191 protein-coding genes, 3 tRNA genes, 1 other RNA gene and 1 pseudogene (1 of these 196 cut by a window edge) are annotated in these 184,473 nt (G+C 44.9%); 111 read left to right on the top strand and 85 right to left on the bottom strand.

The features are described from left to right. The 33 genes and pseudogenes from B2337_RS12600 to B2337_RS12440 form a co-directional block, all read left to right on the top strand. Positions 1-56 (top strand) — tRNA-Pro (locus B2337_RS12600); it begins 170 nt to the left of the window's first position. A 36-nt stretch (positions 57-92) separates the two neighbouring features. Next, positions 93-169, top strand: a tRNA-Arg gene (locus tag B2337_RS12595). A 126-nt stretch (positions 170-295) separates the two neighbouring features. Beyond that, positions 296-1,366: a dTDP-glucose 4,6-dehydratase gene (rfbB, locus tag B2337_RS12590; protein WP_292413638.1), complete on the top strand. Its 1,071-nt coding sequence runs from the start codon at positions 296-298 to the stop codon at positions 1,364-1,366. Next, positions 1,363-2,244, top strand: a complete 882-nt coding sequence (rfbA, locus tag B2337_RS12585) for a glucose-1-phosphate thymidylyltransferase RfbA (protein WP_292413640.1) — start codon at positions 1,363-1,365, stop codon at positions 2,242-2,244. Before rfbB ends, rfbA begins: the two co-directional genes overlap by 4 nt. Beyond that, positions 2,244-2,792 carry a dTDP-4-dehydrorhamnose 3,5-epimerase gene (gene rfbC, locus B2337_RS12580; RefSeq protein WP_292413642.1) on the top strand — a complete coding sequence of 183 codons (549 nt, stop codon included), beginning with the start codon at positions 2,244-2,246 and terminating at the stop codon, positions 2,790-2,792. The genes rfbA and rfbC overlap by 1 nt, the downstream gene beginning before the upstream one ends. Then, positions 2,793-3,680 carry a dTDP-4-dehydrorhamnose reductase gene (gene rfbD, locus B2337_RS12575; RefSeq protein WP_292413644.1) on the top strand — a complete coding sequence of 296 codons (888 nt, stop codon included), beginning with the start codon at positions 2,793-2,795 and terminating at the stop codon, positions 3,678-3,680. It abuts the gene before it with no gap. A 34-nt stretch (positions 3,681-3,714) separates the two neighbouring features. Next, positions 3,715-5,655: a polysaccharide biosynthesis protein gene (locus B2337_RS12570; protein WP_292413646.1), complete on the top strand. Its 1,941-nt coding sequence runs from the start codon at positions 3,715-3,717 to the stop codon at positions 5,653-5,655. 24 nt (positions 5,656-5,679) lie between these two features. Continuing rightward, a complete protein-coding gene (locus B2337_RS12565) occupies positions 5,680-6,858 on the top strand; it encodes a nucleotide sugar dehydrogenase (RefSeq protein ID WP_292361473.1) in 1,179 nt (392 codons plus the stop codon). 115 nt (positions 6,859-6,973) lie between these two features. Next, entirely contained in the window at positions 6,974-8,878 is a 1,905-nt protein-coding gene (gene glmS, locus B2337_RS12560; protein WP_292413648.1) for a glutamine--fructose-6-phosphate transaminase (isomerizing), read from the top strand. A gap of 40 nt (positions 8,879-8,918) precedes the next feature. After that, positions 8,919-10,004 (top strand): GDP-mannose 4,6-dehydratase, encoded by a 1,086-nt coding sequence (gmd, locus tag B2337_RS12555; RefSeq protein WP_292413649.1) that lies wholly within the window; start codon positions 8,919-8,921, stop codon positions 10,002-10,004. Beyond that, positions 9,997-11,085 carry a GDP-L-fucose synthase family protein gene (locus B2337_RS12550; RefSeq protein WP_292413650.1) on the top strand — a complete coding sequence of 363 codons (1,089 nt, stop codon included), beginning with the start codon at positions 9,997-9,999 and terminating at the stop codon, positions 11,083-11,085. Before gmd ends, B2337_RS12550 begins: the two co-directional genes overlap by 8 nt. After that, entirely contained in the window at positions 11,082-12,866 is a 1,785-nt protein-coding gene (locus B2337_RS12545; RefSeq protein WP_292361481.1) for an ABC transporter ATP-binding protein, read from the top strand. The genes B2337_RS12550 and B2337_RS12545 overlap by 4 nt, the downstream gene beginning before the upstream one ends. 1 nt (position 12,867) lies before the next feature. Beyond that, positions 12,868-13,626, top strand: a complete 759-nt coding sequence (locus tag B2337_RS12540) for a hypothetical protein (RefSeq protein WP_292361482.1) — start codon at positions 12,868-12,870, stop codon at positions 13,624-13,626. Then, positions 13,613-14,458 carry a phytanoyl-CoA dioxygenase family protein gene (locus B2337_RS12535; RefSeq protein WP_292361483.1) on the top strand — a complete coding sequence of 282 codons (846 nt, stop codon included), beginning with the start codon at positions 13,613-13,615 and terminating at the stop codon, positions 14,456-14,458. The genes B2337_RS12540 and B2337_RS12535 overlap by 14 nt, the downstream gene beginning before the upstream one ends. Positions 14,459-14,488: 30 nt before the next feature. Next, complete coding sequence (locus B2337_RS12530; protein ID WP_292413653.1) at positions 14,489-16,309, top strand: N-acetylneuraminate synthase family protein; 1,821 nt, start codon at positions 14,489-14,491, stop codon at positions 16,307-16,309. Then, a complete protein-coding gene (locus B2337_RS12525; RefSeq protein ID WP_292413655.1) occupies positions 16,302-17,345 on the top strand; it encodes a GDP-mannose 4,6-dehydratase in 1,044 nt (347 codons plus the stop codon). Before B2337_RS12530 ends, B2337_RS12525 begins: the two co-directional genes overlap by 8 nt. Beyond that, positions 17,338-18,282, top strand: a complete 945-nt coding sequence (locus tag B2337_RS12520) for a dihydrodipicolinate synthase family protein (protein ID WP_292361486.1) — start codon at positions 17,338-17,340, stop codon at positions 18,280-18,282. The genes B2337_RS12525 and B2337_RS12520 overlap by 8 nt, the downstream gene beginning before the upstream one ends. A gap of 2 nt (positions 18,283-18,284) precedes the next feature. Further along, a pseudogene (locus B2337_RS12515) lies at positions 18,285-18,980 on the top strand (acylneuraminate cytidylyltransferase family protein); the annotation flags it as partial. An 8-nt stretch (positions 18,981-18,988) separates the two neighbouring features. Next, on the top strand, positions 18,989-20,476 hold the full coding sequence (locus tag B2337_RS12510) for a hypothetical protein (protein ID WP_292413658.1): 1,488 nt from the start codon (positions 18,989-18,991) through the stop codon (positions 20,474-20,476). Beyond that, positions 20,469-21,380 (top strand): glycosyltransferase, encoded by a 912-nt coding sequence (locus B2337_RS12505; protein WP_292413660.1) that lies wholly within the window; start codon positions 20,469-20,471, stop codon positions 21,378-21,380. Before B2337_RS12510 ends, B2337_RS12505 begins: the two co-directional genes overlap by 8 nt. A 2-nt stretch (positions 21,381-21,382) precedes the next feature. Further along, positions 21,383-22,210, top strand: a complete 828-nt coding sequence (locus B2337_RS12500) for a methyltransferase domain-containing protein (protein ID WP_292413662.1) — start codon at positions 21,383-21,385, stop codon at positions 22,208-22,210. Next, positions 22,189-22,776 (top strand): acyltransferase, encoded by a 588-nt coding sequence (locus B2337_RS12495; RefSeq protein WP_292413663.1) that lies wholly within the window; start codon positions 22,189-22,191, stop codon positions 22,774-22,776. Before B2337_RS12500 ends, B2337_RS12495 begins: the two co-directional genes overlap by 22 nt. Further along, positions 22,766-23,620 (top strand): class I SAM-dependent methyltransferase, encoded by an 855-nt coding sequence (locus B2337_RS12490; RefSeq protein ID WP_292413665.1) that lies wholly within the window; start codon positions 22,766-22,768, stop codon positions 23,618-23,620. Before B2337_RS12495 ends, B2337_RS12490 begins: the two co-directional genes overlap by 11 nt. Beyond that, positions 23,620-24,555, top strand: a complete 936-nt coding sequence (locus B2337_RS12485) for an NAD-dependent epimerase/dehydratase family protein (protein ID WP_292361493.1) — start codon at positions 23,620-23,622, stop codon at positions 24,553-24,555. Before B2337_RS12490 ends, B2337_RS12485 begins: the two co-directional genes overlap by 1 nt. Continuing rightward, positions 24,552-25,718: a glycosyltransferase family 4 protein gene (locus tag B2337_RS12480; RefSeq protein WP_292742679.1), complete on the top strand. Its 1,167-nt coding sequence runs from the start codon at positions 24,552-24,554 to the stop codon at positions 25,716-25,718. The genes B2337_RS12485 and B2337_RS12480 overlap by 4 nt, the downstream gene beginning before the upstream one ends. Next, positions 25,715-26,473 (top strand): glycosyltransferase family 2 protein, encoded by a 759-nt coding sequence (locus B2337_RS12475; protein WP_292361495.1) that lies wholly within the window; start codon positions 25,715-25,717, stop codon positions 26,471-26,473. The genes B2337_RS12480 and B2337_RS12475 overlap by 4 nt, the downstream gene beginning before the upstream one ends. Continuing rightward, entirely contained in the window at positions 26,474-27,760 is a 1,287-nt protein-coding gene (locus tag B2337_RS12470; protein WP_292413669.1) for an O-antigen ligase family protein, read from the top strand. A gap of 27 nt (positions 27,761-27,787) precedes the next feature. Next, entirely contained in the window at positions 27,788-29,239 is a 1,452-nt protein-coding gene (locus B2337_RS12465) for a phosphomannomutase CpsG (RefSeq protein WP_292413670.1), read from the top strand. After that, positions 29,239-30,195, top strand: coding sequence for a UDP-glucose 4-epimerase family protein (locus B2337_RS12460; RefSeq protein WP_292742675.1), 957 nt, complete (start codon positions 29,239-29,241; stop codon positions 30,193-30,195). Before B2337_RS12465 ends, B2337_RS12460 begins: the two co-directional genes overlap by 1 nt. 36 nt (positions 30,196-30,231) lie before the next feature. After that, positions 30,232-30,801 carry a sugar transferase gene (locus B2337_RS12455; protein ID WP_292413673.1) on the top strand — a complete coding sequence of 190 codons (570 nt, stop codon included), beginning with the start codon at positions 30,232-30,234 and terminating at the stop codon, positions 30,799-30,801. A gap of 81 nt (positions 30,802-30,882) precedes the next feature. Further along, positions 30,883-31,497, top strand: coding sequence for an adenylyl-sulfate kinase (gene cysC / locus B2337_RS12450; RefSeq protein WP_414673673.1), 615 nt, complete (start codon positions 30,883-30,885; stop codon positions 31,495-31,497). A 1-nt stretch (position 31,498) separates the two neighbouring features. Further along, on the top strand, positions 31,499-32,458 hold the full coding sequence (locus B2337_RS12445; protein ID WP_292413677.1) for a DHH family phosphoesterase: 960 nt from the start codon (positions 31,499-31,501) through the stop codon (positions 32,456-32,458). Positions 32,459-32,614: 156 nt separating this feature from the next. Then, positions 32,615-32,881 (top strand): ComEA family DNA-binding protein, encoded by a 267-nt coding sequence (locus B2337_RS12440; RefSeq protein ID WP_292361502.1) that lies wholly within the window; start codon positions 32,615-32,617, stop codon positions 32,879-32,881. Positions 32,882-32,937: 56 nt separating this feature from the next. Here B2337_RS12440 and glnD read toward each other — a convergent pair whose 3' ends face one another. Both glnD and map read right to left on the bottom strand, forming a co-directional pair. Then, a complete protein-coding gene (gene glnD, locus B2337_RS12435; RefSeq protein WP_292742669.1) occupies positions 32,938-35,574 on the bottom strand; it encodes a [protein-PII] uridylyltransferase in 2,637 nt (878 codons plus the stop codon). Between the two features lie 12 nt (positions 35,575-35,586). Next, the gene (gene map / locus B2337_RS12430; protein ID WP_292742666.1) at positions 35,587-36,354 is read right to left on the bottom strand and encodes a type I methionyl aminopeptidase; all 768 of its coding nucleotides are present in this window, start codon (positions 36,352-36,354) and stop codon (positions 35,587-35,589) included. Between the two features lie 261 nt (positions 36,355-36,615). Here map and rpsB point away from each other — a divergent pair, with 261 nt between their 5' ends. The 13 genes from rpsB (at position 36,616) to lpxA (ending at position 48,936) form a co-directional block, all read left to right on the top strand. After that, positions 36,616-37,368: a 30S ribosomal protein S2 gene (rpsB, locus tag B2337_RS12425; protein ID WP_292361505.1), complete on the top strand. Its 753-nt coding sequence runs from the start codon at positions 36,616-36,618 to the stop codon at positions 37,366-37,368. A gap of 102 nt (positions 37,369-37,470) precedes the next feature. Further along, positions 37,471-38,352, top strand: coding sequence for a translation elongation factor Ts (tsf, locus tag B2337_RS12420; protein ID WP_292413682.1), 882 nt, complete (start codon positions 37,471-37,473; stop codon positions 38,350-38,352). Positions 38,353-38,355: 3 nt separating this feature from the next. Next, positions 38,356-39,081 carry a UMP kinase gene (gene pyrH, locus B2337_RS12415; protein WP_292361507.1) on the top strand — a complete coding sequence of 242 codons (726 nt, stop codon included), beginning with the start codon at positions 38,356-38,358 and terminating at the stop codon, positions 39,079-39,081. Between the two features lie 8 nt (positions 39,082-39,089). Continuing rightward, positions 39,090-39,647, top strand: coding sequence for a ribosome recycling factor (frr, locus tag B2337_RS12410; protein WP_292361508.1), 558 nt, complete (start codon positions 39,090-39,092; stop codon positions 39,645-39,647). 24 nt (positions 39,648-39,671) lie between these two features. After that, positions 39,672-40,415: an isoprenyl transferase gene (locus B2337_RS12405; RefSeq protein WP_292361509.1), complete on the top strand. Its 744-nt coding sequence runs from the start codon at positions 39,672-39,674 to the stop codon at positions 40,413-40,415. Continuing rightward, positions 40,408-41,232, top strand: a complete 825-nt coding sequence (locus tag B2337_RS12400) for a phosphatidate cytidylyltransferase (RefSeq protein ID WP_292413683.1) — start codon at positions 40,408-40,410, stop codon at positions 41,230-41,232. The genes B2337_RS12405 and B2337_RS12400 overlap by 8 nt, the downstream gene beginning before the upstream one ends. Further along, on the top strand, positions 41,232-42,422 hold the full coding sequence (ispC, locus tag B2337_RS12395; RefSeq protein ID WP_292361511.1) for a 1-deoxy-D-xylulose-5-phosphate reductoisomerase: 1,191 nt from the start codon (positions 41,232-41,234) through the stop codon (positions 42,420-42,422). The genes B2337_RS12400 and ispC overlap by 1 nt, the downstream gene beginning before the upstream one ends. Continuing rightward, a complete protein-coding gene (gene rseP / locus B2337_RS12390; RefSeq protein WP_292413685.1) occupies positions 42,410-43,747 on the top strand; it encodes an RIP metalloprotease RseP in 1,338 nt (445 codons plus the stop codon). Before ispC ends, rseP begins: the two co-directional genes overlap by 13 nt. 56 nt (positions 43,748-43,803) lie before the next feature. Continuing rightward, positions 43,804-46,080, top strand: a complete 2,277-nt coding sequence (gene bamA, locus B2337_RS12385; RefSeq protein ID WP_292361513.1) for an outer membrane protein assembly factor BamA — start codon at positions 43,804-43,806, stop codon at positions 46,078-46,080. A 21-nt stretch (positions 46,081-46,101) separates the two neighbouring features. Further along, on the top strand, positions 46,102-46,602 hold the full coding sequence (locus tag B2337_RS12380) for an OmpH family outer membrane protein (protein WP_292361514.1): 501 nt from the start codon (positions 46,102-46,104) through the stop codon (positions 46,600-46,602). A 10-nt stretch (positions 46,603-46,612) separates the two neighbouring features. Further along, a complete protein-coding gene (gene lpxD / locus B2337_RS12375; RefSeq protein WP_292413686.1) occupies positions 46,613-47,626 on the top strand; it encodes a UDP-3-O-(3-hydroxymyristoyl)glucosamine N-acyltransferase in 1,014 nt (337 codons plus the stop codon). 93 nt (positions 47,627-47,719) lie between these two features. Beyond that, positions 47,720-48,169 (top strand): 3-hydroxyacyl-ACP dehydratase FabZ, encoded by a 450-nt coding sequence (gene fabZ / locus B2337_RS12370; protein ID WP_292413689.1) that lies wholly within the window; start codon positions 47,720-47,722, stop codon positions 48,167-48,169. Beyond that, the gene (gene lpxA, locus B2337_RS12365; protein WP_292413691.1) at positions 48,166-48,936 is read left to right on the top strand and encodes an acyl-ACP--UDP-N-acetylglucosamine O-acyltransferase; all 771 of its coding nucleotides are present in this window, start codon (positions 48,166-48,168) and stop codon (positions 48,934-48,936) included. The genes fabZ and lpxA overlap by 4 nt, the downstream gene beginning before the upstream one ends. A gap of 35 nt (positions 48,937-48,971) precedes the next feature. On the opposite strand, the gene B2337_RS12360 is transcribed toward lpxA, so the two are convergent. Next, entirely contained in the window at positions 48,972-50,156 is a 1,185-nt protein-coding gene (locus B2337_RS12360; RefSeq protein ID WP_292361518.1) for an ammonium transporter, read from the bottom strand. Positions 50,157-50,449: 293 nt separating this feature from the next. Between B2337_RS12360 and B2337_RS12355 the strand changes: the two genes are divergently transcribed. Genes B2337_RS12355 through der form a run of 3 tightly spaced genes read left to right on the top strand, consistent with a single transcriptional unit; the run spans position 50,450 to position 53,671 of the window. Then, complete coding sequence (locus B2337_RS12355; RefSeq protein WP_292361519.1) at positions 50,450-51,091, top strand: YfgM family protein; 642 nt, start codon at positions 50,450-50,452, stop codon at positions 51,089-51,091. After that, positions 51,081-52,250: an outer membrane protein assembly factor BamB gene (gene bamB / locus B2337_RS12350; RefSeq protein ID WP_292361520.1), complete on the top strand. Its 1,170-nt coding sequence runs from the start codon at positions 51,081-51,083 to the stop codon at positions 52,248-52,250. The genes B2337_RS12355 and bamB overlap by 11 nt, the downstream gene beginning before the upstream one ends. 2 nt (positions 52,251-52,252) lie before the next feature. After that, positions 52,253-53,671 (top strand): ribosome biogenesis GTPase Der, encoded by a 1,419-nt coding sequence (gene der / locus B2337_RS12345; protein WP_292361521.1) that lies wholly within the window; start codon positions 52,253-52,255, stop codon positions 53,669-53,671. 65 nt (positions 53,672-53,736) lie between these two features. Here der and B2337_RS12340 read toward each other — a convergent pair whose 3' ends face one another. After that, a complete protein-coding gene (locus B2337_RS12340; RefSeq protein WP_292361522.1) occupies positions 53,737-54,075 on the bottom strand; it encodes a hypothetical protein in 339 nt (112 codons plus the stop codon). A 124-nt stretch (positions 54,076-54,199) separates the two neighbouring features. Here B2337_RS12340 and B2337_RS12335 point away from each other — a divergent pair, with 124 nt between their 5' ends. The 6 genes from B2337_RS12335 to fabB all read left to right on the top strand — a co-directional run bounded on the left by B2337_RS12335 (position 54,200) and on the right by fabB (position 61,724). Next, on the top strand, positions 54,200-56,380 hold the full coding sequence (locus tag B2337_RS12335) for a type I secretion system permease/ATPase (RefSeq protein ID WP_292413692.1): 2,181 nt from the start codon (positions 54,200-54,202) through the stop codon (positions 56,378-56,380). A 4-nt stretch (positions 56,381-56,384) separates the two neighbouring features. Further along, positions 56,385-57,713: an HlyD family type I secretion periplasmic adaptor subunit gene (locus B2337_RS12330; protein ID WP_292413694.1), complete on the top strand. Its 1,329-nt coding sequence runs from the start codon at positions 56,385-56,387 to the stop codon at positions 57,711-57,713. Positions 57,714-57,728: 15 nt separating this feature from the next. Beyond that, positions 57,729-58,379 (top strand): response regulator transcription factor, encoded by a 651-nt coding sequence (locus B2337_RS12325; protein ID WP_292361525.1) that lies wholly within the window; start codon positions 57,729-57,731, stop codon positions 58,377-58,379. A gap of 136 nt (positions 58,380-58,515) precedes the next feature. Further along, complete coding sequence (locus tag B2337_RS12320; protein ID WP_292361526.1) at positions 58,516-59,835, top strand: TolC family outer membrane protein; 1,320 nt, start codon at positions 58,516-58,518, stop codon at positions 59,833-59,835. A 146-nt stretch (positions 59,836-59,981) separates the two neighbouring features. After that, positions 59,982-60,497, top strand: coding sequence for a 3-hydroxyacyl-[acyl-carrier-protein] dehydratase FabA (gene fabA, locus B2337_RS12315; protein ID WP_292361527.1), 516 nt, complete (start codon positions 59,982-59,984; stop codon positions 60,495-60,497). Between the two features lie 9 nt (positions 60,498-60,506). Beyond that, positions 60,507-61,724 (top strand): beta-ketoacyl-ACP synthase I, encoded by a 1,218-nt coding sequence (fabB, locus tag B2337_RS12310; protein WP_292361528.1) that lies wholly within the window; start codon positions 60,507-60,509, stop codon positions 61,722-61,724. Between the two features lie 43 nt (positions 61,725-61,767). Here fabB and B2337_RS12305 read toward each other — a convergent pair whose 3' ends face one another. After that, positions 61,768-61,938 carry a hypothetical protein gene (locus B2337_RS12305; protein WP_292361529.1) on the bottom strand — a complete coding sequence of 57 codons (171 nt, stop codon included), beginning with the start codon at positions 61,936-61,938 and terminating at the stop codon, positions 61,768-61,770. Between the two features lie 56 nt (positions 61,939-61,994). On the opposite strand from B2337_RS12305, the gene B2337_RS12300 reads away from it, so the two are divergent. From B2337_RS12300 to B2337_RS12280, 5 genes are all read left to right on the top strand, one after another. Then, positions 61,995-62,759 (top strand): alpha/beta fold hydrolase, encoded by a 765-nt coding sequence (locus B2337_RS12300; protein WP_292413697.1) that lies wholly within the window; start codon positions 61,995-61,997, stop codon positions 62,757-62,759. After that, positions 62,752-63,102, top strand: coding sequence for a nucleotide pyrophosphohydrolase (locus B2337_RS12295; protein ID WP_292361531.1), 351 nt, complete (start codon positions 62,752-62,754; stop codon positions 63,100-63,102). The genes B2337_RS12300 and B2337_RS12295 overlap by 8 nt, the downstream gene beginning before the upstream one ends. 60 nt (positions 63,103-63,162) lie before the next feature. Continuing rightward, positions 63,163-64,020, top strand: coding sequence for a formyltetrahydrofolate deformylase (gene purU, locus B2337_RS12290; RefSeq protein ID WP_292413699.1), 858 nt, complete (start codon positions 63,163-63,165; stop codon positions 64,018-64,020). A gap of 42 nt (positions 64,021-64,062) precedes the next feature. Beyond that, positions 64,063-65,259, top strand: coding sequence for a pyridoxal-phosphate-dependent aminotransferase family protein (locus B2337_RS12285; protein WP_292413702.1), 1,197 nt, complete (start codon positions 64,063-64,065; stop codon positions 65,257-65,259). 325 nt (positions 65,260-65,584) lie between these two features. Then, on the top strand, positions 65,585-66,346 hold the full coding sequence (locus B2337_RS12280) for an SDR family oxidoreductase (protein WP_292361534.1): 762 nt from the start codon (positions 65,585-65,587) through the stop codon (positions 66,344-66,346). 8 nt (positions 66,347-66,354) lie between these two features. Here the strand turns inward: B2337_RS12280 and B2337_RS12275 are convergent, their stop codons facing one another. From B2337_RS12275 to dapC, 7 genes are all read right to left on the bottom strand, one after another. Beyond that, on the bottom strand, positions 66,355-66,708 hold the full coding sequence (locus B2337_RS12275) for a hypothetical protein (RefSeq protein WP_292361535.1): 354 nt from the start codon (positions 66,706-66,708) through the stop codon (positions 66,355-66,357). A gap of 104 nt (positions 66,709-66,812) precedes the next feature. Continuing rightward, positions 66,813-68,942 (bottom strand): TonB-dependent receptor, encoded by a 2,130-nt coding sequence (locus tag B2337_RS12270; protein ID WP_292413703.1) that lies wholly within the window; start codon positions 68,940-68,942, stop codon positions 66,813-66,815. A 71-nt stretch (positions 68,943-69,013) separates the two neighbouring features. Continuing rightward, positions 69,014-69,301, bottom strand: a complete 288-nt coding sequence (locus B2337_RS12265) for a hypothetical protein (protein WP_292361537.1) — start codon at positions 69,299-69,301, stop codon at positions 69,014-69,016. A 5-nt stretch (positions 69,302-69,306) separates the two neighbouring features. Further along, positions 69,307-70,449 (bottom strand): succinyl-diaminopimelate desuccinylase, encoded by a 1,143-nt coding sequence (dapE, locus tag B2337_RS12260; RefSeq protein WP_292413705.1) that lies wholly within the window; start codon positions 70,447-70,449, stop codon positions 69,307-69,309. Then, positions 70,439-70,783: an ArsC family reductase gene (locus tag B2337_RS12255; protein ID WP_292413707.1), complete on the bottom strand. Its 345-nt coding sequence runs from the start codon at positions 70,781-70,783 to the stop codon at positions 70,439-70,441. The genes dapE and B2337_RS12255 overlap by 11 nt, the downstream gene beginning before the upstream one ends. 154 nt (positions 70,784-70,937) lie before the next feature. Continuing rightward, entirely contained in the window at positions 70,938-71,759 is an 822-nt protein-coding gene (gene dapD, locus B2337_RS12250; protein ID WP_292361540.1) for a 2,3,4,5-tetrahydropyridine-2,6-dicarboxylate N-succinyltransferase, read from the bottom strand. An 18-nt stretch (positions 71,760-71,777) separates the two neighbouring features. Continuing rightward, positions 71,778-72,974, bottom strand: coding sequence for a succinyldiaminopimelate transaminase (gene dapC, locus B2337_RS12245; RefSeq protein ID WP_292413708.1), 1,197 nt, complete (start codon positions 72,972-72,974; stop codon positions 71,778-71,780). A gap of 73 nt (positions 72,975-73,047) precedes the next feature. On the opposite strand from dapC, the gene B2337_RS12240 reads away from it, so the two are divergent. Together B2337_RS12240 and B2337_RS12235 are read left to right on the top strand one after the other, a co-directional pair. Continuing rightward, positions 73,048-73,932 (top strand): DMT family transporter, encoded by an 885-nt coding sequence (locus B2337_RS12240; RefSeq protein WP_292413710.1) that lies wholly within the window; start codon positions 73,048-73,050, stop codon positions 73,930-73,932. A 36-nt stretch (positions 73,933-73,968) separates the two neighbouring features. After that, positions 73,969-74,355, top strand: a complete 387-nt coding sequence (locus B2337_RS12235) for a VOC family protein (RefSeq protein WP_292361543.1) — start codon at positions 73,969-73,971, stop codon at positions 74,353-74,355. A 661-nt stretch (positions 74,356-75,016) separates the two neighbouring features. Here B2337_RS12235 and ttcA read toward each other — a convergent pair. From ttcA to mobA, 3 genes are read right to left on the bottom strand one after another with little or no spacing between them, the layout of a single operon-like run. Further along, positions 75,017-75,883 carry a tRNA 2-thiocytidine(32) synthetase TtcA gene (gene ttcA / locus B2337_RS12230; RefSeq protein ID WP_292413712.1) on the bottom strand — a complete coding sequence of 289 codons (867 nt, stop codon included), beginning with the start codon at positions 75,881-75,883 and terminating at the stop codon, positions 75,017-75,019. After that, positions 75,883-77,142 carry a bifunctional molybdopterin-guanine dinucleotide biosynthesis adaptor protein MobB/molybdopterin molybdotransferase MoeA gene (locus tag B2337_RS12225; RefSeq protein WP_292413714.1) on the bottom strand — a complete coding sequence of 420 codons (1,260 nt, stop codon included), beginning with the start codon at positions 77,140-77,142 and terminating at the stop codon, positions 75,883-75,885. Before B2337_RS12225 ends, ttcA begins: the two co-directional genes overlap by 1 nt. Then, a complete protein-coding gene (mobA, locus tag B2337_RS12220) occupies positions 77,135-78,250 on the bottom strand; it encodes a molybdenum cofactor guanylyltransferase MobA (protein WP_292361546.1) in 1,116 nt (371 codons plus the stop codon). Before mobA ends, B2337_RS12225 begins: the two co-directional genes overlap by 8 nt. Before the next feature lie 39 nt (positions 78,251-78,289). Here mobA and B2337_RS12215 point away from each other — a divergent pair, with 39 nt between their 5' ends. Beyond that, complete coding sequence (locus tag B2337_RS12215; RefSeq protein ID WP_292413716.1) at positions 78,290-78,934, top strand: retropepsin-like aspartic protease family protein; 645 nt, start codon at positions 78,290-78,292, stop codon at positions 78,932-78,934. Positions 78,935-78,985: 51 nt separating this feature from the next. Here B2337_RS12215 and folE2 read toward each other — a convergent pair whose 3' ends face one another. From folE2 to B2337_RS12190, 5 genes are read right to left on the bottom strand one after another with little or no spacing between them, the layout of a single operon-like run. Beyond that, positions 78,986-79,795, bottom strand: a complete 810-nt coding sequence (gene folE2 / locus B2337_RS12210; RefSeq protein WP_292361548.1) for a GTP cyclohydrolase FolE2 — start codon at positions 79,793-79,795, stop codon at positions 78,986-78,988. An 8-nt stretch (positions 79,796-79,803) separates the two neighbouring features. After that, the gene (gene queD, locus B2337_RS12205) at positions 79,804-80,184 is read right to left on the bottom strand and encodes a 6-carboxytetrahydropterin synthase QueD (RefSeq protein WP_292361549.1); all 381 of its coding nucleotides are present in this window, start codon (positions 80,182-80,184) and stop codon (positions 79,804-79,806) included. Positions 80,185-80,231: 47 nt separating this feature from the next. Next, positions 80,232-82,052, bottom strand: a complete 1,821-nt coding sequence (gene dxs, locus B2337_RS12200) for a 1-deoxy-D-xylulose-5-phosphate synthase (RefSeq protein WP_292361550.1) — start codon at positions 82,050-82,052, stop codon at positions 80,232-80,234. Positions 82,053-82,067: 15 nt separating this feature from the next. Continuing rightward, positions 82,068-82,934, bottom strand: coding sequence for a (2E,6E)-farnesyl diphosphate synthase (gene ispA / locus B2337_RS12195; RefSeq protein WP_292361822.1), 867 nt, complete (start codon positions 82,932-82,934; stop codon positions 82,068-82,070). Between the two features lie 26 nt (positions 82,935-82,960). Further along, on the bottom strand, positions 82,961-83,206 hold the full coding sequence (locus B2337_RS12190; RefSeq protein WP_292361551.1) for an exodeoxyribonuclease VII small subunit: 246 nt from the start codon (positions 83,204-83,206) through the stop codon (positions 82,961-82,963). A 124-nt stretch (positions 83,207-83,330) separates the two neighbouring features. Between B2337_RS12190 and ribF the strand changes: the two genes are divergently transcribed. After that, positions 83,331-84,275 carry a bifunctional riboflavin kinase/FAD synthetase gene (gene ribF, locus B2337_RS12185; protein WP_292413718.1) on the top strand — a complete coding sequence of 315 codons (945 nt, stop codon included), beginning with the start codon at positions 83,331-83,333 and terminating at the stop codon, positions 84,273-84,275. On the opposite strand, the gene B2337_RS12180 is transcribed toward ribF, so the two are convergent. The 8 genes from B2337_RS12180 to B2337_RS12145 all read right to left on the bottom strand — a co-directional run bounded on the left by B2337_RS12180 (position 84,260) and on the right by B2337_RS12145 (position 90,095). After that, a complete protein-coding gene (locus tag B2337_RS12180) occupies positions 84,260-84,505 on the bottom strand; it encodes a DUF2007 domain-containing protein (RefSeq protein WP_292361553.1) in 246 nt (81 codons plus the stop codon). The genes ribF and B2337_RS12180 overlap by 16 nt on opposite strands. Positions 84,506-84,507: 2 nt before the next feature. After that, on the bottom strand, positions 84,508-85,554 hold the full coding sequence (locus B2337_RS12175; RefSeq protein ID WP_292413719.1) for an META domain-containing protein: 1,047 nt from the start codon (positions 85,552-85,554) through the stop codon (positions 84,508-84,510). Positions 85,555-85,582: 28 nt separating this feature from the next. Beyond that, the gene (gene rnk, locus B2337_RS12170) at positions 85,583-85,996 is read right to left on the bottom strand and encodes a nucleoside diphosphate kinase regulator (RefSeq protein WP_292361555.1); all 414 of its coding nucleotides are present in this window, start codon (positions 85,994-85,996) and stop codon (positions 85,583-85,585) included. Between the two features lie 99 nt (positions 85,997-86,095). Further along, positions 86,096-86,341 (bottom strand): DUF6868 family protein, encoded by a 246-nt coding sequence (locus B2337_RS12165; protein ID WP_292413721.1) that lies wholly within the window; start codon positions 86,339-86,341, stop codon positions 86,096-86,098. 66 nt (positions 86,342-86,407) lie between these two features. Next, a complete protein-coding gene (locus B2337_RS12160; protein ID WP_292413723.1) occupies positions 86,408-88,666 on the bottom strand; it encodes a lipopolysaccharide kinase InaA family protein in 2,259 nt (752 codons plus the stop codon). Between the two features lie 73 nt (positions 88,667-88,739). Then, complete coding sequence (locus tag B2337_RS12155) at positions 88,740-89,072, bottom strand: DMT family transporter (protein WP_292361558.1); 333 nt, start codon at positions 89,070-89,072, stop codon at positions 88,740-88,742. 9 nt (positions 89,073-89,081) lie between these two features. Continuing rightward, positions 89,082-89,450 (bottom strand): YidH family protein, encoded by a 369-nt coding sequence (locus B2337_RS12150; protein ID WP_292361559.1) that lies wholly within the window; start codon positions 89,448-89,450, stop codon positions 89,082-89,084. Positions 89,451-89,453: 3 nt separating this feature from the next. Further along, positions 89,454-90,095: a 2OG-Fe(II) oxygenase gene (locus B2337_RS12145; protein ID WP_292413724.1), complete on the bottom strand. Its 642-nt coding sequence runs from the start codon at positions 90,093-90,095 to the stop codon at positions 89,454-89,456. A 203-nt stretch (positions 90,096-90,298) separates the two neighbouring features. Here B2337_RS12145 and B2337_RS12140 point away from each other — a divergent pair, with 203 nt between their 5' ends. The 5 genes from B2337_RS12140 to B2337_RS12120 all read left to right on the top strand — a co-directional run bounded on the left by B2337_RS12140 (position 90,299) and on the right by B2337_RS12120 (position 96,416). Further along, the gene (locus tag B2337_RS12140; RefSeq protein WP_292361561.1) at positions 90,299-91,039 is read left to right on the top strand and encodes a ferredoxin--NADP reductase; all 741 of its coding nucleotides are present in this window, start codon (positions 90,299-90,301) and stop codon (positions 91,037-91,039) included. 242 nt (positions 91,040-91,281) lie between these two features. Then, on the top strand, positions 91,282-92,460 hold the full coding sequence (gene doeB2, locus B2337_RS12135; protein WP_292413725.1) for a N(2)-acetyl-L-2,4-diaminobutanoate deacetylase DoeB2: 1,179 nt from the start codon (positions 91,282-91,284) through the stop codon (positions 92,458-92,460). Between the two features lie 33 nt (positions 92,461-92,493). Further along, entirely contained in the window at positions 92,494-93,774 is a 1,281-nt protein-coding gene (locus B2337_RS12130; RefSeq protein ID WP_292413727.1) for an aspartate aminotransferase family protein, read from the top strand. Next, positions 93,771-95,030 (top strand): ectoine hydrolase, encoded by a 1,260-nt coding sequence (gene doeA / locus B2337_RS12125; RefSeq protein ID WP_292361564.1) that lies wholly within the window; start codon positions 93,771-93,773, stop codon positions 95,028-95,030. The genes B2337_RS12130 and doeA overlap by 4 nt, the downstream gene beginning before the upstream one ends. Positions 95,031-95,054: 24 nt before the next feature. Continuing rightward, complete coding sequence (locus tag B2337_RS12120) at positions 95,055-96,416, top strand: NAD-dependent succinate-semialdehyde dehydrogenase (RefSeq protein WP_292361565.1); 1,362 nt, start codon at positions 95,055-95,057, stop codon at positions 96,414-96,416. Positions 96,417-96,459: 43 nt separating this feature from the next. Here the strand turns inward: B2337_RS12120 and B2337_RS12115 are convergent, their stop codons facing one another. The 3 genes from B2337_RS12115 to B2337_RS12105 are packed head-to-tail and all read right to left on the bottom strand — an operon-like array spanning position 96,460 to position 100,066. Continuing rightward, entirely contained in the window at positions 96,460-97,047 is a 588-nt protein-coding gene (locus B2337_RS12115) for a PqiC family protein (protein WP_292361566.1), read from the bottom strand. 12 nt (positions 97,048-97,059) lie between these two features. Next, complete coding sequence (gene pqiB / locus B2337_RS12110; protein ID WP_292361567.1) at positions 97,060-98,733, bottom strand: intermembrane transport protein PqiB; 1,674 nt, start codon at positions 98,731-98,733, stop codon at positions 97,060-97,062. After that, positions 98,726-100,066 carry a paraquat-inducible protein A gene (locus tag B2337_RS12105; protein ID WP_292361568.1) on the bottom strand — a complete coding sequence of 447 codons (1,341 nt, stop codon included), beginning with the start codon at positions 100,064-100,066 and terminating at the stop codon, positions 98,726-98,728. Before B2337_RS12105 ends, pqiB begins: the two co-directional genes overlap by 8 nt. Before the next feature lie 235 nt (positions 100,067-100,301). Between B2337_RS12105 and B2337_RS12100 the strand changes: the two genes are divergently transcribed. Continuing rightward, positions 100,302-100,544, top strand: coding sequence for a DUF4282 domain-containing protein (locus B2337_RS12100; RefSeq protein WP_292361569.1), 243 nt, complete (start codon positions 100,302-100,304; stop codon positions 100,542-100,544). Between the two features lie 64 nt (positions 100,545-100,608). On the opposite strand, the gene B2337_RS12095 is transcribed toward B2337_RS12100, so the two are convergent. Beyond that, on the bottom strand, positions 100,609-100,950 hold the full coding sequence (locus tag B2337_RS12095; protein WP_292361570.1) for a zinc ribbon domain-containing protein YjdM: 342 nt from the start codon (positions 100,948-100,950) through the stop codon (positions 100,609-100,611). A gap of 128 nt (positions 100,951-101,078) precedes the next feature. Beyond that, entirely contained in the window at positions 101,079-101,402 is a 324-nt protein-coding gene (locus B2337_RS12090) for an ArsR/SmtB family transcription factor (RefSeq protein WP_292361571.1), read from the bottom strand. 101 nt (positions 101,403-101,503) lie between these two features. Here B2337_RS12090 and B2337_RS12085 point away from each other — a divergent pair, with 101 nt between their 5' ends. Then, positions 101,504-102,505: a permease gene (locus B2337_RS12085; protein ID WP_292361572.1), complete on the top strand. Its 1,002-nt coding sequence runs from the start codon at positions 101,504-101,506 to the stop codon at positions 102,503-102,505. Here B2337_RS12085 and B2337_RS12080 read toward each other — a convergent pair. From B2337_RS12080 to B2337_RS12040, 9 genes are all read right to left on the bottom strand, one after another. Further along, complete coding sequence (locus B2337_RS12080; RefSeq protein WP_292361573.1) at positions 102,490-102,960, bottom strand: VOC family protein; 471 nt, start codon at positions 102,958-102,960, stop codon at positions 102,490-102,492. The two genes, B2337_RS12085 and B2337_RS12080, sit on opposite strands and share 16 nt — an antisense overlap. Position 102,961: 1 nt before the next feature. Next, positions 102,962-103,336 carry a YciI family protein gene (locus B2337_RS12075; protein WP_292361574.1) on the bottom strand — a complete coding sequence of 125 codons (375 nt, stop codon included), beginning with the start codon at positions 103,334-103,336 and terminating at the stop codon, positions 102,962-102,964. A gap of 1 nt (position 103,337) precedes the next feature. Further along, positions 103,338-104,174 carry a YciI family protein gene (locus tag B2337_RS12070; protein ID WP_292361575.1) on the bottom strand — a complete coding sequence of 279 codons (837 nt, stop codon included), beginning with the start codon at positions 104,172-104,174 and terminating at the stop codon, positions 103,338-103,340. A gap of 10 nt (positions 104,175-104,184) precedes the next feature. Continuing rightward, complete coding sequence (locus B2337_RS12065) at positions 104,185-104,622, bottom strand: YybH family protein (protein WP_292361576.1); 438 nt, start codon at positions 104,620-104,622, stop codon at positions 104,185-104,187. Between the two features lie 111 nt (positions 104,623-104,733). Further along, entirely contained in the window at positions 104,734-105,951 is a 1,218-nt protein-coding gene (locus tag B2337_RS12060) for an RNA polymerase sigma factor (RefSeq protein WP_292361577.1), read from the bottom strand. A gap of 25 nt (positions 105,952-105,976) precedes the next feature. Next, positions 105,977-106,639, bottom strand: a complete 663-nt coding sequence (locus B2337_RS12055; protein WP_292361578.1) for an SDR family oxidoreductase — start codon at positions 106,637-106,639, stop codon at positions 105,977-105,979. A gap of 167 nt (positions 106,640-106,806) precedes the next feature. Continuing rightward, on the bottom strand, positions 106,807-107,397 hold the full coding sequence (locus B2337_RS12050; protein ID WP_292361579.1) for a DUF5610 domain-containing protein: 591 nt from the start codon (positions 107,395-107,397) through the stop codon (positions 106,807-106,809). A 90-nt stretch (positions 107,398-107,487) separates the two neighbouring features. Next, positions 107,488-108,339, bottom strand: a complete 852-nt coding sequence (locus B2337_RS12045) for a hypothetical protein (protein ID WP_292361580.1) — start codon at positions 108,337-108,339, stop codon at positions 107,488-107,490. A gap of 5 nt (positions 108,340-108,344) precedes the next feature. After that, positions 108,345-109,556, bottom strand: a complete 1,212-nt coding sequence (locus tag B2337_RS12040) for an MFS transporter (protein WP_292361581.1) — start codon at positions 109,554-109,556, stop codon at positions 108,345-108,347. Positions 109,557-109,821: 265 nt separating this feature from the next. Here B2337_RS12040 and B2337_RS12035 point away from each other — a divergent pair, with 265 nt between their 5' ends. Next, positions 109,822-111,927 (top strand): TonB-dependent siderophore receptor, encoded by a 2,106-nt coding sequence (locus B2337_RS12035; RefSeq protein ID WP_292413729.1) that lies wholly within the window; start codon positions 109,822-109,824, stop codon positions 111,925-111,927. A 104-nt stretch (positions 111,928-112,031) separates the two neighbouring features. On the opposite strand, the gene B2337_RS12030 is transcribed toward B2337_RS12035, so the two are convergent. Together B2337_RS12030 and B2337_RS12025 are read right to left on the bottom strand one after the other, a co-directional pair. Then, complete coding sequence (locus B2337_RS12030; protein WP_292413732.1) at positions 112,032-112,523, bottom strand: hypothetical protein; 492 nt, start codon at positions 112,521-112,523, stop codon at positions 112,032-112,034. Between the two features lie 120 nt (positions 112,524-112,643). After that, complete coding sequence (locus tag B2337_RS12025) at positions 112,644-113,339, bottom strand: hypothetical protein (RefSeq protein WP_292361584.1); 696 nt, start codon at positions 113,337-113,339, stop codon at positions 112,644-112,646. 172 nt (positions 113,340-113,511) lie between these two features. Here B2337_RS12025 and B2337_RS12020 point away from each other — a divergent pair, with 172 nt between their 5' ends. Both B2337_RS12020 and B2337_RS12015 read left to right on the top strand, forming a co-directional pair. Beyond that, entirely contained in the window at positions 113,512-113,991 is a 480-nt protein-coding gene (locus tag B2337_RS12020) for a histidine phosphatase family protein (protein WP_292413733.1), read from the top strand. A 180-nt stretch (positions 113,992-114,171) separates the two neighbouring features. After that, positions 114,172-116,475 carry a mechanosensitive ion channel domain-containing protein gene (locus tag B2337_RS12015; protein WP_292413735.1) on the top strand — a complete coding sequence of 768 codons (2,304 nt, stop codon included), beginning with the start codon at positions 114,172-114,174 and terminating at the stop codon, positions 116,473-116,475. 40 nt (positions 116,476-116,515) lie between these two features. On the opposite strand, the gene B2337_RS12010 is transcribed toward B2337_RS12015, so the two are convergent. Next, the gene (locus B2337_RS12010) at positions 116,516-117,370 is read right to left on the bottom strand and encodes a hypothetical protein (protein ID WP_292413737.1); all 855 of its coding nucleotides are present in this window, start codon (positions 117,368-117,370) and stop codon (positions 116,516-116,518) included. 150 nt (positions 117,371-117,520) lie between these two features. On the opposite strand from B2337_RS12010, the gene dbpA reads away from it, so the two are divergent. Together dbpA and B2337_RS12000 are read left to right on the top strand one after the other, a co-directional pair. Further along, entirely contained in the window at positions 117,521-118,903 is a 1,383-nt protein-coding gene (dbpA, locus tag B2337_RS12005) for an ATP-dependent RNA helicase DbpA (protein ID WP_292413739.1), read from the top strand. A gap of 81 nt (positions 118,904-118,984) precedes the next feature. Further along, positions 118,985-119,923 (top strand): sensor domain-containing diguanylate cyclase, encoded by a 939-nt coding sequence (locus B2337_RS12000; RefSeq protein WP_292413741.1) that lies wholly within the window; start codon positions 118,985-118,987, stop codon positions 119,921-119,923. A gap of 4 nt (positions 119,924-119,927) precedes the next feature. On the opposite strand, the gene B2337_RS11995 is transcribed toward B2337_RS12000, so the two are convergent. The 11 genes from B2337_RS11995 to B2337_RS11945 all read right to left on the bottom strand — a co-directional run bounded on the left by B2337_RS11995 (position 119,928) and on the right by B2337_RS11945 (position 129,118). Further along, positions 119,928-120,623 carry an MBL fold metallo-hydrolase gene (locus B2337_RS11995; RefSeq protein ID WP_292361590.1) on the bottom strand — a complete coding sequence of 232 codons (696 nt, stop codon included), beginning with the start codon at positions 120,621-120,623 and terminating at the stop codon, positions 119,928-119,930. Between the two features lie 13 nt (positions 120,624-120,636). Beyond that, on the bottom strand, positions 120,637-121,461 hold the full coding sequence (locus tag B2337_RS11990) for a sulfite exporter TauE/SafE family protein (protein ID WP_292413743.1): 825 nt from the start codon (positions 121,459-121,461) through the stop codon (positions 120,637-120,639). A gap of 6 nt (positions 121,462-121,467) precedes the next feature. Beyond that, positions 121,468-122,001, bottom strand: coding sequence for a rhodanese-like domain-containing protein (locus B2337_RS11985; RefSeq protein ID WP_292413746.1), 534 nt, complete (start codon positions 121,999-122,001; stop codon positions 121,468-121,470). Further along, positions 121,998-122,348: an ArsR/SmtB family transcription factor gene (locus B2337_RS11980; RefSeq protein WP_292413748.1), complete on the bottom strand. Its 351-nt coding sequence runs from the start codon at positions 122,346-122,348 to the stop codon at positions 121,998-122,000. Before B2337_RS11980 ends, B2337_RS11985 begins: the two co-directional genes overlap by 4 nt. 155 nt (positions 122,349-122,503) lie before the next feature. Then, positions 122,504-123,001 (bottom strand): aminoacyl-tRNA deacylase, encoded by a 498-nt coding sequence (locus B2337_RS11975; RefSeq protein WP_292413749.1) that lies wholly within the window; start codon positions 122,999-123,001, stop codon positions 122,504-122,506. Between the two features lie 58 nt (positions 123,002-123,059). Then, complete coding sequence (locus B2337_RS11970; RefSeq protein WP_292413751.1) at positions 123,060-123,614, bottom strand: TMEM165/GDT1 family protein; 555 nt, start codon at positions 123,612-123,614, stop codon at positions 123,060-123,062. Positions 123,615-123,892: 278 nt separating this feature from the next. Further along, a complete protein-coding gene (locus B2337_RS11965; protein WP_292361596.1) occupies positions 123,893-124,393 on the bottom strand; it encodes a hypothetical protein in 501 nt (166 codons plus the stop codon). Then, positions 124,386-125,123 carry a tRNA threonylcarbamoyladenosine dehydratase gene (locus tag B2337_RS11960; protein ID WP_292361597.1) on the bottom strand — a complete coding sequence of 246 codons (738 nt, stop codon included), beginning with the start codon at positions 125,121-125,123 and terminating at the stop codon, positions 124,386-124,388. Before B2337_RS11960 ends, B2337_RS11965 begins: the two co-directional genes overlap by 8 nt. Before the next feature lie 74 nt (positions 125,124-125,197). Beyond that, on the bottom strand, positions 125,198-127,252 hold the full coding sequence (locus B2337_RS11955; RefSeq protein WP_292413753.1) for a transglutaminase TgpA family protein: 2,055 nt from the start codon (positions 127,250-127,252) through the stop codon (positions 125,198-125,200). Then, positions 127,242-128,207: a DUF58 domain-containing protein gene (locus B2337_RS11950; protein WP_292742641.1), complete on the bottom strand. Its 966-nt coding sequence runs from the start codon at positions 128,205-128,207 to the stop codon at positions 127,242-127,244. Before B2337_RS11950 ends, B2337_RS11955 begins: the two co-directional genes overlap by 11 nt. Further along, positions 128,207-129,118 (bottom strand): AAA family ATPase, encoded by a 912-nt coding sequence (locus tag B2337_RS11945; protein ID WP_292361600.1) that lies wholly within the window; start codon positions 129,116-129,118, stop codon positions 128,207-128,209. Before B2337_RS11945 ends, B2337_RS11950 begins: the two co-directional genes overlap by 1 nt. Before the next feature lie 92 nt (positions 129,119-129,210). Here B2337_RS11945 and B2337_RS11940 point away from each other — a divergent pair, with 92 nt between their 5' ends. Beyond that, positions 129,211-129,504 (top strand): ferritin-like domain-containing protein, encoded by a 294-nt coding sequence (locus B2337_RS11940; RefSeq protein ID WP_292361601.1) that lies wholly within the window; start codon positions 129,211-129,213, stop codon positions 129,502-129,504. On the opposite strand, the gene B2337_RS11935 is transcribed toward B2337_RS11940, so the two are convergent. Continuing rightward, on the bottom strand, positions 129,505-130,269 hold the full coding sequence (locus B2337_RS11935) for a TatD family hydrolase (RefSeq protein ID WP_292413756.1): 765 nt from the start codon (positions 130,267-130,269) through the stop codon (positions 129,505-129,507). A gap of 34 nt (positions 130,270-130,303) precedes the next feature. Between B2337_RS11935 and B2337_RS11930 the strand changes: the two genes are divergently transcribed. Continuing rightward, complete coding sequence (locus B2337_RS11930) at positions 130,304-130,765, top strand: hypothetical protein (RefSeq protein ID WP_292361603.1); 462 nt, start codon at positions 130,304-130,306, stop codon at positions 130,763-130,765. A gap of 10 nt (positions 130,766-130,775) precedes the next feature. Here B2337_RS11930 and ggt read toward each other — a convergent pair whose 3' ends face one another. Both ggt and B2337_RS11920 read right to left on the bottom strand, forming a co-directional pair. Further along, the gene (gene ggt, locus B2337_RS11925; protein WP_292413758.1) at positions 130,776-132,443 is read right to left on the bottom strand and encodes a gamma-glutamyltransferase; all 1,668 of its coding nucleotides are present in this window, start codon (positions 132,441-132,443) and stop codon (positions 130,776-130,778) included. Continuing rightward, positions 132,440-133,438 (bottom strand): rhodanese-related sulfurtransferase, encoded by a 999-nt coding sequence (locus B2337_RS11920; protein ID WP_292413760.1) that lies wholly within the window; start codon positions 133,436-133,438, stop codon positions 132,440-132,442. The genes ggt and B2337_RS11920 overlap by 4 nt, the downstream gene beginning before the upstream one ends. 130 nt (positions 133,439-133,568) lie before the next feature. Here B2337_RS11920 and B2337_RS11915 point away from each other — a divergent pair, with 130 nt between their 5' ends. Further along, positions 133,569-133,982 (top strand): hypothetical protein, encoded by a 414-nt coding sequence (locus B2337_RS11915; RefSeq protein WP_292413761.1) that lies wholly within the window; start codon positions 133,569-133,571, stop codon positions 133,980-133,982. A gap of 191 nt (positions 133,983-134,173) precedes the next feature. On the opposite strand, the gene B2337_RS11910 is transcribed toward B2337_RS11915, so the two are convergent. Genes B2337_RS11910 through B2337_RS11900 form a run of 3 tightly spaced genes read right to left on the bottom strand, consistent with a single transcriptional unit; the run spans position 134,174 to position 136,810 of the window. Beyond that, on the bottom strand, positions 134,174-135,136 hold the full coding sequence (locus tag B2337_RS11910) for a FecCD family ABC transporter permease (RefSeq protein ID WP_292361607.1): 963 nt from the start codon (positions 135,134-135,136) through the stop codon (positions 134,174-134,176). Next, positions 135,133-135,906 carry an ABC transporter ATP-binding protein gene (locus B2337_RS11905; RefSeq protein ID WP_292413763.1) on the bottom strand — a complete coding sequence of 258 codons (774 nt, stop codon included), beginning with the start codon at positions 135,904-135,906 and terminating at the stop codon, positions 135,133-135,135. The genes B2337_RS11910 and B2337_RS11905 overlap by 4 nt, the downstream gene beginning before the upstream one ends. After that, positions 135,899-136,810: an ABC transporter substrate-binding protein gene (locus B2337_RS11900; protein ID WP_292413764.1), complete on the bottom strand. Its 912-nt coding sequence runs from the start codon at positions 136,808-136,810 to the stop codon at positions 135,899-135,901. The genes B2337_RS11905 and B2337_RS11900 overlap by 8 nt, the downstream gene beginning before the upstream one ends. 67 nt (positions 136,811-136,877) lie before the next feature. Between B2337_RS11900 and B2337_RS11895 the strand changes: the two genes are divergently transcribed. Both B2337_RS11895 and B2337_RS11890 read left to right on the top strand, forming a co-directional pair. Beyond that, complete coding sequence (locus tag B2337_RS11895) at positions 136,878-137,414, top strand: hypoxanthine-guanine phosphoribosyltransferase (protein WP_292361610.1); 537 nt, start codon at positions 136,878-136,880, stop codon at positions 137,412-137,414. Further along, complete coding sequence (locus B2337_RS11890) at positions 137,411-138,145, top strand: S-methyl-5'-thioinosine phosphorylase (protein ID WP_292361611.1); 735 nt, start codon at positions 137,411-137,413, stop codon at positions 138,143-138,145. Before B2337_RS11895 ends, B2337_RS11890 begins: the two co-directional genes overlap by 4 nt. On the opposite strand, the gene B2337_RS11885 is transcribed toward B2337_RS11890, so the two are convergent. Further along, positions 138,129-138,764, bottom strand: a complete 636-nt coding sequence (locus tag B2337_RS11885) for a CsiV family protein (RefSeq protein WP_292413766.1) — start codon at positions 138,762-138,764, stop codon at positions 138,129-138,131. The genes B2337_RS11890 and B2337_RS11885 overlap by 17 nt on opposite strands. Before the next feature lie 154 nt (positions 138,765-138,918). Here B2337_RS11885 and B2337_RS11880 point away from each other — a divergent pair, with 154 nt between their 5' ends. Genes B2337_RS11880 through B2337_RS11865 form a run of 4 tightly spaced genes read left to right on the top strand, consistent with a single transcriptional unit; the run spans position 138,919 to position 142,064 of the window. Beyond that, positions 138,919-139,842, top strand: a complete 924-nt coding sequence (locus tag B2337_RS11880) for an SPFH domain-containing protein (RefSeq protein ID WP_292361613.1) — start codon at positions 138,919-138,921, stop codon at positions 139,840-139,842. Position 139,843: 1 nt separating this feature from the next. Next, on the top strand, positions 139,844-140,284 hold the full coding sequence (locus B2337_RS11875) for an NfeD family protein (protein WP_292361614.1): 441 nt from the start codon (positions 139,844-139,846) through the stop codon (positions 140,282-140,284). A gap of 5 nt (positions 140,285-140,289) precedes the next feature. Continuing rightward, positions 140,290-140,889, top strand: coding sequence for a histidine phosphatase family protein (locus tag B2337_RS11870; protein WP_292361615.1), 600 nt, complete (start codon positions 140,290-140,292; stop codon positions 140,887-140,889). Beyond that, complete coding sequence (locus tag B2337_RS11865; RefSeq protein WP_292413767.1) at positions 140,886-142,064, top strand: cupin domain-containing protein; 1,179 nt, start codon at positions 140,886-140,888, stop codon at positions 142,062-142,064. Before B2337_RS11870 ends, B2337_RS11865 begins: the two co-directional genes overlap by 4 nt. Positions 142,065-142,067: 3 nt before the next feature. Here the strand turns inward: B2337_RS11865 and B2337_RS11860 are convergent, their stop codons facing one another. Next, positions 142,068-142,580, bottom strand: a complete 513-nt coding sequence (locus B2337_RS11860; protein ID WP_292361617.1) for a zinc ribbon-containing protein — start codon at positions 142,578-142,580, stop codon at positions 142,068-142,070. Between the two features lie 70 nt (positions 142,581-142,650). Here B2337_RS11860 and B2337_RS11855 point away from each other — a divergent pair, with 70 nt between their 5' ends. Beyond that, positions 142,651-143,136 (top strand): disulfide bond formation protein B, encoded by a 486-nt coding sequence (locus tag B2337_RS11855; protein ID WP_292413769.1) that lies wholly within the window; start codon positions 142,651-142,653, stop codon positions 143,134-143,136. Between the two features lie 49 nt (positions 143,137-143,185). On the opposite strand, the gene infA is transcribed toward B2337_RS11855, so the two are convergent. From infA to B2337_RS11770, 17 genes are all read right to left on the bottom strand, one after another. After that, on the bottom strand, positions 143,186-143,404 hold the full coding sequence (gene infA / locus B2337_RS11850; RefSeq protein WP_009726411.1) for a translation initiation factor IF-1: 219 nt from the start codon (positions 143,402-143,404) through the stop codon (positions 143,186-143,188). A gap of 48 nt (positions 143,405-143,452) precedes the next feature. Further along, entirely contained in the window at positions 143,453-144,166 is a 714-nt protein-coding gene (locus tag B2337_RS11845) for an arginyltransferase (protein WP_292413771.1), read from the bottom strand. Next, positions 144,156-144,851: a leucyl/phenylalanyl-tRNA--protein transferase gene (gene aat / locus B2337_RS11840; RefSeq protein ID WP_349677083.1), complete on the bottom strand. Its 696-nt coding sequence runs from the start codon at positions 144,849-144,851 to the stop codon at positions 144,156-144,158. Before aat ends, B2337_RS11845 begins: the two co-directional genes overlap by 11 nt. Before the next feature lie 26 nt (positions 144,852-144,877). Further along, positions 144,878-146,056, bottom strand: coding sequence for an EAL and HDOD domain-containing protein (locus tag B2337_RS11835; RefSeq protein ID WP_292361621.1), 1,179 nt, complete (start codon positions 146,054-146,056; stop codon positions 144,878-144,880). A 29-nt stretch (positions 146,057-146,085) separates the two neighbouring features. After that, positions 146,086-146,685 carry a recombination mediator RecR gene (recR, locus tag B2337_RS11830; protein WP_292361622.1) on the bottom strand — a complete coding sequence of 200 codons (600 nt, stop codon included), beginning with the start codon at positions 146,683-146,685 and terminating at the stop codon, positions 146,086-146,088. 12 nt (positions 146,686-146,697) lie between these two features. Continuing rightward, on the bottom strand, positions 146,698-147,006 hold the full coding sequence (locus B2337_RS11825; protein ID WP_292361623.1) for a YbaB/EbfC family nucleoid-associated protein: 309 nt from the start codon (positions 147,004-147,006) through the stop codon (positions 146,698-146,700). Positions 147,007-147,022: 16 nt separating this feature from the next. Then, positions 147,023-148,807 carry a DNA polymerase III subunit gamma/tau gene (gene dnaX / locus B2337_RS11820; protein ID WP_292413775.1) on the bottom strand — a complete coding sequence of 595 codons (1,785 nt, stop codon included), beginning with the start codon at positions 148,805-148,807 and terminating at the stop codon, positions 147,023-147,025. A gap of 41 nt (positions 148,808-148,848) precedes the next feature. Continuing rightward, an RNA gene (gene ffs, locus B2337_RS11815) (signal recognition particle sRNA small type) lies at positions 148,849-148,945 on the bottom strand. A 285-nt stretch (positions 148,946-149,230) separates the two neighbouring features. Further along, positions 149,231-149,321: transfer RNA gene (locus B2337_RS11810), tRNA-Ser, on the bottom strand. Positions 149,322-149,343: 22 nt separating this feature from the next. Further along, positions 149,344-150,189: a type III pantothenate kinase gene (locus tag B2337_RS11805; RefSeq protein WP_292413777.1), complete on the bottom strand. Its 846-nt coding sequence runs from the start codon at positions 150,187-150,189 to the stop codon at positions 149,344-149,346. After that, positions 150,186-150,989: a biotin--[acetyl-CoA-carboxylase] ligase gene (locus B2337_RS11800; RefSeq protein ID WP_292413778.1), complete on the bottom strand. Its 804-nt coding sequence runs from the start codon at positions 150,987-150,989 to the stop codon at positions 150,186-150,188. Before B2337_RS11800 ends, B2337_RS11805 begins: the two co-directional genes overlap by 4 nt. A gap of 90 nt (positions 150,990-151,079) precedes the next feature. Further along, the gene (locus B2337_RS11795; RefSeq protein WP_292361627.1) at positions 151,080-151,304 is read right to left on the bottom strand and encodes a hypothetical protein; all 225 of its coding nucleotides are present in this window, start codon (positions 151,302-151,304) and stop codon (positions 151,080-151,082) included. Positions 151,305-151,351: 47 nt separating this feature from the next. After that, positions 151,352-151,717, bottom strand: a complete 366-nt coding sequence (locus tag B2337_RS11790) for a DUF2069 domain-containing protein (protein WP_292361628.1) — start codon at positions 151,715-151,717, stop codon at positions 151,352-151,354. Then, positions 151,714-152,307: an NAD(P)H:quinone oxidoreductase gene (gene wrbA / locus B2337_RS11785; protein ID WP_292361629.1), complete on the bottom strand. Its 594-nt coding sequence runs from the start codon at positions 152,305-152,307 to the stop codon at positions 151,714-151,716. Before wrbA ends, B2337_RS11790 begins: the two co-directional genes overlap by 4 nt. 9 nt (positions 152,308-152,316) lie before the next feature. Further along, positions 152,317-152,667 carry an arsenate reductase (glutaredoxin) gene (gene arsC, locus B2337_RS11780; protein WP_292361630.1) on the bottom strand — a complete coding sequence of 117 codons (351 nt, stop codon included), beginning with the start codon at positions 152,665-152,667 and terminating at the stop codon, positions 152,317-152,319. Further along, a complete protein-coding gene (gene lapB, locus B2337_RS11775; protein WP_292413780.1) occupies positions 152,664-153,848 on the bottom strand; it encodes a lipopolysaccharide assembly protein LapB in 1,185 nt (394 codons plus the stop codon). Before lapB ends, arsC begins: the two co-directional genes overlap by 4 nt. Before the next feature lie 6 nt (positions 153,849-153,854). Then, on the bottom strand, positions 153,855-154,151 hold the full coding sequence (locus tag B2337_RS11770) for a LapA family protein (RefSeq protein WP_292413781.1): 297 nt from the start codon (positions 154,149-154,151) through the stop codon (positions 153,855-153,857). Positions 154,152-154,304: 153 nt separating this feature from the next. Here B2337_RS11770 and fdxA point away from each other — a divergent pair, with 153 nt between their 5' ends. Then, entirely contained in the window at positions 154,305-154,628 is a 324-nt protein-coding gene (fdxA, locus tag B2337_RS11765) for a ferredoxin FdxA (protein WP_069296830.1), read from the top strand. Between the two features lie 59 nt (positions 154,629-154,687). On the opposite strand, the gene rpoH is transcribed toward fdxA, so the two are convergent. From rpoH to ftsY, 4 genes are all read right to left on the bottom strand, one after another. Beyond that, the gene (rpoH, locus tag B2337_RS11760) at positions 154,688-155,548 is read right to left on the bottom strand and encodes an RNA polymerase sigma factor RpoH (protein ID WP_292415051.1); all 861 of its coding nucleotides are present in this window, start codon (positions 155,546-155,548) and stop codon (positions 154,688-154,690) included. 99 nt (positions 155,549-155,647) lie between these two features. Beyond that, complete coding sequence (gene ftsX, locus B2337_RS11755; RefSeq protein WP_292361634.1) at positions 155,648-156,574, bottom strand: permease-like cell division protein FtsX; 927 nt, start codon at positions 156,572-156,574, stop codon at positions 155,648-155,650. After that, positions 156,571-157,233 carry a cell division ATP-binding protein FtsE gene (ftsE, locus tag B2337_RS11750; RefSeq protein ID WP_292361635.1) on the bottom strand — a complete coding sequence of 221 codons (663 nt, stop codon included), beginning with the start codon at positions 157,231-157,233 and terminating at the stop codon, positions 156,571-156,573. The genes ftsX and ftsE overlap by 4 nt, the downstream gene beginning before the upstream one ends. After that, positions 157,230-158,294: a signal recognition particle-docking protein FtsY gene (ftsY, locus tag B2337_RS11745; protein ID WP_292415049.1), complete on the bottom strand. Its 1,065-nt coding sequence runs from the start codon at positions 158,292-158,294 to the stop codon at positions 157,230-157,232. The genes ftsE and ftsY overlap by 4 nt, the downstream gene beginning before the upstream one ends. Positions 158,295-158,357: 63 nt before the next feature. On the opposite strand from ftsY, the gene B2337_RS11740 reads away from it, so the two are divergent. The 24 genes from B2337_RS11740 to ntrC all read left to right on the top strand — a co-directional run bounded on the left by B2337_RS11740 (position 158,358) and on the right by ntrC (position 184,389). Further along, a complete protein-coding gene (locus B2337_RS11740; protein WP_292415047.1) occupies positions 158,358-159,719 on the top strand; it encodes a M16 family metallopeptidase in 1,362 nt (453 codons plus the stop codon). Beyond that, positions 159,709-161,010 (top strand): M16 family metallopeptidase, encoded by a 1,302-nt coding sequence (locus B2337_RS11735; RefSeq protein WP_292361638.1) that lies wholly within the window; start codon positions 159,709-159,711, stop codon positions 161,008-161,010. The genes B2337_RS11740 and B2337_RS11735 overlap by 11 nt, the downstream gene beginning before the upstream one ends. After that, on the top strand, positions 160,994-161,566 hold the full coding sequence (gene rsmD, locus B2337_RS11730) for a 16S rRNA (guanine(966)-N(2))-methyltransferase RsmD (protein WP_292361639.1): 573 nt from the start codon (positions 160,994-160,996) through the stop codon (positions 161,564-161,566). The genes B2337_RS11735 and rsmD overlap by 17 nt, the downstream gene beginning before the upstream one ends. Before the next feature lie 9 nt (positions 161,567-161,575). Then, the gene (gene coaD, locus B2337_RS11725) at positions 161,576-162,064 is read left to right on the top strand and encodes a pantetheine-phosphate adenylyltransferase (RefSeq protein ID WP_292361640.1); all 489 of its coding nucleotides are present in this window, start codon (positions 161,576-161,578) and stop codon (positions 162,062-162,064) included. A gap of 58 nt (positions 162,065-162,122) precedes the next feature. Beyond that, complete coding sequence (locus B2337_RS11720; RefSeq protein WP_292361641.1) at positions 162,123-162,377, top strand: YfhL family 4Fe-4S dicluster ferredoxin; 255 nt, start codon at positions 162,123-162,125, stop codon at positions 162,375-162,377. Between the two features lie 75 nt (positions 162,378-162,452). Further along, positions 162,453-162,839 carry an H-NS family nucleoid-associated regulatory protein gene (locus B2337_RS11715; protein WP_292363534.1) on the top strand — a complete coding sequence of 129 codons (387 nt, stop codon included), beginning with the start codon at positions 162,453-162,455 and terminating at the stop codon, positions 162,837-162,839. A 161-nt stretch (positions 162,840-163,000) separates the two neighbouring features. Then, the gene (gene leuS / locus B2337_RS11710; protein ID WP_292415045.1) at positions 163,001-165,454 is read left to right on the top strand and encodes a leucine--tRNA ligase; all 2,454 of its coding nucleotides are present in this window, start codon (positions 163,001-163,003) and stop codon (positions 165,452-165,454) included. Positions 165,455-165,470: 16 nt separating this feature from the next. Next, positions 165,471-165,959, top strand: a complete 489-nt coding sequence (gene lptE, locus B2337_RS11705) for an LPS assembly lipoprotein LptE (protein WP_292415043.1) — start codon at positions 165,471-165,473, stop codon at positions 165,957-165,959. Between the two features lie 6 nt (positions 165,960-165,965). Beyond that, entirely contained in the window at positions 165,966-166,997 is a 1,032-nt protein-coding gene (gene holA / locus B2337_RS11700; protein WP_292415041.1) for a DNA polymerase III subunit delta, read from the top strand. A 29-nt stretch (positions 166,998-167,026) separates the two neighbouring features. Continuing rightward, complete coding sequence (locus tag B2337_RS11695) at positions 167,027-168,283, top strand: glutamate-5-semialdehyde dehydrogenase (RefSeq protein WP_292415053.1); 1,257 nt, start codon at positions 167,027-167,029, stop codon at positions 168,281-168,283. Beyond that, positions 168,264-168,929 carry a nicotinate-nucleotide adenylyltransferase gene (gene nadD, locus B2337_RS11690; protein WP_292415039.1) on the top strand — a complete coding sequence of 222 codons (666 nt, stop codon included), beginning with the start codon at positions 168,264-168,266 and terminating at the stop codon, positions 168,927-168,929. Before B2337_RS11695 ends, nadD begins: the two co-directional genes overlap by 20 nt. Further along, entirely contained in the window at positions 168,929-169,780 is an 852-nt protein-coding gene (locus B2337_RS11685; protein ID WP_292415037.1) for a YdcF family protein, read from the top strand. Before nadD ends, B2337_RS11685 begins: the two co-directional genes overlap by 1 nt. Positions 169,781-169,813: 33 nt before the next feature. After that, on the top strand, positions 169,814-170,170 hold the full coding sequence (rsfS, locus tag B2337_RS11680) for a ribosome silencing factor (RefSeq protein WP_292361648.1): 357 nt from the start codon (positions 169,814-169,816) through the stop codon (positions 170,168-170,170). Beyond that, a complete protein-coding gene (gene rlmH, locus B2337_RS11675) occupies positions 170,167-170,637 on the top strand; it encodes a 23S rRNA (pseudouridine(1915)-N(3))-methyltransferase RlmH (protein WP_292361649.1) in 471 nt (156 codons plus the stop codon). Before rsfS ends, rlmH begins: the two co-directional genes overlap by 4 nt. Beyond that, on the top strand, positions 170,634-171,221 hold the full coding sequence (locus tag B2337_RS11670) for a Maf family protein (RefSeq protein ID WP_292361650.1): 588 nt from the start codon (positions 170,634-170,636) through the stop codon (positions 171,219-171,221). Before rlmH ends, B2337_RS11670 begins: the two co-directional genes overlap by 4 nt. Beyond that, entirely contained in the window at positions 171,211-172,683 is a 1,473-nt protein-coding gene (rng, locus tag B2337_RS11665) for a ribonuclease G (RefSeq protein WP_292361651.1), read from the top strand. Before B2337_RS11670 ends, rng begins: the two co-directional genes overlap by 11 nt. 2 nt (positions 172,684-172,685) lie before the next feature. Then, positions 172,686-176,489, top strand: a complete 3,804-nt coding sequence (locus B2337_RS11660; protein ID WP_292415035.1) for a YhdP family protein — start codon at positions 172,686-172,688, stop codon at positions 176,487-176,489. A 218-nt stretch (positions 176,490-176,707) separates the two neighbouring features. Continuing rightward, the gene (gene tldD / locus B2337_RS11655; protein ID WP_292415033.1) at positions 176,708-178,150 is read left to right on the top strand and encodes a metalloprotease TldD; all 1,443 of its coding nucleotides are present in this window, start codon (positions 176,708-176,710) and stop codon (positions 178,148-178,150) included. Further along, the gene (locus tag B2337_RS11650; RefSeq protein ID WP_292415031.1) at positions 178,151-179,203 is read left to right on the top strand and encodes a tRNA (5-methylaminomethyl-2-thiouridylate)-methyltransferase; all 1,053 of its coding nucleotides are present in this window, start codon (positions 178,151-178,153) and stop codon (positions 179,201-179,203) included. Further along, the gene (locus B2337_RS11645; protein ID WP_292415029.1) at positions 179,200-179,427 is read left to right on the top strand and encodes a sulfurtransferase TusA family protein; all 228 of its coding nucleotides are present in this window, start codon (positions 179,200-179,202) and stop codon (positions 179,425-179,427) included. Before B2337_RS11650 ends, B2337_RS11645 begins: the two co-directional genes overlap by 4 nt. A 175-nt stretch (positions 179,428-179,602) precedes the next feature. Then, positions 179,603-181,012 carry a glutamate--ammonia ligase gene (gene glnA / locus B2337_RS11640; RefSeq protein ID WP_292361656.1) on the top strand — a complete coding sequence of 470 codons (1,410 nt, stop codon included), beginning with the start codon at positions 179,603-179,605 and terminating at the stop codon, positions 181,010-181,012. 96 nt (positions 181,013-181,108) lie between these two features. Then, positions 181,109-181,729: a DUF4124 domain-containing protein gene (locus B2337_RS11635; protein WP_292742625.1), complete on the top strand. Its 621-nt coding sequence runs from the start codon at positions 181,109-181,111 to the stop codon at positions 181,727-181,729. Positions 181,730-181,921: 192 nt separating this feature from the next. Continuing rightward, on the top strand, positions 181,922-182,989 hold the full coding sequence (glnL, locus tag B2337_RS11630) for a nitrogen regulation protein NR(II) (RefSeq protein ID WP_292415025.1): 1,068 nt from the start codon (positions 181,922-181,924) through the stop codon (positions 182,987-182,989). Continuing rightward, positions 182,986-184,389: a nitrogen regulation protein NR(I) gene (ntrC, locus tag B2337_RS11625; RefSeq protein ID WP_292361659.1), complete on the top strand. Its 1,404-nt coding sequence runs from the start codon at positions 182,986-182,988 to the stop codon at positions 184,387-184,389. Before glnL ends, ntrC begins: the two co-directional genes overlap by 4 nt. The last annotated feature ends 84 nt before the right edge of the window (positions 184,390-184,473 follow it).

Below are 184,473 nucleotides of genomic sequence, written 5' to 3'. Positions count from 1 at the left end.
AGCGCATCTGGTTTGGGACCAGAGGGTCGGGAGTTCGAATCTCTCTGCCCCGACCACTTTATTGACTGCTTCAGCCTCACTTAGTTACTAATGCGCCCGTAGCTCATCTGGATAGAGCATCGGCCTTCTAAGCCGAGGGTAGCAGGTTCGAGTCCTGCCGGGCGTACCATCTTTTGTTTCCCTTTATGTTGTGGCCAAACTTTCATGTTGATTTTTAAGCCCTGTTGGTGCTAACTTTCACGTGACCAAGGATGGCATATCTGAATTTCTCAAACTTAACAGTGAACTCAGCAACGTGAATAAAAATACCCTGCTCGTAACTGGCGGCGCCGGTTTCATAGGATCTGCATTAATTCGTCAATTAATTACCGAAACCGACTTCACCGTTATCAACATCGACAAACTGACCTACGCAGGCAATCTTGAATCGTTGACTGAGATTGATGCTTCACCGAATTATCATTTCGAACAAGCTGATATTTGTGACGCTGAAGCTATGGATCGGATATTCACGCAATATCAACCCAGTGCCATTATGCATCTTGCAGCGGAGTCGCATGTGGATCGGTCGATTGATGGCCCCGCAGATTTTGTGCAAACCAATGTGGTTGGTACTTATGTCTTGCTTGAAGCGGCCAGAAAATACTGGAAATCTTTATCCGCAGCAGATGCCGATAAATTCCGTTTTCACCATATTTCTACCGATGAAGTGTATGGCACTTTAGGCGAAACCGGATTATTTACTGAAACCACCCCTTATCAACCCAACTCACCATACTCAGCAACCAAAGCGGGAAGTGATCATTTGGTTCGCGCCTGGCACCATACCTATGGTTTACCGGTGTTAATGACCAATTGTTCCAATAATTATGGACCTTACCAATTCCCGGAAAAACTGATCCCGGTAGTGATTAATAATGCGTTGGCCGGTAAACCATTGCCCATTTACGGTAAAGGCGAAAATATTCGAGATTGGCTATATGTCGATGATCATGCCAGAGCCTTAAGGCTGGTGCTGGCTGAAGGTAATTTGTGTGAAAGCTATAATATCGGTGGATTTAACGAACATACCAATCTGGAAGTGGTGCAGCTAATCTGTAACATTCTTGATGAATTATTACCTGAGTCACCGCATAGACCGCACAAAAACTTAATCGAATTTGTGACAGATCGCCCCGGACATGATGCCCGATACGCTATTGATGCCAGCAAAATTGAACGTGAGCTGGGCTGGAAACCTCTGGAAACCTTTGCCACAGGGTTACGCAAAACAGTTCAGTGGTATCTGGATAATCGTCAATGGTGTGAAAATGTGATGGATGGCAGTTATCAGCAACAAAGACTTGGATTGGGAGACAATAAATGAGTCGTAAGGGAATCGTACTCGCAGGTGGAAGTGGCACACGCCTCTATCCGGTAACCCAATCTATCTGCAAGCAGCTATTGCCCGTTTATGATAAACCGATGATTTATTATCCGCTGGCCACCATGATGCTGGCGGGCATGCGGGATATCTGTATTATTTCAACTCCTCAGGACACGCCACGCCTTGAGCAATTGCTTGGTGATGGCAGCAAATGGGGGATGAATCTGCAATATATTGTGCAGGACAAACCGGAAGGGATCGCACAGGCCTTTACCTTAGCGGCTGATTTTATTGGGAATGATGATTGCGCTTTGGTGCTGGGCGATAATGTTTATTATGGTCATGATTTGGCCGATATGATGCAGGAAGCGGATAATAACAAAGAGGGTGCGACGGTTTTTGCCTATCCTGTCAGCGACCCCGAACGTTATGGTGTGGTGGCGTTTGATGAAAACGGAAAAGCACTGAGTATCGAGGAAAAACCGTTAAAGCCCAAATCACGTTATGCGATTACCGGCCTGTATTTCTATGACAATCAGGTGGTGGAAATTGCTCGTAATCTTAAACCTTCCGCGCGTGGCGAACTTGAGATTACCGATGTCAATCAGGTGTATTTAAATAGCAGTAAGCTGAACGTTCAGGTGATGGGGCGAGGTATGGCCTGGCTGGATACGGGTACACATGACTCCTTGCTGGATGCATCGATGTTTATTCAAACACTGGAACAACGCCAAGGGTTAAAAGTTATGTGTCCAGAAGAAATTGCTTATCGTATGGGCTATATCACTAAGGACCAACTGGAACTATTGGCACAACCCTTGCTCAAAAGCGGTTATGGACAATATCTTTTGAATCTTCTTAATGAGACCATTTATTAATGCAGATTTTTGACACTAATATTCCAGATGTGAAATTGCTGAAACCCAAGAAATTTGGTGATGCAAGAGGTTTTTTTCTGGAAAGTTATAATAAAAAAGTGTTTGATGAATTATTAGGAATGAAGATTGATTTTGTGCAAGATAATCATTCAAGATCTGCTAAGGGCGTGTTGAGAGGTTTACATTATCAAATCAGGCAGCCTCAAGGAAAACTGGTAAGAGTAACCGCTGGTGAAGTGTTTGATGTTGCGGTTGATATGCGTCGGGATTCACCAACTTTTGGTCAATGGGCAGGCACGATACTGACAGCTGATGGTCAGGAGCAATTCTGGGTTCCTGAAGGTTTTGCGCATGGTTTTCTTGTGCTGAGTGAGACAGCTGATTTTTTGTATAAAACAACCAATTACTATGCTCCTGAGTATGATCGTTCAGTGTTGTGGAATGATAAGAATATTGGCATTGAATGGCCGATATCAGATATTCTGCAGCCAACTCTCTCGGATAAAGATCAAAAAGCGGTTGAATTCATGCAGGCAGACTATTTTTAGATGAAAATATTACTCATCGCATCCCATGGCCAGGTTGGCTTTCAGTTGCAGCGAAGCCTTGCTTGTCTTGGTAAAGTGATTGCAACGAACAGGACAAGTTTAGATTTAACGGACGTTGATAAAGTCATGGATTTTATCCGGCAACTAAAGCCGGATTTAATTGTGAATGCAGGCGCTTATACGGCGGTTGATAAAGCTGAGACAGAGCAAGCGCTGGCACATCAGGTGAATGCCATTGCACCGGGTGTTCTGGCCAAGCTGGCCAAAGAACTTGATATTCCACTCATCCATTACTCAACTGACTATGTTTTCGATGGTCATAAAGTTGGTGCCTGGAATGAACAAGACAAACCGGCCCCTTTGAATTATTACGGCCAATCAAAACTGGAAGGTGAGCAAGCGGTAAGTGATACTGGTTGCAAATACTTAATCTTCAGAGTGAGCTGGGTTTATGACCGGCGCGGGAAAAACTTTGTCAATACTATGCTCCGGCTGGCTAAAGAAAAAGATGAATTAAATATTGTTGATGATCAGGTTGGCGCACCGACCTGGAGTCGACATATTGCTGATGCGACAGCGCAGATTATTCTGCAATCCAAACTGATACCGGATTTTTGGGAAAGGCATTCAGGCATTTTTCACATGAGTGCTGCAGGCAAAACGAGTTGGAAGGAATTTGCTGATAAAATTTTCGAATTAGCGGCTCATGAGGGTATGAGGGTTCCTGTGGTTCATGCAATTCCTACATCTGCCTATCCAACCAAAGCAGAAAGACTGCTGAACTCCTGTATGGACAACTCTAAATTAGTTAATACCTTTGGAGTGCAGCTGCCCGATTGGCAGCTAAGCCTGCAATGGGTGATGAGAACCGACGAGCGTTCTAATTAATTGTTTTCATCACGCTGAATTTTAGGATTGGAAGATGTTTAAAAACCAGTTCAACCGACTGATGCAATGGTTTTTGAATCGTCCACGAACAACCAAACGTATTCTCAGTATCATCATTGACTATGTGGTGGTGATATTTGCTCTTTGGTCATCTTATTCACTGCGGTTAAGTACTTTTTATATTCCCCCATCAAGCCAGTGGTGGCTATTTATTGTTGCGCCACTGATAGCGATCCCCATTTTTATCAAACTCGGTTTATATCGTGCAATTGTTCGTTATATCGGCCTGGATGTAATGTGGACAATTTGTAAAGCTATTGCTTTATTCACGTTAATTTTTGCAACTATTGTCGTTTTGGCAGGAAGTGCTGCCGGTCTGGTTCCCAGAACGGTCTATATCATTAATGCGCTAATGTTATTTGTCATAATCGGCGGTTTAAGAGTATATGCCCGCTGGTTATTTGCTAATCGTAACGCTTCCTTAAGTAGTGCCATGGAGCGATATGTTCCCCCGGTATTGATTTATGGCGCAGGACAGGCCGGGGCCCAACTTTCAGCGTTGTTAAGGATGGGCCGCCAGTTGCGTCCAGTAGCGTTTATTGATGATGATGCAACTTTATATAAACAACAGATAAATGGTCTTAATGTCTATCGACCACGAGATTTGATTAAATTAATCGAGCGCTTCAAAGTTCGCGAGATTTTGCTGGCCATGCCATCCGCCTCCCGAAGCCGCCGTAGTGAAATTCTGAATTCACTCGAAGATTTACCTGTTCATATTCGTACATTGCCTGATTTAACCGATATTGCCGAAGGCAAACTGGAAGTTTCAGATATTCAGGAGGTTGATATTGCGGATTTGCTTGGCAGAGAGGCTGTCGAAGCCGATCCGCAGTTATTAACAGCCAATCTCAGTCGTAAATGTGTAATGGTTACCGGAGCAGGTGGTTCCATTGGATCTGAATTGTCACGGCAAATCATCAAGCTTAAACCCAGCAGATTGTTATTGTTTGAAATCAGTGAATTCGCTTTGTATCAAATCGAACAGGAGCTTATCAATCTGGAAAGTGGTGTGGAAGTCATTGCTTTAATTGGATCTGTGGTGGACCGTGCACGATTGACATCAATCTGTCAGTATTTTTCGGTACAAACTATTTACCATGCAGCAGCGTATAAACATGTGCCAATGGTCGAAAAAAACGTGGGCGAAGGCATACGTAACAATGTTTTCGGTACATTGCATTGCGCTCAGGCTGCCATTGCAGCAAAAGTTGAAACGTTTGTGTTAATTTCAACAGATAAAGCTGTTCGACCTACCAATACCATGGGAGCCAGTAAACGCATGGCAGAACTGGTTTTACAGGCTTTAGCACAGACCTCGGATACCCGTTTTACCATGGTAAGATTTGGTAACGTGCTGGGTTCTTCCGGTTCAGTTGTGCCATTATTTCGGGAGCAGATAGCCAAGGGGGGGCCAGTCACGGTAACCGATCCACAAATTATCCGTTATTTTATGACAATACCTGAAGCTGCTGAGCTGGTGATACAGGCCGGTGCGATGGGGCAGGGTGGTGATGTCTTTGTACTCGATATGGGGTCGGCCGTAAAAATTGTGGATCTGGCAACACGGATGATTCATCTCAGCGGTTTCAGTGTTAAAAATGCTGAAAATCCAGATGGTGATATTGAAATTACCTATACCGGTCTGCGGCCCGGCGAAAAATTATTCGAAGAATTATTAATCGGTGAAAACGTCAGCCAGACAGCACACCAAAAAATCATGAGGGCCGAAGAAAGCGTCATTCCCTGGGACGATTTACAATTGATACTCACGGATTTACAACATGCAGTAAGTGGTTCAGATTATGAACAAATCAGGACTATTCTCAGTGAATATGTCGATGGGTTTATGCCGCAATGCGGCATTGAAGATTGGCTGAGTCAAAAAGTGGTTAGTCCGATTAATGGAAACTGAAGTGTAACTTTTAAGAGACAGATTATGGAAAAAACACTCAATATTGCAGTTGCTGGAACCGGGTATGTTGGCTTATCCCTTGCAGTTTTGCTCGCACAACATCACCAGGTTACCGCATTGGATATTGTCGCTGAAAAAGTCGATCTGATTAATGCCAGAAAATCACCGATAGTGGATAAAGAAATTGAAGACTTTCTAACCAATAAACCATTAAATTTAACGGCAACAACTGACAAAAAACAAGCCTATGAAAAAGCCGATTTCATCATTATTGCTACCCCAACCGATTACGATACAGTCACCAATACCTTTAATACCAACTCGGTCGAAGCTGTAATAAAAGATGTTTTGGATATTAATCCTGCTGCAGTGATGATTATCAAATCCACGATCCCGGTTGGCTATACCCAAACCGTTCGAGCAAAATTTGGCAGTGACAAAATATTCTTTTCGCCTGAGTTTTTACGTGAAGGCAAAGCGTTGTATGACAATCTCTATCCTTCACGCATTGTTGTGGGTGAGCGTAGTGATCGTGCTCGTTTATTTGCCGATTTGTTATTAGAAGGCGCAGTGAAAAAAGATGTGCCGGTATTATTTACCGACCCGACTGAAGCCGAAGCGATTAAATTATTTTCCAATACTTATCTGGCGATGCGAGTAGCGTATTTTAACGAACTCGACAGCTATGCTGAAACACATAATCTGAATAGCCGGCAAATCATTGAAGGTGTTGGTTTGGATCCACGCATTGGCGACCACTACAATAATCCATCCTTTGGCTATGGCGGTTATTGCCTGCCAAAAGATACCAAGCAATTACTGGCTAACTATGACACGGTACCGAATAGTCTGATTCGGGCTATTGTGGATGCCAATACCACCCGAAAAGATTTTATTGCAGATCAGATTATTAAGAAAAATCCTGCTGTCGTTGGGATTTACCGGTTGGTAATGAAGCAAGGATCGGATAACTTCAGAGCATCCGCCATACAAGGCATTATGAAGCGCATTAAAGCCAAAGGTATTGAAGTTATTGTTTATGAGCCGGTGCTTGAAGAAGCCGAGTTTTTCCGTTCCAAAGTGGTAAATGATCTGGCAGCCTTCAAACAGCTGTCTTCATTAATCATCGCGAATCGCATTACAGACGATATTCAGGATGTAAAAGACAAAATTTATACCCGTGATTTGTTTGGCCAGGATTAATTTGTTTTAGCATGAAGTAATCTACAGTAAATACGTTTTCTTGAGAATGGAAGGGCATTATTTATAAGATTGCTGATGTATAATCTCTGTTTGCGTATTTGGAGGAAAGCCATCAGTGTGTGGAATAGTCGGTGGTATTGCTGAGCGGAATGTAGCCCCAATTTTAATGGAAGGACTTCGCCGGCTAGAGTATCGAGGTTATGACTCATCCGGTATTGCACTAATGGATGCTGATGCCAATATCCATCGTGTCAGATCGCTTGGTAAAATCAAGCAACTTGAAGCCAAGATTGATACAGAAAACAGCAGTTTTTCAGGTCAAATGGGCATAGCACACACTCGCTGGGCAACACACGGCATCCCTTCTGAAAATAATGCACATCCGCATATATGCAATCATCGTGTTGCAGTTGTTCATAACGGTATTATTGAAAATTATCAGGTTTTAAAGCAGCAACAGGTTAATCAAGGCTATCGTTTTACCTCTGAAACAGATACCGAAGTTGTTGCGCATTCAATTTACCAATATTTATATGGTGAGGCCTCACCATCGGCCAAACGCACTAATCTGTCTCTGTTTGATGCAGTAGTCGAAGCCATTCAAGACTTTGAAGGTGCTTATGCGTTAGGTGTGATTGCCACCGATGAACCAAATACCCTGATAGCCGCCCGTAAAGGCAGCCCATTAGTGATTGGTATCGGTATTGGCGAACACTTTATTGCTTCAGATGTATCGGCTTTACTACCAGTGACCCAGAACTTTATTTTTCTGGAAGATGGTGACGTTGCCAAACTGACACGGGAAAGCATTGAAATATATAGCTCTGTGACCGGTGAGAAAGTTGAACGCCCTATCAAACAATCTTCATTAAATATTACCGCGGTTGAGCTGGGTGAACACCGTCACTACATGCACAAAGAGATATTTGAACAGCCTCAAGCAGTTATCGATACTTTGGAAGGGCGAGTCACTCAGGATCAAGTGCTTGTGTCCACTTTTGGCCCTGGTGCTGAATCCATTTTCAAAAGTATTGAACGAATTCATATTATTGCCTGTGGTACCAGTTATCACGCTGGCATGGTAGCAAAATACTGGGTGGAAGATATTGTGCGACTGCCTTGCCAGGTTGAAGTAGCCAGTGAATTTCGCTACCGGAATCCAGTGATAGAGGACAATACCTTATTTGTCACAATCAGTCAGTCGGGGGAAACTGCCGATACATTGGCAGCCCTTCAGCAGATTAAAGCCCATGGGGCAGAAAGCCCAGAAGCTTTTGCCTTAAAAAATATTCCAACATTATCCATCTGCAATGTCGCCGAAAGCAGCCTGACCCGTGAGGCTGACCTCTGTTACCTTACCCACGCAGGTCCTGAAATCGGTGTCGCATCAACCAAATCGTTTACCACGCAGTTAGTAGCATTAGCTTTATTGTTAACGTGTATTGGTAAAGTCAAAAAACGCATTACCCGTGAGCGGGAAAAACATATCACCCAAGGTCTGCAAAAGCTACCTAATCTTATTCAGAATGCCTTAATGCATGAACAGGAAATTCAGGATATTGCCCAGGACTTTGCAGATAAACAGCACGCGCTATTTTTGGGAAGGGGAACGATGTACCCGATTGCACTTGAAGGCGCTTTAAAACTCAAGGAAATCAGTTATATTCATGCTGAAGCCTATCCAGCAGGCGAGCTGAAACATGGCCCATTAGCCTTAATTGATGAAAATATGCCGGTGATTGCCATCGCGCCGTTGGATGATTTGCTGGAAAAGCTCAAATCCAATCTCCAGGAAGTCAAAGCGCGTGGTGGACAGATGATTGTATTCGAAGATGAACGCTCGGATATCAGCTCTGAATCAGGCTTTAAGGTCGTGAAAGCCACTACTAATGTTGGTCGTATCACCGCTCCAATAACTTACAACATTTTACTTCAGCTTCTTAGCTACCATGTTGCACTGATAAAAGGGACAGATGTTGATCAACCTCGGAATCTGGCGAAATCGGTTACGGTTGAATGAAGTATCCTGTAATTACAATTAAAATTAAGTAGAGATTTAAATGAACAAAGTTGCGTTAATAACTGGTATCACCGGCCAGGATGGGGCCTATCTGGCAGAGTTATTATTAGAAAAAGGTTATGAAGTGCATGGTATCAAACGCCGTGCTTCACTGTTTAATACAGATCGCGTTGATCATCTTTATCAGGATCCGCATGTCGATAATAAAAATTTCATTTTGCACTACGGTGATTTGACTGACTCTACCAATCTGATTCGAATTATCCAGCAGGTTCGGCCTGATGAAATCTATAACCTTGCCGCAATGAGTCATGTGGCTGTCAGTTTTGAAACTCCAGAATATACTGCAAATGCTGATGGAATTGGCACATTAAGGATTCTGGAAGCAATTCGTATTCTTGGTCTGGAAAAAAAAACCAAGTTCTATCAGGCTTCAACTTCAGAGCTTTATGGTTTGGTACAGGAAACTCCACAGAAAGAAACAACACCATTTTATCCACGTAGTCCTTATGCTGTTGCCAAATTATATGGCTACTGGATTACGGTGAATTATCGCGAAGCGTATGGCATCTATGCCTGTAATGGCATTTTGTTTAATCATGAAAGCCCAATCCGTGGCGAAACTTTTGTAACTCGCAAAATTACCAGAGCATTAGCTCGCATTAAATTAGGCTTACAAGATTGTCTTTATCTGGGCAACCTTGATGCACTCCGTGACTGGGGACATGCCAAGGATTATGTTGAGATGCAGTGGTTAATGCTGCAGCAGGATCAGCCAGAAGACTTTGTCATCGCAACAGGTGTGCAATACAGTGTTCGTGATTTTGTTAACACTGCTGCAAAAGAACTGGAAATAACCATTCGCTGGGAAGGTAAAGGCGTTGATGAAAAAGGGTATGACGCTGAAGGCAAATGTATTGTCCAGGTGGACCCACGTTATTTCCGTCCCACAGAAGTCGAAACTTTATTAGGTGACCCGACTAAAGCAAAAGAAAAACTTGGCTGGATACCCAAAATCAGTTTTGAAGAACTCGTAACAGAAATGGTACTTGAAGATTACAAATCTGCAGAACGTGATGAGTTAGTTAAAAAACATGGTTTTACCGCTTACGACTACCATGAATAAAACAGACAAAATATATATTGCAGGTCACCGTGGCTTAGTCGGATCAGCGCTGGTTGAAAACTTGGAAGGTAAGGGGTTTACTACCTTGCTTAAAAGAACACATGACGAATTGGATTTGACCGATGAAAATGCTGTAGCCGAGTTCTTCAAGGTTGAAAAACCAGATTATGTTTTTCTTGCGGCAGCAAAAGTTGGTGGTATTCATGCCAACAATATATATCCAGCTGAATTTATTCGTGAGAACTTGGCCATTCAGAATAATGTGATACATCATGCGTATCTGAATAATGTAAAACGTTTATTGTTTTTGGGGTCGAGTTGCATCTATCCTAAAAATGCACCACAACCACTTAAAGAAGAGTATCTCCTTACAGGCCCCTTAGAAGAAACTAACCGCCCGTATGCACTTGCTAAAATTGCCGGAATTGAAATGTGTTGGAGCTACAACCGACAATATGGCACACAGTTCCTGGCAGCAATGCCGACCAATCTTTATGGCCCCAGTGATAATTATGATCTTAGTAACTCTCACGTACTACCAGCTTTAATCCGTAAATTTCATCTCGCAAAGTTAGCAGGAAAAGGGGATGAAAAGGGCATCTTGGCTGATGAAAAAATGCATGGCCAAATTTCTGAACCTCTCAGGACAAACCTTCTTCAATCTTGTAAAACGAATCATACCCCCGAGGTTACGGTTTGGGGGACAGGCAATCCCAGACGAGAGTTCATGTACAGCGGGGATATGGTTGATGCCTGTGTGTATTTAATGAATCTGCCAGAGGATCAATTCGTTTCACTAACAGCAGCCGGCCGAAACAATGGATTAGCACCCGTTGTAAATATTGGTGTGGGAGAAGATGTTACGATTTCTCAGCTAGCTTTGTTGATTAAGAAAGTGGCTGGTTTTAATGGGAAACTTGCTTTTGATACAACCAAACCAGATGGTACATCACAAAAGCTTATGTCTGTAGAGCGATTAAATCAGCTTGGTTGGAAAAAAAATGCCAATTTAGAACAGCATTTATCACAGTTATACCAAGATTATCAGACCAGACATACTGAATTTGAAGGTGAACTTTGAGCGCCAGCCCATCCAAACCCAAACTCCAGGCTAAACTCAAATTTCGCGATATCAACAAAGTATGGGATTTGTTGCCGGAAAAAAAGAAACCCAGAGCTATTGGATTACTTTTGTTGATGGTGATTGGAATGCTCCTTGAAATGATTGGTGTCGGCCTGATCCTGCCAATCATGGCAGTTATTGCTGATCCGGATGCAGCCTCACAATACCCGATTGTAAAATCAACCCTTCAGAGTTTTGGCAATCCATCACATAAAACATTGATGATTGCTGCAATGTTGTTTCTGCTTGTGATTTATATATTAAAAAATACCTATCTGACTTTTCTGGCATGGAGGCAATCCCGGTTTGTCTTTGAAACGCAAGCAGATATGGCAAAGGATTTATTTAGCCGCTATCTGTATCAGCCCTACACATTTCATTTGCAACGCAACTCTGCAGATTTAATAAATAACCTTCAGGTGGAATTAAACTTGTTCATGAACTATATGCTCAACCCGGGCATGCTGTTGATTGCAGAATCTTTGGTTATTTTGGGGCTTTTAGGTTTATTGTTATATTTTGAGCCTATTGGGGCAATCACAGTGTTTTTGGTGTTTTTTATTGCTGGTGGTGTTTACCAGTGGCTAACCAAGCGAAGAATTATTTCCTGGGGTAAGCAAAGACAGCACCATGAAGCCTTACGTATGAAACACGCACAGCAGGGCATTGGCGCTATAAAGGATGTCAAGGTGTACGGGAAAGAAGCGTTCTTTTCAACGGAGTATGCCGGACATACCGAGCAAAGCCTTAAAATGCATCAGCGAAACTCGTTTGTACAAAATCTCACCCGACTATGGTTAGAGACTTTGCTAATAGCAGGGTTGAGTTTATTGTTTATTGGTATGGTGTATCAAGGAAAAACGGTTAGTGAGGTTGTACCGATTCTGGCTCTTTTTGGTGCCGTATCATTTAGATTAATGCCTTCTGTTAATCGTATTGTGTCATCAGTCAATTTATTGCGTTTCGGGACAGCAATTACCGATATTATTTACAGAGAATTTGAAACATCGGTCGCTGATAAATATCAACCTGAGACCAAACCATTAGTTTTTAAACAGAGTGTTTTTCTCGAAGAAATTGCCTATAGCTATCCATTCGCAGATCGTAAGGCTCTGAGTAATATCACTATAAACATTGAAAAAGGACAAATGGTCGGCTTTATCGGTGAAAGTGGCTCGGGTAAAAGTACACTCATTGATATCATTATGGGTGTACTTATGCCTGATGAAGGGCAAATAAAAGTTGATGCTCAGCCAATTACAATTGATAACCTACGATCATGGCAAGGTATGATTGGTTATGTACCCCAATCTATTTACTTAACTGACGATACTTTAAGACGCAATATTGCTTTTGGAATTAAAGATGATGAAATCAATGATGCTTCAGTTATAAGAGCGCTTAAAGCAGCACAGTTAGAGTCATTAATAGATGAACTTCCTGAGGGTATAGAAACTTTATTAGGTGAACGAGGGGTAAGGCTGTCTGGCGGACAACGACAGCGTATTGGTATTGCAAGAGCGCTTTATCATGATCCCGAGATACTCATACTTGACGAGGCAACGAGTGCACTTGATATGGAAACTGAGATAGATGTTATGAATGCTGTCAGTCGTCTTCATGGTGAAAAAACTATCCTAATCATTGCTCATCGCCACTCCACTCTCCAGAATGCTGACCAAGTCTTTTCGATGAATCAAGGAAGGCTTATTTCAACGAGTTTGGGTTCAGGAAATTAATATGATTTATGTTATTGGCGATAGTCACACGCGCAGTTTTGCGAATAACCATAATTTTTTCCCATTGTTTATTGGTCCAGGCAAAGAGATGTGTTTTATAAGCGATGCTCATCTTAATGAATTAAAAAAGAGAGTTAGTGCCGCCCTTAAGAATCTGGAAGATAATGCCCCAGTTTTATTTGTACTTGGAGAGCCGGATACTCGTTACTATTTAGGCAAAGGGTGGACGCCTTGGGAGCCTGTAACCTCTGAAGAGATTGCTGAGCCTTTTGAACTCTTGAGTCGAAGTGCACAAAGGTATGGAGATTTTCTCACATGGGCCAAAAAAAATTTTAATATACAAATCCTTGTATTTAACATTACTCCTTCCGAACGAATTCAACAAAATAAATATGTAGACTGCTTTAATAAAAAATTAAGAATTATCTGTAGCAACAATAAAATACCTTTTATCGATATCATGGAAGATATTATGAATCATGATTCTATCAAATCTCAATTTATGGCAGATGTTGTTCATCTTGATTTAAGTGTTCAGCCTCTGATAGAAGAAAAAATTAAACAGGCTGGTTTTGAACTTGATGTTTCAGAGCATGTTTATCATAGAAACTCTAAAACGCTTCAGTCAGATTTTTTATATGATGAAAGGTTTTCGTGTTTTACATATCAACCAGATAGTAAGTCATCATTTAAGAAATTATTTTCGAAATTCAGAGGTTTACTGAAGTCGGTAAAAGGCAATGCAAATGCAAAGTTATGATTTTACGTGCTCACAAGATATTGATTCGGCAGTTAAAAACATGCGTAATTTTGGAATTACACATGTTCCTAACTTTATATCCGAAGGTGAACTTGGATTAATAAATACAGAATTCGAAAAAATTCTCATTAATCCATCGAAAGCTATTATTTCTCAAAGTGGCCATCCGATGAATCCTGATGGTCGAACCGCAAGATTTTCTCCATGGCACAATGATGCATTGACCGATTTCCCTGAGATTACAAAGCTGTTTCGTAATGACTTTTTGAAAAAAATCGCAGAAGCCTACTTTGCACCACATGAAATAGATTTTAATGATGAGGTTTTTGCAACGCACGAAAAACCAGCTGAAACTCCAATTCTTCCATGGCATTTTGACAGGATGCAGTCGATCAAATTTTGGTTTTACTTAACGGATACAACTAAAGAAAATGGTGCTTTTGAGTATTGCCCCAGCACACATTGGGAAGGGCATTATCGAGCGGGATTTCATCTCTCTCAAGGTTGTGGAGTAGAGGATATTCCGAATGATATTGATGAGTCGTTAATAAGAAACCCTGTATCACTTGAATTGAAAGCCGGGGATCTATTGATATTTGATTCCGATGGTTTCCATCGAGGTGGCATTGTTCAACCTGATCAAGAAAGACGCGTGCTCAGAGGACATACACACCCTAAAAATCTACGACGCTATAGTGACAAACCCTTATCAGCTGGCTGGTGGTTAAAATCATTCCTGAACATAAACAAATGGACAGGAAATGCCTCAAAAAGAATCCTTGGTGATCAAGTGCAGGATCACACCTTAAATCGTAAAAAACATAAAAATTAACTTCTAAATCAGGATATGTAGTTTTTGATAATGGATATAAAAATAATCGCAGAAATCGGCATTAATCACGATGGTGATGCCGATAAGGCAATGGATCTTATAAAAGCAGCCTCCAATGCTGGTGTATGGGGAGTCAAGTTTCAATATCGGAACCTTGAAAATGCCTATGCTGATGATGCGAAACAAATTGGCGATGAGATGTTGCTGACGGAAATTCGTCGGAATTACCTTTCACCAGATACTATATTGTCACTAACAGGACAGGGCAAACAGCTCGGGCTTGCAGTTGGGATTAGTTTCTTTGATACGCAGGATATGCTCGACTTTAATGATGATTTAGCGTCCTTTGACTTTTTCAAAGTGCCTTCAGTTGAATTATCAAATATTGAACTTGTTAATAGCATGTTGAGATTGGACAAGCCGGTTTATCTGTCGCTGGGTTGTCACAATGAAGCAGAGATCGATGATGCCATCAGTCAATTCAAGGGTGATAATTGGCTTGCCCTTCATTGCGTATCCAACTATCCGGTATCGCTGACAAATTCCCGTTTAGGCTATCTACAGCACATGGCGAATAAATGGCAACGTCCATTTGGCTACTCAAGCCATGACAATGACTGGGAAGTGACATTAATTGCAATGTCTATGGGAGCTACAGTTATCGAGCGGCATATAACCTTTGATAAAGATGCGAATGGGCTGGATCACACCACAAGTTCAACCCCGGACGAATTTTCTCGCATGGCGATGTTCGCAGACCATATCGGATTACTGATGGCGGGGAATGGTCCACGAGTTGCCAACCAAGGGGAACTCCTTAATTTGCAAAATCTTGGTCGTAGCTTTTATGCAAAACAGGCTATTAGCGCCGGGGAAATAATTAAACCAGAGCAGTTAGTTTTCCGCTCCCCCAGAGTTGGTCTGGGGCAAAATGAGATACAACCTTTTCTGAAACACCCTACAGTTCGGGAGGTAACGCCCGGGCAAGTATTAAGTCGTTCTGTTTTTGAAAAAACACCTCCAGTATCTGACACCGCTATAGATTTTGCACGTAGCCGGAAAATTGCCATTCCAGTTAGATTGCATGATTTGGCTGGCATTGAGCAAAAATTTCCGGTGGGTGCTTATGAGTTTCATTTATCCTATGGCGAAGTTCTATCTGAGGTAGATGCAAAACAATACAATGCTGATAATCGATACAGCATTCATTTGCCCGATTACATCAATTCTACTCAGCTGATGGACCCATTCTCGGCAGATGCATTACAAGCAGAGCAAAGCCAGAATATCCTCCAGCGAACAGTCGATTTAGCTGATGCACTACAGCAACATACAGGGCAGCATGTACCAATCGTAGGAAGCTTCTCTGTTGTGCATGAATCTATTGAACAGTTTTATCAGCAGCACTCGCAGTTAATAGAGGGGTTTCGAAAACAAGGCGTTTCCATTCTTCCCCAGTGGTTACCTCCCATCGCATGGTATTTTGGTGGTTCTGTCAAACTGGAAGCCGTAAATCAACCCAGAGACGTTGAGTTAATTGAACGGTACCAATTACCGATATGCATGGATGTTTGTCATTTATGTATGGGTGACAGTGTGTTTGATTTTGAAGCCACAGAGGTTATTAAAAGACTTTCAGGTTTTGTCCAGCATGTGCATATTGCAGATGCTGCCGGAATTGATGGTGAAGGACTTCATTTTGGTGAAGGGGACACAAAAAACATGCCGGCAATTAGCTCTGTAATGGATTTGGACTGTATGAAGGTCATTGAAGTCTGGCAAGGACATCTTGATGAAGGAGCCGGGTTTGCAAAGGCATTAAACAGATTAGCCGAGTTGTTTGATGATTAACTATAAGACAGCACTGATCATTGGGGCAACAGGACAGGATGGAGCGCATCTGGCTCAGCATCTATCGACTGCCGGATGGACAGTCTATTGTGGGTTTCGCAGAGGTTCAGCATCAAAAACCTGGCGATTACATCACCTGAATATTCTCGACAAGGTTAAGTTAGTCAATATCAATATTGATGAACCGTTTAACTTGAATGATGTTCTGAAATCTATTCAACCAGCACATATTTATCACTTTGCCGGCGAGAGTTTTGTTGCGGATTCTTTTATTCATCCCGTGACAACACTTCAGGCCAACACGTTAGGTACGCTGAATGTGCTGGAAGCTATCCGGCACACTGTGCCGGAAGCCAGATTGTTTTTTGCTTCAAGCTCTGAGGTGTTTGGTCCGGCTGCACCCAATACGTTACTTAGTGAGGAAAGCCAGCTTAAACCGGCGAATCCTTATGGTATATCCAAACTTACTGCTCAAGAGTTAGTTCGGATGTACCGCGAGACATACAATCTTCATGCTTCAGTTGGCATTTTATTCAATCATGAAGGGCCATTACGCGGACGAAATTTTGTAACGCGGAAAATTTCATTTAACCTGGCTAGATTAAAAATAGATAATGGTGACCCGATTGAATTAGGTGCATTATCCTCAGCGAGAGACTGGGGTGCAGCAGAAGATTACACTGCCGCCATGATGAGCTTGTTAGAACAAAAAGCAGCCGATGATTATGTATTTGCTACCGGTAAATTAACAACCGTTAGAGATTTCCTGCGTTTTTCTGCCATTGCAGCTGGATTTGACCCATTGTTTGAAGGTACGGGCGTCGATGAAGTTTGCGTGGATAAATCTTCAGGAATGCCTTTAGCTGTGGTATCAGAACGTTATTTCAGACCTTTCGATACTAGTGCAAGAGCCGGCAATGCTAAAAAATTACTAAACAAAATAAATTGGCAGGGTTCCAGATCGGTTGAAAAAATAGCAACTGAAATGGTATTCACTGATATTGACAGAAGAACAAAAGGAATCACCAATGTATGAACATTTGAAACAGGGGTTGGAAGGTTGTGTTTACACTGTATTCACTCCTTTTGATGAACAGGAAAATATTGATTATGAGTCTCTGGAACGATATCTGAATCATCTCTACATTGGTGGTGCCAGAAAGTTTTATGTAATGGCTTATAACTCACGTTATTCTCAGTTGAAACACTCAGAAATTATGGAATTGAATGAGTTTTGTATAAAACTGCTGAAGCGGCTTGATCCTGAAAACATTGTGGTGGTTGGTGATCCTATCCATTGCTCGACCAAAGAAAGTACTGAATTCGCTGTCCATGCAAAAGAAACCGGTGCCGATTTGATCTCATTGATTGTGCGAGAAAAGTATTTCAATGATGAACAGATCTTGGATCATTTTGCTGAAGTCGGCCGAAATTCAAATATGCCTATCCTGGTACATGAAATGCCATTTTTATCAGGTTATGACGGTACTCAAATGCATTGGCCGCATTCATTATTCAGAAAACTGCCCAGTATCCCTGAAATCGTGGCGTTGAAAGAAGATGCAAAAGATTTTGAAACTACTTGTCTGGCTCTGGAACTTGAGCCGCGCATACGGGTAGTGATTGCAGGACGTAAATCAACATTGATGCAATATAAGCCTTTTGGAGCTAAGTCCTATCTGAATGGGATTTCCATGCTCGATGCCCGTATTGGTGAAGCGTTTTGGCAAGCATGGAAAAATGATGATCAAAAAACAATCGATTTTATTCTGAATCAGCTGGAAGCACCGTTTTTTGACCAATGTGCCTCAAAATATGGTTGGCACAGAACAAACAAAGCGTTATTGCAGGCCGCTGGCTTTATGCATCGTCGTGATCGGATGCCTCTGAAACATTTGAACGATACCGAATATCAGGAAGTTGTCACCGTCCATAATCAAGTAGACAAAGCTATCCAGGACTTTTTCAGCTAATGGCTTATGTGGCATTTGTACCCGCTCGATCCGGCTCAAAACGATTACCCGGTAAAAATATAAAAATGCTGGCTGGCAAGCCTCTCGTGGTTCACACATTAGAGGCTTTTGTTAACGCGCAAAAGGTTGATAGGGTTATATTCTCGACTGATTCTCAAGAATATTGGGATATCGCTAATCGCTATATTAAAAGTGATAAATTGAAGCTTGATTATCGCGAACCGGAACAGGCGAGCGACAAAGTAAAGATTTTTGACTACCTGAAAGACGGTTATCAAAAGATATTCTCAGACCCGAATGATGTATTTTTGATGGGCTTACCTACCGTACCCTTACGTAACTCACAACACATTGACGAAGCAATCGAACTTTTTGAAGAAAAGGGTAAACCGGTTTTTTCTGCAACTGAATATGGATTCCCTATCTCATTTGCATTCTATGATGAGGGGGATCAGTGGACACCTGTTTTTGAACATAGTCCAATGTTGACAGGTAATACACGGAGTCAGGATCAAAAAATTGCTTACCATCCTAATGGTGCAATTTATGTCAGAAAAATCAAGGATTTTCAAAATTCAAAACTATTAACACTTTATCAAAACGCTGTGCCTTATCTGATGAGTCGCACGCATTCAGTGGATATTGATAATCCCATTGACTTTTTAGTCGCAGATGCGATTCTGGCAAGCGGGAACTAAAGTCTCGAATGACAGGAGAGGAAAAATTAACCGCTTTAATGACGGAGTTGTTTGATTGGATTGAACAGCAACAACCAGACTATCTGACTTATAAAAATAATTGTCTGCGTGGAGCATTTGAGCGTTATTTTTATTTTGAAGCTATGGCTAGGCCATATAGCTTACTACCCTTACTCAAGTTCACAAAACCATGGCGTAATTCAGCCAAAGAGTCGGATTTAACCAAAACATTCGATCGGTATTGGGAAAATTCGTCCGAAATTTCGCTTACCAAAAGGCTGTTTACAACCTCTTTACCTTGGTTACGTTTAGGCAGAGATTATTATCGCTCTATCATTTCAAACGTCTTATCTGCCAAATCAGTTAGCAGTACTGAAAAACGACCTATTGGTTTTTTTGCCATAAATTGCCGATTTGTTGATTTCTTCCAACCTTTGGTATCTGAATTTAAATCAACTACATGTCTTTTTTTCTCATCACATCCCATGTTGATTTCTGGAAAAGTAAAAGAACAAGGAGCATGTCCAGCGTTATTGCCAATGCCGAAAGGTTTTTCTTCTGGATTGGGCATATCAGTTTGGAACCCATTGTTTCCTGTTTATCTTCGTTTATGCATGTTTTATCAGCAGGCTTATATAGCGCTGCAACAGGAACGTCCAGAAGTACTTTTATTTGCTGAGGGAACCTCACATTATGATGAGTTAATGGCGAGAGCAGCAAAGCAACTTGAGATTCCAACTATCCGAATTCAGAGTGGGCGCGCAGGGGTGTTACATAGTGGTTATCGAAATATGTGCTTTGATGTGATGCTATGCTGGAGCAATGATTTTGTTGAACGTTACCAGAGTGTGTCGCCAAAACCAGCTTATCATGAGATTGGTAGTCCTTTGCTGGATGAATTTCATCGGCTAAATGAACGAAGAGTAACCACCACAAAACCGAATAGGGTTGTTATATATACTCAGCCCGTGAGTAAACATATTAGTGAGCAGGATTATCTGTTGCTTGTTAAATTTGCAGAAGACTTGCTAAAACGTGATGAAAGAATAGATATCATTGTAAGAAAACATCCTGTTGATAAACATCCTGGCTTTGATGACTTACAGCAAAAGTATCCGCATAGAATTAGTCCGATGAATGCACCGGAGTTTTCGTTAGCTGCAACATTGATAAATACCCAGAGTGCAGTGGGCTTTTTTTCTACAACATTGTCCGAGGCTGCTGCATGTGGTGTTATTCCAGTTATTTTACAACTGGATAAGTCACACAGCGTATATCCCTTTCCAGAAAAACACGGTGCAGCAATTGTTGTTGACTCGGCAGAAGCAGCCATTGATAAGGTATTGCAAATTCAGCAACAGCCTGAACAATTTGATTCAGTTAGACAGAAAATGCAGATATTTTCACAACGATTCCTTGGACCAAACGATGGTCAGTCCATGCAAAGATTAGTAGGTGTAATCAATCAATACATTGATGGTAAAGCCTATGAATAAAGAAACGACATTCGCCCCAATAATATTGTTTGTTTACAACCGACCAGAACATACTCGTAGAACTGTAACTTCGTTATTAAAAAATCCTCAAGCCGAAATGTCTGATTTATTTGTTTTTTCGGATGCAGCAAAGGACAAAAGTGTTGAAGAAACCGTTAGGCAGGTAAGAGAATATATTCGTCAAATTTCCGGTTTTAAAACCGTCACTATTTATGAGCGGGATAGCAACTGGGGTCTGGCAAATTCTGTCATTGATGGTGTAACTCGCATATGTAATGAGTTCGGTAAGGTTGTTGTATTGGAAGATGATTTGCAGGTTTCACCGCATTTTCTGGCGTATATGAATGCAGGGCTTGATAAGTATGAGCACGATGAACAAGTCATGCAGATAGCCGGTTATATGTTTCCTGTCGATATTCAATCTAACGAAGATGCTTTGTTTCTACCTCTGACATCCTCTTGGGGGTGGGCGACGTGGCAAAACTCATGGGAAAAATTTGATAAAACAGCTAGTAGTTTCAACACTATAAAAAATAATCCTGACCTGAAAAAGCAGTTTAATTTGGATGGACGCTACCCATACTTTAAAATGCTTGAAGCCCAAAAAAAGGCTAAGGTTGATTCATGGGCAATACGTTGGTACGTGAGTGTGTTTATAAAAAATGGGCTGGTACTGTACCCTAGAAAAAGTTTGGTTGAGAACTCAGGGTTTGATGGTAGCGGTGTAAATTGTGTGGTTAGCGGATTTGATGATACGCCTATTGACGCGACGTTTGAGGTAAAAACGTTTCCTGCTAATAGTGTGACTTCTCCCTTTTTTGATGAACTAATTAAAAAGCTTCCCAAACCAAAGTTCAGCATTAAAGCGTTTCTAAGTCGATTAATTAAGCCTTTCAAGGTATAAACATGCGTAAGCTTATAAAAAAAATATATCACTCTACCTGTAGTTGGATGTATCCACTATTTGGAAAAAAACCATGGAAGCTAGGTTATGTTCCTTACAAATTTTCATCTATCAATACTGCTATCAATGATCCACTTCTCGATATAACAAGATTGCCAGATGGGTATGGCTTTAGGCTTGATGAGAGGGTTGTTGAATATTTGTGGTTTTTCCAGTCTTTGCCAAATTCAGCAGGAAGAATCCTTGATGCCGGTTCGATCCTCAACTATTCGTTTCTTCTCGATCATAAAAAACTTCAGAATAAGAATTTATTTATATCAACCTTGGCACCAGAGCAGGATGCCTTCTGGAACAAAGGGGTTTCATATATCTATGAAGATTTGAGAAACACCTGTTTCAGAAATGATTATTTTGACTGGATCACCAGTCTTTCTACAATTGAACATATAGGCCTGGATAACACAATGCTGTATACCAGTGATGAAGCAAAGCGTGAAAGTGATGCAGAGGGTTATCTCGCTGCAATAAAAGAGTTTCATCGAATTCTTAAGCCAGGTGGAAAGTTATTTCTTAGTGTTCCATTCGGTGAGCATAAAGTGCGTGGTTGGTTTCAGATATTTAACGGTGAAATGGTGGATAGTATCAAGGCAACTTTCTCACCGACGGAAATAAAAGAAAACTACTTTCAGTATCATGAGAGCGGATGGGTTAATTCTTCACGTGAACTTGCCAGTGATGCCACTTATTTTGATATTCACACCGAAAAAGATTACGGCACTGACTATGCTGCCGCATCACGTGCAGTTGTATGTTTAGAACTTACAAAATAGCTTTCAAAGCTTTTATCAGAAAGCTTTTACAGTTTAGGGAATTCACTGGAGCAGCCAGTGTTGTGCTTTATCCCTCGGCAAAAATTATCAACATATCAGGAAAACCAGAATTAATTTCAATTGGTTCAAATAGCCATGTTCTGGGGGAGCTTTTGGTGTTTGCCCATGGAGGAAAAATTGTTGTTGGAGACGATTGTTATGTGGGAGAAGGTTGTAGGATTTGGTCCGCTGGCCGTATCTCCATCGGCAACAGGGTGTTAATTTCACATAATGTCAATATTTTTGATAACCATACCCATCCAATACGCGCCTCAGAAAGACATGAGCAATTCATGAATATTGCAAGCGTTGGTCATCCATCTTCAATAGACCTTGATGAGTCTCCGGTTATGATAGCTGATGATGTTTGGGTTGGTGCAATGGCAACAATCTTAAAGGGTGTAACCGTTGGTGAAGGTGCTATCGTCGGAGCTGGAGCCGTGGTGACTAAAGATGTGCCACCGTGGACTATTGTTGCTGGCAACCCAGCCAAAATAATCAGAGAGTTAGGACCCGATGAGCGATAAAACCTTTGTCTCCTGGGAGGCGGCAGTCTCATGGTTAATGAATCAACCGGATAAACAACAATTAGTTCGGGATTGTTATTATGATCCATCCGTCCAGCAAGCTGCGGAGAGATATTATAATAGCCCGGAGTGGCAAGCTATAAGCCGATATGTTCCAGATTCAAAAGGTTTTGCAATGGACCTTGGGGCAGGACGTGGGATAGCCAGTTATGCTTTAGCTCGTGATGGCTGGCAAGTAGCCGCGTTAGAACCAGATAGCAGCGAGCTTGTTGGAGCTGGCGCAATCAAAACGCTTGCTTTGGAGAACAACCTGCCTATATCTGTCTCTCAGGAATTTGGCGAGAGAATTAATTTTGATGCAAATACATTTGAGCTGGTTTTTGCCCGACAAGTATTGCACCATGCAAATGATCTTGAACAGTTATGTGCAGAATTATTCCGTGTCTTAAAGCCAGGAGGCAGTTTAATAGCCGTTAGAGACCATGTGATTTCATCAAAAAAAGATTTAGCTGCATTTTTTGATGTGCATCCATTACATTCATTATATGGTGGTGAGAATGCCTACACATCTCATGAGTATCTTGTCGCACTGAAAAAAGCTGGATTTAAGGTTAAACGCGTTCTCCGTTCTTTCGATAGTGTTATTAATTTCGCCCCTTACACAGAAGCATCGCTGAAAGCTCAAATTCAACAGAGGATCAGTAAAATACCATTGTTTGGCAAGCTATCACGCATCCTTAATATTGATATTCTTTATCGTAGTCTGCTTCGTTGTCTTTCGTTTGTAGATAGACGACCTGGCAGGTTATATTCATTTGTCTGCTTCAAGCCCGAGGAGCAGTAATGACTACAGTTTGGATTACAGGTGGGAAGGGATTTATAGGTCGCAATCTAGCCAAATTTATCGCGAAGAAAAATGCAACAGTTTACGGAATTGGACATGGGTTTTGGACGGATGATGACTTTAGAACCTGGGGATTTAGTCATTGGCTAAATGCTGAAATAGACTTTGCAGGAATGAATCAGCTGGTTTCTGATTTTGGTAAACCTGATATTATTTTTCATCTTGCTGGCGGTTCAGCTGTTGGTTCATCAATACAAAATCCTTACGAAGATTTTCAACGCACAGTAGATACCACCGCACGCCTTTTGGAGTGGGTGAGGCAGAGCTCTCCAGCGAGCCGAGTGGTAGGTGCATCCAGTGCTGCGGTATATGGTTCGGCATTCAACGGTCCCATCTTAGAGCAAGACATCGGTAAGCCTTTTTCACCCTATGGTTACCACAAATGGATGCTGGAGTCCTTATTCAGTTCTTATCGTGATAGTTTTGGTTTAGACCTTGCTGTTATCAGATTATTTTCTGTTTATGGAACGGGGTTGGAAAAACAGCTGTTGTGGGACTTATGCCAAAAAATTGAAAAGTCAGACTCAAATGCAATTACGTTAAATGGAACTGGGAGTGAAGTTCGAGACTGGATACATATTTCCGATGCCTCACAGTTACTTTGGTTATTGGCGAATAAATCATTAAATGAAATTACTGTGGTCAATGGTGGCACGGGGATAAGCACTTCTATAGCTGAAATTGCATCGCTGGTGTGTAGCCAGTGGGGACAAAATCATAGTGTTAAATTTAGCGGCATTTCTCGTAAGGGCGACCCTAAAAGTTTAGTTGCTGATATTTCGTTGGCTAATGAGTTGGGTTTCTCACCCAGGGTATTATTACAGCAAGGCATATCTGAAGTAGTGAGCTGGTACAAAGCGAGAAACTTGGCTTGAAACATCGTGTAGCCTTTACGCTAATCGGCGGACATGCGTGGATGGGGGGCTTAAACTATCAAGTGAATCTGATCAGTGCATTATTAGAATTTGAAAACCAGAGAGTCGAACCGATTTTATTTCTGGGTGATGATGTTGCAATAGATGTGCTGGAGAGGTTTAATGCACTTGATGGGCTGAAAATTGTTCATTCTAAGGTGTTTAATCGTTCCCACAAAAATCGGCGTCTTCTCAAAGCTATTGTGACTGGTTGTGATACTGATGCACTGGCAGTATTTAAGGTACATGAGATCGATGTGGTATTTGAGGCTGCTGATTTTTATGGCTGGCACTTTAATATACCAACAATTGCATGGATTCCAGATTTACAGCATCGTAAACTTAGGCAGTATTTTGGTTTTTTTGCATTCTGGAAAAGAGAGATCGGTTTTCGCATGCAAGTTTATGCGAAACGTCACATCATGCTTAGCAGTCTCGATGCAGCAAAGGACTTCCAACAGTTTTATAAATTACCGAATGAGCGCCTGCATGTGGTTAATTTCAGTGTGCCAGTTCGCCCGATAAAGTTTGATTTTGAAGTTTTATTAGCAAAATATAATCTACCCAGGCATTTTTTCTATTTACCCAACCAGTTCTGGCAGCATAAAAATCATGAGTGCGTCATAAAAGCCTTGGGTATTGCTAAACGTGAGGGCAAAGAGATTATCGTTGCGGTATCTGGTAATCATGAAGATTCACGTGATCCGGATTATTTTCCAAAGTTGTTATCACTTATTGCCGCGGAATCAGTCGAGGACAATTTTCGTGTCTTGGGAATGATCCCTTATGACGATGTTCAGGCTCTAATGTTAAGTGCTGCCGCACTTATTAATCCATCACGATTTGAAGGCTGGAGTACTACTGTTGAAGAGGCCAAATCACTTGGAGTCGAAATGCTTTTATCGGACATAAATGTTCATCGCGAACAAGCAGAACAAAATGCCCTTTTTTTTGAACAGGATAAGCCAGCACAGTTAGCAGAACAAATGATTACATTATCAAGTATTTCGATTGATAAACGTATCGAAGATATGAAACAAGCAGCTGAACGCTCAAGAACATTTATGTCGCTCTTTGCGATGAAATTCACAACTGTAGTTGAGGCAGCCGCCAAAAGTTTATGAAAATTTCAATTATCACTGTCTGTTTTAATAGTGCCAAAACCATCTCTGACACAATTCGTTCTGTAGCAAATCAGGAGTATCCTGATATAGAACATATTATCGTTGATGGTGGATCGACAGATGGCACGGTCAAACTTATTGACAATGCTTCTAGCATTGCTCGTTATGTTTCAGAGCCTGATAAGGGCATTTATGATGCAATGAATAAGGGTATCGCTATGGCCACTGGAGATGTTGTAGGAATTTTGAATGCTGATGATTTTTATACATCCATTCATGTTGTTTCCAGTATTGCAGAAGTGTTTAAAAACCCCACTATTGATGCCTGTTATGCAGATCTTGTTTATGTTGATCAAACCGATATCAATAAAGTTGTTCGTTATTGGAGATCTGAGGCGTTTATATCGGGTGCTTTTAAACGTGGCTGGATGCCGCCACATCCAACCTTCTTTTGTCGAAAGTCCGTCTATGAAGAAAATGGAAATTTTGATTTGAATTACAAAATTGCATCAGATGTAGAGTTACTTTTCAGATTTCTTGAGGTTAAGAAAATACGATTTATGTATCTACCTGAGCTGATAATAAAGATGCGTTTGGGAGGGACAACAAATAAAAATTTAAAAAATATCATTTTCCAAAATAAAGAAGTTTTGAGATTTCTTGACGACTATTATGGAAGAGTAAGCCGATTACATTTTTTCTATTGTAAAATTTCAAATCGTTTAAAACAATTTATTTTTAAGCCTAAAGATTAGATGATTGATTCAGAAATGAAGCAGGATTATGGATTATGGTTTGTGTATGTTATGCATTTATATGTCATGTTCAGGCCAAGCGAGATTATAGTCTTCAATACATTCTATCCCATTTATTTATTGGCTTTATTGGTAATCGCATTAAATGTAAAAAAATTACACTTATTGCTTTCAGATAGAGTACTAAATATTATCTTTATTTTAATATTTTCCTTGTTGCTTCTATCAGTTTTTAATTCATATGTACATGATTTTTATGATAGAAAATTGTTGTTCAATTGGCTTGCATGGCTTGTTGTGCTTGTTGCGGTAATTTTGTCTTATCAAGGCTCTAATAAAAATTATAAGGGTCTAGAGCTTTTGGCTAAATTAGTATTACTAATTCAGCTATGCATCTCAATTGTTCAGTTATTTAAGCCTGATTTTTTCTCTTTATTTTGGTCAAGTGTTAATACTATGGGGTTGGATAGAGATGTGAGAGTTAGTGGTTCTTTAGGAAATCCCATTCTCTTCTCATATATCGTCACTTATTTAGTGCTAATTGTTATAGCACGGACTGGCCCTTTAAAAAATATTTTTTGGGTGGTTTTGGGGTGTTTACTCATATTAATGTCCGGTTCAAGATCATTAATTCTGACGTATCCAATTATTATTGGAGCTTGGTTCTATTTGAGTGATAAAAGTTTATTAAAACGATTATTTTTTAGTTTCATTTGTGCTTCTGTTTTATTTTTATTTAGTTATTATATGTTGTTATCTCTAAAAGAAATATTTGTTTATTCAGCTGAATTGTTCGCTGTTTTTGAGTTTGAGTCCGGTGAAGAAAACTCAAAAGACTTAAGAACTTTTGGTTATAGAATAGATTTCTGGAATGCAGCATTATACGAATTCTTTTCAAGAGATTTTTTATCTGTAATTTTTGGAAAGTCAGGTCCATATCTTTCATCACCACATCATGATCTTATTTATATGCTTAGCCGGTATGGTGCTATTGGATTAATATCCTATCTTGCTTTGAATTTTTGGCTATTAGAGATCGCTCTCAAAAATAAATGTATTGTTGAGGGTCGCTTGCTCTATTTAACTATTCTGATGAGTTTGATTGTCGGTATGGCCAATACAATCGGGGTTGAGATGAGATTGGGAATATTTTCAGCTTTAGTCGCTGGTTTATTATTATCTCGTGGAAAATATTCTAAAGTAATCACCAATGTTGAAATTAAGTCTTCAATTGTGATGAACAATGAAATTCAAAGAGTCAGTTCTAATAAGTCTTTACCTGCTTAGAATTGCACTCTTTTCTATTGGGGAATTATGGTGTCTGTAAAAAAACTTAAATGTTTCAAAGCCTACGATATCAGAGGCCAACTAGGTGATGAGCTCAACCCGGATGTTGCTTATCGTATTGGTTACGCTTATGCAAAACACCTAAATGCTAAACGGGTAGTAGTTGGTGGTGATATCAGACACACTAGTGAGCCGCTTAAACTTGCTTTGGCCCAAGGTGTTATGGATACGGGCGCAGAAGTTATTGATATCGGGATGGTCGGCACGGAAGAGATATACTTTGCCTCATTTTATCTGGATGTCGATGGGGGCATTGAAGTTACGGCCAGCCATAATCCGATGGATTACAATGGCATGAAGTTGGTTGGACGTGGTGCTTTGCCGATAAGTGGTGATAGTGGCTTAAATGATATTCGTGATTTGGCTGAACATATTGACTCACCGTTTAATACTCCTAAAGAAACTGTCTCGGTTAAGGCTAATATTCCAGATGCTACACCAGCAGGACATTCTGTTTTCAGTGGAACCAATAACGCCAATAAATACAGTCAGCAATCGATACTTGATCCCTACGTTGAGCATTTGCTGAGCTATATTGATCTGACAAAGATCAAACCATTAAAACTGGTTGTGAACGCGGGTAATGGTGCGGCTGGACATGTTATTGATGCGCTTGAGCAACAGTTTAAAGCAGCCAATGTGCCGCTGGAATTTATCAAGATCCACCATGAAGCCGATGGCAGTTTCCCGAATGGTATCCCCAACCCGTTATTACCCGAAAATCGGGCGGCAACTGCTGATGCAGTCATTGCTAATAAAGCCGATATGGGTATCGCATGGGATGGGGATTTTGATCGGTGTTTTCTGTTTGATGAAAATGGCCGATTTATTGAAGGGTATTATATTGTCGGTTTGTTGGCTGAAGCATTTTTGCTCAAGTCAGCCGGTGAAAAAATCATCCATGATCCACGACTGACCTGGAATACCATCGATCAAGTTGAAGCAGCGGGTGGAAAACCTATCCAATCCAAAACAGGCCATGCCTTTATTAAAGAACGTATGCGATTGGAAAATGCAGTTTATGGTGGTGAAATGAGTGCCCATCACTATTTCCGTGATTTTGCCTATTGTGATAGCGGCATGATTCCGTGGTTGCTGGTGGCTGAGTTAATGAGTGTGGCAGGTAAGGCTTTATCTGAGCTGGTTAATGAGCGTATGGCGAAATACCCATGCAGTGGTGAAATTAATTATCGGGTGGCAGATGTCAGTATCATTCTCGATAAAATTCTTCAGCGTTTTTCCGCTGAAAATCCAGTGATCGATAAAACAGATGGGATAAGCCTCGAGTTTGACCAGTGGCGATTTAACTTACGCTCCTCTAACACCGAGCCACTATTACGTTTAAATGTTGAAAGCCGAACTGATGAAGCCTTAATGAGAGCCAAAGTGGCAGAAATTGAACAGATAATTCAGAACTAATGCGGATTTTTGTAACAGGCGCAACTGGGTTTGTCGGAAAGGCGTTGATTAAGGAACTGCTAAGTGCTGGACATAATATTATTGCAGGGGTACGGAATCATTCGGTGGAATTGCCGGTTGAAGTGGAGCAACAGCAGATTGGTGATTTAGGCTTGCTGAGCGAGCAGAATACGTTAATTGATACGCTGAAAAAAGTTGATGTCGTTATTCACACTGCAGCACGCGTACACATTATGCATGACAAAGCAGCCGATCCGTTGACTGAATTTCGAAAAACGAATGTAAACGCAACTCTTGCATTGGCTAAGCAAGCAGCTATTGCGGGTGTGAAAAGGTTTGTATTTATCAGCTCCATTAAAGTGAACGGTGAATCGACTGATCATCGACAGGCTTTTCGTGAGACAGATAAGCCGGCACCTGAAGATGCCTATGGACAATCAAAGCTTGAGGCAGAACAGGTTTTATTTGAGTTAAGCCATACAAAACCTATGGAAGTTGTGATTATTCGCCCCCCGCTAATATACGGGCCTGGGGTAAAAGCAAACTTTGCCAGTTTGATTAAAATCATCAAAAAAGGCGTACCGCTGCCATTTGGAGCGACCTCAAACCAACGTTCATTACTGGCGATTGATAACCTTGTCGATTTTTTAATGCTTTGCATCGTCCACCCTGCAGCTGTAAATCAGGTATTTCTTTTAGCAGATGGTGAAGATGTTTCTACTACAATATTGCTTAAAAAATTAGCTTTCGCTTATAGAACACCATGTCGTTTGTTACCTATTTCTACTTCCTGGATGCGGTTTGTGGCAAAACTGCTGGGTAAACAAACTATCACTGACCGATTATTTGGTGATCTACAAATAGACATCAGTAAAGCTCAAAGTTTACTTGGCTGGAAACCCTTGACGACAATGGATCAACAGCTTAAAAAAATGGCTGAGTCAGATAAAAACTAAACGCTGTAAGTGTGCATATAAAAAAACGAGAATTTCATGACCCATGTTGTAATCCGCTTATTGGATATTATTTTTTCTGTTGTTGGCCTATTAATTGGCTTACCAATTTTACTAATTCTGATCGTTATCGGTTGGCTCGACACTGGTTCTCCAGTTTTTCGTCAACAGCGGGTAGGTCGTTTTCAAAAACCTTTTACATTAGTCAAATTCCGCACCATGAAAAAAGACACGGCTCATGTGGCCAGTCATTTGGCCAGTGCGGCTTCCATTACCCCATTCGGACGTTTTCTTCGTCGTACCAAACTGGATGAGCTACCGCAATTATGGAATGTGTTGAAGGGAGAAATGAGCCTGGTGGGCCCCAGACCCTGTTTGTTCAATCAGCATGAACTCATCGACGAACGCGAGGCAAAAGGGGTATTTACGGTCAGACCCGGTATTACCGGTTTGGCTCAGATAAATGATATCGACATGTCGACCCCCGAATTACTGGCGAAAACGGATGCGTTGATGATTGAGCAGATGAGTGTAATCCGCTATCTTGGTCTCATTCTTCAAACCGTTACCGGCAAAGGAGCGGGTGATAGGGTTCGTAAGGATAACTGAACATTGCCTGGTGGAGAGGAATGCATTGTTGCTTTCTTGATGTACGGATCCGAATTCATTCAGAAATAAGCTTAAGGAGCGTTGCCTGTGGAAAAGGAAAATATTGTCTGGCATTTACATAAGGTCAGCAAAGTGGATCGCAGTCAGCAGAAAAAACAGCGTTCTGCCATTTTATGGTTTACCGGGTTAAGTGCCTCAGGCAAATCCACCATTGCCGGGGCAGTAGAGCAGGCTTTATTTGAGCTGGGTCATCATACTTATCTGCTTGATGGGGATAACGTCAGACATGGTTTGAATAAAGACCTGGGGTTTTCTGACGAGGATCGGGTTGAGAATATTCGCCGCATAGGTGAAATGGCTAAGCTTTTTGCCGATGCCGGTTTAATTGTATTAACCGCTTTTATTTCCCCTTTTCGTTCGGATCGTCGACTAGTCCGTGATCTGGTTGAAGCGGACGAATTTGTTGAAATTTATATGGATACACCGCTCAGTGTTTGCGAACAGCGTGATCCAAAAGGCCTCTATCAAAAAGCCCGTCGCGGCGAGATTAAGAATTTCACCGGTATTGATTCCGAGTATGAAGCACCTGAGGCGGCTGAAGTCACTTTGAATACGGCGGAATGTGATATTGCGGAATGTGTAGCGCAGGTCATTGAGTATTTACGGATAAACAACATCATTCAAAGTCAGGGGTAATATGCGTTTTATTGACGTTTTTAATGGCGATGCCGATGGTATTTGTGCACTGGTTCAGTTACGTCTGGCTGAGCCCAGAGAAGCGGAACTGGTTACCGGAATCAAGCGTGATATCAATCTGTTGAAACATGTGGATGCAGCTGCTGGTGATAAGCTCACTGTGCTGGATATTTCGATGGAGAAAAATACGGCAGATTTGATCCGGTTACTGGATGCTGGAGTTGAGGTGTTCTATGCAGATCATCATCAACCGGGCGACATTCCTGAATATCCCAATCTGTCTGCACACATCGATATGGCAGCCACTACCTGCACTTCATTAATCATTGATAAGTACCTTAAAGGACAGTTTCATCAATGGGCTATCACTGCTGCCTATGGCGATAATTTAACCGCAGTGGCGGATAAGCTTGCCGGTGAAGCCGGGATGACAAATACTCAACGTGAAGAACTGGCATCGCTGGGCATTTATCTTAATTACAACGGCTATGGTGCCAAGACGGATGATCTGTTATTTCATCCTGCTGAGCTGTTTAAACAATGTGTTGCTTATGCTTCGCCCTTTGATTTTATTCACGAAAACCGTGCGGCCTATGAAAAGCTTTCAAACGGTTACAATGAAGATATGCGTTCGGGGTTAACCATTGAACCAAAATACAAAACTGAAAAGCTGGCCGTTATCTGTTTACCCGACGAAAAGTGGGCCCGCCGGGTAAGTGGTGTTTTGGGAAACGAGTTGGCCAATCAATTTCCTGACCGGGCTCATGCCATTGTGTCGGTAAAAGATGCTGATCATTATCTGGTGAGCCTGCGTGCTCCAAATTCCAATCGCAGTGGCGCCGATGAAGTTGCTGGCCAATTTCCTACTGGTGGTGGACGTAAAGCGGCTGCAGGTATTAATGCGCTTCCAATCAATCAGTTGGAGCAGTTGATTGATGTAATGGAAAAACAATACGCTTAGAAACTAAATTGTGATCGGTTTCTCGATTTAAGGCAGGAGAATTTCCTGTTGATTAATTTTGTCTTTTTTAGGGCTGGACGTTAAACATCCTGATAGCTTAGTCTTTAAATGCAGCTCAGGAGAGCTGCATTTAATCAAAACAAGGAGCAAGGAAAGATGTTTAAGAAATGGATTATTTCTTTATTACTCGCATTTTCACTTTCATCATTCGCTGCATTCGCAGCAGATAAAATCAATATCAACAGTGCCACAGCAGACGAATTACAGCTTCTCGATGGAGTAGGACCTTCCACTGCAGATGCTATCGTGCAATACCGTGAGCAAAATGGGACATTTTCCAGTGTTGATGATTTGGTGAATATCAAAGGTATTGGTGAAAAAAAAGTAGCTGCTTTAGCAGAGAAAGTTACTGTCACTGATTAAACGTTGATAAATTGAAAAAGGTGAGGTTTAAAATGCCTCACCTTTTTTATGTCTGTTTAAAAGGCAACTGAGTTTGATAAAACAGCTTCCGCTTGCATTACCAGTTTGTCTTTCAATTCCGCATCTAACCTTTGTTGTTCTGTTTCGGTTAACGCATTGTCGTCGCTATTGGTGATGAAAAACACGTCTTCTACCTGGTCGCCCAATGTCACCATTTTAGCATTAATTACCTGTATCTGATTTGACAGAAAAACTTGTGCTACGGCAGACAACAATCCCGGTCGATCATGGGTGTATAGCTCCATTACCGTATGTGTATGCTGGGGATTTACCGAAAACTTTATGACGGGCTCGGTCTGGAACAGCTTTGTGGTTCGTGGCATTAATTGTGGTTTATAACCCGAAATCAAATGTTCACGTGCAAGCTGCTTATGCAATGCTGCGGTGATATCTTCAAAGCGTTGTTGTGTCCCATTAACAATAAAAGTATTTAAGGTTTTACCGTCATTACTGATATTGATTTTGGCATCCAAAATATTCAGTTGCAACTGTTCCAGACATGCTGTCATAGAAGCAAACAGACCGCGGCGATCATGTGTAAAAATACATAACTCGAGCGTTTGCTTTTCGTTATGCGGACGTACCAGAATCAATGGTTCTTCATCGGGATGCTCAAGCCGGCCATTGGTTTGCCAGGCAATTTCATCAACTGAATGCCGTAAAAAATAATCCAGATCATATTCAAGCCACAGTTGGGTGATATCTTGGGGCGGCCATCCCATTTCTGAAAGTTTATCCAAAGCCAACTGATACTTTTTATAGCTTTTTTCCTGCGTACTTTTTGCTTGTGCCTCAGTATGTTCCAGCCATTGATGCGTACTGTGATAAAGCTGTTTGAGCAGTGAGTCACGCCAGCCATTCCAGAGATTGTTATTGGTTGCCCTGATATCAGCCACCGTCAACAGATACAGATAATTTAATCTATTGACACTGCCGACCAGAGCGGCAAAGTCTTGAATAACTTCAGGATCTTCGAGGTCTTTCTTTTGCGCGGTGGATGACATTGCCAGATGCTGGCGAACCAGAAAAGTCACAATGCTGGTGTCGTAATCACTCAAATTGTGTTGCGTACAGAATTGTTCTGCATCTTTAACACCGAGAATACTATGATCACCGCCACGACCTTTGGCAATATCATGATAAATACCGGCGATATACAATAATTCAGGTTTTGGCAGTTGATAAAACACTTCTGAACACAGCGGAAATTCATCCTTGAATTCGGAGCAGGAAAAACGACGTAAATTTCCCACCAGAAACAGGGTATGTTCATCTACCGTGTAAGCATGAAATAAATCATGCTGCATCTGTCCGACAATCCTACCAAATTCAGGCAGATAAGCACCCAGCACTCCGAGTTGATTCATGCGACGAAATTCATGGGTAACGCCTTTCGGTTGACGGATGATTTCCATAAACAGGCTACGATTTTTAATGTCTGCACGAAAGCGTTCATCAATTAAATGCAGATGGGCATGAATCTGGCGGATAGTCGAGGCACGAATGCCTTTAATATGCGGATGTTGTTGCAGGATCAGAAATACTTCCAGCAACGCATAGGGATAGTAAGCAAACATGCCGGAATTGATGGTTTCCAGATAACCGTTATGAGATTGGAAACGACGGTTGATCGGTTCAATATCTCTGGGTTCATCAGCCAGGATGATATTTTCTTCAAAAAGTTGTAACAGCAATGCATTCATTTGACCAACGGCACGAACCGTCCGGTAATAATCCTTCATGAAATGTTCAACGGCCATACGGTTATTGGTGTCTGCATAACCGAGTTGTTTAGCCAGTTCGCGCTGATGATCTATCATCATTTTTTCTTGTTTACGACCGGCCTGATGATGCAGGGCAAACCGTACCCGCCACAGAAAACGTCGTGCCTGTTGCAGAATATCGAACTCGCTTTCGGCCAGAAAGCCTTTGGATTTCAGGCCTTGCAGATTCCGTACATCAAAATGTTGTTGAGCAACCCAGTTGATCACCTGAATATCCCGCAGACCACCGGGCGATTCTTTTAGATTTGGCTCAAGGTTGTTACCGGTATCGTTGTATTTATGATGCCGCTGAATCTGTTCCTGTTTTTTGCGCTCGTAAAAAAGTCGGGTATCCCACGTTTTGTTTGAAACCGTCAGTTGTTGTAACTGCTCGAACAATTGTTGATTGCCCGATAAAAGCCGTGCTTCCAGTAAGTTGGTAGCAATAGTGATATCGTCTTCAGCCTGCTGGCGGCATTCACTAATTGTGCGAACACTATGGCCGATTTCAAGTCCGATATCCCATAATTGGGTCAGGAAATCTGATAATGCGGCTGGCGGCGCTTCGGCTACTGAATCATCCAGTAACACCAGCAAATCCACATCAGAATGGGGATGTAATTCACCTCGTCCATAGCCACCCACAGCAATCAGACTCAGTGTGGTTTCTGCTGCAAGATGCTTTTTCCATAGAAATTGCAGTACTTCATCCACAAAATGTGATTGTTGATGAACCAGCCAGTCAATGTCAGCTTCATCTTCAAAAAAACATTTCTTTAAATGTTGGGAGGCTTTAGCGAGGATATCGCGACAGCCAGTCGCCTTATCCGTCTGACCGAACTCCCAGACAGATTGTGCAGCAATTGCCATTAATGGATGCTCCTATGAGCGTTCTTCTTCCCGAAGGGTTAATATTTCGTGACCATCATCAGTAACCAGAATGGTATGTTCCCATTGGGCCGATAAGGAACGATCTTTGGTCACCACTGTCCAGCCATCAGGAAGTTGGCGGACCTGACGTTTACCGGCATTGATCATCGGTTCAATAGTAAATGTCATGCCGGCCTGCAATGTCATACCGGTGTCTGGTGAACCATAATGCAACACCTGTGGTTCTTCGTGAAATACCTGGCCGATGCCATGTCCACAATATTCTCTGACAACAGAAAAGTGCTCGTTCTCCGCATGTTGCTGAATGGCATGGCCGATATCGCCCAGCTTGATACCCGGTTTGACCATATCAATGCCAATCATCATGCATTCACGAGCGACACGAGACAATCGCTGAGCCAGGATTGATGTTTTGCCGACATGAAACATTTTGCTGGTATCCCCGTGATAACCATCTTTAATAACCGTGATATCGATATTAATAATGTCGCCATCTTTGAGTTTTTTATCACTGGGAATACCGTGGCAGATAACATGATTGACCGAGGTACAGATGGACTTGGGGAAACCATGATAATTCAAAGGTGCAGGAATGGCTTTTTGTTCGTTAACAATATAATCGTGACAAATGGTGTTTAATTCATCGGTGGTGATGCCCGCAACCACATGCGGTTCGATCATGGTTAAAACGTCAGCGGCAAGCCTGCCTGCCACACGCATTTTTTCGATTTCTTCGGCTGTTTTGATGGTCACGCCCATGCCAGATCCTGATTGCTGTTAACGATAAAAAGACAAAGCATAGTTTGCCGCAAAAAGCACTGAACTGCCAGCTAAGCGGGCTAATCCAAGCTATATACGGTTGGTGCTTTGTTTTAGTTGGTAACTGTGGAATAATATGCGCGCCTTAGCAAAGGCAAAATCACACACGTGCCGACACAGTTTTCGGGGTGCTGTCTGAACATCAGATCAGTCGATAGCTGGGGTACGTGGAGGTTTAACCCCATATATATAGGTATAAAAATGGCTAAAATTACAATGCGCCAAATGCTTGAAGCAGGCGTTCACTTCGGTCACCAAACACGTTACTGGAACCCAAAAATGGGTCCTTTCATCTTTGGTAAGCGCAACAATATTCATATCGTTAACCTTGAGCACAGTCTGCCAATGTTCAACGACGCACTCAACTACGTCAGCAAACTGGCTTCCAAAAAAGGCCGTATTCTGTTCGTTGGCACCAAGCGTGCTGCACAGGATGCTATCCGTGAAGATGCTGAACGTTGTGGCATGCCTTACGTCAACCGTCGCTGGTTAGGCGGCATGCTGACAAACTACCAAACCGTTCGCCAATCAATCAAACGTCTTGAAGCAATTCAGGCGATGATCGAATCAGGTAAAACAGAAGGTTTGAAAAAGAAAGAAGTTCTGAACCTGTCACGTGAACAGGAAAAACTGGAAAAAAGCATTGGTGGTATCAAAAAAATGGGTAACCTGCCTGATGCTTTGTTCATTATCGACGTTGATCATGAGCGCATCGCTATTCAGGAAGCAAACAAACTGGGTATCCCCGTGATTGCGGTTGTAGATACCAATAGTAATCCTGACGGTGTTGATTACGTTATCCCTGGCAACGACGACTCCATGCGGGCCATTCGCCTGTATACAGCTAATATCGCTGACACTATTCTGGAAGGCCGTGCATCTGTCACTACAGGTGATGCCGGAGATGAATTTGTAGAAGTTGCGGAAGAGAATGCTCCAGCCGCAGCTGAATAAGTTCTGCTAATGACTTAAACAGGCTCGCTTAAAGGCGGGCCTGTGTCGTATGTGTGGTCTGAAACAGGCCGTTCACAAAAATTGATTTTAAGGGTTACAAAAATGGCTATAACTGCAGCTTTAGTAAAAGAACTGCGTGAGCGTACCGGCTCCGGCATGATGGAATGCAAAAAAGCATTGGTTGAATCTAATGGTGATATCGAAGCAGCAATTGAAGAGATGCGTAAATCTGGTCTGGCGAAAGCTGACAAGAAGTCTGACCGTGTTGCTGCCGAAGGTATTATTGCCATCGAAACCAGTGCCGATAATAAACAGGCAGTGATGCTTGAAGTGAATTCAGAAACAGACTTTGTCGCGAAAGCAGATGATTTTATTGGTTTCGTCGATGCCGTAGCGAAGAAAGTTCTGGAAGCACAGCCTGCTGATTTAGATGCATTGTTGCAATTGACATTAAGTAACGGTGAAAGCATCGATACTGTCCGCCAATCGCTGATTGCTAAAATTGGTGAAAATATTCAGGTTCGCCGCTTTACTTTGGTGAACACTGATTCGGGTGTCATTGGTGCTTACCGTCACGGTGACCGTATCGGAACACTGGTCAAGCTGAACGGTGGTGATGAGAGTCTGGCAAAAGATTTGGCAATGCATGTTGCTGCCAGCCGTCCGCAAGCGGTATCTGCTACTGAACTTCCAGAAGAATTATTGCAAAAAGAGCGTGATATCGTCGCAACCCAGGCACGTGAAAGCGGTAAGCCGGAAGCGATTGTTGAAAAAATGATCGAAGGCCGCATGAGCAAGTTCGTTAACGAAATCAGCCTGTTGGGCCAGGCGTTCGTTAAAGACCCTGATGTCACGGTTGAAAAGCTGGTTAAACAAGCGGGTGCAACGGTTGAAGCCTTTGCCTGTTATGAAGTCGGTGAAGGCATCGAGAAAAAAGTTGATAACTTTGCCGAAGAAGTTATGGCTCAGGCACGAGGAAACTAAACCATGACGGAAACCGGAAATCAGCTTGTTTATAAGCGTATTCTGCTCAAACTGAGTGGTGAGGCTTTAATGGGTAATGCCGAGTATGGCATTCAACCCGAAGTGATTTCCCGGTTTGCGAAAGAGATATCCGAGCTGAATGCCCAGGGTGTTCAGTTGGGTATTGTTATCGGCGGTGGCAATATTTTTCGTGGTGCTGGCCTTGCCGCCAGTGGCATGGATAGAGTCAGTGCCGATCACATGGGCATGTTGGCAACCGTATTAAATGCGCTGGCACTGCAGGATGCTCTGGAACGTAATGGAACATTCTGCCGTGTCATGTCCGCGATACGTATTCATGAAGTCTGTGAGGATTATCTGCGCCGCCGTGCTATTCGGCATTTAGAAAAAGGCCGGGTAGTGATTTTTGCTGCGGGTACCGGTAATCCATTTTTTACCACAGATTCAGCAGCCAGTTTGCGTGCTGTAGAAATTGGTGCTGAGCTCATGCTTAAAGGCACCCAGGTAGATGGTGTATATAATTCAGATCCAAGGAAAGATCCCGAAGCCATCCGTTATGACACGCTGTCTTATGATGAAGTTATTAATAATCGCCTGGCAGTAATGGATACAACGGCAGTAGTGATGTGTCAGGAACAGAAAATGCCTTTAAGGGTATTTAATGTTCATGAATACGGTAATCTCACTGACATAGTGTATGGGAAAAATGTTGGTACATTGGTGAAATAGGACAAATCATGATTAATGATATTCAAAAAGATGCAGCAGACCGAATGCAGAAAAGTGTTGCGGCTCTGGCAACTGCACTGGCGAAAATCCGTGCTGGCCGCGCACATACCAGTTTATTAGATCATGTTACCGTGCCATATTACGGTTCCGATGTTCCCTTGAGTCAGGTGGCGAGTGTTGGTATCGAAGATTCCAGAACGCTCACGGTGGCGCCATGGGAAAAAAATATGGTTCCGGTGATCGAAAAAGCCATTATGACATCTGATTTGGGGGTGAATCCAAATAGTGCAGGAATGACTATTCGTATTCCGATTCCGCCCTTAACTGAAGAACGTCGTAAAGATTTGGTCAAAGTGGCTAAATCTGAAGCTGAAAATGCACGTATCGCTGTGCGTAATATTCGTCGTGATGCGAATGGCAGCTTCAAAGATTTATTAAAAGACAAAGCCATTTCGGAAGATGAACAGCGTGGTGCGGAAGAGGCCATTCAAAAGCTGACCGATACTACCATCAAACAGATTGATGACTTACTGGCTGAAAAAGAAACCGATTTGATGGCGGTCTAAGCCATTACGGTTTAGCCATACCAAATGAATTCTTCCGGTCGTTCCATACCCAGACACATTGCTATCATCATGGATGGCAATGGTCGCTGGGCAAAACAACGGCTACAACCGCGATTTATGGGGCACCGGGCTGGTGTCCGAGCGGTTGAAGGCATTGTTAAACATTGTGTCGCCTGCGGTGTGGAAGTACTCAGCCTGTTTGCCTTCAGCAGTGAAAACTGGCGACGACCCGGTAAGGAAGTCAATTTACTGATGGAGTTATTCAGTCATGCACTGGATAACCAGGTTAAACGTCTGCATAAAAACAATATCCGTCTTAATGTCATTGGTGATATCAGTCGTTTTTCGGTGTCATTACAGCAACAGATTGCGGATGCAACGGCATTAACGGCTGAAAACGATGGTTTGATCCTGAATATTGCTGCCAACTATGGTGGGCGCTGGGACATTACCCAGTCAGTTAAGCAGATTGCGAAAAAAATCCAAAACGGCGAACTCGATCCAGAGCAGATTGATGAAAGTGTTATTGCCGGTCATTTGGTGACGGCCGATTTGCCTGAACCGGATCTGTTCATCCGTACAGGCGGTGAACAACGTATCAGTAATTTTCTGATGTGGCAGCTGGCGTATACCGAATTGTATTTTACCGAGACACTTTGGCCTGAATTTAATGCCCAGAATTTGGATATAGCAATAGATTCGTTTTCCAGCCGTGAACGACGGTTTGGTCGTACATCGGAACAGTTAGCAGGTAAAGAAGATGCTTAAACAGCGTTTATTGGCTGCGGCAGTGTTAATTCCGTTAGTGATAATGGCCATTTTGCTATTACCCAGTATCGGTTTTATTGCTTTACTGACGGTTGTTGTGTTGATGGCGATATGGGAATGGCTCTCCATGGCAGCAATCAAACCCATGTTCAAAGTATTGGCCAGTATTTCATTTGTTGCTGTTTTGGCAGTATTGCTTACGACGGCAGCGATTGACCATATATTGTTCAGCGGCTTACTGTTCTGGATTCTGTTCAGTCTGCTCATTGTTTTATTTGCACACCGACCTTTACCCGGCATTCTTGCTGGGTGCTTCCACAATAAAGTATTTACCTATCTGCTCAGCATGCTGGTCACGTTATTGTTTGTTTACAGCGCGGTATGGCTGCATGGCTTAGCTCCGAATGGTCCAGTCTTGGTTTTATATGTTTTGATAAGTGTATGGCTGGCCGATACCGGTGGATATTTCGCAGGTAAACGCTGGGGAAAACATTCTCTGGCCAGGGCTATCAGTCCGAATAAAACGCTTGAAGGTCTTGCCGGAGCTCTGGTGTTAGTAGCACTCTGGAGCGTTCTGGCATATTTGCTGGGTATTTCCCAGAATTTATCACTGAGCGGCTGGCTTGCTATCAGCCTGATAACCGGTTTGATTTCGGTCAGTGGTGATTTATTTGAAAGTCTGTTTAAGCGCAGTTACCAGATAAAAGACAGTGGGCAACTTATACCGGGGCATGGCGGTATGCTGGACAGGATGGATAGTCTGCTGGCGGCCGTTCCGTTTTTTGCTGCGCTGTTATGGCTGACAGGTCAGTTTTAATGCAGCAGGTTACTATTCTCGGCTCAACCGGTTCAATTGGTATCAGCACTTTAGATGTTTTACAGCGTCATCCTGAAAAATACTCTGTATACGCCTTAGCGGCTAATAAATCAGTTGATACGATATTTGAGCAATGCATTCAATTTCAACCGGCTGTGGCCGTTATGTTATGCCCGGATTCGGCAGAACAACTCGAAATAAAACTTCGTAAAGCCGGTTTGGCTACTGCTGTGCAAAGCGGTATGCAAGCTTTGGAAATGATTTCCAGTGCAGATGAAACTGATATTGTGGTAGCTGCTATTGTGGGGGCTGCAGGATTACTTCCCACCCTGGCCGCAGCAAAAGCCGGTAAACGTATTTTGCTGGCCAATAAAGAAGCGCTGGTGATGAGTGGTGCTTTACTGATGCGCGAAGTGGAAGCGAATAATGCAATATTGCTTCCTGTTGATAGTGAACATAATGCGATATGGCAATGCATGCCAGTCGGCGATACCCAGCAATATCATTTTGAAAATAAAGGTATCCGCAGAATTATTCTGACGGCATCAGGTGGACCGTTTCGGGATTGGGATATTGACGATCTGGATAGGGTTACGCCAGAACAGGCGGTAGCGCATCCAAATTGGTCGATGGGCCAGAAAATATCCGTTGATTCCGCCACGATGATGAATAAAGGACTGGAGGTTATCGAAGCGCACTGGTTATTTGGAGTGAGCAGTGACAAGATTGAGGTCGTGTTGCACCGCCAGAGTATTATTCATTCCATGGTGGACTATGCGGATGGTTCGGTGCTGGCGCAAATGGGGAATCCCGATATGCGCACACCCATTGCCAATACGTTAGCCTGGCCGCAACGTATAGATTCTGGAGTTGAGCCTTTGGATCTGGTGAAGGCGGGAAGGCTGGATTTCTCGGAAGCGGACTTTGCGCGATTCCCTTGCCTGGCCCTTGCTTATAAGGCATTAAATGCAGGGGGAACCAGTACGGCTATACTTAATGCCGCTAATGAAGTGGCAGTAGAAGCCTTTCTTAACCGCAAAATTAAGTTTACTGATATTGCCCGGATCATTGCTGATGTTTTAGAAGGCGTACAATCAACAGCAGCAGATTCACTGGAACACATTTTGTCTGCCGATCAAATGGCCAGAAAGGTCGCTCAACAGCAGATGCGGAAGTTATGCAATCATTAATCTTTTTTATTGTCGCCCTCAGCCTGCTGGTGGTTATCCATGAATTTGGACACTACTGGGTAGCACGGCGTTGTGGGGTGAAAGTATTGCGTTTTTCGGTCGGTTTTGGCCAGAAACTGTGGTCAAAACAATTAAAAAATGGCACTGAATTTGTGATTGCAGCGCTGCCTTTAGGTGGTTATGTCAAGATGCTGGATGAACGCGAAGGGCCGGTGGCAGATGCTGATCTGGGACAAACTTTTAATCGCCAGCCATTAAAAAACCGCGTTGCGATTGTCTCAGCAGGGCCTGTTGCCAACCTTTTATTTGCCGTATTTGCCTACTGGATGATTCTGATCATTGGAGTACCGGGAATAAAGCCGATTATTGATGAAGTCACGGTTGACTCACCAGCAGCCATGGCTCAGCTTACTCCGGGTGAGCAAATTATTGCCGTCAACGGTAAAGCAACGCCAACAATAAACAGCTTGTTTCAGCAATGGTTGAGATTGGCACAATCTGGTGAAACCGTCTCACTGACAACACGTAGTGCTGATATCGAAACCACCAAACAACTCACTTTACCAAAGCTTGGTCTTGACGATGCAGCAACCCTGTTTAATCAAATTGGTATAAAAACCGTGCAACCAGAAATGCCCCCGATTTTGGGCAAGATCGTTGCCGATAGTCCTGCAGAAAAAGCAGGCTTACAAGCCGGAGACGAATTAATTTCTGCTGATGGAAAACAACTGCAGAGTTGGCAGGCATGGGTGACGTTAATTCAGAATAGTGCTGAGCAACCTATCGAAGTCGAAATCCTACGCAATGGCGTCATACAGCAACTGATTATTACCCCCGCTGCAGATGATAATGGAATGGGACGTATTGGTGCCGCAGTCAATACAGATGCATTTGAAATACCGACAGAATTGCAAGCAGAGTTACGCTATGGACCATTGACGGCTATTCCTCAGGCCGTTACACAAACCTGGCAATTTAGTGTCACGACCTTGAGCGGTTTATGGGGAATGCTTGTCGGTACGGTTTCCAGTGACAACCTGGGTGGGCCAATTGCTATTGCACAATTTGCCGGAGATTCTGCTCAGCAAGGATTTGTCGCCTTTATCAGTTTTTTAGCCATGATCAGTATCAGTTTAGGGATATTAAATCTATTACCTGTACCAGTGCTGGATGGTGGTCATTTACTGATGTATTTTTTTGAATGGATTCGTGGCAAACCGTTACCGGAATCGGTACAAATCCAGGTACAAAAAATTGGATTATTTTTGATTCTGCTGTTGATGGTATTCGCTTTTACAAATGACATTGCTCGACTCATTGGCTAATCCACACATTGCAGGTACACTTACGATTTCTTCGGCTGACTGACTGTAAAACAACAATGAAACAAATCATCACAGCATTGACGCTCATCTTGTTATCCTCTGCAGCTTGGGCCGAGGAGTTTATCATCAAAGATATCCGGGTGGAGGGGTTACAAAGGATCTCCGCTGGGACGGTTTTTAACTTCCTACCAGTCAAAGTAGGCGATGAGCTGACGGAAAATGATGTCAGAGGCATTATCCGCTCACTGTTTAAATCGAAATATTTCAACGATGTACAGGTTGAGCGTGATGATGGTGTGTTAGTCATTAAAGTCAGTGAACGTCCTGCAATTTCCAGCATCGAGTTTGTCGGTAACAAAGATTTGGACAGTGCAGAGTTGACCAAGTCATTACGCCAGATTGGTTTTGCTGAAGGCCAGGTGTTTGAGCAGGCCATGCTGGAAAGGGTTGAGCTGGAACTGCAGCGTCAGTACTTTAGCCGTGGTAAATATGGTGTGGCTATTGATTCAGAAGTGACGCCATTATCGCGCAATCGTGTAGCCGTCCGGATTAATATGGCAGAAGGTGTGGTTGCCACCATCGGTGAGATTAATATTGTCGGTAATAATTCTTATGATGATGAAGAACTGCTTGGCGAGTTTGAATCGACTACTGGTGGCTGGTTATCTTCGTTAACCAAAGACAATCAGTATTCCCGTCAGAAACTATCAGCTGACCTTGAATCATTACGTTCATTTTATCTGGATCGTGGTTATGTCGATTTCACCGTAGAATCCACACAGGTAACGATCTCAGATGATAAAAAACAGATGTTCATCACCATCAATATTGCTGAAGGTGAACGCTACAAAATCAATGAAGTAAGATTGGCTGGCAACTTGATTGTGCCGGAAGAAGAATTATTTAATTTGGTTACCATCCGTAAAAACTCGGTGTTCTCCAGAAAGGCTATTACCTCCAGTTCTGAAAGACTTACAGATCGATTAGGTAATGATGGTTATGCTTTTGCCAACGTGAATGCCGTACCGGATATTGATCGTGAAACGCGGGAAGTTAATCTGACTTTCTTTGTCGACCCGGGTCGTCGGGCTTATGTACGTCGTATCAATATTTCAGGTAATAGCAAAACCCGTGATGAAGTATTGCGTCAGGAAATGCGCCAACAGGAGTCAGCCTGGATTTCCACGGGCGCTGTTGAGCGGTCTCGCGAACGAATTTCTCGTTTGGGGTATTTCGAAGATGTGAATGTTGAAACCTTGCCTGTTGCCGGAACATCTGATCAGGTTGATCTGGATTTCAATGTAACGGAAATGGCATCCGGTAGCCTGTCAGCCGGTATTGGTTACTCTCAATCTGACGGTATTATCTTCAATGCAAACGTCACACAGAAAAACTTTTTCGGAAGTGGCAAGCATGTTCGCTTCGGCTTTAATAATAGCCGTGTCAACACAGTCTATAGCTTTGGTTATACCAATCCGTTTGCCACGGTAGATGGTATCAGTCAGGGCTTTAATCTTTTCTATCGCGAAACAGATGCATTTGAGGCGAATATTGCTAACTACACCACGGACGTTTTTGGTGGTGATATTAATTTCGGTATTCCGATTTCAGAGAATAACCGGATAAATCTTGCATTTGGTTATGAAAATACGCAACTGGATGTACCAAGTAATAATGAAATTACCCGTTACGATGATTTTATCGAAAAAGAGGGGGATTCATTTCATGCGTTTCCAGTAACTATTGGCTGGTCAAGTGACACACGAAACAATGCTATCTTACCGACAAGAGGTATGTCGCAAAGTGTTTCTGCAGAAGTGGCTACGCCTATTGGTGACCTGCAGTACTACAAACTTCGCTATCGCAATAACTGGTATACCCCATTGAACGATACCTTTACCTTTGCCTTGAGAACGGATCTTGGGTACGGTAAAGCCTATGGTGATAGTGAGCAATTTCCCTTCTTCCAGAACTTTTACGCTGGTGGTATCAGAAGTGTGAGAGGTTTCAGAGCAAATACCCTGGGGGTCAGGGAAGCTGACCGACCTCTCGGTGGTAATTTAATGGTTACTGGCGGAGCGGAAATTATTTTCCCAATTCCATTCATGAAAAAAGCTTTACGCTCTTTCCGCTTGAGCACTTTCGTGGATGTGGGTAACGTATATGATGTTGATCAAAGCTTTGAAGCTGATTTACTGAGATATTCAACCGGCTTATCAGCAATTTGGATTTCACCATTTGGCGCAATGTCGTTTAGTATTGCTGCTCCATTACGTGATCAACCGGATGACGAAACCGAAGTATTCCAGTTTTCATTGGGATCAACATTTTAAATTTAACTATCGGAGTTAAGAGTGAAAAACATCAAGATTGTTGGCCTGTTGTTGGCATCTTTAATGGTCAGCCCCGTTTATGCTGCTGAAATGAAAATCGGCGTTGTAAATGCAAGTGTCGTATTAGATCAGTCTCCACAGAAGGAACGTGCTTTAGCCCGATTGGAAAAAGAATTTTCAACGCGTAGCAAATCACTCGAAAACAAACACAAGGAATTACGTGCGGCTCAGGATAAATTAAATCGTGATGCTGCAATACTGGGTAATGACGAACGTCAGGCACAGGAACGTAAGATTTTAAACGATCAACGTGAATTGAAACGCCTACAGGATGAATACAGTGAAGACTTGTCTATCCGTCGTAATGAAGAGTTACGTAAGTTAGAAGAAGAAATTGCAGAAACAATCGTAGATCTTGCTAAAAAAGAATCTTATGACTTGGTACTTTATCAAGGTGTTATTTTTGCCAGTGAACGTGCAGATTTAACCTCCAAAGTGCTGGAAAGACTTAAAGCGAAATAAGAGTCTGGATGTGGTCTGGACATTAGCAAAAATAGCATCTGAAATTGGTGCACAACTGGTTGGAAATGCAGACAAAGTTATAACTGGTGTCGGTACCTTGCAAAATGCAAAGGATACCGATATCAGTTTTTTAGCGAATACTAAATATCGTCAATATCTAAAATCGACTTCTGCTGGATGTGTCATTGTTTCATCCGCAGATTTAGCCGAAGTAAATACCAATGCTTTGGTTATTGATGACACTTATGTCGCATATGCCAAAGCAGCCTCCCTTTTATATCCTGATGAACAACCGGATACCGGTATTCATTCAAGTGCAGTAATTGGGCAAAGTTGTCATATTGCCGATTCCGCACGCATAGCTGCACAGGTTTATATCGGCTCGAACGTAAAGATTGGTCACAATGTGATTATCGGACCAGGCTGTATCATTGAAAATGATGTGGAGATTGGTGCTGATACCCGGTTGATGTCAAATGTCACTTTGTGCCGGAAAGTTCAAATTGGTGGGCGCGTTCGTATTCATCCCGGAGTCGTTATTGGTGCGGATGGTTTTGGTATTGCGAACGATAATGGTAAATGGTTGAAGATCCCGCAAGTAGGCAAAGTCATTATTGGTAATGATGTCGAAATTGGCGCCAATACGACTATTGATCGTGGAGCTATAGATGACACTATCATCAGTGATGGTGCCAAGCTGGATAATCAAATTCAAATCGGTCACAACGTTTTCATTGGTGAACACACGGTAGTTGCCGGATGTGTGGGTATTTCAGGTAGCACTCGCATTGGAGCCCACTGTGCCATTGGGGGGGGAACGGGTATTGCCGGGCATATTGAAATAACCGATGGTGTTCAATTGACTGGCATGAGTATGGTAACCAAATCAATTCTAACTGCTGGAACCTATTCTTCCGGAATTCCGGTTGAGCCCACCAGAGAATGGCACAGGAATGTGATTCGTTATAGACAGCTTGATAAATTAAATGACAAATTAAAACAATTGGAAGCCAAGTTGAAGTAATGAATGTGTTCATCATTCACTTAGCTTTACCGCAACAGGGTCTCAACGTAAGATTACTGCACGCAAAAATATAAATCCTAAAGGATAATCAGATTGAACACCATTGACATACATGAGATTCAACGCTTACTGCCACATCGATACCCATTCCTGTTGATTGACAGGGTAATTGAATTTACACCGGGTGAACATCTGGTTGGTATTAAAAATGTCAGTTTCAACGAACCCCACTTCACGGGCCATTTCCCCCAGCGTGTCATTATGCCGGGCGTATTGATTCTGGAAGCATTAGCTCAGGCTACAGGATTGCTGGCATTTAAAACAGCCGATCAGATTCGTTCAGATGAAGCGTTATATTATCTGGCCGGTATTGATAATGCGCGCTTTAAAAAACCTGTAGAGCCAGGCGATCAACTATGCCTTGAAGTTAAATTGATTAAAAACAAACGTAATTTATGGAAGTTTTATGGTCAGGCGACTGTTGACGGCGAGGTCGTTGTCAGTGCTGATATTATGTGTGTTAACCAAGAAATGCCTTCGTGATTCATCAAACTGCTCTAATAGATCCCACTGCCAGAATCGCCGATGACGTTGTTATCGGTGCGTACAGTATTATCGGAGCGCATGTTGAAATCGCTTCAGGTACAGAAATAGCTTCACATGTAGTGATAAACGGACCGACGAAAATAGGTCGAAATAACCGTATATTTCAATTTTCCTCAATTGGTGAAGAACCACAGGACAAGAAATATCATGGTGAGCCGACATTATTGGAAATTGGTGACAATAACCTGATCCGTGAATCTGTCACAATTAATCGTGGCACGGTACAAGGCGGTGGTATTACCAAGGTGGGTAATAACAACTGGATCATGGCTTATGTGCATATTGCTCATGATTGTATTATTGGAGACGATAATATTTTCGCCAATAATGCTTCACTTGCTGGCCATGTCATTGTTGATCAGCATGTTATTTTGGGGGGCTTCACTCTGGTTAGCCAATTTAATCATCTTGGCTCACATTGTTTCAGCGCTATGGGCAGTGTCATTTCTCGAAATGTTCCGCCTTATGTATTGGTATCAGGTCATATGGCAGAACCTGTCGGTATCAATGTTGAGGGGTTACGCAGACGAGGCTTTACGGATACTCAGATTAGAAATATTCGTCAGGCTTATAAATTGGTTTATCGTTCAGGGCTGCGTATGGAACAGGCTCAGCAACGCTTAAATGATATCCAGCAAGATGCGCATGAGTTAGCCATATTTATTGAATTTCTGCAAAACCAGCAGGGTGGAATCATCCGGTAGTAGTTCTACCGGATGATTTTTGTTTTACTCATAAACTAGTCGTTGGCTGGAGTTGAGCTGATTCGATGAATACTCAAATCTGCACCGTTAAATTCTTCTTCAGCAGTTAACCTCAATCCCATCAACGCTTTTAAACCACCATAAACAATAAGCCCACCAATAAAGGCAATGCTTACGCCAATAGCAGCCCCTATGAATTGTGAGGCCAGGCTTACCCCCCCCATACCACCCAATGCGGCTTGACCAAATATACCGGCTGCAATCGCACCCCAGACACCGCAGAGACCATGTAGTGGCCATACACCCAATACATCATCAATTTTCCATTTGTTCTGCGCCAGGGTAAAGGTAATAACAAATAAGCCCCCAGCGAGTGAGCCGGTAATTAACGCACCAAGCGGGTGCATTATGTCCGAGCCCGCACAAATAGCAACCAAACCGGCGAGTGGGCCATTGTGAACAAAGCCAGGGTCATTACGACCGATTAAACAAGCTGCCAATGTACCGCCTACCATGGCCATTAATGAGTTAATGGCAACCAGACCACTAATGCCTTCGATTTCCTGTGCAGACATCACATTAAAGCCGAACCAGCCGACCGTCAGAATCCATGCACCGAGTGCTAAAAAAGGAATATTTGAAGGTGGATGAGCGTATATTTCACCCTGTTTGCCGTAGCGACCATGTCTTGGGCCGAGTAATAACACCGCGGCCAGTGCAATCCAACCACCTACAGCATGAACAACAATTGATCCGGCAAAGTCATGAAAAGCTGCACCAAATTGGTTTTCCAGCCAATCCTGGATGCCAAACAAGCCATTCCAGCTAATACCTTCAAAAAGTGGATAGACAAAGCCAGCAATTAAAAATGTCGCAATTAATTGAGGGTTGAACTTAGCGCGTTCGGCAATACCACCTGAGACGATAGCGGGTATCGCCGCCGCGAAGGTCAGTAAAAAGAAGAATTTCACTAAAGCGTAGCCGTTATTTTCAGCCAGTAACGGTGAAGGTTCAAAGAAATTCAGTCCATAAGCAATGCCATAACCGATAAAAAAGTAGGCGATAGTGGACATGCCAAAATCGGTGATGATTTTAACCAGAGCATTGACCTGGTTTTTTTTGCGGACAGTACCGACTTCCAAAAAAGCAAAGCCTGCATGCATGGCCAGCACCATAATGGCGCCAATTAATATAAAAACTACGTCGCTTGCGTTTTGCACAATGGTTTTCCTTATAATTAGTGTTGAGCAAGCACCAAAACAGCAAGACTTGCACCAAATCAGACAAAATCATACAAAACAATCAGATAGCTATTTACGAATGCGGTGAAAATTCAATTTATGAACTATTGTGGTGCGTCACTGTTTTATTTGGCACTAATGTGGTGCGATAAAATGCGGCACGCCACGGTTAGCACAATCTGTGGATAAACACGTATAATCTGGCACTTTAATTTCACTTTTAAACAGTGACTGGTTAACTGTCCTTAATTGCGGTAAGCAAGGAGTAAACGATGGATATCTACGCATCGGATGATGAAAAAGGCGAAGCGATAAAAAATTGGTGGCGTGAAAATGGCCGCTCAGTAGTTACCGGTGTGGTATTAGGTGGTGCAGTTATTTTTGGTGGTCGTTACTGGATCAATTTTCAACATGCCAAGACCGAGCAAGCTGCAGCAATGTACCAGCAAGTACAGATGAATATCAGTGATGATGATTTAACTGCAGCAGAAGATCTTACTCAGGAACTGATGCAATCGCATTCTTCAACTCCTTATGCAGCCTTTGCCACACTGGAACTTGCTGCTGAGCAGGCTCGCAAGGATCAGCCCGCAGCCGCACTGGAATACTTGAAATGGACAGCTGACAAGGCAAAACTGACGGGGCAAAAAGATTTAGCCAGACTTCGTATGGTTCGCGTATTGGTCGATCAAGGTGAATATGAGCAAGCCTTGCAGTTGGCTCAGCAAAGTTCGTCAGAAGGGTTTATTTCACTGTTCGCCGAACTGGAAGGAGATATTTATCTTGCTCAGGAGAGTAAAGCTGAAGCATTTGAAGCTTACCGAAATGCACTTTCCAGCATGGATGAAGATGATCCGCGTAAAACGCTATTAGAAATGAAGCGTGATGATGTGGCTGTTATCAATGAAAGCTAATTTAATAAAATATCTATTTGTCGGAATAGTACTCACCACATTGTCAGGATGTGGAACAGTTAAAGAATTTTTTGCTGCAGACAGCTATGAAGCTCCGCCGACCGAACTTACTGAGTTTGAAGTTGAGTTTGAACCTAAGACCTTATGGTCTACTGGTACCGGTGATGGTGCTGAAACAGCTTATGCAAATCTTGCCCCATGGTTGCAAGGTGATTTCATTTATACAGTGGATCATAAAGGAGATGTGCGCAGCCATAATATTGAAAATGGCCGACGTGAATGGCGTAGCAAATTAAATATTCCTGTCGCTACCGGGGTGGGTGGAGGAGAAGGTCTTATCATCGTAGGTGCCCAGTCCGGGGATGTGGTGGCATTGGATGAAACCACAGGCAAAGAACTCTGGCGTCAACGTCTCAGCAGTGAAGTACTGGCCCCGGCAAAAGTCGGTGGCGACAATGTGGTTGTGAGAACGGCTGATGGTCGGTTAACGGCTATTTCAGCCAGCAGCGGTAATGTTCTGTGGAACTACCAGCGGGCTGTACCGTTATTAAGTTTACGAGGCGTCAGCTCTCCAGTGATTGAAGGGCAAAGTGTTATTGCTGGTTATGATAATGGTAAGTTGATAGCACTGTCGTTGAATGATGGCAAAGTTATCTGGGAAAGAAGTGTCGCAATACCGAGTGGGCGAACCGAATTAGAACGGTTAGTTGATATTGATGCGGATCCCGTTATCCATAACGGCATTGTGTATGTGGTTGCATTTCAGGGCAATCTTGCAGCGATGGACGTCGATACTGGACGACCTCTGTGGGACAGGGAAATGTCTTCAACAACAGGTATTTCCGTGGCACCATCCGATGCTGTTTATGTCAGCGATGATCAAAGTTATTTATGGGCAATTGCTGATGGTACCGGTGATTCATTATGGCGGCAGACATTATTGTTAAGACGGACGATTTCTGCGCCGGTCATTGCGGGTGATTATGTTGTTGTAGGCGACTTTGAGGGGTATCTGCATTGGGTCGCTCGTTCTGATGGTCGTTTTGTTGCACGGCAACGACTGGATAAAAATGCTATTCGCAGCCAACCTATCGTTCGCGATGGTGTGCTTTATGTAATGACTACAGGCGGCAAGTTAACCGCCATTCGGATCCCTTAACTGTGAAACCTGTTATTGCGCTTGTTGGGCGGCCGAATGTTGGCAAATCCACCTTATTTAATCGACTCACCAAAACCCGTAATGCTTTGGTTGCAGATTATGCCGGTTTGACCCGGGATCGTATTTACGGCAATGCCCGACATGACGAAGCTGAATTTATCCTGATCGACACCGGCGGTTTGACCGTTAAAGGTGACGATATGTCAGAACTGATGCGTAAACAGGCTGAACTGGCGATTGTTGAAGCCGATCTGATCTTATTTGTAGTGGATGGCAAGGCAGGTGTGGTACCGGGAGATGAGCTGATTGCCAAACAGCTACGCAATGTCGGCAAACCGGTTTTATTAGTGATTAATAAAACAGAAAGTGAACAACGCGAATTAGCGGCTGCAGATTTTTATCGACTTGGACTGGGAGAGCCGGAAGTGATTTCTGCCACCCAGGGTCGAGGTATTAGTAATTTAATGAATACCTTGATGCGCGATTTACCCGCCATTCGTATTGTTCAGTCTGAAGAAGATGAAAAAGAGGAAGATACATCGGGTGATATTCGTCTCGCCGTTGTTGGTAGACCAAACGTAGGAAAATCAACGCTGGTCAATCGTCTGCTCGGTGAAGACCGGGTTGTGGCTTTTGATGAACCTGGTACTACCCGGGATAGTATTTATATTCCATTCGAAAAAGACGGTACTAACTATATTTTAATCGATACAGCTGGTGTCAGACGCCGTTCCAAGGTTTCCGAAGCACTGGAAAAGTTCAGCATTGTAAAAACCCTGCAAGCCATCGAGGCGGCTAATGTGGTTATGTTAGTGTTAGATGCGCACCAGGGTGTTGTGGATCAGGACCTGCATCTGGCTGGTCTGATTATCGAAAGTGGCCGCGCTGTGGTTATTGCAGTCAATAAATGGGATGGTCTGGAGAAGCAGGAACGTGAGTGGGTTGCGACCAATATTGAGCGTCGCTTGCCTTTTTTGAATTTTGCCAAAACTCACTTTATCTCAGCCTTGCATGGGAGTGGTGTGGGGTTATTACTTAAATCCGTCAAAAAAGCTTATGGTTCTGCCTTAGCCAAGATCCCGACCCCACAACTGACGCGGGTATTGGAAGAAGCTGTTGCCGATCATCAGCCGCCATTGGTTAATGGACGCCGTATTAAATATCGTTATGCGCATTTGGGTGGTAAAAATCCTCCCCGCATAATCATCCATGGCAATCAGACCGAAGCGACGCCAAACAGTTATCGCCGATATCTGGAAAATTACTTCCGTACTGCACTTAAATTGCAGGGTACGCCGGTGATGATTGAATTTAAAACCAGCGAAAATCCGTTTCAAGAGCGCAAAAAAAAGCAACCTGAAACGCCACAGGAAAAGCGCAAACGTGTAATAGCGAGTCGAGCTAAAAAAAGAGAGAGTTAAAAAACTTTCGGGGCTGTTGATTTTTCATCGCCACCTCTGTTGCGACTCTGAAAGATCAACAAGCCCTAGAGCAAACCATCATCTTCATTCATTAAATTTTCCAGTGAATTAAGATGATGGCGAATCTTTTGCCGCTGAACCAGTTTGTCGCGCGCCGCTTCGGGTAACTCAGTAAATAAAATTACCCCTTTATCTATAAGTGTATTCACTAAGTCTTCAATAACCCGAACCATCGCCATATCAGAAGCAGTGAGGATGGTTTGTATATCTTCGTGACGGTTGGATTGACCAAGAAATTCAAGTAATTCTGGTGCCTGCGGCGAGATATATTGGCTGTTATCGCTCTGTGGAGAATTAAATACTCCAATTATTTGACCATTCTCATCGCGATCGACATATACCATCTTATTGTTCCCGCTGTTACTTGATTATGCTACCTTGTGCAAGGTTAAGCGGTCACAGGTTTACAGTAAAGAAAAAAACTGTGGAACTCCTCACATTTTGAGTTGGATGGCATCGTCATATTACATGGAACAGAAAGCAACTAAAGAACAGGTACAAAATCGGCAATGGAATGCAGGTGCGGCTTATTTGACACACGATGATCCGTTATTAGCTTGCCTGACTGTTCTCACTAAACTTTTACGAAAGCCCCACAGTCCAGATTCCTTGGTTGCAGGGCTTCCCCTTGTGGATAACCGTCTTACGCCAGACCTGTTTTCCAGAGCCGCTGAGCGGGCGGGGTTATCTTCTAAAGTCATTAAACGTCCGTTAAGTAAAATTTCTCCTCTGGTTCTGCCGGCAGTGCTGTTACTTAATGATGGCAATGCCTGTATTTTGCTTAAGCTAAAAGATAAGCAGGCGACGGTAATTTATCCGGAAAACGGCGATAGTGAAGCGATTGTAGAGGTAAGTGAACTACAACCGTATTACTCGGGTTATGCTATTTTCATTCGATCAGTACAGCATTTTGATAATCGAAGTGAAAATTCGGCTATACCGCGTGCCAGGCATTGGTTCTGGGGGACACTGACCCGTTACTGGCCAATCTATAGTGAAGTGTTTGTGGCGTCGATATTGGTCAATTTGTTTGCCATTGCTTCACCATTATTTGTCATGAATGTCTACGATCGTGTGGTGCCAAACCATGCTCTGGCGACTTTGTGGGTTCTGGCAATTGGTGTGGCCATTGTTTTTGTCTTCGACTTGTTACTCCGCACTTTACGTGGCTATTTTATTGATGTTGCGGGCAAAAAAGCCGATGTCATTTTATCCGCTACTATCTTCGAAAAAGTGCTGGGCATCAAAATGTCTGCCAGACCCAATTCGGTGGGTAATTTTGCTAACAGCATGCAGGAATTTGAGTCATTTCGGGACTTTTTTACGTCGGCAACCCTGGCGACATTGATCGATTTACCATTTACCTTTTTGTTTATTGCCGTTATCTGGATGATTGCCGGAGATTTGGCCTATATCCCTCTAGCGGTAATTCCATTAACCATACTGATCAGTTTGATCATTCAGATACCTCTTGGTCGGGCAATAAAACAGCTATTTCGTCATTCAGGGCAAAAAAGTGCCACACTGATTGAAACATTAACCGGGCTTGAAACGATAAAAAGTCTGGGAGCGGAAACGCCACTACAACGCAAATGGGAGCAAACTGCGGGTTCCATATCCAAATACAGCCAACGGGCAAAATTACTATCGTCTGCGGCTGTTAATTTAACCAGTTTTGTCCAGCAAATGACGACGATTGCCGTGGTGGTTTATGGGGTTTATAAAATCAGCGAAAATGAAATCAGTATGGGGGCCTTGATTGCCAGCACTATATTGGCCGGCAGAGCCCTGGCACCCATGGGGCAGCTCGCAGGTATTTTGACGCGATTTCATCATTCAAAAGCCGCTTTGGCTTCATTGAATAACATGATGAGCCTGCCGGTTGAACGGCCAAATGGCCGAGAGTTTTTACACCGTGATAAGTTTAAGGGTGGTATTGAATTTAAACAGGTGAGTTTCCGCTATCCCGAACAAGCTATAGAAGCGTTAAGTGATGTTTCCTTCAAACTCGTCTCAGGTGAAAAAGTAGCGATAATTGGACGAATTGGTTCAGGTAAAAGCTCAATAGAAAAATTAATTCTGGGCTTATATGAACCTGCTGAAGGCGCTGTTTTGCTGGATGAAACAGATCTTCGCCAGATAGATCCTGTCGATTTGCGCCGGTCTGTGGGCTATGTTCCTCAGGATGTGATGCTGTTTCACGGAAGTGTACGCGACAATATTGCTCTGGGTGCTCCTTTTGCTGATGATGCCGCTATTCTACGGGCGGCGGATATTGCCGGTGTGACGGAGTTTATCAACCGGCATCCATCAGGATTTGATATGCCGGTCGGTGAACGTGGTGAAGGATTATCAGGAGGACAGCGACAGAGCATTGCTGTGGCGCGTGCTTTATTGCTGGATCCACCGGTATTAGTGTTGGATGAGCCAACCAATGCGATGGATAACAGTAGTGAAGAGCGTTTCAAAACCAAACTCAGTGAAGTTATCAAAGATAAAACCCTGATTCTGGTAACGCATCGTGCCTCTTTATTAAGTCTGGTTGACCGGGTTTTGGTAATGGATCAAGGCAAGCTAGTAGCAGATGGACCTCGGGAACAAATTTTGGCTGCATTAAAGAGCGGTCATATCCGGGTTTCGAAAGGGTAAATTGATGGCCTGGTTTAAAAAAAATAATGACGATGTCAGTTTTATGTCTGAAATCAGTGCGGCCACGATGGCTTCAACTCACTGGGGAGGACATATTTTATTATTATTGATTGCTGCGTTTATCGGCATTGCCTTGTGGTGGGCCAGTGTCGCAGCCCTTGATGAAGTCACCCGGGGACAGGGCAAAGTCGTTCCCTCCAGCAAGGTTCAGGTGATACAGAATCTTGAAGGCGGAATACTCGCTGAAGTATTGGTCAGTGAGGGACAATTGGTAGAGAAAGGTGATGTCCTGTTAAAAATAGACGATACGCGGTTTTCATCTTCTTTCCGTGAATCACAGTTAACCTATTGGGAGTTGGTCGCAAGAACGGCAAGATTGGATGCGGAAAGTGAAGGAAAAGCCTTGGAACTTCCTGAGGATTTGATGATTGCGCAGCCGGCGCTGGCAGCAGAGGAGCGTGCTTTGTATCAATCCCGCCAACTCCAATTACAAAGTACGATTGATGTCTTGAAAAGGCAGGCTGAGCAGCGCAGACAGGAACTGGTAGAAAAGCAGGCGAGACAACAGCAGCTCAGTCGCAGTTTTGAACTAAGCAATCAGGAATTGCAAATGTCGGAGCCACTGGTTGCTGCAGGCGTTATGTCAGAAGTGGAATTGCTCAGGCTCAGACGAACGGTTAATGATCTCAAGGGTGAAATGGAGTCTAACCGGTTAGCTATCCCACGAATTCGTTCTTCAATGGATGAAGTACAGCAGAAAATCAATGAAGCAAATACCCGGTTTAAATCAGAAGCCGCCAGAGAACTCAGTGAAGTACGCGCTGAAATGGCGCGCACAGAAGAATCAGTATCGGCTCTGGCGGATCGGGTTACTCGTACACATGTTCGTTCACCGATGAAAGGCACTATCAAGCGGTTGATGATTAATACGATTGGCGGAGTTATTCAACCAGGCATGGATCTGGTGGAAATTGTGCCTTTAGAAGATAATCTGCTGATAGAAGCTCAGATACGTCCAGCAGACATTGCCTTTTTAAGACCGGGACAGGAGGCGATAATAAAGTTTACGGCTTATGATTTTTCAATTTATGGTGGTTTACAGGCAAAACTTGAACGGATTAGTGCAGATACCATTACCAATGATGAAGATGAAAGTTTTTATCTTATCTATTTACGCACGGAACAAAATTTTATAAAAAGTGGTATGGGTGAGTTGGGGATAATTCCAGGAATGACTGTTACTGTTGACATACTTACTGGGGAAAAAACCGTGCTTGATTACCTATTAAAGCCCATACTGAAGGCAAAAAACGAAGCATTGAGAGAGCGTTGAGACTAAGGTTGAACCATGACAGTAATTACAGAGACTGAAAGAAGTCTTTATCTGGCTACAGCAGATACGGAAGTGGCGCGGGTTATAACCGATGCGTTGCCCGCTATCTACGATGTCAGCCTATACCAGGATATCAAAGGTTTACTCAATGCATTAAAAAATCAAACAGCTGAGTTGGTACTCTGCCATCAGTTCCTTTTGGACGATAATCCATCGCAGGTTATTAGTGAACTCAAAAAATTATGTCCGGATAGCCGTATCTTGGTGATTGGTCCACCTCGTCCGATTCCCGTACAAATCGCAGCGCTGAAGCAGGGAGCGCGTGGTTACTTCAATCAAAATCTACCGATGAGTAAACTGCAGGAAGCTTTGCTATTGATTTCAAATGGTGAAGTCTGGGTCGAACGCCATGTTATTTCAGGGTTGATTGATGAAATAAGTCATATTCCAGAAGTGAGTGAACAGCAGCGCCGGGCAGCAAAAACGCTATCCCCCAAGGAATTGGAAGTAGCAAAAATGGTTAGTCACGGTGCGACTAATAAAATGATCGCCCGTAATATGAATATCACAGAAAGAACAGTCAAAGCACATCTGACGACTATTTTCCAGAAAATGAATTTACCGGATCGTCTTTCATTGGCGATTGTATTTCGCGATCTCCGCTAAGCCTGCATTGTGTAGTTGAGGGGTTTTGTCTACAATCGGCAGGAAATGGAAGATTGGGTGATGCTTTGAGGGTGTTCTCAGCGGTAAATTACCCTTAAAAAGTATACCGATTACTGCTTTGAATTAGGAAGATATTATGAACAAAGCGCTTTTTTTAATCCCATCATTGTTGTGCTTTAGTTCAGTGCAAGCTGAAACTTTACAGGAAGCAATTCATACTACTTTAAAAACCAACCCCGATGTTTTGGCTGCCATAAGTGAACGTCAGGCTGTTTCCAAAGAAATAGATCAGGCTAGAGCAGGCTATTTTCCGACTATTGATTTAGGTATTGGTACTGGTTGGGAATCAACAGATAACCCTGCTACACGTAGCCGCGGAGATGGTGAGGTTCATTTAAATCGGGATGAAGCCAGTCTGAATTTACGGCAAATGCTTTATGATGGCAGCCTCACAAAAAACGAAGTTGAGCGCCAAAAAGCCAGAACTGATTCGCGAGCTCATTCAGTTTACAGTGTCGCTGAGAATACTGCTTTAGAGGCTACCGAAGCCTATCTTAATGTATTACGCCGTCAAAAGCTGGTGGAACTAGCACAAACCAATCTTGAGTCTCACCAACGTACCCATGACCAGATTACGCTGCGTAGCGAGCGTGGTGTGGGACGCAGAGCAGATATGGATCAGAGTTTAGGTCGATTGGCTTTGGCGGAGACTAATCTGATGGCCGAGCAAAGCAATTTGCGGGATGCCGAAACAAATTATTTGCGGGTCATCGGTGCAGCCCCCAGCTCATTATCACAACCTCCATCGCCTGAACCATCTATGCCATTGACGGTGGATGAAGCGGTTAATATAGCAATTCAAAACCATCCAACCCTGCGCTCTGCTCAAGCGGATGTTGCTTCAGCAAATGCACAACATGATGTCACTCGAGCCGCGTTTTTACCGCGCGTTGATTTCGAATTAGGTACGCGTTCTGATCATGACATTGATGGGGTTCGGGGAACAGATAAAGATGTTACTGCCATGTTTCGGTTACGTTATAACCTGCTCAATGGCGGTAGAGATAAAGCAAGACGGGAAGAAACGGCATTTCTGATTAACCAGGCAGCTGAAATTCGCAATAATACGCATCGACAGGTAGAGCAGAGCGTTCGTTTATCATGGAATGCACTGGAAACTGTTCGCAGACAAATGTCTTACTTCCAGCAGTATGCAGAGTCAGCAGAAAAAACCCGTGATGCTTACCAGCAACAGTTTAATATTGGTCAGCGCACATTACTGGATCTGCTGGATTCTGAAAATGAATTGTTCAGAGCCCGAACTTCACTGACAAACGCACAGTACGATGAACTTTTCACCATGTACCGGGTACTTAACAGTGCCGGTTTGTTGTTGGAAAGTCTGGAGGTCATCGCCCCTGCTGCGGCTACAACAGTTGCTGATAACCGTAATTAATCATTGTATAACTGAATATCGATAAGCCATGCCTGCTGGGTATGGCTTTTTTTTAGAACCTGTACGTTGATAGCTGCAACTTTTTCTGCAATCAAACTATCATGCTATTATGTCGTGCTTAAATTGTAGGGTTATTTTAGAAATTCATGAGTAAGCAATCATCTTTTTCCTTCGAGGAACTTTTGCAGTGCGGCCACGGAGAAATGTTTGGCCCGGGCAATGCCCAACTGCCCGTCCCTAATATGCTGATGATGGATCGCATCAGTCATATTTCCAATGATGGTGGTGCCTATGGAAAAGGTGAAATCATTGCTGAACTGGATATCCATCCGGATTTATGGTTTTTCAAGTGCCATTTTCCAGGTGATCCAGTCATGCCAGGTTGCCTGGGCTTGGATGCCATGTGGCAATTACTTGGCTTTTTTCTGGCATGGGATGGAAATCCCGGTAGAGGAAGAGCGTTGGGCTCTGGTGAAGTGAAATTTACCGGACAAGTTTTGCCTACCGCAAAAAAAGTGACTTACCGTATTGATTTGAAACGAGTAATTTCACGAAAGCTGGTACTTGCTATTGCTGATGGCACAGTATCGGTGGATGGTCGCGATATCTACTTCGCCAAAGATTTACGAGTTGGTCTGTTTACTTCAACTGACAACTTTTAGGACATGACAATGAGACGTGTAGTTGTTACTGGTATGGGGATTACCTCTTGTCTGGGGGTCGATCTCGCCACCGTCACTGAATCACTTCGAGCCGGCCGTTCTGGTATCCGCTTTAAACAACAGTACGCTGATATGGGATTTCGAAGCCATGTGGCGGGTTTTTTTGATATAGATTTCAAAGAGTTTATTGATCGCAAAGTTCTGCGATTTATGGGAGATGCGGCGGCATACGCCTATATCGCCATGAAGAACGCGATTCAGGATGCTGGTTTAACTGAAAGTGATGTGTCGAATCCTAAAACAGGGCTGGTGATGGGATCCGGCGGTGCATCGTCATCCAATCAGGTTGAAGCCGCGGATATCTTGCGTGAAAAAGGTTTGAAACGCGTAGGGCCCTATCGTGTTACCCAGGTCATGGGAAGTACGACGTCTGCCTGCCTGGCAACCCCGTTTAAAATTAAGGGCATTAACTATTCAATGTCTTCCGCATGTGCAACCAGCGCCCATTGTATCGGAAATGCAATGGAACAAATCCAGTTGGGGAAACAGGATATTGTTTTTGCTGGCGGCGCTGAAGAAGAACATTGGACCATGAGTTCGTTGTTTGATGCGATGGGTGCATTATCAACCAAATACAATGAGACACCAGAAAAAGCGTCACGTGCCTATGATGCTGATCGAGATGGCTTTGTTATTGCCGGCGGTGGCGGTGTATTAGTCCTGGAAGAATATGAACATGCCAAATCACGTGGTGCAAAAATTTATGCTGAATTGACCGGTTATGCCGCCACATCAGATGGTTATGACATGGTGGCACCCTCTGGAGAAGGTGCGCAACGTTGCATGCAAATGGCGATGTCAACCATGCGTAACAGCCAAGTTGACTACATTAATGCACATGGCACCAGCACACCAGTTGGTGATTTGGCCGAATTAGGCGCTATCAAGCAGGTTTTTGCCGAAACCCAAATCCCACTGGTAGGTTCAACCAAATCGTTATCAGGACATTCTTTAGGAGCCGCTGGTGTACAGGAAGCTATCTACAGTTTACTGATGCTGGAAAATGATTTTGTTGCTGCTTCAGCCAATATTGATAATCTGGACGAGCAGGCGAAGGGCATGCCCATCGTGCTCGAGCGCAAAGATAATTCAGGCATTCAAGCTGTAATGTCGAATAGCTTTGGCTTTGGTGGTACCAATGCCTGTCTGGTGTTCGAAAAAATTTGATGCTAAATAAATAGCACCCTTGGCGTACTGCCAAGGGTGTTTTTTAATTTAAATCTGCATCCGTTACTGGCCCGCGTTTTCCGGCAAGTGATTCCTGCATTAAACTCACTAATTTCTGTTTTTTATCTTCATCATCCAAATGTTTGGAGCTGAAGGTGATGCCAAATCGATCTGCATATTGTTTGACCAGAATCATTAATATCGCCTCGTCCATTTTCGCTTTCTCCAAAATTATTAACGCAGCATTATAACGTGTTAACGTAAGTCATTATGAGATTACACTTTCAATCTATTGGTCAGGGTGAACCGTTGGTCATTCTGCATGGTTTATTCGGTTCGGCAGATAACTGGCGCAGCATAGCCAAAGCGCTATCATCCGAGCGACAGGTGATTAGTGTGGATCTGCGTAATCATGGCCGATCATTCCATCACTCTCAGCAAACGTTTGATTTAATGGCCGAGGATTTGCTGAATCTACTGGATCACTTGGGTTTATCAGTAATCGATCTGCTGGGGCATTCGCTTGGTGGTAAAACGGCGATGCAATTTTCGCAAAATTTTACAGATCGATTACGTAAATTGATTATCGTAGATATTGCTCCACGTCAGTATGCTGATGAGCACAGTCAGATTTTCAAAGCTCTGTTAGCACAGGATCTATCAAAATTTTCCACCCGCTCCCAAGTTAGTGACGCATTGGCTGAAGCTTTGCCAGATCCGCAAGTCCGGCAGTTCCTGTTATTGAATTTACAAAAGGGCGACAATGGCTTGAGCTGGCGTATCAATTTGCAGGGACTGTTTTGTAACTACCCCGGATTGTTGCAAAGCGTGAGCCCTGAAAATTCAATAGAGTTACCTGCTTTATTTCTCAGTGGCACTAAGTCTGATTATGTGACCGACGATGATTGGCTGCAGATTAAATCTTTATATCCACAGGCAGAACATGTAGTGATCGATGGTGCTGGGCATTGGGTTCATGCTGAAAAACCCGATGCATTTATACAACAGGTAAACAGGTTTCTTGCAGATGATTAATGAAGAACTATTGAAGCAACTGATTGAATTTCGTCGTGAACGGGACTGGGAGCAGTTTCATAACCCCAAAGATATTGCGATTTCATTGTCAATCGAAGCCGCCGAACTGCTGGAATGGTTTCAATGGCGGAATAAGACTGAAATTCAACAAATGCTCAGCAGTGATAAACGCGAGGCGCTGGAAGATGAAATTGCCGATGTTGCAGTGTATTTAAGTTATCTATGTCATGATTTGAATATTAATCTTGAGCAAGCCATACAACGGAAAATGCTTAAAAACGCGAATAAGTACCCGGTGGATAAAGTCAAAGGCCGGGCTGACAAATACAATGAATATTCATAAACCTGCTGCAAAGTGCTAGCATTTGCGCTTTGATTTTATGCCCGCAGAGGTTGTTCCTCCATGAAAGCCATCGTTTTGCTGATTCAATGTGCCGATCAAAAAGGTTTACTGGCCGGCATCACCGGTTTTTTCGCAGAGCGTGGTTACAATATTCTGCATTGTCAGCAATACACTGATACCGATCACGGCCGTTACTTCATGCGCATTAAGGTGGAAGATGAAGGCCAGATACCTCGTGAAATCCTGCAAAAACACTTTGGTTTATTGGCAGAAACCATGCATTTGACCTGGTCAGTGCATTACACCGATATACCTTATCGTGTTGCTTTGCTGGTGACCCGGGCTTCCCATTGTCCTTATGATCTGTTGTTGCGAGAGCTGGAAGGTGAATTGAAATGTGACATACCGGTTATCATCGGTAATCATCCTGATCTGGAACAGATGGCGCGTCAGTTCAATAAGCCGTTTTATCATCTCCCCATCACCAAAGAGACCAAGCAACAGCAGGAATCCCGGATCAAAGCGTTGTTAGCCGAATACAAGATTGAGTTGGTCGTCATGGCGCGTTACATGCAAATTTTGTCAGAACCGTTTGTCAAAGAGTTTGCCGGCAAGGTAATTAATATTCATCATGGCTTTTTACCAGCTTTTCAGGGAGCCAAGCCATATCATCAGGCCTATGAGCGTGGGGTCAAACTGATTGGTGCCACAGCACATTACGCAACGGCGGAACTTGATGAAGGACCTATCATCGAACAGGATGTTGAACGGGTACGCCACGATAACAGCCCTGAAGATTTAGTGATGATTGGAAAAGATATTGAACGTTTGGTGCTGGCGCGAGCCGTTAAAGCTCATATTGAACATCGTATTATTGTCAGCGGGCGTCGTACTATTGTTTTTGCAGAAGGCGCTTGATAACTCAAACCTGGATTACATAAACAGATTAAGAGAGAGAACATGACAAAAGCATCGACTTCTATTGGCAGCTTTCATCCACCGCAGCGCACATTAATGGGGCCGGGCCCTTCAGATGTAAATCCACGCATTCTCGAAGCCATGTCAAGACCTACTATTGGTCATCTGGATCCGGCATTTATCGGCATGATGGATGAAATGAAAACCTTGCTGCAATATGCTTTTCAAACCGAAAACGCATTAACAATGCCGGTTTCTGCCCCAGGTTCTGCTGGAATGGAAACCTGTTTTGTGAATCTGCTTGAACCGGGCGATACCGCGATCATCTGTCAAAACGGCGTATTTGGCGGGCGAATGAAAGAAAACGTTGAACGTTGTGGCGCGACTGCCATTATGGTGGAAGACGAGTGGGGTAAGCCAGTAGATATCAATAAACTGGAAGCGGCTTTAAAAGCACACCCGGAAGCTAAATTAGTCGCCTTTGTGCATGCCGAAACGTCTACCGGTGCCCAATCCGATGCCAAAGCTATCGCCCAACTGGCACAACAGTATGATTGCCTGACAATTATGGATACTGTCACCTCGCTGGGCGGGACGCCGATTCTGATGGACGAATGGGGCATTGATGCCATTTATTCCGGTAGTCAGAAGTGTTTATCCTGCACACCCGGATTATCACCCGTCAGTTTCAGTGAAAAGGCCGCTGGTGTTGTGCGCAATCGCAAGACCAAAGTGCAGTCGTGGTTTTTGGATTTGAATCTGGTGATGGGGTATTGGGGGGAGGGGGCTAAACGTGCCTATCACCATACCGCACCAATTAATGCCTTATATGCTTTGCATGAAGCCTTGGTGTTATTAAGAGAAGAAGGATTGGAAAATGCCTGGAATCGACACCGCCTGCATCACAATGCGTTAAAGGCCGGCATTGAAGCGATGGGTCTGAAATTTGTCGTTGATGAAGCTCACCGTTTGCCTCAATTAAATTCGGTCACGATTCCGCAAGGTATTGATGATGCTGCTGTCCGTAGCCGTCTGTTAAAAGATTACAGTCTGGAAATCGGTGCCGGTTTAGGCGTAATGGCCGGGAAAATATGGCGTATTGGTCTGATGGGGTATGCGGCCAATCAGAAAAATGTGCTGTTATGTCTGGGTGCTCTGGATGCGGTGTTGACGGATATGGGCGCAAATATTAATTCAGGCGTTGCGGTATCCGCGGCTAACAAGATTTATCACAACTAAGTTTATTAATTTGTATTAACCACAGAGACACAGAGGACACAAAGATTTTTTAATTAATATATCCGCAGATTACACAGATTACGCAGATTAAATTTTTTATGAATAGCTTCAATGAAGCTAAAGTATAAAACAATGTAGGTTGGGTTAGCGCAGCGTAACCCGACACACCCGAGTTAATACACTTGATAAAATATCTGCGTAATCTGCGGATTATTTTTAGAATTTAGAAAGCCCTAAAATTACTCGGGTTTGTTTACAGTTACATCGTTTAAAAAATCTCTGTGCCCTCTGTGTCTCTGTGGTTCAAAAAACTCTAAGGTAAAAAATGAATTCATCCCCAATCATCATGATCACCGGTGCCACTGCAGGATTCGGTGAAGCCTGTGCCAGGTTGTTTGCCAAAGCAGGATGGCGTTTGATTATTACCGGACGTCGTCTGGAGCGTTTGCAAAGTCTGCAGGCGGAGTTAGGCGGAGAAACGCAAACCTGTATCAGTTGTTTTGATATCAGTGACCGACAGGCTACAGAACAGGCTTTTTTTGAACTACCAAAGGAGTTTCAGCAGATTGATGTTCTGGTTAATAACGCCGGTCTGGCATTGGGACTGGAGCCTGCCTATGTCGCTGATCCGGAAGATTGGGAACGAATGGTGGATACCAATATAAAAGGGTTGATGCGTTGTACCAGGCTGGTTCTGCCGGGCATGAAAACAAGAAACAGCGGGTATGTTATCAATATTGGTTCTGTTGCCGGAAACTGGCCATATCCGGGCGGCAATGTCTATTGCGCCAGCAAAGCCTTCGTCAGACAGTTTTCGCTGGCTTTGCGGGCGGATTTACTGGGTACACAAATCCGTGTCACTAATATCGAGCCGGGCAATGCAGAAACAGAATTTTCCCTGGTACGATTTAAAGATAATGAGCAACGCGCTGACAAGGTTTATGAAAAAACCGTTGCACTTACCGCTCAGGATATTGCCGATACTATCTGGTGGTTGGTGAATACGCCGGCACATATGAATGTGACCACTATGGAAATCATGCCCACGCAACAGGCAACCGGTCCGTTAGCTATTTATCGCAGTTAACAATCTGCTCAGCCAAAGAACCAGCTTCTGGGGTTGGGAATAGCTTTTTGTGCCTTTAATGTTTTCCAGCCTTTCACACTGCGGCTGATATTCCATACTATCCATACCACCATTACGGCCAGCCCATATAAATTTCCTGTCCACAGCAGTCCCCAGGAAGTCACCAGCCAAAGTAATGTGATAAAAAAACCATTTAATTGAAACTGATAATGTGATTGCAGCCATTCGGCTGCTGCCGGTTTTTTTTCATAGGCAACATAAGCACCAATAAGCAAAATCGGGTAAATCAGTGAGCCTACCAGATTGAATATATAAATCAGTTTAATGCTACTGATATCGTCGCCGGTTTCAATTAACGCCATTAGTTGTTTTCCATACAAAACGCCAATTTAGCAGAATCCCTGAAATTGCTCCATAAAAAAGGCCCGGCAACGCCGGGCCTCTGGGTGGAAAAACACTATTAACCTTAGCCGCCAAAGTCGAAGCGGATTCCGGTATAAATGGTTCTGCCAAGGATTGGGGATTCATCCTTAAAGAAGCTGGTATGTCTTCGACCATCTTCATTGAGCAAGTTACGACCCTGAATAAAGATTTCAGCACCTTTCAGACTGGCCGGTGACCAGTTGGCATCAAACGAGACCAGGTTATAGCCACTGGTATTGTTTTCAGTGACAGCGGTTTTGGTTTGTTTAAAGACCCGGCGATAGTCGAGACTGAAATCCCAATCCGCATAGGAAGTATCAAAACCGATGCCAACCCGTGTCGGGCTCATACGGGGTATATCTTCACCACCACTGAGTTTGCCGCGCACATGATCAGCTGATAATCGCATGCTTAGCGGAATCGGACCATCAACCAGATCGGTAATGGCACCAAATTCCACACCATAGAATTTGGCATTTCGCTGTTCATTGACAACCAGTGTATCGCCTTCAATCTCAATAGCCTGACCGGTACCATCATCCTGCGACGCTAAATAGATAAAATCATCTACATAATTGTAGAAGGTGGTCAGATCGTAACGGAAGGCGCCGATATGCCGATCAAAGCCGACTTCAAAGTTGGTGTAGGTTTCCTTACCAAGGTTAGGGTCACCGATTTCCACCGTACCTGCTGCAGCATGCCGGCCAAATGCATACAGTTGTTCCGCAGAAGGCGCGCGTTGTGAACGGGTCACCGACATTCTTAAATGATGTGCTGGATCGACATCAATAATGGTTCCGGCCGATAAACTGAACGGTGTGAAGCTGCGGCTGCTCAGGCTGGCAGCTTGCTCCAGCTCGTCACCACTGGGTAAGTCAATATCGCGTGCTTCATCCAGATTATCTGAGCTGGAACGGACGTGATCAACTCGGGCGGCAATTTCAAAGCGACCAAAATGTGTGGGACGTTCTTCCAGAATAAACAAACCGACGGTGCGGGTGTCATTGCCACGGATATAAAAGCCACCGCCATGTTCATCGTCACCATCACCGTGACTATGACCTTCACCCTCGGCTTCAAAGTCGCGATCATTAAATTGCAGACCGATAACACCCTCCCAATCACCAATCGGGTTATGCACCATTTCCAGACGCATTTCAGTTTCGTTGTTGTTGAAGCGGGTTTCAACTTCGCTTTCAACGAATGTCCCATCATCAAATTCTGAACCAATTTCCTGTTGACGATAGCTGGTATAGGCCATTTTCAGACGAGCAGTCTGAAAGCCTGGCAACGGATCATTGAATTCACTGCGAAAATCAAAACGATCATTTTTCGCACGAATCTTTTCCTGCTCTTCTTCGCCTTCACCCAAAAACACTTCTGGAATGCCGTATTGCGTTTCCCAGGTGCTGTAGCCTAAACCGGCAAAGCCCCAATCACCTTTGAATAAACCGGTGATGGAAAATACATCATTTTCCACTTCGCTATTCTGCAATTTGTCTTTACGACCAACTCGTTGGCCTTTTTCCTGATAGCCATCAATATCAAAATCACTGCTGCGACGCACCCCATAATCGGTACGTAAAACAAAACTGTCACCCATCGGCAGTTCCAAACCAAGACGACCCTGGCGGTCATGGCCATTCAAACCATATGACATTTGACCATCAACCCTTGGTGAATCGCCAAACTCCGGGTTAAAGCGATTACTGCGAACATTGATAACACCACCGGCAGCACCACTGCCATAAAGCAGGGTCGCCGGACCACGAAATACTTCAATTTGATCGGCGCGTCCGGTATCCAGTCCGATTGCGTGATCAGCACCTTCACCTGATATATCAGAGGTACTTAAGCCATCTTCCAGAACCTGTACCCGGGACCCCTGTAAACCACGAACTACAGGGCGACCAACGCCTTGTCCAAAGTCGGCATTATGTACACCTGGCAGACCATCCAGCGTTTCGCCTAGTGTGCTGGCACGTTTTTGATTGAGTTCATCACCCGCAATAACGGTAACCGGTTGGATTAATTCATCAGAAGTACGGTTGCCTAATGGGTCGGACGTGACCACCAGACGGGGAATATCAACAGCATCTTCAGCAGCAAACGCTACAGAAGCCATAGGGGACAGTGCTGCAGCAAGCAACACCACAAGTGGTTTTTTATTCATCACGAATAATCCTCATAGCAGATATCAGCAGCCATTCTCCAAACAGGAAAAGGCGTTAAAAAAATCAAATGCTATGAAAAAACGGGGGGCGCACGAATCGCGAATGAGAGATAGCTGTTTTCAAAATGAGCAGGTGCTGTAACAGCCGTATCAAGCTGAAAATGTTGTTGCCAGATGCCGACTATGAGCTGCGGGTAGGAATCTGTTGATGGAGTATGACTGACAACATTTAACTGGTCACATAAGGCAATATGATCATGAAAAGCATGCTCGGCATCATGCCAGACAGCCATGGACTGCATCAGCAATAATACCGCTGCAAAAAGCCATAACAGATGTTGGGTGTGCCGAAGTTGCATGTTGGTTAGTTCACCAGCAGTTCAGTCAGTAATTGTTGATAAATGACTGACAAAGTATCCAGATCGGCAATGGTGACATGTTCATCAATCTGGTGAATAGTGGCGTTTAACGGGCCTAATTCGATTACCTGGGCCCCGGTTGGAGCAATAAACCGCCCATCGGAAGTGCCGCCTGAAGTAGACAAAGTCGTTGTATAGCCCGTTACCTGCTGAACAGCAATTTGCACGGCTTCAAGTAATTTACCACCGGCTGTACGAAAAGGTTTACCTGACAATATCCAGTCTAACTGATATGAAACACCATGCTTGTCCAAAATGGCTTCGACCTGTTGTTGAAGTTCCCCATGGGTGACTTCAGTAGAGTAACGGAAGTTGAAAACCATTTCCGCCGTACCCGGAATAATATTGGTTGCGCCTGTACCACTGTTTAAATTGGATACCTGAAAGCTGGTGGGTGGGAAATCTTCGTTACCCTGATCCCATTGCACTGCACAGAGTTCAGCCAAAGCAGGGGCAAGATTATGTACCGGATTATCCGCCAGATGCGGATAGGCAATATGGCCCTGTTTGCCTTTGACCGTCAGATAGCCATTTAACGAACCACGGCGGCCATTTTTGACTACATCGGCCACTTTGTCGGTACTGGTCGGTTCACCGACTACACACCAGTCAATATGATCCTGACGAGCCTGCAATGTCTCAATGACTTTAACGGTACCATCAGTAGCAGGACCTTCTTCATCACTGGTCAGCAAAAAAGCAATGCTTCCCGCATGTTGAGGATGTTTTGCCACAAAACGTTCACAGGCCGTCACCATGGCGGCAATACTGCCTTTCATATCAGCTGCGCCACGACCATATAAAATACCATTGTCGATTCTGGCGGCAAACGGTTCATGGGTCCACTTATCGACTGGACCGGTAGGCACGACATCCGTATGCCCGGCAAATACAAATAACGGTCCATTATGGCCCCGGCGGCACCACAGGTTATCGACTTCACCAAATCGCAGGTATTCGGCATCAAAGCCACTATCAGCCAACCGCTCGGCCAGCATGATCTGACAGCCTTTATCGGCTGGCGTAACACTGTCACGCTGAATCAAATCAATCGTAAGCTGGACAGTTTCAGAGAGATTATTTTGCATAGCGGGCCTGAAAATCAGATTCATTGAAACCTATTGATACGCCGGATGCATCTTCAATGACGGGGCGCTTGATAAGTGTGGGATGAGCGAGCATTAATTCGATGGCGCCTTGTTGATCAAGCTGTTCTTTTCGTGGGTCGTCCAGCTGACGCCAAGTGGTACCACGTTTGTTGATAAGTTCTTCCCAACTAATTTTCTCTAGCCATTGTTTGATGGTGGTCTCATTAAGGCCATCTTTGCGAAAATCATGGAATTGGTAAGACACCTGATGTTCATCCAGCCAGCGGCGGGCTTTTTTGACTGTGTCACAATTTTTGATGCCAAACAGTTTCATCAATATGCCGTTCTATTCATGAGTTAGTGAAGTCGGAAATAAGCGAAAATGATACAGTATATCAACTGTCATTGCATGAGTGATTGCACTGAGAATATCAGTGAAAAAGACGATAACGAAGATTTAATCGTCGTTATCGTCTTTTACTTTTTATTTAGATATCACGCAGTAATTCGTTGATACCGACTTTACCTCGGGTTTTTTCATCAACTTGTTTTACAATCACGGCGCAATACAGGCTGTAACTGCCATCCTTAGAAGGCAGGTTACCTGAAACCACAACTGAGCCAGCAGGAATGCGACCGTAACTGATTTCACCCGTCATGCGGTTAAAGATTTTGGTGCTTTGTCCAATATAAACGCCCATCGAAATGACGGAGCCTTCTTCCACAATAACGCCTTCAACGACTTCAGAGCGGGCACCGATAAAACAGTTATCTTCAATGATAGTCGGGCCGGCCTGTAATGGTTCAAGCACACCACCAATACCTACTCCGCCTGATAAATGCACGTTTTTACCAATTTGTGCACAACTACCAACAGTTGCCCAGGTATCCACCATGGTGCCGGAATCAACATAGGCACCGATATTAACGTAAGAGGGCATCAATACAACGCCTGGTGCAATGTAGGAACCACGACGTGCCGCAGCAGGCGGCACCACACGGACACCAGCAGTATTGAAATCAGCTTCGGTGAAGTTGGCAAATTTTGGTTCAACCTTATCAAAGTATTGTGTTTCACCACCCGACATTGGACGGTTATCATTTAAACGAAACGATAACAGAACCGCTTTTTTCAGCCATTGATTGACGACCCAATCGCCATTTTGTTTTTCAGCGACACGGGCTTTACCACTGTCGAGCATTCCCAGAACTTCGTTGACGGCATTACGCACTTCCGCATCGGCATTGGCTGGGGTGATTTCTGCACGGCGCTCAAATGCCGTTTCGATAATCTGTTGGATATCGCTCATCGGTTTCTCCAGGTTATTTTAAGATAGGGTTTCAATATAATCACGGATTCGCATTGCGGCTTCGACGCACTCATCTTGTGGTGCAACCAATGCCATACGGATTCGATTTACGCCGGGATTACCCTGTTTGGTATCTCTGGCCAGAAAACGCCCCGGTAACACGGTGACGTTATATTGATCAAACAAGCCACGGGCAAAATCGGTATCGGCAATTGGTGTTTCTGCCCACAGATAAAAACTTGCTTCAGGCTGAGTCACATTTATTACCGGTGACAGAATATCGAGCACGGCAGTGAATTTTTCTCTGTACAAATGACGATTATGTACAACATGAGCTTCATCTGACCAGGCGGCAATAGAGGCTGACTGGGTTGAAGGAGGCATGGCACAACCATGATAGGTGCGGTAGCGCAGGAAAGATTTCATTATTGTGGCATCACCCGCAACAAATCCGCTGCGCAGCCCAGGTGCGTTGGAGCGCTTGGAAAGACTGTGAAATACCACACAACGGCTTAAATCTGTATAACCTGCGGCAACAGCTGCCTGCAGCAGACCAACTGGTGGCAAAGCTTCATCAAAATAGATTTCGGAATAACATTCATCGGCGGCAATCACAAAATCATATTCATGTGCCAGTTGAATCAGTTTGGTCAGGGTTTCAGCATCCACAATCGCACCCGTTGGGTTGCCCGGACTGCAAAGATATAACAATTGGCAACGAGACCACACACTGGCCGGGACAGCATCAAAATCCGGTACAAAACCGTTTTCTTCCGTGCAGTTAAGCAGGTAAGGCTCGGCACCGGCCAGAAATGCAGCACCTTCGTATATCTGATAAAACGGATTTGGCATCACAATGAGTGGATCATGACGTCGGTCAATAATCGCCTGGGCGAATGCAAACAATGCTTCACGCGTACCATTCACCGGCAGAATCTGTGATAACGGGTCAATGTGACCGGCCAGTTGAAACCGTTGATCCAGCCAGTTGGCGATGGTATGCCGTAACTCGATACTACCAATAGTCGTTGGATAGACAGACAACCCATGCAAATGACTGATTACTGCTTCGGTAATAAAGCCGGGAGTAGGGTGTTTGGGTTCGCCAATCGATAATGAGATATGTGCCAGGTTATTCGGTGGCTGGCAACCCTGCTGGAGCTCGGCTAGTTTCTCAAAAGGATAAGGATGTAATAGGGCCAGATCTGGATTCATTAATACATATCGCCGGATAAGAAAATCTGGGCATTATAACGCTTCAACCGCCTCTCGTGTTATAAGCATCCAGATGAACGTTATAAAACCTATCGAATTCAAGTTCGCGATTCTCAGTCTGTTATTTGCTGCCACTATGTGGGGCATCATCTGGTATCCGATGCGGTTGTTTGAGCAGGCCGGTATGTCAGTGATATGGGTGACTTTGATTATGTATTTGACTGCCGGGCTGGCCAGTCTGCCGATATTTATCAGGCAACGTTATCACTGGAAACAGATTCCTGCGGATCTACTTTGGCTGGCACTGGCGGCCGGAATGACAAATCTTGCATTTTTGGTGGCCTTGAATGAGGGGCAGGTGATGCGAGTCATGTTGCTATTTTATTTATCACCATTATGGTCGGTCATATTAGGACGCTGGTGGCTGAGAGAAAAACTGTCTATCTCGGCCATCATTATGTTTGTTCTGGCGATGGGGGGCACGGTTCTGATGTTGTGGCGCCCCGATGTGGGATTTCCCTGGCCTCATGGTCTGGCCGATTGGCTGGCTTTGTTTGCCAGTATTTGTTTTGCGATAAACAATGTGCTGAGTCGAAAACTGGCAGCTGTTCCGATGGTGTTAAAAACCACCATTGTCCTGTGGGGCGTGGTCGCTGTTTCAATAGTGGTTTTACTGCTGCAACAGGCGTCTATTCCTGCTGTAGATATATCGGTATGGCTAAGTGCCGTTCTGGTGGGCGGCGGTATCATCATTGCGATGACTATCGCAGTACTTTATGGCCTCGCCAGAATGCCGGTTTATCTGGCGGCTGTTATTATGTTATTTGAATTAATTGTGGCAGCGATTTCTTCAGCCTTGTTAACTATGGAAGTGATGACTTTGCAGGAGTGGCTGGGTGGTGCATTAATTTTTGCGGCGGCTTTTGGAATTGCTCAGGTTGAAAAAACCAATCGTTAGACCCATGTCTTTTTTTTTGATTTGCAGGAATTGTTTATGATTAAGTCTATTGCACATGCCAGTTTTCTGGTGGCAGATTTACCTACATCACTGAAGTTTTACTGTGATGTCTTGCAGATCCCGTTGAATCCTAATCGTCCAAAGTTTGCTTATGATGGCGCCTGGCTGGACTTGGATAACAAGCAACAATTGCATTTAATGGTGTTGCCCAACCCCGATTCGACTGATGGTCGCCCTGAACATGGTGGCCGGGACCGGCATGTGGCCCTGCTGGTAGAAGATCTGGAAGCACTTGCATTACGTCTGGAACAAGCCGGTGTGGAATTCTCCCGCAGTAAGTCTGGAAGAGCTGCTTTTTTCTGTCGCGATCCGGATGGAAATGCGCTGGAATTTGCCGAAGACTTTACCCCGGTAACCAAGTAACTCAGTCACTTAAAACTGACAATCAACGGCTTAGCGAGTTACTCACAATTTCTGTGGATAAGTCTGTGGTTAACATTGTTGAAAATCGCTAAGTCGTTAATCTGTAACAGAGCTCTTCAAAATGATTAAAATTTAACCAACTTAAAATTCTATTTAAATTCAATTGGTTAGCTAATCATTTTGTACATTCAAGCACTTAGCGAAGTTTGTTGTAAGAGTACTGTAACAATTCAGGAAAAAGTGAATAACTCAGTCAGTTTTATTGGAAGAAAAATCAAAATCTGTGCCAGCAAGTTAACTTTCGATTAATTTTGCCAGGCAATTTCATTTAATTAAATTGCGACTATTTAACACGCTTTCATGACAAGCCCTAGGGAGTATCCGGTAACTCAAGCACTTAAAAGTGTTGATCAATAACTTAGCAAGTTACTCACATTTTCTGTGGATAAGTCTGTGGTTAATATAGGTGAAAATCGCTAAGTCCTTATTCTTTAACAGAGGAACGCGATATGGTTAAAAATTAACCATGTTTTGATTTGTAATAAAATCAATAGCTTAGGTGTGTGTTGTGTGCATTCAATGACTTAGCGAAATTTATTTTAAGCGCACTGTAACAAAACAATCAAAGGTGTATAACTTTAATTGTGCAGATATCAAAAAGTCACACACGCGCTAAAGCTGGATAGATTTGTTCATCAAAAGCTGGGTCTTCGTCTCCGGTGGCATCAATACGTGATTGTTCTAACCCCTTAAAATCAAACAGTTGCTGATCAGCCAATTGGGAGGGGGCAACATTCTGAATGCTTCGGAAAATGTTTTCAACACGCCCGGGATGTTGTTTTTCCCAGTTTTGCAGCATTTCCTTAATTACCTGACGTTGCAGGTTCTCCTGTGAACCACATAAGTTACACGGAATGATCGGGAAGCCCTTCGCTTCAGAGTAGCGGGTGATATCAGACTCTTTGGCATAACACAGCGGCCGGATGACGATATTGGTTTTATCATCGCTCAGAAGTTTGGGCGGCATGGCTTTGGTCTTGCCACCATAAAACATATTCAAAAACAGTGTTTCAATTATATCGTCGCGATGATGACCCAGAGCGATTTTAGTAATGCCATGTTTACGAGCGTAACCGTATAAAGACCCCCGACGAAGTCTTGAACATATACCACAGGTGGTTTTTCCCTCGGGGACAACTTCTTTAACGATGCTGTAAGTATCCTTTTCAATGATATGAAACGGCACACCGAGGTTGCTGAGATATTCGGGTAATACATGCTCTGGGAAGCCGGGCTGTTTTTGATCAAGGTTGACGGCAATCAACTCAAAATTGATTGGTGCGTGATCGCGTAAATTCAGCAGAATATCCAGCATCGTATAGCTGTCTTTGCCGCCTGAGAGACAGACCATGACTTTATCGCCATCCTGAATCATATCGTAATCAGCGATCGCCTGGCCTACCTGACGACGCAGACGCTTATGCAGTTTATTGAATTCATGTTGTTGTTTAAGTTGATTTTCAGACATTAGATCAGACCTGCAAAAGGTTGGACAGTGACCGATTGACCGGGAGCTATACCGTCACAATCTTCATCCAGTAAAATAAAACAGTTGGCGTGGCTCATGGAGTGCAGAATACCGGAGCCTTGTTCGCCGGTCATCGTCACTTCTAAGTGATTATCGTTATTATTGCGTAAAAATCCACGCTGAAACTCGAAACGGCCGGGACGTTTACGAATCTTTTCTGCTGCTATGGCCTGTAATATCAGTGGGGCCTGGTTAATGGCTCCGGCCAGTTTGTTTAATGCCGGTTGTACAAACTGATAAAAGGTCACCATAACGGACACAGGATTACCGGGTAAGCCAAAAAAATGTGTATCCGTAATTTTGCCATAGGCGAGGGGTCTGCCTGGTTTCATCGCAATTTTCCAGAAATTCACTTCACCAAGTTCTTCCAGTAATTGCTTAACGTAATCGGCTTCACCTACTGAGACACCACCAGAGGTAATGACGACATCGGCTTCCCTGGTTGCTTCTACCAACGCTGTGCGTATCGCATCGGGTGTGTCGGTAACCACACCCATGTCGATGATTTCTGCATCCAGGCGTTTTAACATGGCATACAGCGTGTAACGGTTACTGTCATAAATATCGCCTGGAGATAATGCTTCGCCAACAGAGCGTAATTCATCACCGGTGGAAAAAAACGCAACCCGAATCCGTCGGCGTACCGATACTTCGGCCAATCCAAGCGATGCAAGCAGCCCTAAATCTGCCGGAATAATTCGATGGCCAGCACGAAGCACTACAGCGCCAGCCTGAATATCTTCACCTGCAAGGCGCACATTTTCACCGGCATGATGTTCACCGTGCAGTGTTATCAAATCATCATGAACTTCGGCCTGTTCCTGCATGATGACAGTATCACAACCATCCGGCATCATCGCACCGGTCATGATTCGAACACACTCACCAGCATTAACTGATTTATCAAACGGACGACCGGCAAACGCGCTGCCAATGAGTTTTAGGGAGATGGACAGGTTTTGAAGATCTTTTCCTCGTAATGCATAACCATCCATTGCTGAATTGGCATGAGGCGGAACAGATAGCGGAGAAATAACATCTTTATGTAACACTTGTCCCAATGCGTCACGTAAAGCGACTTTACGCCAGCAACTGATGGACGTTATTTGTTGCAAAATGCGCTGTCTGGCTTCTTCAACTCGTAATGTGGTAACCGGTTCAGTTGTGGCGCAGCTTGGCTGTGGGGTAAATTCAGTCATGATGATATTGCCGGATAAAGGTCTGGATAAAGAGCAGAATGGCGTCTAAGTCATTTAAATTCAATTTGGGTATAGAGGGTTCGTCAGGCAAAGCGGAATCCGTTGCAATCGCTATGATATTGGGGTCATCTATATAAATCAATGGCTTACCAATGCTGGCGCGATGTAATTCCAGTTTTGGTATAGCCTCGTTTTTAAAGCCCTCCACCAGAATCAAGTCCAGTTGCCGCATATCTAACCGGGCTAAACAGTCAGCAAGCAGGGGTTCTGATTGCTCAATATTGCTGGTTTGCATAAGTGCCAATAACCGCCGGGAGGCCACCAGGACCTGATTAGCGCCGGCTTCCCTAATTCGATAACTGTCTTTACCGGGCTGATCAATATCAAATAAATGATGTGCATGTTTGATGACGGCGACGTTTAATCCAGCGGTTCTTAGTTTAGGAATCAATTGTGTCAGCAGAGTCGTTTTGCCAGTGCCACTAAATGCGGCTATCCCCAGTATTGGCACCGAGCAGTCGAATCCGGCTGTTTGTATGTCTTCAGGATGATTGAAATTCCTGAAACTATCCGGTTGATCCGAAAAATCTACTTCAATCATCGGTTGCTGGGTAAACCAGCGATCAATTTTTCTTTCGCCGGAGGCGAGATAATTTTGTAAATCGTCAGCCAGTTCACAGTCTAATAATGCAAATACTGGTTGAATACGCTTACCATCGGTTGCAACGGCGATTTTTTTACCGCTGCGAAGCAGGCTTTCCAGCATACGTTGTCGTAATTTTGTACTGGGTGCCGGGCTGTCACAGGGGACAGTCAGAATATAATCGGAATTTGCCGCCTGCATACCGGCCAGCATGCCAGCCAATGGTCCCTGAAAATCGGAAAGTGTATCGCTAATCACAGGATAGCCGAACTGTCGATAGCGCTCGATATTACGATTGGCGTTGATCAGCAGCTGCTCAACCTGGGGTGCAATATGATCAATGACATGTGAGACCAGCGGCCGGTCAAGAAATGCTATCAGGCCTTTGTCATTACCCCCCATGCGACGGGCAGCGCCACCAGCAAGTATGACACCGGTCACGGTTGGGTAGGAATAATCAGTCATGATATTTTGTAATTAATGGCTTTATGTTGAGTAGGGACGATGCATAAATTTACGATTCTGGTGTTTATTATACTGTGTATTCCACTTAACGCATGGTCGATGGATTTACAAATTATGGTTACCGGACTGTACCGTGATCATGCTGTGGTGGAAATCAACGGTCAGCAACATTTTTTGTCTGTCGATCAACAGACGCCCGAAGGCGTGACTTTAATCAGCGCCAATAGTAGTCAGGCGATACTGGAGGTCGCTGGCAAACGCGGTGTTTTTGAGCTGAATAATCGTGTCGGCGGGGTGTATTCCGCACCACCAGAAATGCCCGTAGTCAGTATCTGGCCAACGAATGGTATGTATCTTACCAGCGGCTCGGTCAATGGTTTTACAGTAGATTTTGTCGTGGATACCGGTGCTTCCGTTATCGCGCTGAATGGTAAAACGGCTAAGCGTTTAGGTTTGAATTATCTGGATGCCAAACAGATTTCTGTCAGAACGGCTTCCGGAGTAGAACTGGCTTACAGTCTTCAATTGGAGACCGTACAGCTTGGAGATATTTCATTGAATAATGTCGCCGCAGTAGTGATTGATGGTCCGGAACCACAACGCGCGTTACTCGGTATGAGCTTTCTGAATGCCTTTGATATGGAACGCAAAGGCGAAAGAATGGATTTGCGCCGGAAATTCTGACAAAAAAAGCCCGGCTATACCGGGCTTTTTTTACTATGAATGATTAACGAATCAATCAAAACCATGGGTAATCAAGGCATAAGCTGAATGGTTATGAATTGATTCAAAGTTTTCCGATTCAACGGTGTAGGCTTTAATGCGATCATCTGCATTAAGTCGCGCTGCGACATCACGTACCATATCTTCCACAAACTTCGGATTGTCGTAGGCATGCTCGGTGACATACTTTTCGTCAGGACGCTTCAACAAACCGTAAATTTGGCAGGATGCTTCGTCCTCTACCAGATCGATTAAATCTTCAATCCAGATAAAGCTGTCGGTTTTGACGGTTAACGTGACATGTGAGCGTTGATTGTGCGCGCCGTAGTCAGAAATGTTTTTTGAGCATGGGCACAGGCTGGTGACTGGCACAATGACTTTTACATTCATGCTGGTTTTTTTACCAACAATTTCACCAATAAAGCTGACCTGATAATCCATCAGACTGCGGACTTTTGAAATAGGGGCTTCTTTGTTTACAAAGTAGGGGAAGCTCATTTCAATATAACCGGATTCAGCATCCAGACGCTCAGTCATTTCGCCCAGCATGGTATGAAATGATTTAACAGTAATTTCACGTTCATGTTGATTAAGGATCTCAACAAAACGAGACATATGTGTGCCTTTGAACTGGTGTGGCAGATTCACATACATATTGAAATTGGCGACAGTGTGCTGTTCGCCGGTAGTGCGATCACTGACCACAACAGGATGGCGAATATCTTTGATGCCAACTTTATCAATCGCGATATGACGTTTGTCTTTAATGTTCTGTACGTCTTCGATTTCTGCTGCTGCCACGGGCTTATTTTGATCAGTCATGATTAGGGTTAATCCTCACTATATTTGACACACGCACGGTCGGTTTCCCAAACCGTGACACCAGAGACTCTGGCTGTGTCGGTGTTTAGCGTATTGCTAAGGCGCTGGTAAAAAAACTGGGCGATATTTTCAGCCGTCGGATTAATCTCATCGAACGGCGGAATATCATTCAGGTAACGGTGATCCAGTGTTTTGGCTAATTCACGAGTCGCCGTTTTAATGGTTTTAAAGTCCATGCCCATACCATGCTGATTAAGTGCATTGGCGGTGACTTCGACTTCAAGTTTCCAGTTATGACCATGCATCCGCCGACAATCCCCAGGATAGTCTCGCAGGGTATGTGCAGAGGCAAAATCAGCCAGAATTTTTAATGTATAGGTGGCGCTCATAATGTTGACTATTATACTCAGGAATTAGGCTATCGAACAGGCCATTATTACGCAAAATAACGATTGATGGTATCGATAATACCACTTGCATCCAGACCACAGGCGCTAAGCATTTGACCATGATCACCATGATCAACAAAGCGGTCAGGCAAGCCCATCATATGTAAGCGAGTACGAATATCCTGTTGCTGATAGTACTCGTTGACAGCACTGCCGGCGCCCCCCAGAACGGCATTTTCTTCAATCGTGATGATTAATTGATGATTGGCGGCAATCTCATCAAGCATCTGAGTGTCCAGTGGTTTGACAAAGCGCATATTCACCACAGTGGCATCTACTTGCTCAGCAGCATCAAGCGCTGCGTGTAATAACGTCCCAAAGGCCAGAATAGCGATTTTTTTGCCTGAACGGCAGGTATGGGCTTTACAGATGGCTATGCTGTCCAGTTTTGGTTCAACCGTTGTGCCATTGCCGCACCCACGCGGGTATCTTACGGCCGCAGGACCATTATGATGAAACCCGGTGGTCAGCATTTGCCGGCATTCATTTTCATCGCTTGGTGTCATGATCAACATGTTGGGAATACAGCGCAGATAACTAAGGTCAAAACTTCCTGCATGTGTCGCACCATCCGCACCAACTAACCCTGCGCGATCAATAGCGAATAACACGGGAAGATTCTGTAATGCCACATCATGTATTAATTGATCGTAAGCGCGTTGCAGAAAAGTTGAATAAATTGCCACAACAGGTTTTTTACCTTCACAGGCCATTCCTGCAGCCAGCGTTACTGCATGTTGTTCTGCTATGCCAACGTCAAAGTAACGTTCAGGAAAGCGTTCCGCAAAGGCATTCAGGCCCGATCCTTCACACATGGCGGGCGTAATCGCTATTAATTCTTCGGAGGCGGCACCCATATCACACAGCCATTGACTGAAAACCTGGGTAAACGTGGGACCGGATTTTTTACTGTTAGCAGGACTGACGCCATGGTATTTGCAAGGCTGCTGTTCGGCTGGTTCAAAGCCTTTACCTTTTTTGGTGACAATATGCAGAAATTGCGCACCTTTACTGTTGCGCAGATTGCTCAATGTCGTAATTAACGTGTCGAGATCGTGTCCATCAATGGGACCGATATAGTTAAAACCCATTTCTTCAAACAGGGTCCCAGGCACCATCATGCCCTTGACGTGTTCTTCTGTTCGACGGGCAAACTCCCAGGCTGAGGGTATTTTTTCCAGCACTTTCTTACTGCTTTCACGCGCAGAACGATAAAAACGTCCGGAGAGCAGTCTGGCCAGATAATTGGCCATACCGCCGACATTTTTGGAAATCGACATTTCATTATCGTTAAGCACGACCAATAAGTCGGCATTCAGATCACCCGCATGCGCCAGTGCTTCATAGGCCTGACCAGCCGTCAGAGCACCATCACCAATAATGGCTACCGAACGTCTTGATTCTCCGCTGTCACGCGCAGCAATAGCCATGCCCAATGCGGCACTGATTGAGGTACTCGAATGACCAACCCCGAAACTGTCGTATTCACTTTCACTGCGTTTGGGAAAGCCGGAAAGTCCTCCGGGTTGACGCATGGTATGCAGTTGATCTCGGCGCCCTGTCAGAATTTTGTGGGCATAGCTTTGGTGTCCAACATCCCAGACCAGGCGATCTTCAGGTGTGTTAAACACATAATGCAAAGCTAATGTGAGCTCGACAACGCCTAAATTTGACGAAATATGACCGCCGGTTTGCTGGATTTTGTCGATAATCAGTTCGCGGATCTCATTCGCTAATTGATCCAGTTGTTTACGTTCCAAGTTACGTAACTGGGCGGGGGAGTCGATTTGGGCAAGTAGGCTTGTCATGTTGAATCAGTGTGATTAAAAGGTTCGTTGCACGACAAACGTTGCCAGTGCCCGCAGTGCTAAACATTGATTTTCTAGATTATCGAGTGCTGCCAATGCATCTGTTACCAGCGTCTGTGCCTTGTTACGGGCGGCTTCCAGTCCCATCAATGACGGATACGTTGGTTTATTACGAGCAATATCTGCACCCTGCTGTTTACCCAATGTAGCAGTATCAGCAATCACATCCAACACATCATCCTGTACCTGAAATGCCAGACCGATAGCCTCAGCATAATTGTTCAGCTGTTTTAAATCCGCTGTGCTGTGATTTGCGCTGCAATAGGCGCCTAACATGACACTGGCTTTGATTAATGCCCCGGTTTTTAATAAATGCATGGCCTCAAGGTCGGATTGGCTGAGTTGTTTGCCCACTGAAGCTAAATCAATAGCTTGTCCTCCGGCCATGCCCAGAACACCAGAGGCGTTTGCCAGACATTTCACCATGGCAATTTGCTGGGCAGGTGGCAAATTGTTATCAGTTAAACATTCAAATGACAGGCTCTGCAGTGCATCACCGACTAATAAAGCTGTCGCTTCATCATAGGCTTTGTGACAAGTCGGCTGACCACGCCGTAAATCATCATCATCCATCATAGGCATATCATCATGCACCAGTGAATAGGCATGTATCATCTCGACTGCGCAGGCAGCTGAATCCAATGCCTCAGGATCTGCATTGAAGGCTTCTCCAGTTGCGTAGACCAGCATTGCACGCAAACGTTTACCACCATTCAATGTCGCGTAGTGCATAGCTTCAGCCAAGGTCGCAGCTGCAACAGTATTTTGATCGGGTAATCGTTGTTGTAAAGCCAGACTAATACGTTGCTGGTGCGCGGGCATCCAGTCAGAAAGCGAAAATTCTTGTGTCACGAGGCCTCGGAATCAGGATCAAAATCTACTAAATCAGACTGACCGGATTGCTGCAATAACATTTGTACTTTCTGTTCTGCAGCCTGCAAAGCCTCCTGGCAATCACGGGTAAGCAATACACCGCGTTCATAGAGTTTTAACGATTCTTCCAGGCTGATATCACCTTGTTCCAAACGCTCTACCAGTGATTCCAGTTCACTGACTGCCGCTTCATAATCCAGTTTTTTGCGTTTTGCCACCATATTGGCCTCTGTACAAAGTTCGCGTTAACGTCACATTATAAGTCAATCGAAGCTGACATGCCTGCTGGAATGTTTGTTAATTTCCCGTTAGTCTGTAGCGTTTTCCTCTTACACTGAACTGTTCATGCCGAAAATCTTTCGCGGCTTATACAATTTACCCGACCCCGCACAAGGTTGCGTGGCGACGATTGGTAACTTTGATGGCGTCCATCTGGGGCATCAGGCTGTACTGACTCAATTGGCGATGAAAGCAGACATGCTTAATTTGCCTGCTGTGGTGATCACTTTTGAACCCCAGCCTTTTGAATATTTTGTACCGGGAAAAGCTCCCGCCAGATTATCGCGTTTCCGTGAAAAAGTAGAAGCATTACGCGCCTATTCGATTCAAAAACTCTGCGTATTGCGTTTTAATCGCCAGCTTGCCGAAATGCAGGCCGAAACCTTTATTCAAAAACTATTGGTAGAAGGGTTGAATGTTCGCTATCTGGTGGTGGGTGATGATTTTCGCTTTGGCAAAGATCGACAAGGTGACTTTAACCTGTTACAACAAGTCGGCAAAAATCAAGGTTTTCAAGTCGTCAATATGCATACCTTTGCCATTGATGCGATGCGGGTCAGCAGTACCCGTATTAGAGACGCTTTGCGTGAGGGGGATTTGAGCGTGGCAGAAAAATTACTAGGCCGACCTTACAGGATGAGTGGCCGCGTCGCACATGGCGATAAACGTGGTCGCAAAATGGGGTATCCGACGGCAAATATTCATCTGCATCGGGCAAAAGTACCGTTAAATGGTGTCTATGCTGTGCAGTTGTACGGCATTGATGAAGAGCCGGTAAATGGGGTTGCCAATATCGGTGTCAGACCTACAATTTCAGGCAGCGATAAAGCTTTGCTTGAAGTGCATCTGTTTGATTTTCAGCGTGATATTTATGGTGAGCACGTACAGGTCTATTTTCTAAAAAAACTGCGTGATGAACAGAAATTTGCCAGTCTGGAAAAATTGATTGAACAGATTCATCTCGACTCCGCGCAGGCGAAAGATTATTTTGAGAGTCACATCGAGTTATAGTCGCCCTGGTCGCTGGCAAATTTACCCGCTTCATAATCTGATATTAGCTGTTCTGCAGCGTGGAGATCTTCATCGTTGACAAAGATATGGGCAAAATCACTGGCAGGTAAATCTCCTACAGCGCCTTGTAAATAATGCCCGCCAACATGAGTTTCTATGCCATGTGAATCCAGTAGGCCCGCCACAATGTGTGCTTCAAGAATATTGGAACCGCGAAATATCAGCTTCATGATTATTGCAGATGTACTGCTTCAAATCGGGCCATTACATTACCTTCCACATCAGCCAGCTCAAGATGTTGACCTTCAATTTGCCAGTAACGTACTTTTTCCAGCATAAAATGGACTGCCTGAGCCGTTTCCATGCCTTCAGAGCAAGCCATCATGGTGCTGGCGATACGATTAAATTTCAGCTTGTCTTCCCTAAGTTGAAAACTGCCCATGATCCGGTTGCAACCATCCGATCCGGAGAGACGGTTTTCTTCACTGGCTAAAATAATTGAAGGTTCACGTTGCTGTTCATATACTTCTACCGGCTCATCATTCAAACGAGTCAGTTTCCAATAGGTGTTGAGCAGGTTTTCGTTATAGCCCAGCTCGCCACAGGTTTCACCAGGCCAGATATCGTCGGCACTCGTGACGATGAGATTTGGCTGAATTTCGCCAGTATCACTATTAGCACGAGGCTCCAGGTAACCCGTCACCTCAACTAATAAAGGTTGATTAACCTCTTCCGCATACTCCAGATAAAGCGATTCAAGTGTTGCATTATCTGCTTCCTGAGCAACAAACCAGCGCTGACCCGTCAGACATTCTGTAAAGATGCCGCTATCAGCCATGTAACTATACATCCCGTGAAACTGCATAGCAGGGTAGACAGCCCGGAATTGTGTTTCCCGTTGTAATCGATAATTCAGCGAACTATTAATCAACGTATCTTCCTGATCCAGCAAACGGATACTGCCATCTTTTTCGATTTGGAATGCCGTTTGCTGAGGATCGTCAGATAGTAGCCGGAGCTGACCCGTTTGTTGCTGCCATTGTCCAAGTTGATAAAACGTCGCATTATCGCCTGAGTCCTGATAATGCAATTGAAGATAATAGCTTTGGTCGGCAAATAAATTGAGATGATAATCAATGCCGGGGCAGTCAGCACAGGGCAAAGTGCCGCTGTAGCTGACTGGTAAATCGTCGGTAATCAAATGACGCTCATCAGCTTGTTCAGTGCTGCAAGCACTGATAAACAGGAATGACATCAAGATCAACCCATACTTCAACATATTGAACTCCGGTTAAAGTTGCCCGGAGCTATCGATGAAATTCACCTGCACGCTCCGGCTGATATTCAATGGCTTCTATTCTGACCTGTAACATCCCACCATTACCATCTGGCCAATTGATTTCGTCGCCTTCTTTTAAGCCCAGCATGGCACTGCCTACTGGTGCTAAAATGGAAATCCGGTCACCAGAATCATCCATATCCTTTGGATAGACCAATTTCAGCGTAAAAGTTGCTCCGCTGGAAATGACGGAAAATTTCACCTGTGAATTCATTGTTACTACATTGGCTGGCATTTTTTCAGGCTCAACCAGTTCAGCTCGCTCCAGTTCAGTTTCTAAAGCAGTTTTAATATTCGCCGGTATCCCTGCAGATACCTGCAGTAAGCTTTCGATACGTGCGTAATCGAGTTCAGAAATAATAATGTCAGGTTGCGTATTCACAATAAACTCCATTCAACAAATTAAAAGACGCACAAAAAACTACCATCTATGTTTGACGGCATTCATTTTCATGGCGTTGGGGGAAAATCCGAGACCTGATTATGATGGCACAAATTTCAAACTGATATAAGGTGCCAGTAAAAACAAAAAAATGGCGAGCTTATACAGCATCATTCCAAAGTAGTGGAGTTGTGAGAAGTGCTCCTGGCTCAGAGTGAACCAGCGACTATGCAGCCGATATATTTTGTCACGGCCAACAGCAAACAAGATGAACCACAGCGCCAACAGCAGATAATTGAGCACAGTGGTCCAACCCAAAACAAAGGTCATTGTTTCCAGCGTCATTGCAGATACTCCTTTCAACAGTGCCTAATTTACGCTGAGTTATTGCTGAATAAAAGTCGCCGGTGTTTACCTGTTGCCGCGCAGCTTTTTAATAAGACGCTTGATTGCTTTGCGTCCATAGCGGCGCTTGAATTTAACTTTAAAATCATAAAGATAAAACGGCAAACGGCAACGAAAGTTAAACGGCAATTTATATTTGGTATGTTGCAGATAATGTCCAACCAGTTTTTCTCTGCCAGGCCAGTGTAGTTTATTGCAGATCCGAGTGAGATCAGACAGACGTTCAGCAAGCGTCGCATTACGATTGAAAAAGCGGGCCCGATTGATATCAATCAGCGTAAATTCAAGCTCAGCATCGTCTTGTTTTTTGATCAGAATGTTGCCGCCTGCCAGATCACGGAAGAACACTCCACGACCGTGCAGCTCTAACAGAAACTGACTGAGTTGCTGATATAGCTGGTCTTCGCTGACACCTTGATATTCTGTAGCACCTTCATTAAACGCAGTGAGGATGTCTCTGGCTGAGAAATCGTGTTCAACTAAATCGCACAGATAATAATTGTCGGTCAGTGTTTTATCATCGGCCCGTTCAAAATAAGCGATTGGCAGTCCGGTCGGAATGCCTCGGCGTAATAATTCAGCTGCTGCATTCCAGCTGCGTCGGGATTTGCATGGCTTGAATTTATCCAATAACAATTTATGCGGCGGCATACGTAATGGTTTTTTGATGACAATCGGTTTGTCTAAAATATTATCTAGCCGCCAGATAACATTACGGGCTTTGCGTAAGGTGTTTGCTTCGGTTGCTTCAGGTAAATAGGCTGGATGCAGCTTTTGCTTCAGTGCAGCAGCATGTTCGGCATTTTCAGCAATTAATAAACCTTTCCAGCCATCCTGTTCAAACTCATACAAGCTCTTGCCGGGTGCATGACGATAAACTGACACGCGTTCACGCGCATTCGGGCTGGATTTAAGTTCAATTTTTGCGCCGGCCGGCCAGCACAGAAAAACCGGTGTTTCGGTAACAAACTCGGGTTTCTCAACCGCAATTTCTCCGTCCCGAGTGATGACTTCAACATTTTCAAGTTGTGCCGGAGCATATAAAGCATGCATTGGCATAGCCTGACCATTGGCCGTCCATAGCACGTGAATTAATTTGTCTTTGCTGCGGAAAGCATGGACTTCAATGGCTTCGGCTGTGGCGAGTGGACCCTCGTACAGACTGCCCGGTATCAGCCGATTAAAATTTTTCATGGCATAAAAAGCCGGACGCGTCCGAAAATCCTGGCGCTGTCCAAGCACGGATCGGTAATGTGTAATTCTCTCTAGCTCAGGATAAGTCTCATAACCATCATCAATCAGACCTTCGCGGTGGCAGATGAATGGGCCCCAATAGGCTTGCTGCATCGCTCCGGACGCGGCAAGCAAGGTCAGGTAACGACTCAGATAGTCCGCTTGTTTCTCTTCACCATTGACCAATACCCGGCGGATACGCGGCAATGTCCAGAACGCTGCTGGCGAAATAAATTCCTTAACGCCAAAATCGTCGCTGATTTTTTTTAATATTCTTGCTTTTTTAACCAGGTTCACTTTCAGCCGCATGGCTAATTTGGTACCAAAAATACGGTGGTCAAAGCGTTCCGGTTCGGTGACACGTTCACTGAAGAGATTATTCGTATGAATATCCGGTAATTGATTCTCACGACGCAGACGCGTCAGTACCGCAATGTTGTGCAGCGGTTCAAAGTCAGAAATATTTGGACCAGCCAGTTTTATATTACGGGATTTGATTTCTTCAAACGCAATGCGCCAGGCATTAAAAAAACTCTCGGTGTCATAGCCAGCCCAACGACGACGATTGCTGGTGGAACCGACCTCAATAGCACTGACTCTTGAACCAAATCGACTGGCCACTGTTTGTACAAAATCACGCCAGCGTAGCTGTGCGCTACCCGTTTTCATTTGCTGGGCTTCGCTAAAAGGCTGCACTAAATGTAGTAACACCTTGATGTCGGTTGCCAGCAGGCGTTCCAGTAAACGCGTGACTGGACCGCCTTCATCACCGTATGTGTAGTCAAGACGAACCTGTTTAATTTCTAATTCAGTCAGTCTTTGCAGGATATAGTCATCGACGGCCGGATCGTCGGAAGTGGTTACACCGACGCCAACAAAATCTACCGGAACAATATGTTTAGCTTTGGGTAAATGACCGTCAGGTAAAGCCAAACGGCCTGCAAATACATAACGCAAAGCATTGCCCAGTGAATTTGCGTCCATTAATGGGCCATTTTCAATCTTGTTTTGCGAGTTGTCCGACGTGCTCATAAAAAATCCGAAAGTTCATGCCCGGTAGTGGGCTATTTGAGGCAAAGAAAAGGTCTTAATTCAGAGGTGAAGTTTAATGCGTTATGCTGTTGGAAAATACATTTAATACCACCACACCAACTAAAATCATTGAAATTCCAATGATGGCTGCTGTATCGAGTTTTTGACCAAATACAATCCAGCCGATTAATGCTATCAACACAACGCCGATGCCTGCCCAGATAGCATAGGCAATGCCCACTGGAATAACTTTTAAAGACAGGGCTAAAAAATAAAAGGCAACACTATAACCGAGGATAACAGCTATTGATGGCCAAAATCGGGTAAATCCTTCCGAAGCTTTAAGAAAGCTGGTGCCAAATACTTCAGCAATAATAGCGATACTTAATAGTAACCATTTAGACATCAGGAAGACTCAGTTGTAAGAGAAAAACAGGCTGATAGCCAACAAGCTGCCTAACAAAGCAACAATTAAACTTATCACTGCCCCCCATTGTGTCCTGTAACCTTCCGGAAACTCTGATTCCCCAAGCGTTTTTAATACTCGTTGAAACTGCCTGGCTGCATAGACTGTTGTAAAACTGCCAAGCATGATAAATGCGATGCCAATAAGAAATGTGAGGGTGGTATTAAGATGCTCCTCACCGTTCGATAATACCTCAATCAACAAGCCGGAACGTTCGATTAAAAATCCGAACATAATAAAGGTCAGTCCGGTGCGGTTCCATGCCAGTAAGGTACGTTCGGCGGCAAATAAAACGCGTGGATCCTGAAGGTAGGACATAGACTAAACTGCCCTGGCTTTACGTTTTCTCAGGCAGCTTTTGAGCTTGGCGCTTAGCTTGTGGAAGAAACGATGTTTGTTGCCAGCGGCTTCACTTGTCAGGAAATTAATTTGAATGGAACGACGAGTACCTTCAAAACTTGGATAGCCATGCCAGCAGTTATCAGTGACTTTAAACGCGACTAATGAGCCGGGACCAGGAATGATTTCATCAATAAAATCTTCCATATCATTGGCATTATTCAAAATCCGTAACCGGCCCGTGGTTGCATCCCATGTCTCATTCAGATAAATGAGAATGGTCACCAGCTTGGTTTTTGAATCGGTATGAATACGCCCGTCTTTCTGTCTTGAGTAGCCACGAAGTGTCATCATCATCGGCAGACTCATTACCTGAACATCAAATTTCTCACAAATAAGTTGCCTGAAGTCAGGGCTGTCGATGGAATCCAGGAATGCCTTGAAATCCGGTTTAACCGATACATCATCTACATTAAAGCTACCGCCATCATCAATGTTTGGAAAATCCTCAAGAATCCCCTTCAGCGCTTCCGGGCGGATCGATCGTTCCACCTTAAAGAATGGGAAGGGAGCCGTGTTGACAGGAGCGGCCCTTAAGGCCTGCAGATCCAGTACTGAGTTCATATGGTGTTCTCGATAATGCATAGTAAGGAACGTATAAGCACAATATGATAATACAAAATGACTTGCCAATCTGATTGCAAGCCAGAATATCCCTAAGAAAAATATATGCCAAGGGGATAAGATAAGTTTTGCTGCAACCCCATAGTTGTTGCTATGGTCACTACTAAAATAATTAATAGATCCAAGCTATGCAGGAGAGAAAAATGACCAAGTGGAATGAAGGCATTGTAGTGGAAAACAAACAATGGACAACCACTTTGCATTCACTGAGAGTCGATGCCGAAATTGAAGCATTTGAGGCTGGACAGTTCACTCGCCTGGCACTGGATATCGATGGCGAAGAGATCAGTCGGCCATTTTCACTGGTGAATGCGCCAGGCGAGCGGCCGCTGGATTTTTACTTTATCGAAGTGCCGGGTGGAGTGTTGTCCGCAAAACTGGCCAATCTTAAAGCGGGGGATACCATTAAGATAGCTCCCAAGGCTTCGGGGTTATTAACCTTGAAGCAGTTACCGCCGGCAAAAAAATTATTTTTACTGGCAACCGGTACCGGCATTGGTCCTTTTTTATCCATTATTAAAACGTCTGAAATCTGGCAGCAATTTGAACGGGTAACGCTGGTTCATGCCGTGCGTTACATGGAAGAGCTGACCTATCAGCAAACCGTTCGAAATATCGCCGAAAACTATACCCATCAGTTCAGCTATATTCCTATGGTCAGTCGCGAGCCATGCGATTATGCGATTCCCGGTCGTATACCGGAAGCCATTATGAACAATAAGCTGGAACTTCGTGCTGGCGGACGGATGGATACTGACAGTCACGTGATGCTGTGTGGGAATCCGGATATGGTGCAGGACACAATGAATGTATTAACAAAACGTGGATTGAAGAAACATAGTCGTCGGGATCCCGGGCATATCAGTATCGAAAAATACTGGTAGACAGTATCGCTACTTGTTACAGTCAGAACGGGGCAAAATGACAGAGTATTTGAACCATACATTCAGTGAATGAGTCACAAATGGCATAGCAATTGCTCATCATCAATGATGAGATGAATTCTCTGGAAATACCATCAAAGCGCATTGCAAATTGCACTAAAAAGTCACATTGTGACCTGACTAACGTTTTAAAACGGATCACCAAACAATTTTGTTGCTCGGTCCAAAACAGGGGAGGGCTCATGTCAGATGTCTGGCAAGACACCATCACCACAGCTGAAACCATACGCCGTGAATTCCATGCTCATCCGGAAATGGGCTGGCAGGAACATCGTACTGCACAACGTATTCGCGAGATTCTCAGTTCACTGAATATTGCCTGGCGCAGCTGCGCCGGTACCGGAACGGTAGGTATTCTTAATCCCACGGGCACGGCAGCGCCTCATATTGCCCTGCGTGGTGATATGGATGCCTTACCCATTCATGAAGCGACGTTAAAAGCCTGGAGTTCAATGAATGAAGGCTGTATGCATGCTTGTGGTCATGACGGGCATACCGCAACCTTGTTAGCGGCAGCCAAATGGCTCAAGTATCACGAAGCAGAATTAAAAGGTCCTGTCAGTCTGATTTTCCAGCCAGCCGAAGAAGGTGGTCATGGCGCAAGAGAAATGATTAAGGACGGTGCGCTTGATGGCGTTGATGAAATATATGGCTGGCATAACTGGCCTGCTATACCATTCGGCCAAATGTTATGCCCCGATACTTTGGTTATGTGTGGTAATGGCACGTTTAAAATCACCCTGCATGGACAAGGAGGTCATGCCAGTCAGCCGGAGTTATGTCGTGATCCGGTGTTAGCGGCCAGTGCTATCACCCTTAATCTGCAACAGATCATCAGTCGACGTCTGGCACCCCAGCAAGCTGCGGTGATCAGTGTCACTTCCATTGAAGCCCCCAGTGCACCAACGGTTATCCCGCAACATGCTGTGATGGGGGGCAGTATTCGGGTTCCGGACAGAAAGACTCGCGATGAGATCAATCAATTGATTACCGAAATCAGTCAGCAAACGGCTATGAGCTATGGCGTGGTCGCTGAAGTTGAAATAATGCCACGTTATGACGCCACCATTAATCATCCGCTTCAATCTACGCAAATGCGTCGGTTATGGCAGGAAATAAATGGGGCAGATTCGCTGGATTTTGTCACAACTTTACCCATCATGGCTTCAGAGGATTTCAGTTATTACCTGCAACATATTCCCGGTGCATTTGCATTGATTGGCAGTGATGACGGTCCTGATCATCAGGCGCCATGCCATAGCCCCCATTATGACTTTAACGATCGCCTGATTCCGGCGGTCACACGATTGTTTTCGCGCCTGGTTGGAGTGGGCGCACCTGTTCCGGAGGAACTGCCATAAATCGTCCGTAAGACGTTTCAAGAGGAAATTTAAATGAGTATATTTGAAGAAAGAGAGTCTGAGATCCGCGCCTATTGTCGAGTTTATCCAGTGGTGTTCGATACCGCGATCAATGCGAGGCAGACTGATGAAAACGGCAAGGAGTACATCGATTTTTTTGCCGGCGCCGGTGTATTGAATTTTGGTCATAACAATCAACGCATGACCAAAGCGGTGGTGGATTACATTCAATCCAACGGTGTAACACATAGTCTTGATATGCATACCACTGCCAAACAGCAGTTTATGCAGCACTTCACCGATACCATTCTGAAACCTCGCAATATGCCTCATAAAATGCAGTTTATGGGGCCAACGGGTACCAATGCCGTAGAGGCTGCGATGAAACTGGCCAGAAGGGTCACCGGACGTCAGGATGTTGTCGCCTTCAGCCACGGTTTTCATGGCATGACTTTAGGTGCCTTGAGTGCCACTGCTAACCAATATTTCCGTAATGCGGCCGGTGTGCCACTGAACCATGTCAAACACTTTGCCTTTGGTTGTGACAAAGCATGTCCGGGTTGTGATTTGGGCTGTGGTATGAAGAGTATTAAACAGTTACAGGCTATCTATGCTGATAGCTCCAGTGGTATTGCTCCACCAGCAGCATTTCTGCTGGAAACCATACAGGCTGAAGGCGGGGTTAAAGTCGCCTCTAAGGAATGGTTGCAGGCACTGGAAACATTGGCAAAAGAAGTGGGCGCTTTACTTATTGTCGATGATATTCAGGTGGGTGTCGGTCGTACCGGTTCGTTTTTCAGCTTCGACGATCTGGGAATAGATCCGGACATTATTTGCCTGGCCAAAGGCATTGGCGGTATGGGAACGCCAATGGCGATGAATCTGGTTAAACCAGAACTCGACAAGCATTGGTCACCCGGCGAACACACCGGTACTTTCCGTGGCCAGGATATTTCTTTTGTGGCCGGTGATCAGGCGTTGACCTATTTTGATGATGATGTGTTAATGAAAGAAGTCAGAGAAAACGGCCACTTAATGGCTGAAGCCATAGCCCCACTGGCTGCAAGGTATTCAGATGTGAATATCACCGGTAAAGGCATGATTCTGGGACTGGATGTTGGAAATGGTGATCGAGCCAAAGCCATTGTCAATCAGTGTTTTGATGCCGGATTAATGATTGCCAGCTGTGGCACGGGTGGGCGAGTGGTTAAACTGATACCACCATTAACCATACCTGAGGCGGATTTACAGACGGGTCTGGATATCCTGGTGAAAGTGACCGAAAAAGTCATGCAAATGGAGGAAGCGGCATGAGACAGCGTGATGATATGACTTTCCCTTTTGAAGAATACGAACGACGACTGCGTGAATTACGCGAACGTATTGCCGAAAGGCATATGGATGCCGTGGTGATTTCCGATCCGGAAAACATTATGTATCTGACGGATTATCAGACCACCGGTTATTCCTTCTTTCAGGCGCTGGTGGTACCGCTGGAAGATGAACCGTTCATGATTACCCGTAAACTGGAAGAGTCCAATGTAATTCATCGGACCTGGGTGGAAATTACCCGGCCCTATCCGGATACCGGTGATGCGATTCAGATGCTGGTTGATGCGTTGCGTGAATTTGGTCTGGATAAAAAACGCATTGGTTATGAGCGTAATAGCTACTTCTTTCCGGCCTATCATCAGGATTGCATTCATACCACGCTTACGGATGGCAAATTGCTGGATTGTTTTGGCATTGTCGAAGAAGGTCGGGTCTGCAAATCACCGATGGAAATTGCGTTAATGCAAAATGCGGCCAGAGCCACTGAAGCTGGCATGCAAGCCGGTATTGACGCCGTGCAGGCCGGTGTCACTGAAAATGAAATTGGTGCCGCAATCAGTGCTGCCATGTTCAAAGCGGGTGGTGAACCGCCAGCCGTTATGCCGTATGTGACTTCGGGGCCGCGAACCATGATTGGTCATGCCACCTGGGAAGGTCGGATTGTACAACCCGGTGAACATGTATTTCTGGAAGTAGGTGGCTGCTATCGTCGTTATCACACCGCGATGATGCGTACCATTGTTCTAGGAGCACTGAGTCCATCAATGTACAAGGCTCAGGAAATCATGAAAATGGCTTTGGATGCAGTACATAAAAACTTCCAACCCGGAATGACAGTGTCAGATGCTGACAATATGATCCGCAATATTATTACCAAAAATGATATCGGTGCGAGGCTGGTCACCCGTTCGGGATACTCAATTGGCATAGCTTTCCCCCCCAGCTGGGATGAAGGCTATATCGTCAGTCTCAAACAAGGCGAATCGGCGGTACTTAAACCCGGCATGACGTTTCATATCATTCCATGGATGTGGGGTGTTGATGGCGATAAAACCTGTGGAATTTCTGACACCATCCACATTACTGAAGATGGTTGTGAGTCGTTTTTTACCATGGATCGCGATTTTGTGGTGAAAGCCGATCAGGGTAAACAAAAGCTTATTTCGGTGGATCAAAGTTCTAAAAGCGAAGCAAAAGCCGATAAGCAAATCGAGCAAGCCCGGAAATCGGCTAGCTAAGTAAAAAAAGTTAAAGAGGTTCACATGCTAACAGCAACCAATCCGTTCACTGGAGAGAAAATCGACAGTTTTCCCTGCCTGACTAAAAATGAAATGTATGCACGTATTGGTGAAGCCAATGCGGCTTTTGCCGAATGGAGTGACAGAAGTTTTAATGAACGTGGCGAAGTATTGCATGCCGTTGCCAAACAATTACGCGCCGAAAAACATGATCTGGCACAACTGATGGCATTGGAAATGGGTAAGCCGATTAAAGAAGGGATACCGGAAGTTGAAAAGGCCGCGCTTTGTGCAGAGTTTTATGCCGAAAATGCTGAAAGGTTTCTCGCTCGGGATACCATCGCTTCAGATGCATCACTTAGCTACGTCTGCTATCAGCCATTAGGAACTTTACTGGGCATTCTGCCCTGGAATGCACCGTTATGGCTGGCATTTCGCTATCTGGCACCAGCTTTAATGGCAGGCAATACTTGCGTCATGAAGCATGATCCAAATGTCCCGCAAACCGCCCAGGCCATCGCCAATGCTTTTATTAAAGCTGGTGCACCGGAAAATATTATGGTGAATCTGCCATTAGAAACCCCCGAGGTTGAATTAGCCATTCGTGACCCACGCATCATGGCTATTTCGTTTACCGGTTCGGGTGGGGCAGGTCGGAAAGTAGCCGAAATAGCCGGCAGTGAAATCAAACCCTGTGTACTCGAACTGGGTGGATCGGATCCCAGTATTATTCTTGCAGATGCAGATCTGGAAACAGCTGCCGATGTGGTCTGTCTTTCACGGGTGATTAATGCCGGTCAATCGTGTATTGCTGCCAAACGTATTATTGTCGAAGCTGAAATCTATAATCATTTTATAGACTTACTTTCAACACGACTGAGCAAATTGCAATTGGGTGACCCATTGCAGCCCAATACTGATATCGGGCCGATTGCCCGTAAAGATCTGCAATTGAATCTGCATCGGCAGGTTGAAGATACGGTAGCCGCAGGCGCTAAATGTCTACTGGGAGGCGAACTGCCAGATGCTGAAGGGTTTTTCTATCCGGTCACTTTATTGACTGACGTTACACCAACCATGTGTGCATTTCGTGAAGAAACCTTCGGTCCGATTATGGCGGTAATAAAAGCCGAAAATCACGAACATGCGTTAGAACTGGCGAATGACACCGAATATGGTCTGGGAGCCAGTGTCTGGACCAGAAATAGCGAATTAGCCAGCCATTTGGCGATGCAATTGCAAGCTGGACAGGTCGCGATTAACGGCATAGTCAAAACCGATCCACGCTTACCTAGCGGTGGCATCAAAGGTTCAGGTTATGGCCGGGAATTGGGACCGCATGGAATTCATGAATTTGTGAATGCCAAACAGGTGTGGATTAAATAATTTGCTAACGGGGGTGACACCAATGTGTTCACCCCCATTAAGTTCAACGTTGCTGAATTTGTGAAGCCAGTTGCTCTGCCAGCTTATCCAGATTGCTACCTAATGCACGAACCAGAGCTGGATAACCATCGGTAGCCAAGGTGGTTTCTATATTGAATGGTGAAATAGCCAGCAGGTGTCCCTGGTTGTCTTGAAGCTGCCATTGTCCACTGCTGACGGCCTTGCCGTTAAAATGGCCCTGAAACTGTTCAATCTCCAGCTGTAAAGTTAACGCATCCTGTTTCAATCCACGGCTATCTGAGACCACTAATGTATTTTGAAGCTGTGAACTCAAACGGTTACGCAGACCACGACGTATTTGTTGAGCCAGATTTTCTGCCCAAAGATTTTCTCTTGCCTGATGCAGGGTAATATCGTCCAGTTGTAGCACAATACGATCACTATCCAGAAATTCGGCCAGACGGATAGATCCAATGACTAATACCTGCTCAGCACTGGTTGAAACCTGTGTCATAGCTTGAGCAGTTTCAGGCAGATTATAACGCTCAGTATTGACAGGTTTGGTAGTGCAAGCCACCAGACTCATTAGAAGCAGAGCGCTAAATAACGTTTTAAAAAATGTTAATAACATGGGACATCCTGATTATTCAGTCGGGGCTCTAGGTAACGGATCGCTGCTGTTACGACGATCAAAAATCAGTGCATTGGGTTGTTCGCCCAAGGTTTTGGCAACGGGCTGAATATCCCGCAACAGTTTTTCCAGTCGTTGCAGGGTACCGGTCATCTCCTGATAAGCCGAAGAATCAGGTGACAAGCCTTGCAGCGTGGTACGAATTTCAGCCAATGTCTGATTGATATTGGCTGGAATTTCCTGGGTTTCTGACGCATTGACCAATGTCTGAATGCTGGCTGTCAGATCACGGATTTCTTTCAGCATCGTTTCAGAGCTTTCCAGGTTACGATCCATGCCGGTTAAAATCGGCTCGACTTCCAGCTGATTCAGTTTATCCAGCAAATTAGAGACCTTCAGTTCAATTTGTGCCAAACCTGTTGAAGTCGTTGGCAACACCTGATGACCTTCAAACGTTCTGGCTACAAACTCAACTTTATCATCACGCTGAAAATTAAGATCGACAAATAACGAACCGGTCAGCAGATTACCGGATTTAAGTGTGGCTCTTAAGCCTGCATTGAGCATGCGATCAAATCGAGCTTGCCATTCCTTGATATCAACTTTTTCATTACCGCCCAGTCGTTGGGGTTCCAGACGAATTAACACCGGAATGGCAAAGCCACTCTGCGCATTACGTTCAGGGGAAGTGAACTTCCACGGTACACTGGAAACGGTGCCGATGCGGATCCCGCGAAACTCTACAGGAGCGCCCTTGGAAAGCCCGCGGACGGTATCTTCAATTAACAGCACATATTCAAGGTATTGGGTATAGGCTTCCTGACGCGCACTTTCTTCATCACCATACAAGGTAAATGTAGTGTCCGCTTCAGCGGGAGCGCCAATCGGTAAGTTTTCGAGCACGCCAAAAGTGACGCCACCTCCTAATAACGCTTCCATAGAGGCGATATTGACCTTGAAGCCTTCTGAGTCCAGTTTTAAATCGACCCCACTTGCTGACCAGAAGCGGGTACTTTCGGTGACCAAAACATCATAAGGGCTTTCAATAAATAGCTGGTGGCGCATTTCCCGGCGTTCACTGTCAAATTCTGCGCTTTCGACACGGCCTACATTAAAGCCCTGATAGGTTACTGGATCACCTACCCGCAAAGAATTACCGAGTTGGCTGATGAGTTTGATGCGCAAGCCCTGAACACCCAGTGTGGATATGGGAGGTTGTTCCAAAACCTCAAATTGGCGTTCTTCGATAGTGCTTTCTCCGGGCTGTAATTGGATATAAGCACCAGAAAGTACTGTATTCAGTCCACTGATACCTTCACGTCCGATACGTGGTTTGACCACCCAGAAACGTGAATCATCGACCAGCATTGGTTCAGCTTCCGGATTGATACGGGCAATGATTTGGGTGTGGGTTAAATCATCAGATAGACGAACCTTTTCAACCTGGCCAATATCGACATTACGCGTTTTGATCATGGTTTTACCGGCTTCGATGCCCTCTGCATTGGCCATGGTCAAAGTGATTCTGGGGCCAATGCGCGTGTAATTGTCATATATCAGCCACAATCCAATCATTAAGGCCACAATGGGGATAATCCAGATAGGTGAAAACCGGGATTGTTTGCCGGATCTGGCTTTGTGCAGGTCAGTTGGTTTTTCGTCGGTGGTGACGGGTGCATCACTCATTGATGGTTTCCTTGGACGGCTGTTTTCTCGCTGTTTGGGGCGAGTCCCATATCAACCGTGGATCAAATGTCATTGCGGCCAGCATGGTTAAAATCACAACGGCACCAAACGCTAATGCAGCCGGACCGGGGGTAATCGACATGAGATTACCGGCTCTGATTAATGCCACCAGTATAGCGACTACAAATAAATCTACCATGGACCAACGGCCAATAAATTCAGTTATCCGATATAGTTTGGTTCTTGTGTTCGCCATCAGTTCGCTACTTTTTTGCACCACAATAGACAGCCAGATTAATGCCAGTATTTTGCCCACCGGTACGACAATACTGGCGAAAAAAATCACGGCGGCGATGGGCCACGATCCTTTTTGCGATAACTCAATCACGCCACCAATGATGGTAGAAGGGTTACTCTGTCCTAATAATGTTGTCGTCATGATTGGATAGACGTTAGCCGGAATATACATCACGATGGCGGCGGCCAAAAGCGCCCAGGTTCGTTGCAGGCTGTGTGGTAAGCGTAAATGCAAAGCTTCACCACATCGACGACAATGTCCATGACCTGAGTCATCGAGTTCGTTAATCAAACCGCAGGTTGAACAACCTGCCAAGCCTTGAGATGCTGCGGTTTCTCCGGTGCGAATAGCTTTAGGAGCCTGTGGCTCTCCGGCCAGTGAGAACCACATCCAATCTGCATCAATCGATCGGGTCGTCATTAATAACAGGATAGCAAACGCACAAAATGCCCAGAATGATACGCCTAAGATAATCTGTGCCATACCGGCAATTTTAATCAGGCTGACCAGCGCCGCGATAATAAACACATCGGCCATCATCCATGGGTTCAGATGAGTAAGTGAACGGGCAATGCCACGGCTGAATGGAAAGGGTGCTGCACGCAGTAAACCCAGTTGCAACCAAATCACTCCGCATAAATAAACGGCAGGTAATACGATAATGGTTAAGGCCACAATGATCGCCACCAGCGGCTGATGAAAACCAATCATGCTGGTCGCTGTTTGGGTGAGTTCAATATTATTGCCAATACCTCTGGCTTCAAAGCTGACAAACGGAAAGGAGATCGCCAGAATCAAAGCGATTAATGCACTTAACGCTAAGGCCATGCTGCGCTGAGCAGGACGAAAGTGTCGACGAACCAGAATATGCCCGCAGCGTGGACAGGTCGCATGTTCGCCCGGGCGTAATGTTGGCAAAACCACTACCCAGTCACATTCATGGCAAGCGCGCATTCTTCTTAACGAAGTTCGGCTTTCCGGTGATGCCGGGGCAATATCGGCAGACAGATTATTGGCAGTTGCAGTGTGCTTCAATTCAGTTTTCCGTGATGTCGGCCAACAAATGAAAGGTAAAAAATGGCATTATACGCATTGGTAATAGATATGTCGGTCATCAGCAGACAGAGGTTACATACCGTTCTTTTGATATGACATTGAATTAAAAACGCTGTTCATTTATTGCCATAGGGTGCTGTGATGCCCCTGAATCCTGAAAAGGATGTTGGTTAAAGAATACTGCCATCCACTCATTAATCTAGGAGAGAAAGAAGTGCGAGATATTCTGTTTTTCGATTCCATGTTAACACCGAAAATCATTACGCTGGTTTACTGGTTGTTATTAGTTGCCGCGCTGGTTTCCGGTCTTGGCATGATGTTCGCTGGAGGCTTTGGCAGTTTTTTAATGGGGATCTTTACCATGTTGGCAGGTGCCGTAGGCGCTCGCATCTGGTGTGAACTGCTTATCGTATTATTCAAAATCAATGAAAATATGAAAAAAGTGGCAGATCAGTAAATCGTCCACAAAAAAGGGCTCTTCACAGAGCCCTTTGCATTTTTGTTAGCAAGGCGGCATGACATCAGACTTTCTTCACAAATTGCGATTTAAGTTTCATCGCACCAATGCCATCAATTTTGCAGTCAATATCGTGGTCGCCATCCACAAGGCGGATGTTTTTGACTTTGGTACCAACTTTCACCACCAATGACGAACCTTTCACTTTCAGATCTTTGATGACCGTTACGGTGTCACCATCCTGTAACACATTGCCATTGGCATCGATAATCTCATTTGAGGCTTCGCCCTTGTCCATCACCTGATCGGCTGACCATTCATAAGAGCATTCCGGGCAAATCAGAATATTGCCATCCTGATAGGTATATTCAGAATCACACTTCGGACAATTGGGTAAACCACTCATTTCAAACCTCATTTAATAAGCCAGCGCGTCGGCGGCATCGCGCGATATAGTACGCGAACGGCCATTTTTTTGCTCATGATCAAAAAATTAAGATGCATCGCTGGTCAATGTTAGGGTCGAAAAATGCGTTAACAATCACAGGAGTTTGTTTCGGTTTCGGGTGGTTGATGACCCTGACAACATTCTTCTTTCAGATAGTCCATCAGCTTTTCCAGATGAGGAAAGTTTGGCTTGCAGCAAATGCTGCGCCCTTTTTTATCCTGAATAATCAGATCCGCATGCGCCATTTTGGTTAAATGATGGGAGAGAGTAGAGCCCGGTATGGCTAAACTACGCTGGATATCACCAACCGGCACACCTTCATGTCCCGCTTTTACCAGATACCGGAAAATAGCCAGACGACTGCTATTGCCTAACTCGGCCAAACTCAAAGCTGCTTCGTCATGGGTCATGATTTCTCCTATATTTCGATTTTTATGGAAATTTAGTTGACACAGATAAAACAAGCAAGTTATTTTATATTTCTATTTTTCTAGAAATATAGGATTTAAAGATGAGCCAGAATCTACATGATGCGTTAGGGATGTTTGCTTTTTTAGCTATTGAACTCTCAATTTTGTTTCTCGTAGTGAGCGTTCTGGTGGGGTTGGTGCAATGGAAAATTCCCGCTGAAAAAATTCAGAGTCTGCTCGGTCATCAGCGACGTCGTGGGTACTTAATTGCAGCAGGTTTAGGCGCTATCACGCCTTTTTGCAGTTGCTCAACCATACCCATTCTGAAAGGGCTGATTAAAGCCCGAGCCGGGTTTGGCCCGATGATGGTGTTTTTGTTTGCTTCGCCATTGCTGAACCCGATTATTGTGGTGTTGCTTTTCGCGACGTTCGGGATGCAGTTGACGCTGGTTTATGTCATATCTGCTTTTATCGTTTCCGTGAGTGGAGGCTGGTTATTAAACCAAATTGGCTTTGAACGCTATGTACGGGATACGCATTACGAAAATAGTAAAGTGGCAGATTTCTGCTGCGGTTCATCAGCAGAATCAGCAAGTCGCGGTGAGTCAGCAACAGACACTATAGATAAGGGGACCGGATGTTGCTCAGCTGAAAACCAATCTGACGATTGTTGTGATAATAAACCGGTTGCTACAACACCATTTCAACGTATCAGCAAACAAGCCTGGTCGGATTTTATCGATGTATTACCGTATTTACTGGTGGGGATAGTGATTGGCAGTGTGATTTATGGTTTTGTGCCAACCGATTTTCTGCAGCACTATGCGGGCAGTGATAATCCTTTCGCTATCCCATTGGCAGCGATTATCGGCGTGCCGTTGTATATCCGTGCTGAAGCCGTGATTCCCTTGGCTTATTCATTATTAGCCAAAGGCGTTGGGGCAGGGACAGTGATGGCCTTGATCATTGGCAGCGCCGGAGCCAGTCTGACGGAATTGATATTATTGCGTTCATTATTCAAAACGCGTTTATTAGTGGCCTTTGTTGCTGTGGTGATGACCATGGCTATTGCCGCGGGTTATCTGACTTATTTGCTATTCTGATAGGCTGCTTCGAGTTTCAGGATATCCAGCTTGTTCATCGACAGTAATGCTGACATAACTGCTGGAGCACGCTGTTTATCCTGCAGCATTTTATCCAGCATGGTCGGCACAATCTGCCAGCACACGCCAAACTGATCCTGTACCCAGCCGCAGTGCAATGTCTTGCCACCATTGACTAACAATCTCTCCCAGAGCCGATCTATTTCAGCTTGGTTCTCGCAACCGACCAACAAAGACAGTGCATGATTAAAGGCCACGTCAGCACCGCCATTCAGCGCAATAAATTCCTGACCTTCGATGCGGAAGGTAATGGAAAGCACCGAACCATCAGGGCCAGGACCTGCACTGTTGTAATACAGTCGGTCCACTTCCTCACCGCCAAATACTGACAGATAAAAGGCAACAGCTTGTTGGGCATGGTCGTTAAACCACAGACAGGGCGTGATTTTCTGCATCTCAGCCTCCTCTGATGTTTTGCTCGGTTTGCAACTCACGCACTGGACGGATTTCAATACTGCCGTAACGGGCTGGAGGAATATTACCGGCCAGTTGAATGGCTTCATTGATATCGCGAGCTTCCAGTAAATAAAACCCGGCCAGTTGCTCTTTGGTTTCGGCAAAAGGCCCATCGGTCACTGTGACCTTGCCATTGCGAACCCGAAGGGTGGTCGCGGTTTCAACTGATTGCAACGCTGAACCATCCAGCATATGGCCACTGTTTTGCAGTTTTTCACTACAGGCTATACATTCCTGATTCAGACTGTCCCATTCCTGCTGAGACATTGCGTTCATAATATTTTCCTGGTAGTACACCAAAGCCAGATATTTCATCTTAATTTCCTTGTAAGCATTGTCCGCAATTAATCATCCATGGCGTGCCAAACCGATCGACCAGCATGCCAAAGCGTTTAGCCCAGAAAGTCGGTTCAAATGGCATTTGGACTATGCCATCTTCCGCCAGTTGATTAAAGGTGGTTTCCGCCTGCTGTTCATCTTCAAAAGCAATCTGCACATGAAAGCCTTGCGGTTTTTCAAACATGCCGGGGGGGCAATCAGAGCCCATTAACATCCAATTGCCGACCTGCAGAGAGACATGCATGACTTTGTCAGCAAACTCGGCGGGCATGTCGTCTGCCATGGGTGATTCGCCTCCGCTCATCATCATGACGATACCGCCACCTAACACCTCGGCATAAAACTCAAACGCCTCCCGGCAGTTGCCATCAAATAACAGATAAGAACTGGTGGAAAGCGGTTGTTTACGACGTTTCTGGTCGAGATCAATATGTTTCTGTAAGCCCGGACCTTCAGCAAAATCACTCATTTCATAGAGCTGTCTGAGTTCCAGTTCAACATTGCCATCGGCATCTTCCACCGGCCAGCGTTTCACCCAGTCCAGCGCTTCCTCTTTGGAATTAACCTCAATAATGGTAAAGCCAGCCAAGACTTCTTTGGTCTCGGTAAATGGCCCATCAGTGATGATTGGCTTGCCCTGCTGGAATTGAATACGGGCGGCTTCAGCAGAGGGTTTTAAACCTTCACCGGCTCGTAATATGCCAGCTTGTGCCAGTTGCATATTGTAGTCACCCATCGCGGATAACAAGTCTTCACTGGGCATGACGCCGTTTTCGGTATGTTTATCAGCCTTACGTAAAATCATAAATTTCATTTTGGTCTCCTTACCATGATGTTTCGGGTGTCAGATGGAACATAGCTGCACCGGTTGCCATATCAAAGGGCAATGAAAAATGCTCGTGAACAATCAACCATTTGTTATCACGCTTTTGATAAACCTGTGTTCCACGGACCCAGCCTACCTGCTCTTCACCGGTTTTATCATCAATACCGCCACATTGATTAAGAAAAAAACACACGGCTAGATCACCATCCACTTTGATATCAATCTGGCCGATTTCAAATTGCGTCATGGTGCACATCTGTAAGCAGTTTTGCCAATGCGTCTCATACTTGCTGCGATGGGTAAATTGCAGTTCAGCAATCGCATCAAATGCCCGGACATCTTCAGCATAACAAGGCATAATTGTTTCTAGGCTCTGGCTGAGAACTGCTTGTTTCCAGTTTTCCAGTTGGTGTTCAATTTCAGTTTTTGCGTTCATCTTTTCCTCCAGTTTAAAAGCCCCGCAATGTGGGTCTTATTAACTAGTCGAATGTAAAACAGCAAAATCGACAGCACGGAAATATTTTTTAAATGCCGGGTATGTCCCTTATTAATCCAATTGGTCTAATCGTCTTTGCAAAAAGCGTTGTTCAGGAGCTTGTTGGGTTAAGGCGAGTGCTTGTTGATAAGCTAAACGGGCAGTATCAAACTGATTTATTCGACGACATAAATCCGCTTTGGCGGCATAAATCAGATGATAGTGGTTAAGCTCACCTTGAGTAAGCAAATCTTCAATGATGGTTAATCCCGCTGCGGGTCCCTGGTGCATTGCAATCGCTACTGCCCGATTTAATCTGATTACCGGTGAATTGTTAAATTGCAATAGCGCGTCATAGAGCCCTACAATCTGTTGCCAGTCCGTCTGCTCAAAGGATTTGGCTTCTGCATGCACGGCGGCAATAGCTGCTTGCAGGGTAAAAAGACCAAATCGTTGGCTTGCCAAGGCCTGTATTACCAGTTCACAACCTTGCTGAATCTGCTGTTGATCCCACAGATTACGATCCTGTTCTTCCAGAGTAATCAACTCGCCGTTGGTATCCACCCGGGCATAACGCCGTGAATCCTGTAACAGCATCAATGCCAGTAATCCTGTTACTTCCGGTTCCGGTAACAACTTTTTTAATAATTTTCCAAGGCGGATAGCCTCAGTGGCTAATTCATGTTTAACCAATTGCTCGCCATTGCTGGCCGAATAGCCTTCATTAAAGATAAGGTAGATAACCTGCAAGACGGATTGCAGCCGTTCAGTTAATTGATCAGTTTCAGGAACTTCATAAGGAATTCCTGCTTCACGAATTTTGTTTTTGGCTCTAACTATTCGTTGTGCAATCGTAGTTGGTTTTTTCAGAAAGGCGTGGGCGACTTCCTCGGTGGTCATGCCACAGACCTCTCTTAATGTCAGTGCTAGTCGCGCGTCTTCGGCTAATGCCGGATGGCAACAGGTGAAGATCAGTCGTAATGGATCATCTTCAATCTGCTGTTCATCCAGCGAGGGATCTTCAGCGGCAATTACATCATTAATGGTATCAAGGGAATAATCAAAACGTGCCTGTCGGCGTATTTGATCAATGGCTTTGAAGCGAGCAGTGGATATCAGCCAGGCTCGCGGATTATCTGGAACGCCATCCAACTTCCATTTTTGCAAGGCAATCGCAAAGGCTTCATGCATGGCTTCTTCAGCCAGATCAAAATCGCCCAGTAAGCGAATTAATGTACTCAGAATCTGTCGTGATTCTGTGTGATAAATTTGATCAACTATTGGTTTCATTTGGGCATTTTAAGGCCAGTCCAATTCAACCCAGACGGTTTTTTACAGATTTAATAAAAGCCTGTTGTATTGGCATTTCTCCCTGATACAACTCTTCAATCTGATTAACTGTTTCCGAATGATCCAGGCATTGTAAAATGCAAGCTGCCACATCGGTCCGGGAAATAAATTGCTGTTGTTGATCAGCGGGACGAGTGGTAGTGATTTTACCGGTTAACGGGCCATCGGTTAATCTGCCGGGACGCAGAATAGTGTAGGGCAGATGGCTTTCGATAAGATGCTTATCGGCAAAATGTTTACAGATGTTGTAATGCTTGATGGCGGGCGTGCCGTGTTCCGGATCGCCGGCATCACGTGAGCTGATCATCACAAATTGTTTAATATCGTGTTGTTTGGCTTTATCGATAGATTTACAGGCGCCCCATAAATCCACCAGGATAGTTTTATCGGCCCCGGTTTTGCCGCCTGAACCGGCGGTAAACACCACTTTATCGCAATCAGTAAAAGTATCATCTGGCAGCTCTTCTTCAAGATCTGCGATCACCACTTCAGCGCCCATCTGTTCAAATTCAGTCGCTTGTTCTGCTTTGCGTAGCATTACTTTTACCGGCAGCTTCTGTTCGGTCATCATCTGTACCAACAGTTTACCGATCTGACCATTTGCGCCGATGACTAATGTTTTATTCATGTTCTTCTCCTGTGGCTGGAACACGGGATGACCTGAGATAACTTCGAAATACTCAGAACATGAAAACAGAGTACGGCGAGTATCAGGTAGAACTCAAGAGCGGAATCAATATGAAAATGAGGGTAGAGCGAAACCGCCATCCAAAATGGATGGCGGTAAAAGGGGGATTAAGCTTCGCGTGAAGATTGATAATTTTGCAAAAAGGCCTGTAAACCTTGCTGAACCAGATCGTAGGTTTTATCGATATTACTGGCTATGTCACCTTCAAGTACTTTCAGTCCGCCAAGAATATCGCGGGCTTCCTTGAAGCCTTGATCGATTCCACCACCAATCACTTTCACAAATGATTCCAGGGCTTCATCCAATGGCATGTCCTGACGGGTGCTGTAATAGGCATCAAAAAAGGCAGTGCTCATTTGCACGATGCGATCTGAAGTCGCTTCAGGTGAGACATCAAGGCCTGATTCATAGGCTTTTTGAATCGCGTTATCACCAAGTTCGGGTCGCAAAACATCATTAATGCCTTCAAGAGCCGTTTTGAAGAGCAATGACATTGCACCATCGCCATTGCCCTCACTGATATTAAAAGAAACCTGCAGAATGGATAAATTCAGTTGGCTGTTGGTGTCGGATACCGAAAACTTTTTTTCCTGTGCCAGAGCAGAAACCTGCTGTCCAAATGGACCATCCTGTTTGTTTACAGGATCTTTTGCCATGGAACTGACAGTCTGGCCGAATGGGGTACTATTAATGGTCATATTCTTGTCCTCTAGAAGGAGCTACCCAAATTATAGCGGACGCGATGATCAGAACTTGAGTTTATTATTTGCTTTTTTGGCCGATAAAAATCAATTCGGGCAGCAGGGATGCAGACCATTTTCATCTACCCGACCACTGATAAGTCGTTCTGGAATGATTTCAAAATAATGGTTTATTGGCTGGATAAATGCTCCGTAAGGACAGCCAATCTCATCGGCAGCCATGGCTTCCAGTATCACCTCTTTGCTGGTTTGGTCCGAATTTTTAAAGCTATCTGCTAATACCCAGAAAGGTTTGTGCCAGTCTTTTGCGGCCAGTGCCTGCAGATAAGAGCCACTTTTGTTAACAAAACACTGATCGGCAAGCCAGGTGTCACAGCCCACCAGATTGATATCAATGTCAGACATTATCTTTCCCATTTGTGCATCGGTGATAACCGAAACCGGAATCTGCCAATGATTTAGTTGTTCAGCCACCAGAAACCCTTCATTGCCCGGTGCACTGACAGTAACAACCACTCGAAAATCGGTTTGTTGCTGTTTAAGCATCTTGAATAGGGCCAATACTTGAGAGCTTCGGCTATGCGTAAGAATAGTTTGACCAGGCTGAATCAGCTGACAGGCATGCCCGACAACATGATCGCTGGCCTGAATTAATAACACGCGAATATCGGCCAGCTGTTTCAGATAATGTAGACGAAACTCGCCATTGAAGTGCAGGGTAATAACCTGAGCCAGCCAGCGTTTTAATGCGTTAGTAACAGCATGCATACTGGGGCGAATCTGGCTCAGTTCCACTACAATATTTGCCAGTTCTGCTGAAGTTTTGGTATCAGTTTGCTGAAGAAATTCATGCAGATGAGACAGGGTTTCAATAGCCAGCTCACTGGCACCGGATTGCCGATTATCTTGAAGCTGTTGTTTGAGTTGTTGATACAGCATTGTAATCAAACTTGTTTTTGAGCTTCTCGAATAGGGCTTAACGCCAGTAACCAACCCAATATCATAAAGGTCAGCATCCCCAGCAGGATAACTTCAAACTGCACGCCACCATCAATTAAAAAGCCTAAAACGGCAGGTGCCAGACCGGTTGAAAACACCATTAAGGCAGATTTCACACTGCGTACCCGGCCAAGATGTTCCCGCCCCCACAGCACAACCAACAAACTGTCAACGACGGGTGAGGACATACCGAGTGAAATACCGGCCCCAATCATTAAAATCAAAACGCCTGCATTTCCTCCCACAATAACAGCCAGAATGATGGCTAAAGCAAATGGCATCAGATAAATTCTGGCAAGCAGTGACACGCCTAACTCATCAATCCAGCGTCCGCCAAGCAAGGCTCCGGGAAAACGGGCAACGCCCATCGCTGTTAAGCCCAAAGCATAGGTTGTGGTGGTAGCGTTTAAATCCAATGTCATTTGTGCCTGAAAAATAAAAATACCGGTCAGCGTGACCGGCAAGGCCATGGTCAGAGGAATAATCAGCCAGAATCGCTTTTCCAGCAAGGGATTGGGACCCTTGATTTGGTTGCCACTACTATCACGCTTGATTTCAGGTGCCTCAGGCCAGGGCGCCATAAACAATAACACTATCCAAATGAGAAAAATAATCGCTGCTACTGCCCACCAGATTTGCTGCCAACTCAACCATCCGATTAATAAGGCGATAACCGGCGCTAAAATAATTTCACCCAAAGGCATACCCAGACTGACCAGTCCCAGAGCCCTGCCACGATTAACAGTGAATTCGCGCCCAGCCAAAGTACTACCAAAATGCGTCATCAATCCCTGACCGCATAATCTGACCAGGCCTAAACCAATGACCGCGGGGATCAGCCAAGGTGAAGTGGTCAGTAAAATAACGCCGGTAAGTAATGCGGTCAGCACTAACAATGCATAGCGCCGTGGAGCAATCCAATCCAGTTTCTGGCCGTAATGCAGTACCAGAAATCCACTGATCATGGTGAGCGCGGCATACACTGCACCAAACTCACCCGCGGATAAATTTAATGAGTTGGCAATATCAGACTGAAACAGACCAATAAAAAAGCTTTGTCCGAGATTACCGGTGAACAGTGCGATAAAACCAATGGCCAGCAAACCAAACTGGTTGCGGATCAAACTGAAATAACTGTTTGCTTGAGGTGTGGTCATAGATTCCGACGTGAAAGGTAAGTGGGCCGCAGCTTTTCTAATAGCAGAAAAGTAAATCACTAAAAATTATAAAGCAGTGAATCAGTGCGTGCGAATCCGGTTAAACCAAGTTTGCTGGCACGAGTGTTCCATTGATTTATCAATTTTATGATGGAAGGGTTCCAGGGCGAGTTTTGTATATCTTAATTAATGAAATGTAAATGCAAATCGTTTGTGTTAGCAAGTATCATTGTGTAAACTTTTTTAAATTTATCTAGGTGGGTTTATGAAGTTTGATACACGACGCGCTATCACATTTTCTATAGCATCACTTTGCTGTGGAATGGCAATTGCCGATACTGAACAACAATCCCAAGTAGAAGAGCAAAAGCAAGAAACGTCTGACAATGTCAGTCTGGATTCACTTCATGTTTATGGGGAACCAGAAGAAACCAAATCAGCAACCAAACTTGATTTGACTGTTTTTGAAACACCTCAAATCGTATCGGTTATTTCGAATGACCAGATCCAGGATTTTGCATTACGTGATGTGAATACACTACTGAGATATGCCCCGGGCGTAACGGTTGAGCAGGTTGAAACAGGACGAACCTATTACACCGCGCGCGGTTTCGACATAGTCAATTTCCAGTACGATGGTCTTGGAGTGCCATTTTCATTTGGACTGACTCAAGGTCATGATGACACGGCAATGTATGAAAAAGTCGAAGTCATTAAGGGGGCAAGTGGTTTGATTACCGGGCTTGCTAATCCTTCAGCGACAATTAACTTTGTTCGTAAACGGCCTACTGATGAGTTTCATGCTTCTGCGAAAACATCTTATGGTTCATGGAATACACGTCGAATTGATGTGGATCTTTCGGGGCCTATAAATGAGCGAGTACGTGGTCGATTAGTCGTCGCAAAAGAAAAAGGCGACTCTTACCTGGACCGATATACGACTGATAGGGATGTATTTTATGGCATTGTTTCAGCTGATCTGACAGATACAACCGAATTGACCTTAGCTCACAGTGTAAATGATACATACAGCAAAGGTAATTCTTCAGGTGCTTTACCACTTTTTTACAGCGACGGTACGTTAACCAGTTATGACGTGTCGACTAATACCGCGCCAGATTGGGCTTATCAGGATGTGAAACAAACACGAAGTTTTGCCGAACTGGATCATGAGTTAAGTGAGAACTGGTCAGTAAAAGCTATCTATACTCAGAATAAGCAAGAAAAACAGTGGGATTCATTCTATCTTTCGGGTAGCCCAGATGCCTTTACTGAAGAAGGTTTAACAGCCCATGCCAGTCATTATGATGCACAAGATAAAGAAAAAATATTCGATCTTTATCTTAGTGGTCAGTTTGAATTAGCCGGCAGGGAACATGAGCTGGTGGTCGGCATCAATAAAGCTGATATTAAACTTACAGGACGATCTATTTACTCCAGTGAATGGAATTACGCCCCGGTTGGTTCTAATTGGGCTGCAGGATACACCCCTCGACCAGCATTTGATGTTTATGATGCAGACACCCAATCAACCAATATTGATCAAGACCAAGACTCGGCCTATTTCTCAACCAGACTTAGTGCCACTGACAGGCTTTCCTTTTTACTAGGTGCCAGAACTGTCAAGATTGAACAGGATGGATACAGTTATGGTGCCCCACAAAAAGTATCGGATTCAGAGACGGTGCCTTATGCAGGTGTTACCTATGAAGTTATTGATGGAACCATGCTCTATGGTAGCTACAGTGAAGTGTTCAAAGCCCAGACATGGGTTGGCGCAGATCTATCGCCATTAGGTTCGGTGAAAGGTGAAAGTAGAGAAATTGGTATCAAACAGGAATTTAATGATGGCCGCGCCGTATTAACCTTAGCGCGTTTTGAGTCCAGACAGGAAAATTTTGGTGAATGGATTGATCGTGATGCTGCGTCGGGACTAAATATTTACCGTGGTGTTGAGATGGAGAGCAAAGGTTATGAAATTGAATTATCTGGTGAAGTGGTAGATCGATTAAACCTGAGTATGGGTTACACACACTTGGATATAGAGGATGAAAATGGTGATAAAACTCGAACCTTTATACCCACTAATCAATTCAAAGTAGCCGCAAGTTATCATGTACCTCAAGTTGTCGGACTCAATGTCGGTGGCGGGGTAAGATGGCAAAATGAAATTTACGTTGGCGATGTTGAAGTGCAGGGAAGTTATGCCTTGGTGGATATGTTTGCCCAGTACCAGCTCAATCAAAACGTTACACTTGCTATGAATTTGTATAACGTCGGCAATGAAAAATATTTTGAAAGTCCGCAATGGGGACAGGCTAATTACGGTGCAACAAGAAGTGCCATAGGCTCTGTTACCTGGACATATTAATTCTCTGGATATAAAGATTCGGGCATCATCATGATGCCCGAATAATAGTAATATAATGCATATCCAGCCGTTTAAAAATTACTTATTACCAGAAAAATGCTGCCTTAGATCCGCAGCAGATTTTGAATGATTTCGTCTTCGGTTTTACCTTGGGTACGTAGATTGTAATAGTACTGACAAAGTGCCGAGAAACTGTGCGGAGTTTGTAATGTTGGCAGCTTGGTAAACCATTCCAATCGATCTACCGCGGTTTCATTAATGCGATGTTCGAGCAACATATCTTCCAGTTGTGCTGCACGATTGGCAATCATCCGGTGACTTTCATCGAACCGGTCAGCCGCGATAACCAGTAATTCTGCGGTTCGTTCTATTTCTGCTCTTTCATCTGTTACTTCAGCACGGCTGCGTTTTACCAGCCATTCCTGCGGTGACATTTCAACTTGTCCGTCCAGCCACAGGGGGATTTTATCTTCATCAGCTATCGGTGCAGTCTCCATTTCCGGAACAGCATCACTTCCTTCACAGCCTCCCAGCGATAACATCAGTAATAAGCTCAATATGAAAAATGGTGGTAATGCAAAAGACAGCTTTAACATTTGTACTCCAGATGACATTGCTGACAAACAGCAATTTAGGGGCATACTAGAGTGCTAGGGCTAAAAGTACATCAGAGTTAGTCCTGATTTATTAGGGAAGATGTCACAAGCTGCTAAAAGTCAGTCTGGCAGATTGGATTTATTCGATGTGTTTTTGTGTTTGTTAAAAAAACGCGGGTTTTTCACGATAAATGAAAAGATCCAGCGTTCGAGAAAAGATTTCGCCTGAGCTTTTTTCAAATAGCCATAACCAAGTATCGAGATAATCAACGCGCCAATCGCATCAACAATCAGGTCATACATTGTGTCCGTTAAACCTGAATGATCGCCGAACATCGGTTTTTGCATATTGGTGCCGAAAATCTTATCCATCGAAAATTCAAATATTTCCCACAAAGCCCCCATTCCCAGCGCAAACATAAAAGCAAAAAACGCCACAAATCCGGGCTGCATCTGCATATGAATACTGTCATTTTCATTCAGTAAATAAACCAGAAGAAAACCTGTAATTCCCAGCAAAAATCCTGAAGTAGTATGCAGTGCAATGTCCCACCACCAGAAACGGGTGTAATAGCCATGAACTTCACCTAAAAAAATTGACGCGAAAATAAAGCCGATTGCCATCAGCTGAAATACAGGTGGCACATGCACATTGAATTTTTTGGCGAGCAAAATCGGGAATAATGTGATGATGATTATGCCGGTGGTAATCACCACATTAAGCCATTGTTGTTCCCAAATTGCCCCGGCCAGCCCGATAAACAAAAGAAACTGTAAAAAAAGAGTAAGTTTTCGTGACATGGATGTTTCGGGCATATTGGCTCCGGTACTCAAATGAACTGTTTGAACCTAATGGAATCATACACATGTGATTCCTTTAAATTACGTATGTTCATTAATAATCTCAATTGAAAAATGAGTTTGACTGTATGACTGCGAACAAATGACATATTTGCGAATAGTTTTCTTCGTTTTGGGATTCTTGCCCGTGCAAGCTTTTGCCGAGCAAATCATTATTTTCCGGCATGCGCTTGCTCCTGGAGTAGGTGATCCGCCGGGATTCGAACTGGAAGATTGCCAGTCACAACGTAATTTATCTGAGCAAGGCCGACAACAAGCCATTGATCTGGGCGATAAACTTCGTGATCTGGGTATCAGCGATGCAGAGGTTTATTCAAGTGAATGGTGCCGTTGTCTGGAAACAGCGGAACTACTGGGCTTTGGAAGTCCCCAAAAGCTGACGGCATTGAATTCGTTTTTTCATGCATCAAATCGCCATTTAAAAAAACAATTTCTGCAGGACTGGAAGACACATATTGTTCAGCAGCAAACAGAGAAACCCCGAATTTATATTACTCATCAGGTTAATATTTCCGGGCTGTTAGATGAGTTCATCTTATCCGGTGAAGGGGTCATAGTGGAAGTGGATGAAAATGAGGCGTTGGAAATTGTATCGGTTTTGCAATGAACCCTTTTGCCCTGTTAGAGTCCTTTAACACAAACACTCGCTTTTAGCCTGCTCAGTTAAATGCTTTCGGATTCCGGAAAAATTTACTAATGGCATCAGTCTCAAGCCTTTAGGCTTGCAATCGATTAAAAAATAACGAAACCAAACAAGGGAGATCTCAGCATCGTGCGGATTTTTGATATGCAATGGAAGTTAACTTCGGGTCTGCTGATGACATTGTTGTTAGCCTTCAGTTTTACCGACATGGTATGGGCTGAACCTGCTGCTTCATCCAATAACGAAACGCATTACTCGGCACTTGCCGATACGCTTGAAAATGAGCAGGCACGTGAAAAACTCATTACCGAACTGCGTGATTTGGCCGAAGCCGCAGGCGCGATGGATAAAGAGACTGATTCAGTCAGTCTGGTAGCTGAACCCACTTTTGCCCGGCAAATTGCTAATAAAACCCAAGCCGTCGCCCAAGAAATTGTTTCAACAGTGAATGCGGGTTTTTCTGCTTTAACCGGAACGGATTCGGATCAAGAAAGCGCGTTTGATTGGCAGCTGATACTGGATGAAATCTTCTTTCTGGTCGTCGTGATTGCTGCCACGTTATTGATGTTTTACGTGCTGCGCAGTCTGGCACGCCATGCTTTTCGCCGTGCCAATGACTGGGCTGAAGCAGATGGCGAATATCCGGTTTTTCGAAAATTCAGCGCGATTTTACTGGCTGCAGTTGTTGATTTACTAACCGTTATTTTGGCATGGGTAGCCGGTTATGCTGTGGCTTTATTTGCCATTGGCAGTAATGGTGAGATGAATGTCAGTCAATCGCTATTTCTGAATGCCTTTCTGGCGATTGAAATATTCAAAGTGATTCTGAGAACCGTCTTTGCTGGGCGGGATGATGCTTTGCGTTTATTACCCATCTCAGCTGAAAGTGCGACATACTGGCATATCTGGCTGGTGCGTTTAACCAATTATATCGGCTACGGCATGCTATTGGTGGTGCCACTTGTCAATCTGAATATTAATCCGGTGATTGGTCAGTTGGTCAGTGTATTGGTGGTATTAAGTGCATTTATCTATGCCGTCCTGGTGATCATGCAAAACCGCATGTTAGTCAAACAACGTTTGTTATTCCACGCGCAGCAGTCCACCTTAAGTTTTTCACGGGTCAGTCTGGGAATTCTTGCGCGCAGCTGGCATGTGTTGGGTATTGTTTATTTTGCCGTAATGGCGGGAGCATTATTACTTCGTCCGGAGGATGCCTTGCCGATGATGCTTAAAGCCACTTTCCAAACGATTATGGCATTAGTGATTGGCGGCTTAGTGGCAAAATTTATGGCCAAAACCCTTGGTCATCCGGTACATGTTTCAGATGATTTGCGTTCACGTTTTCCATTACTCGAAGAACGGTTGAATGGATTTGTGCCCAATATCTATAAAACCTTACGCATTTTGCTGGTCGTAGTGGTTGCTGCCGTGATTCTGGATGCGTGGGGAATATTCAGTCTTTCGGCCTGGTTAGCTTCAGATGCGGGTATTCAGACTATCGGTACAGTAATCAGTGTGGCGGCGATCCTTGTGGGTGCGATGGCCATCTGGATTGCTCTGGCCAGTTGGATTGAGCATCGGCTAAACCCTAATGATGATGGTCAGATGCCTACGGCCAGAGCAAAAACATTATTGACCATTTTCCGTAATGCGGCAGCGATTGCTCTGATCATTATGACAGTGATGATTGTGCTGGCAGAAATAGGTGTCAATATCGGACCATTACTGGCAGGGGCTGGTGTATTGGGTCTGGCTATTGGTTTTGGTGCCCAGAAACTGGTTCAGGATGTGATTACCGGTGTATTTATTCAAATGGAAAATGCCATTAATGCCGGAGATATTGTGACAGCTGGTGGTATTACGGGGACCGCTGAAAAACTTACTATCCGTTCGTTAGGCTTACGTGATTTATCCGGTACCTACCATATGATTCCGTTTTCGGCGGTGGATACTGTTTCCAACTTTATGCGGGAGTTTGCTTACCATGTTGGTGAATATGGTGTGGCGTATCGTGAAAATACAGATGAAGTCATTGTGCATCTGCGTGAAGCGTTTGCTGAATTAATGGCTGATCCTGAACAGCGTGAAAAAATTCTGATCGACGAACTGGAAGTCCATGGTGTGACCGCGCTGGCGGACAGTTCGGTGAATATCCGGGTACGTATTAAAACCCTTCCGGGGACACAATGGGGTGTCGGCCGGGCTTATAATCGTCTGGTTAAACAGCATCTGGATGCGGCGGGCATTGAGATTCCATTCCCGCATATGACCATTTACTTTGGTCAGGATAAAGATGGTTCTGCGCCACCTGCACCGCTGAAAATGGTCGGAGACTCGGATGCAAATTCTGCCATTCAGTTAGAGCAGAAGTCTGAAAAAACAGAAAGCTCAAAATCTTCGAAATCCAATCCAAAGCATAAACAGGATTTCGATGAAGAACATTAAACAGTAAACACCCTGTTGATAACGGCAGGGTGTTTTTTATTTAGCCATTGAGCCGTTGCTGTATTAACCGCTGCATATTCCGAGTGGCGGAACAGTTATCGCATTCATTCAATGCCGTTTTTATCAGTGTTCGAGCTGAACGGTAATCCTGCTTCAAATAAAGCAGGGTGGCCGTCATCAAAGGTTTGTTATGATAATTTTCCAATAAATCATCAATCACCAATTGCAGGCCGGGATCGGCGCTGAAATAACGCAGATCACTGGTATCGGCAATTAATGCCAGGTTCAAAGCCCAAAATGCTTTATCCGTTTCACCCTGTAAAGCCGTGGCTAAAGCAAAACCAATTTTGGGTAAAGAAGCTTTGGGATTTTTACTGGATTGCGCTTTAAAGGCATTAATCGCTGTTGTTGATTCATAGCGTGATAATGCTTCCCAACCATCAAGATTGGAATAGTTTGATATAGACGCAGCTGTGGAAAGGGGCCGTGATGAATTAGCTGTATAGCGACGTATAGGGTCGGCATTTTGATAATTCTGAGAATAAACAATCGGTGTAATCAGGGTGATACTGTTGCCTCGAAAACCATAATAGCCTGTTCGATGACGAGGTCGGGTTGTATCGTAATGTCGGTAATACGGTTTATAACGAGGTTGCTTGAAGTGGTTGAGCCTGGGATCCAGTCCAAATGAACGGTGGCCAGTAATACCGATAGAAGGGGAGCGATAATGCCGGTTTCCCGAAATACCATGGTGTGGTCGATTATGCATATTCTGACCAAGTTGCACGTTCACCGACACATCGGCATAACTGTGTTGACTTGGTATAAATACCATTAGTCCAGTAAGCAGGCTGGCGGTGAAAGCTGGAAGAAATAGATTTTTAATGAATGACATAGCCATTACCTCACAGTTTGGCTGGCTGATGACTATCAGACTTGCAGTCTGTGTTGGGGTTCATTGCCATGAATGTAAATTCAGGTAAAGCAATGTTTCAGCGAGCTTTTTGGTATCATGCGCGCTATCTTTCTCTGTTTAAAGTTTCCCATGTCTGAAAATGATTTTTCTAAGCTGAAGTTACCTGCTGAACAACTGGCTGTACTTGATTCGCTCGGTTACAAACAAATGACCGCTGTACAGGCGCAGAGCCTGCCACTGATCCTGCAGGGCAAGGATTTGATTGCCCAGGCAAAAACCGGCAGTGGTAAAACCGCTGCCTTTGGCCTTGGTCTTTTACAAACGATTAAGCCTGACTTTTTTGCCGTGCAAGCCTTAATTATTTGCCCAACACGGGAGTTGGCCGATCAGGTAGGCAAAGAATTACGTCGTCTGGGACGTTCTATCCCGAATCTTAAACTGGTGATGTTATGCGGGGGTAAACCGTTAGGCCCACAAATTGTGTCATTGGAATACGGTGCACATATTGTTGTAGGCACACCGGGAAGGATTCAGGACCATCTGAAAAAATCCACTCTGAAACTCAATAAAGTCAAAACTGTGGTGCTGGATGAAGCCGATCGCATGCTGGATATGGGCTTTGTTGATGCAATGCAAGAAATCATTAAACAAACGCCAGGCTCCAGACAAACCTTATTGTTTTCAGCGACGTTTCCCGACGGTATCAAACAGATCAGTCGTACTATTCAGCGCGATCCGACAAGAATTACTGTTGAGTCACAACATCAACAAGCGGTCATCGATCAGCTGTTTTACGAAATCAAAAAGCATGAGCGTAACAGTTCATTGCTAATGTTGTTTCAGCATTATCAGCCTAAAAACGCGATTGTGTTCTGTCATACCAAAAAACAATGTGATGAAGTGGCAGAATGGCTTCGTAACCATAAAATTGATGCCCAGCCCATTCATGGCGATTTGGAACAACGTGAAAGGGATCAGGTCCTGGTGCGTTTTGCCAACCAGAGTTGTCCTGTTTTGGTTGCCACCGATGTGGCCGCGCGTGGGCTGGATATCAAAGCGATTGAAATGGTAATTAACTATGAATTACCACGTGATCCGGAAGTGTATGTACATCGTATCGGTCGAACTGGTCGGGCAGGAGAGTCAGGTCTGGCTATGAGTCTGGTAGCTGAAGCTGAAATGCCACGCATGCTGGCAATTGAGAAATATCAGAAAAAACCGTGTCGCTGTGATGTACCAGCTTCGCTGGATCGCGATGACAGTTATACCCTTGAAGCCAATATGGTGACTATTCAACTGGATGCCGGGCGTAAAAACAAACTTCGACCAGGAGATATTTTAGGGGCATTGACGGGGGATGCTGGGTTGGATGGTGCCGATATCGGCAAGATCGATATTTTTGATATGTCGAGTTATGTGGCTGTTAGCAAATCCGCATTGCGACAGGCAATGAATTATCTGGCCGATGGAAAAATCAAAGGCCGTACAATTCGGGCCAGAAAAATACGTTAAATTGACTCAGAATGGATTATAAAAACCTTGTTTATGTTGTGGAATAAGTACCCTTAACGGTAAGTCTCAACGAGTGTTGCCATGACCGATTTGATAAACGACAACCCCACCGATAACGGTGTCTACAAAACGCTGCTCGAATCGACCAGGGCTATTCCGTGGAAAATAGATTGGGCAAGTTTGCGATTCTCCTATATTGGTCCACAGATTGAAGAACTGCTGGGTTGGGAGCCTTCCAGCTGGCAGTCGGTTGAAGACTGGGCAACCCGAATGCATCCGGAAGATCGGCAGTGGGTAGTGGATTTCTGTGTTTCGCAATCCCAGTCAGGCGTTGATCATGAAGCCGATTATCGAGCACTGACAAAAAATGGCGACTATGTTTGGATCCGCGATGTAGTTCATGTGGTTCGCAAGGAAAATGGTGAGGTCGATTCATTAATTGGTTTTATGTTCGATATCAGTGAACGTAAAAAAACGGAACAGGAACTGATCAAGTTACAAAAAGAACTTGAAGAACTGTCTTTCAAAGATGGATTGACCGGTGTAGCCAATCGTCGCATGTTTGATACGGTCATTGAAACTGAGTGGCTAAAGGCTCGGCAGAATAAACAGCCATTGTCATTGATCGTTATTGATATCGACTTTTTCAAAGAATACAACGATTGTTATGGTCATTTGCAGGGTGATGATTGTCTGAAGCAGGTTGCTGCAACCTTGAATAATGTTGCCGTACGTTCCCGGGATTTTTTTGGACGCTTTGGTGGCGAAGAGTTTGTGATGCTGTTGCCGGAAACAGATAATAATGCCGCCTGGTCCATAGCCGAGCGTTGTCGGCAGGCACTTTTCAAAAAACAGATCCCTCACGACCGCTCAAAAGTCAGTCAGTTGCTCACTATTAGCCTGGGCGTCAGCACCATGATTCCATCGGCAAATGATGAGCATAATGAACTGATTGATAGAGCAGATAAACAGCTCTATCAGGCCAAGCAAAAAGGCCGTAACTGCATTCAGTCTGCCTGAGCAATTAAATATTGCCACAGGCGCGATTAGCCGGTACGGCGACATCCATCATTTTAGGATTGGGCAAATTCAGGTTATCCATGATTTGCTTGTATTCAACCACATCTTTCACTTGCAAACGTGGGTTATGCTGGCGTTCTTCACCGATGGTACTGACCATCCAGCCTTTATAATCATGCGCCGGATAGACCCACGTGTCCTCTGGAAATTTCAATAATTTGTCGAACAGACTGCTGTACTGTTCTATTGCACTGCCATTTTGAAAATCCGTTCGACCAGTGCCACGAATCAATAACGTATCCCCGGTAAACAGATATTTCTGACCCGCATGCTCCAGCATAAAGCTGTAAGAGTCATCGGTATGCCCAGGGGTGTGCAGTGCTGTCAGGGTCAGCTTTCCGACAACAATTTGGCTTCCATCATGGAAACTGTCATTGGCGCAGGAAGAATTGGCCTGTTGTCCCATATAGGTCTCACAACCCGTTATATCACGAAGTTTGCCCAGAGCCGTAATATGATCGGCATGAGTATGGGTATCCATGGCGATTTTGAGGGTTAATCCCAGTTCGTTCAATAACCTCAAATATCCATCTGTTTCATCAACCACCGGATCAATTAACAGGGCTTCTTTGCTTTCATTGTCAGCAATTAAATACGTGTAGGTTGACGAATGTTTTTCATAAAGTTGTCTGAATAGCATGGTGATTTATATCCTATATCAGTTGTGTGAATAACATCAGTGCGGAAACTGCCATCAAACCGATGGCAAAGATTTTCTGTAAGCTGGCATTGGCAATCCTGTGACTGAGTAACTGTCCCGCAAACATACCGAGTAAACCGCCGGTAATTAACCAGGCCAGTGAACCCAATGACAAATGTGTTGTTTCGCCCAATACAATATGAGCAATAAAACCGCTGCTGCTGATAAACGCTATGACCACTAATGAGGTGCTGACCGCTTGTATCATGCTGACCTGACTGAGCAAAAGCAGTAAAGGGATAATCAGAAACCCACCGCCCACGCCGAATAATCCGGATAACAAGCCGACCATTAAACCGCCCAACAGCAGGCCGCTCATACATTTTGGACGCATTTGAAATTGGCCGGTTGGACTGAATTTACACAGCAGGCCATTAGTGCTCTCTAATGATAAATGACTGCCACGTACGACTTTACTGGCTTCCGGCATCGTTGTTGCCGTCAACCACATACGAATGGCAATGAGGATGGCTAAAATACTGAACCCTGCCATCAGTATGGTTTCACTGAGCATCGTGCCTAACACTTTGCCAAGCGGTGCCGCCAATATGCCGCTACCGGCCAATAGGGCCGCTGGCAGCCATAAAATAGTTTGTTTTGTGAGATTTCGTACGCTGCCATACAATGTGATGGCAGCGACAGCCGCTAACGACAATGTCACCGCTTCATGAATTGAAATGCCGCCAATCATAATCAAAAGTGGTACGGCAAATACCGAGCCGCCTGCGCCGGTCAGGCCCAGCAATAAACCAATCACAATGCCCAGTATCAGCAGCATGATTTTTTATTTATTCCATGGCATTTTGGCGATGATCATGCCCATCGCACAGCTATCGGTTATTCCTGAGAACATCAGTCCTGCGCCGACAAAACCGGATAGGGCAAACCAGGCTGAATGTATCGCAAACCCTAAAATCACCCCCAGTAACACCAAACCACCCGCAGTAATACGTACCTGACGTTCAATTGAAATAGCTTTTCCTTGGGTAATCACCCAATCAGGATTCATCTTTTCAACAGCTTGAATGCCGCCCTCAATGACCACTAATGATTGGGAAACTTGCCCATCAATTTGTTTGGCGGCAGTTTCTGCACGTCGTCCTGAATGGCATAAAAAATAAATTTTCTCAGGGTTAGCTGATTGCTTGTTGATTGCCTTTTGCAATGCTTCAACATTGAAGGCCTGTAGTGGCAAATGGATGGCGCTGGGCAACGATTTTGCGTTAACTTCGGCGGTTGTTCTGACATCGATGATGCAAATATCGTCAGGTGTTTTGTTTAAAAATACTGTTTCTGGTTTTTCGATGGAATAACTCATGATTTTTCTCCACATGAAGAAGTTTGATATTTAGGACAGTACAGAGATTGCAAAACGGCAATGATGCGTAGCGCGGCATCGCCATTCAGTCGGTAATAGACGGTTTGTGAGTCTTTGCGTGTTTTGACTAATTCAGCATGACGCAGACTGGCAAGATGTTGTGATAATGCCGACTGACTAAGCGGCACCAGATGATTGATTTCACTGACGGCCAGTTCCTGGTTTCCCAAAGCACATAAGATCATTAGCCGATGCTCGTTGCTCATTTGCTTGAGCAAAGCGGCTGCTGCTTTGGCATGGGATTGCATTTCGCTAATCTCAGGAAAAGATAGGGGGAGAGTGCTCATAAGAGATCCTTGCAAAAATAATAGTGCAAGTATATTCCAGTTTTCTAAATTAGAAAATACTAAATTAGTGTTTGTTAATGTTTTTGGCTGAAGTACTAACAATTAATGGGAAAGTGAAAAGAAAGCTGGCGTATAGCACGCCAGCTGTTATTGCTTTACTCGATTTTTACGAATTCGCTAACGGGCACATCGGACATGACTTTTCGTAGATCATTGGCGCTTAATGCTAAGGCATAGCCTAAAACACCACTGCCAATAATCACCTGTTCAAACTGGAATGCACTGTTATCAGCTAAAACCATAACTGTTTCAGGTAACGCGATGGGGGGCACGGCACCAACGACATAGCCTGTAGCTTCCGAGACTTCATCAAATTCAGCCATGCGCAGTTTTTTCTCGCCAAGTTGTTTACGAAGTGCAGCCCAATCGGCACGTCCACCTCCGGCTACTGCCAGCAGGCAAAACTGACCCGAACCGGTTTTAAATAACAAACTACGTACTACTGAATTGGGATCGCGACCCTGACTACTCAGTAACTCTTCCAGATTACGGATCGGTTTTTTATCTTCACTAAGCGGTATTTCAACTACTTCGTAGGTAACTGCGTGCTGCGTTAATAATTCAGTGACTGGCGAGCTGATAGTCTGGCTCATGGATTCTCCATCAAGGTGATTCGAAAATGGTTACTGTATGAATTAATTGCTCAAACTGTCAAAGCAATAGCGTAATAATTCCTAAAGAGATAAATACAATCGAAGCTGCATAGCGAGCTGCATTTAAAGGCAATTTTTGCATCAGCTGATGACCGAATAACACAATAGGTACATTCGCTAGCATCATGCCAACTGTCGTACCGAGTGTAACAAGAAAGAACTGCTGATATTGGGCGGCCAGAATAACGGTGGCGATTTGTGTTTTGTCACCGATTTCGGCCAGAAAAAATAACACCAACGTTGCGACAAATGCCCCGTAACGATTCAAGTTTGAGGAAGCATCTTCTTCTTTGTCAGGAATTAATATCCATAAAGCAACCGCAATAAAACTGATGCCAATAAGTAACCTGCCAGTTTCAGGAGAGATGAATTCAGTGATCCATACTCCCAGCCAGGCGGAGAGACCGTGATTAAGCAGGGTAGCGAATAAGATGCCGAAAATGATGGGAATGGGGGCACGGAAACGTGCTGCTAGGAATAACGAAAGGAGTTGGGTTTTATCACCAATTTCCGCCAGGGCAACGGTGGTGGTTGAAACAAAAAAAGCTTCCATGATTTGGCTACTCAGGCGGGATAAAAAACCAAAGGCAAATAACAACTACCCGCCTATGGAGTTGTTATTTGCCTCAGGTCTTGCCAATGCCATTCCAGCGAATGACACGAATCTGCCATGCGTCTTGAGGACACAAGTATGTTGACAGATTCACGCACTAGGGTCTGTTTGTCTTTCATCGTCGATGAGAGATAAACAGGCCCTAAGATGGGTAGACTACTCCCCTAAGACAGTGGGCATTATAAGCAGGCTGTTAATTTGCTGCAATGAATGGTTTTTTATTCTCTGAGTTGCCAGGTGGGCTGGTCGTTTTCATTAATGATGTGGTGTTTGATTAACCATTGCCGCGCATCTTCGGCATCTTCTTCAAACCAGGCTTTGGCACTGCCGAGGCGGAAACTGTAACCCCAACTATCCATATCCAGCATCATCCGATCTCGACCGAGATCAGGCAGAAAATCACTAAGTAAGATCTGCAGATAACAGACGCCATTTTCTTCGTCGTAATCACCGGCCGCATCGGTATCTAAAGTAATGCGCCGTTGACCATCCATGCAGATATAGTGCCCGGCTTCATGTAGCGCCGAATGTACTGGCGTATCAAGCCGCAGCAATAATTGATTGCCTAGCAGTCCAGCTTCACGTTCACCAAAGAAACTGCCGGGTATGGCTTCATGCTCAGCAACCGGTTTGATTTCAATACCGTAAGGCTGAAGCAGTGTTTGCAGATGTTGCTGATAATACGCTGTGCAATTCACCACATTTTGCGGATCAGACACGTCGGGCATCACCAATAATATGATTAATTACCAGGCCTGCCAGCGTTAAACCGAAAATAGAGGGCATATAACTCACTGTGCCATTTACAGCACGGGCCCGTCCGCGACTGACTGGTTCCGGGGGCAATGGTGGTAACGGGTACTCCAGCGAATAAACGGTTTGGATACCTTTACCGACACCGCGCTTGCGTAAATGTGAACGTAACTGTTTGGCGAGTTTGCAAATAGACGTATTCATTAAATCGCCGGTACGCACCTGGTTCGGATCAAGTTTGCCGCCTGCGCCCATGCTGGAGAATACCGGCAACTGATTACGCCATGCGGTTTCCAGTAGGGTGGTTTTGCTGCTCATGCTGTCAATCGCATCAATTATTACGTCAAAGCCTTGATTGAGCGTGTCAGGAATCGTTTCCGGCGTTAAAAATTCAGTAATCAGGTTCAGTTCACATTGCGGATTTATATCTGCGATCCGTTGTGCCATGACTTCGACTTTTAATTTACCGACTGTTGAGTTCAGTGCTACCAACTGACGGTTCATATTGGAGGCTGAGACCACATCATGATCCACCAATGTCATTTTGCCCACACCCATGCGCGCTAAAGCTTCTGCCGTAAAAGAGCCGACGCCGCCCATACCGGCCAGAAAAACATGACTGTTTTGCAGCCGTTCAATACCGGTATCGCCAAGCAAAATATGGGTGCGCTCAAATAATGGGTTGTTGTGCGCCATGAATTTACCTCTGGACCAATTTTAATTGCCGCTATTTTCCGATAACCGCCCGTTAATGGCAAAGCCGGCTTATTTCAGGCTGAATGTTGAGGCTTAAATTGTTTTACTGACTGTATAAAATCGTTTTCACTGGCATCACCACGATAACGGACATGCATATACAGTGTGCTTATGGTAGAAATTTGTTGCTGGTAAGCAGGAAAAGCCTGTTGCGCACGTATGGCAAACGCCTCTGGACCTTCATTCGGCTGTCTTTCGATGCCATGTCGTGCCAGTGTGCTACAAAATTTCAAATAGGCGCGCTGTACCCTGTCTGTCGAATGAGACTTCAGTCTTAGCGTGGTCCAGGCAATCCAGATGAATACCATTGCAATACCAATTGCCAGCCAGCGGATCATTTTTTGCCAGTCCGGTTGCTGCATGCCAAGCTTTTTAAGCAATTCCAATTGTTTTTCCGGTCCATAACTGACTACCCACATATCCCATGCGCTATTCAGTGCATCCCAATTGTTTTTGGCGGATTGCCACATTTCCACCAACCGATCATTGTTGGCAATCGCTCTGGGCGAGCGTCGTTCAGCTGGCAATAAATCCCCCATACCAAAGTCTACCCGATTACTCGATACTGCGGCGGTGGGATCAATTCTGAGCCAGCCTTTGTTGGGAAGCCAGACTTCAGTCCAGGCATGAGCATCACGTTGCCGAACGGTCAGAACCTGATCGACTGGATTGATCTCACCCCCCTGATAACCGGTCACAATTCGGGCCGGAATGCCCCCGGCACGCATCAATATGGTGAAACTTGCAGCATAATGTTCACAAAACCCTTGCCGGGTCTCAAATAGAAACTGGTCAATGGTGTCGCCACGCAAAGCCGGTGGTGTCAGGCTATAGCTGAAATTCTGCTGACGGAAATATGCTAAAACCGCATCAATATAAGCCTCATTTGATTCACTTGTTTCGATTAGTTGTCTGGCTAGTCGCTGACTGCGGGGATGATGATCTTCCGGTAAATTTAACCCATATCGCAGATATGGGTCATTCAGCGGATTGAATAAATACTCGGTATTGGAGCTGAGCCGATATTGGATGCGTTGTTTGACGGTTTCCTGACTGTTTAATTCGCCATCACCACTCAGTCGGGTCTGCATGGTTGCAGGATAGGCCGTTGGAAAATCCAGTGCAAACAGCCAGCGCCGATCATGCGGTTCCAGAGTCATACTGTAGGAAAGTGCTTCTCCAGAAACGCGGATTTTTGATACGGCATCGGACTGTTTTTGATTATCCTGCAACGGTAACCAGCGTTTACCATCGGTGTGCCACAGCACCGGGCCACGCCAGTATAGATTTTGTCTGTCTGGAAACCGGTTGTTATCAAATTTGACGCGAAAAGCGATCGCATCGGATTGAATCAGCTGACTGATATTGCCAATAGTGATGTCATCAGACATTCCAGTGGTTGCGCTGTTGCGTGGCGGTAATTCGCCCAATGTCATGCTGTCTGGCAAACTGTCAGGGATATCCATGGCGTCATTCGGTAGTCCCCATATCGGACCGGAAATACGAGGAAACAGTACAAACAATAACAGCATTAACGGTGTGGCTTGCAGCACCATAATACTAGCCTGTTTAACCCGGCTTTTTGCAGAACTGTCAGTTTCGTTGACGGTAATCAGACAGCTGGTCAGCAGGATCACATTGACCAGCATTAAAATGACTATCGGAATCGTCTGATTAAAGAAAAAGTGGGTTATTACCAGGAAAAATCCCATAAAACAGCTCAGGTAATAATCCCGCAGACTTTTCACTTCGACAATCTTAAAGGCAGCCATGGTAGTCAATAACGCTACACCTGCATCGCGGCCAATGGTGATGCCATAGCTGTAAAACACCAGCAAGATAGTCAGTACGGCACTGACCGAGTGCAGACCTTTTAACAAGCGTTTATCGGCGGGCAGAGGCCATCCTCGCCAGCTGTGCATCAGCCGCCAACTCATCATGAACAAGAATATCAGTGCAACCCAGATGGGCTGATAGAAGAAATGCGGAATCGCAATAATGGTCAGTGTCACCATCAGCCAGTGAATAGCCGGTTTTGAGGGGGCAATAACGGGTTTTTTATTCGCCATATAACGCCAGACTCTGCAGACATTGGTGCCGATGTTGTTCGCCACTGCTGACGGCAATCGTTTGATTTGGCATGCTCAAACCATATTGCATCCCGGCCGCATCAGCAGTGAGAATCCACTGGCACAGCTGCGACAACCTGGCTTCAGTATCAGGTAAATCAGCTACAGCTTCCCACTGCAACATCAATGACTGGCCCGCCGGACTGCTGAATTGTTTGGTGCGTAACACACCATCACGCGCCAGCGCTTTCCAGGCAATATGTTGTCTGGCATCACCTTCACGATAACGATGAAAGCCGGCAAAATCATCAAGTCCATGCTGATGTTGCAATACACCACTTTCTTCCAGTGCCGAAGCGAGCGGTAGGGATTTATTGCCGACTGGTTTGGGATAGACCAGAACCCGTTGTTTGATCTCAATAAAAAACCAACTGAATAACAGGCCGATAGGATAGATGCTGGAGAGTCGGAGGCGTCCTAACTCCAGCCATCCCCGCCGGGTGGTTGGGATGGGGATCAGATGCTGACTGGTTTGCTCAGCAGCTATGGCTGAGGCCTTATACACTGCAACATAGCGAGAAAATTGTTTTAACGGCCACCAAGCTGATCGATGACCTGATGGCAAATACGCTATCTCCAATTGCCGGATGGGGCGGGGACTCTGGTTGGTCAGATTTAGCGGTAATGGTATGTTCTGTTCGCAAAATACCGGTTCAGCCTGACCAAGTTGAAAATCCAGTTGACGCACATTGCGATAACTGTGATGCATGGCTACATGGCCGACACCGACCAGCAGAAAACATAGCAAGTGACCAAGACTGTTGTTGTAGTTAATCGCTCCCAGCAACATCACCAGAATCAACATCGAATAGCTTAATCCATAACGGCTGGGCAGGATATAAACGCGATAACGCTGCTGCTGACGCCAGCGCTGCCAGTATTGTCGGGCCCACATCAGGGGATCACCACCTGCTGCAGAATATCGTTCGCCCAATCCGCCGATTGCAGATGTTCACGGGCTTGCAGACGATGTTGCACAATGCTGGGAAACACGGCCTGCACATCTTCAGGAAGTACAAAATCCCGTCCACTGATCATCGCCCAGGCTCTGGCGGCTTGAATTAGCCCCAAGCCTGCGCGCGGCGACAGACCGTTATAAAACTGGCTACTTTGTCGGGTGTAACGTAACAATGCCTGCACATAATCAATTAACGCTTCACTCAAGGCGATATGGCTGGCAGTTTGTTGTAATTTGATTAATTGGTGCGGGGTTATTTCGGCATCGAGTTGTCTGAGTAATTGTCGTCGGTCTTCTCCCATTAACAAAGCCCTTTCAGCCTGATGATCGGGGTAACCTAGCTGAATCCTCATAAGAAAACGATCCAGTTGTGACTCAGGCAATGGGAATGTGCCAATCTGATGGGTTGGGTTCTGAGTGGCGATAACAAAGAAAGGATCTTCCAGCGGATAGCTATCGCCTTCGATAGTCACCTGCTGTTCTTCCATAGCTTCCAGCAAGGCACTTTGCGTGCGCGGAGAAGCCCGATTGATTTCATCAGCCAGCAGTAACTGGGTAAAAATCGGTCCGCGATGAAAGCTGAATTGGTGTTTTTCAGGATCATAAATCGACACACCGAGAATATCCGCTGGCAGCATATCGCTGGTGAATTGCACCCGCTGAAAACGTAAACCCAATGTGGTGGCAAGCGTATGTGCCAGCGTGGTTTTACCGACACCCGGTAAATCTTCAATCAATAAATGACCACGGGCAATCAGACAGGATAAGGCCAGTTTGACGGCGTGTTGTTTACCCAGGATCACCGCGTTAATCGAGTGGAGTATGCGATCAGTGCTGCCTTGCGTCATGGAAAGTCCTGTATTGATATAGGTTATTGTTGTTGTCGGAATAGACATGTTAATTTGATTTGGGTTCTTTTATTTTTACTTGAGGGTTTTATATGTCAAACGAAGGTTACCACGAGCCGTTTAATGAATTATCGGATGAAACCAAAGATATGCATCGTGCCATCGTATCGTTGATGGAAGAGCTGGAGGCCGTTGACTGGTACAACCAGCGGGTAGATGCCTGCAAAGATGCGGAATTGAAAAAAATTCTTGAGCATAATCGTGATGAAGAGAAAGAACACGCTGCGATGACGCTGGAATGGATTCGTCGCAAGGATAAAAAAATGGATGAGCAATTACGCGATTATTTGTTTACTGAAGGTGAAATCACCCATCATCACGATTAATCAGATATTAAATAATTGACGACAATTCGCGGAGGTGATTTCAGCAATATGAGCGATGGATTCACCGCGCAATTGACTGAGCTTTTCCAGGATAACCGGAATATTTTCGGGGGAATTGCGCTCCCCCTGATGACCACAAAGCGGCATATCAGGAGCATCGGTTTCCAGCACAATCTGCGATAGTGGCAACTCAGTAAACAGGCGTTGCAGCCTTTGTGCCCTTGGGTAGGTTAATGCACCGCCGATACCTAATAGAAAATTAAGTTTGCGGTATTGCTCAGCTTGCTGAGCGCTGCCGCTGAACGCATGGACGATGCCGCCAGGTAATTGTTTTTGGCGTAATAGTTTCAACACCTCATCATGGGCTTTACGCACGTGCAGGATAACCGGCAAAGCATATTTAACGGCAATATCCAGTTGGGCATCAAACAAACTTAACTGGGCAGCCATATCGACATTTGAAACATAAAAATCCAGGCCGATTTCTCCGATTGCTATCGGCTTGTATTGTTGTACAGCGTCATCCAGAAGTTGCATAGCATCATCCGGATGCTCATCCATAAACATCGGATGACATCCCAAAACCAGCGAAAGCATTGGCGAGCTTTGACATAATTTAACTTGCTTTTGCCAGCTACTGACAGTGACACCGGGTATGACAATTTTTTCGATACCGGATTGAAGGCAGTTTTGCAGGATAGTGTCGCGGTCTGTATCAAATTCGCGAAAGTCGAGATGGCAATGACTGTCAATCAGGTGCAACATGTTAATACTGCCTTTATAAACAGAGGAACACTTTATGTCTGAAATCTATCATGAAGCCAGTAAGCCACATGAGCGCCTAATGTTCAACGTGGCGATATTTCATTTTTTTGTTCCGGCCATTTTGTTTGGCACCCGAAACCTGTGGTTAATTTTCTCATTATCGCTGCTGGGTTCCCTTGTGATGATTGGGTCAATAGCCTATAAAGCGTACAACTCACAAGACCAGACTGCATTGGTACAAGCCCATTGGAAACTTGCCTGGAAACGATGTTGGTACTTGCTGGGTGCTTATCTGGTTGCCGCCGTCATATTTGGTCTTGGTTCATTTTTACTCATGTCACAAGCCGATGAGAGCATGCGATTTATTCAGCGTTCAGTGCTCGGTTGGTTTGCTTTAGTACCGATTTCATTGACGTTAATCGCCTTGATTGTGCTGGAGGGGAGTGCATTGGTGCAGGCACGCAAAGGCGTGATGCCTTCAGAGATGAAACTGTAATCAAACAGTTTTAATCGAGCGTAATGATTTCATTTTTTGCCAGCCCCTCTCCACGTGGGTCACTGGCAGCACTGAGATTGCGGGTTGTTTTATCGGCAACAATCACCTGCATATTGCCAAATCGCCGGTTTAATATATCCAGTTGATGACCTCGGTGGATCAAATCATCTTGCTCCGCCTCACTAAAACCGGGCGTTTCCATTTGTATCCGGTCTGGCAGATATTGATGATGTAATCGAGGTGCAGTAACAATTTCCATCGCGTCCAGACCGTCGATGAAATGCAGGATACCTTGCATCACCATGGTAATAATCCGGCTGCCACCCGGGGTGCCGATGACCAGTAAACGCTGATCATCCTCAACAAAACTGGGGGTCATACTGGAGAGGGGGCGTTTGCCTGGTTCGATCGCATTGGCCGATTCACTGACCAGCTCATACGCATTCGGGCTGCCAATTAAGGCAGAAAAATCATCCATTTCATTATTAAGTAATACGCCAGTATTGCCAGCGACAAAGCCGCTGCCGAAAGGCAGATTAATACTTAGGGTGGCGGAAACCCGATTTCCGTAATGATCGACTATCGAAAAATGGCTGGTGTCTTCACCTTTATTACTGAATTCATCCGGTAAATCATCACTTTTGCTGGCAGCTTCTGCATCAATATCGGCAGCCAGCTGCGCCGCGTAGTTGGCATCGGTTAAATAATCCGGCACCTCAACAAAATCACTGTCGCCTAAATGTAGAGTGCGTTCGCGATAGGCCCGGCGCATTGTTTCAATCAACCAATGTCGTTTTTGTTGGGCGGTGGCTTGCAGGTAATCCAGTGTATTCAACTGATTCAGCATTAAGCTGATTAATTGTCCGCCTGCTGATGGTAAAGCTGCTGTGGTGATGGTGTAACCCGCAAATTGGGTTTGCACCGGTTGGCGTATTTTCAGTTGGTAATTAGACAGATCCTGTTGGGTCCAGATACCACCGGCAGCCTGCACCGATTCCACCATCTGTTGAGCGATATCCCCCTGATAAAAACCATCGCGCCCTTTCTCGGCAATCGCTTCGAGGGTGTTGGCTAAATCCTGTTGAATAATTACCGTGCCTAATTCGGGAATGTCATCTCCATCCAGAAAGATTGTTTTGGCTTCGGCATTTAATGCCTGTTTTCTAAACCCCATATAGCGCTGATAGCGCGGCTTGACAGCAAAGCCTTCTCTGGCATAACGAATTGCCGGGGCAAGTGTAGTTGGTAATGGCAACTTACCATAATGCTGTGTCAGATAATCCAATGCTGCCGGAGTGCCGGGAATGGCGGCGGCCAATGGACCATTAAGCGATAAATCGCGTAACACCTCACCATTTTCATCCAGATACATATCACGATGTGCTTTGGCGGGTGCGGTCTCGCGACTGTCTAACATGATTTGCTGTTTATCGGCTTGACGATGCAATAACCAGAAACCGCCACCACCGAGACCTGAACCGGCGGGTTCCACTACCGCTAGAGCAGCACTGACAGCAACGGCGGCATCAAAGGCGTTCCCCCCTTGTTGCAGAATTTCAAATCCGGCTTCAGTTGCCAGCGGGTGAGCCGAAGCAATCGCTGCTTGTCCGCTTTGGTTTTGAGCAACGCTAAGTGGAACGATCAGAACATAGAGCAGTAGGCTGGTGATTAATCTCATCGATGATGTTTTTGTAGGGCGGCAAGCCTATCCTGTTCTTTTCGTCTGGCTTTTTCCAGTCGGTGCTGTTCGGCAGCTTCGTTAGATTCCATACCGATATGTGCTTCCCCGCGTTTTAATGCCAGCTGTATCTGTTTCTCACGCTCGGCATAGCGGGCTTTCTGATCGGCAGTGGTTTTATCAAAGCAATGCGGGCAGGACACACCGCGCTGGTATTTTTCACTTAGTTTGTCTTCTTCAGTGATCGGTAGCCGACAGGCATGGCATTGATCGTATTCGCCTTTTTCAAGACTATGATTGACGGTAACGCGTTCATCAAACACAAAACATTCACCTTCCCAAAGTGATTCCTGTTCAGGCACATCTTCCAGATATTTGAGGATGCCACCTTCAAGATGATAGACCTCTTCAAAACCCTGTTCTTTCAAATAGGCAGTGGATTTCTCACAACGAATACCACCCGTGCAGAACATCGCAACTTTTTTATGTTTTTGCGGATCCAGATGCTGTTTTACATATTCCGGAAACTCGCGGAAGCTTTCAGTGTGCGGGTTTACCGCATTTTTAAAGGTACCGACCCGCACTTCATAGTCATTACGTGTATCGACCAGCAGGACGTCCGGATCGCTGATCAACTGATTCCATTCTTTGGGTTTGATATAGGTGCCTACCGACTGTTTCGGATCAATGCCTTCCACACCCATGGTGACGATTTCACGTTTTAATTTTACCCGACTGCGCAAAAATGGTGGCGTATCGGTATACGACTCTTTGTAACTCAGATCTTTAAGTCTGGAATCGGCCCGCAGATAATCCAGTAAGGCATCAATCGCTTTTCGCGAGCCGGCGACAGTGCCATTGATACCCTCCTGTGCCAGCAATAGGGTGCCGCGCACCTCATGATCCAGCATGAATTTGAGTAACGATGGCTTGAGCGCAGGATAATCCTCTAATGTCACAAATTCATAGAGTGCGCAGACCACAGTTTGAGCCATAGTTGGTATTCCGTAACGAGTAAATAGACCCTACATTTTACAGGGAAATTGTCAGGCCGTGTATGCTGACTTGACAGCAAGCCTTAGCAAGCAGTAAATAATTTTACCAATCAACCCATTGAGGTGTGAAATGGATGAATTGCAACAACTCAAACAAGAAAGTGAACAGTGGCGCGCTGATCATCTTCGCTGGTTGGCCGATGCCGATTCATGGACCCATCATACTCAAAGACTAATCGCTGTTCTGCATAAACTGGAACGAAGTTTACCTGAACATACCGCCAAACTGGATCAACATATTGAATTAATCATTCAACATGAAGAAACCATAAACCGTTATGAATGCGGACTTGACCCTCAGTGCATGACTAGCTGTGACAGTTATATTGATCTGGAAAAGCAACGGGCATTTCACGATAAATTGCGTAAGCTGCACCATAAAATGCAACTGCATCATCAACAATTCAGCGAGCAATATAAAAAACAGATGCAGCTCTTTTATGAACAGGCACAAATGTTAATGCAGGAAATTGCCGAGGGTTAGCTGCTGTTGCTCTTTCATTGCCATCACCGTTTTGGTTAATGGCTATACAACCCGGGATCCCATTTCTTTTAAAAGATTTTTGCCGAATTGCGTCAGTGCCATATTTATTAGAAGCAGTGATATTTTGTGAACGAAAAGTAGTTGTTTCAGCATAAGGTGCGCCTCAACCCTTAAGCTATGCATTATGTGTATTAATGCCGCGATTTATAGCGCATTAGCAACCATAAGAAAAACGGCCCGCCAAGTAACGTGGTAATAACGCCAACGGGCAATTCTGCAGGGGCAATGATTAATCTGGCGAGGGTATCGCAAATCACCAGAAAACTGCCGCCAAACAATAAAGTTGCCGGTATCAGATAACGGTGATCTTCACCGATTATCAATCTGCAGATATGTGGCACCATCATACCAACAAAGCCAATAGGACCACATAAGGCCACGATAGCGCCCACGCACAATGAGGTAACAAAAAATAAAGCGTAACGGACATATTTCACCGAAACACCTCGACTGGAGGCGATTTCATCGCCGGCCATCAGCAGATTCAATTCGCGGCTCAGATAAATAATCACTATTGCCGTCAGGCCGACAAAAGGCAATAGTTGTCTCAGTTCCTGATACCCCACCACCGTTAAACTGCCCATTAACCAGCGAATAATTTGAAATGAATCGGCGACATTGCTGAGATATTGAATAAACAGAATCAGGCTGGAAAAGAAAAAACTGATAGCAACGCCGGTTAACAATAAGGTTTCGCCGGAAAAACCGAAGCGAAAACGGCTGATACTGTAGACAAAACTTATCGCGAGTAACGCGCCGGCAAATGCACTGAGGCTGGTAGCCGTTAAACCTAATATCGTAAAACTGATGCCAGCATAGACACTGATTGCTGCGCCCAGCGATGCACCACTGGCGACGCCCAAGGTAAAGGGTGTGGCCAGAGGATTACGAAACATTGCCTGAAACACCATGCCACAAAGCGCCAGACCACTGCCGGCGATAAACCCAAATAACATCCGTGGAATACGCAGTTCATAAATGATCATTTGCTGAATCTCTGCGGAGCCAGCTTCTGAAAAGTCCAGCCAGGGGCTGGCCAGCATGACCAGAGCGGTGAACAGCGTTAATAAAATCAGTTTAAGCCGTATACTCATGATTCATCCGCCAAAGCAATCAGCCGGTTATGCTGCGGATGCTGAACAAATAAGAAGTCCTGTTGATAAAGTAATTTCAGACGGGCTGCATCCAGAAAGTCTTCTGCCTTACCATGCCAGAGGCCTTTTCCACCCAGTAATGCCAAAACATGCCTGGCATGGTGTGCGGCATGATTAATGTCATGTGTCACTTCAATAATGGTCTTGTGATGCTGCTGATTCAGTTTGCTGATCAATTGATGTACAGCCACTTGATGATGCGGATCCAGAAAGGCTGTGGGCTCATCCAGTAACATGATGGGCGTATCCTGTGCCAATGCCGCCGCAATCATGACCCGCTGGCATTCACCACCACTCAGGGTCGACATTTTGCGATGGCGGAATGGCCGACATTCGGTGATATCAAGGGCATTCTCCACCATGTCATGGTCATGGGGTTGCCATTCTGAAAATACATGGTGATGGCTGTATCTTGCCATTCGGACAAACTCTTCAACAGTGAAGGTCAGATGACTGCCGCCGGTTTGTGGTACATAGCTGACCCGCTGAGCTAACTGTTTATGGCTGAATTGGCTGACTGTCTGACTATCAATTGTGATTGTGCCACTGTGGATTGGCATGATCCCAATCAGGGTTTTTAACAAAGTACTTTTTCCTGAGCCGTTGGGGCCCACAATACAAAGATAATCGCCTTGCGTGATATCAAAGCTGATACTTTCAATCAGCGTTTTATCGCCAATCTTTACCGATATGTTTTGACTGTTAATCATGCGAGTCCCAATCAAGCTGTGGATGAAATATCCGTGCCAGCTGTTCAGCCAGTTGAATGATTCTGGGCCCGGGAATCACCGCATAATCGGCCTGAATAATATGTAATTGATTGTTCCGGACAGCGTCAATTTGGTCCAGGCGCTGCCATTGCTGGCGCAGTTCACTGATATCGGGGGAATACACCCCAGCATCCGGAAAAATATCGACAATGATTTGCGGATTCAGCCTTAACAGACCTTCTGTAGACAAGGCTGGCACTCTTAGCTGTTTGCCTTGATAGACGTTTTTCGCACCGGTAAATGACAATAAGTCATTGTAAAAATCCTGTTGTCCAGCGATATACACTTTATCCAGATAATGAGTGTTTGAACTGTGGGCAATGGCCAGTAGCACGTTGGGTTGCGGATGCCCCGCAACTTTTTGCTGAATGGATTCAAGACGCCGGTCAAAATCATTGAGCAAAATTTCAGCCTTAGCCGGTTTATCCAATGCGGCAGCAATATCGCTGATGCTGTTACGAATACCGGCCAGGCTTGAATTGTCAATGCTTAACGTTTGAATACCTAACTGTTGCAGTTGCTTTTTCAGCGCATGCTGACGCTCCAGCAGGATGACCATATCCGTTTGTAAACGAACAATCTGTTCCAGGTTTGGATCAAGATAGCCGCCCACTTTGGGGAGATTTTTTACTTTGGCGGGATATTGGCAGTAGTCGGTTACTGCAATCACCCGGTCTCCCGCATCAATGGCAAACAGGGTTTCGGTAATACTGGGGGCCAGGCTGATGATCCGCTGCGGACTGGATATGGCAGGCACATTACTTACTGGCTGCGGTTTTTCAGGCTGCAACCAGACAAAAACAAATACTGCAATAAACACCAGAATCGGCCAAAAACGAGCCATTTTGGCTTTCCCGTAATCAAATCAGCCTATTATACTGCCTGATGTTGATACAGATTAGGTAAAGCGCATGAATCAGATTATGCAGCAAGCAGAGTGTTTATTTACTTTGCAGGTTATCGATAAACGTCTTGAGCAATTGGCTTCCAGGCTGAATCAGGATTATATTGATAAAAATCCAGTATTACTCTGTGTGATGAATGGTGCTGTGATGACCATGGGACATCTATTGCCGAAGCTGCAATTTAATCTGGAAACCGATTACATACATGCCACCCGCTATGGCGATAAAACAGTCGGGGGTGAGTTGAACTGGCGAGCAAAACCAAACATTGAACTGAGTGGCCGCCATGTATTGCTGGTCGATGATATTTACGACGAAGGCATTACATTAGCCGCCTTACGTAAATTTTGTCAGCAAAGTGGTGCTATATCGGTGAAAGCGGTGGTGTTGGCAGATAAACAACATGCCGATAAATATGGCATCCAACCGGAGTATATCGGCTTACAGATCCCCGATCGCTATGTATTTGGGTTTGGCATGGATTACAAAGGCTATCTGCGCAATGCGCCCGGTATTTATGCGGTTAAGGAGAGTGCATCATGATCGGATTGATTGGTGGCAGCGGATTATCTCAGCTGGATGGGTTGATTCTGCAAGAGCAAATGCAGCGGGCGACCCCTTTTGGCGAACCTTCGGCACCGTTAATGGTGGGTACTTTTGCGGGTAAAGAGGTCGCTTTTCTGCCCCGGCATGGAGAACACCATACGATTCCGCCACATTTGATTAATTATCGGGCGAATATCTGGGCGATGCATCAATTAGGTGTTGAACAGATTCTCGCTGTTGCTTCAGTGGGCGGCATTACAGAAGAATACAAACCGGGTGTAATTGCCTTACCGGATCAACTGATAGATTACAGCTGGGGCAGGGAGTCCAGTTTTGCCAGCGAGGATTTTGCGGCAGATAAACACATAGATTTCACCTATCCATTTGATGAAACACTGCGTCAGCAAATACAGTTGGCTGCCAATAGTGAAGAAATGTCAGTGATCGATGGTGGCAGCTATGCGGTCACACAGGGGCCAAGATTGGAAACTGCTGCCGAGATTGGCCGATTTAAAAAAGATGGCGCCGATATGGTGGGCATGACGGCCATGCCTGAAGCGGTGTTGGCGCGAGAGCTGAATATTGCTTATGCCAGCATAGCGGTGGTGGCAAATCACGCCGCAGGCTTAAGCTCACACCCATTGACCATTGAAGCAATCCTGGAAACCATGGAAGAGTCTATGGTACAGGTACATCGACTGTTAAAAGGTGTTATTCCGCTGTTGTAGCTTCACCTTCAGAGGGCAGAGAGTAGGTTTCTGGCCCAGTCATATTAGATAACACCTGATCCGGTGTCGATACTGGAATTAGCTGTAAAATCGCCCCAAACCGTGGGTGGTCAAAATAATGCACCTGTTTACTGCGAATACGGCGCAGTTCCACTAAACGAGGTTGATGCAAAGTATGGAATGAGTCACTCTCAACTGATCTGACACCATCCTGCAGCCATAAGTCCAGATTTGCATGCAGGTAGGTGGCGATATGGAAACGTACTTGTCCTTTTACCCGATCAGATTCTATCGCTACTGCCTGGGCACGATTACGGTTGCCTACCGCTTGTTGCCAGGATTGATGACTCACCACCCGATAACCTGCTGAATTGCGAAGACGTTGTGCAATATTACCCAGATTTTTATTTCCAGCCGGTTGAATGGCTTTATTCGCCATGCCAACACTTAATGGTGCAGGATCCTGCAGAGTAAATACTGGTGACTGCTCATTGTCGGAGGGATTGAGCACTTCAAATACAATCAGTTCAACGTGATACCACTGCTGAGCCTGTGCGACGACACCAAAACTCATTAAAGCGACAAGTAATATGCTGCGAATAAGGCCCATAAATTTCATAGAAAAGTGATCCCGAATGACGAATATGACTATTGTCTAACGCCAACCTGAAAAAGTCCAAGATCTAGGTGGCTATGAACAATCAATAGCCCCTGATATTCTGCATTGCTGGTATCATCCAGTGAACATCAAAAATCACAATGGAGCAAACTGAATGGAAGGTTTTTCGCTATTTGTCATCGTCGTGCTGGTACTCGCCGTCGTCCTGATTTTAATGGGCGTAAAGTCAGTTGATCAGGGTTGGGAATTTACGGTTGAACGGTTTGGCCGCTATACCCGAACCTTACGTCCCGGTTTGAATCTGATTGTGCCGGTGATTGATAAGGTGGGTGCACGTATCAATATGATGGAACAGGTACTGGATGTACCTTCTCAGGGTATTATCACCAAGGATAATGCGATGGTGCGTGTTGATGGTGTGGTGTTTTATCAGGTCATTCATGCCGCAAAAGCGGCTTATGAAGTCAGTGGACTGGATAATGCGATTCTGAACTTAACCATGACCAATGTGCGGACAGTGATGGGGTCAATGGATCTGGATGAACTGCTCTCCAAACGCGATGAAATCAACACTCGATTATTAACTGTAGTGGATGATGCAACAACGCCGTGGGGAATTAAGGTTACCCGTATTGAAATCAAGGATATTGAGCCACCGGCTGATCTGATTGAAGCTATGGGCCGGCAGATGAAAGCTGAGCGGATTAAGCGCGCCAATATTCTGGAAGCTGAAGGACATCGTCAGTCTGAAATTCTGCGCGCAGAAGGGGAAAAGCAAGCCGCGGTATTAGATGCTGAAGGGCGCCGTGAAGCCGCTTTTCGTGATGCGGAGGCGCGTGAACGTTTGGCGGAGGCGGAGGCCAAAGCGACAGCAATGGTGTCAGAAGCCATTGCCAAAGGTGACTTGCAGGCAGTGAATTATTTTGTCGCCCAAAAATATATTGAAGCACTTAAAGATATGGCCAGTGCAAATAATCATAAGATCATCATGATGCCACTGGAAGCGAGCAGTGTAATAGGGTCATTGGCAGGTATAACCGAGCTTGCCAAGGAAGCCTTCATCAGTAAAGAGAAGTAATATGCCGATTATCGTAGACTTCTGGCATTGGTGGGTATTGGCTGTAGTACTGATTACACTGGAAGTGATACTGCCCAGTTTTTTTGCTTTATGGATGGGAATTGCGGCGTTTATCACCGGCTTGGTATTACTGCTGTTTCCCGAGATTCCATGGCAGTTTCAATGGCTGATGTTTGCCGTGTTATCAGTGCTCAGCATCGTGCTTTGGCGCAGGTATTACGTAAAACATCCGATTAAAACAGATGAGCCGTTGTTAAATCGCCGTGGTGAACAACATGTCGGTCGTATTATTACCCTGACCCATCCTATTGTGAATGGACAAGGGAAAGTCATTCTCGATGATTCGACCTGGAAGGTACACGGTCCCGATTGCCCGACAGGTACCCGTGTTCAGGTTACCTCCGTGGATAGCGTCATTCTTAACGTTGAAATAATTATCTGAACATTATGGCTTTTTTGATTGATTTGATACGTCATGGTGAACCCCAGGGCGGTAAACGATATCGTGGTCAACTGGATGATCCGTTAAGTGAGTTGGGCTGGCAGCAAATGCGATCTGCCACCATGGATAATCCACCCTGGCAGCAAATTGTCAGTTCGACATTGAGTCGTTGTGCGGATTTTGCCAAAGAGCTTGAAGTTAAGCATGCCATTCCACTACAACTGGATACACAATTTACCGAAATAGGTTTTGGTGACTGGGAAGGCAAAACGGCCAGTGAACTGGAACAACAGGATAAAGCGGCATTTTATGCTTTCTATGAAGATCCCATCCGTAATACACCTGCCAATGCAGAACCATTGCTCGATTTTCAACGGCGCATTCAACAGGCCTGGCAAACCTTGCTGGAACAGCATGCAGACAAACATATTCTGCTGGTTGCCCATTCAGGTGTTATTCGTATGATTCTTACTCAGGTCCTGGCGATGCCTCTGGAAGCCATGTTTCGCATCCAGGTTCCTTATGCCTCGGTTAGCCGTATTGTTATTTACAACGAAGGCCCCAGACTCTATCCCCAATTACAGTTTCATGCAGGAAAACTATGACGGCGTTTTTTAATACCGGTTTAAGCCAGCAGCAGTTTCTGGCTGAGTACTGGCAAAAAAAACCATTCGTTATTCGTCAGGCTTTTCCTCTGCCTGTGAGCGAGCTGACCCCCGATGATTTGGCGAGCTTTGCTGGCGAAGAGGATATTGAGTCACGTTTGATTCAGGAGTTTGGGGAAAAGCCCTGGCAGTTAAAACATGGCCCTTTCGATGAAAGCGATTTTGCTGCATTACCCGAAACGCACTGGACTTTGCTGGTTCAGGATATGGATAAGCATTATCCACCGTTACAGAATCTGCTGGCGGCTTTTGACTTTCTGGCAGACTGGCGCCGCGATGATGTGATGATCAGTTATGCACCGGAAGGGGGATCCGTTGGACCGCATACCGATAGTTATGATGTTTTTTTGTTACAGGCACAGGGGACGCGACGCTGGCAAATCAGCGATAAACCGTTAGATAACGCCATATTCAGAGATGATACTGATATGCGTATTTTGCAGCAGTTTTCAGCGGAACAACAATGGGATTTGCAACCGGGTGATATGCTTTATTTACCGCCTCATTATGCGCATCATGGTGTGGCATTAAATCCATGTTTGACGTTTTCGGTAGGTTTTAGAGCCCCATCGCAGTTACAGTTGCTTGATGCTTTCAGTCACACACTGCAGGAGCAGGATATTGCCGAGCGACTCTACGCCGATGCTGATATAAACGTAACGTTTTCAGCAACGGAGATTGATGCTAACGCAATACAGCGGTTTCAGAAATTATTGCTGGACACCATAAATGAAAATACCGGGTTGATGTCATTAGCTGTTGGGCGGCTGGTCACCGAGACAAAATCAACCTTAGAGGTTTTGGCCGACGAATTTATCACCGATAAACCTAAGCTCGATGAGTTGGAGAAACGATTTAATAACGGCGAATATTTACAACGCAATGTGTATATTCGCTTTGCCTGGCATAAAGACTCTGCCAAGGCGTATTTATTTGTAGCCGGGGAAGCCTATTGCGTTGAACTTGCCGCTGCAGAACATCTCTCTTGGTTCACCACTAAAGCCCAGCTTAATCATCAGGACTGGCAGTGTTTACGCAAATATCCTGTATTAGCCGATGTCTGTTGTGAACTGATTGCCGAAGGTGCCTTCTATTGGCCGGAAGAGTTTGTCTAAAACTTATTTTGAATGGCGCTTGAATTCAGTATGGTGACATTTTGGGCACGGTGGAATGCGTCCGGTTTTTTTAAAATGCATTTCTGAACCACAGGAATCGCAAACCAGAGAGCCTATGCCGGTAATTTCGCCGGTGTGATATTGCTGAGCCATCTGCGCCTGATTCGCTAATTGACCAAGTTCAAGCCGGGTCCGGTCGGCAACAGAGGCAAATAATTCATAAAGCCGGTCTTCAACCAGTTGTAAATCAAAATTGAACCAGGTGGAAAATTCTTTCCCTGTGGTTTCCAGATAATTCGCGGCATCCTGCAAATCACGCTCGACATAATAAGCAATTTTATCGGCTTCTTCTGCCGTTATTTCCCGCAGCTCAATGGCTCTTAGCTTCGCCAGCTCAATACGTTGTTTGAGAGTGGGAACTGCATTTTTTTCGGCATCATCAAAAAAATGATGAATGCGTTCCATCATTTTGTCATAGGCCGCTGTGAACTTTTCTTCGAAGTTATTATCTGACATGACTTAACCCTTTATCTGCTGCGGTTTTTAAGTTAACTTAGCACAAATTAATCCAACGGAGGAAACCGTTTTGAGCACTGCACGCAAGCTTTTGTTTGGCGGGTTTTTATTTTGTCTGAGTTTATTGCTGGCATCTGTTTATATGCAGCATGTACTGGAATTAGAACCTTGCCCATTATGTATTCTGCAACGTGTCATGGTGTTAATAACGGGGATATTTTTTCTGGTAGCAGCCATCCATAATCCGGCAAAAACAGGGATTAAAGTTTATGCAGGGCTAATTAGTTTCTCGGCGATACTGGGGGCGGCAATTTCTGCGCGACATGTCTGGTTGCAAAACCTGCCTGCCGATCAGGTACCAAGCTGTGGCCCGGGAATGGGCTTTATTATGGAAAACTTTCCCTTGTCCGACGCATTGTCTTTAGTGTTAAGAGGCTCAGGAGAATGCGCGGAAGTGTCATGGACATTCCTGAACCTCAGTATACCTGCGTGGACGCTGCTGGCCTTTGTGGGAATGTTAGTTTTGGCAATTGCTGCTGCCTGGCGACAGCATTAAAACGTAATTGAACAACAAAACTAGTAAAGAGAATTGATAGCTTAAGCGATTAACGGGCGCGATAGACGATGCGGCCTTTGCTTAAATCGTAGGGAGTCAGCTGAACAGTCACCTTGTCTCCGGTAAGAATGCGGATATAGTTTTTACGCATTTTCCCCGAAATATGTGCTGTCACAACATGACCATTTTCCAGTTCGACACGGAAAGTAGTATTAGGCATGGTGTCAATGACAGTGCCTTCGAATTCAATATGATCTTCTTTTGCCATACAGGTCTGATTTTACCTAGCGATTAAAAGATCCATTTTGCCGTAATATCACTGATTATTCAAAGTTTTTTTATCAAAGTTTTGCCATTGACCATTAAATTGTTGTAAAGCAGAGAAACGACTCTTGTAACGCATTTTAGGACTATCACCAATCCAGTAGCCTAAATACAACCACGACAGATTTTGTTGTTGGGCTAATTCAACCTGTTTGAGAATAGCAAAAGTACCTAAACTTCTCGCCGACAACTCAGGATCAAAGAACGTGTAGAAAGCTGAAGCGGCATCAGTGACAAAATCTGTAATGGCAACTGCCAGTAACTTCTCTCGCGCTCGGAATTCTATAAACGCCGTATCGCTCCAGCTGCTGGTGAGAAACTGGAGATAGGTTTCTTTGCTTGGATTATCCATTCCGCCACCGGGATGACGATGTGCCAGATAGCGCTGATAAAGTTCGTAATGTTCGGCATTAAAATTAGCTGGCTTGATAACGATGTCAATATCATTATTGTTGCGCAAGCAACGCCGTTGACTGCGGTTTGGCCGGAAGTTATTAACATCAATCCTGACCGGTACACAGGCATCGCATGCCGGACAGAAAGGTCGGTAGACGTGCTCTCCACTGCGGCGGAAACCATGCTGGATAAGTTGACTGTAAAGCGTATTTGTCAGTGGGCGCAGCGGATCCGGATAAATGTTTCGCGCTAAACGATCTTCCAGATAAGAGCAGGCATGTGGCCTGTCCTGATAAAAATCAAGGCTCATAAACAAACGGTAACGCGCTGGTTTGCCAACTGCCAGACTGGCCAGATAAGGAACACAGTTTTTGCACCCGCTCAACAAATTGTTCTCTTGGTAGTGTGACTGCTCCAAGACGTGCCAAGTGTTCAGAATACACCTGGCAATCAATTAGTGGATAACCCCATAATCTGAGCTGCCGGGAGAGGGCAATCAGGGCAATTTTTGAAGCATTTGTTTTAAAACTGAACATGGATTCACCAAAAAACATTTTGCCAATGGCCACACCATAAACACCACCAACAAGCTGTCCATCCTGCCAACATTCCACACTATGGGCATAACCTGTCTGATGCAATTCTGTATAAGCCGCTATCATTTCATTATGAATCCAGGTTTCATGTTGATCGACAGGCATTTTCAGTCGAGGTGCGGCGCAGGCCTGCATAACCGCTTTAAAATCTTGGTCAAATGTAATGCGAAAAGGTTTTTGTCGTAAGGCTTTTTTTAAGCTTTTACTGATGTGGATCTTATCGGTTTCGAATACCATGCGGGGATCAGGGCTCCACCATAAAATCGGATCATAAGCATTGAACCAGGGGAAAATACCTTGGCGGTAAGCATTCAGTAATCGCGTAACAGACAGGTCTCCACCAGCAGCTAATAAGCCATGTGAGGTTGTCTGTTCAACTGGTGGGAACGGACTGTCCACTGAGGATCCTAACCAGCTGATAGCCATTAATCGTTTAACTGTAGATTAAGCTCTTTGGCCCAGAAAAGTGCGTCCAGATAGGCTGCCAGGAGTGCTTCGGCACTCACTACGGAATAATCAATTGCAGACCAGTTGCCCCGCTCATAATTCAATACCTGGTTAAGTGCGGTACCGGCAACGCCTTCTTTAAGTAAAAGGGCGGAGTGCAGTTCTTCGCTTAACGGCAGGTCTTGTAATAGTACTTCAAGCGGTTTATCCATTAAGGCATCAAGCGTGGAAAACAAGCCAGCAGCAAAAAAGACATCGGAATGGCCTTTATAGTATTTCGCCAGCAATTCGCACATTCTGCCTCGAATCATCGCGGTGGTGCGAAGCTCACTGGGTTTATTATCAAGGCCAGACAGGCATAACAGGCTGGCCCAGGTTTTAATTTTATTTTGTCCCAGCATCACAACAGCCTGGCGGGTACTGCCGACTTCGCGGGGTAGACCAAAAAATGCTGAGTTAATCAAACGAAGTAACTTATAACTTAACGCCACGTCCTGATTAATAATTTCAGCCAGTTCATCAACTTCTACCTCTGGATCCTGCAGCTTGACTAAAAGTTCCATCAGCGTTTGCGCCGCAGGGTCAACATTCTTATCGTGGGAAGTATCCGGTAAGGTGTAGAAAAAACCCTGAAGTAAGTCTATATCGTGAAGCTGGCACAAACTGAACTGCTTGAGTACGTTGACGTTCAAGGCACATAGCACTTCATGTTGTTGGCGCCACTGGGGTAAGTTTGCGGTTATCTCATCTGCAGAGAATGTATCCAGGTCGATCAATAAAGTTTGGGTCTGGCCTACATTATTTCTGGCATCAGTAGCATAACTTACATGCGTACTGGCCGGTTTGGATAACGATTTTTCATTTGCTTCAATAATTAAATCTATACCTGGCATGGCGTAATCAAAAAGCGCTTGTTGCCATGAGGCGGGAATCGTCAATAAGGTTTTTTGATTGTGGTTTATTGCCTGCAGAATATCAGATAGCTGCGACAAAAAATCGGGAACCGGTGAGTCTTCATTTAGCGGGTTACCATTGATGTCAAGAAATGTCAGGTGATAGCTGTCAACATCAAGCTTTTTGGATAGAAATAATGGCTGGCGGTGAATGAGACCGTTAAAGCTTTTCAGTGAGTCATATGCCGTATAGATATCCGTCATGTAAAGCCGCTCTTAATGTTTACGTTCGGTTAATAAGATTCTCGTCCAGAAAATGCATGAGAAAGTGTACCACTGTCAACATATTCAAGTTCACCCCCCAATGGAATACCATGCGCCAAACGTGTTACATGTATTTCTCTTGCCCGTGCCAGTTCACTGATGTAATGCGCCGTGGCCTGTCCTTCAACAGTCGGATTGGTTGCCAGAATAACTTCAGAAACAGTTTTCTGATCAAACCGTTCGATAAGATCAGGAATCCCCAGTGCTTCAGGTCCAATACCATCTAACGGAGATAAATGGCCGGTAAGCACAAAATATTGACCTCGATAATGGGTAGCCTGTTCAATTGCAATCACATCGCTGGGCATCTCGACAATACACAGTTGATCGTCACGACGAGAAGAGTCACTGCAACGACTGCAAATATCTTCTTCACTTAAAATCCGGCATCGACGGCAATGTTTTACATTGGCGAGTGCCTTACTTAACATTTCAGCCAGATGTTCACCACCGCTACGATCGCGCTCCAGCAGATGAAATGTCATACGCTGGGCTGATTTAGGCCCGACACCGGGTAAACAGCGTAAAGCCTGAATCAGTTGATCAATGCTGGGTCCAAGAGTCGCCATAATTGCCTGAGATTAGAAAGGCATCTTCATACCAGGAGGCATCATACCGGCCATGCGTTCCTGAGTAGTTTTTTCGACCTGTCTGACGGCATCATTGACTGCCGCAGCGATCAAATCTTCCAGCATGTCCTTGTCATCCTGAAACAGACTATCCTCAATACTTACCCGTTTTACATCGTGTTTCCCGGTCATGGTAATTTGTACCATGCCACCACCCGCCTGGCCGGTCACTTCAACATTGGCCAGTTCTTCCTGGGCTTTTTGCATATTGGCCTGCATTTGCTGGGCCTGCTTCATCAGATTGCCTAATCCACCTTTCATAGGAGATCCTCACTAGTTATAAGGGTTTAATTGTAGTATCGATTATACGAGCATTAAATGCATTTTTGATCTGTTCCACAACAGGATCATTGTGGATGGCATCAACCGCATTTTGTTGAAGCTCAGCGGCTTGTTGCGCGCGCTCAGCAGCCAATGTAGATATATTTTCTGTATTTGTTGCTTCAGTGAACACTAATATGACTTCAAACTGCAGTTGTTTACTGACAGCTGTTTGTAGTTTTGTAACCGATTTATCATTAGCCAGATGCTGTAGTTCAGGCGCGACGGAGAGATAGATTTTATTGTTATCCGTGCGGATAAATGCACAATGATCGGCAAGTTGTCTGGCAAAAGCCGACAACTTTAATTGCGCAATCAATGCCGTCCAATTTGCAGTGGTTAAACTGGCAAGTTGCTCTACTTCTTCAGAAATGGGCAAATCCGAAGTTACCGCTGATTCTGTTTTTGTTTCAACCGCTGCAACCGAAGCCGTTTTATGATCAATTGTTGGTTCTTCTATCTTAACGGCGACTGTATCAGTTTGCTGCGCAACCGTTTGTCCCGTGGCTGCCACAGAATATGGAGTTGTGGTATTCGCATCCGGGGAATAATTTGCTTCAGGTTCAATTGATGGACTCAGCGGTGCCGGAGCAGGCACCGGTTTCGCATTAGTTTGCGGCTTTTTTGCGGGGGGCTGTCCTGCACTATTATTGACTGTTTGAGGCTGAAAACTCAGCATCCGTAACAAGGTCATTTCAAAACCACTGCGTGGATCCGCTGCATATGGCATATCACGCTTGCCATGCAGGGCAATCTGATAAAGCAGTTGAACCGTTTCTACGCTGAAAACATCTGAGAAATTTTTAAGTGCCGCATCATCTTGCTGGTCGAGCGTTTCTGTGTCGGCAATCAATTGAATTGTGGCAATACGTTGCAGGCTGGTCATCAAACCATCCAGCACCACGACAAAATCACGCCCTAAAGAGGCCAACTCATCGGTATGCGCCAGCAGGGCTTTAGCATCTTTTGTAGCAAACGCTTGGAGAAGTTGAATTAACTGCTGCTGTGACACACTGCCCAGCATCTGGCTGACAATTTCCGCGGTGACTTTTCCACCGGCAAAGGCAATTGCCTGATCCAGTAAACTCAGCGCATCCCGCATGCTGCCATCGGCGGCAAACGCAATTTGATTTAAAGCTTCGGCCTCAAAATCAATGTTTTCCTGCTGCAGGATAAACGCGAGATGATCTTCGATTTGTCTGATATCCAGCCGACGCAGATTAAATTGCAGACAGCGCGATAAAATAGTGACTGGCAATTTTTGTGGATCAGTTGTCGCAAAGAGGAATTTGACGTGGGGAGGGGGCTCTTCCAGCGTTTTTAATAATGCATTAAAACTGCTGGTAGACAGCATATGCACTTCGTCAATCAGATAGACTTTATAACGTCCACGACTCGGTGCGTATTGAACATTATCCAGCAGTTCGCGGGTATCATCGACTTTGGTACGTGACGCCGCATCCACCTCAATCAGATCAACAAACCGACCATTGTCGACTTCAACACAGCTGTTACATACACCACAAGGGGTAGAGCTGATGCCTTGTTCACAGTTGAGAGATTTGGCAAAGATCCTTGCCAATGTGGTTTTGCCCACGCCACGGGTGCCGGCAAACAGAAAAGCATGATGCAGGCGATCTTGATCAAGACCGTTGATCAGCGCGCGTAAAACATGCTGCTGGCCGACAACTTCGGCAAATTTTTTGGGGCGCCACTTGCGGGCCAGTACCAGATAACTCATGCAGCTTGTCAGATACCCAATGTGGTCATAAGGGTGGTGACCCAAACCAGCCCAATCTCGGCGCCCGAGTCCGATGGCTGCGCTGCTCCCTTCCGGGCCTGACGTGGTAACCAACATATCGTCGCGAGGAGACCGGCTGGGCCACCATAGAGTTAGCTATTCTATGCTTTTTTTGATTTCAGTGCCATGCATAGAAGTAATAAAAACAAAGAAATTTGTTATTGACGGAGTAATGAAGATTTTCTTGTTAGAAGTTGCAAAGGGCATTCGCATAACGCAGTGACCGATACTGACACTATTTAGAATTGTTGCATTTTCTCAGTTAGGTGTAACAAACCAAAAAGCTTGCGGTAAATATGAAAGAGGCATGCGTAAGAAAAAAATCAGAGAGATAAATCGAGGACGCTATGATCGGAATTAAATTGGCGGAGAACGAGGGATTCGAACCCTCGATAGGCTATTAACCTATACACACTTTCCAGGCGTGCGCCTTCAACCACTCGGCCAGTTCTCCTATAAGGGGGCGAAAGCTTATCTCAGTTCGTGTTTTCTGGCAATGCCGTTGAGTCTTCAACATGGTTTTCATCTGCCGATGATTTTGTTTCTGATTGTTTTGAGGGTTTGTTTTGATTGCGTTGATTGGTTTGTCTTGCGTATTGAGCCAGGCCTTTCAGTACCAGATCAGGTTCATGAATAAGGGGTTGTGGCAATAACCGGATTAATTCGTCAGCATCACCACCGGTGATTAAAAACCGAATTTCGTTTTTGAAATTCTGTTGCAGATCGTTGATAAGGTTTTCCAGGGTAGCGGTCACCATATACAACGTACCGGCTTGAATAGCGCTGTGCGTATTGGTTGCCAATAATTTAAATTCACTTTCCTGTGTGGCGTTATTCAGTGCATCTGTATTATCGGTCAACATTTGTTTCATCAGTGATAACCCCGGAAGAATCAAACCGCCCTGATGCTGACCTTTTTCAGTGACTATGTCGACCGTAATTGCCGTACCACAATCAATAATACAAGTGACTTCTTTGGCGTGCTGACGGCCAGCGATAATAGCTAACCAGCGATCTATACCAAGCGTTTCAGCCTGGTCATAAGCATTGGTGACACCAAAACGTCTTTTCTCACTTCGAATAAATACCGGAGTGAGCTGCCATTGTTTTTCAACCCATTCGCTGAGTTGAGCGGCCATTTTCTCACCTGCTACATTACTGACAAAAATTGCTGTAATGCCATCAAGTGATTTCCAGGCTTTATTCAGGGCTGCTTTGATGCCGGTCTTTGGTCTGGCAAAGCTTTCTGAGTCAGCCAAAACCTTGGATTTTATCGTTGTCCACTTGACCTGACTGTTACCGATATCGACTAATAGGATCATGAAGCAAACCTGATGCTGAGGTGGCTGTTGGACAAGTAGGCTACTTGCTGGTCTCGCATATATCGTAATTCACCTTGTTCGTTGATACCACAGGCAAGTGCGGTAAATTGACCGTCTTCACTGATGATATTGATGGCTTGATTATGTAAAGCATCATATTGTGGCCATAAAGGCAAAAAGTCGTTAAGACCACGATGAGAAAACAGTTCTAGAGTTTCAATCATATTTTGAATTATTTTAGCTGCCAGCCGATTGCGACAGGGGAGCGGGTTACAAAGTTGCTCCAGGCTGATAATGGGCTGAGGGATGGCAGTCTGTATATTGTCCGGTAGTGAGAGGTTCAAGCCGATACCGACGGTAACGTAGTTTTGGCTTCCGTAACGTGATTCTACAAGAATTCCTGCAAGTTTACGTCGCTTATGTAGCACATCATTGGGCCACTTAAGTTGCAGGTCGTCAATTCCATATTCTCTGAGCGTGTTTATCAGGGCAATACCAATAGCAATGCTCAAACCATTTCGAACTGACTCGCTTGTCAGCTGACGCATTATTGAAAGGTAAATATTGCCACTGGCAGGGGAAACCCATTCGGTACCACGTCGTCCACGCCCGGCGGTTTGCATTTCAGCAAGACACACTGATGTACCGGTTATTCCGTTTTGTGCTTTTTGCCAGAGAATATCATTGGTTGATGTGACTTCAAAAAACACCTGAAGGCTATCAAGCTGATGGAGTATTTCAGGGGGTAGCGTTTCGCGGATAATTTTTTCGTTGAGCGCAACGTATGGAGGTAAACTCAAAATAAGGCTTCATAGTCAGTAACGACTATAGTGTATCGTCAAATGTAATTTTTTTGCCAGTGTTATGAGATATTGAGATTAAAAAGTCGTTTAAACTTTGATATCGAGCAATGAACCCAGTGTATCTGAACTGATTTGTAAGGCTTTGGCGGAAGCCTGAACCTGAAGTTTATCGCTGTTCATATTCACCATCGGTGTCACCATATCACCACCTTTGGTCGATTCACTGGCCACAGCAAAGGCGTTTTTGTTCAGGCTTTGCATACCACTCTGGATACCTTGGTAAGCTGATTGGATGGCTGGAATAGTGCTCATAATGGATTCCGGAAAAATAGTAGTTGTATTTCAACACTGTTCACAGCTTAAGTCTGTGAGTTTCTTCGCAATTTTGCTAAGGCACGAATATAAAGATTCGCTGCAATAAAGAAAACGCTGCTGAATATGACCTCAAATAAAGGATACCAGATAATGGCATCGCGACTGTAGAGTTCGCCAATACCATGAGCAATGTAAAATAACATCAAAAAGCTGGCCCAGGCATGGGTATAGCTTTTGCCATATAAGATCCCACGCATTGGAAACAGCAAGGGCATTACACCAATAATCAACCATGCTGCTACCGGAAAGTTTTCACTGTGTTCTGCGATCAAAATCCATATCAGCAAGCTTATCATCAGTCCAAAAAAACTGATTAAAGAAATCATTCTAAGGGATTGCACTAACTTCATCTGATCAGCCTTACAGCAAGGTCAGCTACCCGTAGCCCCAGCGCCTGACAGAGAACAATTTCTTCCTGGCTCATAGCGTGTTTATTATCCGGGCCTGCGAAATGGCTGGCACCATAGGGGGTGCCACCTGTCTGTGTTGTCATCAATGCGGCTTCTGAATAGGGCAAGCCACTGATTACCATGCCATGATGTAATAGCGGTAACATCATCGATAACAAGGTGGTTTCCTGCCCACCGTGCAGACTTCCGGTCGAGGTAAAGACTGCGGCAGGTTTACCGCTCAATGTCCCGGATAGCCAGTGATCACTGGTGCCATCAATAAAATATTTAAGGGCAGCTGACATATTGCCAAAGCGGGTAGGACTACCGATAATCAACCCTGCACATTCCTGTAAATCCGTTGCCGTGGCATAAAGATGGCCCCCAGGTGGGATTTCTTCTTCAGTTGCTTCACAGACGGTTGAAACCTTGGGAACAGTTCTGAGCCTCGCAGTACATTCCGGATGTTTTTCTACGCCCCGTGCAATGTGTTCTGCCATGGATTTAACATGTCCTGACTGGCTGTAATAGAGGATCAAAATTTCATGCATGCTGGGTTCTCAAAGAATATTCAACACCGCTTCGGGTGGTCTGCCAATAATGGCCTGATTGTTTTTAATGACGATAGGGCGTTCGATAAGTTTCGGGTTGGCACACATCGCTGTGATCAGATCCTCATCAGATAAATCCGCATTATCCAATTGTAATTCCTTGTATAGCGATTCTTTAGAACGTAACAACTGTCTGGGACGAAGCTTCAGTTGTCGTAGAATAGCCGTCAATTCATCCACTGAAGGTGGCGATTTCAGATATTCGACAATTTCAATATCTTGCTGCTGACTTTCAAGTAACGCCAGGGTTTCGCGTGATTTGCTACAGCGAGGGTTGTGATAAATACGTGTCTTGTTCATGAAGGTGAATCCAGTAATTTTTCCAAAGCAGTGAGATGAATTTCAGTTGGACGGACTGTTCCCCAGCTGGCACATCCGGGACATAGCCAATGCATGGTTTTTCCTGAGAAGCCACAGTTTTTACAGGTATAACGATCACCTTTTTCCACCATGGTTCTGGTAATACGTTCAATCAAAGGTATCAATGCAATCTGGTTGCTTTCGCCAAGTTTAATCAATGTATGTAATCCTTCAACAGAAGGATGATGATGCAACTGTTCAAAGAGTATTTGTTGAGCGGCTTGAGTGTTTTCAAGCTGTGCGACAATATGCGTCAACATAATACGGGCGGAAGTCATATTCGGATGGCGGGTAATCAGTAGCGATAGCTGTTCACGAAACGCTGGTAAATCTCCCATTTGCTGATAGGCTTCGTGCCAATATGATAATGCTTCTGAGAGAAATTTAGGGTTTTGCTGTTCAATATTCTGTAGTGCATCCAGCGCTTTGCGCGGCTGTTTTAATGCCAGATAAAGTTTGGCTTCCAGGAGACTTGCTCTGACGCAATTGGCATCATGAAACAGGGCCTGTTTCAGCATAGTAAAGGCTTCATGTCGATCCTGATCGGCATGTTGTTCAGCTAATTCACAGTAAAACTGGGCAATCAAGGGCCTGACCTGGCCGGTTTTACTCGCATCAATCTGTTTGCCCATTTCGATCGCCTGAGACCATTTTTTTTCCTGCTGATATATGCGCATTAATTGTTTTGCGGCTTCCGGGTGGGGGTGGGGTTGTTGCAGTAATTCTAAAAAAAGATGTTCTGCCCGGTCTAATACCCCGGCATGCATGTAGTCCAGACCCAATTCCACCATTGCCTGCAGTCGTTGCTCACCATGTAAGCTGGGTCTGGCAATTAAATTTTGATGAATGCGTATGGCGCGTTCGGTTTCACCGCGACGGCGAAAAAGATTCGCTAAAGCCAAATGGGTTTCAACCGTTTCACTATTGACTTCCAGTAAGCCGATAAACACATCAATTGCTTTATCAGGTTGTTCATTGAGAAGGTAATTCAACCCTTTGAAGTATTCTGGATTGAAGGTCTTAGCATGCTTTTGTGGAAGGCGTTGGTAATGTCGCCTGGCGAGGAGCCAACCTGACAATGCCGCAACCGGTAATAACAAAAATAGCCATTGCATCATCATATTGACCTAGCGACTATCACGCACAGGTAAAATACGCAGGCTGTTTAATTCTTGTTCGGCATTTTGTAATTTATTGACTAATCGATGGTTTTCATAGCGGATACGGATGGTACTGAGCGCTATAAGTGTTGCTCCAATCATCAATCCCAACAGCAATACAGCAATTAATAAAACGGCTAAAGGTAATTGCCACTGAACAAAAAACAAATCAAGCGACACGACTTGCATGTTAAATGCAGCAAATGCAGTGCTAAGTATAAAAGCACTGATAAATAAGGCGAGAATAAAAATTTTTCTTATCATCTGTTCATCCTGTTTTCAGGCGGGGAATTCGCTGGGTGAAGATGATCATACCGTAATTATCTTCATTGCCCAGAGTGTGGGTAAATCATGTAGAATATCCGACATTCTGACAGGTCTGGCCTGTAAAAAAATTGTATTTGTGGAGATTTCACCATGACCTTTGTTGTCACTGAAAACTGTATTAAATGTAAATATACTGATTGTGTTGATGTCTGCCCAGTAGACTGTTTTCACGAAGGTCCTAACTTTTTGGTTATTGATCCTGATGAATGTATAGATTGCACGCTTTGTGAACCTGAATGTCCAGCAGAAGCTATTTTCTCCGAGGATGATTTGCCTGATGAACAAATGGAGTTCCTGCAGATTAATGCGGAATTATCTCAAGTCTGGCCGGTGCTTTCCGAGAAAAAAGATCCATTAGACGATGCTGAAGAGTGGGATGGAAAACCAAACAAAACGCCTTTGCTGGAACGATAAGCTCAGGTAAAAAAAAGCCCGCTTTCCATAAGGTCAGCGGGCTTTTTTATGGCAATTGTTTAATCCATTAACAGACGAAGTTTTTTCATCGCATTATTTTCAATCTGACGAATCCTTTCAGCGGAAACCTGATATTGTTCGGCCAGTGTATGCAAGGTGGCTTTATCATCATCATGCAACCAGCGCTGACTGATAATATCGCGACTGCGATCATCGAGTGTCGCTAGCGCATTGACCAGTTTCTGCTGTTGAAAATCAGCATAATCATCCTGTTCCAGTTGTTTTGATGGATCACTGTTATCCGTTGCTGTTAAATAGGCTGCAGGTGAATAAGTTGAATCGTCATCATCACTATCTACTGGCAAATCAAACGATGTATCCGGCTGGGCCAGACGGCGTTCCATATCAATTACATTGGCTGCGGTAACACCAAGATCTTCAGCAACAGCTTCAATTTCATCCTGGTTCAACCAGCCCAGACGCTGTTTGGCGCTACGCAGATTAAAAAACAATTTTCGTTGCGCTTTGGTCGTGGCGATTTTGACGATGCGCCAGTTGCGAATCACATACTCGTGAATCTCAGCGCGAATCCAATGCACGGCAAATGAAACCAGACGCACGCCTTTTTCAGGGTCAAAGCGTTTGACCGCTTTCATCAGACCGATATTACCTTCCTGAATCAGATCGGCAACCGGCAAACCATAGCCGCTGTAGCCTTTGGCGATACGAACAACAAAACGTAAATGCGACAAAACCAGACGTTGGGCTGCCTCAAGGTCACCATTTTGTTGTAACCGTGTTGCTAAATCGTGCTCTTCTTCAGCCGTTAAAACGGGAATTTGATGCACGAGATTGGTGTATGCATCCAGATTGCCAATCGGTGCGGTGGCAAGTTGATATTGGGCTGCATGGGTTGTCATGTATGCGTTCTCCCTAAGAAAACCTGATTCATTTTACCAAATAGAATACCAAAAACTCTCTATTAGAATGAAGTTGGGATAGAAAGTTTCATTAGCCGACTAGCTTGGCTCAATTGCATTCAAATGTCTACTGACTGCCAGCCATGCCCCCATGACGCCAAGTAATAATCCGCAGAGCGGCAGACCAAATAACATTTGACCAGCGTACCATTTTAACTGGAACTGACTGTCATATAATGCGGCCAGTTCATCAATCGGGCCGCTGATGATAAGCAGACTGATCAGTAATGTTATCCACGCCAATACGCCGCCAAGCAAGCCATACCACATACCGGTATATAAAAACGGTCGTCTGACAAAGGTATTGGTGCCGCCCACTAATTTGATAACGCGGATTTCAGTCTGACGGTTAAGAATGGCCAGCCGAATAGTATTGCCTATAACCAGAAGCACACTTAACGACAATAGAATAGCCAGTATAGTAATGCCGCGTTGGCCTGTTTCATTAATACTGCGTAAACGCTGTAGCCACTGCATATCAAGCTGAGCTAAATCCACTTCAGGTAACGCAGCCAGTCTTGCCAATAATGCCTCAGTTGCTTCCTGCTGTTGATTTTCTTCCGGTTCGATAATGATTACTGCGGGCAGTGGATTAGCAGGTAATGTATCTAACAGACTTTCCAGGCCAGATATCTCGCGAAATTCATTTAAGGACTGCTGGGCAGATTGAAAGGAAACTTCATTTATATCCGGCCAGGTCAACAGTTGTTCTGCCAATTGCTGGCCGCGTTTGTCGGCAATATCATTTTGCAGAAATAATGAAATGCGATTGGCGTGTTGCCATTCTCCGCTTACCTGTTCGACGTTTTTCAGGATGACATAGAGGCCTGCGGGTAAGAGCAATGCGATACCAATTACCAGCAGGGTCATCATGGTGGCGACTGGTTGTCGCCATAACTCACCAAGACTGGAGAGCATGACCTGTATGTGGCGCAGCAGGTAGTTATGAATATTAAATAGTTTCATGAATGATTTTCAGCGAGTTTTCCCTGCTGCAGGGTGATGTGGCGATAGGGCATCTGGTTGATCAGGTCCTGATCATGGCTGGCAATAAATACCGTTACGCCGACCTGATTAAACTGTTCGAATAAATGCATGATCTCCCGGGATAGTTCCGGATCCAGATTACCGGTTGGTTCATCCGCTAACAAAACCGGCGGACGATTGACCACCGCACGAGCAATCCCCACACGTTGCTGTTCACCCCCGGATAAGGCAATCGGCAGGTTACGTTCTTTGCCAAGTAAGCCGACCTTATCCAACGCTGCACGAACCCTGCGGCCGATTTCCCGATGATTTTCACCGGCAATAATTAACGGTAACGCAACGTTATCAAACACAGTGCGATCATGCAGCAAATTATGTTCCTGAAATACCAGACCTATTTTGCGGCGGTAGTAGGGGATTTTCCATTTCGGTAACCGGTTCAGATTTTGATTATTGACAATAACCTGACCGTGTGAACTGCGTTCTATAAGGGCGATCAGTTTCAGTAAAGTACTTTTACCTGCGCCAGAATGGCCTGTTAAAAAAGCCATTTCGCCAGTCAGCAATTCAAAGCTAAGCCCGGAAAGCGCTTCCTGCTGGCTTTCATAGCGTTTATAAACCTGTTCAAAACGTATCATGGTGTGGTTTCACGACCCAGTAAGGCATCAACAAAATCTATTGCTTCAAAGCTTCTTAAATCATCAATCTGTTCACCGACACCGATATAGCGGATGGGCAGACCGATTTTCTTGGCAATCGCAAAAATGATCCCGCCTTTTGCCGTACCATCAAGTTTCGTCAGTGTAATACCGGTTAAGCCAATCGCCTGATTAAACTGTTCAGCTTGTGACAGGGCATTCTGCCCAGTACCGGCATCCAGCACCAGCATGATTTCATGCGGGGCATTGGTATCCAGTTTGGCCATCACTCTTTTTACTTTTTTAAGTTCTTCCATTAAATTGGATTGGGTGTGTAAACGGCCTGCCGTATCGGCAATTAAAATATCCATTTGTCGTGCTTTAGCAGCTTGCAATGCGTCAAAAATGACCGAGGCCGAATCGGCACCATTTTGCTGGGCAATTACCGGGATCTGATTGCGTTCGCCCCATACCTGTAATTGTTCCACCGCTGCAGCCCTAAAGGTGTCACCTGCCGCTAACATTACTTTTTTGCCCTGTAACTGGAATTGTTTGGCCAGTTTGCCAATAGTAGTCGTTTTTCCGACACCATTAATACCCACCATTAAAATGACAAATGGACTTGATGAGGGTGGAATCTGGAGTGGTTTGGATACCGGTTTGAGGATTTCGACCATATCTGCATGCATGGCGGCAAACAAGGCCTCAGGATCATTTAACTGTTTGCGGGCTACGCGTTGCGTTAAGTCATTAATGATTGTCTGCGTGGCTTCTATACCCAAATCAGCACTTAATAACTGGGTTTCCAATTCTTCAAGCAGATCGTCGTCAATGGTTTTTCTCCCCAGCACCAGATCAGCAAAACCCTCAGTCAGTTTTGAGCTGCTGCGACTCAGTCCTTGTTTAAGACGACCAAAAAAACTTGGTTTACCTGAAATGTCGGCAACTTGAGTATCTGCGCTAATTTCCGCATCATGTGCGGCTGACTGCTGATCAGTGAGCTTTGCAGGTTCGCTATTGTTTTCGCTGGGTTTGGCTTTTTTTCTGAGGAAACTAAACATATTCTCGGTTTGTCGTTAGTGTTCGATTAATAATCTTATCATGTCATCAATTGTGAGATGCAGATGCACAACTTAAAAAAACTTGTTTGGGCGCTGCTGGTAGTGCCTGTTATTGGCTTTGCACAAGTCAGTGAATATCAGCTGGACAATGGACTCAAGTTACTGGTCAAACCGGATAACAGAGCGCCTGTCGTGGTCTCTCAGGTCTGGTACAAAGTGGGTTCAAGTTACGAACACAATGGCATTACCGGTATTTCGCATATTCTTGAACACATGATGTTCAAGGGTACGGAGAATCTGGGCCCAAACGAGTTTTCACGCATTATTGCTGAAAATGGTGGCTCACAAAATGCCTTTACCGGACGTGACTACACCGCCTATTTTCAGACTTTGGAAAAAGAGCGACTGGAAATCAGTTTCCGCCTTGAAGCTGAAAGAATGCGCAAACTGATTATCGATGATGCTGAGTTGTTAAAGGAGAAGGAGGTGGTGGCCGAAGAGCGCCGCATGCGTACCGATGACAATCCTCGTTCGTTGTTACGTGAAGCCATGAATGCGATGGCTTTTATGAACAGTCCATATCATCACCCGGTGATTGGCTGGATGAACGATATCAATCATTACGATCCAGAGGATCTGCGCGAGTGGTATCAAATGTGGTACGCCCCTAATAACGCTACGGTTGTGGTCGTTGGGGATGTTGAGCCAGAAGCGGTTTACCAATTGGCTAAACAATATTTCGGCCCATTGCAACCTGAAGTGTTAGCGACGGTAAAACCTCAGGTTGAAATTCCCCAACGCGGAAAGCGGACTTTGGAATTGAAAGCACCTGCCGAATTACCTTATCTGATGATGGGCTGGAAAGTTCCTGTTGTCACCACAGCCATTGAGGACTGGGAGCCTTATGCATTAGACGTGCTGGCGGGCATTCTGGATGGTGGCGGCAGCAGTCGTTTCTCTCGCGAGCTGATTCGTGGGCAACAGGTTGCTGCAGGTGTCAGTGCCTATAACAGCGCGTTTTCCCGATTGGATGATATTTTCACTATTGCGGCAACGCCTGCACAGGGAAAAACGATTGAAGAGGTTAAACAGGCGGTGTTTGCACAACTGGATAAAGTCAAAACTGAGCCGGTCACCGAGGCGGAATTGCAACGGGTCAAAACGCAGGTGATCGCCAGCTCTGTTTACCAGCTCGACAGCGTATTTTATCAAGCCATGCAATTAGGTATGCTGGAAACTGTCGGATTGGACTGGCGGCTTGCTGATAGTTATCCCGATAAAATCAGTGAGATCACCGCTGAACAGGTACAGCAGGTTGCAGAAAAATATTTTATTGAAGACGGTCTGACCATTGCTGAATTAATTCCACTGCCATCAGACAATGCAACACCACGTCCTACCTCGGGAGATCCACATGCTCGTTAAGTTCATTGCCTCAATAGCGGGGCTCTTATTAGCTGGTTCAGCGATTGCCAGTCCACAAATAGAAAATTGGCAAACGGCTAACGGTACGCAGGTGTATTTTGTGGAAGCGAAACAGCTGCCGATGATGGATATTCGTCTGGTATTTGATGCAGGTGCCGCCCGGGATCCGAAAGGCGGAGTGGCCTTATTGACGAGCTCCATGCTTAACCAGGGCACACAGAATAAAGATACCGATGCAATTGCCACTGCGTTTGATGATGTAGGTGCTGAATTCAAGTCCGAATCTGAGCGGGACATGGCGGTATTGAGCCTGCGAACATTATCCAAGCCCGATGCCTTAGAACCAGCGATTGAGACCTTTGTTGAAGTCATCAGTCAACCGACATTTCCCGAGGCGTCATTTGCCAGATTAATCAATCAGGTGAAAACCAGTTTGCAAAGTGAAAAGCAGTCACCTTCAGCTATCGCCGACCGTGCTTTTTATCAGCAATTATTTGGTGACCACCCTTATGCGGCCATGCCCATTGGAACTGAAACTTCGGTAAATGAAATAACCATTGCCGATTTGGAGCAGTTTTATAAGCAATATTATGTAGCCAGCAATGCGGTATTGGTCATTGTGGGGGATGCTGATAAAAATCAGGCAAAAGCTTTAGCAGAAACTATTTCTGCAAGTCTGCCTGCTGGAACAAAAGCAGCAGCTTTGCCTAAAGTCTCCCCTCTGGAAACAGCACAGGAAGTCCGTCTACCGTACCCTTCCAGTCAGACCACGATTTTGATGGGACAGCCAGGATTAACCCGCGATGATGCGGATTTTTTTCCATTATATGTAGGTAATCACATTCTGGGTGGCGGTGGACTCGTGTCTATTATCAGCGACGAAATTCGTGAAAAACGCGGTTTATCATACAGTGCCTACAGCTTCTTCCGGCCCATGCGTGAGGCCGGGACTTATCAGTTTGGTCTGCAAACCCGCAATGATCAGGCTGAGCATGCGCTGGAAGTATTGAAACAGACATTAGTGGATTTCGTTGAACAGGGGCCAACTGAAGAGCAGCTTATTGCTGCACAAAAAAATATCACCGGTGGCTTTGCTTTGCGTTTAGACAGCAACAGTAAAATTGCCGATTATCTGGCGATGATCGGTTTTTATAATTTGCCGCTGAATCATCTGGACACCTTTAATGAAAGAGTGGATGCGGTGACGATTGAACAGATTAAAGCCGCTTATAAAAAACGTATTCATCCACAAAAGATGGTCACCATTCTGGTAGGTGGCGAAGCTGAATAAATCTACACGTCAATCAGTACGTATTATTGGAGGTCAATGGCGTGGGAGGCGTTTGTCTTTCCCCGCCGTTGAAGGACTGAGGCCAACCTCAGATCGTATTCGGGAAACTTTGTTTAACTGGCTGCAACCGCATTTACCGGGCTCGGTTTGTCTCGACTTGTTCAGTGGCAGTGGTGCATTAGGTTTTGAGGCCGCCTCAAGAGGTGCAGACAAGGTCGATATGATTGAGCTGGATCTGCAAGCCTATAAACAGTTGCAGACCAATAAAGCAATGTTAACTGCTGAACAGTGTGCTTTATTCAGACAGCCTGCTCAGCAGTTTCTGAATCAATCAGCTGGGACCTACGATATTGTTTTTCTGGATCCACCATTTGAAGCGAATATCTGGTCTGAAATGGCTGATTTATTATCTCAGAGAAACCTTTTACATAAAGATAGTCTGGTGTATCTGGAATCTAATAAACATCAAAAAGTGAATCAGCTTCCAGATAATTGGCATTTAATTAAAGATAAACAAGCCGGTGATGTAAAATATTGCTTATTCGCAATGAAATAAGGTTTTGGCATGTCAATTATCGCCATTTATCCCGGTACCTTTGATCCTATTACACATGGGCATATAGATTTGGTACAGCGTGCCAGTCGGTTATTTGAAAAAGTGATTGTTGCCGTCGCCGCAGATACAGGTAAAAAACCGGTTTTTTCAATAGAACAACGATTGGAATTAGCCAAAAAAACGTTAAATGAATTACCGAATGTGGAAATTACCAGTTTTGATGGTTTACTGGTTAATTATGCAATGCAGCGAAATGCTTCGGTAATCATTCGTGGTTTACGTGCCGTCTCAGATTTTGAATACGAAGTACAACTTGCCGCAATGAATCGTCGTTTACAAAGTGAAGTAGAAACTTTATTTCTGGCGCCGGCTGAACAATTTACCTTTATTTCTTCCAGCCTGGTCAGACAAATTGCCGCTTTAGGTGGTGATGTTTCACAATTTGTTGCTCCTTGTGTTCAGGAAGCGTTAAACAAGCAGCTGGCAGTGAAAAAGTAGTCGAGTTAAAATCTATCAGTTTCATTACCGTTTAATTAAAGAGTTATCGGAGTAAATCATGTCTCTGTTTATTACTGACGAATGCATTAACTGTGATGTATGCGAACCTGAATGCCCTAACGGCGCGATTTCGCAAGGTGAGGAGATTTATGAAATCGATCCTGCCTTATGCACAGAATGTGTAGGGCATTTTGATACGCCGCAATGTGTTGAAGTCTGTCCGGTTGATTGCATTCCGAAAGATCCTGATAACGTTGAAACACATGATCAACTTTATGCAAAATATAAAGTTTTAGTGGCAGTCGGGAATTAATAAAGTTTTCAAATAGACAAAGTAAGTAATACTGATATTATTCTGTTTTATATGTTTTAAATTAAAGGTAATGTGATGAGTACTTTATCTGCTTTGCAACTTGAAAAACTCTCCGAACAAGAATTACAAAAATTGATTAGTCAATCAAAAAAACAGATTAAAAAACTGAAAACCAAAAAAGTTGCGGAACTCAATAGTAAAGACAGCGATGTTGTCGCTGTTGCAGATGCCGTAAGAGCTTTGGCAAAAGATAAAAAAGTTACCCCTGCAGAAGCGCTTACAGCTGTTGCTAAAAATATGCGAGTAGGTTTGTCAGGCGCACGTAAGCCACGTGCTGAAAGTGCTGATAAATACCGTCATCCTCAAGATCCGCAAAAAACATGGAAAGGCTTTGGTAAGCGTCCATTATGGTTGGTTGAAGAATTAAATCGCGGGCGTAAGCTCGAAGAATTCAGAATCTAAGCAGAACATCATAGTGCAGTGTCATAACTGCACTTTAGTTTTTATAGCACTGGTTGCAGAAATCATTCCGCTGATGGTCTTTCAAGTATTCGGTGCTTTCGGCATTTCTGTCGCTGAGGTATCCTTCCACGTTTTCTGCACCATATTCACAAAGAGAACCCATGCAAGCTGATTATCGCCCAGATGTGATCGAAGCTGCTGCCCAAACGTGGTGGCAACAAAATCAAACTTTCCGTGCTACTGAAGACCCAAGCAAAGAAAAATTCTATTGCCTGTCGATGTTCCCTTATCCAAGCGGTCAGCTGCATATGGGCCATGTACGCAATTACACGATTGGCGATGTTATCTCTCGTTATCAGCGCATGCTGGGGAAAAATGTGCTGCAACCGATGGGCTGGGATGCATTCGGTTTACCCGCTGAAAATGCGGCGTTGAAACACCAGGTGCCACCCGCAGAATGGACTTATAAAAATATTGACTACATGCGTGCTCAGCTGCAACGTCTGGGGCTGGCGTATGACTGGGATCGCGAAATTGCCACCTGTAAACCGGATTATTACCGCTGGGAGCAATGGCTGTTTGTACGATTATTCAAGAAAGGTCTGGTTTACAACAAAACAGCAGCGGTGAATTGGGATCCGGTCGATCAAACTGTTTTGGCTAATGAACAGGTGATTGATGGACGTGGCTGGCGTTCCGGTGCGTTAGTAGAACGTCGTGAAATTCCCCAGTGGTTTATGAAGATAACGGATTATGCAGAAGATTTGCGTGACGACTTGCAGCAGTTGTCTGGCTGGCCTGAGCAGGTCAAAACCATGCAGGCAAACTGGATTGGTCGCTCTGAAGGGTTAAAAATCACCTTTGCTGTCGCGGATAGCGAAGAAGATATTGAGGTGTATACCACACGTCCTGATACCCTGATGGGCGTGAGTTATCTGGCCATTGCGGCTGAACATCCATTAGCCTTGCGCATGGCTGAAACCAATGCGCAGTTGCAGCAGTTTATCGAAGAATGCAAGAAAACTGACACCACCGAAGCGGCATTGGAAACAGCTGAGAAAAAAGGCATGGCGACCGGCTTATCAGTCATTCATCCAGTCAGTGGTGAACGTATACCGGTCTGGGTCGCTAACTTTGTGTTAATGGGCTATGGAACCGGTGCGGTTATGTCGGTACCGGCACATGATCAACGTGATTTCGAATTTGCGCAGAAATACAGCTTACCGATCCGTCAGGTCATTGCACCTTTAGATGAAACCAGTATCGATCTGCAGCAAGCTGCCTTCACGGAAAAGGGACGGTTAATTCAATCGGCACAATTCACCAGTTTAACTTCAGCAGAGGCCTTTGATGCCATCGCTGATGAATTAAGTAAGCAAAATAAAGGCGAGCGTCAGGTGAATTATCGTCTGCGTGATTGGGGTGTTTCCCGCCAACGATATTGGGGCACGCCTATTCCTGTCATTTATTGTGATAGCTGTGGTGCTGTACCTGTACCGGAAGCCGATTTACCGGTGTTATTGCCGGAAGATGTGGTAGTTGATGGTTCAGGTTCCCCCATCAAATCCATGCCGGAATTTTATCAGTGTGATTGTCCCGAATGTGGCAAGCCGGCACGTCGGGAAACGGATACTTTTGATACCTTTTTTGAATCTTCCTGGTATTACGCAAGATTCACCAGCGCGGATAATGATGAGGCAATGCTGGATCAGCGTGCAGATTACTGGTTACCGGTTGATCAATACATCGGTGGTATTGAGCATGCTGTATTACATTTACTTTATGCGCGCTTTTTCCATAAATTATTGCGTGATGAAGGACTGGTGAGTGGTGATGAGCCATTCAAAAACCTGCTCACTCAAGGCATGGTGCTGAAAGACGGCGCCAAAATGTCCAAATCAAAAGGCAATACAGTCGATCCGCAAGCGCTGATTGATGAATATGGTGCTGATACCGCTCGCTTGTTTATGATGTTTGCTGCGCCACCTGAAATGTCCCTGGAGTGGTCTGATAATGCGGTGGAAGGTGCCAATCGTTTTCTCAAGCGGTTGTGGCGTAGTGTGCATGAACACGCAGAGGCTGGCGTAGTAAAAAATAAAAAGTTAACGGATTTATCAGAAGCCGCTACAGATCTGCGTCGTCTGGCCCATCAAACTCTGACGAAAGTGTCAGATGATTTGGGGCGGCGTCATACTTTTAATACCGCGATTGCGGCGATAATGGAACTGATGAATGCATTAGCTCGATTTACAGAGCAAAATGAACAAGCGCGTGCCGTCCGTCAGGAAGTACTGGAACTTGTCGTATTGATGCTGGCCCCGATTACGCCTCATATCTGCCATGCACTGTGGAGCCTGCTGGGTCAGGATAATGCGGTAATTGATGCAGACTGGCCCCAGGTCGATAATGATGCTTTAAAGCAGGACAAAATCGAGCTGATGATTCAGGTCAATGGTAAGCTACGTTCTAAATTAATGGTTGATGTAAATGCCCAGCAAGCTGATATCGAGCCCCTGGCCCTCGCAGATGAAAATGTTCAGCGTTATATTGATGGCAAAACGATTCGAAAAGTCATTCTGGTGCCTGGCAGGCTGATCAATATCGTTGTCGGCTGATAAACACAAGGAAACAATGATGTTGAAGAAACTGGTTATTGCTGTCTTATGTACGATGATGGCCGCCTGTGGTTTTCAGTTGCGTGGTGCAGCCGACCTGCCGGAAAGTATTCAGACCATGCACATTCAGGGCATTAGTATGCGTGAAGGTTTAGGCTTGGAACTTAAACGTACTTTGAGACGTAACGGTATCAATGTCATTGATGATTACAGTGAAGGCGCAGCAGTATTAAGCTTCCTGAAAAACCGCTATGAACGACGTGTTTTATCCGTTGGGGGCAATGCCAAAGTCAGTGAATATGAACTGATTTTAGAAGTGACCTTTCAGTTGACAGATAAGCAACAGAATAAATTAATCGACAATGAAAGTTTAGAAGCCCGGCGTGATTATCAGTTTGACCAGGAACAGGTTTTAGGGCGCGATGGAGAAGAGCGTTTATTGCGTGAAGAAATGGACAAACAGGTCAGTCAGGCGATTCTCCGCCGTTTAGCCGCACTGGATTAAAAACTGATGCGAGTAAAGGCAGAACAGCTAAGCTCACAATTACAAAATACGTTACCGGTCATCAGTGTGGTTTTTGGTGATGAAGCATTGTTGGTGGAAGAAACGGCGGATCAGATCCGTCATCAGGCCAAAGCACAGGGTATTGCCGAGAGACAGGTCTGGCATGCTGATGCACGGTTTGACTGGTCAAAGCTCAGATTCGCTGACGACAGTTTATCTTTGTTTGCTTCGCAAAAGCTGGTTGAAATCAGGTTGCCTTCAGCCGCTCCGGGCAAAGAGGGCGGCGAGTTTCTAAGAAAATTTGCCGAGCAACCTGCGGCTGACACTTTTCTGTTATTGATTACTGGAAAGTTATCGCCACAACAGCAAAAAGCCAAATGGTTTACGGCACTTGAACGGGCGGGAATCAGTGTACCTGTATGGCCGGTCAGTTTGGATATGTTGCCTCGCTGGATTCAACAGCGGATGCGCCAGAAAGGTTTGCAGGCAAACCCTTCAGTCGCCACGATGCTTGCTGAAAGGACCGAGGGCAATTTATTCGCCGCTGCCCAGGAAATCGATAAACTTGTTTTACTGAGTCCGGATGGGCAGGTCGATGAACAGTTGCTGATAGAAAGCGTTGCCGACAGTGCCCGATTTGAAGCATTTTCCCTAATGGATGCTGTCTACGCTGGTCAGGCTGCAAAAATTCCTCGTATGTTGAGGATGTTGCAGGCAGAAGGGAATGATGTATTAGCTGTATTTTCGGCGGTATCCTGGTCGTTACATCGGATGATAGATATGGCGGATCAGATTGAAAACGGCGCACAAGCTGCACAGGTTTTTGCCAGCCAAAAACCACCGATCTGGGATAAGGCAAGACCGCTGATTCAATCGGGATTACGTCGACACACTTCGGCAAAATGGCGAGCATTTCTAACGCAAATGGCAGCCATTGATAGAGCTGCAAAAGGTGGCGGTAATGATAATGCCTGGCGAATGCTGACAACCCTGTGTTTGCAAGTTGCCGGCGTGTCAATGCAATTGCAGCAAACATGAAAGCGGAACTATTAGCAGAGGAGAGTGCTGTGGACGTTGCAGCCTATATGCAGAAACTGGGTCAACAGGCTCGTGAAGCCAGCCGGGTCCTGGCCCGTGCGACAACTAACAGTAAAAATGCTGCGTTATTGGCGATGGCCAATGCCATTCGTAGCCAGGCTGAGACTCTGAAGTCAGCCAATCAGCAAGATTTAGTGGCGGGCAAGGCAAAAGGGCTGGATGCCGCTATGCTGGATCGCTTGACATTGACCGATGTTCGAATCGAATCAATGGCAGAAGGACTTGAGCAGATTGCTGCTCTGGCTGATCCGATTGGTGAGATCAGTGATATGCGTTATCGTCCTTCAGGTATTCAACTCGGTCAAATGCGTGTGCCGCTTGGAGTGATCGGCATTATTTACGAATCACGGCCTAACGTGACTGCGGATGCTGCCGGGTTATGTCTAAAGTCCGGTAATGCCACTATTTTGCGTGGTGGCAGTGAAGCCATACATTCGAATCAGGCCATTGCCGTCTGCATTCATCAAGGCTTACAACAGGCCGGCTTGCCAGTGACCGCGGTGCAGGTAGTGGAAACCACTGATCGTGAGGCCGTCGCCCAGTTAATCACAATGCCGGCTTATGTGGATGTTATCGTGCCACGTGGTGGCAAAAATCTGATTGAACGTATCAGTAACGATGCTCGTGTACCTGTTATCAAACATCTGGACGGGATTTGCCATGTGTATGTTGACGTTGAAGCAGACCTTGCCATGGCAGAAGAAATTGCCTTTAACGCCAAATGTCATCGTTATGGTGTTTGTAATGCGATGGAGACGTTATTGGTTCATGCCGGTGTTGCCACTCGCTTTTTACCTGAAATGGCCGAACGGTTTATGAAAGAAGGTGTGGAATTACGTGGTTGTAACGAGACTTTGAGTATTTTGCCAAACATTAATTCAGCCACGGATGCAGACTGGGACACTGAATATCTGGCACCGATTCTTTCCATTAAGGTTGTGCAGGATGTCGATGCCGCAATGTTGCATATCTATCAGCATAGTTCAGCGCATACCGAGACAATTGTGACGCAAAATTATGATACCGCCCGACGTTTCCTGCAGGAAGTTGATTCCAGCTCGGTGCTGGTCAATGCTTCAACACGATTTGCCGATGGATTTGAATATGGGCTCGGAGCAGAAATCGGTATTTCCACCGATAAATTGCATGCCCGTGGTCCAGTAGGGTTAAATGGTTTGACATCACAAAAATGGATAGTGTTCGGTAGTGGTCAAGTCAGAAAATAAATCCGATGCGATTGGCATTTTAGGCGGTACGTTTGATCCGGTACATTTCGGACATTTACGTTCGGCTTTGGAAGTTTGCCAGCAGCTCAGTCTGAATCATGTGCGTCTGATTCCCTGTGCGGTGCCGCCACATCGGCAGGCGACAATGGCCAGTGCAGAAGTCCGGCGTTTAATGCTGGAACTGGCAGTCAAATCTGTTGAGCAATTAATTGTTGATGATCGTGAACTGCAACGAGATGGCCCTTCATTCACGGTGGATACTTTACTTAGCTTGCGTGAAGAGCTTCCGCATACCCCATTGTTTCTTATATTGGGAACAGATGCTTTTCATGGTTTAGCGAGTTGGTCCCGTTGGCAGCAGATTTTGCCGCTGGCACATATCGTTGTCGTCCAACGCCCGGAGGAAACTCTGGATTTGCCGGGAGAACTGCAAAACTGCTACGTGCGCAACCTGGCTCAAGCAGCAGACCGTCAACTTCTGGCAGGCAAAATCTGGCCACTGACCGTGACACCACTAGCGATTTCTGCCACGCAAATCCGTGAAGATTTAGTGGCCGGTCATCCTGTCAACTTTCTGCTCCCTGAATCGGTGATAGCGGTGATTGAACAATTAGGTCTGTATCGTTCAAATGTCAGCATTAATTGATGGATCAGTTATTCTTTGTTATTTCTAAATTGGCTTGGGCCGTGCTTAGTCCGGTAATGCTGCTGAATATACTGTTGGTGTTCGGCACATTGTTGCTGATTTTGGGTTATCGAAGAATTGCTTTGCGATTTCTGTTTCCAGCGATGTTGTTCAGTTTAAGCCTGATGTTATTACCGGTCGGCGACTGGTTAATCTATCCATTAGAAGCCCGTATCAGCCAACCACTACAGCTACCCGATGATATCGATGGCATTATTGTTCTGGGTGGTGGTGAAGATATAAAAAGCACGATCAGCTGGCAGCAGCCACAGGTAGGACAAGCCAGTGATCGTTACTTTGGTGCGGCCTATTTAGCCGCACGTTATCCAGGTAGTCCGGTTATTTTCACCGGTGGTCATAATTTACTTTTTTTTGATGCAGGCACAACACCTGCGCAGCTGAGTCATCAGTTGCTGACGATGGTAGGGATTGATGAAAAGCGGCTGATTATTGAGTCTCAGTCACGCAATACGTATGAAAATTTTCAGATGTTAAAAACGGTATTACCCCAACGGCATGGTCAGTATCTGTTGGTTACCTCGGCTTATCACATGCCACGATCAATCGGTATTGCAAATAAACAAGGCATTAATGTGTTGCCCTATCCGGTCGATTATCGGAGCCAGACAGGGGATTCACGTCGATTAGATTTCGCTGTGTTTGACCAATTGGAAAAACTTGAGCCGGCCTGGCGTGAGTGGGTTGGGCTGACAGCCTATTTTGTAGCCGGAAAAACCAGTCAATGGTTTCCGGCAATGCAGACAGGCGGCTTGAATGAATCAGCCACAGACGCACAGGTCGACATACGTTAAACTTAATCTACAAATTTATTTATTGGAGTGCCCATGAAGGCAGAACAACTGAAATTATTAGTAATAGATGCACTGGAAGATATTAAAGCGGAAGATATTACCGTGCTGGATGTGACCGGTATGACCGATGTCACCGATGTGATGATAATCGCCACCGGTAAATCTACCAGGCAGGTAAAAGCTCTGGCTAACGAGGTATCAGCTCAGGCAAAAGCCGCCGGTGTACAACCGCTGGGGATGGAAGGGGAAGACATTGGTGAGTGGGCATTGGTTGATTTGGGCGATGTGATCGCGCATATCATGACCCCGCAAACCAGAGCGATCTACAATCTGGAAAAGTTATGGTCTGTCGCTGAAGTCACGCAAAGTGCTTCGGCTGATGGTGAATGAAACTGAATTTGCTCGCTGTTGGCCAGAAGATGCCACAGTGGGTAACCGAGGGGTATAACGAATATTCCCGGCGAATGCCACGTGAATGCCAGCTTGTTTTGCAGGAAATTGCACCTGCAAAACGAGGTAAGTCCGGTAGTGTGGGTCAATGGATGCAGGAAGAAGGCAAACGGATAATGACTGCCTTACCTGAAAATGATCATGTTGTTGCGCTGGAAGTCGGCGGTCGTAACTGGTCGACAGAACAGTTAGCAGATCAATTGAAAAACTGGCAAGCCTCTGGGCGTGATGTCAGTTTATTGATTGGTGGTCCTGACGGTCTGGCCCGTGAATGTCAACAGCGTGCCGATCAACATTGGTCACTATCGAGTTTGACGTTGCCTCATCCCTTAGTACGTATCATGGTTGCAGAGCAGCTCTATCGGGCCTGGACGGTTCTGCAAAATCATCCCTATCATCGCGCATGAACTTTCCCGCAGTTTATCTGGCATCTGCTTCGCCTCGCCGCAGAGAACTCCTGACACAAATCGGGGTCGATTTTTCAGTACTGAATGTTGCTGTTGATGAATCCGTTTTAACGGCAGAATTGCCTTCGGCTTACGTCAGACGCATTGCCCTGGCAAAAGCGCGTGCTGGCTGGCAAACATTACAAGCTGACTGGCGTCCGGTAATTGGCGCAGATACTGCTGTGGTATTGCCTTCACAGGATATTCTTGGCAAGCCTGAAAGCCCGCAACAGGCCAGAGAATTTTTATCGCAATTATCCGGTATCGAGCATCAGGTCATGAGTGCTGTAGCGATCGTCTGGCAACAGCAGAAATGGTTAAGTCTGCAGGTGAGTCAAGTGCGTTTTAAAACGCTGACCGCTGCTGAAATTGAGTGGTATGTTGACACTGGCGAAGGTAAAGATAAGGCAGGAGGATATGCTGTTCAAGGCTTAGCTGCTATGTTTATTGAAAATATCAACGGTAGTTATTCCGGCGTGATGGGGCTGCCTCTATTTGAAACCCGTCAGCTTTTACAACAGGTAGATAGTGTTCATGAGCAGTGAAATTCTGATTAATGTTACGCCAAGCGAAACCCGTGCAGCTGTGGTGGAAAACGGGGTATTGCAGGAAGTCTTCATTGAACGTAATGAACATCGTGGTCTGGTTGGTAATATTTACAAAGGAAAAGTCTGTCGCGTGTTACCTGGTATGCAGGCCGCTTTTGTCGAAATCGGTTTATCGCGTGCAGCGTTTTTGCATGCTTCTGATATTTCGATCCCCAAGGGACAATCTGGTGATTTAAAAGAAGCGCCGCGTATTACTCCGCCGATTACCAGCCTGTTACGTGAAGGTGATGAACTGTTAGTGCAGGTCATCAAAGATCCGATGGGCAGTAAAGGGGCGCGTTTAACCACGCAATTATCGGCCTCGTCACGCTATTTGGTCTATATGCCAGAAGCAGAAGGCATTGGTATATCCCTGAAAATTGAAGGGGAAGCAGAGCGGGAGCGACTGAAACACTGTTTATCCGAACTGTTGGCTGAACAGCAGGGTGGTTATATTCTGCGAACAGCAGCAGAAGGAGTGAGCGATGCAGAGTTAAGCACCGATCTGGAATTTTTGCATCGCCTGTGGGGAAAATTACGTCAGCGGGTAGCAACAACTCAATGCGGTGAAGCCCTGTACCAGGATTTACCGTTAACCTTAAGAGCTCTGCGCGACCTCTTTTCACCGGAAATTGAACGTATTCGAATTGATGCTGCTGAAACCTTCAGAGAGGCACAGCAATTTGCAGAAAGCTTTATGCCTGAGTGTGTCGTCAGATTGGAGCATTATCGGGGCGACCGTCCTTTATTTGATTTATTTGGCGTAGAAGATGAGATTCAGAAGGCGCTTGATCGTAAGGTGCCTTTGAAATCAGGTGGTTATGTGATATTCGATCAAACCGAAGCGATGACCACGGTTGATGTGAACACCGGCGGTTTTGTTGGCCATAAAAATCTCGAAGAAACCATCTTTAAAACCAATCTGGAGGCGGCACAGGCCATAGCCCGGCAGTTACGGGTTCGTAACCTGGGCGGCATTATCATTATTGATTTTATTGATATGGAAGAAATCAGCCACCGCGATCAGGTATTACGGACGCTGGAAAAAGCCATGCAGCTGGATCGCGCCAAACATAATATCTGCGCTGTTTCAGAGCTTGGGCTGGTTGAAATGACTCGTAAACGCACCCGTGAAAGTCTTGGACATATCCTCTGTGAACCCTGTCCATGTTGCGATGGACGTGGATATACCAAAAACGTTGAAACGGTTTGCTATGAAATTTTTCGTGAAATCCTGCGTGAGTCTCGTCAGTATGAGTCCAAACAGTTTCTGGTGCTGGCCTCTCAGGATGTGATTGATCGACTTAATGATGAAGATTCCACTAAAGTCGCGGAATTAGAACAGTTTATTGGTAAGCCGATTCTGTTTCAATGTGAGCCTCAGTATGGTCGTGAACAATTTAACGTGGTGTTGATGTAGCCATGCCGCTATTTCATCGTAGCCTGCGTATCGCTGGCAGACAAATTACCAATATTACGGCCTTGATTGTGGTAGTAATGCTGGTGGCACTGGGGCTGGCTTACTGGTTATCCAGTGCAATAGCGGATCGTAAAGACGAAATTGCCGCCTGGGCCAGTGAAAAAACCGGCTATCCGATTCAGATCGGGGAAGCGGGACTCTACTGGTTCGATCTGTTTCCCAAACTGATGGTGACTGATATTGCTGTGATGCAGGTTAAACCTGATATCGGTGAATTGTTTGTTGCTGATGAGCTATACATTGGTCTGGATCTGATTGCGAGTCTGCAACAACGGCAATTGGTGGTTGATTCGGCACGTATATCCGGGCTGAAACTGGGGATTCAGCGTTCATCTGAAGGTGGTTTCAGCCTTATTGGTTTGCAAGGTAAATCGTTAGAACAGGATTTTGATGATTCTCAAATTGAATGGTTTGAGCAATTGCGATCCTGGCGGGATATTGAATTGTTATCGGCCGAAATTCAATTCGACGATCAGTTACAGCCACAGCTGAGTGGCCTTTATGAATTGAATCAACTGGCATTGATTCACAATAACAAATCTAATTTGATAGGTGATATCACCTTGCCACACCATTTAGGAGAGCAGCTGAATTTCACAATAGAGGCGGAGTTAAATTCGGCTGGAATAGCCAACTGGCAAGTTAATCAGCTCGATGCCAGACAATTGCAATTGGCTGCTATTTTTCAGAGCCAACAATTCGATACCATTTCAGTGACGCGCGGCCGTGCAGATCTCAGATTAGATACCGGATCGATACTGAAAAAACAATGGCAAGGCCAAGTTCAGCTCACCGATGTCAGTCTGGAAAACCTGAACAAGCCTGAAATTGAATCGTTAGACATTGATCACATGTCCGGACAATTCAGCTGGCAGGGTGATGCTGCTGCCTGGCAATTAAATGCCGATCCTGTTCAGTTGACCGTCGCAGGCGATAGTTGGCCACAGTCGATGATAAATCTGCAGTATTCAAAGATGAAAGGCTGGATCGCTCAAAGCAGTTTTCTGCGGCTTAGTGATTTGACCACCCTGGCCCTACTCAGCGAGAGTTCACCGCCGATACTGACTCAATATCAACCTGCGGGAGATATCCGCGACATTCAGCTTTCATGGAATAATAACGAGCTGCAATCGGCAAAGTTGATAGTGGATGAGTTTGCCAGCTTACCAGTGGATGAATGGCCGGGTGTGTCGGGACTGAGTTTGCAACTTGACTGGAATCCGCTTTCAACACAGCTAATGATTAACAGCCGTGATCTCACGTTGTATGCCCCAACCTGGCTGCCGGAGCCGATTTACTTTGATGTAGTCGAAGCCAGCGTGGACTGGACCGGTGCCGAACAGAACTGGCAGATTCAACTGACAGAATTGAATATCTGGAACAATGATCTTACTTTCCGGGGCAAGATTGGCCTGGTAAGTCAATCTGATGCCACTCTCGCCGATATAGATCTGCAAATGCTCGATGTGGCTGTTGCCAGCTGGTTGAGTTATGTGCCCCGTTCGATTTTGGACCCTGATTATCTTGAATGGGCTGAAGATGCTTATACCAGCGGACAAATTGAAAGTGGAAACTTTACATTAAAAGGCAATTTAGCTGAGTTTCCATTTACCGCTGATGATTCTGCAAATGTATTCGAATTTACCCTGAATGTTGTTGATGTTGGACTGGATTACGGGGAAGGCTGGCCGGCGTTGGAAAGTATTGCCGGTCAAGTCGTCAGCAGTGCTAACAAGCTGGATATTTTGCCCAAGTCAGGGAGAATAGCCGGGTTTGATTTTGTTGATGTCAGTGCGGTCATTAACAATATTTATGCTGGTAAGCCTGTTTTGGATTTGACGGGCTTGTTATCGGGTACTACTCAGAATGCACTGAATTTCTTGCAGAACAGTCCGCTTAGCCCACGCTATGGTGATATTACCGATTGGGTATCGGCTCAGGGCAATAGCAACATTGTCTTAAATCTGAAAATTCCATTGCTTGAACCCAATGCAACAGATGTTAATGGTCATCTCAGTTTTGAAAGCAGTCAACTCAGTTTGGCGGCTATGCCTGAGATGCCAATTAAAGATATCAAAGGACGTTTATTCTTTAATAATGATGGTGTGAATGCGGAAGCCATTAATGCAAATATTTTTACCAAACCAACCCTCATTGATGTTACCCCCCAGGCTGAATCAACCTTGGTAACAGCGAAAGGCGAAGTCGATAGTCAGCAGCTAGAGGGGCTGTGGCAAAAAAATATGCCTGAGTTTGTGCGTGGTACCACCCGTTATCAGGCTGATATCGAAATTCGGGAAAAATCTATGGGCGATTTTGAGACCGATATTCGTGTGACTTCGGATTTGGCTGGAATAACCATTGATGCCCCAGAGCCTATTGGGAAAAAGGCGGCTGATAGCCGTTTGATCAGCGTTGAATTGATGGAAGATACCCAACAGCGGCCGCTATTTCACCTGAATTATGACGATGTTGTAAAAGCCGTCTGGCAAACTGGGGATGCCACAAGAGCTGAAATAACTATTGGTTTACCGGAGCCAGAGCTGCCGGCAACGGGTATTCGCTTCAAAGCTCGACTCAACGATTTATCAATATCGGATTGGACGCAATGGCAACAGAAATGGCTGAAAGACTTACCTGAGACAAATAATGATAACTGGCCTGCAGTTGAAATAGAGCTGGCGGTTGATAATCTGCAGTTTAATCAGTGGGTGCTTAATGATGTTCAATCAAAAGCGTTTCAGAGGAATCAAATCTGGCAGCTGGAAATCCAGTCGAGACAAATGCGGGGCAATATTCGCTGGCCAATGGATTCTGCTTTATTACCGACGCTGCATTTTGATTTTGTGGATCTTCAATTACCAGCAGCCTCTAATGAAACGTCAGATCGTAAAAAATTCAGCTCTGATTTATGGCCAAGCTTTCAGTTAAATATTGATAATTTGACAGTGGATGGAATGCAGCTGGGCAGAGTGCAAGCGCGAGCTATTCAACAGGGCCAACGTTGGGTATTGGAAAGTGCCAGTCTGCAATCAGCCGTATTGCAGGCAAATCTGGATGGGGTTTGGCAAAAAAATGAGCTTGCTGATAACAGTCAGTTAAACTTGCAACTTACCAGTAACGACCTGGCCGGTTTGTTTTTGGATCTGGGGTATCAGCCTGCCATTGAGGCGAATCAGGTCGAGGTTAAAGGACAGTTCAGCTGGCCAGATGAACCATTAAACCTCTCTCTGGCAGCATTACAGGGTGACTTGAACCTTCAAGTCAATAATGGTCAACTGGTCGATGTAGAGCCAGGTGCCGCTGGACGGATCTTTGGTTTAATGAGTTTTGCCGCTATTCCACGGCGTTTGTCCCTGGATTTCAGTGATTTTTTTGGCAAAGGTTTTGCCTTCAGACAAATCAGTGGTGATTTCCAGTTTGCCAATGGACTGGCAGTCACCGATAACCTCAAAATGCGTGGTGAAAGTGCCAATATTGATGTTTCCGGGCCTATCAATATTGTTGATAGAACCTATCATCAAACAGTAGTGGTCACCCCCAATGTTTCTTCCACCTTGCCACTTGCCGGTGCGGTTGCTGGTGGGCCCGTCGGGCTTGGTGTAGGAACAGCGATTTATCTGGTTGACCGAATTGCGGGTCGTTTATTTGACCGGGATTTAGTGGATATGATTAGTTATCGCTATCGACTTACCGGTCCCTGGGATGATCCTGACCTCTCATTGAGTCGACCGGAAACACCTTAGTTTCATCTTGTTAGATTGACATTTATAAAGCGCTACCAGAAAAACATTGGCAAGACTCTAGGGCCTGTTCCGGCGGGAGGATAGTCATGGATGTACCGGCTGACATCACTCATGCCGCTTTAATTGGCGCTTTTTCAGTCTCAACGGAGACAGCTATCAAAGATCAACACCCCCCTGGATCTGCTAAGATTGTCCTTTTTACACATAGTCCAAAAGTAATGACAAAACCTATATTTGACCAATTGGAACAACAGATACTGATGCCAGCAGAGTTGCAGACATCAGATATTGAGCGGGCTTTATCAAGCACCATGAGACCCGGTGTTGATTTTGCTGATCTGTATTTTCAGCGTTCGCGAGGCGAAAACTGGTTAATGGATGATGGCATCATAAAAGATGGTGGTTATCATCTGGAGCAAGGAGTCGGCGTCCGGGCTTGCAGCGGCGAAAAAACCGGGTTTGCCTATTCAGATGACCTGAGTCTGAAAGCGCTTCTGGAGGCGACTCATGCGGCCAGTGCTGTGGTTAAACACGGACAACAAAAACAGGTCGATGCGCGCAAGATGGTTGATGCATCTCCGTTTTATTCTGATCTTGATCCGATATTGGGAATGGACACCCAGACAAAGTTAAATCTGTTACGTGAAGCGGACGCCTATGCGCGTGCCGCTGATCCGCGAGTTAATCAGGTCACCGTCAGCTTGGCTGGAAGTCTTGAGCATATTTTAATTGCGGCCAGTGACGGCACCTATGCGGCAGATATCAGACCGTTAATCAGGATGAATGTCAGTGTGATCGTTGAATCAAAGGGAAGACGCGAACGCGGCAGTGCCGGTGGCGGCCGTCGTCTGGATTATCAATACTTTATCGATAATGATTTAGCTGTCACATTTGCCAAAGAGGCTGTCCGGCAGGCGCTGGTTAATCTGGAAGCAGTTGATGCGCCAGCTGGTTCTATGCCCGTGGTATTAGCCTCTGGCTGGCCGGGCGTGCTACTGCATGAAGCAGTAGGTCATGGGTTGGAGGGTGATTTTAATCGTCGTGGCACCTCAGCCTTTTCTGGCAGAATCGGGGAGCAGGTGGCTTCTTCCTTATGTACTGTAGTCGATGATGGTACGTTATCCGATCGCCGTGGCTCGCTGACAATTGATGATGAAGGTACACCGACCGAATTTACCACGTTAATTGAAAATGGCCGCTTGACTGGGTACATGCAGGATAAATTAAATGCCCGCTTGATGGGCATGCGCAGTACCGGCAACGGTCGACGTGAATCATACGCCCATCTGCCAATGCCACGTATGACCAATACTTATATGCTGGCTGGACAACATAAGGCCGAAGAAATTATTGCTTCCGTCGAAAAAGGTATTTATGCCGTGAATTTTGGCGGCGGCCAGGTCGATATAACTTCTGGGAAATTTGTGTTTTCCAGTAGCGAAGCCTATCTGATTGAAAATGGCAAAGTAACTCGCCCTGTGAAAGGGGCAACTCTTATAGGTAATGGTCCGGAAGTCATGAATCGTATCAGCATGGTTGCCGATGATCTTGAACTGGATTCTGGAATTGGTAACTGTGGAAAAGAAGGACAAAGTGTACCGGTCGGTGTGGGCCAACCGACATTGAAAATTGACGCTTTGACTGTCGGGGGAACCGCTTAAATGACTTCACAGCACAAAGCCGTTGCCTTAATTTCAGGTGGTTTGGATTCAATGCTGGCAGTTCGTGTCATGCAGGAGCAGGGTATTGAAGTTGAAGGCATCAATTTTTTTACTGGATTTTGCGTCGAAGGCCATACTCATGCGATTCGCAATCAGCATAAAGACAAGCAGAAACGCAATAATGCTTTGTGGGTGGCTGAACAGCTCGGTATCAAATTACATATCATTGATGTAATCGAAGAATACAAAGATGTTCTGCTTAATCCAAAACATGGTTATGGCACTAATATGAACCCTTGTCTCGACTGTAAAATCTTTATGGTCAGAAAAGCTGTTGAGTGGGTCAGGCAACATCATATGCAAGGTTTTGACTTTATCATTACTGGCGAGGTAATTGGTCAGCGGCCCAAATCTCAATTAAAGCGCACAATGCCAATTGTGGCGGCTGAATCCGGAGCAGATGACCTTCTGTTACGCCCTTTATGTGCCAAAAATCTGCAACCCACGAGACCGGAGCGTGAAGGCTGGGTTGATCGTGAAAAGCTTTATGGTTTTCATGGGCGAAATCGCAAACCGCAAATCGCTTTGGCAAAACAGTTCGGTTTTGATGATTTTGCAACGCCTGCTGGTGGTTGTTGTTTCCTGACTGATGAAAGTTACTCCAGTAAGCTGGTGGATCTATGGAAGGCCAAAAACAGCCGTGAATATGAGTTGGATGACATTATGCTGTTGAAGGTTGGCCGGCATATTCGGCCGAAAGCCGATTTTAAAATGATCATTGCCCGGGATGCAGGCGAAAGTAAGTTCCTCGAAGGTTACCGTAAACAATTTATCAGTCTTTATTCAACCAGTCATAATGGTCCAATGGCCATCATTGATGGCGATATCGAACAACAGGACTTTACGCTTGCCGCTTCTATTGTTGCGCGTTATGGGCAGGGACGCGATGCGGATGAGGTCGAGGTAGAAATTACTGTACCTGATAAACCACCCAGACATATTCAGGCTCGCCCAATCAGTGTAGAACAGGTTCCACAGGAATGGTACGTGTGAAACAAGTCGAATTAGACGCAAGAAGATTATTATGTCCCTTGCCAGTAATCAAAACGCAGAATAAAGTAGCCGAGCTATCTTCAGGGGATATTCTCAAAGTGATATGTACCGATCCAGGGGCTTTAAGCGATATTCCTGCATGGGCCCGAATTCATGGTCATCTTATCGTGGATTCAGTGGAAGAGGATGATGAGATCATTATTACGGTCCGAGTTGGTGCGTAGCACTTTATTGGTGCGGAATAGTTGTGTTTTGCACCAAATTAGAGCATGAGTGGTTTATGAATGCACTCAAATGGTTGATTTTACGGAGCCAGCGAGTTGGCAAGATTTGTGCTGTAAGTTGCGAGTGAGTTTTTTTGCACCAGAGTGTGCAGTTTTTTTAATTTGGAGATTATAAATGTCAGTCGAAAATGTGCTTCAGATAATTAAGGACGAGGACGTTAAATTCCTTGATTTCCGTTTCACCGACACGCGTGGTAAAGAGCAGCACGTTTCTTACCCTGCCCATTCAATTGATGAAGATACTTTCTCTGAAGGTGTCATGTTTGACGGTTCATCTGTTGCCGGCTGGAAAGGAATTAACGAATCCGACATGATTTTGATGCCGGATGCAACGACTGCCGTTTTGGATCCATTTATGGACGATACGACGCTGATCGTTCGTTGCGATATCGTTGAGCCAGCTACCATGCAGGGATATGAACGCGATCCTCGCAGTGTGGCAAAACGTGCAGAAGCTTACCTTGCTTCTACTGGTTTGGCAGATACCGCTTTCTTTGGTCCAGAGCCAGAATTTTTCATTCTTGATGATGTCCGTTGGGGCAGCGATATTTCTGGTTCATTCTATAAAATTGACTCAGATGAGTCTTCATGGAATACCGAAAAAGTTTTCGCAGATGGTAACAAAGGTCACCGTCCAAGTGTAAAAGGTGGTTACTTTCCGGTGCCGCCAGTGGATTCACTGCAAGATATCCGTTCTGCCATGTGCTTGACCATGGAAGAAATGGGCTTGGTTACAGAAGTGCATCACCATGAAGTTGCTACAGCAGGCCAGTGTGAAATCGGTACTAAATTCAACACTCTGGTTAAAAAGGCTGACGAAGTTCAGATACTGAAATATGTTGTGCATAACGTTGCCCATGCGTACGGTAAAACAGCGACATTTATGCCAAAACCTTTGGTAGGTGATAACGGCAGTGGTATGCATGTTCACCAATCTTTGGCTAAAGAAGGTGAAAACCTGTTTTCTGGTAATAAATACGGCGGTTTGTCTGAAACAGCCTTATTTTACATTGGCGGTATTATCAAACATGCCCGTGCGCTGAACGCATTTACCAATTCTTCAACCAATAGTTACAAGCGTCTGGTACCAGGTTTCGAAGCGCCTGTAATGTTGGCTTATTCAGCACGTAACCGTAGTGCGTCTATCCGTATTCCTTTTGTCAGTAATCCAAAAGGTCGTCGTATCGAAGTTCGTTTCCCTGATCCATCAGCAAACCCTTATCTGGCATTCAGTGCGATGATGATGGCTGGTCTGGATGGCATTAAAAACAAGATCCACCCAGGTGATGCGATGGATAAGGACTTGTACGACTTACCGCCCGAAGAAGATGCAGCGATTCCAAAAGTTTGTCATGCATTGGATCAGGCATTGGCCGAACTGGACAAAGATCGCGCTTTCTTAACAGAAGGTGGTGTATTCACTGACGATATGATCGATGGCTATATTGAATTGAAGATGGAAGAAGTCACCCGTCTGCGTATGGAAACACACCCTGCAGAGTTTGATTTATATTACAGTGTTTAAACTTTTTTGATTGATGTCACAAAACGCCTCCCTCGTGGAGGCGTTTTTTTATGTTTGCTAGTTGCACAATAGTAAGGCCTGACCTATATTCATAATATGAAATTCTTTCTTATTATGTTGTTTGGTCTTTGCACAGCTGTGGCGGCTGATATCTATCGCTGGGTTGACGACAATGGTAACCAGGTTTATTCAGATGAACCTGTTGAAAATGCAGAAAAGATTGAGTTACAGGATTCCATGACGTATTCACCCGTGCAAATTCCTGGTGTGACCGATTCGACCACCACTACCAATGAACAGGAAGAATCCGGCGAGTCAGAAGTCGACCCTGATTATAAGTTGACAATTGTTGCGCCTGAAGATGATGCTGGCATCAGGGTTAATAACGGTAATGTCACGGTGAATCTGCAATTACAGCCGGCTTTCGTACCTGAGCGTGGTGATAAGATTCAGCTATATCTTGATGGTTTACCCGCGGGTGTGCCTATGCCTCAATTAAGTTTTATGCTGGAAAATCTGGACAGGGGTACGCATAAACTTTCAGCGGTCGTGCTGAATGCATCAGGAGAAGTTATTGCACAAAGTGAAACAACTACTTTTCACTTGCAACGAACCAGCTTGCTTCAACCGGGCCGTCAACAGAACAATCTGCCTGGGGGTGGTGCTCCCACTATTCCAGGTATTCCCACCAACCCAAGTGTTCCTAATCCCAACTAATTCATCTTGAATAACTGTACGCACCAAAATGAAGCGTACAATAGCCTGAATTTCCTTAAAACCGCATCTGAAATGTTGCCTTCTGGCGATTTATCTTGAGCAAAAATATATTAATTCTATTGGAATCAGAATGTTAAATTTTATGTTCTGAGAGATGCTTACAAATGGAGCGTTTTTTGCAAATGGCATGCCATGAACTTGAATGACAAACTTATCAATGTTGAACAGTTATCCAGTAATGATGTACTGGAAAGTTTAACAACAGCCATTTTGGTGCTCGATACGAACTTACGTGTCTGTTATATCAATACGGCCACCGAAGTCATGTTTGAAATCAGTCAACGTCAAGCCGAACATATTCCTTTTCAAACACTGTTACCCGGTGAAACCCATTTATTGAATTCATTACGTCGGGTTATCGGTAACGGGCAGGTGTTAATTGAGCGTGAAATCCAATTGTTTCTGCCTGCAGCCGGTGAAATAGTAGTTGATTGTTCAATCAAAATGCTTGATGTGGCCGAACCGCACCTGTTAGTTGAACTGGCACAACTGGATTACCAGCAACGCGTCAATCGTGATGAAAATCTGCATACTCAGCAGCAGGTTGTCCGTGGCCTGGCTCATGAAATAAAAAATCCGCTTGGTGGTCTGCGAGGGGCTGCACAGTTACTGGAGCGGCAACTGGACTCAGATGATTTAAAAGAATATACCCGCATCATTATTAATGAAGCAGATCGTCTGCAAAACCTGATGACACGAATGCTGGGACCATATCAGCAATCAGAAAAACACTATCTGAATATCCATGAGGTATTACAGCGGGTCCGACAGCTGGTGGATATTGAGGTGGATGAACGATTGAAGTTTATTGCTGATTACGATCCGAGTATTCCTGATTTACATGCCGATTTTGATCAGCTGATTCAGATTTTTTTGAATATTGTGCGTAACGCCGTCCAGGCGATGCATGGTACTGGCGTTATCCGCCTGAGAACACGAATTCAACGCAATCTGACTATTGAAAAACGTTTTTATAAATTAGGGGTACTGATTGAAGTTGAGGACAATGGACCGGGCATCCCCAAACAGTTACAGGACAGTTTATTTTATCCCTTGGTTACCGGTCGGGCTGATGGCACTGGACTGGGCCTTTACCTGGTGCAGAACCTTGTGCAGCGAAATGCAGGTACTGTCAGTTGCAGCAGCCATGCCGGGCAAACCATATTTTCAATTATTTTTCCCTTGGAGTTAAAACCGTGAGCGCTAAAGCGATAGCATGGATTGTTGATGATGACCGATCAATTCGATGGGTATTACAAAAGGCATTGGAAGCCGTAGATATTACTGTTAAAGCCTTTGAAAGTGGAGATCTGGTTTTAGAGCAATTAAAGCGAGGCACCGATACTCCTCCGGATGTACTGGTCAGTGATATTCGCATGCCAGGTCTTGATGGCCTGCAATTACTTTCGGAAATCCAGCAGAATCAGCCGGATTTGCCAGTCATTATCATGACAGCTTATTCAGACCTGGACAGCGCTGTTTCGGTTTATGAAGGCGGAGCCTTTGAATACCTGCCAAAACCCTTCGATGTTGATGAAGCAGTTGATTTAGTTCAACGTGCAGTTACCCACCATCGACAGCAGCATAATAATCCTGCCGGTGAAATGAATATAGGTAGTGAGATTATTGGTGAAGCGCCGGCCATGCAGGAGGTGTTTCGGGCAATAGGTCGACTGGCACGTTCCAACATCACCGTTTTGATTAATGGTGAATCCGGCACAGGTAAAGAGTTGGTTGCCCATGCTTTGCACAAACATAGCCCGCGCCGACAGAATCCGTTTATTGCTCTCAATATGGCGGCTATCCCCAAAGAATTATTAGAATCCGAACTGTTTGGTCATGAAAAGGGGGCTTTTACCGGGGCACATGTGCAGCGCAAAGGTCGCTTTGAACAAGCTGATGGCGGCACATTATTTCTTGATGAAATTGGTGATATGCCCCTTGAATTACAAACCCGGCTGTTGAGGGTGCTTTCAGATGGCGAGTTTTTCAGAGTTGGCGGACATAGTGCGGTTAAAGCGGATGTGAGAATCATCGCGGCAACCCATCAGAATCTGGAACAGCAGGTCGAGCGTGGTGATTTTCGTGAAGACTTGTTCCATCGTTTAAATGTTATCCGGATTCATATCCCATCATTACGTGAACGTCGGGAAGATATTCCGGCATTGGTTGCTTATTTTCTGAATAAGGCGGCCCGTGAACTGAATATGGGAGTAAAAAGTGTATCCCCTGAAGTGGAGCGGTATTTATCGCAGTTGCCCTGGCCGGGTAATGTGAGACAACTGGAAAATACTTCGCGTTGGCTGACGGTGATGTCCCCCGGCCAGGTTGTCCAGATGGATGATCTCCCGATGGAACTCACCTCCGATGCAGGCGTTGAGTCAATTCGTGGCGGAACAGACTGGCAACAGCTGTTCCGTCAATGGGCGGCAAACAAAGCGCTAAGTGGTCAGGAAGGCGTGTTGGCTGATGTGGTACCAATGATTGAAAACCTGCTGATGGAGGTGGCTCTGGAAAAAACCGCAGGCAAACGTCAGGAAGCCGCAAAATTATTGGGTTGGGGGCGAAATACCTTAACCCGTAAACTAAAAGAGAATTAATAAACAGGCTTGCGGGTAAGTCGCATCCTGTGTATAGTATGCGACTTAGTCAGGTGCGGGGTGGAGCAGCCTGGTAGCTCGTCG

Origin of the sequence: Methylophaga sp. UBA3192 (assembly GCA_002363955.1) — a bacterium.
Classification (GTDB): domain Bacteria; phylum Pseudomonadota; class Gammaproteobacteria; order Nitrosococcales; family Methylophagaceae; genus Methylophaga.
The sequence above is the reverse complement of the archived record's forward strand: the minus strand, read 5'-3'. Positions and strand labels throughout refer to the sequence as shown.

Excerpts from the sequence above, each read along its gene's own strand:
- rfbA (WP_292413640.1), top strand. The coding sequence starts at position 1,363 with ATGAGTCGTAAGGGAATCGTACTCGCAGGTGGAAGTGGCACACGCCTC.
- rfbC (WP_292413642.1), top strand. The coding sequence starts at position 2,244 with ATGCAGATTTTTGACACTAATATTCCAGATGTGAAATTGCTGAAACCC.
- rfbD (WP_292413644.1), top strand. The coding sequence starts at position 2,793 with ATGAAAATATTACTCATCGCATCCCATGGCCAGGTTGGCTTTCAGTTG.
- B2337_RS12570 (WP_292413646.1), top strand. The coding sequence starts at position 3,715 with ATGTTTAAAAACCAGTTCAACCGACTGATGCAATGGTTTTTGAATCGT.
- B2337_RS12565 (WP_292361473.1), top strand. The coding sequence starts at position 5,680 with ATGGAAAAAACACTCAATATTGCAGTTGCTGGAACCGGGTATGTTGGC.
- gmd (WP_292413649.1), top strand. The coding sequence starts at position 8,919 with ATGAACAAAGTTGCGTTAATAACTGGTATCACCGGCCAGGATGGGGCC.
- B2337_RS12550 (WP_292413650.1), top strand. The coding sequence starts at position 9,997 with ATGAATAAAACAGACAAAATATATATTGCAGGTCACCGTGGCTTAGTC.
- B2337_RS12540 (WP_292361482.1), top strand. The coding sequence starts at position 12,868 with ATGATTTATGTTATTGGCGATAGTCACACGCGCAGTTTTGCGAATAAC.
- B2337_RS12535 (WP_292361483.1), top strand. The coding sequence starts at position 13,613 with ATGCAAAGTTATGATTTTACGTGCTCACAAGATATTGATTCGGCAGTT.
- B2337_RS12530 (WP_292413653.1), top strand. The coding sequence starts at position 14,489 with ATGGATATAAAAATAATCGCAGAAATCGGCATTAATCACGATGGTGAT.
- B2337_RS12525 (WP_292413655.1), top strand. The coding sequence starts at position 16,302 with ATGATTAACTATAAGACAGCACTGATCATTGGGGCAACAGGACAGGAT.
- B2337_RS12520 (WP_292361486.1), top strand. The coding sequence starts at position 17,338 with ATGTATGAACATTTGAAACAGGGGTTGGAAGGTTGTGTTTACACTGTA.
- B2337_RS12510 (WP_292413658.1), top strand. The coding sequence starts at position 18,989 with ATGACAGGAGAGGAAAAATTAACCGCTTTAATGACGGAGTTGTTTGAT.
- B2337_RS12505 (WP_292413660.1), top strand. The coding sequence starts at position 20,469 with ATGAATAAAGAAACGACATTCGCCCCAATAATATTGTTTGTTTACAAC.
- B2337_RS12500 (WP_292413662.1), top strand. The coding sequence starts at position 21,383 with ATGCGTAAGCTTATAAAAAAAATATATCACTCTACCTGTAGTTGGATG.
- B2337_RS12495 (WP_292413663.1), top strand. The coding sequence starts at position 22,189 with ATGTTTAGAACTTACAAAATAGCTTTCAAAGCTTTTATCAGAAAGCTT.
- B2337_RS12490 (WP_292413665.1), top strand. The coding sequence starts at position 22,766 with ATGAGCGATAAAACCTTTGTCTCCTGGGAGGCGGCAGTCTCATGGTTA.
- B2337_RS12485 (WP_292361493.1), top strand. The coding sequence starts at position 23,620 with ATGACTACAGTTTGGATTACAGGTGGGAAGGGATTTATAGGTCGCAAT.
- B2337_RS12475 (WP_292361495.1), top strand. The coding sequence starts at position 25,715 with ATGAAAATTTCAATTATCACTGTCTGTTTTAATAGTGCCAAAACCATC.
- B2337_RS12470 (WP_292413669.1), top strand. The coding sequence starts at position 26,474 with ATGATTGATTCAGAAATGAAGCAGGATTATGGATTATGGTTTGTGTAT.
- B2337_RS12465 (WP_292413670.1), top strand. The coding sequence starts at position 27,788 with ATGGTGTCTGTAAAAAAACTTAAATGTTTCAAAGCCTACGATATCAGA.
- B2337_RS12460 (WP_292742675.1), top strand. The coding sequence starts at position 29,239 with ATGCGGATTTTTGTAACAGGCGCAACTGGGTTTGTCGGAAAGGCGTTG.
- B2337_RS12455 (WP_292413673.1), top strand. The coding sequence starts at position 30,232 with ATGACCCATGTTGTAATCCGCTTATTGGATATTATTTTTTCTGTTGTT.
- B2337_RS12445 (WP_292413677.1), top strand. The coding sequence starts at position 31,499 with ATGCGTTTTATTGACGTTTTTAATGGCGATGCCGATGGTATTTGTGCA.
- B2337_RS12440 (WP_292361502.1), top strand. The coding sequence starts at position 32,615 with ATGTTTAAGAAATGGATTATTTCTTTATTACTCGCATTTTCACTTTCA.
- glnD (WP_292742669.1), bottom strand. The coding sequence starts at position 35,574 with ATGGCAATTGCTGCACAATCTGTCTGGGAGTTCGGTCAGACGGATAAG.
- map (WP_292742666.1), bottom strand. The coding sequence starts at position 36,354 with ATGGGCGTGACCATCAAAACAGCCGAAGAAATCGAAAAAATGCGTGTG.
- rpsB (WP_292361505.1), top strand. The coding sequence starts at position 36,616 with ATGGCTAAAATTACAATGCGCCAAATGCTTGAAGCAGGCGTTCACTTC.
- tsf (WP_292413682.1), top strand. The coding sequence starts at position 37,471 with ATGGCTATAACTGCAGCTTTAGTAAAAGAACTGCGTGAGCGTACCGGC.
- pyrH (WP_292361507.1), top strand. The coding sequence starts at position 38,356 with ATGACGGAAACCGGAAATCAGCTTGTTTATAAGCGTATTCTGCTCAAA.
- frr (WP_292361508.1), top strand. The coding sequence starts at position 39,090 with ATGATTAATGATATTCAAAAAGATGCAGCAGACCGAATGCAGAAAAGT.
- B2337_RS12405 (WP_292361509.1), top strand. The coding sequence starts at position 39,672 with ATGAATTCTTCCGGTCGTTCCATACCCAGACACATTGCTATCATCATG.
- B2337_RS12400 (WP_292413683.1), top strand. The coding sequence starts at position 40,408 with ATGCTTAAACAGCGTTTATTGGCTGCGGCAGTGTTAATTCCGTTAGTG.
- ispC (WP_292361511.1), top strand. The coding sequence starts at position 41,232 with ATGCAGCAGGTTACTATTCTCGGCTCAACCGGTTCAATTGGTATCAGC.
- rseP (WP_292413685.1), top strand. The coding sequence starts at position 42,410 with ATGCAATCATTAATCTTTTTTATTGTCGCCCTCAGCCTGCTGGTGGTT.
- bamA (WP_292361513.1), top strand. The coding sequence starts at position 43,804 with ATGAAACAAATCATCACAGCATTGACGCTCATCTTGTTATCCTCTGCA.
- B2337_RS12355 (WP_292361519.1), top strand. The coding sequence starts at position 50,450 with ATGGATATCTACGCATCGGATGATGAAAAAGGCGAAGCGATAAAAAAT.
- bamB (WP_292361520.1), top strand. The coding sequence starts at position 51,081 with ATGAAAGCTAATTTAATAAAATATCTATTTGTCGGAATAGTACTCACC.
- B2337_RS12340 (WP_292361522.1), bottom strand. The coding sequence starts at position 54,075 with ATGGTATATGTCGATCGCGATGAGAATGGTCAAATAATTGGAGTATTT.
- B2337_RS12335 (WP_292413692.1), top strand. The coding sequence starts at position 54,200 with ATGGAACAGAAAGCAACTAAAGAACAGGTACAAAATCGGCAATGGAAT.
- B2337_RS12330 (WP_292413694.1), top strand. The coding sequence starts at position 56,385 with ATGGCCTGGTTTAAAAAAAATAATGACGATGTCAGTTTTATGTCTGAA.
- B2337_RS12325 (WP_292361525.1), top strand. The coding sequence starts at position 57,729 with ATGACAGTAATTACAGAGACTGAAAGAAGTCTTTATCTGGCTACAGCA.
- B2337_RS12320 (WP_292361526.1), top strand. The coding sequence starts at position 58,516 with ATGAACAAAGCGCTTTTTTTAATCCCATCATTGTTGTGCTTTAGTTCA.
- fabA (WP_292361527.1), top strand. The coding sequence starts at position 59,982 with ATGAGTAAGCAATCATCTTTTTCCTTCGAGGAACTTTTGCAGTGCGGC.
- fabB (WP_292361528.1), top strand. The coding sequence starts at position 60,507 with ATGAGACGTGTAGTTGTTACTGGTATGGGGATTACCTCTTGTCTGGGG.
- B2337_RS12305 (WP_292361529.1), bottom strand. The coding sequence starts at position 61,938 with ATGGACGAGGCGATATTAATGATTCTGGTCAAACAATATGCAGATCGA.
- B2337_RS12300 (WP_292413697.1), top strand. The coding sequence starts at position 61,995 with ATGAGATTACACTTTCAATCTATTGGTCAGGGTGAACCGTTGGTCATT.
- B2337_RS12295 (WP_292361531.1), top strand. The coding sequence starts at position 62,752 with ATGATTAATGAAGAACTATTGAAGCAACTGATTGAATTTCGTCGTGAA.
- purU (WP_292413699.1), top strand. The coding sequence starts at position 63,163 with ATGAAAGCCATCGTTTTGCTGATTCAATGTGCCGATCAAAAAGGTTTA.
- B2337_RS12285 (WP_292413702.1), top strand. The coding sequence starts at position 64,063 with ATGACAAAAGCATCGACTTCTATTGGCAGCTTTCATCCACCGCAGCGC.
- B2337_RS12280 (WP_292361534.1), top strand. The coding sequence starts at position 65,585 with ATGAATTCATCCCCAATCATCATGATCACCGGTGCCACTGCAGGATTC.
- B2337_RS12275 (WP_292361535.1), bottom strand. The coding sequence starts at position 66,708 with ATGGCGTTAATTGAAACCGGCGACGATATCAGTAGCATTAAACTGATT.
- B2337_RS12270 (WP_292413703.1), bottom strand. The coding sequence starts at position 68,942 with ATGAATAAAAAACCACTTGTGGTGTTGCTTGCTGCAGCACTGTCCCCT.
- B2337_RS12265 (WP_292361537.1), bottom strand. The coding sequence starts at position 69,301 with ATGCAACTTCGGCACACCCAACATCTGTTATGGCTTTTTGCAGCGGTA.
- dapE (WP_292413705.1), bottom strand. The coding sequence starts at position 70,449 with ATGCAAAATAATCTCTCTGAAACTGTCCAGCTTACGATTGATTTGATT.
- B2337_RS12255 (WP_292413707.1), bottom strand. The coding sequence starts at position 70,783 with ATGAAACTGTTTGGCATCAAAAATTGTGACACAGTCAAAAAAGCCCGC.
- dapD (WP_292361540.1), bottom strand. The coding sequence starts at position 71,759 with ATGAGCGATATCCAACAGATTATCGAAACGGCATTTGAGCGCCGTGCA.
- dapC (WP_292413708.1), bottom strand. The coding sequence starts at position 72,974 with ATGAATCCAGATCTGGCCCTATTACATCCTTATCCTTTTGAGAAACTA.
- B2337_RS12240 (WP_292413710.1), top strand. The coding sequence starts at position 73,048 with ATGAACGTTATAAAACCTATCGAATTCAAGTTCGCGATTCTCAGTCTG.
- B2337_RS12235 (WP_292361543.1), top strand. The coding sequence starts at position 73,969 with ATGATTAAGTCTATTGCACATGCCAGTTTTCTGGTGGCAGATTTACCT.
- ttcA (WP_292413712.1), bottom strand. The coding sequence starts at position 75,883 with ATGTCTGAAAATCAACTTAAACAACAACATGAATTCAATAAACTGCAT.
- B2337_RS12225 (WP_292413714.1), bottom strand. The coding sequence starts at position 77,142 with ATGACTGAATTTACCCCACAGCCAAGCTGCGCCACAACTGAACCGGTT.
- mobA (WP_292361546.1), bottom strand. The coding sequence starts at position 78,250 with ATGACTGATTATTCCTACCCAACCGTGACCGGTGTCATACTTGCTGGT.
- B2337_RS12215 (WP_292413716.1), top strand. The coding sequence starts at position 78,290 with ATGCATAAATTTACGATTCTGGTGTTTATTATACTGTGTATTCCACTT.
- folE2 (WP_292361548.1), bottom strand. The coding sequence starts at position 79,795 with ATGACTGATCAAAATAAGCCCGTGGCAGCAGCAGAAATCGAAGACGTA.
- queD (WP_292361549.1), bottom strand. The coding sequence starts at position 80,184 with ATGAGCGCCACCTATACATTAAAAATTCTGGCTGATTTTGCCTCTGCA.
- dxs (WP_292361550.1), bottom strand. The coding sequence starts at position 82,052 with ATGACAAGCCTACTTGCCCAAATCGACTCCCCCGCCCAGTTACGTAAC.
- ispA (WP_292361822.1), bottom strand. The coding sequence starts at position 82,934 with ATGCCCGCGCACCAGCAACGTATTAGTCTGGCTTTACAACAACGATTA.
- B2337_RS12190 (WP_292361551.1), bottom strand. The coding sequence starts at position 83,206 with ATGGTGGCAAAACGCAAAAAACTGGATTATGAAGCGGCAGTCAGTGAA.
- ribF (WP_292413718.1), top strand. The coding sequence starts at position 83,331 with ATGCCGAAAATCTTTCGCGGCTTATACAATTTACCCGACCCCGCACAA.
- B2337_RS12180 (WP_292361553.1), bottom strand. The coding sequence starts at position 84,505 with ATGAAGCTGATATTTCGCGGTTCCAATATTCTTGAAGCACACATTGTG.
- B2337_RS12175 (WP_292413719.1), bottom strand. The coding sequence starts at position 85,554 with ATGTTGAAGTATGGGTTGATCTTGATGTCATTCCTGTTTATCAGTGCT.
- B2337_RS12165 (WP_292413721.1), bottom strand. The coding sequence starts at position 86,341 with ATGACGCTGGAAACAATGACCTTTGTTTTGGGTTGGACCACTGTGCTC.
- B2337_RS12160 (WP_292413723.1), bottom strand. The coding sequence starts at position 88,666 with ATGAGCACGTCGGACAACTCGCAAAACAAGATTGAAAATGGCCCATTA.
- B2337_RS12155 (WP_292361558.1), bottom strand. The coding sequence starts at position 89,072 with ATGTCTAAATGGTTACTATTAAGTATCGCTATTATTGCTGAAGTATTT.
- B2337_RS12150 (WP_292361559.1), bottom strand. The coding sequence starts at position 89,450 with ATGTCCTACCTTCAGGATCCACGCGTTTTATTTGCCGCCGAACGTACC.
- B2337_RS12145 (WP_292413724.1), bottom strand. The coding sequence starts at position 90,095 with ATGAACTCAGTACTGGATCTGCAGGCCTTAAGGGCCGCTCCTGTCAAC.
- B2337_RS12140 (WP_292361561.1), top strand. The coding sequence starts at position 90,299 with ATGACCAAGTGGAATGAAGGCATTGTAGTGGAAAACAAACAATGGACA.
- doeB2 (WP_292413725.1), top strand. The coding sequence starts at position 91,282 with ATGTCAGATGTCTGGCAAGACACCATCACCACAGCTGAAACCATACGC.
- B2337_RS12130 (WP_292413727.1), top strand. The coding sequence starts at position 92,494 with ATGAGTATATTTGAAGAAAGAGAGTCTGAGATCCGCGCCTATTGTCGA.
- doeA (WP_292361564.1), top strand. The coding sequence starts at position 93,771 with ATGAGACAGCGTGATGATATGACTTTCCCTTTTGAAGAATACGAACGA.
- B2337_RS12120 (WP_292361565.1), top strand. The coding sequence starts at position 95,055 with ATGCTAACAGCAACCAATCCGTTCACTGGAGAGAAAATCGACAGTTTT.
- B2337_RS12115 (WP_292361566.1), bottom strand. The coding sequence starts at position 97,047 with ATGTTATTAACATTTTTTAAAACGTTATTTAGCGCTCTGCTTCTAATG.
- pqiB (WP_292361567.1), bottom strand. The coding sequence starts at position 98,733 with ATGAGTGATGCACCCGTCACCACCGACGAAAAACCAACTGACCTGCAC.
- B2337_RS12095 (WP_292361570.1), bottom strand. The coding sequence starts at position 100,950 with ATGAGTGGTTTACCCAATTGTCCGAAGTGTGATTCTGAATATACCTAT.
- B2337_RS12090 (WP_292361571.1), bottom strand. The coding sequence starts at position 101,402 with ATGACCCATGACGAAGCAGCTTTGAGTTTGGCCGAGTTAGGCAATAGC.
- B2337_RS12085 (WP_292361572.1), top strand. The coding sequence starts at position 101,504 with ATGAGCCAGAATCTACATGATGCGTTAGGGATGTTTGCTTTTTTAGCT.
- B2337_RS12080 (WP_292361573.1), bottom strand. The coding sequence starts at position 102,960 with ATGCAGAAAATCACGCCCTGTCTGTGGTTTAACGACCATGCCCAACAA.
- B2337_RS12075 (WP_292361574.1), bottom strand. The coding sequence starts at position 103,336 with ATGAAATATCTGGCTTTGGTGTACTACCAGGAAAATATTATGAACGCA.
- B2337_RS12070 (WP_292361575.1), bottom strand. The coding sequence starts at position 104,174 with ATGAAATTTATGATTTTACGTAAGGCTGATAAACATACCGAAAACGGC.
- B2337_RS12065 (WP_292361576.1), bottom strand. The coding sequence starts at position 104,622 with ATGAACGCAAAAACTGAAATTGAACACCAACTGGAAAACTGGAAACAA.
- B2337_RS12060 (WP_292361577.1), bottom strand. The coding sequence starts at position 105,951 with ATGAAACCAATAGTTGATCAAATTTATCACACAGAATCACGACAGATT.
- B2337_RS12055 (WP_292361578.1), bottom strand. The coding sequence starts at position 106,639 with ATGAATAAAACATTAGTCATCGGCGCAAATGGTCAGATCGGTAAACTG.
- B2337_RS12050 (WP_292361579.1), bottom strand. The coding sequence starts at position 107,397 with ATGACCATTAATAGTACCCCATTCGGCCAGACTGTCAGTTCCATGGCA.
- B2337_RS12045 (WP_292361580.1), bottom strand. The coding sequence starts at position 108,339 with ATGCTGTATCAACAACTCAAACAACAGCTTCAAGATAATCGGCAATCC.
- B2337_RS12040 (WP_292361581.1), bottom strand. The coding sequence starts at position 109,556 with ATGACCACACCTCAAGCAAACAGTTATTTCAGTTTGATCCGCAACCAG.
- B2337_RS12035 (WP_292413729.1), top strand. The coding sequence starts at position 109,822 with ATGAAGTTTGATACACGACGCGCTATCACATTTTCTATAGCATCACTT.
- B2337_RS12030 (WP_292413732.1), bottom strand. The coding sequence starts at position 112,523 with ATGTTAAAGCTGTCTTTTGCATTACCACCATTTTTCATATTGAGCTTA.
- B2337_RS12025 (WP_292361584.1), bottom strand. The coding sequence starts at position 113,339 with ATGCCCGAAACATCCATGTCACGAAAACTTACTCTTTTTTTACAGTTT.
- B2337_RS12015 (WP_292413735.1), top strand. The coding sequence starts at position 114,172 with ATGCAATGGAAGTTAACTTCGGGTCTGCTGATGACATTGTTGTTAGCC.
- B2337_RS12010 (WP_292413737.1), bottom strand. The coding sequence starts at position 117,370 with ATGTCATTCATTAAAAATCTATTTCTTCCAGCTTTCACCGCCAGCCTG.
- dbpA (WP_292413739.1), top strand. The coding sequence starts at position 117,521 with ATGTCTGAAAATGATTTTTCTAAGCTGAAGTTACCTGCTGAACAACTG.
- B2337_RS12000 (WP_292413741.1), top strand. The coding sequence starts at position 118,985 with ATGACCGATTTGATAAACGACAACCCCACCGATAACGGTGTCTACAAA.
- B2337_RS11995 (WP_292361590.1), bottom strand. The coding sequence starts at position 120,623 with ATGCTATTCAGACAACTTTATGAAAAACATTCGTCAACCTACACGTAT.
- B2337_RS11990 (WP_292413743.1), bottom strand. The coding sequence starts at position 121,461 with ATGCTGCTGATACTGGGCATTGTGATTGGTTTATTGCTGGGCCTGACC.
- B2337_RS11985 (WP_292413746.1), bottom strand. The coding sequence starts at position 122,001 with ATGAGTTATTCCATCGAAAAACCAGAAACAGTATTTTTAAACAAAACA.
- B2337_RS11980 (WP_292413748.1), bottom strand. The coding sequence starts at position 122,348 with ATGAGCACTCTCCCCCTATCTTTTCCTGAGATTAGCGAAATGCAATCC.
- B2337_RS11975 (WP_292413749.1), bottom strand. The coding sequence starts at position 123,001 with ATGAGCCAGACTATCAGCTCGCCAGTCACTGAATTATTAACGCAGCAC.
- B2337_RS11970 (WP_292413751.1), bottom strand. The coding sequence starts at position 123,614 with ATGGAAGCTTTTTTTGTTTCAACCACCACCGTTGCCCTGGCGGAAATT.
- B2337_RS11960 (WP_292361597.1), bottom strand. The coding sequence starts at position 125,123 with ATGGCGCACAACAACCCATTATTTGAGCGCACCCATATTTTGCTTGGC.
- B2337_RS11955 (WP_292413753.1), bottom strand. The coding sequence starts at position 127,252 with ATGGCGAATAAAAAACCCGTTATTGCCCCCTCAAAACCGGCTATTCAC.
- B2337_RS11950 (WP_292742641.1), bottom strand. The coding sequence starts at position 128,207 with ATGTGGGCCCGACAATACTGGCAGCGCTGGCGTCAGCAGCAGCGTTAT.
- B2337_RS11945 (WP_292361600.1), bottom strand. The coding sequence starts at position 129,118 with ATGACGCAAGGCAGCACTGATCGCATACTCCACTCGATTAACGCGGTG.
- B2337_RS11940 (WP_292361601.1), top strand. The coding sequence starts at position 129,211 with ATGTCAAACGAAGGTTACCACGAGCCGTTTAATGAATTATCGGATGAA.
- B2337_RS11935 (WP_292413756.1), bottom strand. The coding sequence starts at position 130,269 with ATGTTGCACCTGATTGACAGTCATTGCCATCTCGACTTTCGCGAATTT.
- B2337_RS11930 (WP_292361603.1), top strand. The coding sequence starts at position 130,304 with ATGTCTGAAATCTATCATGAAGCCAGTAAGCCACATGAGCGCCTAATG.
- ggt (WP_292413758.1), bottom strand. The coding sequence starts at position 132,443 with ATGAGATTAATCACCAGCCTACTGCTCTATGTTCTGATCGTTCCACTT.
- B2337_RS11920 (WP_292413760.1), bottom strand. The coding sequence starts at position 133,438 with ATGGCTCAAACTGTGGTCTGCGCACTCTATGAATTTGTGACATTAGAG.
- B2337_RS11915 (WP_292413761.1), top strand. The coding sequence starts at position 133,569 with ATGGATGAATTGCAACAACTCAAACAAGAAAGTGAACAGTGGCGCGCT.
- B2337_RS11910 (WP_292361607.1), bottom strand. The coding sequence starts at position 135,136 with ATGAGTATACGGCTTAAACTGATTTTATTAACGCTGTTCACCGCTCTG.
- B2337_RS11905 (WP_292413763.1), bottom strand. The coding sequence starts at position 135,906 with ATGATTAACAGTCAAAACATATCGGTAAAGATTGGCGATAAAACGCTG.
- B2337_RS11900 (WP_292413764.1), bottom strand. The coding sequence starts at position 136,810 with ATGGCTCGTTTTTGGCCGATTCTGGTGTTTATTGCAGTATTTGTTTTT.
- B2337_RS11895 (WP_292361610.1), top strand. The coding sequence starts at position 136,878 with ATGAATCAGATTATGCAGCAAGCAGAGTGTTTATTTACTTTGCAGGTT.
- B2337_RS11890 (WP_292361611.1), top strand. The coding sequence starts at position 137,411 with ATGATCGGATTGATTGGTGGCAGCGGATTATCTCAGCTGGATGGGTTG.
- B2337_RS11885 (WP_292413766.1), bottom strand. The coding sequence starts at position 138,764 with ATGAAATTTATGGGCCTTATTCGCAGCATATTACTTGTCGCTTTAATG.
- B2337_RS11880 (WP_292361613.1), top strand. The coding sequence starts at position 138,919 with ATGGAAGGTTTTTCGCTATTTGTCATCGTCGTGCTGGTACTCGCCGTC.
- B2337_RS11875 (WP_292361614.1), top strand. The coding sequence starts at position 139,844 with ATGCCGATTATCGTAGACTTCTGGCATTGGTGGGTATTGGCTGTAGTA.
- B2337_RS11870 (WP_292361615.1), top strand. The coding sequence starts at position 140,290 with ATGGCTTTTTTGATTGATTTGATACGTCATGGTGAACCCCAGGGCGGT.
- B2337_RS11865 (WP_292413767.1), top strand. The coding sequence starts at position 140,886 with ATGACGGCGTTTTTTAATACCGGTTTAAGCCAGCAGCAGTTTCTGGCT.
- B2337_RS11860 (WP_292361617.1), bottom strand. The coding sequence starts at position 142,580 with ATGTCAGATAATAACTTCGAAGAAAAGTTCACAGCGGCCTATGACAAA.
- infA (WP_009726411.1), bottom strand. The coding sequence starts at position 143,404 with ATGGCAAAAGAAGATCATATTGAATTCGAAGGCACTGTCATTGACACC.
- B2337_RS11845 (WP_292413771.1), bottom strand. The coding sequence starts at position 144,166 with ATGAGCCTTGATTTTTATCAGGACAGGCCACATGCCTGCTCTTATCTG.
- B2337_RS11835 (WP_292361621.1), bottom strand. The coding sequence starts at position 146,056 with ATGACGGATATCTATACGGCATATGACTCACTGAAAAGCTTTAACGGT.
- recR (WP_292361622.1), bottom strand. The coding sequence starts at position 146,685 with ATGGCGACTCTTGGACCCAGCATTGATCAACTGATTCAGGCTTTACGC.
- B2337_RS11825 (WP_292361623.1), bottom strand. The coding sequence starts at position 147,006 with ATGAAAGGTGGATTAGGCAATCTGATGAAGCAGGCCCAGCAAATGCAG.
- dnaX (WP_292413775.1), bottom strand. The coding sequence starts at position 148,807 with ATGAGTTATCTGGTACTGGCCCGCAAGTGGCGCCCCAAAAAATTTGCC.
- B2337_RS11805 (WP_292413777.1), bottom strand. The coding sequence starts at position 150,189 with ATGATCCTATTAGTCGATATCGGTAACAGTCAGGTCAAGTGGACAACG.
- B2337_RS11795 (WP_292361627.1), bottom strand. The coding sequence starts at position 151,304 with ATGAGCACTATTCCAGCCATCCAATCAGCTTACCAAGGTATCCAGAGT.
- B2337_RS11790 (WP_292361628.1), bottom strand. The coding sequence starts at position 151,717 with ATGAAGTTAGTGCAATCCCTTAGAATGATTTCTTTAATCAGTTTTTTT.
- wrbA (WP_292361629.1), bottom strand. The coding sequence starts at position 152,307 with ATGCATGAAATTTTGATCCTCTATTACAGCCAGTCAGGACATGTTAAA.
- arsC (WP_292361630.1), bottom strand. The coding sequence starts at position 152,667 with ATGAACAAGACACGTATTTATCACAACCCTCGCTGTAGCAAATCACGC.
- lapB (WP_292413780.1), bottom strand. The coding sequence starts at position 153,848 with ATGATGATGCAATGGCTATTTTTGTTATTACCGGTTGCGGCATTGTCA.
- B2337_RS11770 (WP_292413781.1), bottom strand. The coding sequence starts at position 154,151 with ATGATAAGAAAAATTTTTATTCTCGCCTTATTTATCAGTGCTTTTATA.
- fdxA (WP_069296830.1), top strand. The coding sequence starts at position 154,305 with ATGACCTTTGTTGTCACTGAAAACTGTATTAAATGTAAATATACTGAT.
- rpoH (WP_292415051.1), bottom strand. The coding sequence starts at position 155,548 with ATGACAACCCATGCAGCCCAATATCAACTTGCCACCGCACCGATTGGC.
- ftsX (WP_292361634.1), bottom strand. The coding sequence starts at position 156,574 with ATGAAACTATTTAATATTCATAACTACCTGCTGCGCCACATACAGGTC.
- ftsE (WP_292361635.1), bottom strand. The coding sequence starts at position 157,233 with ATGATACGTTTTGAACAGGTTTATAAACGCTATGAAAGCCAGCAGGAA.
- ftsY (WP_292415049.1), bottom strand. The coding sequence starts at position 158,294 with ATGTTTAGTTTCCTCAGAAAAAAAGCCAAACCCAGCGAAAACAATAGC.
- B2337_RS11740 (WP_292415047.1), top strand. The coding sequence starts at position 158,358 with ATGCACAACTTAAAAAAACTTGTTTGGGCGCTGCTGGTAGTGCCTGTT.
- B2337_RS11735 (WP_292361638.1), top strand. The coding sequence starts at position 159,709 with ATGCTCGTTAAGTTCATTGCCTCAATAGCGGGGCTCTTATTAGCTGGT.
- coaD (WP_292361640.1), top strand. The coding sequence starts at position 161,576 with ATGTCAATTATCGCCATTTATCCCGGTACCTTTGATCCTATTACACAT.
- B2337_RS11720 (WP_292361641.1), top strand. The coding sequence starts at position 162,123 with ATGTCTCTGTTTATTACTGACGAATGCATTAACTGTGATGTATGCGAA.
- B2337_RS11715 (WP_292363534.1), top strand. The coding sequence starts at position 162,453 with ATGAGTACTTTATCTGCTTTGCAACTTGAAAAACTCTCCGAACAAGAA.
- leuS (WP_292415045.1), top strand. The coding sequence starts at position 163,001 with ATGCAAGCTGATTATCGCCCAGATGTGATCGAAGCTGCTGCCCAAACG.
- lptE (WP_292415043.1), top strand. The coding sequence starts at position 165,471 with ATGATGTTGAAGAAACTGGTTATTGCTGTCTTATGTACGATGATGGCC.
- holA (WP_292415041.1), top strand. The coding sequence starts at position 165,966 with ATGCGAGTAAAGGCAGAACAGCTAAGCTCACAATTACAAAATACGTTA.
- B2337_RS11685 (WP_292415037.1), top strand. The coding sequence starts at position 168,929 with ATGGATCAGTTATTCTTTGTTATTTCTAAATTGGCTTGGGCCGTGCTT.
- rsfS (WP_292361648.1), top strand. The coding sequence starts at position 169,814 with ATGAAGGCAGAACAACTGAAATTATTAGTAATAGATGCACTGGAAGAT.
- rlmH (WP_292361649.1), top strand. The coding sequence starts at position 170,167 with ATGAAACTGAATTTGCTCGCTGTTGGCCAGAAGATGCCACAGTGGGTA.
- B2337_RS11670 (WP_292361650.1), top strand. The coding sequence starts at position 170,634 with ATGAACTTTCCCGCAGTTTATCTGGCATCTGCTTCGCCTCGCCGCAGA.
- rng (WP_292361651.1), top strand. The coding sequence starts at position 171,211 with ATGAGCAGTGAAATTCTGATTAATGTTACGCCAAGCGAAACCCGTGCA.
- B2337_RS11660 (WP_292415035.1), top strand. The coding sequence starts at position 172,686 with ATGCCGCTATTTCATCGTAGCCTGCGTATCGCTGGCAGACAAATTACC.
- tldD (WP_292415033.1), top strand. The coding sequence starts at position 176,708 with ATGACAAAACCTATATTTGACCAATTGGAACAACAGATACTGATGCCA.
- B2337_RS11650 (WP_292415031.1), top strand. The coding sequence starts at position 178,151 with ATGACTTCACAGCACAAAGCCGTTGCCTTAATTTCAGGTGGTTTGGAT.
- glnA (WP_292361656.1), top strand. The coding sequence starts at position 179,603 with ATGTCAGTCGAAAATGTGCTTCAGATAATTAAGGACGAGGACGTTAAA.
- B2337_RS11635 (WP_292742625.1), top strand. The coding sequence starts at position 181,109 with ATGAAATTCTTTCTTATTATGTTGTTTGGTCTTTGCACAGCTGTGGCG.
- glnL (WP_292415025.1), top strand. The coding sequence starts at position 181,922 with ATGAACTTGAATGACAAACTTATCAATGTTGAACAGTTATCCAGTAAT.